This window comes from Sediminibacterium sp. FW305-C-61, assembly GCF_058231065.1.
The window spans coordinates 319597-550282 of sequence record NZ_JBIQXR010000002.1; the positions used below are offsets into that span (position 1 = coordinate 319597).

The following is a 230686-nucleotide window of genomic DNA, read 5'->3' on the forward strand; positions in this document are numbered from 1 at the left end:
TTTGAATTTTGAATTTTGAATTTTGAATTTTGAATTTTGAATTTTGAATTTTGAATTTTGAATTTTGAATTTTGAATTTTGAATTCCCTCCAATCACCCCATAATTCACCCATGACCAACGACCCACGATACCCCATCGGCAAGTACCAGCCACAACCTTATTCGGAACAACAGAAAAAAGAATGGCTGGCTGATATTCAGTTTTTACCTGAAGAAGTAGAAAGAGCTATACTTAACCTCGATGCGGCGCAACTTCAGACACCTTATAGGGATGGTGGTTGGACCGTTCAGCAACTTGTTCATCATATTGCGGATAGTCATATGAATGCTTATATCCGATTCAGGTTGGGATTAACGGAAGATAATCCGACAATTAAACCCTATGATGAAAACGCCTGGGTGAAACTAGCCGATATTGAAACAGTTCCCATAAATGTATCACTGACTATTTTGCATGGAGTACACCAAAGAATGCTGGCTACCATTAAAGACCTTTCACCGGAACAGTGGGAGCGAAAAGTGGTGCATCCGGAACATGGAAGGGAAATGTCGCTCTGGTTTTTACTCGGCCTCTATGCATGGCACGGTAAACACCATACCGCACATATTACTACCTTACGTGATAATAAAGGATGGTAAATCATGAGAGACCTTCGTTGGGAAAAAATTAGTTCTCGTAAAGTTTACGGTGACAGATGGCTCAATCTGCGTGCAGATTCCTGCCGGTTTCCGGATGGACGCATCATTGAACCTTATTATATTGTTGAATTACCCGACTGGGCCAATATTGTAGCAGTTACCCCGGATGAACAAGTGATACTTGTACGTCAGTATCGCTACCCCGTTGATCAAATAACGTTCGAATTACCGGGAGGTGTAATCGATAAAGGCGAAGATCCCATGCAAGCCGCCATACGTGAATTGCAGGAAGAAACAGGCTACCATTCAACAGAAGTTGAATTCTTATGCAAGCTTGCACCCAATCCTGCCATTAACGACAATACCGCCTATTTCTACCTGGCTAAGAATGCTATCCCCGGAGAAAAGAAAAATTTTGACGCATTCGAAGACATCGATGTAATGCTTTTCTCAAAAACAGACTTTCTTCAGTTAATCAAAGAAAACAAAATACAACACGGTGTTCAACTCGGACCAATTTATCAGGCAATAATGAGGTTGGGATGGTTGAAGACAGATACATGATGGCTGATGTCGGATGGCTGATGTCGGATTTGGGATGTCAGATGTCAGATTTGTTTTTTGGGGTGCAATAAATAAAATTGATAAGTTGTTTTTCCTAGAACCTAGAACCTAGAACCTAGAACCTAGAACCTAGAACCTAGAACCCATTATTTACCTCTCCAACGAGGAAAACACTTCCGCAGATGAGGATAAGGTCGTCTATGTTGGCGGATGATAGTACGGCTTTAAGGGTGGTATTTACATCGGGATATGTCTTTCCGGTTAGGCCAAATTCTGCGGCATTTTCCTGGAGAGTTTGAGCATCTAAAGCCCTGGGAATCTGGGCTTGTGTGAAATGGTAAGAAGCATGTTTAGGGAGTAATGCCAATACTGCATCAATATCTTTATCCTTTACCATACCAATAATGATATGCAAGTGTTTGTAATTGCAATGTTCTAATTGCTCTTGAATGGCTTTTATACCATCAACATTATGTCCTACGTCGAGTATTACTGAAGGATGTTCGTGAATTAGTTCCCATCTGCCATGGAGACCTGTGGTTTTCTTCACTTCCTTTAGTGCTGATTTTATAATGGCTGTGTTACAGTTCCATCCCATTTTTTGTAATTCATGGGTCGCTGCAAGTACGGTTATTAGATTCTTAAGCTGATAAATGCCCGTAAGATCAAGCTGGTAGTGAGTTCTGTTGTCTGTGTTAGGTTGTGCTACTTCTATTTCAAGTAAATGATGATTATAACGCCAATCGCTTATCCAATAGGTGTCGGAAGCAAATACAAAGGAAGGAGGGTTTGCTGATCCGCTGTTCACAGTGCCATAACGCGCTTCAAACACTGGTTTTGTTTCAGGCAACCATTCTCCAATAATCACCGGAATATCTTTTTTAATGATGCCTGCTTTTTCACCGGCAATTTCCGGCAAACTATTACCAAGCATATTCATATGATCCCAACCGATATTGGTAATAATGCTGATTTCCGGTTGAATAATATTGGTGCTGTCAAGTCTTCCTCCCAATCCGGTTTCTATTACTGCAACATCAACCTGCTGTTCTGCAAACCAGGCAAAAGCCATGGCTACTGTTATTTCAAAGAAGGATGGTTCCAATGTTTCGATAAGGGGCTGAATTTGTTGCGTAAATCGAACCACAAATTCTTCTGAACACATATGGCCATCTATCTTTATCCGCTCGCGAAAATCTTTTAAATGGGGAGAAGTGTATAAACCGGTTTTGTAACCTCCTTTTTGAAAAATAGCAGCAAGCATATGGCTTGTAGATCCCTTGCCATTTGTACCTGCAATATGAATAGATTTGAATTTTTCCTGTGGATTACCCAATGCTTCACATAAACGAATCGTATTCGTAAGATCCTTTTTATAAGCTGCAGCCCCCAATCGGCTAAACATAGGAAGACGGGTAAATAAATAATCAAGGGTTTCTGTGTAGGTCATAATAACTGACTAACAAAGGTAGGATAACAGATGAACAGAGAAATGTCCAATATCCAATATCGAAATATTTACCTGAACATTGGATATTGAACATTTCTCTGTTCATCTGTTGTCTACCCTCTAAGCTTAAAGCTGAACACCAATGTCCCGGTTTGTTCTTCGGCGGTGCCGGCATTTAGTTTTAAGGAGCGGGCTTTTCTGAGGGCAATGCTCCTGATATTTTGATTGGTAGTGGTAGTGCCGCGTGGATTTACAACTGCTACGGTAACATTGCCTGATTTATCAACTGTAATATCTACGGCCACTTTTGCATTTTCGTTGAAGTCGTCTTCGAAAGAAGGTAATTTGGTAATGCGACGTCCATCTAGTCCATTCCGGATACTTACTCCGCCATTACCACCAGCACCGCCATTACCGCTTGCTGCATTACCGGTGTAGCTATCTGAATTCGGATTACCATTGGGTTTGCCCTGGTCACCTTTTCCGCCTGCAACACCCTGGTCTTTTATGCCATTATAACTATCTGCACGATTTCCACCTGTTCCTGCTGTGGTGCCACCGTTGAAAACAGCTTTTGGCTTAGGTGCAGGAGGAGTTGGGGTGGTATTGTTGGTAGTAGGTTTTGTGACTGGCGTTTTTACATTGCTAACCGGTTTATTTACGGGCTTGGTTACCGTTTTATTTACTACCGGGGCATCATCGGCTTCATTCTCATCACCAGTGATATTGGTCTGGTCATTTTGGGTATTTGCTGCAACAGGACTTGTCTTCACATCTTCAGTGGCTGCAGGTTCTCCGGGAATTTGAGGGGCAATATCACCCAACCCGGTTTCGCTATTGCCAAGGTTCACTTCAATGCCTTCTCCAAAATCCGGCTGAGGAATCTGAGGCAAACTCCATTGCAAAAAGAAAAACAGCAGGAACAATAGGCCACATATTGCCACAGTAATGGCAGAAGCCTTGATATTCTTCTCTTTTTCAAAATTAATGGTCATGTTAGCGTAATTACTCATAAATGTACAACTATGACAAGCGTTGGTGAATAATGTTGAAAATTACATCCATTACCATGCAGTAATCCACTTTTTGGGTATAAAGAAAGGTTAATTGTGAGGCATGGTCCATAGACCATAGTCCATAGTCCATGGTAAAGAAAGTTTAGGAAAAAGTAGGATATAAGTTAGTGAATGTTCTTCACTATGGTCTATGGTCCATGGACTATGGACCAAAAAAAACATCATACCCAAATCTTAACAATGTTGCTATAACAACCAGGAGGAAGAAGACACGGATGAATTGATTGCCTTTTCTTACAGCGAGGCGGGCTCCGAATATGCCGCCTATTGCATTGCTGATGGCCATGGGAATGGCTACTGTCCAGAGGATACTTCCTTTTAACAAAAACAAAACAATTGAACCGAGGTTGGTTGAAAGATTAACAATTTTAGCATTGGCACTGGCATGCATAAAATCGAAGCCAAGTATGGCAATAAATGCAAGTACAAGGAAACTGCCCGCACCTGGTCCGATAAAACCATCATAAAAACCAATTACAAGGCTAATTAGCAAACTAAGCCAGATTGTTTTTTGTTTTGAGTGTTGTTTATGTACCTGCTGACCAAAATTCTTTTTACTGTAAGTATAGATGGCGACCAGTATCAGCACAATAAAAATAACTGGCTTCATAAACCGGTTACTTACAATGGTTAGCAGTTGCGAACCCGCAAAAGCCGCAATAAATGCGGTGATACACATGAGCAGTGTAATACGCCAGTTTAGTACAACACGTTTCAGGTATTGTTGTGCCGCAAAGAAAGTTCCACTGAAAGAAGGAATTTTAATGGTTCCTATAACAGTTGATACAGCCATATTGGGCAATAATACCAGGGCCGCAGGTGTTTGAATTAAACCACCACCGCCAACTACAGCATCAACAAACCCGGCACTAAATGCCGCAATACAAAGTAGAATAATCGTGAAGCTGTCCATCAGATGGCAAGATAATTGATAAATGAATCAAGCATTTATTGCTTTTTTGTTCAATAAGCTGCGCATGCTGATAAGTCCGAACAGAGGGCCGATGGCCAAAAGCATATAATAAATGGTTGTATTTGATGGTAAAATGGATGAATGGGCGAATGGTTTTGTAATCAGGTAGTTAATCAGTTCAATACTGAAGATGGTAATGGCAAATCCGATGGAAGTGGTTAGTGTAAGTGCTGTTCCTTTCTGATTACTATCTGCTGTTTGCGAAACAAGCGCAGAAAATTGCGGCGAATCTGCAATAACAAAACAACTCCAGATAAGCAAAGCTGTGATAAAGAGTGCCGGAGGTAAATAAAAGAATAAGGGAGCCAGTAAGCAACAAATACCTGATGCCGATAAACTAATGAAAGCAACACGGGCACTACCAATACTTCTTGATAAATATCCGCCTACAATACAACTGAATGCACCAATGCCAATAATAAAGAATGACCAGGTTGAAACTTTGAGTTGCAGACCGTTTTGCAGGTTATAAGTGCTTAGCATTACCGGCACAAAAGCCCAGAATGTATACAACTCCCACATGTGGCCGAAATAACCCCATGCTGCTGCTTTGAATTTTTTTTCTTTAAAAAGAGAACTGATTTTTCGAAAGGAGATAGCTTTTCCTTTACTTCTGTGCGGCCCGTTCTTTAATAAAAATCCGACTAGTAGTCCGCCGGTAGCTGCAAAGCAGGATGTGGCAATCATAACCTGTTTCCACCTATCAACATCGTTCAGTCCTTTTAATAAGTGAGGCAGGGCCTTGCCTGCTACTAATGCACCAACCAGAAACCCAAGTGCTTTTCCCAACCCTTGTGCGTACCAGTCTGCCGCAATTTTCATTCCTACCGGATATACACCTGCTAAAAAGAATCCGGTTAAAAAACGCAGGAAAAGTAACAAGCCGGTATCTCCGTTGGTATAAATAACCAACAGGTTAAACAATGCAGCGAGTAAGGTTGAAAGCATAAAAACTTTTACGGGAGAAAATCTGTCTGCAATAGTAAGTAAGGCAAAAAGCAAAGTTCCCGAAATGAAACCCAGTTGCACGGCAGTAGTAATATTGCCAACCATATTGGCAGGTAAATGATAAACTGATTGAAGAGCGGGTAATATAGCGTTACCGGCAAACCATACAGAACTGCCTGCAAACTGCGAAAGAACAATCACCGGTAAAATAAACCAGGGTATTTTGGTTGTGGAGGCAGCAGTCATACTGCAAATTAATCATTAGTTTTTTTACGCTGCATGGTATTGGCTAATACAAGGCCTCCGATAACGAGTAGGCCGCTTATGATATGGATGTTGGTAATTTGTTCACCCAACAGCCATACTGCTTCCAGTGTACTAAAGAGTGGTATCAGGTTGCCGAATAATACAGTGGTGCCGGTACCTAATTTCTGTAAGGCCGCATTCCAGCATAAAAAAGAAATAACAGAAGTGCCGAGTCCTAGGTAAATGATCACCCCAATTCTATTTGCGTTCCATTCAACTGCGGGGGTCAGATTAAGTTCAATCAGGTATGCTGGTAATAATAAGAGTGTACCAAAACAAAAAACGACAAACAAAAAGTTGATGGATGAAATGCCCGCAGGTTTTTTTCTTACCAGAATATTATATACTGCAAATGCCATTGCTCCTGCAAGTATCCAAAGGTCACCTGTAGAGAATTTGAAGGAAGCCAGTTTTTCCCAACTTCCCTGTGATAAGAGTAATACAATTCCGACTATACATATAAGCATACCCGCTACCCTGAAACGATTCAATCTTTCCTTCAAAAAAATAATGGCCAGTACGGTAGCAAAAATGGGAGAGGATGTAGTGCCAATTAATGCCATATTGATGGCCGATGTGTAATGCCCCGAAACATAAACAAATGTGTTAAACAAAGTAATACCACTCAACGATACCCAGAACAGGTATTTCCAGTTTTTGAAAACGATGGATTGTTCCGCCCTGAATTTTTTGAAAGCCAGTGGTGCAATAAGTATGGTTGCAAGTGCCCAACGGTAAAAGGCAAGACTAACAGGCGGGATATGCTGATTTACAGCGCGGGAAATCACAAAATTGCCCGACCATATCATTGTTGCAATGACTGCCAGTAGAATACCAGTGTAATAATCTTTTTTTACAGCTTGCATGCCTGCACTTATGCTATTGATATAATTCAGCACCTGCAAAATGCTGATCGTAGTTGCCTTTTATTCTTTCCATTGGAGGATTGAAATAGCCAAATTTCAGATTAGGGAACTCTTCACGAATCAGATCCATCAACTGCTTTACGCCCATGATTTCTCCGGTTTCATGCACGCCGATTTTTCCCATATACCAATCCGGATCAATATTGAAATTACGCCATTGAATCATTGACAGGTCCGTGTCGATGATAAGCTTACGCAATGCTTCATATTCTTCTACACTGTCTGTCATGCCTGGGAAAACAAAATAATTGATGCTGGCCCATCCGCCGAAACTTCGTACAACCTTCAAACTTTCAATGATATTTTCAAACTGGTAATTGTTTGGTCGATAATAAGGCTCATAAATATGTTTGCGTGCAGAATTGGTACTTACCCGAATACTGTTTAGTCCGGCTTCACACAAAGCACGCACAGCATCTGGCTTAGAGCCGTTGGTGTTGATATTGATATTACCTCTGTCTGTATGTTTTCTTATTTCAATGATCGCCTGTCTGATGGTTTCCCACATTAATAATGGTTCGCCTTCGCAGCCTTGTCCAAAACTCACAATGGGGAAGGGGGCATTCATTAAATGCGGAACCGTAAACTCCACGATTTCCTCTGCCATTGGTTTGAAGGTAAGACGGTCCTGTGTTGATACAATGGTTTCTTCTTCAGGCTGAAAAGAAATACAACCTACACAGTTTGCATTACATGCAGGCGAAGTAGGTACGGGGCATTCCCAACGAGATAAAGAAAAGTTTCTTGCTGCCGGACAGTTGTAAGTCATGCAACAATTTTCCATCAGGTGTTTTACGAGTCTGTTTTCCGGATAATGTTCGAGTAATTGTTGTGTGCCTGTTTTTATTTTTTTATCGTCATAACCAGCACATTCCTGACGAATATCTTTTTCAATTCTTACGGCTGGGACATAGGTTTTATTATCTAGCCATCCTACTGCAGTATAGCAGAACAAAGGAAGGGTAGGAGCATCTGGTAAAGTCTCATAAGCGGCTATATAGAGCCCTGTATGAGCTGGTGGAATAAATGCAGCCACGGCCCATCCTTTTTCGCACAAACGCATTTCACCGGTAGTAACATCAATCCCAATTCCCCTTCTGCCAGGCAACTCATAAAGATTGCCTCCGTCTGGTAATTCAATCCACTCTTCCGTTGGTATAGGAAACGCATCCCATCCTGCACGGCCTGCTGCATAAAGACTGGTGTCTTCAAAAATATTTCCGTTTCCGTCGGAGTAGAGAATATATGGTGATTGGGGTAGCATTGTGAATGGTGAATTGTGAATGGTGAATATTTAGGTGTGAATTGTCAATTGTGAATGATGAGTATACAGAGGTTGAAATTCACTATTCACAATTGACAATTCACACCGTCCCTTGTATTCTGCTCTTACAGAAAGTATTGAAATCCTGCTCCAGTTGGGGGGCTACTTGGGAATCAATTTCTTTTTGTATGAGTTTATTATTTTTAAAATCTATTGTTATTAATCCATCTTTCAGTACAACATTGGTGAACTCGCTCCAATGGTAATGGCTTCTGGGGAAAGTATTGAATACTACTTCTTCCTCATCGAAAGCAATTTCGCGCGGAAACTTTACCTGTTTTTCAATCACTGCTGCAATAACATAAACGGCAGTAAGCCATGTATAAGGCATGGGTAATGTCATCATTAATCCCCATGCAGCAAACAACATTCCGATTCTGAAATAAGCTGTTTTGCCATTTCTTTTTTTAACGAATGTAAATGCGATCCAGCCTAAAATTAATGCCACTACTGAAATAGGGAATACCGATGCTTCTGAAAAGGGTGTGAGGGCAGATTCAAGCAATACCACTATGGCCAGGAATAACATCATCAACGTGATATTATCCACCAGCTTGAAATCACGCTGTTTTAATACAACTACATAATCATAGGTCCTTGCTGCCATAAATCTTTAGTTTTTAACCATCAGGTTGCAAAGTCTCCACAAAAGGCGTGCTCCCACGTTGCTGTCCCAATCTGTTTGTCCAACGCCAATTTCAACAAGATCGAATCCGATGATTTCTCTGCCGCTTTCTTTTATTTTTTTGAAAAGATACAATACTTCCTCTGTTTCAAATCCACCCTGAACCGGTGTGCCTGTATTCGGGCAATATTTCCGATCAAGTCCATCAATGTCAAAACTGATATAAACTTTTTCCGGAAGGTGGTTAATGATTTCCTCTGCGATATGTTTCCAGCTTTCTCCTTCGAACTGGCGTTCTTTGATATTTTTATCGAAATACGTAATTACCCTGAACTGACTGTTGCAGATATAATCCCATTCTTCTTCACAAAGGTCACGTATGCCGGCCTGAACAAGTTTCTGAATTTGTGGTATTTCACTCAGCGCATTGTACATGATGGATGCATGTGAATACAAAAAGTTTTCATATCCTTTTCTTAGGTCGCAATGTGCATCAATTTGTAAAACACCGAATGATCCATGCTTTTCCGCGAGGGCTTTCATAAAACCAAGCGGGGTGCTATGATCGCCGCCTAACAAACCAACAATTTTTCCTTTATCGAGTAATGCTTTTGTTTCATCATAAACCCACTGGTTCAGGAATAGTCCACCTTCATTAATCTCTTTAAGACTTTTACACATGAACTTGTTCTTCTCTACTTCATCACCCTTGGAAATATAGTCTATGTATAGCTCCGCTTCTTTGCGTAAGTAGTCGCTTTTAAGTAAGATCTTTTTATTGGTCTCACGCATATAAAATCCCTCTCTCCAGCCATTGGGTACATCTATATCAAATAAATCTACCTGAATACTTGCTTTTAAAATATGCTCGGCGGCGCGGGCGGTTCCTGCACCATAACTTACCGTAACTTCCCATGGAACAGGAAGTAATACCACGCGGGCATCATCTTCTGTAAAAGGTAATCCGAAAATGTTATTGTTGGGGTTGCCAACGGCATTGGGGTTAAACTGCGATAAATCGGCCATGATCTTTCTTAGATTGCAAACAGGGCGCAAATTGCACCAATTTTCTGAATTATGGGATTAAATCACCCTAAAACCCTTATTTGGGCTCAAACCTTTCTTCGAAACTTACAAACACTCGTTCCCAGGGGATAAAAGCAGTGATCAAAAGCGTATAAACCGGAAGGGCCGTGATCGACAAGCCAATCAATGGAGCAGTAATCAAAAAGGAGAGAATCATAAACCTGCTGGTCCATTTCCAGGCATTTCTGAATTCGGCTGGATTAAACAGAAAAGGGAGGTAAATCAATGGGAAAAGAGTCAATTTAAGTGCCTGATTACGATCATGATAACTCAATAATAGAAATACCATCGAAAGAAGGCATAAAAATCCCAGTTTTCGGGACGGAACGATCATAAATAAGATGGCCAATGTAGACGGAACAAGGCTTGCAGATTGGCTCATTAGCTGGCCTGTAATAAAGGCATTGCTCCCTGCATGTTGTTGATGGGGTAATTGCCCCATGATCCAAAGGGCTATAAACATCAATATCAGCCATAATCCGATAGTCCTGCTCATAAAGGTTATAAAACCTTGTTCATTGTAGGAAACTGACTGGCGGATGGGGTTCATGCTTAAAATTGTGGAAAGATTCTGGTTTTAACAACTATGCCTGACAAACATCAGCATTTGCTTGTTCATTTTGGGCTACTTTTGCAGCGTAAAAGAGAAGAGATGAAAAAAACGCATATTATCATCCTTGTACTGATTGCTGCTGCTATAGTAGTGCTTATTAGTTATACTGGTGATCTTACTACTTATGAAACCATTGCTTCGGCCCGTCAGAAAGAAGGAAAGTTTGTAAACCTGATCGCAAAACTGGATACTTCTCAACCATTGGAATACGATGCGGTAAAAAACCCTAACTACCTCAGTTTTACTGCTGTAGATACATTAGGCAATAGAGTGAAAGTGGTGTACCATAATAATAAACCCACTGATATGGAGAAAAGTGAGCGACTTGTACTAAAAGGCAAAATGCAGGGAGATCATTTTGAATGCAAAGATATTCTGTTGAAATGCCCCTCTAAATATAAAGATGATCCGAAGGCGCAGCAAAATATACCTGTTGTAGCAACAGAACCTGCCCGTTAAGTGCAGCATAACCTTATTTCCTTTAGAACCAACTACTCATGCAATATTTAGGAGAACATCTATTCCCAGGTCAGGCAGGGCATTTTTTTGCCGTTTTATCACTTGTAGCATCTCTAATAGCCACTGTAGCTTATTTTAAAGCCAGTAAAACATCGCTTGATTCATCAAAGGCAAGCTGGATCCGTATGGCAAGGGTGGCTTTCTTCGTAGAAACCATCAGTGTGCTGGCAATGTTTGGCATTCTCTACTACATTATTTCTAACCACTACTTTGAATACAGATATGCCTATAACCATAGCGATAGAAGTCTGCAGGTTGAATACCTGTTGAGCTGTTTCTGGGAAGGACAAGAAGGTAGTTTTATGCTCTGGAGTTTCTGGCATTGTGTGCTGGGTTGGGTATTAATATGGCGCGCTAAAACATGGGAAGCTGGGGTTATGACAGTCATCAGCTTCGCCCAGTTTGCACTGGCAACTATGTTGCTTGGCGTATATGTGTTTGGAGTAAAGATTGGCAGTAGTCCATTTGTATTATTACGCAATGAAGTTGAAGGACCCATATTCTCAAGACCCGATTACCTGAATCTGCTTAAGGATGGTACAGGACTCAACACCCTTTTACAGAACTACTGGATGGTGATACACCCTCCTGTATTGTTCCTCGGTTTTGCGTCTACTATTGTGCCTTTTGCTTATGCCATTGCTGGATTGATGAGTAAGAAGCATGAGTGGGTTAAACCATCCTTGCCATGGGCTTCCTTTTCAGCCGCAGTTTTAGGTGTAGGAATTATGATGGGAGCTGCATGGGCTTATGAAAGCCTCTCATTTGGTGGATACTGGGCCTGGGATCCTGTGGAGAACGCATCCTTGGTGCCATGGTTAACACTTATTGCAGGTTTGCATACCAACCTAATTTATAGAAACAGTGGGTACTCTTTACGACCTACTTATTTCTTTTATATCATCACATTTTCGCTTATTCTTTATTCTACCTTCCTAACAAGAAGTGGCATATTAGGTGATACATCTGTTCATGCTTTCACCGACCTTGGTATGAACACACAATTGTTGTTGTTTGTACTGGTGTTTTTTGTGCCGGCTTTGGTGTTGTATTTCAGGCAATACAAAGCTATCCCAAGCATACAGAAAGAAGAGAACACATATAGCCGTGAATTCTGGATGTTTATCGGTTCCCTGGTATTCTTTCTGGCAGGAATGGTCATCATTGCCAAAACATCTACGCCTGTTTTCAATAAATTATTCGGAACAAATATTGCGCCTCCGGAGGACCCGGAATATGCACATAACCAGATTCAGGTTTTTGTTGCTGTGATTATTGGGTTCCTCACGGCAATTACCCAGTATCTAAAATACAAAGATACGCCGAAAGCATTTTTTGGAAAGAAAATATGGATACCTACTATTATCGCCGTATTGATAAGTCTGAGTATCAGTGCGTTCGGAGAAGTGGGATATGACAAAAAAGGACCTGGATTTCTGTTTGCCATTCACCTCGCCATTTTCAGTGCGGTTTATGCTGTTGTTGCAAATGCAGCTTATATCTGGCTGGGTTTAAAAGGCAAACTTAAAGCAGCAGGTGCCTCGGTTGCGCATATTGGTTTTGGTATGGTGCTGGTTGGTATTTTGATTTCATCTGCCAAGAAAACGGTGTTGAGTTGGAATACTACAGGTGTTACCCCTTTGCGCCAGGAAGATGCAAAGGATAGGGGTAATCCTGCTGGTAACCCGGCTGAAAATATTACCCTCTTCAAAGGAGTGGCAACCGATATGGGGAGGTATATGGTAACTTATACAAAAGATACCATCAATGAGCGTGACAGGAAACGTTATTTTGAAATCACCTTCAAAGCGAAAAACGGATCAGAAACATTTAGTCTTTACCCGGATGTAATTAAGAATAATAAGGGCATGGAAGGCTTTGCTGCCAACCCTGCTGCCAAGCATTACTGGCATAAAGACATCTTTGCCTACATCACTTCTTTCCAGGAAAATAATGGTAGCGATACTACCCAATTTGTAAACCGTGATATTAAAGTAGGGGATACCCTGTTTTATAGTAATGGTTTGATTGTACTGAATAAGGCAAACGTAAATCCGCCGGAACAGGCTGGAAAATATGGAAAGGATGAAACCGGATTATTCCTTGATATAAGTGTATTGTCGAAAGACGGACGCAGGTATGCAGCCAACCCAGGTATAGTGATTAGCGGTACAGATTTTAAACCTATACCAGATACAGTTACATCTCAAAGTCTTATACTTCAATTCAATAAAGTAAAAGACGATAAAAAGGGATTGCTTGAAATCGGTATCAAAGAAAGCGGTGCAATAACCGACCTTATTACCCTGAAAGTGTATGAGTTTCCGATGATTAATATTTTGTGGTTAGGTATATTAATTATGACAACCGGCCTCGTTATGTCGATTGTTCAGCGAAACAGACAAGCAAAGAATAAATTGAAGCCAGTCTCCTGATTGCGGCATCAGACAATAGTCCATAGACCATAGTCCATGGTCTATGGACTATCCTTCCAATGAATTGTTAAAAGCGAACAAGCCACCGGGTTACTTTTTCACCAAGGCAGCATTAATTAGCAGAACTAGTTCTATATTTAAGTAGTGCAATTCCCTGGCAAACATATCATCATCTTCCTGGTATTAGCCTGTGCTTTATGTTTCACTAAAGCCGTAAATGCCCAAACCCGCGGGCCTTATGATACCGTAAAAGTATATGCATTTATTACGCCTGAGGGAGACACGATTCCTGAGAGCATTCTTCCTCCTGTAGAAGTAATCGGCAAATTAACCGGTAAATGGAAACGTCACTGGGAAGAGTGGACAAGGTTACGCAATGCCGTATATGTTACCTACCCTTATGCTATTGCTGCCAGTCGCGTGATGAATGAAATAAATGTAAAACTGGAAAATGTAACCGATAAAAAAGCGAGAAGGGCAATTATCAAGTCGAGGGAAAAAGACCTGAAAAAAGAGTTTGCCGATAAGCTTACCAAACTATCTGTTTACCAGGGCAAAGTATTGATGAAATTGATCTACCGTCAAACCGGTAATAACTGTTACGAAATAATACAGGAATATAAAGGAGGTTTTAATGCGGCTTTCTGGCAAACCATTGCCGTAATTTTCGGCAGCAACCTCAAACAAAACTATGACCCTTCCGGCAAAGATTTCGACATGGAAAGAATTGTACGTGATGTGCAGTTGATGTATGGGTATAGGAGTTAGATTTTTGATCTTTGATTTTTTGATTTTTGATTTAAAATTCAAAATTCAAAATTCAAAATTCAAAAAATCAATGATCATAAAATCAAAGATCAAAGATTTTCCTCAAGTATTTTCGTGAACTGCTTTCTCGGGATCATTTTTGCGCCGAGGCTTTCGAGGTGCGTTGTGTGTACCTGGCAATCGATGAGTATTACGCCTTCTCTTTTTAATTGTTGGACATACTGGATAAACGCAAATTTGCTGGCATTGCTTTCTTTGCTGAACATGCTCTCGCCAAAGAAGAAAGGTCCCATTCTGATGCCGTAGAGGCCGCCTACTAATTCATTGTTCATCCAGGTTTCAGCGGAATGCGCAATCCCCATTTTATGCAGTTGAATAAAAGAAGATTCCAGTTCGTCGGTGATCCATGTGCCTTCCTGTCCCTTGCGTTGTAATGACTTGCAGGAACGGATAACTGCTGCAAAATTACTGTTGGTGTGAAAATTGAAATGTCCTTTCCGTATTACCTGCGTCATGCTTTTGCTGACTTTCAATTCTTCTGGCTCAAGAACAAATCTCGGATCAGGACTCCACCACAACGGAATACTGCTGTCATCATACCAGGGAAAAATGCCTTTGCGATAAGCCAGCAATAACCGCTCAACAGAAACATCTCCGCCTATCGCCAGTAAGCCATCTTCCATTGCTTCAGTAACAGGAGGAAACCAGAGGCGGGAGTCAAGTGCGTGTAAAGACATAAGGGAAGAAATAAGAAATAAGGAATAAGAAATATGGAATCAGAAAGGGGAGTGGAAAATACTTTCACATTCCGCTGTTTCTTATTCCTTATTTTTCTGTTTCAATCGTCGCTCCGATGCCACGATCGGTAATCGCATCGCACATGGGTTTTAGTGTATCGTAGTCGCCGGTTTTAACAGTAGATTTTCCTTTGAAATGTATGATGATAGCCGATTGTTCGGCCTGTTCGTGTGAGTGTCCACAAACTTCCATCAGTGTTTCAATAACCCATTCAAAAGTGTTCACTTCATCGTTCCAAACAATAAGGTAAAAGGGGGTGGCATGATCCACCGCAATATCTTCTTCCTGCGATTCCCAGGGTCGTGAGGCCTCATTGTTTTCAAAAAAACTCATGGGATAAAGATAATTTTTACTTGATAAAGGTGGTATACCAGTTAACTAAAAAAGACCTACAACATGGTTGTAAGTCTTTTTTCTCTGTGGGAGCACACGGGTTCGAACCGCGGACCCTCTGCTTGTAAGGCAGATGCTCTAAACCAACTGAGCTATGCTCCCGTTTTGTTGGGAGTGCAAAAATAGGGTCTGAAACATTACTGCCAAAAAAAGTTTCTATTTTTTTATAAATTAATTCAGTTGAAGGGCGGGTAAACGATAATGCTGGCTATCATAAACATATAATTCTTCGATATGGTATGTCCAATACCGATATATCGGCGATTTTGCCAGTATTTTATCTGCTTCCTCCTTTGAATCAGTATTTAAAGTGATCCAGCAGGTCTGACTTTCCATACTCACCGCATAACTATCGATAATGCCCTTATTAAACAGGTAATTCACGTAAGTCCGGTGCGGTGGCAGCAGTGTCATAAATTCATCATCCAACTGAAATTTTATTATTGCCTGATACTTTTTCATACACACTATTTACTGGGTTAATGAGTACAATATCCGTGCTGCTTTAATTTTGTGTGGCATTCTGGCAATCAAACCTTAATTTTTCCTGCTGATAGTGCAGGTATGACTGTCAAACTACAATTGAAACTTATATGTTAAGAACCATTTTATTATTGCTGGCATCTAATGTCTTTATGACTTTTGCCTGGTACGGACATCTCAAACACCAGGGTGTACCATTATGGAAAGCCATTGCCATTAGCTGGGGCATCGCTTTTTTTGAATATTGTTTAATGGTGCCGGCCAACAGGGCAGGATATGCCAATGGCTTTAGTGGCTTTCAATTAAAGATTACCCAGGAAATTATAACGCTGCTTGTATTTACGGTTTTTGCTGTTTTTTATCTTAAAGAACCGTTTCAAACAAAATACCTGTTAAGCTTTATCTGTATTCTTGGCGCTGTTTATTTTGCGTTTAAAAAATAAGGGGTGCCATTATAGCACCCCTTCCATCTATCCATACCTTATTCCGTATCTTTTTTCACTTCTCTGATCCGGCGTCTGAATGCCTTTTTCTGTTGAGGTGATAAACTGTCGGCACGCTGTTTCATCTTTTCCTTTACCAGTGCTTTTTGCTCTGGCGTCATATTATCCATTCGCTTGCGTAATTGCTCACGCTGTTGCTTTTTTTGTTCAGGGGAAAGACTGTCGTAACGGGCTTTTAATTCTTTTCTTTTTTCGGGCGACATACGCTGACCGCGTTCTTTCCTGAATTCAGCAAGTTTTGCTTTTTGTTCCGGACTTAAACTATCACCGCGATGTCTGAGTTTTTGTTTTGCGCTGGGTACGTCTTGTGCAATTGATTCCTGTTGAAACACTGCTATGCTAAATAATGCGCTAGTGCAAATGAGGATGGCTTTTTTCATGTTTAAGTGGTTTAATTAAACATAAGACCTCCATCTTTTAAACGGGTTTAAAAGTTTTTGCGCATTATTGTTTTTTTAACTTTTAAGGAAGTATAAGTCTGGCTATTCGTCCACCGCCGCCAGCCATAAAAATGGCATTGCCATTTCTTGCTTTCTGTACCACATGAAAACTCTCCTTCGAAATCAATTGCCAGTTATTGCCGCCATCATTAGATATATCAATGCCGGAAGTGCCACATGCTACAAGTTTATTAGCATTCAGGTATACAACGCAAGACCTGTATCCATGAGGCATAGTAGTTGGTAATGAATAAACAGGGCGTCCTGATTTGAATGAAACAAGCACGCAATTTTCTCTGCCAATACTATCTTTTGCAAAATCTCCTCCAACAATAACCGCAGTTTTTTCTGCATCATACGTTGCAATTGAGTTTGCGCCGGTTGATGTACCACCTTGCATCATGGGTAATGAATCGTTGAAATTATTTGTCAAAAGATCTTTTAACCTTGCCTTTGATCCACCGGTAACTAATAGTATCGGAGCATAATCGCCCCAGTCTGCCAGTTTTACATTGGTGCCACTGGATGCAAACATGGCTTCTGTATCCGGTACATAGCGTACATCATCATTGCCACTTGGTTGAGGCATTACATTCCAGCTATCACCTGCATCAAATGATAGTGCCACAAATAATTTTCCCTGTATTGGATCACCTACTACAATCAGCGTATGCGTTGTATTGGGGAATCGGGTAGGAGAGGCCGTTGTATTAAGTTTATCGACAGGCGCTTTATTATTTTTTTTGGCCTGCTCATTTAATTTTAGTTGAGCAGAATCTATATGCATATCCATCGCATCGAGAAACATACCTTTTGTTGTGTCCTCAAAAACTTTGTTCCAGCTTTTTCCCCCATCTTTTGTTTTAAGTATAACGGCAGGCTCTGCGATACCAATTATAACAGCGGTTTCTGCATCAATGGCTTCTATATCCCTGAAATCCCTTTTCTCATAACCGGGAACAGTGATCCATTCCAGTGTTTTACCTCCGTCTAATGATCTTACAACCGTACCGTTGCTTCCACTGGCCCAAAATACCTGGTCATTCACCACGCTTAAGCCCCGGAAACTAACCCTTTTGCCTGAGGCTAATATATTTACCTGTGGTGTTTGGGTAGATGCCTCAAAAAACGATAGGAGGAAGAAAACAAGCACAAATATTTTATTTAACCGCATAGGAACTACATTTTTGTATTCAGACAGTAAGATAAGCAAATCGAAATCAAAGATCACCAAATCAAATAATCAAACATGATTCCATATTGGATGAGCCGTACCCAACTCTTATTGGGTGATGAACCAATCGAAAAACTACGAACCAAAAATGTGTTGGTAGTGGGATTGGGTGGTGTGGGAGGCATTTGTGCAGAAATGATAGCCCGGGCAGGGGTGGGTAAAATGACGATCGTGGATGCCGATACGGTTGACCTTAGTAACTGTAACAGACAAATACCCGCGCTTCATTCCGTGGCCGGTAAACTGAAAGCTGAAGTGATGGCAGCAAGACTAAAAGATATTAACCCAGATCTGGAACTAACGGTACTCACAGAATTTATTCGTGATGAACGTACCAATGAAATACTCGACCAGGGAAATTTTGATTATGCAGTAGATTGTATCGATACACTTTCTCCCAAAGTGTATTTTATAAAAGCTTGCAAAGACAGGAATATCCCCATCGTTTCTTCCTTGGGTGCTGGAGGTAAAGTTGATCCCTCGCAGGTAGTAGTTACAGATATATCCAAAACCCACCAATGTAATCTTGCCAGGTATGTGCGTAAACGTTTACACGAACTGGGTATTTATAAAGGACTGAAAGTGGTTTTCAGCGCGGAAAAAGTAGACCAGTCCAGAATCATTGAAACAGAAAAAGCCTATCCCAAAAAATCTATCATCGGAACCATCAGCTATATGCCCGCAATATTCGGCTGTGTAGCAGCAAGTGTGGTGGTGAGGGATTTGATTGCAGAGGGGTGAATGGTCAAGTGTGAATTGTCAATGGTGAATTGTCAATAGTGATTAGTGAGTGAACTTGGACCTAAATAAACCTATAATAAATTAGGACACCTTTCACCATTCACATCATAGCATTAAATAAATTTATTAAGCCCGCTTAGTAAAAAAAACTGACTACTAACTAACTATTGACCATTCACCATTGACAATTCACGATTGACCATTCACCCCTAATATCTCAAATAAGGCCTAACCTCCTCTTCCCATTCTTTGCAACGACAGTATTTAGTGATGGCTGCAATGAAGGCAGGGATGGGTAGGTCGAATATGGCTTCGCTGTTTGAAATGCCGAGTAATTTATCGAGATGTCCTTTCCCGGTTGGGTTTACGCTTGTTGAATAAGTGGCCCATTGAAACTGAGAAGGGTGTAAACTTTTGATGAGCTTAATCAATATCATTCCTGTCATTACAGCATTAAAGCATGATTGGTCATCTACTTTTAAATGAACCCCCTTACACAACTGGTCCTTAAACTTGCTGTGTTCGGGTGTGAATTGAATAGGGGTAGCATTCATTTCACCCCCAGACATATTATTGAGCATATCTGCCAGTACGTCTGCCTGTAACCATGGAGTGCCTGCTGCTTCAAAACTAAAAGGAGTTCCCCGACCTTCACTGATATTTGTGGCTTCCAACAGACAAAGTCCCGGATATAAAAGCATCGACTGAAAACTTTGAATGGCAGGAGAAGTAGGTACAAAAGGAATGCCCCATGCTGGTTGAAACATTTCTCTTTGCCATCCTTTACAACCGATCACTTCAATATCAGCATGAATGTTTCTGCTTGTATTAAAATACAGCGCCAGTTCACCCATTGTACAGCTATGTCTTACAGGCATTGGCCATCTTCCGATAAAGGAGCTGTTGTCTTCCGTAAGCATTGGTCCTTCACAAAGCTGCATAATACCTGATACCGGATTAGGTCGATCGAGTATAACTAATTTTTTATGAGCAGTTGCACAGGTCTCAATAATATGAGAAAGGGTCCACAGGTAAGTATAAAACCGGCTTCCGATATCAGGAACATCAAATAATAAAATATCTATTTCTGCAAGGTGAGATGGTTCAGGTGCAAGTCGTTCTCCATATAAACTGATCACCGGTAGTCCTGTTAAAGCATCATTTCCGTCTTTAACCGGATGCCCATCTGCTCCCCGCACATCAAGCCCATGTTCAGGCGCAAATAAAACTTTTATATTAAAACCAGCATTAATCAATGCCTGTCTGGAAGGCTCCAGTAATCTGGTAGTAGCCGCTTCATTGGTAACCATACCAATACGCTGGTTCTTCCAGGAAGGGCTTGCTGTTAGTAGTGTATCAATTCCGAATAAAAACATAAATTAGATGGCAGATGTCAGATGTCAGATGGCAGATTTCGGATGTCTGATGTCTGATAGCTGATGTCTGATTTGTTATTTTACTTTTCTTATTTCTTATTCCCCTTCGACAAGCTCAGGGCAAGCTTTATTTCTTATTTCCTATTTCTTCCAAAGATGCATTAAATGTCATAATCTTAAACTCAATTAAAAAGTCGCCAAAAAATAAAGGATTAAAATCCCATTCTATAAATCTGACATCTGCGATCTGACATCTGCCATCAAAAATCCGACATCAGCCATCCGCCATCCGCCATCAAAAATCCGACATCAGCCATCAGACATCCGCCATCCTCTTCATCTCTTCTATCACATTAAAAATTATCGGGCAGCGGCCGTAGTGCATGAGGGTGGTGAATATTCTTTTGCTGAAGCCGGGAATATGCATGGCAGGAAATTCGCGGCACCCTTCGAAGCGAGATTCATAAACCGTGCATTTGTTATCCTGAAGGAAGGAGCAGGGGATGGCATTCATCAACATCATTCCATTACTTCCTTTTTCCATGTATTGTTCATCGAAATTGCTTCTGTTAATGTTGAGGTGGATAGATAATCGATCTGCTTCCTTATCGGTTACATTTATCATCAGCGTTTTACAGCAATTTCCACAACTGGTACAATCAATCGCTGGAGCAATCTTTTCATTGAGCTGGTTAACCCAACTATCTACCATAGCAGGGTCTAGTTGCCTTACCTTTTCCATAAAAAGGTCGTTTTCCGCACCCCGTTCAATGCTTAATGCGGCAATTTGTTCGAGATCGGTTAAAAGTTGTTTTTCTGGCATCTTAAGGTGGTAAAGGTAGGTTTCCGGGACAGAAAACACGATAAATCAACATTTTTTAATCATTTATCCACATCAAAAGGGTTATTGTAGAAAAGTAAAATTGTACCGGGAGTTGAGGTGGTTAGATTTGCGGGTTGGGAAACAGGCTTTCTTTTGGAAAGACTGGTTTGATAAAATTGAAGAACATGGCTGAACAGAAGCAATTGAACGAGTATAATGAAGATTCCATACGGTCGCTCGACTGGCGCGAGCATATTCGCCTCAGGCCGGGGATGTATATAGGTAAACTAGGTGATGGATCTGCCACAGACGATGGTATTTATGTATTGATTAAAGAAGTGATCGATAACTGTATCGATGAACATACCATGGGCTATGGTAAACAGGTTGAAATATCCATCGATGGTAAACAGGTAACCATCCGCGATTATGGCCGTGGCATTCCCCTGGGTAAAGTGGTTGATGTGGTCAGCAAAATAAATACGGGCGCCAAATACGATAGTAAAGCATTCCAGAAAAGTGTGGGGTTGAATGGGGTTGGTACAAAAGCCGTAAATGCATTGAGTCAGTATTTTAAAGTTACCTCTTACCGCGACGGAAAAGAAAAAACAGCAGAGTTTGAACGGGGAGTTTTGGTTAAAGACCATAAAGAACAAAAGACCACCGAAGCGAATGGTACTTTGGTAACTTTTATTCCAGATGAATCGGTATTCCGCAATTTTCATTTCATACACGAATACCTCGATAGCCAGTTATGGAATTATTGTTACCTGAATGCAGGACTTTCCATTCATTTTAATGGCAAAAAATATGTCAGCAAAAATGGATTGCTCGATTTGCTGGAGCGTAAAACAAATGCCGACGAACTTCGGTATCCTATCATCCACCTTAAAGGGGAAGATATTGAAGTGGCCATTTCGCATAACAATGATTATGGAGAAGATATTTTCTCTTTTGTAAATGGTCAGTACACCACGCAGGGAGGTACCCATCAACAGGCATTCAGAGAAGCCTATATCAAAGTGATCCGTGATTTTTATAAAAAAGATTACGATGCCGCAGATATCCGGGGTAGTATAGTAGCAGCCATTTCCGTTCGCGTTCAGGAACCCGTATTTGAAAGCCAGACAAAAACCAAATTAGGTTCTCAAAATGTGTACGAAGGCGGTCCTTCCATGAAAAAATTCGTGGAAGAATTCCTGGCCAAAGAACTGGATAACTATCTGCACAGAAATCCAACCATTGCTGATGCTTTACGCAAAAGAATTGAACAAAGTGAACGGGAAAGAAAAGAACTGGCAGGTATCAAAAAACTGGCCAATGAAAGGGCGAAAAAAGCCAACCTTCATAACAAAAAATTACGCGATTGCCGTGTTCACCTGAATGATGATCTGCCGGCAAAAAACAAAGAAGAGTTTATCGCACTCCAAAAAAACAGTACCATTTTCATCACCGAGGGTGATAGCGCAAGCGGAAGTATTACCAAATCAAGAAATGTAGATACACAAGCTGTATTCAGTCTGCGTGGTAAACCGCTTAACGCATATGGACTAACGAAAAAAGTAGTGTATGAAAATGAAGAATTTAACCTGCTTCAACATGCGTTGAATATTGAAGAAGGTATGGAAGGACTTCGCTATAACAATATTGTAATAGCCACAGATGCCGATGTGGATGGAATGCATATCCGCTTGCTGATGATGACTTTCTTCCTGCAATTCTTTCCCGATCTGGTGAAAAGGGGTCATGTGTATATTCTTGAAACACCATTGTTCAGGGTTAGGAACAAACAGGAAACAATTTACTGCTACGATGAAACCGAGAAACAGGCTGCTGTAGCTAAGCTGGGCAGTAAACCTGAGATTACCCGTTTCAAAGGATTGGGTGAAATATCACCGGAAGAATTTGGCAGGTTTATCGGTGTTGAAATGCGCGTACAGCCTGTTATACTGGAGCAGGGCGATCATATTCAGCAGTTACTGGAATATTATATGGGCAAGAATACGATGGACAGACAGGAATTTATTATCAATAACCTGAAAGTTGAACTTGACCTGGTTGACTAATTATTTGATTGACGAAAAAAGAAAAGATGATTCATATTGTATTTGATACAGCTAATGTTAGTGCCCTTCAACAGGCCATTGAATTGGATGAGAGCCTGCAGGGGAATATTGTAGAGATCAAGGATGATTACGCCGTTGGCCCGCTGGGCAATATTTATGAAACAGATGGCTACCAGGCAAGACGTGATTGGTGGAAAAATCTTTTGGAGTTTTCTCCCTATACCGAGCAGCTGAATATTGTTGATGATAAATTAACGGTACATCAATTGCTAAAACAATTAGATGAAGAACCCGAAACAGAAGTATGGATTTGGATGGCGCAGAATGCACATGATGTTTGCGGGTATTACTGGTTAATGAGCCAGCTTAAAGACTACCAGGGGCGTGTACAGGTATTGTATCTCAACAACCTTCCTTTTATTAATGAGAAAGGACAGATATTTTATCCTTCTTATTTACATGAAATACAACCGAAGGAGTTTTTAAAGGCGAAAAAACTTGCACGCCCTATAACCCTCAGTGAATTTGAAGTAGATCCGGATGAGTGGAAAAAACTTTGTTTCGATGAATCATTGGTTCGCTTTCTGGAAGGTGGCAAGAAAATTATGGGGAAAGGAGTGGACTTTTTCGATAAAGATATTTTAGCACATATTTCTGGTGATGCACAGAAATTGAACAAAGTGATTACCAACACGCTTTCCAAAATGAAAGTAAAAACAGGCGATGTTTTCCTTGTCTGGCGAATAAGAGAATTGGTTGAAGCCGGAAAACTTGAAACGAGTGGTGACTGGAACAAGGGATGGAAAGAGATTACGGTAAAAACAGCGGGCGGATCACAAGCAGCAAGTCCTGAAAATGAATAATATGATGGTAGAAGTAATCCCGGTAAATAAAGTAGCCGAAGATGAAAGAGGTGCAACGCATTTTTTTGATACCGACAGAACAGGTCAGTTTATCATTGCTTACAGAAAAGCCGGAAGTGCGAGTGGACGACATTATCATAAAGGAACAGCCATTCATAAAAACCCTGAGCAGATTATTATTATGCAAGGAGAGGCAACGGTGAATTGGATGGATGTAAGAACAAATGAAAAGGGTAGTATTAAAGTAAAAGCGCCTGTCATGGTAAAAATTAAACCATGGGCATGGCATGAAGTAATAGCAGATACTGATATTATCGTGTTTGAACTGAATGGTCTGGAAGATGCCAAAGACGACACTTTCAGGCTAGCGATGTAAGGAAGATCACAAACGAAGTAGACATGGCGAAAGAAAAACAACCGAACAGGGTATTTGAAAATGAAACTGGTGTGCAAGGCCAATACCGCACCTGGTTTCTGGATTATGCATCATACGTTATACTTGAACGTGCGATACCGGCAATAGAAGACGGTTTAAAACCCGTTCAACGCAGAATATTGCATGCCATGAAAGAAATGGATGATGGCCGCTTCAACAAAGTGGCAAACATCATTGGTCAGAGCATGCAATACCATCCACATGGAGATGCCAGTATCGGGGATGCATTGGTGAATCTTGGTCAAAAAGATTTATTGATTGAAACCCAGGGTAACTGGGGCGATGTGCGCACTGGTGACGAGGCCGCCGCATCAAGGTATATTGAAGCTCGTTTATCAAAATTCGCCCTCGATGTAGCTTTCAACCCCAAAACAACCACCTGGCAACTGAGTTATGATGGCCGGAAAAATGAGCCGGTTACCCTGCCCATGAAGTTTCCGTTATTGCTGGCCCAGGGAGCTGATGGTATTGCTGTAGGGTTATCTACAAAACTATTGCCACATAATTTCTGTGAACTCATAGATGCATCCATCAAATACCTAAAGGGTAAGAAGTTTGAAATATTTCCCGATTTTCAGACGGGTGGTATGATTGATGTTGCCAATTACAATGAAGGTAAACGTGGAGGCAAAGTAAGGGTTCGTGCACATATAGAAGAACTCGATAAAAAAACATTGGTAATCAGAGACGTGCCTTATGGGGTTACTACTACTCAGTTAATGGAGAGTATTACCAAAGCAAATGATCAAGGTAAAATAAAAATCAAAAAAGTTACGGATGTAACTGCGGCAGAAGTTGAAATACATATTGACCTCGCTACGGGCATTTCACCAGATATTACCATTGATGCACTTTATGCTTTCACCGATTGTGAAGTAAGTATTTCACCCAATGCCTGTGTAATTGTGGATCATAAACCACAATTTTTGGGTGTCCATGAATTGCTCAAAGTTTCTGCTGAAAATACAAAGGCACTACTCAAAAGAGAGTTGGAGATCCGACTTGCGGAACTGGAAGATAAATGGCACTACACTTCGCTCGAAAAAATATTCTTTGAAGAAAAGATATATAAAGAGCTGGAACAAAAACATGCAACATGGGATGCTGTAATTGAAGCGATCGACAAAGCATTCACGCCATTCAAGAAAAAACTCAAAAGGCCAATTGAAAGAGAAGATATATTGAAGCTTACGGAGAAACCTGTAAGAAGAATTTACCGACTCGATATCAATGAATTGAATGAGCAGATTAAATCTATTGAAGCAGATATAAAACAGGTTCAATTTGATCTGGAACATCTTACAGATTTTGCAGTGGCTTATTTCGAAAACCTACTTAAAAAATATGGCAAGGGCAGGGAACGTAAAACAGAGATCAAAGAATTTGATACCATACAGGTAAAACAGGTAGCCATTGCCAATACCAAATTATACATCAACCGTTCAGAAGGTTTTATTGGTACGGGTTTAAAGAAAGATGAATTCCTGTGCGACTGTTCCGATTATGATGATATCATCGCATTTACACGTTCCGGTACCATGAAAGTGGTAAAAGTTTCTGATAAGGTATTTATCGGGAAAGATATTCTCCATGCCGCTGTTTTTCAGAAAAATGATGAGCGTACCACCTACAACATGATATACCTTGATGGTGCCAGTGGAACTAGTTATGCCAAGCGTTTTAATGTAACCGGTATTACCCGCGATAAGGAATATGATTTAACCAAGGGCTCAGATAAAAGCAAAGTACATTATTTCACCGCCAACCTTAATGGAGAAGCGGAAGTAGTGAAAATTGTATTGAGTCCTAATTGTACGGCGAGAAATAAAGAGTTTGATTTTTATTTTGAAGAACTGGAAATCAAAGGCCGGGGAAGCATGGGTAACCAGGTGACCAAATATCCTATCAAAACAGTAAAACTGAAAGAAGCAGGCAGAAGTACACTGGCCGGAAGAAAACTGTGGTTCGATGATAAATTCGGCCGACTGAATACAGAGGAAAAAGGTCAATACCTCGGAAGTTTTGAAGATGAAAAGTTATTGGTTGTATACCATGATGGGTCTTATGAATTAACCGATACAGAAATGACCCAGCGATTCGAACCGGAAAAAATCGCATTAATTGAACGTTTTGATCCGGATAAGACTATCACAGCAGTTTATCTGGATAATGATAAGAAACAATATAATATCAAGCGTTTCAAAATAGAAACCAGCACGCTCAAAACCCAGTTCCTGTTTATTAAAGAAGGAGAGGGTAACCGCCTGGAAGCTGTTACTACTGAAGACGAGCCAATATTATCTGTTCAAACCGGAAAAGGTGCACAGGTTCGGAAGGCTAAATTTAAAGTGGCCAAAATGGTAGAAGTAATGGGCTGGAAAGCCGTTGGCGCCAAACTTACAGATTTCAATAAGAGCATCGAAATGGAATGGGAACAAAAACCCAAAGAAGACAATCCGCAGCAGGAGCTTTTTGAATAGTGAATAGTGAATTGTCAATGGTTAGTTTGTTTATCATTCACCATTCACAATTGACAATTCACATCTGACTATTCACCATTCACCCTGGCCTTTTTCTTCAACCTGATCGTGGCTGATTTATTCAGGTCGCTGGTGAGTATGAGTTCATGTCTTTTTTCACCGTCGTAAATAATCAATGCCGCTGTATTTGGGGGAATAGTGCCCAGGTTCTCAGCGAACATGGTGATCTCATTAAATTCACGGGTGCTGTCTAACAGGACGGTTTTTCGAATGGCTTTATGGTCCAGCTTTACTTTCGGAATTAATAATTGATCGTTCAGGTAAACTGACACTGAATCATAATCAATACTTCCATTATCGTATAACTGAAGTTTTAATGGTCCGCCAGATACTTCAATTTCTGTAACAAACTGTTTTTCTCTTGCTTTATAAATGGGGTCTATTTTAATACTGTCTGCAGTTATTACAATGGGTGTTGTATCTACTGTTGTTATACTGGTATCTATTACTACTGGTATTGTTTCTGGTTCCTCTTTAGGATTAATGTTGCCCGGCAATGTATCTGATGATAAGCGGAAACGAAACTGGATAGCAGGGTTGGTATATTTATGTGCCGCATCGGATTCAAATGCGCCATTCAAAATGGACTCTGTACGATTTACTATTAAAGTAAAATTGCCCGATAAAATGCAATCAATACCATTACTCGTACTTTTCGAGAGATAATAAATAAAGGGAATAGGTTTTAAAGTTAATAGTCTGCTATTATTGTTATACAAACCATTAACCTTTACTTTAAATAAGCTGTCGCGGAAATAGTATTGTAATTCTCCGGAAACTATCTTGCCCTTTTGCTTCAGTATAAGCTCAGCCATATAGGCACTATGTTCCCCAGCAACCATTACTTTTCCTACGCCATACCAATGTCCATTTACCTGTTGTGCATTTGAGGACTTTTGTAAACTAAAAAGTAAAATCAGTGTATAAATTAATGGTTTTATCCGCTTCATCACCCGCAAAATATTCAAAGCTGCTGAAGCAAAAACCTTAAAGTTGCTAACACTAGTGGAAAGACTTTAAATAGCAGTTCAGATAGGTTAAATTTGGCAGTTAGCTTTTGGCCATTAGCTGTTAGCCTTGATTGGTGCTTCATTTAAGATTTCTGCTATTATAGAACACGAATTTTCAAGATCCATCATGATAAATCATGAAAATCTGCGTTCTATCCTTCGCGTGCAGCCTGCAGCTTGAAGCTTGCAGCTCAATCCCCCACTGATAGCAATAAATCCAGCCCATATGTATAAATCTGTCCTTATCAGACAAACTAACCTATTTTTGCAGCATAAATTGTACTATGGAGCAGGTTCAGGTGGGTAATTATAATACGTTAAAAGTATCCCGTAAAGTTGATTTTGGATTTTACCTTGAAGATGGGGGAGATGGTATTTTATTGCCGACCCGCTTTGCGCCTAAAGGACTTAAACCTGGAGATGAGATCACTGTATTCGTGTATCACGATTCTGACAATCGGTTGATTGCCACCACCCAGAAAGCCAAAGCTTGCGTGGGAGAAGTGGTCAAAATGAAAGCTGTAGCAGTAACCAGGCAGGGGGCTTTTTTGGATTGGGGATTAATGAAAGATCTTTTCGTGCCCGCATCCAAACAATTAGGGGGCATGCGTGAGGGAGGGGAATACCTGGTGAAGCTCTATATAGACGAAATGACCGGAAGGGTTGCAGCCACTGAAAAGTTGGAGCAGTCGTTGAGCAATGACCAGCTAACGGTAAAAGAAATGGATCAGGTGGATCTGTTGGTCTATAGAAAATCTGAACTCGGTTTTGTTGTAATCATCAATAACCTGCATACCGGTATTATACACCAGAATGAAATATTCGGGGATGTTCAAATTGGAGATAAACTAAAAGGTTTTGTAAAAAAGATATTACCCGGGAATAAAATAGATGTTGTACTTGGTAAGCCTGGCTTTCAGAAAGTGGAAGACGAGGCCGGAAAAATTATCCGGTTACTTGAGGAGAACAACGGATACCTGCCTTACCATGATAAATCTGCTCCGGAAGAAATCTACGACTTCTTCGGTATGAGTAAGAAGACTTTCAAAATGACAACCGGCAATTTGTATAAACAAAAAAGGATAGAATTTACCCAAACAGGAATTAAATTGGTAGATATGTCTACTGATTAGTTGTACACCCTGTCTATATATTTGTTTTTATACTGCTGTAATACTTTAAGGAGTTGGGTTTTATAATCATCTACATTAGGCAGTAAATCGCTGTCAAGGAATGCATTTGATTGTGATGTTGTTCCGCTCGATAATAAGTATCCTCTGTTTTCTGGTCTCCTGTTTTTTGTAATTGAATCAACTACACGATTGTTGAAGCCATAAGAAGGCATATCTGTTTTTCGTTTCGTTATATAAACTGTGCTTCCTAGTTTAAACGAAAGCTGTTGATTTTTTCGGGTATGAATTAAAACAGTAAAATGAAACTCATGTGTGGCCTGGGAAAACTTGAGTCTGCCCAAAGAGCCACCGGAACTACTTGTTGAAGCAACGCCTCCATTCGGTGTATGTAAACGCTGGCTGTCGACCAGAAAGCCAATAATAAAATCAGGGTCTTCAAAACTTAAGGTTTTACCTTTTTTCAGAAAATGAAATACTTCAAAAAGTTTTCTCTGATGAAGCGGGCCTAATTTGAGCTTATCTGTTGACTCGAATGGAACAATATAAAGACTATAAGTCTTTAGTGGGTCAGTTATTTCCCTTAAAGTCCGGTAAATCTGTGCAAAGCTTGAATCATCCTGGGCATTTGTTTGCAGATTAAACAAACAAATGAAAGAAAGAAGTATCAGGTATTTGTTTTTCATACAGACATTTTTATTAGTTGTCTACTCTATCAACATAATAATTGATAAACTTATCAAGTAGTTTAGATAATAAGGTTTTATAGTCTTCTTCCTGCATATGCAGATGGGCATACATAGGCGTTTGTGATTGTGCAACAGTTATGGGTTGAGGTTGCGGTCTTAGTGAATAACCATTTCTACTTATTGAATCCCTTATTTCGTTAAAGGGCGTATTGGCCACCATTGTTTTTTCATGCACAATATCGCCGCCAAGATTAAAGCGCAATTCTTTTCTTTCTTTGGTATGAATCAGAAAGTTGACCTTATAGTGGTAGGTGACTTTTATAATGTACTTATCGTAATTCCCAAACTTGCCATCTGGTAATATTTCAGGTTCATCTATTTTCTGTTCGTCAATAAGTATGCCGATGATAAAGTCGGGGTTTTTGAAGTCTATCTCTTTATTGCGTTTTAAAAAGTGATACACTTTTGACAATCTATTTTGGTAGGTACCAGTAAGCCTTATTTTTTTTGATGATCCATAAGGAACCAGGTATAAAGCATAGCTCTTTAATGATTCGGTGATATCTCTGAAAGTTTTATAATTATCTACAAATGTATTATCGCCAGACTGTGCTGAAATAGTTTGGGTAAAGGAGAATAGAAAAAATGCCAGTGGTAATACTTTTCTTCGCAAGGGCATAATCCGGGTTTCTGGTAAAGCTTCAAATTTTATGCCAAAATATTAGAAATAAACTAATATTTAAGCCTTTCAGTAAACCAGGTGGTATCTGTGGAGGAGCTATTGCCATTGGGTGCTTTAACTGTAGTAGTACCTACATAATAGTTGTCGGCAATTTCCTTCACTTCAAAATAAAGGAAACTGCTTTGGTAAAAAGTTTTCTCTTCCGCGGTTTTTGGCCCTGATCCTGTGAGGTAGGTAGCTACAAAGCGACAATCACTGAGCCAGTCTAATTTCCAATAGGTAGTATCATAGGTGCTTGTGTTAATGTCTTGCTGCACCCCATTCATTCTGGTAATAATAATGTGTGCACCAGTTCGCTTACTATAACTATGAAATATGCCTTTTTTAAGTTGGGCACAATCAATGGTAGGAGTCATGAAACTGGCAAGGAGTATGCCAGTAGATAGAACCAATAAACTGTTAAACAGGCCCTTATACATACCATGATATTTTGGCTAAGATAAGTTGTATTGAATAGTTGGTAAAGGAAGGAATGAAATCTTAACGATGCTAACGATTGTTAGTATGATTGCTTTATCTTTGCATTTCAAAATTATAAAATGGCAACAAAAACTGTCTACATCGTTTCCGCTGTTCGTACGCCTATCGGTTCATTTGGTGGTAGTTTAAAAGATTTTACGGCCCCGCAACTTGGTGCTATCGCTATAAAAGCCGCTGTGGAGAGAGCGGGTATTCAGTCTGCCGATGTACAGGAAGTTTTAATGGGTTGCGTAATACAGGCCAATACAGGTCAGGCGCCCGCCAGACAAGCCGCTAAGTTTGCTGGCTTGCCTGATTCGGTGATATGTACTACGGTGAATAAGGTTTGTGCAAGTGGAATGAAAGCCATTTCTCAGGGTGCGCAGGCTATTATATTAGGGGATGCCGATATTGTAGTGGCTGGAGGAATGGAGAGTATGAGTAATGTGCCATTTTACTCTGGCAACCTTCGTTGGGGAAATAAATATGGTAATGTTCAAATGATAGATGGATTGGCAAAAGACGGACTTACAGACGTGTATCATAACTATGCCATGGGTAATGCTGCTGAATTATGTGCCAAGGAATGTAATATCTCACGAGAGGCGCAAGATGCATTTGCTATTGAAAGTTATACCAGAAGTCAGGCAGCCTGGAACAATGGTTCTTTTGAAGCAGAAGTAGTGCCGGTATCTATTCCCCAGAGAAAAGGTGATCCGATATTGTTTAATAAAGATGAAGACGCTTTTAATGTAAAATTCGATAAGATACCTGAATTAAAACCTGCTTTTACAAAAGATGGTACGGTTACGGCGGCTAATGCCTCAACGATGAATGATGGTGCAGCGGCAGTGGTGTTAATGAGTAAGGAAAAGGCCGAAGCCTTGGGTATTAAACCTCTTGCTATTATTCGCAGTTATGCGGATGCAGAGCAGGCACCGGAATGGTTTACTACAACTCCTTCGCTCGCTTTGCCAAAAGCGGTGGACAAGGCTGGACTTACCATGAACGATATTGATTTTGTTGAATTGAATGAAGCCTTCTCTGTTGTTGGGATAGCCAATATCCAAAAAATGAACCTGGATGCCGCCAAAGTAAATGTACATGGCGGTGCGGTGTCTTTAGGACATCCACTTGGTTGCAGTGGAGCAAGAATCATTGTTACACTTGTTCATGTACTGAAGCAGAAAGGAGGCAAAATCGGAGCAGCCGGTATTTGTAACGGAGGTGGTGGAGCCAGCGCAATGGTTATAGAAAATTGCGCATAAACCATTATGAATATTACCATACGCAAAGCAGACGAAAAGGATGCCGGACTTATAGCCGCTATAAGTCGTGAGACTTTCTTCGATACATTTGCAGCAGATAATAGTGGGGCAGATATGGAAATGTTTATGGAAGAACAATTTTCCATTTCAAAGCTGGAAGCAGAAGTGTATGATGAAGAAAATAAGTTCTTCCTTGCTTATGATAGTGAATTACCTGTAGGGTATTTTAAATTAAAGCACGACTCACACGCAGATTTACCACCATCGCTTCCTGCCATTGAATTGAGTCGCTTCTATGCACGTAAAAACAGCATTGGAAAAGGGGTTGGGAAAGCCATGATGCAATATGCCTTACAAACGGCCGCAGCTATGAATGGAAAAATAGTTTGGCTTGGCGTATTTGAAAAAAATACAAGAGCCATTAAATTCTATGAGTCATTTGGCTTTCGAAAATTCTCAACCCAAAAATTCATCCTCGGCAATGATATCCAGAATGACTGGGTGATGAAAAGAGAGGTGAGTGGTGAATAGTGGGTAGGTTCAAAATTCAAAATTCAAAATTCAAAATTCAAAATTCAAAATTCATAAATCAGCGATCAGCGATCAGCGATCAGAAATCTGCTTTCTGCTTTCTGCTATAGTCTGCTTATCCCCACTCTTTGCCCTATATACTGGTTTTGTTGAATGCATTGAAGCATACAATCTGCAAGGTCTCCGGCGGCGATTTGATAATGATTGGGTTGGGGGGCGAAATTTGCTGAAGTAATATATTGTTTGTTCCCAGGTACATTTAAAATGTCCGGAGAACAAATGAATGTCCATTGAAGTTTACTTGCTTCAAGACTGCGAAAAGCAGCCAGGTGTTCTAAGCCAACAGGTTTATATTGCTCCGGATAATCGGGTTGATCAATCAATAAACCATCTTCTGATTCAGCTGCATTTAAAATGCCCATTCCACCCAATGCAACGATTCTTGTCAGCCCCGCTTTTTCCATTTGGGCGACGATATTTTTCATTCCCAGGCTCCTGGTATGATCTTTCCCGTCGAATGCTCCACCAAGTACAGAAATTACGGCATCACTGCCTTCGATAGCGCCAAAAACATCCGACTCGTCAAAAATATATCCCTTAATGGCGGTTAGCTTTTCATTGTTATTGTCTTTGTCTATCAAAGACTCAATTGAACGGCCAAAAGCCCGAACCGAATACCCCATTGCGAGGGACTGCGCTACAACATATTTGCCTACCTGTCCGGTTGCACCAAATACAGTGATGGTCATAAGCTCAATTTGAAGCAATATACTGAAAGTAAGGATTTGGCTTTCCCATGGTCTATGGACTATGGTCCATAGACCATAGTCCATAGACCATGGGAAGACTATGTTGCGGCCTGCTCTATTATTTCATCCATTTGAATCCCCTGGTGGCTTTCGTCGTAGATGCATTCTCCATTTTTGATGAGTAATACCTGGGGTGATTCGTGGTAAACATCGAATGTGCTGGCAATTTGGTTGGAAATGTCACGGTGCGAAAGCAAATCGAGTAGGTAGAAATCAATTTTTTCGGGTGTATCACTTCTTCCCAATCTGTTTAACACCATTGAACTGATGCTGCAGCGGGTACTGTGTTTGAATATAACCTGGGGTTGCTGGTAAGAAGCGGCTTTAATTGCGGCTATTTGCTCTTGGGAGCTGAGTGTAATCCAATTCATCTTTTGCGAAACAATCCTACATTAAACAAATCATCATTCAATCCTGTTTAGTTATCAGGGCTTAAAATAACGTGGGTTGGTAGTTGGGCAACCTCTGCTTTTAGAAGAAGTACAAGAGCTAACCAATGCGGAACTGAATAAAACCAGTAACAATAAAACGGTTATCTTTTTCATGTGAATTGTTTAAATGGGCGTTTTGACAGTATTTTCGCTATATAAAGATACGAATTATATCAGAATGTTGCCTAAGGCCCCGTTTTCGATAAGTTAATATGCATAAAACGATTGTAATCAATTAATTATTATGAGGGTTCACTTTATTTCTATTGGCGGAAGCGTAATGCACCAATTAGCCATTGCATTGCACAAAAAAGGATATCGGGTTACTGGTACAGACGATGAAATATTTGAACCAGCCAGAACCAATCTCCAAAAGGAGGGTTTATTGCCTGCTGAAATAGGCTGGCAGCCTTCTATGATTGTTCCTGAATTGGATGCTGTAATCCTGGGTATGCATGCTAAACAGGATAATCCGGAATTGCAAAAAGCCATTGCACTTGGACTCAAAATATATTCTTTCCCAGAGTATATCTTCCATGAGAGCAGGGATAAAAAGCGGGTGGTGGTAGGAGGTAGTCATGGTAAGACCACCACTACCAGTATGATCATGCATGTGCTTAAATCATTGCATCAATCATTTGATTACCTGGTTGGTGCCAGGGTAGAAGGATTTGATCAATCCGTAAATATTACTGATGCCCCTGTCATTGTTTGTGAGGGCGACGAATACCCAGCAAGTGCCATTGAAAGAAAACCCAAATTTCATTTCTTATATCCACATATTGCGATATTAACTGGGATTGCCTGGGATCATATCAATGTGTTTCCAACATTCGATTTCTACCTTGAGCAATTCACCATTTTTATTAATAAAATTGAAAAAGGAGGTTTGCTCATCTATAATGAATCTGATGCTGTATTAAAAGAGTTGGTTACGACCAATCCGAGAACAGATATAAGCTACCAGCCTTATCAGATTCCTGCGCATGAAATCATCAACGGTAATACAACAGTTTCTATTGAAGGGGTAAGCGGATCATTAAAAGTATTTGGCAATCATAATCTGATGAATCTTTATGCAGCCTATTATGCCTGTAAAGCATTGGGTATATCGGCTGAAGCATTCGTTCCTGCGATCGGCAGTTTTACTGGTGCGGCCAAAAGGTTGGAATTACTGGCAAATGCGAGTGATTGTGCTATGTATCGCGATTTTGCACATGCTCCCAGTAAAGTAAAAGCAACGATAGATGCAGTTAAGCATCAGTTCCCGGAAAGAAAACTAATTGGTGTACTTGAGCTGCATACCTATAGTAGTTTAAATGAAGCCTTTATGAAGGAATATAATGGCGCACTGGAGCAGGCCGATGAAGCAGTGGTTTTTTATTCGAAGCATGCCCTTGAATTGAAGAAACTTCCGGATTTATCTGCCGACGCAGTAAAGAATGGTTTTAATAAAAAAGAACTGATTATACTTACCGATAGTAAGGCTTTGGATGAATGGTTACATACAAGAAATTATCACCATTCGAATCTTTTATTAATGAGCAGTGGTAACTACGACGGATTAGATATTCCTGCTTTAACAAAAGAACTGATGGAACATCACCAAAATCTCAGGAATTAACAATTAAAGTATTTACTTCGCAAGATGAAATTGCAACTTACCCGCCCAATCGCATTTATTGATCTCGAGACAACAGGGGTTAATATCAGTATCGATCGTATTGTTGAGATAGCTATTGTAAAAATCAATCCTGATGGAAGCAGGCAGGTAAAAAGAAAGTTGATTAATCCACTCATGCCCATTCCTCAATCCTCGAGTGATGTGCATGGCATTACGGATGAAATGGTTAAAGATGCTCCCAGTTTTAAACAGGTGGCAAATGAAATTAAACAGTTTATTGAATTGTGCGATATAGGAGGCTATAATAGTAATCGCTTTGATATACCCATGCTTATTGAAGAGTTTTTAAGGGTTGGAATCGATTTTTCTGTAGATGGAAGAAAATTGGTGGACGTGCAGAAAGTATTTCATATGATGGAACAACGCACCCTGAGTGCTGCCTATAAATTTTATTGCCAGAAAACCCTCGAAGGAGCACATAGTGCAGAAGCCGATGCTACTGCAACCTGGGAAGTGCTGGAAGCACAGGTAGAGAAATACCCTCAAATTGGAAATACGGTTGAAAGTATTGTGAAATTTACCGGTGAAGATGATATTGTTGACTTTGCCCGCCGCTTTGTAAAAGAGAAAGGAGTAGAAGTATTCAATTTTGGAAAACACAAGGGAAAGCCAGTGGTACAGGTTTTAAAAGAAGAACCTCAATACTACGATTGGATGATGAAAGGTGATTTTCCCATGAATACCAAACAAAAACTCACTGAGATACTGAACAGAACCTTGTTAAAAAAAGGATAAGTCTGTAGTATTTACAAAGTATTTACCGCATTTCTGCTGATGATAATGCGTACAATCATTCTGTGTTGTATTTTAGCGTAGCAACCTGTACTGCCTTGGAAAAGTTAGTTATCATACCAACCTATAATGAAAAAGACAATATCGCTGCTATTATTGCGGCTGTATTTGATTTGCAGGCAGGGTATCATGTGCTTGTAATAGATGATGGCTCACCAGATGGTACGGCGGATATTGTGAAGTCGTTGATGGTACAAAACCAGCATCAATTATTTCTCGAAGAAAGAAAAGGTAAACTTGGTTTAGGCACCGCATATATTCATGGCTTTAAATGGGGTATTCAAAAAGGGTATCATTTCATTTTTGAAATGGATGCCGATTTCTCCCATAATCCCAAAGACCTGGAGCGTTTATACGATGCCTGTAAAAATGGTGGCGCTGATATTGCAGTTGGTAGCCGTTATGTTCCCGGTGGTAAGACAGAAAACTGGCCTTGGGATCGTCAACTTTATTCTCGGGGAGGTGCTTTATATACACGCTTACTCACCTGGATGCCGGTAAATGACCCAACGGCAGGCTTTGTTTGTTATAAAAGACAGGTACTGGAAGCAATTAATCTTGATGAAATTGAATTTGTCGGTTATGCATTCCAGATTGAAATGAAATTTGTGGCATGGAAACTTGGTTTCCGCATAAAGGAAGTGCCCATCACTTTTGTTGACCGGAAAATTGGTGTCAGCAAAATGAGCAAGGGAATCATTAAAGAAGGAGTTCTCGGGGTACTGAAAATACAATGGCATAGCTTATTCAGGAACTACCGTAAGCGAGTGGCCAATAGTACAGAATAAGTTTTTTTCAGCCATACCTTTTTCCTACTTTCAGCATATAATCCCACCTGTACTGCATGAGAGATGCCCTGATTAAACTACATATTTCCGTTTTTTTAGCCGGTTTTACAGGAGTGCTTGGGGAACTTATTCAACTCAATGAAGGATTACTGGTTTGGTACAGAATCATGATTACGGTTGTTAGCCTGCTTTTTTTACTACAGGTTAAAAAACAGTTTCAGCGTATTCCAGCCTCAATGGTTTGGAAATTGCTCGGCATCGGCACACTGATAGCCTTGCATTGGGTGTTTTTTTATGGCAGCATAAAAATGGCCAATGTTTCTATCGGTTTGGTATGTTTCGCTTCAACGGGTTTATTCACTGCTCTATTGGAACCTGTATTCAACCATAAAAAAATCAATTTTTGGGATATTGGTTTGGGATTATTAAGCTTATTGGGAATTCTATTGATTTTTCAATTTCATCAGCATTATCGGGAAGGTATTATCGCTGGCATTATTTCGGCCATACTTGCAGCTTTATTTACCGTACTCAATAAGAGACAGGTTAATAAAGTTGAGCCAAGGGTTATGATGGTATATGAACTAAGTGGCGGCTTATTGCTGTTAACCTTATTGATGCCTTTGTACCTGCATTATTTTCCGGTAGCATCTATACTGCCTACATTAACAGACTGGCTCTGGTTACTGATGTTAGGCTGGCTTTGTACTGTGCTGGCCATGGATTTGATGCTTCAGGCATTGAAAAAAGTATCTGCTTTTACGCAGAATCTAAGCCTGAATTTGGAACCAGTTTATGGTGTAATACTGGCATTCGTTTTATTTGGAGAACAAAAGTATCTGGGCGATAGCTTTTACATTGGGGTATCCCTGATTATTCTTTCGGTTGTATTACAAATGATCAGGGTAATCAGAAAGCATAAACAACAAAAAATCTAACGAGTTATTCATGCCTGGTGTTGTAAACAATTTGCTGGATCACTTTATCCAATCTTTCTGCACTTTCATTCAGATGATCAAGTACAAGTAAAATTTCGGGATCATTGGTTTTGTCTGTATACAACATCAATACGTTAATCAGTCCGAGAATATTACTAAGTGGCGCCCTGGCTTCATGCGATTGGAGGTAGGCTATTTCGCGCATTTTATCGTATTGCTGCAGTAGTTTCATTTCAGCCTTTTTCTTCGCATCAATATTGGTAATATTCATGGCTACGCCCATCATATCGCCGGTATCATTGTAAACCGGATAATATAAAAACTTAAACCAAATCGCGTCACCATTTGGTATTACTACAGGTCGCTCTGAGGTGAGTTGTTCACCTGATAATGCGGCTCTAAAATGCTCTTTAAATGAATCCCTGAGTTCAGGCATCACATAATCCATAAAATCGGCATCGAACTTAAGATTGGTATTAAAGTAGGTTTCAGCAAGTTGATCAGCCGTTCGGTTAAAATTCATGATGCGCATATCCGGACTGATCATGATATTAATATCTGTGGTACTATCCAGTATGGCTTTGAGTTTTATTTCGTTGGCCAATAGTTCTAGTTGTTGTTTTTTCTGAAGTGAAATATCAATGAAGTAGCAAATGATACCTTCCTTAGATGGACTTGCAGAAACCGCGAAATGATAGGCTGGCGGCCAGGGTTGTTCAAAAGTGATGGTTTGGTTTTCATCGAAAGCCTTACGCATTGCATTGGCATAAGGTTGATCAGGAGAATCAGGAAAAATATCCCAGAAATTTTTACCGATCATTTCTTCTCTTTTCATACCGGTAACCTTCTCAAAAAATCGGTTTATTCTGGTGAAAACCCAATTGCGGTTAAGGGCGAAAAAACCATCTTGTACACCATCCAGGTACTCATTAAATTGCTCTGCATATCGGGTGGCAGCAAATTCTTCGAGCGGTTCTCCTGATAACAAAAGACCAAAACCTACTGTTGACTTCTCATGACCCACGAAAGATCCGGATAGTTCCCATTGTATTGTATAGGTTTTATCATCAAAGATATACCGAACCGATACGGTAGATTTTTGTCCCGGATGATTCAGACTGTCTGCACATGCTTGCCTAAACAGTTCTTTGTCTGCATAATGGATATGTTCATCGGCTTTTGAGTTTGGTAGGTTATTTAGTTCCCATCCTGCTAATGCTGCAAATTTTTCATTGATATAAATATAATAGCCAGCTTCATTTACAACCATGAAGGGAAATAAACCGGAATGTTGCATTATTCCAATAAGTTCCTGAATACTATGGACGCTATTATTCATTTACAATAAATGCAATTATCTGCTAAATTGGTGACAAGCGGGGAGTGTTCACCAAATTGAAATTTCAGTCTTTTAGGGATAACAATATCGCACAAAAGATTAAAATGGCCTTAATTATTATTTATCTGGTACGCCATGACCGAATTTTTAAAAAATGTTGGCACATAAACAATTTTCTTTTTTACATCATAACCGATATCAGCCGTATTTATTTTTTCATTTCTGCTATCGAGCAATATCGTTTTCTGACCATTGTCGTGTACATAATATATGACCCCACTCCAGCAGCTTACGATAAATTCCCTGGGTTTTACCATTTCAATACCATCTGTACTAGGATCCATACCATCTGCTATTTTTGATAGTTGTCCACTGGCACTTAACTTCAATAAACTTCCTTTATCCAAAATAAATAACCCATCTTTTACGGCCAACAAACCGTTAGGTCCCTGTAATTTGTCGATTAGCAGGAATACGGTGCCCTTTTCGATTTTATGCAGTTTGAATGTTCTGGAATCAGTTACATAAACGGTTCCTTTTGCATCAATACTTATATCATTGAGGAATACGGATTCCGGAACAGGGATTTTTTCAATTATTGTTCCTTTTTTGATATCAATTACCACTACTTCCGTTAAATCAGCTACATAAAGCTTGCCTTTGTATATTCCCATTCCCTTTGGAGCGTTCAATCCATCAACCCAATTGGGATTAATGATTTTACCATCTAATGCAACTTTGGCAATAGAACCTTTGCCATCTTTATCTCCCGACTGCCCATCTATGCATGATACATATAGTAGCTTATTACCCTCATCTAATAAAACCGATTCAGGCACTTTTAGGGTAGTATCGGTGGTCCAGATGAGCTCAAGTTTTGGTCCCTGGGCCAGCAATAAGCTGGTAAAAAGGGTTGCCAGTACAGTAAATGCCTGTTTTTTCATATTAGATAATTTATACAAAAATAGCCATACAATGGGTTATCTGTGTTGTTCACCCACTGGTCATTTTCCTGGGAATGCCTAATCTGATAATCAATGGTTTAGTTATCTTCGGAAGATATAAAAACTACTGCTATGAAAAAACTACTGCTGGCTATGCTTTTATTGCCGGCTTTACAAGTACTTGCTCAGAAAAAGCCATTGGATCATACTGTTTATGACGGATGGGAGGCTTTGGGCGAAAGAGCCATCAGTAATGATGGGAAATACCTCGCTTATGCTGTAAACCCCCAGGAAGGGGATGGTGTACTTTATATTCAGTCCGTTGCCGGCGATTATAAAGTTGTGATACCCCGGGGCTATAGTGTAAGTATCACTGAAGATAATCGCTATGCAATATGTCGCATTAAACCCTTTTACAAGGATACCAGAGATGCCAGAATAAAAAGAAGGCGTCCGGATGATATGCCAAAAGATAGTCTGGCTATAGTGGAACTTGGTAAAACCAATGTGCAGAAAATACCCAGAATTAAAAGCTACAAAGTACCTGATGAGTCTGGCACCTGGCTTGCCTACCTGCTAGATAAAGCTTTGCCAGAAACCAATCGTCCACGAACCCCAGATTCACTTACCAGAATCAATAATCTTCTTACAATGGCTGATAGCCTTATGCGTGTGGCTGATAGTATTCGTAATAAGGCCAATCTGGCTAAAACAAACGGATTGGCAGTGCTACAACCGGCAAGAGGAACAAGGCCAGCAGTGCGCCCACCCGCAGAGCCGGTAGAAGAAGGTACAGAACTGGTACTTCGAAATTTATCTACAGGGGAAGAACGCAGGTTTACATTGGTAAAAGATTATTTCTTTAATAAAACAGGCGATGTTTTATTAATTGAAACAACCAGAAAAAATAATGATGAATCAGTAGCAGCAAGTGTTGTTAAGCTGAACCTTAAAAGCAATACAACAACGACTATCTTCAAAAAATTCAACGAAGCCAAAAGCTATCGTATGGATGAAGCAGGAACACAAGTTGCATTTGTAGCAGAAAGAGACAGTAGCAGTAAAGCTTTACAGAAATTCTTTAAATTATATTACTATAAAGACGGGATGGATAGTGCCCGTTTATTGGCCGATAAAACAACCAAGGGTGTACCTGCTGATTGGACCATCAGCGACAACCCTGGTAGTATTACTTTCAGTAAATCGGGCAACAGATTATTCCTGGGTACTTTACCGATATGGCCAGTGAAAGATACTACCGTGCCTGAAATCGACAGGGTAAATGTAGATATCTGGCATTATAACGATGATTATATACAACCTATGCAGTTGCGTAATTTGAATAATGAACTGCGTAGAAGTTATACGGCCTTTTTTGATATGTCGAAAAATGAAGTGGTACAATTAGGGAATGAAAAACTTAGAACCATTGTTCCTACCGAAGAAGGTGATGGGTCTGTTTTTTATGCTGTATCTGATTTTGGTAAACGCGTTGCTACCCAATGGCAAGGATTTACTTTAAATGATGTGTTTAAAGTAAACCCGCTTACAGGCGAGGCAAGTATAATCAGGAAAGATTTAAAAGGTGGCAATCTTCAACCATCTTATACTGGTAAATACCTGATGTTCTTTGATGAAATAAAGCAACAGTATTTTGTCTATAACAATGTAACGCAACAGTTATATCAGGTGGCAAAAGATATTAAAACATCTTTAGTTGACGAAGAGAATGATGTGCCGGATGATCCTAATCCTTACGGTATTGTAAAATGGCATGCAGATGATCAATATGTTTATATCTACGACCGTTATGATATCTGGCAGGTAGATCCTGAAGGAAAAGCTGCATCAGTTTGTTTAACAACAGGTCGCAAGGATAAAGTAAGCTTCCGTTATATTAATACAGATCGCGAAGAGCGTTTTATTAAACACGGACAAACCCTGCTGTTACGTATGTTCGACGAACGCGATAAAAGCGCAGGACTAGCAACACTTAATCTTTTCAATAAAACAGTTAGCCTGGTATTTAAAGAAAAAGTTAGTGTGAGCCCGGCAGTGCAAAAAGCAAAAGATGCCAATGTAGTTGCCTACACAAAAGAAACTTACCAGCAGTCGCCGAATCTTTTTGTACAGTCATTCGAAGGACCTGCAAAACAATTATCAAATACCAATCCTCAACAGGCAAATTATAATTGGGGAACTGCAGAGTTGTTTAAATGGAAAGCATACACTGGTAAGGAAGCAGAAGGTATTGTTTATAAACCGGAAGACTTTGATCCAAAGAAAAAATATCCCATGATTGTATATTTCTATGAGAGAAGCAGTCAGGGTTTATATGGATATAATGCTCCGTCTCCAACGCCTTCCAGATTGAATATCTCCTTTTTTGTAAGCAGGGGATATGTCGTATTCGTTCCGGATATCTGGTATAAGAAAGGTTATCCGGGCCAGGGTGCTTATGACTATATCTTAAGCGGAACAAGAGCTGTCGTAAAACAGGGATATGTTGATAGTACTAAATTAGGTTTGCAGGGACAAAGCTGGGGAGGGTATCAGATAGCTTATCTGATAACAAGAACCAATTTATACGCTGCTGCATGGGCCGGTGCTCCTGTGGTTAACATGACAAGCGCTTATGGCGGTATTCGTTGGGGTTCGGGAATGAATAGACAGTTCCAGTATGAAAAAACACAAAGTCGTATTGGTGCTACCTTATGGGAAAAACCCAATTTATACATCGAAAACTCTGCACTGTTCCAGTTGCCTAAGGTGAAAACACCACTGGTAATTATGGCCAACGATGCGGATGATGCTGTACCCTGGTATCAAGGCATAGAATATTATACTGCTATGCGCAGACTAGGTAAAAAAGTATGGATGTTGAACTACAACAATGAGGCGCATAACCTGGTAGAACGCAAAAACAGAAAAGACATACAAATCCGTGAACAACAGTTCTTCGACTACCTCCTGAAAGGCGACAAACCCGCTAAATGGATCACAGAAGGAGTACCTGCAACTATGAAAGGGAAAGACATGGGGCTCGGATACTAATTATATGTCAGATGTCGGATGTCAGATGGCAGATTTATGGCTGATGTCTGATGGCTGATGTCGGATTTGATTTTTTATATTTTTACAGAAAGAAAAGCTGAACACATTTAAATGTGTTCAGCTTTTCTTATTAAATCCGACATCCGACATCCGACATCCGACATCCGACATCCGACATCCGACATCCGACATCCGACATCCGACATCCGACATCTGACATCTGCCATCTGACATCCAACATCTGACATCAGCGATCCGCCATCAGACATCAGAAATCGTGCTTATGTACCGGACGAGGCTTCTCTTTGCAATGGGTAGCAATGTTTCTTCGAGTGGTATACTTAATGGTGTTTCAACTGCGTATACTGCTGGGTTGGGTAGGTCGGAGCGATTGCGTATTAATTCGGCTTTGATGTTTTGGTAGGAGTTTACGATGTTCCTTTGCCATACATCTACGAATTCGGTTTTTATGCTCCGGTATTTCTCGTCGTGTTTTTCAAATATGCTTAAACGGTACTGATAAACCCAGGTGTTTTTGCAGGTGCCCTCGCACAGCAGGAAATAGCCTTCATTATGGTCCAGTGGTACCAGACCGATGGGTTCTATGGTTAATTTGTTTTCTACAAACTCATAAATTTCTGTACCACTACTGATGGCTTGTTTCATGTTAAGGGAAGCATACTGAATTATTTCCTCCAGTTCCTGCATCAACTCGTCATCTTCCACCATTGATTCATAAAGGAGTTGCAACTTTTCAATTTGTATGCCGGTTAAACGTTTGGGGAATTGCTCCTGCAGGTATTGTTTATTTTCTTTAAAAGCAACCAGGTTATTATAATGGAAAATGAGGTCTGCCAGTTGTGGGTATAATTTGTTCTGGCAAAAGTGATGGTTGATTTCCTGAAGATAGGCGAGAAGGGTATACTTCTTCAATTCAAAATCAATATAGCCATCTGCAAACCAAGTTTGTGATAAGGTCTTCATACTGATCCGTTTTGTTTCCATAATTTACAAAGAGTTGAAAACAAAAACAGCATTTGTTTATTAACAGGATGTGAAAATCAGGGAGAAGTCCGAAAGTCCGAAAGTCCGGAAGACCGAGAGAAGTTTTATTGGAGTTATGCCTCGTCGGTCTATCGGACTTCCGGACCTTCGGTCTTCCAATAAAAAAGGCCCGCCAATTTTGGCGGGCCACCTATATCATGCTAAATGATTAGCATTTTTTTGTACAACCAGGAGGTGTGCAGGATTTTTTACAATCTTTTTTATCCTTACAAACCTTTTTGTCGCATACTTCTTTAGATGCTTTGCTGGTTTCTTTTTTATTGTTGTTGTTGCCTGAAGCTATAGTTATGCCGCTGATCAGGGTAAAAGCGATCAGGGCCATCATTGTTTTTTTCATTTGATGGTAATTAATGTGTTTAATAAAATGGATTGGCTTATATCAAATAAAAAGAACTTCGGGAGGCTGCCAGCAGTCTGATAAATAGCCCGAAACAGGCCTTTCAGTATAGTGAGGGGGTATTTGTTTGAGTGATTCAGACCAACCATTTTTACAGTTGGTTTCTTCTGCAGGTAAATATTGATAAACGAAACAACAGGAACTGGTATTACATCTGGTAGTAGTATCGCAGTTCTTATCAGGAGTGTTTTTTTGGTTGGATTTATTTTCACCGCACACTTTCCTGCAGGCATTAACAGATTCGCAGGAATCTGTTGTCTGAGGATACATCATTACCAATGGCCTTATTGTAAAGAAGCCGGTTAGCATGAGTAATATGCTGGCTACTACTTTCATTGCATGCAAGTTAATTACCCGCCTGTATCCGCAAAACCGTTCATCAAAAACAACAATTGGTTAGAGATATTGAAACCATTGTCTTTCAGCATCCCATTTCTCAAATTCTTTTGCTACATCTGTAAGGAAACTGGCTCCGATACTTCCATCTACAATACGATGGTCGTAACTTAAGGAGAGGTACATCATATGTCTGATGCCAATAGTATCGCCTTCTTTTGTTTCAATAACCATTGGACGCTTCTTAATAGCACCTACTGCTAAAATGGCTACCTGTGGTTGAGAAATAATTGGGGTTCCCATCAGGCTTCCAAAAGTACCTACATTAGTAAGTGTAAAAGTGCCTCCATTGGTATCATCAGGTTTGAGACGGTTATTACGGGCCGCATCTGCAAGTCCGTTTACCGCTTTGCTTAGTCCAACAATATTCAATTGATTGGCTCCTTTGATAACAGGAACAATAAGGTTGCCGGATGGCAGGGCGGTAGCCATACCAATATTGATATCTTTCTTGATGATTATTTTATCACCATCCAGTGAACAGTTGATCAGGGGATAACGCTCAATTACTTTTGCAATGCACTCCACAAACATCGGTGTGAAAGTGAGTTTGGTGCCTTCTCTTTTCTCAAATTCTACTTTTACCTTCTCGCGCCACTGAACCATATTCGTAACATCTGCTTCTGCAAAACTGGTGACATGCGGACTGGTATGTTTGCTGTCTACCATGTGCTTGGCAATCAGCTTACGCATACGATCCATCTCTACAATTTCTGTATTTCCACTCACAACTACAGCCGATGGGTCACTAAGTTTGCCAGAGCCGGATTGAATGGCAATAGGAGCAGAATTTGATTCAGTTGCTTTTATAGCAGCAGATTCAAATCTTGGTGCAGCCTGAACCGGAGCGGCAGTTGTTGGAGCAGGCGCTACTTTGCCTGATTTTTTATCCGCAACATAAGCCAGTATGTCTTTTTTGCTTACTCTTCCGTCGGTACCAGTACCTGGTATTCTTTCCAATTCGCTCAAGCTAACGCCTTCGCTATTGGCTATATTCAGTACAAGTGGGGAATAGAAACGATTGGTTGCTGCTTTTTCGAGCAGTACAGGCGCTTCAGCTGGTACATAAGGTATTTCAGCAACAGGAGGCTCTGCAACTGGTTCTGCAATGGGAGCAGTGGTTACTACCTGTGTTGGTACTTCAATAGGTTTAGGCGTTTCAACAGGGACTGGTGCTTCCACAACAGCAACACTGTCGCCAGCAGTATTAATTCTGGCGATAACCGTACCGATAGGTACTACATCATTTACATTGAATAATATTTCTGTAATTACACCTTCTGCAGTAGAAGGTACTTCACTATCAACCTTATCTGTTGCAATATCCAACACAGTCTCATCCTGCTTCACATGGTCGCCCACTTTTTTATTCCATTTCAGGATGGTCGCTTCCATAATACTTTCGCCCAATTTGGGCATCACCAGTTCAGCAATAGCCATACAATTCGTAGTGTTTAATATAAATGATCAAAAAACCGGTTCTTTTACAATTTATCCTATCTAAAACTTACACCCGTTTGTTTTCGGGGGCAATATTAATGAGAAAATAAACAATTCAGGGCCGAAAACCGAAAAAACTAGCCTGTGTTTATGCACAACCTACTTAATTACCAGTGATTTATGTATTTAATGTATTAATTTATTCAAATATATAAGCTATTTGAAAGAAATTATGACTTTTCAATTATCAATTGTCTTAACAGGTTTAGGGCATTAGTAGCTGTAAGAGCAATATTTCTTTCCCTGTCGAAGCGAAATTGAAACAACTGGGCAATGGTTTTTTCAGCAGAACTTATGGCGATCCAAACAGTTCCTACAGGTTTAGTTGGACTCCCACCTTCTGGTCCCATAATACCACTTACTGCGATGGAATAATCTGTTTGCATAATCTCCCTTACTTTTTCTGCCATCTGCCGTACCGTTTCTTCACTAACGGCCCCTACGGTATTCAATATTTCTGAGGGTACTTTCAGCAGGTTTTCTTTTATCCGGTTGTCGTAACTCACTACCGATCCAATATAATAGGCAGAAGCACCACTGTGTTTGGTGATTTGGTGTGCAATATAACCACCGGTACAACTTTCAGCAGTAGCAAGGGTTTGTTTTCTCTCCTTTAATAATTTACCTACTACCAGTTCCATTGGAAGATCTTCATCAATAACCAGGAATTCTTTGGTTCTTTCGGTGAGTTGATTAAAGTAAAATGCAAGTTCCTTTTCTAATACCTCGGCCAATGTTCCAGAACCAGTTAAACGTAGTCTTACCATGCCGTAATTAGGCAGGTAAGCTAATTTAATATGTGCAGGTAATGTATGCTCAATATCCTGTATCAATTCTGCCAGAAATGATTCGCCAATTCCTGCAGTTAGCAATGTTTTGTGTTGTACAACACCTCTGGTAAATCTTTTCTCAATGACGGGGATCACCTGATTTTCCATCAGCCATTTCATTTCGTGTGGGACACCCGGCATTGAAAAAAATAATACACCATCTTTCTCAAACAACATACCCGGCGCAGTTCCCCGGACATTTTTCAATACGGTACATACATCGGGTACTTCGGCCTGCTTTCTGTTTCTTTCAATCATCGGCCTTTTGAATACAGTTTCGAAAAGATAGGTAACATGCGCAAGGGTAACTTCATCTATTACCATCTTCCCACCAAAGTATTCGCAAAGCAATGGTTTGGTGATATCGTCTGCTGTAGGACCTAAGCCACCGGTAATCAACACGATCTTCGATTTTTTGCTTTCTTCGTCCAGGGCATTCCATATATCTTCCCAAACATCGCCAACTGCAACCCTCTGTTTTACGGTAACGCCAATCTTGTTTAATGCCTGTGCTATCCAGGCACTGTTGGTATCAATAACCTGACCAATCAGTAATTCGTCGCCGATTGTTATAATTGAGGCAAAAACTTTTTCCATACTTTACAGGCGCTTAATTTTAATGCAAGGTAAAACGCATTTATGAGAAGACTTGTTTACAGTTGTGTTAGTTTGATTTTTTTTATGTCCGGTTTACATGGACAATCTGTTAAGGACAAGCTGGAAAAAGCGGTTCAGCAGTTGCTTGCCGATTCGCAGATGCGCTATGGAACCCTTGGCTTTTCCGTTATAAACAGCGAGACCGGAGCAGTTGTGTATGAATACAATGCAAATACTGGTCTGGCCCCAGCCAGTTGCCAGAAAATAGTCACCAGTGCGGCTTCTTTTGATTTACTGGGACAAGCGTTTACCTATAAAACCCAGTTGGCTTATGATGGAACAATTACCAATGGCAAACTCAATGGAAACCTGCATATCATAGGTTCAGGGGATCCTACTCTTGGTAGCTGGCGATACAGTAAAACCAGCGATACCCTGCTTTTGCGTGAGTGGAAAGTATTGTTGGGAAAAGCAGGCATCAAATCAATTTCCGGAAATATTATCACCCATAGCGATCAGTGGGAAACATCATCCGTGCCGGGAGGATGGCCATGGGATGATATGGGGAACTATTATGGGGCGGGTGCTTATGGCCTCAATTGGCGGGAGAACCAGTATGATGTAGTACTGAAATCAGGTTTGAATACGGGAGATGCTGTTCATATTGTTAAGACCGTTCCTAAATTATACAACCTGCTTTTTACGAATGAATTGAAAGCAGGGAAAAAGGGGAGTGGAGATAATGCCTATATATTTTCCGCGCCTTACAATGAAAGGGTTTTTATCAGGGGAACAATTCCTCCGGCTCAGCAAAGGTTTACTATTTCAGGATCCATGACCGATCCTCAACAACAACTCGCTTATAGTTTGGCGGCCCAGCTTGTTTCTGCAGGTAAAACGCCTGGCGTTAGGGTTAAATCGGGCACCGCAAAGATGACGGCCCTGCACACACAGGAATCACCAACTTTAGATAGTGTGATTTATTGGTTCATGAAAAAAAGCATAAACCTTTATGGAGAAAGTCTGGTAAAAACAATCGCCTGGCAGCAAAAAGGCTTCGGTTCTACTGATGAAGGTCTTACCATTATGAAAGATTTCTGGAAGGAGAAAGGTATTGATCCTGCGTCACTTAGAATGATTGATGGAAGTGGATTATCGCCACAAAACCGGGTAACTACCAGTGCATTGGTTAAAGTATTGCAATATGCACGAACAAAAGACTGGTTCAAATATTATCAGGATGCTTTTCCTGAATATAATAAAATGAAATTAAAGAGTGGAACAATCGGAGGATCAAAGGGTTTTGCAGGTTATCATACTTCAAAGGAAGGTATTAATTATACCATTGCCATGCTTGTAAATAACTATGACGGATCTGCCAGTGAAATCGTAAAGAAAATGTTTCTTGTACTCGATGAACTAAAATAACCTCCGCGTAACCTCTGCGCTCTCTCGTTCTCTGCGGTTAAAAGAGCGAATGTTCACCGCAGAGAACGAGAGATCACTAGGTTTGCGCAGGGAACTTTAAAATAACATATTATGAAAGAACAAAACTTTAGTAACCATACACGCTATGTACCTGTATGGCATTTTTTTGTGGCGCCAGCCCTTCTTTGTTTGTTGATAGGTGCTTTTATCAATCTGGCAGATGCTTCTGATGATAACCTGTATTCGGCATCACTCATCTGTTTGATCAGTGTTGTGCTTGGGTTTATCTACTGGTATGTGCGGGCATTTGCCTTAAAAGCGCAAGACAGGGCCATTAGGGCAGAAGAACAATTCCGTCATTTTATACTAACAGGGAAGCCACTGCCCGGTAATTTGCGATTAAGACAAATTATTGCGCTGCGTTTTGCTTCCGATGAGGAATTGCCTGCATTGGCTGAAAGGGCCTCAAAAGAAATGCTGGACAGTAAAGATATTAAAGCTGCCATTCAGCACTGGCGCCCTGATTATAACAGACTTTGATCCGCAAAATAGGGGCTTAGTTTTTCATATAAAGCAACGGGCATTTGTGTTTTTTTGCCGGTATTGCTGTCAATAAAGTACAAGGTTACTTTTCCCGTGGTGAGCAATTTATTTTGCTCATTGTATACTTCATTGTAAAAACTGATGCTGTGATCGGTGGGTAATTCCTTCAAGATTGTTTTAATGGTTATAAGGTCGTCGTAATGCGCGGGCCTTAAAAAACGTGCTTCCATCGCCACCACGGGCATATGAATACCCATCTCTTCCATTTTTTTATAGGTAAATCCCAGTTCCCTTATCGACTCGGCCCGGCCTACTTCAAAGTACTGTGCATAGTTGCCGTAATACACGATATCCATCTGGTCGGTTTCTGCATACCTTATCCTTACCGTAGTGCTGTGCGTGTACATAGTTATCCTGATTTGTTGACAAACTTACGCTCTTGATCTGTTTTTCCACAAATACCTGTTAAGCCTTTCCTTACAAAACGCTAATACTACCTTTAAATAAGGTTTTTCGCTTTTCATTAAGAAAGAAACAGAAATCTTTGTCATTAAGCAGTCGCAATCTATGAACAGATTCCTATCCATAAGCCTCACTGTAGCCATACTAGCATTGCATAGCGGCACAAAGGCACAGATAACACAATTGTTGCAGGATCCTGATGCCGAATTCAAGCAGGCAAAGGAATTGTTTCAAAACGACCAATATGGTCTGGCATATCCTGTATTCAAAAAAATATATAGTAATGGTGCGGTAAACAGTAACCTGCCAATGGCGGTTCAGCTTGAATCGAAATACTACTATATACTTTGTGGTTTAAAGATTAACGATTCAACCGCTGCGCCGATGGCAGTTGATTTTGTTGAGAAAGAATACGATGTACCACATGTACAAATGATGCACTTTCATCTGGGGGAGTATTATTACCGAAGAAAAATGTTGCAGGAAGCAGTTGCCAGCTATGAAAAAACCAATATTGCCAACCTCAGCAACCGTGAAATTGCAGACATGAAATTCCATCAGGCTTATGGATATTTTACCATGGCGCAGTTTGATAAAGCCAGACCGCTGTTTAATTCCATTCGCCAGATCCCAGAAGATCCCAACTATGTAGATGCGAACTATTATTATGGCTTTATAGCATTTAATGAGAAAAAATATGGGGAAGCCATTACAAGCTTCCAGATTGCAGAACAATCTCCCGATTACCAGAACGTCATACCTTTTTACCTTACTGAAATTTACTATTTCAATGGAGAGCGCGACAAAGCATTATCCTATGGCGAAGCTGCGCTGAAAAAAGGGGGGCAATATTATGATCTTCAATTAAGACAGTTGGTTGGTCATCTCTGGTTTGAAAAAAGACAATATGCCAATGCGCTTCCATATCTCGAAAAATATGTTGCAGGTAACCAAAAAGTGAGAAGGGAGGATCTATATGAATTATCGTACTGTTATTATGAAGCAAAGAACTGGACCAAATCTATCGATGGATTTAAACAGTTAGGCGGAGGAGAAGATTCTCTGGCACAAAATAGTATGTACCTGTTGGCCGATGCGTATTTGAAAACGAACGACAAAACAAATGCAAGGAATGCATTTCAGTTTTGTGCGGCCAATAACAGCAATGCTTTACAAAAGGAAGTATCAGCTTTCAATTACGCCAAACTTTCTTATGAGTTAGGATTTATGGATGCAGCACAAAAAGGGTTTCAGTCTTTTACCGCAGCATACCCTACCTCTACAATGCTACAGGAAGCAAGAGAATTGCTGGTGAGCACGCTTGCTAATACCAGCAACTACAAAGATGGGCTTGCATTGTATGAAAGCTTACCTGTGCGCAGTGAGAACGCCATGAAAGTATATCCCAGATTACTTTATGGACGTTCGGTAGAACTCATCAATGACCAGCAATTGTCGCAGGCCGATCCACTGTTAAGTCGCTTACTGGAAGTGCCTTATAATAATACCCTTGTATCATTGGCCCGTTTCTGGAAAGGTGAAATTGCATACCGTAATGGAAATAATGAGTCTGCAATAGCATTCTTCACTGATTACCTTAAAAACCCTGTTTCGAATGGGGAAGTGAATACATTGAATACCAGGTATAACCTTGGATATGCTTTGTTGAAAACGGAAAATTATCCTGCTGCAAAGGAGCAGTTTGAGCTGATTGCGAAAAATATCGGATCCTCATCTACAGCCATAGAAAAGGATGCTTACCTGCGTTCAGGCGATTGTTATTTTATGAATAAAGATTATCGTCAGGCCTTAAAAATTTACGATCAGGTTATGGCTTTGCAAATGAATGGCGCCGATTATGCACTGTTCCAAAAAGCAATTATCGCAGGTGCGATGAACCAGAATGCAGAAAAACTTACCTTATTACAGAGTATTGATGTTAAGTACCCAAGCTCTCCATTCACCACAGATGCGGCACTTGAAATGGCCAATACTTATATAGCGGATGAAAATTATGAAGCAGCCCTGGTGCCATTGAATAAACTCATCAAAGGAAATAAAGCTGCATCTTTAAAACCAGAAGCTTACCTGAAAGCCGGTATCGCCTATTTTAACCTTGATAAAAACGAAGAATCACTTACGCACTTTAAAACACTTGTATCAACATATCCCAATGCAAAGGAAACGGATGGAGCTATTGAGTATATCCGAAATTTATTTGTAGAGCGCCAGCAGCCCGGAGAATTTGCTGCCTTTATGCGAGCCAATGGCAGACCAGTTACTTATAACGAGGAAGATTCTTTAACGTTTAAGTCGGCCATGTTACGATACGATGTGAAGGATATGGTGGGCGCAAAAAATGGGTACAAAGATTATTTGTCAAAGTTCCCCGATGGACGATACCAGATTGAAGCCAATTATTTTACGGCAGAAATACTGGTGAATGAAAAAGCCCTGAAAGAAGCACTTCCATTTTATGTTGCGGTAGCTGGGAAGGGGGTAAGTACTTTTGCGGAGAGAAGCGTTTTGCAAGCTGCACGCATTTATTATTTTGAATTGAAAGATTATGAACAGGCTGAAAAATATTTCACACAACTAAAACCTATTGCCACACAGCAGGAAAATAAACTGGAGGCCATGCGCGGATTACTGCGGTGCCAGTTCAGAGCACAGAAATGGGCGGAAGCAGCCCCTAACGCGGAAGAATTGCTGAAAGCATCTGGTATTGCCACAGATGATAGAATGATGGCAAGTCTGGTAGTAGCAAAAAATCATCAGTTAAATAATGAACCTGATCAGGCAATAAATGCTTATAAGCAAGTTATTGCAACTGGTAAATCTGAGTATAGTGCAGAATCACAGTACCGTATCGCTGAAATATTATTCCAGCAGGATAAACTGGCAGATGCCGAGAAATCTGCTTTTGAGGTTATTAAAAAATCAGGATCCTATGAATTTTGGGTAACAAAAAGTTACCTGCTCCTGGGTGATATATATTTCAAACAAAAAGACCTGTTTAATGCGGAAGCCACTTTTAAAAGTATTGTAGACAATGGTACAATAGCTGAGCTAAAAACAGAAGCACAGCAAAAACTTACGCAGGTGCTTGCGGAAAAAGCGAAAACTAATCAGGTTGAACAAGAATAAATCAGCATACATGATTCATCAAACATATAAAGGAGTTTTAGTTGCACTGATGTTGCTGTCGGTACTTACATCCGATGCACAACGCCGACGTACTGTAAAAAAGAAAACTACTCCTAAAAAGACAACCACCGTTAAAAAAACTACGGCTCCCAGCGAGCAGGCTGAATCTATGGCCAATAGGGAAGCACTAGGAGATACTTCTGCTCCCAAGGTAGTAACGGTTACATCTGCCTTCAAACCTTCTTTAAAGAATGCAGCCAAAATAAATTTTACCGCTGCGTCTCCATTTGTTGATTCATCAAGAACACCAGTTACTTATACCGTGCCGGCACAGAACCTGTTTTTTTCTTATCAGCCGGTACCGATTAAACCACTTGCACTTCCCGTTGATACTGGTTTTCACTGGCAGAATGACCATTCCGTAAAAGTTGGTCTGGGTAATTTCAATAGCTTCCTGCTCTCCGGGGCTTTCTCATTCGGTGATGGTGTAAAAAGCAATACTATTGTAACAGCAGATTACCTCACTAATAAAGGAAATCTTTTTGCCCAACAATATGCAAACCTGGGGTTAAGTGTGCTATCTGTATTTAATACAAACAATAATAACGAGTGGACCACCAAAGCCTGGTATAAAAATACTACCCGCTATTATTATGGCTATGATTCTACATTGTACCATTATAGTAAAAGCTCTTTACTTAGAAGGTTTAATGATGCCGGGATTGAAATTGGTTTGCGCAACAAGAAAGCCAATGCTTTCAATATTACTTATGCACCGAAACTTAGCCTGCATTATTTCAGTGATAACCGTTCAAATAAAGAATACAACTTAATCTTGAATGCGCCATTAAAGAAGAAATTCGGAGAGCATTTTGCCATCGATCTTGGTGTAACTGCTGATATTGCCAGCACCGATTTTGAAGTAACTGGAATTGGATCAAGGTGGAAACAAACCAATAACCTTTTCTATGTTAGTCCTTCCATCGAATATGTAAGCAAAGGCTTCAAACTTTCTGGAGGTATCAGACCATCCTGGGATAATGGAAAATTTGCTACCCTGCCTAATATCACAGCAGAAGTAAAAGTTCCGGAAACCCCTCTGGTGGCAGAGGCAGGCTGGGTTGGCTATTTTAATAAGAATAGTTACCGAAGTATAGCCGATTTTAATCCATGGATCAATACGCCGATGTTGATGCTTAGGAATACAAAAGTTATGGAGCAGTACGCGGGTATCAAAGGAGCTGCAGGAAACCACTTAACTTATAGGGCCAGAATTTCCTTTCAACAATTGAATAACCAGCCAGTATTCCCCAATTCCGTTACCGATGGCAAAGATTTTTCTGTTTTGTATGAAACTTCTCTGAATGTTGTACAGATTCATGGAGAACTCGGTTATACATTACAGGAGAAACTCTCTTTATTAGCAGGTGCTACTTTCCGTAAATATTCCAATTTGCCCAATTATGAGCCCTGGGGCTTATTGCCTTTTGAAGTAACAGGTACTTTAAAATGGAAAATATTAAAGGATCTTCAACTGAAAGCGGATGCATTTTTCTGGGATGGCAGTAAATACCGCGATGTAAACCTCAATACCTTCAAACTTAAGCCGGCTGCAGATATTAATCTTGGAGCTGAGTTTTCTGTGATGCCTAAACTGAATTTATGGGTACAATTAAATAATGTACTTAATAATAAATATCAGCGCTGGAACCAATATGAAGTATTAGGATTGAATGTTTTGGGGGGAGTTGTATATTCGTTCCGGTAAAAGGGAACTATGATACAAGATTTACTGTACAAATACCTCATTTTAAACGGCCGTTTGGGCATACCTGAAATAGGAGGGTTTGCCATTTACCGTACACCTGCATCCGTACAGGAAGATGGAACGGTAATGCAGGCGCCTGTACAGCAAATATTGTTTGAAGAAAAGCCGGTTACAGCCGATAAGAATCTCTTTCAGTTCCTTGCGCATGAAATGTCGACGGATGAAATAGCTGCCATAGGCTCATTTAACACCTGGGTATCATCTATCCGGGAACAACTTACACGGGATGCTTTTGTGAAACTGCCTTTTATTGGTACGCTTGAACAAACAACAGAAGGGGTTATTGGTTTTATACCTGCGACACCCGCAATTAAACCCTCATCCATTGACCTGCCTTATGGTATTGTTTGGCAGACTGATGAGACTGCTGAAGATGCATCAGTTGACAAAAATGATTCTGGTTGGTGGATCTATGCCATCATCCTTTTACTTTTAGGCATTGCAGCCATAGCCTACCGTTATCTCTAAAGTTTAGCATGCATGAGCGCCTCTATTGTGAATTATACCCATTGTCCTTTTTGTAACAGTGATGCCATTCATCCAGTAATGGCAGCTAAGGATTATACTGTAAGCAATACCGCATTCGAAATATGGCATTGCGTTACCTGTGCCAATAGGTTTACCCAATCAGTTCCAGATATCCACCATATAGGTGCGTATTATCAGTCTGCGGCATATATTTCTCATTCAGATACGGCTAAAGGATTGATCAATAAATTATACCATTGGGTCAGAGGGTATACGCTTGGTCGCAAAAAACGATTGATACAGAAAGTCAGCGGATTAAACCAGGGGGCATTACTGGATATCGGAGCCGGAACAGGTGCTTTTGTTACAACTATGTTGCAGGCTGGCTGGACAGTAACCGGATTGGAGCCGGATAGCATTGCCAGGGAAAATGCCAAACAAAAACACGGTATTGAGTTAAGGTCTGCAGATGATATTTACAGCCTGCCGCAATTATCATTCAATGTTATTACGCTATGGCATGTATTGGAGCATGTACATGATTTGCATGGCTATTTCAGGCAGTTTGTTGCATTGCTTAAACCGGGAGGTAAACTGGTGATTGCAGTGCCTAATTATACCAGTAAAGATGCTTCAGCTTATGGTGCGCAATGGGCAGCGTGGGATGTTCCCAGGCATTTATATCATTTCTCACCTAAAGGGATGGAACAACTCGCAAAGCAACATGGATTTAACCTGGAATCGATTCATCCCATGTGGTTCGATGCATTTTATGTGTCAATGCTCAGTGAGCAATACAAAAATGGGAAACCTAACTTGCCAGGAGCTTTATTAAGCGGTATTTCATCAAACCTAACCGCATTAGGCGATAAGCGTCGCTGCAGTTCCCTGATCTACGTGTTTAATTTAATTTGATTTCGTACAAAGCAGGCCATTTTTTGCCTGTTATGTAAAAACTTTGGGTAGCAGCATTGTAGGCAATGCCATTCAATACATACCCTTTTTCCATAAAAATATTTTCATCAAAAGGCTGATTGGTTCTTTTTAGGAGGTTTGAAAAGTCCATCCGGCTTTCTACCAACCCTGTTTCCGGATTTATTTTTACAATAATATCTGTTAGATACACATTTGCATAAATACTTCCATTCACAAATTCAAGCTCATTGAGGTTAGCGAGGTATCCATTATTGTCAAATACACCAAGTGTTTTTTCGATGGCAAAAGTTTCAGGGTTCACAAAGTATAAATTACTTGAGCCTGTGCTTACAATTAATTGTTTGCCATTGTGTGTAATTCCCCAGCCTTCCATGTCCCAGGTAAATTCTTTGATCTTCTTAAAAGTAGCGAGATCATACACAAACACTTTATGGTTCATCCAGGTAAGCTGATAAATTTTATCATTCAAGATAGTAATGCCTTCACCAAAATAATCTTTTGCGAGATCCAATTTCTGGTTGTATTTACCTGATTCAAGGTCAACTTTCACTAACCTGCTTTCGCCTTCAAGGCCTGTGCCTTCATAAAGGGCATTATTGTGCCATATTAAGCCTTCTGTAAAATAGCTGGTGTCGTGCGGATATACTTTTACAATAGAATAATTAAGGTTTGTTGGGGCAGGTATAGCGGTAGTATTGTTATTGTCCTGGTTATTGTCTGTCTTGTTATCAACACAAGAGGCGATTAAAATAAATGCCAGTAAATAGGGATAAAATTTCATCTGCTAAAGTTCAGGCTAAAATAATGAATTGGTAAAAAATAAATGCATTAATAATGTGAAAGTATATCACCGGCAAAGCTTTCGGCAATAACAGGTGTTAATGCAACACCCATGCCATTGCAGGCAATTGCAACAAAAAACTCACCTTTAAATGTGGTGATAGGCTGCCGGGTATCTGTAAATGCCATGATGCCGCTCCACGACTGTTCAATATTATATTGAATAGAAGGATGCATGTGATGCCTTAGAAAAACTTCCAAAGCAGTTTTGATAACGGAAGAGCCCTCCATGTTTGTAGTGGTTTCGCCTTCAAAATCGAGGTTTCTGCCACCGCCAAGTAATATTCTGTTGCCCAGGTTTCTCCAGTAATAATATCCTTCATCAAAATGAAATGTTCCCATCATTGGGAGATTAGGTATGGGAGAGGTAAGGATGATCTGTCCCCGGCCTGGAGTAACTTCACTATCCGGAATCAGAGAAGGTGTAAATGCATTGGTACAAAGAACAGTACGCCATGCTTTAATTCGTTCTCCTCCTGATGAAATCAGTTCAATATCATTTGCACTTGAATTCCAGTCTTTCAGTTCGAAATTATAGAGAATCTGTACGCCTTTTGAAATAACCAGTTTCGTTAAAACCTGTATCAGTTTGCCGCTATGTAAAGCTGCTTCGGTATTGTTTTCAACCAGGGTATCGAAATGCTGTAGTCCGAGGCTATCCAGTTTGTTGCCTGCATACGTAAACACAGATCTTTTGCCGGTAATATCTTTCAGTAATTTGTTGAGATGGCTGATTCTGTCGTCAAGTGCAGGCCAGTGCCTGGAGTCTTTATTGATGCATTCATATCCGCCACATGGGTCAAAGTCAATCTGCTCATCAGTAAAATACCGTCGAATTTTTTCAATGCCCTTATAGCGCATTTCTACAATGCGTAACATATCATCTTTTCCGATGGTTTCCAGGTTGTTGAATAATTCAGTGGGACTACCAAAACACGCAAATCCTGCATTACGTGTGGATGCCCCAAGAGGAGTCTTGTTTTTTTCGAGGATGGTAATACGAACGCGGGGATTTTTTTCTTTCAGTGAGAGTGCTGTCCATAACCCCATTAATCCCGCGCCTACAATAGCAATATCGCAGGGAGCGTAAAAAGATTCTTTTTCCCAAATAGACAAGCTAACCATGTAGCGAAAGTACAGAATCCTGCCCTGGAATTAGTTCCAGGGTAGGGATATATTATACATTGAAACGGAAATGCATTACATCGCCATCTTTTACGATGTATTCCTTTCCTTCAATCCTTAATCTGCCATTATCGCGACAAGCAGCTTCACTACCATATTTTATAAAGTCTTCATAAGCGATTACTTCCGCTTTAATGAATCCTTTTTCAAAATCAGTATGAATAACACTTGCTGCCTGTGGCGCTTTCCATCCTTTATGAATGGTCCAGGCCCTTACTTCCTGCACACCTGCAGTGAAATAAGTATCGAGGTTCAATAATTTATATGCAGTGCGGATAAGTCTGTTTAAGGCAGGTTCTGTCATTTTATATTCTTCCATGAACATCTGCTTATCTTCCTCTGAATCCATTTCAGCAATCTGGGCTTCAATATTGTTACACATCACAATCATTTCGGCGCCTTCTGCTGCTGCAACGACTTTCAATTGTTCTGAGAACTTATTACCTGTATGCATGCTGGCTTCATCTACATTGGCCACGTACAATACAGGTTTATCTGTCAATAAAAAAAGATCAGCTACCGCTGCTTTTTCTTCCTTGCTTAGTCCAAGTGAGAATATGCTTTTGCCTTTTTCGAGGTGTGACTTACAACGCGACAATATTTCAAATTCGGCTTTTGCTTTTACATCAGTACCAACCCTGGCCATTTTCTCTACCCGTTGCATTTTCTTTTCTACACTTTCCAGGTCTTTCAATTGCAATTCGGTATCGATAATTTCTTTATCGCTAACAGGATTAATGGCTCCTTCTTCACGTAAAACGTTCTCGTCTTCAAAACAACGGATCACGTGGATGATGGCATCTACTTCACGGATATTTCCAAGGAATTTGTTGCCAAGTCCTTCACCCTTACTGGCACCTTTAACAAGACCTGCGATATCCACTATTTCCATTTGAGTAGGAACAATCCTATCCGGAACCACCAGTTCTGCCAGTTTCGCAAGTCGCTCATCCGGAACATCTACCAGGCCCACATTGGGTTCAATGGTACAGAAACGGTAATTGCTAGCCTGTGCTTTGGCACTATTACTAACTGCATTAAAAAGGGTTGATTTTCCAACATTGGGTAATCCTACAATACCTGCTTGTAAAGCCATAATCCGATTTTTCGAGCGGCAAATATAGCGCTTTGGGGGGAGATTAGTGAATAGTGAGTAGTGAGTAGTCAGTAGTGAATTTAGGAGAATATAATATTCAAAAGTTTTAGGGACTACTGACCACTGACTACTCACTATTCACTATTTTCACGATCTAATTCAACACCATGGCCCTTAACATCGTATGGATAGCATTTTTTATCGTTGCGTTTGTAATAGCACTGTATAAATTCATCTTTCTGCATGATACCGATGTTTTTAAGACCCTGGTAGATGGGATGTTTGATAGTGCCAAAAGTTCTGTGATAGACGTAGCTTTCCCTTTAACGGGAGCAATGGTATTCTTTCTTGGACTGATGAATATTGCTGAAAAAGCCGGAGCTATTAACTGGCTTGCTAAAATACTCAATCCATTTTTGAAGCGACTTTTTCCTGAAGTTCCTGAAAAACATCCTGCGATGGGACAAATGGTGATGAATTTCAGCGCCAATATGCTGGGGCTGGATAATGCTGCAACGCCGTTTGGCTTAAAGGCGATGGAAGGACTCCAATCCATCAATCCTGAAAAAGAAAAAGCTTCCAATGCACAGATCATGTTTTTGGTATTACATACCAGTGGACTCACCTTAATTCCCTTAACCATTATCTCTTACAGGCTTGCTGCAGGCTCTAAGGAAGCGGCGAGTGTGTTTATACCACTTGTTCTTGCTACGATTTGTACAACGCTGGCATCCATTTTTGTAGTAGGGATGAAGCAAAAACTAAAATGGGATAGGGTGATGTTTGGATGGATAGGGAGTTTGTTATTAGTGGTGGCCCTTATGTTATTCTGGGTGCAGGGTATGCAACCTGAACAAAGGGAAGTATTCAGTAAAATCACAGGTAATTTCTTATTGCTTTTAATTGTTGTAGCAATTATTGTTGGGGCGATGTGGAAGCGGGTAAATGTATTCGACGCTTTTGTAGAAGGAGCTAAAGGAGGATTTGATGTAATCATAAAAATCATTCCCTATCTGGTAGGAATGTTGGTGGCTATTCGTGTGTTTCGCGATAGCGGCGCATTGGGTTATTTGGTAGATGCAATAACCTGGTTGCTGATGCAGACAGGTGTGAATACAGACTTTACAGCGGCACTTCCTGTTGCCATCATGAAACCATTCAGTGGCAGTGGTGCCAGAGGGTTAATGCTCGATGCAATGCAGGTTCATGGCCCGGATTCTTTTGTCGGCAAACTGGCATCCACCTTCCAAGGTTCTGCTGATACCACATTCTATATCATTGCACTTTATTTCGGCAGCGTAGGAATAAAAAAAGTACGCTACGCCATCTGGGCAGGCATGCTGGCAGATATAATTGGCGTTGTAATGGCCATTATTATCGGCTACATTTTCTTTCATTAGGATAGACCATGGACCATGGACTATGGTCTATGGACTATCGTCCATCTGCTAGTAGCTCCTTCAGCCTGCTTACCCCTTCTGAGGCTGGGGCTTCAATTTTGGTAAGATGCTTTATTGAGGGTGTTGTTGGGATATGCTTGTCGATGATATATTTCGGGATATGTGCTGGTGCAATATCCAATAAGCCAGCAGCAGGATATACTACCAGGGATGTGCCAATAACAACAAAGATGTCTGCCTGTGAAGTTATACGGGCTGCTTCGGTAATCATTGGTACGGGTTCTTCGAACCAAACGATATAAGGCCTGAGCTGATGGTGATCTTCAGCAGTATCGCCAAGGTTTATATCGCCTCGGATGGCATAAATCAATGATTCATCATGCTCGCTTCTCATTTTAAATATCTCACCATGCAGGTGTAAGACTTTTGTGCTTCCACCACGTTCATGCAGATCATCGATATTTTGTGTGATGATATGAACATCATACGCTTTTTCAAGTTCTGCAAGACCAGTATGGGCTGCATTCGGATTAGCATTGGCAATATCTTTTCTTCTTAGGTTATAAAATTCAAGCACCAGTCATGGATTTTTCTTCCAGCCCCTGGGGGAAGCCACTTCATAAACATCGTGGCCCTCCCAGAGTCCGTCGCTATCGCGAAATGTTTTGATACCACTTTCAGCACTGATGCCAGCACCAGTGAGTATTACCAGTTTTGGTTTTATTTTTTGAGTACCTGTATTTTTCTGCGTTTCCATAAAAATCCGATCAATAGTCCTGATAAAATTAAGGGCCAGATACGAATGCCTATCAGTATAATTTCCACCAATATATCACCACCTTCAGCAAAACCATCTTTTAATCTTGTCCAGAAAGGGTTTGGTTTTGGTGTTATGGAAGTAGCTGTGATGAATGAATAGTAATTGAGGTGTATTGTGCTGTAAGCAGACTGATGCGATAAATAATTCAACCGTCCATTGGCCGACTCCAATTGTTCCTGAATATTATTGATCTCCTGTTCAACTTTTAATATATCGTCCATTTTCTTTGCATCCTGTAAGAGTTGTACATAACGATCTCTAATTTTTTTTCTGGCTTCAATTCTAGACCGGCTATCATACATTTCAGCGGTTACATCTTCTGTGCCTACGTTTTTCTGTATGATACGAACACTGTCTGAAGCAAAACTGTTGAGTAAAGATTCGAATTCGGCAACGGGCACTTTGATGGTCATCTGGTTTTGTTTTCTTTCCTCTGAAAATGTCTGTTCTTCAGATGCGATGTAAGCCCCATATCTTTTCAGGTTCTGCCGGATATCCTGATCGAAACGCGTATAGTTATTCGCTTCAATGGTGATATTGGCTGTTTTAATCAGCTTCTTATCCCAATCAGTATAGGTTGGTTTACCAGATATGTTTTTAGGTTTTGCAGGTTCATCCTGTGTAGGTATATCGGCTATATTATCTGTAGCCGCATTGGTCGAATCAGCTACCGTTGCAGGTTCCATTTGAATAGTGGTGGCGATATCGGCTCTTTCAGTTGAACCGCTGTTACAGGCAATAGCAAACAGTATGGCCATAGAGGCCATGAATGAAATGGTCTTCATAAAAATGTTTATTATTTAGATGCAGTGAAGTAAAAAATGCACAGGCCTGTAACCATGAATACCATTCACGTGTAAAAAGTAACCCGGGAAGAATTGTTAAAACTCAGCAGTAAATTATTTGGTGCCTGAAAGTTCCAGGATGATTTTCCATTCTTCATCTGTAACTGGCTGTACCGATAGACGGCCTAAACGTACCAAAGCCATATTGGATAGTCTTTTGTCTGACTTTATTTGAGCAAGAGAAACGGGTGTCTTTAGTTTTTTAAATGGGGCGAAGTCAACTGCTGACCATGTATCATCATCTGCAGTAGGGTCGGGGTATGCTTCTTTGATAACTTTAGCGATACCTACTATTTCAAGTCCTTCATTGCTATGGTACCAAAATGCCTGGTCGCCTTTCTTCATCGCACGCAGGTGATTTCGGGCTGCATAATTACGTACGCCATCCCAGAAAGTAGATTTATCTTTTTCAAATTTATCCCAACTGTATTTAAAGGGTTCTGATTTAATAAGCCAGTAAGCCATAATAAGTTATATGGGGTTTAAAATGAAGCAAGTACATCTGCAAGGTGTACAACTTTTAATCCTGATCCTTTGTGTTTAATACAACCATCAATATGCATAAGACAGCTCATATCTGTGCTGATAATATATTCAGCACCCGTTGCGGTTGCGTTCGTGATTTTCTGATCTGCCATTGCTACGCTGATGGGTTCAAATTTCACAGCGAAGCTACCACCAAATCCGCAGCAGGTTTCATTATCCGCCATTTCTATCAGTTCAAGTCCTTTTACCTGCTGTAACAATTTCCTGGGTTCCTGTTTCAATCCACATTCACGCAGTGCTGCGCAACTATCATGATAAGTAGCTTTTCCTTCAAAGCTTGCACCCAGGTTTTCAACCTTTAAAATATTTACCAGGAAATCTGAAAGTTCAAAAATTCTTTCGCTAAGTTTTCGGGCCACTTGTTGTTGTGAAGATTGTTCGTACAGTTTACTGTAATAGTTCTTTACAAAACCAACACAACTTGCACTGGGAGCCACAATATAATCAGAGCCACTAAAGTCTTCGATAAATTTGTTGCAGACATCTTTGGCTTCACCCCAGAAGCCTGCGTTAAAAGCTGGTTGACCACAACAGGTTTGGTTGGCATTATAATCAACTTCACAACCTGCTTTCTCCAGTACTTTTACCATGCTGAACCCCACACCGGGGTAGAGTTGGTCTATAAAACAGGGTATGAAAATCTGTACGCGCATAAACTAGTATTAAGACTTGGCGTTCATCAGTTTACGGTTAAGGGCAATCATCTTGATGGCTGTTATGGCTGCTTCTTCACCTTTATGGCCATGACTGCCTCCAATTCTGTCTATTGCCTGTTGCTCGTTGTCAACGGTCAACACACCAAAAATAACAGGCACATCGAGTGAAAGGTTCAATTGTAAAACACCATCGGTTACTGATTTACATACATAATCAAAATGTGGCGTATCCCCCCTGATAACGGCGCCCAGAGTGATATAAGCGTCAGGAAGGGTTTTGCTGTAAGCATAATGGTTCTTAACAGCAAAAGGGATCTCTACAGCACCAGGAACTACAATGCTCACTACTTTGATTCCCTGGGCTTTAAAAATCTTTTTTGCACCTGCTTCCAGTTTATTAATGATGTGGGCGTTCCACTCGGTTTTAACGATAACAACAAAGGCATCCTTTAGGGTGGGGATGCCTTTGTTTAATGAGGTATTTCCTTTAGTTGCCATTAGTTAGCTCCCAGGTCATTTTTTTCAATGCTTAAACGATAGATATATCTCTCAGCCTGAAAACCTTTATCGGTTTTAGGGAATTTCTCTTTGATCTCTTTGTAAAGAGCCAGTGCTTCATCCTGCTTACCTTTTGTTTCGAGAAGAAGGGCCGCACGGAACAGATATTCTGCAGAGTTATTGTCGTCTTTTTCGAAAGTGCTTCCAGCTTTTTTATAATAACTGATGGCATCATCAAATTTGTTTTGCTCTGCATAAGCATCTCCTAAAGCACCGTAAGCCAATAATTGAATTTGTTTGGCATCGGTAGAGAAATCTTTCAGGTATTTAACCGCATTATTGAAATCGCCAAGCTTAAGATAGCTAACACCAGCATAAAAATGTGCAAGGTTGGCAGCTTTTGTTCCACCAAAGTTTTTAATTACGTAGAGGGCACCACGAAATTGACCGTCACCATTTAAGGCAAGGTTTGCAGAGTCCATACGGAAATACTCTTCAGCTTTGAATAAAGCTTCAGCAGCTTTCTCTTCTTTTGGTTTTACAATGAATTCATTGTAGCCATACCAGCCACCAAAACCAATCACAACAACTGCAACGGCCCCAATGATTATTTTTTGGTATTGTTTCCAGAAACCTTGTGCTTTGGCCAGGGTCTGCTGATCGTGCGTCACTTCGTGCTTATCACTCATGGGAAATTGATTATTCGAGTTTATAGGTGTTTATTAAATTAATCTACTATGAAAGGATAGTTCTGGTCGATGTATACATCTTTCAGCACTTCGCTATCATCTGGCCATGGACTGTCTTCTGCAAAACGAACACTTTCTTCTACAACAGCGTCAATACGTTTGTCTATTTCAGTCAGGAATTCTTCTGTAGCAAATCCGTTTTCAAGAATGGTATTACGCACCTGTGTAATTGGGTCTTGCTCTTTGTATTCATCTACTTCTTCCTTAGAACGATATTTCTGAGGGTCGGAAATAGAGTGTCCTTTGTAGCGATAGGTTTTCATCTCAAGCAGGGTAGGACCATCGCCTTCTCTTGCTCTTTTTACAGCCCTTGCCACGCCTTCGTGAACAGCTTCAGCCGACATGCCATCGATTTTATCAGCAGGCATATCGTAAGCATCGGCAAGTTTATAGATATCGGTTACGTTACTGGTACGTTCAATGGAAGTACCCATCGCGTAATTATTGTTTTCGCAAATAAAAATTACCGGTAATTTCCAGGTCATTGCCAGGTTAAATGTTTCATGCAACATACCTTGTCTGGCAGCCCCATCTCCAAAATAACAAAGCACCACATTATTAGACCCCCTGTATTTTTCAGCGAATGCTAGTCCGGCACCAGTACCGATCTGGGCTCCTACGATACCGTGACCACCAAAAAACTTGTGTTCTACACTGAAAAAGTGCATACTACCACCTTTTCCTTTGGCGCAACCGGTTGCTTTGCCATATAGCTCGGCCATACAGGCATTGGCACTAACCCCTTTGGCAAGGGCAAGACCGTGGTCTCTGTAGGCAGTAATAAACGGATCGTCTTGCTGAGTGGCGGTCATACATCCGGCTGCAATTGCTTCCTGGCCTACATAGGCATGGAAGAATCCGCGGATCTTACCCGCCATTTTATACATTTCCTCGGCTTTCAGCTCAAACTGGCGAATAAGCTGCATCAGCTCATACCAGTATAAATATGTTTCTTTAGAAAATTTGGTTGGCACTTGGTCAAATTTTGAGGAGCAAATATAGGGGTTATACGGCAAAAATTGAGGGGCGGCCCTGGGATGGGTATAAAGAGTAAGAAAGCTGCTAAAAGGGAGCTTCTGGCTGTTAGGGGAAATTTGGCTGCATGCTTCAAGCTGCAAGCTGCAAGCCTTGATTGGTGCTTGGTTTAGGTTTTCTGCGATTATTTAAATAAGTGAGGGTTTTGCGTATTAGGTCATGTAAAATCAGCTGGATTAATGAATGTTTGATGGCTATTCATGCACTATCCGTCTATAATAAAACACGGATTTTTACGATCTATCTTGATAAACCATGAAAATCATGAAAATCTGTGTTCCATAAAACCCATGATATACAACCCGTAGCTAAATTCCCCAATAAAGCCTGCAGCCAACAGATTTTCTAGGCTTCTATCAACTCCAATTCCTTGCCAGGTTCAAAACTGGGAATTTCAATGGAATCGATGAGTTTTTCTTCCAACAGGGTGGCGTATGTTTCAAAATAGAGGATTACATGATCACGCTCGTTTTTTTTAAGCCACCTGAACCCACCTGGCAATGCATTCAGCACCTCCCGGTCATCCAGGTATTCGAGGTGGTGAATATCGGTTGTCGTAAGACCTGTTTCCTGTAATTTTTTGAGCAATAAACTTACCGGCGCATTGGTTACCCCACAATAGTCTTCTGCGAGCTCAGTCCATTCTCCGATACCCGTTTGTGCATAAGTTAGGATTTCTTCTTTCGATAAATCTGTAATAACCTGCAAAAGGTTGCCACAATTACAGGAGCCATGATTGCCCCATGCATAATGTGCGCCCTCACGTAAACGGTTTGCGGTGTTACGCAAGGCTTCAATCAATGTTAAGTTGGGATTTGCCATTTTTTATACTTTAAGGATATACCAATCTAATCGGTTTACTATTCCTGATTATATCAAAATACAATTTACGGATTTGATTTGTTGAAATTCTCAAAGCAGTTCCCGGCTTTTTTAATACTGTTTAAGCTGTAGGGGTGGTTCAATTCAATCTATTAAACGGCACTGTTAAAAAAACGAAAAAGAAAAAATTAATTGAACCCTTTTGTCTGCAGCACTGTATTGGTAGTATAAAAACTAAAACGACAAATATGAAAATGAAATTTTTCTCTCTGGCTTTCGCGTTAATGATGGGTGCATTTATTACCGTGTCTGCTCAAAAAACAGTTGTAGATGTAGCAGTAGGTTCTAAAGATCACAGCACATTAGTTGCCGCTGTTAAAGCCGCTGGTTTGGTTGAAACATTACAAGGTGCTGGTCCATTTACTGTATTCGCACCAGTAAATCAGGCTTTTAGTAAATTACCTGCAGGTACTGTAGAGAATTTATTGAAACCAGAAAACAAAGCACAACTCGCTAAAATACTCACTTACCATGTAGTTGCCGGTAACCTGGATGCTGCTGCAGTTGTAAAAGCTATAACAGATGGCGGTGGAAAAGCGGTAGTGAAAACAGTTAGCGGCGGAACACTTACAGCATCAATCAGCAATGGCAAAGTAATCCTGACCGATGAAAATGGCGGTACTGCAACGGTTACTGCTACCGACCTGAAAGCTGGTAACGGTGTGATTCATGTGATTGATGGAGTAGTATTGCCGAAGTAAGGAAAAGAAATAAGAAATAAGAATTATGGAATAAGGAATAAGAAAGGATTTGTTTGAATGATGAAATTAGTCCCCCCAGAATCTCCGATTTCTCATGTGCATGAAAAAGCCTCCAAATGGAGGCTTTTTTAATATCGAATGATAAATGAATAATTCATAAAGAAATATTAGTAAAAACTACACCCTCACTTCCTTATTCCATATTCCATATTTCATATTTCTTATTTCTTATTTCATATTCCTTATTCCTTACGCTTCATTCAAAAACGGATATTTATAATCAACTGGAGGATTATAGGTTTCTTTTATGGTGCGTGCACTTAACCAGCGGAACAGGTTGAGCATGCTGCCGGCTTTATCGTTGGTTCCAGAAGCTCTTGCTCCACCAAATGGTTGTTGACCAACTACCGCTCCGGTAGGTTTGTCGTTGATGTAGAAATTACCCGCTGCATTACGCAATTTATTGGTAGCTAATTCAACCGCTGCTCTGTCTTGCGATAATACGGCTCCCGTTAAAGCATATGCAGAAGTGCTGTTAACCAAATCAAGCGTTTTTTCAAAATCCGCTGCTTTGTAGGTATAGATGGTTAATACAGGTCCAAAAATTTCTTCGCACATTGTTCTGTATTTCGGATCGGTGGTTTCAATGATAGTAGGTTCAATAAAGTAACCTGCTTTCTTACTATAGTTACCGCCGGCTATAATTTTTGCCTTTTTATCTTTCTTAGCGCCATCGATATATTTAGTGATACTGTTGAAAGCTTTTTCATCAATTACCGCATTAATGAAATTGGTGAAATCTTCCACAGTTCCCATTTTCATGGTCTTTAATGTAGCAACCAGTTTTTGTTTTACTTCAGCAGCAATGTTATCTGGCAGGTAAGCGCGTGAGGCGGCTGAACATTTTTGACCCTGATATTCAAAAGCTCCACGTGCCAAAGCAGTTACCACCGCATCTACATCCGCACTTGAATGGGCTATTACAAAGTCTTTACCACCTGTTTCGCCAACAATACGGGGATAGGATTTGTATTTTGCAATATTCTCTCCTATAACCTTCCACATATTATTGAATACGCCTGTAGAACCAGTGAAATGTACACCAGCAAAATCGGCATGTCCAAAACAAACTTTACCAATGGTTGGTCCATCAACATAAATCAGGTTAATAACACCATCTGGTAATCCTGCTTCTTTTAAAATGCGCATAAATAGTTGGGCAGAATAAATTTGTGTATTGGCTGGTTTCCAAACAACAACGTTACCGCACATTGCGGCAGAAGTGGGTAGGTTACCGCCAATGGCTGTAAAATTAAATGGAGTAACAGCCAGTACAAATCCTTCCAAAGCGCGCCATTCCATGCGGTTGTGCATGCCAGGAGCAGAAATAGGCTGTTGTTTATAGATTTCACTTAAGAAATGCACATTAAAGCGTAAAAAATCAATCAGTTCGCAGGTACTATCAATCTCAGACTGGTAGGCGTTCTTGCTTTGTCCAAGCATAGTACTGGCATTCATAGTATAACGATACTTTGTAGCCAGCAGGTCTGCTGCTTTTAAGAAGATATGTGCCCTGTTCTCCCAACTCATAGCCGCCCATGCCTCTTTTGCTTTTAAAGCTGCATCAATTGCCTGATGTACATGTTTTTCTTCACCGGCATGGAAATAACCAAGTGTATGTGATATTTCATGAGGTGGGTGGATGGCAACTTTGTTGCCTGTTTTAACTGACTTACCACCGATATACATCGGAATATCCAGTGACTTCTTTTTCAGATCGGCGATTGCTTTTTTAAGTGCCGCTTTTTCTGGTGTGCCGGGGGCATAACTGTTAACAGGCTCATTGGCCGGAATCGGGTAGGAGAAAGTACCAAAGCTCATGTTTCAAGATTTTGAGGATGCAAGGTAGGAAATAAGAAATAAGGAATATGAAATAAGGAATAAGAAATGAAGAAATGGGTTAGTTGTTGGGTAAATTCAGGTGAGGAAGAATTGATATTCCATTGTTTTATAAGGTATTTATGGTTGCTGGATTCTTATGCATCTGTCAGTAAGCTATCCGGAAGCTATTAATGCAAATCAAGGGTTCAACCTAAATATGGGTAAAAAAATCCCGCCATTGGTCATCATTTATTATAGGGAAATCATATTAGTTCCGTAGTTTAAATCTCTAAAAATTACGCTATGCGTTACCCGCTGCTTTTTATTGCCATTCTGGTATCATCAGCCATCTGTGCACAAACCAATCCAATTCTTGTTAATCCTAACTGGTTACAAGCGCATAAAGCGGATAAAAATATGGTGGTGCTACAAACCAATTTCCTACGCCTCGATTTCGAAAGGGAACATATTCCAGGTGCCCGTTTTCTATGGCCCGACTGGCTGGCCGCGCATTCACCAGAGGGTAATTTTAATGCACCCGATCTGGTATCGGCCAGGAAAATATTACAAACACTGGGGATCAACCAAAATTCACATATCATATTAGCCTACACGCGCACTGATATTACGGTTACGGCACGAATGTTTTTAACACTGGAGCAGTTGGGACTTTATGGCAAAGTGAGCCTGCTTGATGGCGGACTTGAAGAGTGGAAAAAAGCAGGCTTGCCACTGGAAATGGGGCCTTCGCCCACCGCAGGCAAAGGAAATATAGAACCCAAATACCAACAGCTGCTGGTTGATAAGAATTATGTACAGAAAGCATTAACAGGAACAGATAAAATGGTGGTAGATGCAAGACTAAAAAGATTCTATGATGGAGATGTTACGGGTAATCCCCGCGACGGACATATCACCGGTGCCCTTAACCTGCCTTATCCCGACCTGCTAGACAGTACCATGAAATTTAAGCCGGTGCAGCAGTTGGCATATTATTTTAATGCAGTAAACAAGGATAGGCAAAAAGAAATGATTGGTTATTGTTTTATCGGGCAAACTGCAAGTGTGGTTTATCTCGCAGGAAGAATCCTTGGGTATCCAATGAAAATATATGACGGTTCATTACAGGAGTGGAGCAGGTTGCCGGAGTTACCGATGGAGAAAACCAGTCAGTAATTCAATGGCCCTTTCGGCTGCTTGAACAGCATCTTGAGGAACTGGAATCCGGATCTCTTCAAATGCAAAACCACCCTTTCTTAATTTCCATTCATACCTCACTTCTAGCAAAAGGTCTGATTGGGTTTTAATGAACTTCGCTGCAGCAACACGCATGCCAGAAGTGTTTAAAGGATATATGGTTTGGTTAAAAGCTGCTGATTCAGGTGTGATGATAATACGAACAGCATCGCCAATTTTGGGTAGTTTTGAAACCAGCGTTCGATATTTTATTAAGTAATAAATGACAGCAATCGGAAAGGAGAAGAATAAACTCATTTGAAAATTAACGGGTCTCGAAAAAATCAGGATGACACTTCCTACTATTATGATCAAACCCGATTCAAACAAAAGTCCCTTGGTTCTTCTGGCTTTTTCTGTTTTTAAGAAATGATTCCATTCAGTAGTATTGAGTTGCCAACTCACCGCATCTTCCGGTAAAACTGGGGATTGCGAAACCTGTATATGTTTTTGTTCAATTGCCGTTATTTCTGCTCTCTGCAAAAAACCACGGATAAAGGCCACAAGACAACTGATGCCAGTAAGCAACATAACAAGTCCGCCCAATAATACCAGTCCATCGGCAGAAATAACCACCATTATCGACATGGGAAGCAGTAGTATCGCCAAAAGGAGATAGATAATGCTTGTAATGCGTGAGGTTTGTTTAAAGCTTTGTTGATCCATAATAAAAAGCCCTCTAAATATAAGTTATTCAGAGGGCTTTTCATAAATTCTAAAGGTGATATTATTGCTGCTCTGGTAACATAACCAATTTCACCATATTGTTTTCATTGAAAAGGCGGTTGGCCAGTTCTTTTGTTTTTTCAACAGTGATTAGTTTGATTTTGTCGCCTGCTTTCAATATTTCGGTTGGATCAGTTCCGCGGAACACATGCTGCTCCAGGCGGAAGCGCCAGTAATTGTTTTCCTTCACATCGTTTTCCAGGCTGCGTGTTTGTTCCGCAACCACTTTTTCAATATTTACTTCAGGTACACCATTTGCCTTGGTATTTTTAATTTCTTCCATAACAAGACTAATGAGTTTATCTACATTTTCTGGTGCGCATCCGAATTGAATGCTGATGCTATAGGTTTTGATGGGTTCTTTGCTGAAACCACCATTCACCCCAACACCATACACACCTCCTGCATCTTCCCTCAATACTTCTCGTAACTTAATGCCCATAGCTTTCGTTAACTGCCCGAGTTGCACTTCATCCATGTCATTGATTTCATTTACTTCACCTGTAAAGAACAGGCGTACATTGGCTTTTGGTTCTTTCCCTTTGTAAATTGTTTTATTGATTACACCTTTAGGATAACGGATGCCAACATCTCTCCAGTTTTCTTTTTTTTCAGAAGAAGGCAGCGAAGCAATATATTTTTCAACCAATATTTTCATGCTGTCCAGGTTGAAGTTCCCTACAAATGTGAACACAAACTGACCACCATTGCTGAAGCGCTCTTTATAGATTTCAAAAGAACGATCAAGCTCCAACTGGCTGATACTTTCAACAGAGAAAGGCTTACGTCTGGGGTGGTAGTTCCCCATAATATAGTTCACGGAATCTGCAAATACTGAACCGGGATCTTTGTCTTTATTTGCCATTTGCACTTGCATCTGTTGTTTCAATACTTCAAACATATTAGCATCCTTACGTGGCGCCACAAAGTATCCATGTAATATTTGCAAGGCAGTTTCCAGATCTTTTGTAGTGCTGCTGCCATTAAGTCCTTGCATATAGTTTGCAATAGATGGGGAAACAAAACAGTTCTTGCCAGCCATTTCTTTTTGGAAAGCCTGAAAATCAAAGTCTCCAATACCTCCCAACATAGCAACATTTGATGCGGTGGTAGCATTGATAAAGTCTTTGTCTTCATATAATGAAGATCCACCCCAGCTTATAGCGGAGAACTGGATTTCATCGTTTTTGAAATTGGTTGGTTTTAAAACAACTCTGGCGCCATTAGATAAGGTCCACTCAGTAGTTTCAATAGCAGGATATTTTTTCTCACCAACAATTTTTCCTGCAACCGGGGCAACTGGTAGAATAGAGCCTGTTGTAACCTTATCTTCATAAGGGGTTAATTTCCCAACCGGCTTATTTAATAAGGCTGTTACCTGTGCTGAAGTTAACATATCCGCTTTTTCTTTTTCAGGAGCGGTAATTACAACAGATCTGTTCTGATTGGTGATCCATTGTTTAATCAGCGCATTAACTTCTGATAACTGAATGGTAGGCAGGTATTTTTGGTGCATTTCAAATTCCTTCTCAATACCTGGAATGGTTTCTCCTTTTAAATAGTTGCGAACATATTCCTGTAAGAGTTCAACCGACTTGGTTTTGTCGCGCTCATTGTACATGTTTTCCATTCTCGACATAGTAGATTTTACTGCACGGTCGAGTTCTGATTGTACAAAACCAAATTGTTTCACACGCTCATTTTCTTTCAAGAGTGCTTCAATAGAAGCTGAAATAGTCTTTGCTGTTTTTGCAACGGCAATCAGACTAAAAGCATCTTTGTCGCCAATAAATGATCCATAACTACTGCTGCCAAAAAGGAATGGCGCATCAGGTTTTTGGGCGATTTCATCCAATCGGCTACTCATCATCTGGTTGAATAGGCCTCGTACAATACTGGCGCGGTAGTCTTTTTCAGTTTTCGCTTGTGGAATTTCAGGTCTTAAATAATAAACCTGAATTACGTTATAGGGTTGCTCAGGGTCTGTAAGAATAGATGTTCTTGTTTCAGGAAAGGAGGGGACGCCAAATTTTGTGCGTGGACGTGGTGTTTTTACTGCCGGTATTTTACCGAAATGTTCACGAATCATCTGTTCTGTCTCAGCAATATCAATATCCCCAACCACAATCACTGCCTGTAAATCTGGGCGATACCAATCTTTATAGAATTTGGTAAGTTGACTATACGGTGATTTTTCAATACTCTGTTTGGTGCCGATTGGAATGCGTTTTGCATATTGTGAACCCTTCAGGAGAACAGGGAAAAATTTATCACGCATACGTGCATCAGCGCCACGGCCAAGTCGCCATTCTTCCACAATAACACCTCTTTCCTTATCAATCTCAACCGGCTCAAAACTTACCTGATGTGCCCAGTCTTCCAGGATCTGCATGGCTTTTTTGAAAACCTGCATACTGTCGGTGGGAACCTGCAGTTCGTAAACCGTTTCATCAAAGCTGGTGTATGCATTCAGGTCGGCACCAAAGTTTACGCCGCTTTTCTCCAGGAAATCAACCAGTTCCTGTTTTTTGAAATTTTTGGTGCCATTAAAAGCCATATGTTCCACGAAATGTGCCAGACCTAATTGCTGGTCTGATTCAAGAATGGAACCTGCATTTACCACCAGCCTGAGTTCGGCCCTGTTTTTAGGCTCTACATTCTTTCGCAGGTAGTAGGTAAGTCCATTACTTAATTTTCCAATTTTTACTTTGGGGTCAATGCCCAGTTTCTGGTCTGCTCCGGTTTGAGCATAAGTAAATGCTGCAACTAATAATAAGAGCAGGGTTTGTCTGATACGCAACATGACAAGGTTTTAGAATGAAAGAAAAATAAACAGGGATAATGCCCTGTGGCATTTGTGCATTTATAGCTCCGCGAAAATCACGGATGGGGGTGTTATAAAGATACGAAAAAGAAGATTTATTGCCACAGAAAACACAGAATATCACTGAATTGACAGGTATTTTTTGTGGTGAAACTTTACTATAACTGAAAGCCCAGGTTCCGAATCAATGAATCGGGTAATACAGGAAGTTTTCTTCTTTCTATCAGGTAAGTCGAAAGTCCGGAAAGGTCTCTGTACACAAAATGTTTACTCATTGCCCCTTCAAGGTATCCTGCTCCCGAGGTATTTCCTGTTCCTACGCGCATACCAATCATCCTGCGCACCATTACCAGGTGTTTATGTCGCCAGCTACTCATCAGGTGGTCAATTTCAATCAAGCCATCCAATACCTGGTAAGAAGTTTGGAACAATGGAAAATCGCGGTAAAGCATGATAAATAAGGCTGATCGTAATGCCGCCGGAGAAAATAAGGTTTTCATGGCTGCAACCTGCTCATCGGAATAATGTTCGGGTCTGTGTTCAAAAAATACAAGGTCGAAATCGTGGATTTTGTTCTTCTCTCTTTCTGTAAGTCCGGCCTCATAAATCGCGCGATAATCATTCCAGAAAGGATGCAGATTACCATTGTGTTTTGTCTGATAATCTTTCCAAAAATCTTCCCTGAAAAAAGGAATACGTTCCAGCCATTTATTAACCAGCTCTAATAAATTATGTCCTTCTTCAATTGCCGTGATATGCTGATAATCTTCCTTGGTAAATCCACCTTCATTCGTTCTTTTGTAATAGTCTTTATGGTGGCGATGATCCAATTCCAATCCCAATCTTGCTTCCAATAACCTGAACTGTTTACTTTGGAACCCGGAAGAGGGGGTAAGCAGGTTGCGAAACTCCAGGAAATCAAGTGGCGTCATCGTGTCGAGAATCTCTACTTGCTTATTGAGTAATTGAAGGATATGAATGATCCTGTGCAGTCTATGACGCACCAAGTTCATGTCTTCAGAATTATCATTAATTTTTTCTTTGCTGAAAACGCCGGTAATATAATCCAGTTCAAATAAAATCTGTTTGAACCATAGCTCATAAGCCTGGTGTATAATGATGAACAACATTTCATCATGAGCCGGTTCATTTCCCGGTTCGAAACTTACAGGGTGTTGTGCATTCAAAACCTTATCAAGACCGAGGTAAGTGCCGTAGTACATAGGTTGTTTTTCCATAGCAAGGCAAAGAAACAGAGAAATATGAAATAAGGAATAAGAAATAAGGAATAAGGAATAAGAAAGTTGGGGTATAGTTTGTCTACCTGTATGGATTTATTTATGTATTATTCAATATCTATATTTTCTTATTCCTTATTTCATATTCCTTATTTCTTATTCTCTATTCCTTATTTCATATTTTTGTCCTATGACCCGCCAACAACTTGTAGAACAGATAAAACTTAAAGGTTCTTATCTCTGTGTAGGATTAGACACCGATATTGAAAAAATACCTGCTCATTTAAAAGGCAAGCCTGATGGGGTACTAACTTTTAATAAAGCCATTATTGATGCTACTAAAGACCATTGTGTATCCTATAAAATAAATACTGCATTTTACGAATCACAAGGATTGAAAGGGTGGGAAATCATGGCAGAAACACTGGCATATATTCCTGAAACCCATTTTACCATTGCAGATGCTAAACGCGGCGATATTGGGAATACTTCGGCGCAATATGCTAAAACATTTTTTGAGGTATTACCTTTCGATGCGGTTACTGTTGCGCCATATATGGGAGAAGACAGCGTACGCCCTTTTTTGGAGTATAAAGATAAATGGACGATCGTACTAGGATTAACCTCCAATGCCGGAAGTTTTAATTTTCAGCGATTAGTTCTGGAAGATAAGCTGGGTAAGCAATTGTATGAACAGGTATTGCAAACTACCTGTGAGTGGGGTACACCCGATAATCTGATGTTTGTTGTTGGTGCTACGAGGGCAAGCGATCTCGAATATATTCGAAGCATTATTCCAGATCATTTCTTGCTTGTACCAGGTGTAGGTGCCCAGGGAGGTAGTTTGGAAGAAGTGTCGAAATATGGACTGAATAAAGATGCCGGCCTGTTAGTAAATGCCAGCAGGGCCGTAATTTTTGCCAGCAGCGGAGAGGATTTTGCCGAAGCAGCAAAAAAAGTAGCACAGGATTATCAGCATGAAATGAAATCTTATCTAACCATTTAAGTGAATTCATACCCCAATCCTTAAAATACCCATCATGGAGAGAAGGAAATTTTTACAGCAAGGAGCTTTGTCGGCTGCGGCTGTAGCTGCGTTGCCGATAGCATCTGCTGCAGAAACCAATGCCAAACCCTCTATTCGGGTAGCATTTATATCCGATGTACATGTTAAGACAGGTGAAATACCGGAGCGCGGCATGCAGCAGGCATTTAAACATGTGAATGCGCTTAAGCCTTCTGTAGACTTTATCATCAACGGCGGTGATGCTATTATGGATGCTATGAAAGCTACAAAGGCTAAAACACAGGAGCAATGGGATTTGTGGAATAAGATACTAAACGCAGAAAATAAACTACCCATCTATCATTGTATTGGTAACCATGATGCATGGGGTTGGCAAATGACTGAACCGGAAATTAAGAATGATCCGCTCTATAATAAAGCCTGGGCCGTAAAACAACACCAGATGCCTGGTAGGTTTTATAGTTTCACCCATAAGAACTGGAAATTTATTATTCTCGACAGTGCGCATGAAAACAATGGGGGATATATAGCCAAAATAGATGAAGAGCAATGGATATGGCTGGAAAATGAATTAAAAAATACAGATGCGGATACGCATATTTGTATTGCCTCGCATATTCCTATCGTTTCTTATGTGTCTGGATTCTTTTTTGATAAAACAGAAGATAACGGCGACAGAAAAATATCCCGCGCCTTATTACATACGGATTCATTCAAATTAACAGAACTCTTCCGAAACTTTAAAAATATACGTTGCTGTCTTAGTGGACATATTCATTTACAGGATATGGTTGAATATCGCGGTATACACTACTACTGTAACGGCGCAATAAGCGGAAACTGGTGGGGCGGAGCCTTCAAAGGATTTGCACCTGCCTATGCGATATTTGAATTCTTTAAAGACGGGACGTTAAGTAGGAAGATGGTGGAATATTCGTAATTTGGAAATTTGAAAATTTGAAAATTTGAAAATTTGAAAATTTGAAAATGATGAGTGTTGATTTTAGGGAATCAAATTTTACCATAATCTCATTTCCAAATTTCCAAATTTCCAAATTTTCAAATTAATCTCTCAATCACCCCCGCAACTTTCTCCGCCCATACTGCGTGTGATTTGGCGGAATAGTGAAGTTGGTCGCTGGCTAAAAGTGTTGTGTCGTTTTTTGCGAGACGGGTTTGTGGAGTGATGTTTATATAATGACCACCCAACTGTTTGGTAGCTTCTTCGCAAACTTTATTGAAATCATCTATTGCCTGGCTGATTGAGTTGGTGTCTTTGCCCGATGCAAAAGGAGTTACTCCCCAATCCGGAATAGATAGTACAATAACCCTTTCTGGTTTATTGTCAGCTAAATGAATTGCTTTTTTGAGCAGGTATTGAAATTCTTCTTTAAAATCAGCAACAGGTAATCCACGGTATTGATTATTTACACCAATCAATAAACTAACAAAATCATATTGTTCATTGAGTGTAGTGTGTAAAATATGGTCAGCAAGCTCGAAGCTGGTCCATCCCGTTTTGGCAACAACTTCCGGTGCATGAAAATGAATTCCTTTTTTGCGAAGCAATTGAACCACCTGATAAGGGAAACCTTCATGCAAGGGTACCGATTCGCCGATTGTGTAAGAATCGCCTAAAGCGAGATAGCTGAAATAATGACGTGTCATAACAGAATTTTTCTGTGCCTTTCAGTGTCTTCAGTGGCAATCTTCACCGGACTTTCGGTCTTTCTGACTTTCGGACTAATTTAATTTGCCACAGAATACACAGATTAACACTGAGTAAGATTAGAAATTATTTTTCAGTATTTCATAGAAACGATATACATCTTCAAAACTACAATACATCGGAGCAGGGGCAACGCGAATGACGCCGGGTTCACGGTAGTCAACGATGATTCCGCTGCTGATCATTTTATCGTGGATGGCACGTCCATTTTCTTTAAAATACAAACATAGTTGTGCCCCACGCTGTTCCGGGTCCGCAGGAGTGATGATCTCAAAATTAATATGCTTCAATTCTTTTAATAAATATTCAAGATAGGCAGTGAGGTGAATACTTTTTTTGCGAAGCCTGTCGATGCCCGCTGTCTCAAAAAGTTCTAATGAAGCTTTTAGACAAACCGTATTAAATACCTGTGAGGTACTGATATTCCATCCTGTTGCATTGGTTTTAGGAATAAAACCTTTCTCCATTTTGAAGCGGGTTTGTTCATCATTTCCCCACCATCCGGCTAATCGGGGCGTGGCTGCATTCGATGCGTGTTTTTCATGTACAAATACGCCACCAATGGCTCCTGGTCCGGCATTCAGGTATTTATAGCTGCACCATACAGCGAAGTCTGCGTCTATATCATGAAGCTGCATCGGAACATTGCCCGCTACATGCGCAAGGTCAAAACCGGCAATTGCCCCTATTTGATGTGCAGTTTGGGTTATCGCTGCCAAATCATATAGCTGCCCTGTATAATAATTAATACCTCCAAAAAGAATCATTGCCACAGACGCTCCAGCCTGGTTAATTGTTTCAATAATATCTTCTGTATGAAGTAATTTTTCTTCTGGTCTAGGTTTTATTTCTATGATGGCTTCATCCGGGTTTAAACCAAAATGTTTAACCAGGGTTTCCACCGCATACTGATCGGAAGGGAAAGCGCCTGCTTCCATGATTATTTTATAGCGGGTAGCTGTAGGCTTATAAAAACTCAGCATGAGCAGGTGTAAGTTTACCGTGAGGGCATTCATAACGGTAACTTCAGACTCCTTACATCCCATCATTTTAGCGAGGACAGGTGTGCAGAATTGGTGATATTTTAACCATGGATTGGTTCCTCCAAAATATCCTCCGACTGCCAGGTTACGCCAGCTTTCCAACTCGGTTTCAATGGCTGCTGCTGTATTGTGGGGCTGTAACCCTAATGAATTACCACAGAAATAGATCACATCTTTACCATCATGCTGTGGAAAATGAAACATTTGTTTAAAGCCAGCCAATTCATCTGATGCATCGGCTTGCATGGCATAATTGATATCCGTATTAAAAGCAAACATGTGGTAGAATTTCTTGCTAAAGTAACGTAAATGAGAGATTTTGTATTTCCCCATAAACATGGTCTACAGGGATGGAGAGGTAGTCTTCACCGAATTTTCATCAAACTTTGTCGGTGAATTGATCGCTTTGGCCTAATTTTCAGGCACCCAAAACGTTATAACTGTATGAGAAAATTCATGCTGTTGTCGGTGTGCATGCTATTTGCATTTGCCACTTTTGCACAACATCCCCCCGTTACCAAGGCCAACTATGCATTGGCGGCACGTTTCTCACCAAAGAAACTGAGTAAAATGATCTTCAGCACCAATGTGGATCCACACTGGTTGAAGAACTCTGAAAAATTCTGGTATGTGTATGAAACTACCGAAGGTAAAAAATGGTATATCGTTGATCCTGTAAAAGGAGAGAAGAAGGTAATGTTCGACAATGCCGACCTTGCAGCCAAAATTACCCGTGTAGTTAAAGACCCTTTTGATGCCCAAAATCTGGGGTTAGACAGCATGCGTTTTGTACGTGACGAAAACTGGATCCAGTTTGAAGTGAAAAGCACACAGGATGAAGTGAAAAAAGATTCAGCAGCTACAACAACAACTGGCCGTCGTGGTGCAGGAGGTGCTGCAGCGGCTTCAACCACAAGTAAAAAAGTATTCTATTTTGAATACAATCTTACCACAGGTGAACTCGTAGAACTTCCAGATTTCAAAAAACCAAAAAGAAAACCCAACTGGGCGAATATTTCTCCGGATGGCAATACAATCATCTTTGGTAAGAACTACAATATTTACTGGATGGATAAGGCTAACTACGAAAAGGCCTTAAAAAATGAAAATGATTCTACCATTGTTGAAAATGCCCTTACAAAAGATGGATTCGATGGATATGGTTATTATAATGATGGTAATCTTTCAGGAAGTGGCATGACGGATGAAGACAAAGAAAAAGAAGCTAAAAGAAGAAGACCTGTATTTGCTTTATGGTCGCCGGATTCGAAATATTTCTCCATGCGCAGGGTAGATAACCGTAAAGTGAAAAATCTTTGGGTAATTAATAGTGTGGCAAACCCACGCCCAACACTCGAAACGTATAAATACTGGATGCCTGGTGAAAAAGAAGCACCGGTAGATCATCTTTATTTGTTTGATATTACCAGCAAAACCAGCAAAGAGTTAAATGTATCTGCATTCAAAGACCAGGGTGTTGGTACCTGGGCAATGCCTGCAAAAGTGAATACACGCGACGACGATTGGAGACCAAGCATCTGGTTGGGAACAAAAGATAAATTCTACTTTACCCGTACAGGTCGCGATCAGAAACGTATAGATGTATGCGTAGTTGATGTTGCTACAGGTACAGTTAAAGCCCTTGTAGAAGAGCGTTTTAACTCATTCATTGAAGTTAATCAGATAGCGCTTGTTAATGGGGGTAAGGAATTTATTCACTGGAGTGAGCGCGACGGATGGGCACATTTTTATCTCTATGATGAAAATGGCAAACTGAAAAATCAAATTACCAGCGGTGCTTTCCATTGTGAAGATATCCTGGGAGTTGATGAAACCAAACGTGTACTGTATTTCTCTGCAAACGGTAAAGAAGCTGGAGAAGATCCATATTATTTACATGCTTACCGCATTAATTTCGATGGTACAGGAATGAAATTGCTGAACAGCGGCGATTTTGATCATGCTATGCGTATGAATGACGGTAATAGCTTTTTCATCGATAATTTTTCACGGGTTAATACAGTACCTAAATCAGTATTGTATAATGCTGATGGTAAAAAAATACTCGATCTTGAAACGGCTGATTTCACTTCATTATTTGCATCAGGATACAAGTTCCCTGAAATTTTCAAAGCAAAAGCAGACGATGGTATTACAGATATCTATGGTGTAATGTATAAGCCTTTTGATTTCGACAGCACCAAACAATATCCATTAATTGAGTACGTATATCCTGGTCCACAAACTGAAGCGGTGAATAAGGCATTTGGACGTGGATTCGATCGCACAGACCGCCTTGCACAAATGGGTTTTGTGGTTATCACATTGGGTAATCGCGGCGGACACCCTTCGCGCAGTAAATGGTACCACAATTTTGGTTATGGTAACCTGCGTGATTATGGTTTAGCTGATAAAAAAGCAGTAGCAGAACAGTTGGCCGATAGGTTCAAATACATCGACATCAACCGTGTAGGTATTCATGGTCACTCCGGAGGAGGCTTTATGAGTACTGCTGCTATGCTGGTATATCCTGATTTCTTTAAAGTTGCTGTATCATCTGCAGGTAACCACGATAACTCAGTATACAACAGATGGTGGAGCGAGCAACACCATGGTGTGAAAGAAGTAATCAGTGATAAAGGAGATACATCATTCCTCTACAGCATTGAGAAAAACCCAGACCTGGCCAAAAACCTGAAAGGTAAACTCATGTTATCTCATGGGGATATTGATAACAACGTACATCCCGCCAATACCATCCGTATGGCCAATGCACTGATCCGTGCCAATAAACGTTTTGATCTGGTAGTATTACCTGGTCAGCGTCATGGTTATGGCGATATGACTGAATACTTCTTCTGGAGACAAGCTGATTATTTCGCAGAACACCTGTTAGGCGATAAAACTGGTCGTACAGAAACGGATATTGAGGAAATGAATAAGGAAGTAGAGCAGAATGGAAGAGCAGGGAGAAGGAATTAGGAAATAAGAAATAAGTAATAAAAAATAACAAATTAGAAAGTAAGGATATGACCGTGGCCTCCAAAGGAGGCCACGGTTTTTTGTGGAGGGTTGGCTAGTAAAGATGATAATGAGGAGATTTACATGATTGATTTGATTGATCAAGTATTTAGAAAAGTTGCCTTGCATTATTCAGACAATGGCAGAAGAACGGATTGTTGATTGTCGATTTTAGTTCCTAACTTTCATTAGCCGATCTTACTTTTCGATTTTAGCTTAATTTTTAACCTATGGCAACTGCAGAAAGAAATATCACCTTTGAAAACTATCTAGAGAGTCATTATATCCACCGCAGTAACTGGTTACGCGCAGCAGTACTGGGTGCAAATGATGGTATTATTTCCGTTTCAAGTTTGGCCATTGGGGTTGCTACGGCAAGTACAACCAGAGATCCTATCTTATTGGCAAGTATTGCCGGTCTTGTAGCTGGAGCATTGTCGATGGCGGCAGGGGAATATGTTTCAGTAAGCTCGCAGACTGATATTGAAAAGGCTGATATAGCAAGAGAAAAAGAGGAGTTGGAAGAAATGCCCGAAGAAGAATTACATATCCTTGCTCAGATCTATGAAAAACGTGGCTTAAAAAAAGAAACCGCAATGCAGGTGGCCATTGAACTCACCGAATTTGATGCGCTGGGCACACATGTTAGAGACGAATTGGGGATTAATGAAGTTAGTCAGGCAAAACCGATCCAGGCCGCATTTGCTTCCGGAGCAGCATTTACGGCAGGGGGATTATTACCCGTGCTTGTAACAGTATTTGCACCTGTACAACAAATGGAATATTTTCTTTATTGCTTTACCATTCTTTCACTGATAATACTAGGCGCCGTTGCTGCAAAAACAGGAGGCTCTGGTATTGGTAAAGCAATTCTGCGCATCGTTATATGGGGGACCATTGCAATGGTAATATCTGCATTGGTCGGATATTTATTTGGCGTGAAAGTCTAGCAGATTTCCTTATTGAAAATTGAATATTGGACATTCGTTATTAAATAAGCTTTACCTGGTAGTTCTATCCCAGCTTTTAGTCATTTTCACTTTACGGATACTACCATCAGCTTCAAAATACAATCTGTCAATACAGGTAACCCGATGGTCTCTGTCAAGGTTAGGAATAGGGCGGCGGTGATAAACAATATACCATTCATCTGTACCAGGAATGTTTATCACTGAATGATGCCCGGCGCCAGTTGCAACCGAAGAATCAGATTCCAATATGGTGCTTTCTCTTTCAAAAGGTCCGTATAAACTATTAGACCTCGCATAAGCAACTTTATAAGTGCCGTTTGTCCAACCACCTTCCGACCACATAAAATAGTACATGCCGTTTCTGATAAACATTGTTGGACCTTCCACATATCCCTTCGGCGTTATTTCTTTTACCAGTTGCCCATTTTCAAAAGGAACAAGTGCGGTAAAGTCTTTATTCAACTTACCAATATTACATCGACCCCAACCGCCATAGATGATATAATACGCTCCGTCTTTATCCTGAAAAACATACTGGTCTATTGGTTGTGCATCATTATAAAACTGGTTAATTAATGGCTTGCCGAGGTGGTCCTTATAAGGGCCTTCAGGTTTACTTGCAACAGCAATACCGATGCCTCCATTATGGTCGTCTTGTACACCATTCCTTTTTTTACTCTGTATATCATTGGCAGAGAAAAATAAAAAGTATTGGTTGTCTTTTTTCACAATTGATGGCGCCCACATTGCCATATAGGCCCATTTGATGATACTCGTATCAATCACTCTGGGATATTTTTGCCAATGTGCCATATCTGTTGATGAAAAAGCATCCATGAAAACCTGATCCTTGTACTTGGCAGAGAATGTAGGGAAAATCCAGTATTGATTGTTGAATATTACCCCCTCCGGATCTGCGTACCACCCTTCAATAACCGGATTGACGACTTTTTGCGCCTGTAATATGGGCATCACTAAAAAAAATAGAATGATAACAAGGGTAATTTTCTTGAATAAGTATATCATGATCTAAAATAGGCATAAATATAATAGCTCTGTAAATTCCAGGTCATGTTAAATGCAGGGTTATTAGTAGTTGCTTTCTTCAGGGATTAATAATACATTTATCCTGCATCAATTTTAGTCCGATTAAAATTAAATACAAGATTATGGCATTGCATCAGGAGGAGGCTTTAACACCTAAAGTAACGGGCGTAGGAGGTATCTTTTTCTTTTCAAACGATCCTTCAGCTATGAGAGAATGGTATGAAAAAAATCTCGGAATCGTATCGAGTGAATATGGAACAAGTTTTGAATCCAGGAATATGGATAATCCGGAAGAAGTAAATACCCTTCAATGGTGTTTATTTAAACAGGGGAGTGAATATTTTGCTCCGTCGAAAAAGGAATTTATGATCAATTACCGGGTACAGAATATTGAAGGGATGGTTAATAAGCTGAAAGAAAATGGTGTTACCATACTGGATGATATTGTTACCTACGACTACGGAAAGTTTGTACATATTATGGATGCCGAGGGAAATAAAATTGAACTTTGGGAACCCAGTTAAATACAAAACCATGTCTACGCTTTTTAATCAGTACTGCCGGGGAAAATTGGCTGCTAGCTTCTAGCCTCTAGCTGCAAGCCTTGATTGGTGCTTGTTTTAGGTCTTCTGCTATTATTTGAATAAATGACAGGGCTGGCGAATTTGTTTGGTAAAAACCTAATGAAATAAATATTTAATTACCACATCCACGCTTGTGGATGGTTAAATTAATAGCAAAAAAAAACTTGTAGCTAGAGGCTAGAAGCTGTTTTTTCTCCGGACAACAATGCTTTTTAATCAAACCGACGTGAATGAATTGATTCAGCGAATCAATAACCTGAAACCTGACAGTGAAAAAAAATGGGGTAAAATGACCGTTTCCCAAATGCTAGCCCACAATTGCAAGGGTTTAGAAACGACATTAGGAAGACACCATATTCCGAGGGTATTTATTGGCAGAATATTAGGCCCTTTTTTTCGGAATATGGCAATAGGTGATAAGCCTTTTGCCAAAAACTCACCCACGGATAAAAGTTTAATCTTCAGTGGAGAGTATGATTTTGAATCTGAAAGAAAAAAACTAATTGAATTAATTGAAACCCTACTGAAAGGCGGTGCCCAGGCCTGCACGAAAGAGCCTCATGCATTCTTTGGTCGTCTTACACCCGATGAATGGGCGATCTTCCAATGGAAACATCTCGATCATCACCTCCGCCAATTTGGGGTATAGGCGCCTTAAAAAAACGCTAATACCCAAATCCCAAATCAGACATCCGCCATCAGACATCAGACATTTTCTTCTAAGTATTCTTTTTCACTCTTAGCAATCACCAAAGTCGCTACCCCGTTTCCAATAATATTGGTAATGGCCCTGGCTTCACTCATAAACTTATCTACGCCCAATAAAAATGCAAGTCCTTCAAGCGGAATGGTTTTAATAGCTGCAAGGGTAGATGCCAAAACAATAAAGCCGCTACCTGTTACACCGGCTGCTCCTTTTGAAGTTAGCATCAGAATCAACAGAATGGTAAGTAGCTCGCCAACACTAAGATGTATATTATATAGTTGTGCGAGAAATATGGCAGCCATCGATAAATAAATGGATGTACCATCCAGGTTAAAAGAATATCCTGTTGGAATAACAAGTCCAACCACCGATTTACTGCAACCCATTTTTTCGAGCTTACGCATAATAGAAGGCAAAGCAGCTTCTGAGGATGATGTGCCCAGCACAATTAATAGCTCTTCTTTAATGGACTTTAAAAATGAACCAATCCTGAATCCATAGTAACGCATGATACTTCCCAAAACCAGAAAAATAAAAATGAACATGGTGAGGTATACACAAGCCATTAATTTGGCAAGAGGTAAGAGTGTGTGTAAGCCAAATTTACCAACAGTATAAGCCATGCCTCCAAAAGCACCAAGCGGTGCCAGGTACATTACATATTTTAAAGCAGTAAAAACATAGTGGGAAATCCGTCCAAAAAAGTGAATCAGTTTTAAACGGTGTTTAGAATAATTGAAAAGTATGCCAACGATAATTGCAACAATCAAAACCTGTAAAGTAAGATTTGCCTTGAAAAATTGAACCCAGTCGAAACTACTACCTGCTTGTCTGGTAAATTTACTGGCATCCTGCAGGTCGAGTGAGCTTCGGTCTATATGTCCGGGCTGTGCCACCAGCGCTACAATAATACCGATGCCAAGCGCAAGCGTAGTAACTATTTCAAAATAAACCAGTGATTTAATACCAATGCGGCCTACTTTTTTGAGGTTGCCAATACTGCTAATACCAAGCACAATGGTGAGGAAAATGATCGGCGCAATAAACAGCTTGATAATGTCTACAAAGGTTTTACCAATCCATTCAGTTTTAATGGCGGTCGCAGGTGCATAATGCCCTAATAGTATACCAGCTATGATAGCAATTAGTACGTAAAAGGTAAGATTGGTAAGTATGGTTTGATACCAGGACTTGGTTTTGATTGCTGTATTCAATGGTTTCTTTTTATTCATCCACTACGCATTGGATTAGCGCAAAGTGTAATTGTACTTATAAAGTTTGCTTAGGTTTCCCCGGAACAAAGCTGCCAATAGGCGCTGTATACCATGGACGAATATCGCAAATAAGTCTGCCAGCAGCGACAGCGGGATCTGTTTTCAATAAGTTTTCTACTTCTTCTTTCGTGGGGCAATCAAAAATAAAAATACCTTGCCAGTCTTTTCCATCGCCAAATGGACCTGCCACTTTTAATTTGCCCTCATTGTAGAGTTTATCCATATTTTCGAGATGACCTTTCTGTATTTTGGCAGCAGTTACGGAATCCTGATTGCGATTGGGGCCTTTAATCAACATAACAAACCAGTATTTGCGGATTTGCTCTTCAGGTTTTTGAGTAGAAGTATTGTTTTGAGCTATTACCGCAATTGCAGAAAGGAAAAATAACAGAAAAAAGATTCCCTTTTTCATAGTAGTTGTTTTGAAAAGGGAAGATAAGGAAACTCTGTCCTTCCTTCGTCAGGGAGTCCGAAAGTCCGTTCTTCCTTCGTCAGAAAGACCGAAAGTCCGAAGACCGAAAGTCCGAAAGAAGATTGTGCTCTATTAATCTTCTTTCGGACTTTCGGACTCCGGACTCCCGGACTCTCAGATTCCCGGACTCTCAGACTTTTCTACAACAACCTCACACTCCCAAAATTACTCTTAATATTAATCTTCGCATCACCACCAGTTCCGAGCTTTCCGGTGTATCGGTGGTTGAATGTTACTCTTCCGCGAATGTTTTCGGGTTTGTCTTCTTTCAGTTCAAAACTACCTTTACCAGATGCAGTGGCATGGGTAGTTTCTATATTGTAGTCACCGCTAATGGTTTTCGGTAATAAAAGGTAAATACTGGTATGGCTAGTCTTAATGTCAATGTTTTTCACCGCATTTCCTATCGGTAGGTCAATGCTGTTGCAGAAATTTACATTGGCACTTATATCTCCTGTGAGCTCTTCAATATCAATAGATGAATGAGAAAAACTGGCTTCTGTTTTACCTAATTTACTTATTCTTGCTTTACCAAAGTTTACTTTGATGGATTTAATATTTGAAAGTTTCCCTGCTACCAGACTGCCATGACTACTCTGAATATCAAGCTCTCCAACATGGTCGCCGATTTCAAGTGGACCAAAACTATTATAGGCAATCAATCTGGCGTTATTGGGAAGATAAACGGTGTAGTCGATCGACATTTTGTTGCTTTGATTGGTGCTCCAGCCTTTTTTTTCATCGCCAATCTGGGTTTTGAAGCTGAGGGTGTCCGGGCCAACTTTTTCAATAACCTGGATCATATCCAATAAAGTATTTGCAAAAGCCTCTTCCTGAGTGGAAACAACTATACGAGCTTCTACCTTAACCTCATTCTTTTCCCAATGTTTAATATCCATTTTTCCAAACTGGTTCCTTAAGGATACAACCGAATTGCCAATGGGAAGGGTTTTGGCGAAATCTTTTTGCTTTGTTACGGCCCATTTATAAGATTCCTGTGCGGTTGCTGAAAGGCAAAATGCCAGGAATAAACTATAAAGAATGGTGGTCTTTTTCATGCTGGTATAGGTTTTTGGTAATAAGAGACAAGCACAGGCAAAAGGTTGGAAATAGCGATCATTTTTCCTTTAAATCCAGTGAGTAAACAAATTATAAAAGTGGGGAGAAGATATAGGGAGAGTATTAACGCCAAATAAACTGAAAAGATACGTAGAAGAATAAAAACTGCAAAACCTGCCATACAGCTTGCAAACCTTATTTTTGCGTGACGAACAGGCGACCGACCTAAATCACTAAAAATTTCAAACTCATGGCTTCCAGAACCGATTTGTTTCAATCGCCAGATTATTATCAATTGGATGAATTATTATCTGAAGAACATAAGCTGATCCGTGAAACGGTGAGAAGTTATGTGAAAAAAGAAATTTCACCCATTATCGAAGACTATGCCCAACGTGCGTCCTTTCCAGAACATATTGTTCGACAAATGGGGGAATTAGGATGTTTCGGTCCAACCATTCCAGTTGAATATGGTGGAGGGGGATTAGACTATATCAGTTATGGTCTGATGATGCAAGAACTTGAAAGGGGAGATAGCGGTGTACGCAGCACCGCCAGCGTACAGGGGAGTTTAGTCATGTATCCTATTTATGCCTATGGTAATGAAGCGCAGCGCAATAAATACTTACCGAAGCTTGCAAGTGGAGAGTGGCTGGGATGTTTTGGGTTGACCGAACCAGATCATGGCAGTAACCCCTCAGGTATGATTACCAATATTAAAGATGCTGGTGATCATGTAATACTCAACGGAGCCAAAATGTGGATCAGCAATGCCCCATTTGCTCAGGTAGCGGTTGTTTGGGCCAGAAATGAAGAAGGTAATATTCAGGGGGTAATTGTTGAGCGTGGCATGGAAGGTTTTAGCACACCTACAACGCACGGAAAATGGAGCTTACGGGCATCAGCAACAGGAGAATTAGTATTTGATAATGTACGTGTGCCAAAAGAAAATATACTCCCGAATGTTACAGGGTTAAAAGGTCCATTAGGTTGTTTGACCAAAGCCAGATATGGCATAGCGTGGGGCGCATTGGGTGCCGCCATGGATTGCTACGATACCGCTTTGCGTTACAGCAAAGAAAGGGTGCAGTTCGACAGACCAATTGGTGGATTTCAGTTGCAGCAGAAAAAGCTGGCAGAAATGATCACAGAAATTACCAAGGCTCAATTAATGGTATGGCGATTAGGTGTTTTGATGAGCGAAGGAAAAGCAACGCCACAACAGGTAAGTATGGCCAAACGCAATAGTTGCGAAATAGCCACACAAATAGCCAGAGATGCAAGACAAATGCTGGGCGGTATGGGCATTACAGGAGAATACAGCATCATGCGACACATGATGAACCTGGAAAGCGTAATTACCTACGAAGGAACCCACGATATTCATCTCTTAATTACAGGAATGGATGTTACGGGATTGAATGCGTTTAAGTAGTGCGTTGTGAATTGTCAATGGTCAATTGTCAATGGGGGAGTGTTCCCATTATTCACAATTCACCATTCACAATTCACTGCTCACCCCAAATTTTAATCAATGAAAGTATTTCTAATCGGCATGATGGGTGCCGGAAAATCTTACTGGTGCAGGTATTTGGCCAAAAAGTTAAAGACTGGGGGGTATGACCTTGATTTCCTTATTGAATCCCACGAAGAGAAAAGCATTAGTGAGATTTTTGAGGAAGACGGGGAAGACTATTTCAGAAAATCAGAAGCCAAAATATTACGGTGGTTCGGAGAGAAAAAAGCATTTGTACTGGCTACCGGAGGCGGGGCTCCCTGCTTTCACGACAATATGGACTGGATGAATAAAAATGGCCTCACCATCTGGCTCGATGAACCCATAGCGACATTGGTGGAAAGATTAAAACCAGAGAAAGGACATCGCCCCTTGATCCAATCTTTATCAGATGAGGCATTGGCTGATTTTCTGCAAAACAAACTTATTGAGCGCACACCCGTATATGAGAAAGCGCAACATATTTTAAGAGAAAAAGAAATCAGTGAGTCTTCATTTAAAAAAATTATTCAGCAATATGCATAAAGGATTTCTTACAACAGCATCATTTATAGGTGCATTATCTGTAGTGTTGGGCGCATTTGGAGCTCACGGACTCAAGAAAATTGTGGCGCCAGAATCATTAAACAGTTTTGAAACAGCGGTACGTTACCAGTTTTACCATGTATTTGCGCTTGCGCTAACCGGACTTGTATTTTCGTCAGGAAGTCCTTCTTTGATGAAAGCAGCAGGGGTATTGTTTATTGCCGGTATGATCGGTTTTAGCGGATCTCTGTACCTCTTAACCTATAAATCTGCAGCACAGGTGTCTGGACTGGGTTGGGTTGGCCCGATTACACCCATTGGCGGCACTTTACTCGTGGCAGGATGGATATGCCTGGCACTTGGATTGAGTAAAGGGGCCTGATATTGGTGGAAAACTTAAACATATACTACCAGTTTTGCACATCAGTGGGTAGTTCGGTTATGCAGGCATTTGCATAGCTTATATTTGTTTTCATGGCAAATCGCTTGAAGAAGAAAACGCCTCCAGCACCCAGTCCGGAAGAACTGAATCCTGATAAGGAACCCGAAGTTACCGTTACTGAAGTGGTGAAGGATGAACGTACCACCAAAATACTTGGGGCATCCAGCTTATTGCTGACCATCTTCTTATTTGTCGCATTTACCTCTTACTTATTTACCTGGCAGGAAGATCAGGATAAGGTTCATCAATTTGGTATCCGCATTTTTGCCACCGATGATGTTAAAGTAAATAACCTGCTTGGTGTATTGGGCGCTTATGTGGCGCATATGCTTATTAATAAAGGGTTTGGACTTGCATCCTATCTTTTTTGCAGTTTCTTTTTTGTGTTAGGAGCCAACCTCTTATTTGGGAAGAAAATATTCAGCCTTGTGCGCAACCTTCGTTATATGATTGTTGGACTGGTTGTGCTGAGTATGGCATTTGCTTTTGTTTCACGAGCCAGTGCTTTTTCTTGGGGAGGAGGTGTGGGTGAGTTGTTGAATGCATGGTTTGTAAAGTGGATTGGAAATATTGGCACTGGCGCATTATTGTTATTGTCGGTATTCAGTTATGTTATCTGGCGATTCAACCCAACTTTTAAAGTACCAGATTGGCAATTCAGTAAACCATCTCCCAAAGCACACGAAGATGACTTTAAATTGAGTATTGATGATGAAGTGGCCGTTAGACAGGAATGGGATGAAAATGCGGACCTTGTAGACGAAGTTGAAACAGAAAAAACAGTAAGCCCCAATAAACTTAAATCTGAAGGATCCGGTGTAGTTGTTATTATGCCTCAGCAAGAAGAGGAAGAAGCTGATCCAATGAATGAGTTTGATATGGTTGAAAAAGAGGAAGAGGATGAAGAAATAGAAGAAGAGGAGGAAGAACTGCCTGAATTTGAAGAAGAAATCATCGCCAAGCCAGAGCCGCTGATCAATGTAATTCCACCGGCACCGAAGAAGATGGCTACAGACTCAAATGGATTAGAATTAGAGATCAAAGAAACACCAGAAGAGGAAGAAGAAGTCGCCCCCGCACCACAACCGGGTAAGCTCAATACAAAATATGATGTTACACTTGATCTTAAAGATTATAAATACCCAGGACTTGATCTTTTAGAAACCCACGGTAGCGAAAAAATAGTGCATGATCCGACTGAATTGGAGACCAATAAGAACCAGATCATCGCAACCCTCAAAAACTATGATATCGCTATCCAGCGCATAGCAGCTACAGTAGGTCCTACAGTAACACTCTATGAAATTGTACCAGCTCCAGGCGTACGTATCAGCAGAATTAAAAACCTGGAAGATGATATAGCACTTAGTCTGGCTGCATTGGGTATTCGTATCATCGCCCCCATACCCGGAAAAGGTACCATTGGTATTGAAGTGCCGAACGTACGCAAAACCGTGGTGAGCATGAAAACTTTACTCGCCAGTGAGAAGTTTCAGTCTAACGCATTCTCCTTACCAATTGCCATTGGTAAGAAAATTGACAACGAAAACTTTATCGTGGACCTGGCAAGTATGCCACACCTTTTAATGGCGGGTGCTACCGGACAAGGTAAGTCTGTTGGTTTGAATGCAATCCTTGTTTCCCTATTATATAAAAAGCATCCATCGCAATTAAAATTTGTACTGGTTGACCCGAAAAAAGTGGAATTAAGTCTTTATAGGGTTATCGAAAAACATTTTCTTGCAAAGCTGCCGGGTGAAGAAGAATCGATTATTACCGATACTAAAAAAGTAGTGCATACACTCAATGCACTCTGTATCGAAATGGATAACCGGTATGATTTACTGAAAGAAGCAGGCTGCCGTAATATCCGGGAATACAACGATAAATTCACAGCCAGAAAACTTAATCCTGAAAAAGGTCACCAGTACCTGCCCTTTATCGTATTGGTAGTGGATGAGTTTGCCGATCTGATTATGACTGCTGGTAAAGAAGTAGAAATGCCGATCGCCAGGTTAGCGCAGTTGGCAAGAGCAATTGGTATACACCTGATTATTGCCACACAGCGTCCATCGGTGAATATTATTACGGGTACCATTAAAGCAAACTTCCCAGCACGTATTGCCTTTAAAGTATCCAGTAAAATTGATAGCCGTACTATTCTGGATGCCGGTGGGGCCGAACAATTGATTGGGAAAGGAGACATGCTGGTAAGTTATAATGGAGAAATTACCCGCTTGCAGTGTGCTTTCGTTGACACACCGGAAGTTGAAAATGTTTGCGAATTCATCGGCGATCAGCGCGGATATCCACAGGCATTCCTCTTACCAGAATACGTAGATGAGAAAGAGATGGAAGGTAAAGACTTCGATGCCAGCGACCGTGATCCGCTTTTTGAAGACGCGGCCCGACTTATCGTTCAAAGCCAGATGGGATCTACTTCGCTGATACAAAGAAGAATGAAGCTGGGTTATAACCGTGCAGGCAGATTAATGGATCAGCTTGAAGCTGCAGGGGTTGTTGGACCAAACCAGGGTAGTAAAGCCAGAGAAGTACTGTTTAAAACCGATATGGAGCTCCAGGAATTCCTCGATTCCATGGGTTAATCCTTCATTTTCACCGATTTATAACATTTTTCCCGGCAATCAGCGTAAACTATTGTGCATGAGAACTGTCTTACAAAACAGTAAAACTTATATTTGCGCCCTCAAATAAAAAGCATGAATAAATTGTACTCGATTGTTTTGGTCATGGTAGCGATGTTTTTGCAGGTTAATGCACAAAATGACCCAAATGCCAAAAAAATACTCGATGCCGTTAGTAATACGGTTAAAGGATATAAAACCATATCTGCCGGATTTTCTATCAAATCTGTAACAAGCAGAGGGGTGAATAATGGAACCAAAACCGGAACCATTATCACGAAAGGACAGAAATATGTATTGAAAGAAGGGAAGACGGAAATTCTTTGCGACGGTAATAAAACCTATAATTATGATGGCAGTAAAACCATCACTGTTTCTGCTGTAGAAGAAAGTGTGCAAACACTTACACCCCAAAAAATATTATCCGGTTCTTATGATAAAGATTTTACCTATCGTCTGGTAGCAACCAAAGGTAATTTGCATGAAATTGAAATGAAACCTATCGACAACAGAAAAAACTTTTCTAAAGTGAACATTTTTGTTGATAAGAATAAAAACATGATTGTACGTGCAGTTATCCTCGATAAAGGCAATAACACTGTTCAGGTAAGTTTTACCAATATTGTACCTAATAAAAACCTGGCAGATAATCTATTTGCATTCAATGCTTCGAAATATCCAAAAGATGTAGAGATATTGGATTAAGCAGCTAACATTTTTTGTAAGCCACAGTTCGCAGACGACTAATCTGTGCATCTGTGGCTTTTTTGTTTCATCCGGACTAAAGTCTGGAGCAGGGAATGATTTTAACCATTTAAAATCAAGAGTAACATACATCTTTCGTATTTTAATTGTATGAAACGATTTATTACTGCATGTGTTTTTTTGCTTGCTGTCCAGGCCAATGCACAATTCTCTGTTCGACTTATTGTAAACACTGTTGCCGCCAAAGCTGGGGATGATATTTATGTGGCAGGTAATTTCAATAACTGGAACCCTAAAGACGAAAACTATAAGCTTAAACCATTTGGGGGCTCCCGTAGAAGTATTGTGCTGAAGAATATGGCGCCCGGTACCTATGCCTTTAAGTTTACCCGGGGTGGATTTGATAAAGTGGAAACCTTTTCAGACGGTCGTGATATTGCTGATCGGGTACTGGAAGTAAACAATGATCTCAGCCTAGAGTTCGATATTCCTGGCTGGAAGGATGAATATCCCGATAAGCCTAAACGGTATAGTGCGAGCCCTCAAGTACGAATAATAGATACAGCATTTAGTATACCTCAGCTTAATCGTAAAAGAAAAATCTGGATATATCTTCCCAAAGGATATACAACATCCGGCAAAAAATATCCTGTACTCTACATGCAGGATGGACAAAATCTTTTCAACGACCAAACTGCATTTGCGGGTGAATGGGGAGTGGATGAGTGTCTGGATACCCTTCAACAACAATTAAAAAAGGAATGTATTATCGTTGGGATAGATAACGGGGGCGAAAAAAGAATAAACGAATACAATCCCTGGGATCATGCACAGTATGGTAAAGGGGAGGGGAAAGCCTATGCTGAATTCCTGGCCAAAACATTGAAGCCCTATATCGACGGTAAATACCAAACCTATAAATCTGCAGAGAATAATTACCTGCTTGGCAGTAGTATGGGAGGTTTGATAAGTCTTTATACGTTGTTGCAATACCCTGATATATTCGGGGGTGCAGGTGTATTTTCTCCCTCACTGCAATTAGGGAATGAAATTTACCAGATGGCTGAAAATTTCAACACAAGTTCAATGCCTGCATTTTATCTGTATACTGGCAGTAAAGAATCAACCAATGCAGTACCCAACCTGCAAAAGATGAGCGATATTCTACAAAAGAAACAACGCTTCATCATCCGCACCGTAATAAACCCTTTAGGACAACACAACGAAACCTACTGGAAACAGGAGTTTGCGGATTTTTATAAGTGGATGGGGAAAAATTTGAAAATTTGAAAATGAGTTAATTTGAAAATGGTATTCTCTGAATTTTAAAAATGAACTACAAAGTAGGCATTCCCTCATTTTCAAATTTTCAAATTGTCTAATTTTCAAATTAAATAAGTTGTTCCTTCAATCGCAAGCTGGGTGTTTGGGAAGACGGATTGGGCTTCGGTGAGGAAATCGTCTAGTAATTCGTATTTGCTGCTGAAATGACCGATTAATAGTTTTTGTGCGCTGGCTTGTTGGGCTATGCTGGCTGCTTGAACCGTGGTTGAATGAAAGCGGGATGCGGCTCTTTCTTCGAGGTCTTTGAGGTAAGTGGTTTCGTGGTAAAGTAAGTTTACTCCCTTTGTTTTGATAGCTATAGCCGGGTCGTAAATAGTGTCTGCGCTGAACGCATAACTACGTCCGGGGGTATTGGGAAAAGTGACTGTTTCGTTTTTGATGACTTGTCCATCGCGTGTTTCGTAATCGTCTCCGTTTTTCAATCTTTCATAATAAACAGCGGGAATATGTGCCGCAACTGCAGCATCTTTATTGATTTTGCGTGGTTTCTTTTTCTCCCGGATGATGAATCCAAAACAGGGAATGCGGTGTTGGGTGGCAAATGCTTCCACAGAAAATTTTGGATGATCGAGTATTAATCCTTCTCCTTCAAGCGGATAAAAAATTATTTTGTAAGGAAGCGTAGTGGCCGCAACGTCGAGTTGTAGACAAATAATTTGCTCGAGCGCAGGTGGTCCATAAATATGCAGGTCTTGCTCCCGTCCAAGTAACCCCATACTGGTAATAAGGCCAATTAACCCGAAATAATGATCGCCGTGCAGGTGGGAGATGAAAATATAATTGATACGACCTCTTTTTACCTTGTATTTAGCCAGTTGCATTTGGGTGCCTTCGCCGCAATCGATCAGAAAAACCTGTTCATTCAGGGTTATGGCCTGGGCAGTTGGATGCCTGTCGTAAGCAGGAAGTGCCGAATTATTGCCTAAAATGGTTACGCCAAACATATAGATTCAGGTTGCCGGTATAAAACCAGGATTTACAAATTACGGTATATTGAGTTGAAAATCAATAAATTGCTTCCTTATATCGGGCACTAACCAATGAAAAAGCAATGAATTGAACCCGGGGATAGATACTTTCTGAAGGTATTTGTTACCGGGATTACGGGAGGGGGTAAAATTCAGGCTATAAAATTACAAATTTTGCCTGATATATCATACCTTTGCAGCCGATAAAAAAAAGAGGAAAACATTCCGGAGTCTATTAAACATTTTCAGATGTCTCATTTAACAACAGAAAAAAAAGCCAGCATTTTTGCTGAATTCGGTGGAAAAGCCACCAACACGGGTTCAATCGAAGGTCAGGTAGCAATGCTGACTGAACGTATTGCCCATATTTCAAAGCACTTACAAGCCAATAAAAAAGATTATTCCACTCACCGTGGTCTGATGCAGATGGTAGGTCAGCGTAAGCGTTTACTTACTTACATGCAGAAAACAAACCTGCAGGGCTATCGTGCACTGATCGAGAAACTGGGTCTGAGAAAATAATTTTTCAGTCTATGATACATGCTATTCCCAACTGGTACTTTTGAACGGTTGGGAATAGTTATTTGTGTCTGTACCTGTTTTAGATCATTTCCCTAACCAGGCTTCCTGCATTTTTCCCGCCTGTGCAGGCCTTGCCTACTACAAAATAGAATTATGTTATCACAACCAATCAGTGTCAGTTTTGATCTCGGTGGCAACCGTATTGTTACCATCGAAACCGGAAAACTGGCCCGTCAGGCCGATGGTGCCGTTACAGTGCGCCAGGGCAATTGTATGCTTTTAGCTACCGTTGTTGCCAATAAAGAACCTAAGGAAGGACAGGATTTCTTCCCATTAAGCGTTGATTACCAGGAAAAATTTGCTGCCGCTGGCCGCATTCCAGGTTCATTTTTTAAACGTGAAGCCCGTTTGAACGACTATGAAATTCTAACAAGCCGTTTGATCGACCGCGCTTTGCGTCCATTATTCCCCGAAGATTATTTATGTGATGTTCAGGTGCTCGTAAGCCTGGTATCTAGCGATGCTGAAGTAATGCCAGATTCACTGGCTTGTCTGGCTGCATCTGCTGCATTGGCAGTATCTGATATTCCTATCAAAGAAATCATCAGTGAAGTTAGGATAGGTCGTATCAATGGTGAATATATCATTAACCCAACCCGTACCGAATTAGCGAAATCTGAAATCGAATTCATTGTAGCCGCAACAGAAAAAAATCTGATGATGGTGGAAGGTGAAGCGAAAGAATGTTCAGAAGCAGATCTGATCAAGGTGCTGGAACTGGCGCACGATGCTATCCGTATACAGATCAAGGCACAGGCAGAACTGAGGGCCAAGAAAGGTGTTACCACCATGCGCGATTACAAGAAGCCTGAGCAGAATGAAGAACTGAAAGCAAAAGTTTATGCTTTTGCCAAAGACCGAGTATATGAAATTTCACGCAAAGGCTCTGCCAAGCATGAACGCAGTGATGCATATAGTGAATTGAAAGACGAACTGATTGCCAGCCTTGGTGAAGAAGTAACTGATACTGATAAGAAACTGGCTAAAAAATATTACGAAGACCTGAAATGGGAAGTAGTTCGTAGTATGATCATCGATGACCGTTTCCGTTTGGATGGCCGTAAGCTCGATGAAGTTCGTCCATTGGCTATGGAAGTTGATCCATTGCCAACCCCACACGGTTCGGCATTGTTTACACGTGGTGAAACACAATCATTGACAACCGTAACCTTTGGTACCAAACTGGATGACCTGTTGGTAGAGAGTGCCGCAAAATCTGTGGATTCGAAATTCTACCTCCATTATAATTTCCCTCCATTCAGCACTGGCGAAGTGAAAATGATGCGCGGTCAAAGCCGTCGCGAAGTTGGTCATGGTAACCTGGCTATGCGTTCATTGAAACAAATGATGCCAGACAGCAGCAACTATGCTTATACTGTGCGTGTTGTAAGTGATATCCTGGAAAGTAATGGTTCATCTTCTATGGCCACCGTATGTGCCGGTTCACTGGCGTTGATGGATGCAGGTGTTCCTGTACCTAAACACGTAAGTGGTGTGGCAATGGGTTTAATTACCCGCGAAGATGGTAAATATGCTATCCTTACCGATATCCTTGGTGATGAAGATCACCTCGGTGATATGGACTTTAAAGTAACCGGAACCCGCGATGGTATCTGTGGTGTACAGATGGATATTAAAGTAGATGGATTGAGTATGGAAGTTATGCGTGAAGCCTTAGAGCAAGCGCGTAAAGGCCGTTTACATATCCTGGATGCTATGTATGAGTGTATTCCTGCACATCGTGATGATGTTAAACCACATGCTCCGCGTATGGTTAAACTGGTGATCGATAAAGAATTCATCGGTGCGGTAATCGGACCAGGTGGTAAAGTGATCCAGGAAATTCAGCGTGAAACAGGTACTACCATCAATATTGAAGAAGTGGGCAATACCGGTGAAGTAAGTATCTTCTCAGCCGATAAAGCTTCTGTAGATAAAGCAGTAGCATGGGTAAAAGGTATTACCGCAACGCCAACAGTTGGTGATGTTTATGAAGGTCCGGTGAAGGGCATCAAAGAATTCGGCGCTTTTGTTGAGTTCATGCCAGGAAAACAGGGCTTATTACACATCAGCGAAATCAGTTGGAAACGTCTTGAATCAATGGAAGGATTGTTCAATGAAGGAGATATGGTGAAAGTGAAGCTCGTTGGACTCGACCCTAAAACCGGAAAATTCAAGCTTAGCCGCAAAGTGCTGATGCCGAAACCAGAAGGTGGAAAGCCACGTGAGGAAGAAGCGTAGAGAATGATCAATGATCAATATTGAATAATGAATGTCGAAATAGGACCTCCTGATAAAACAGGGGGTCTTGTTTTAACTGCCCTTTTTTAAGTGCATTAAACCGAAACGCTCGTCAGGAATTCTATACCCTTCTCAATCGAATATCCAAATTTCTAAATTTCCAAATTTTCAAATTTCCAAATTTCAATGCATCACTACCAAATAACCATCCCCATCCCCGAAAATGAAACCCGTGAACTATTGATAGCCCAATTGGCAGAACTAGGGTATGAGGGGTTTGAAGAATCGGAAGATGAGCTAAAAGCTTTTATAGAAGAAGCTTCCTTTATCGAATCTTCATTGAAAGAAATAGTTGAGTTGTATTCTTTAAGTTATTTAAAATCAATTATTAAGAAGGAAAATTGGAATGCAGTCTGGGAAGCCAATTTCGAGCCGGTATTGGTTGATCACTTTGTAGGCATTCGTGCCGGTTTTCACGAACCACTGAAGGATGTAGAGCATGAGATCATCATAACGCCTAAAATGAGCTTCGGAACTGGTCACCATGCTACTACCTATGCGGTAATGCAATTGATGCAAGAGATTGATTTTCAAGATAAATCGGTATTTGACTATGGTACCGGTACGGGCATACTGGCTATTCTGGCTGAAAAGTTAGGCGCCAACCATATTCTGGCGGTTGACTATGACGAATGGTGTGTGGAAAATGCTTCAGAAAATATTTTAATTAATGGGTGTAAGTATATTGATATTCAACAAAATAATACTGCTGAAACCGTTGAGCAGTTTGAAATTGTAATTGCAAATATTAATAAAAATATCATCCTCGATAACCTGGTAAATTTATCGAAAGCGGCGGGTAAAGGGGCGGAAATTATCCTGAGTGGATTACTTGCCGAGGACGAAAAGGATATTTTAACAGCTTGTAAATCATTGGGTTGGCAGCACCTTAAAACAGTGCTTAGGGGAACGTGGATAGCGATTCGGCTTCGGGCTTAATTTTCCCCAACGCTAATGTTAATTTATCATTATCTTCAAAATCGGTATATTTGTACTTCCAAACTTCAACCACCCCCCGATGAACGAATTATTGCTCATTGCATTGGCTTACATGATTGGATCTGTCCCTACCGCTATTTGGGTAAGTAAAACATTTTTTGGTATTGATATCAGAGACTATGGAAGTGGTAACGCCGGTGCCACTAATACATTCCGTGTACTAGGCTCCAAATGGGGCAGTATTGTGATGTTTGTGGATGTGGTTAAGGGCGTATTAGCTACCTCACTTTATATTCTTTTACCTTATTACCTTACGAATGAATGGGATAGAACCAATCTCATGATTGGCCTAGGACTCGCAGCGGTATTAGGTCATATTTTCCCGATTTGGGCAGGTTTCAGGGGTGGTAAAGGAGTTGCTACTTTATTGGGAATGGCGGTTGCCATCCAGCCAATGGTTGCACTTTGTTGTATCGGTGTATTTCTTTTTGTATTGTACATGACCCGATTTGTATCGCTGAGTTCCATACTGGCAGGAATATCATTCATGGTTTTTATTCTCTTCATTTTCAATGAAGAAGAAACCCTGTACCGCATATTCGCAGTACTGGTAGCCCTGATGGTAGTACTTACCCACCAGAAAAATATCACCCGCATGCTCAAAGGCACAGAAAGTAAAGTGCCCATCCTTCGCCACCGCGACAGACGTCGTCTTCGCCGAGACAGGTTTAAGCAGGACTAGCAGGGTGTGAATGGTCAATTGTGAATTGTGAATAGAGAGTAGTAAGTATTCGGTAGAAATACCAACTATACACTCAACCATAACTATACACTCGCATAACCACTCACTACTGACTACTCACAATTGACCATTCACAATTCACACCTTTGGCAAGGTTTTTTCTTATTTCCTAAAAATTGTTCTTATGAAAAAATTTCCAATTGTAGCCATTATACTTGCAATGGCGATCAGCTCATGCCATCGTAATGCCATTACAGGAAGAAATCAGCTTAACCTGATACCTGAATCAGAAGTGCAGGCCATGGCATTTACCCAGTATAAGGAGTTTATGACAACCAATCCTGCTGTGCCAAATGGTAATAAAGACGCTGCTATGGTGAAAAGAGTAGGGGAAAATATCATCACAGCCATCAAAAAATATTATGCTGAAAAAGGCCTTTCGAAAGAACTCGAAAGTTTTCAGTGGGAAGTAAATCTGGTAAATAACAAAGAGCCCAATGCATGGTGTATGCCAGGGGGTAAAATTGTTGTGTATACCGGGATACTTCCTCTAACACAAAATGAAGCAGCACTGGCGGTTGTAATGGGACATGAAGTTGCACATGCGCTTGCACGTCATGGTAGTGAAAGAATGAGTCAGGGACTTATTCAACAAATGGGCGGAATTGCACTTTCGGCTGCTATTTCTTCTAAGCCCGCAGAAACCCAAAACCTATTTATGACTTCTTATGGCATTGGTTCCAGTGTAGGAGTGATGCTTCCTTTTAGTCGCAAGAATGAGTTAGAGGCGGATAAACTTGGACTCATGTTTTCAGCGCTGGCTGGATACGACCCAAGAGAAGCCATAGCATTTTGGCAAAGAATGTCCAAGGCCAGTGGTGGCAATAAGCCGCCGGAATTCCTAAGCACCCACCCAGCAGACGATACCCGTATAAAAGAACTGCAGAAGGTTATGGATGAGACGGTAAGGGAGTATTATAGGAAGTGAGTGGAGAGGAAGTCCGAAGTTCGAAGTCCGAGAGTCCGGAAGTCCGGAAGTCCGACGAAGGACAGACTTCCGAACTAACCGACTTCCGGTCTTCCGGCCCCCCGGACTCCCGGACTTTCGGTCTTCCGGACTATCAATCATATATGATTATTCTAATATAACCCAACATTTCCAAGCTTTTTATGTTAAAAAATGCTGCTTAAACACAAAATACCCTGCAATTGTTTGCGGAAAGCGGTAACATTTTTTTAACTTTGCACTTCTTTTGTTCATCCTGCTAATTTGTTTTTAGGCATGTCAAATCAGACCGTGTTGGAAAAGTTGCAGTTGAAGGATGAGAAGAACCTGTTGATTCAGGGACTTCCTTCAGCTATAGAAAAACAGTTTGCCAAGTTAACTTACGCTAAGAATGTAACCCCGCTATTGCGAAGCAGAAAGGTAGATTTTGCCCTCGTATTTGCGATTAGCCAGCAGCAGTTGAATAATGTACTCTGTGAGGTGTTACCTGCTTTGCATGAAGACAGCAAACTATGGGTGGCTTATCCTAAAACCACCAGTAAAATAGTGAGTGACCTGAACCGCGATTGCAGTTGGGATTGCCTCACCAAAAAAGAGTACGAATCGGTTCGAATGGTCGCCCTCGATCATGTGTGGAGCGCGATCCGGTTTAAAAGAACCGAGAAAATCCCCAATCGCTCCCGTGCTTTCTCTGAAGTGAAAAGCCAGGAAATAGGGGTTGATTTTGAAAAAAGATTGGTAGTAGCTCCTGTTGAACTGGAAAGGCTCTTTACAAAGCATGAGGAAGCTAAGGAATTCTTTAGCTCTTTGTCCTTCACCAACCAGAAAGAATATGTAACCTGGATCCAGGGCGCAAAAAAGGAAGAAACCAAGCAAAGAAGATTGGAAACTGCACTGGAGAAATTACTTGCAGGTAAAAAGAATCCTTCGGAGAAATAAGAAATCAAAATTCAGAAATCATAGATCAAGCTTTTCTATGTTGTTTCTGCTTCAAGTGCTTCTTTTATTTTGATTTTTGTTTTTTCGGGAAGGGTCTCGGTGCATTCGCTGTGTTTGGCATGATCTGCAATGATGGCTGACTGTTCTTCGAAAAAGCGGCATAGGCTACAGATCACCAAATGGGAGCGTAGCTGAATCTTTTCGATCCAGTTTGCCTTACCTGCTTCTTTTTTTGAGCTTAGGTAAGTTGCTTTTTTACAACTGATGCTAAACAATCCCATGCGCTAAATATTATTTTATGTTGATCCAGTTTTTTTCAAGGCAAGCCCTTAAACCAAGCTTCGCCCTGTGTATCAACACCCAATAATTAGACGGTGTGATACCAAGTACCTTACAAATTTCATTCGCCTCCAGTTCATCCATATACTTCATCACAAATACCTGCTGCTGAACCTGCTGCAGTTTCTGTTTGCATTTCTCAAAAACAGAAAAAAACTCTTTTTGCATTATAGGGTCCGAAGCGGCAGATCCCCAGTTAAGGGGTTTGTCGGTATCTGTCCAATGTTCCTTCTCATCAAAAAATCGATCAGTAGCATCGTTTTCCGATCCGGTTTGTACAATCTCTTTGGCCTTTTTACGATAATGATCGATGATCTTATTCTTCAATATGGTAAAGAGCCAGCTTTTCTCAGATGCTTCTCCTTTATAGCCATCCTTTGCTCTCCATGCACTCAGGAATGTTTCCTGAACGAGATCCTCTGCCACCTGCGCATCATTCACCCGTGGCTTAGCATAGCCATAAAGCGCATCCGCGTAGTTGGAAATCCAGTTATTGGGTTCGAGTTGATGAGTCATGTGATTTATTGATGACAGATTTTGGATGGTTGATGTCGGATGGCTGATGTCTGATTTATGGGTGATACCTAACACCTAATACCCAGCACCTAGCACCTGCAATGTACTATTTTCTAAAACCATCCGATCCAAATTTCACTATATCATGGCTTGGTTAACTTATTATTCCATTTTTGGGATTTTTTCTATTTACTGCGTTTATTCCGTAAATTGTTATATAACCGGGTGTTGGTTGCCAAAAATATAATTTTATGGAAGCGTTTAAAATTTTCATTGTAGAAGATGATCCATGGTATGGAGAAATATTAGCCTATCATCTTGGTTTAAACCCGGATTATAAAGTGGTCAGATTTGAAACAGGGCAAGAATGTCTCAATAACCTGGTTGCAAAACCTGATATTATTACCATTGACTTTTCATTGCCAGATATGAGAGGCGATGAACTGTTTAAAAAAATCAGGGAATTAAATTCCACAATTCCGGTTATTATTATCAGCGCACAGGAAGAAGTATCAATTGCAGTATCGCTTTTGAAAGCTGGGGTTGATGATTACCTAGTAAAAGATGATGCTACTAAAGATTTACTTTGGAAAAGTGTAATTAGAATACGTGAGAACCAGTTGCTCCGAAAAGAAGTAGAGCAGCTGAGGGAAGAACTAGGACAAAAATTCACCTTTCAAAAATCCATCATTGGGCAAAGTGAAAAACTTAATAAAATTTTCGCTATGATGGACAAAGCAACTAGAACTAATATAAATATTTCTATAACAGGAGAAACTGGTACAGGTAAGGAAATAGTGGCCAAGGCGATACATTATAACAGCAGTCGAAAACGAAAAAATTTTGTAGCAGTAAATATGACTGCTATTCCGCATGAGTTAATTGAAAGTGAATTGTTTGGTTATGAGAAAGGGGCGTTTACAGGGGCAGTGGCAAGAAAAGCCGGCAAATTTGAAGAGGCAAATGGAGGTACAGTTTTCTTGGATGAAATAGCAGAGATGGGCTTGAATGTACAGGCAAAATTATTAAGGGTATTGCAGGAGAGAGAAGTAACGCGCATAGGTGGTAGCGAACAGGTAAAATTAGACGTAAGACTAATCGTTGCTACTCATAAAAACCTAGCCGAGGAAGTAAAGAAAGGAAATTTTAGGGAAGATCTTTATTTCCGTGTAATAGGCTTGCCGATTGATTTACCTCCACTTCGTGACCGTGGTAACGATATACTTATTCTGGCGAAACATTTTGCCGATGCTTTTGCAAAAGATAATAAGTTGGGTATTATGCAATTTTCGGCAGAGGCCAAAGACAAACTAATGCAATATCCTTATCCTGGAAATGTAAGAGAATTGAAAGCTGTGGTTGAATTAAGTGTAGTGATGTGCGAAAAGAATGAAATAAAAGCAGATGATATTACATTTTCTTCCGTTAAAACAACGGAAGTGTTTTTGCAGGAAGGCAAAACACTGCGTCAATATACTTCCGATATCATTCAGCATTTTCTTATGCGTAATAATAATGACGTTAAAAAAACAGCAAAAGCGTTGGATGTCGGGAAAAGTACCATCTATAAAATGTTGCAAACAGGCGAATTGAAACTGAACTAGTGTTCCATTTCGTGGATTTTTGTTCCAAATAATAGAATTTTAAAAGAAAGGGAGATTTGTAAAATGTTGATTATCAATTATGTATATCCATTGGCAAATTGGCTTTCTTTTTGATTATTTGTTTTGTAAGTAATTTTTATGAAAACTTGTATATACCGATTATTAGGTGATTTATGGGAAATGCATATTGATAGCCATCTTGTAAATGAAAGTCAGGTTGCGCTTGTTTTATGCTTTGCATCTAAAACCATGTTGCAACAGCCTAAAGCCTATCAGCATGTTAGAGATAAATTTCCTTCTGCTGAAATTGCACTTTGCAGTACTTCAGGAGAAATTTATCACAACCAGGTTGAAGATCACGCATTTGTAGTGGTGGCCATGGAATTTGAAACAACTAAAATAGTGGCCGCATCGGTAAATATAAAAAATTACAGTAATAGCTATTTAGCAGCCGCAAGTCTTGCAAAACAATTGCCTCAGGCAGACCTTGTTCACTTATTGATTTTTTCAGATGGTAGCCTTGTAAATGGCAGCGACCTCGTTAAAGGATTGAGTACCCAGATCAATAAGCAGGTAATGGTTACCGGCGGACTGGCAGGCGACGATGCGGCATTCAGTTCTACATTAGTAGGACTGAATAAGCAGCCTATTGAAGGAGAAATTGTTGCAATCGGCTTGTATGGTAAAAACATTAAAATAGCACATGGATCTCAGGGTGGGTGGGATCAGTTTGGGTTGGAGAAAAGAGTAACCAGCGCATCAGGCAATGTGTTGTTCGAAATAGAGCATCAAAATGCTTTGGAGCTTTATAAAAGATACCTGGGTGAAGAATCTAAAAACCTTCCGGGCTCGGCCTTGCTTTTTCCACTATCGGTTACCATGCCGGGGTCGCGAAATGCAGTGGTACGAACAATATTGTCTGTTAATGAATCGGAGAAGAGTATGACTTTCGCTGGTGATATACCTGAAGGTTCTTATGTGCGATTCATGAAAGCTAACTTCACTAAATTAACTTATGCCGCAGCAGAAGCCGCTGAACTGTCATTACCAGATAAAAAAAGGTATCCCGATTTTTCTTTACTAATTTCCTGTGTAGGGAGAAAGCTGATTTTAGGAAGTAAAACAGTTGAAGAAGTGAAATCAGTGGCCAAAACCTTCAATAATAACACCATTATGGCAGGGTTTTATTCTTACGGTGAAATATCTCCTTTTCAGGATGGGGGAAGTTGTAAGTTACATAACCAAACTATGACGATCACTTCCTTTTATGAAGACATAACAGGTTAAACCCTAAGCAAAAAATGTACGGTATTGTTAATAAAGCAATTCAGGACCTCATTGTAGCGAAATTTGGGGAACAGGAATGGGATGCCATCAAATTAAAGAGTGGTATTGAAATTGATTATTTCCTAAGCAATGAACCCTATGATGATGCGATCACCTACCAACTTGCTCAAGCGGCAGCCGAGGTGATGAAGATGGAAATTGCAGATATCCTGTATGCATTTGGAGAGTGGTGGATATTGAAGACAGGGAAGGAGAAATATGGCAGTATGATGGAATCAGGAGGTAAGAACCTGAAAGAGTTTTTGGTAAACCTTCCTTTATTTCACAACAGGATCATGTTGATGTATCCTAAGTTAACACCACCGGAATTTAAAGTGAGTAATATTGAAGAAGCGTCGATACATGTACACTATTTTTCAAAAAGGGAAGGGTTACAGGATTTTGTGCATGGATTACTCAATGGATTGGCAATTATGTATGATGTTAAAGCATCAATAGAATTAATACAAAGCAGGAATGATGGGGATACACATGAAATTTTTAAAGTAAGCTGGTAACTATGTCTGAACAATTTTTTTTCAATCATGAGCGTTTGAACCGCCTTTTTCCTTTTTACCTTAGGGTAAATAAGGAATTAGAATTGGGTTCATTTGGCAGCTCTATTGAAAAAATGTGTGGATTGAAAAAAAATAGTTCTTTTAACCAGTGTTTTAAAATCGTAAGACCCTTTGTTACTGATACCAATTTCCAAACAATTCGGCAATTGGTAAATCAATTGGTCATTATTGAAACCTGTACTGGAACTAAAACAACATTAAGAGGTCAGTTTGAATGGTTCACTGAAACAGAAGAGATTTTATTTGTAGGGTCACCCTGGATTAATTCCATTGAAGATATACAGGAAAGGGCTTTGGTAATAGATGATTTTGCCAATCATGATCCTTTGATCGATTTGTTACATGTGCTCAAATCAAGGGAGATTACAAATGATGATTTGAAGGAACTGATTGTAACCATTAATACCCAGAAAAAGGAATTACAAAAAGCCAATAAAGAAGCACATGATATAGCATTGTTTCCTACGCAAAGCCCTGATCCCTTAATCAGGATTAATTTCTCTGGTGAAGTTTTAAGAAACAACCCTGCGGCTGCAAAACTGGATTTCTTTGAATACAAGAATAAGGTTTATCGTAACGATGATTTTTTTGCCCTGGTAGCAGCTATAATTGATAAATCAAATCCCCGATGGATCATCGAAGCTAAATCGGACGGACGTGATTATTCCTTTGTTTGTGTTACTATGATGGATGAAGGTTATGTGAATGTTTATGGCAGGGATATTACCCAGCAGAAAAATGACCAGCAGCAACTTGAGCGTTTATCGCTTGTTGCGAGTGCCAATAAACTCGGCGTGCTGTTTACCAACCCTAATGGCCAGATCACCTGGGCTAATGAAGGTTTCTGTAAACTAACCGGTTATAGTCAAGAAGAAATAATTGGAAAAACGCCTGTTGAGCTTTGCAGGGGAGCGTTAACAGATGAGCAGTCATTAACTAAAATTCTGGAATCATTCTTCAGGGGAGAAGGGTTTAGTACCGAAATTATTTATTATCGTAAAGATAAGTCATGGTTCTGGGGCCGGTCGGTGAGTCAGCCTGTATTAAACAAATCCGGACAGATTGTTGAATTTTTTGGATTTATAGAAGATGTTACCGATAAAAAAATAAATGAAGAAAAACTACGCATACTATCTCAAATTGTAGAAGATAACAGTAATGCTGTAATTATTACAGACAAAGAAGGAAGAATAACCTGGGTTAATAAGAGCTTTGTTACCATAACAGGTTATTCTGGTGAAGAGGTAATCGGAAAAAAACCAGGGTCATTTCTTCAGGGACCTGAAACGAATCCCCTTACCGTTTCATACCTGAGCAATCAGATTTTAAAAGGTGAATCCTTTAATGCAGAGATACTTAACTATTCAAAATCTGGTGAAACTTATTGGGTAAGAATAGATGGACAGCCTATTATCAATGAGCAAGGAGAAATTACCGGCTTCTTTGCATTGGAAGCAGATATTACTAAAGAAAAAGAATCTGAAAGCCGCTTCAGAAAAGCACTGGAGAATATTGGTGATAATGTATGGGAACATGATTTCGCCACAGGTAAAACCTATTTTTCAAAAACCAATAATGAGATCCTGGGTTGTTCAACAAATGATCTTTCCAACAATCAGGAAATTTGGTGGGCCAGTGTATATGAAGCTGATAAAGAATTGTTGATAGATAATGACCGGAAGTACAGGGCCGGAGAAATTACCTCACATAGTTTGGAATACAGGATTGTTCATAAAGATGGAACGATTCGTTGGGTGCTAGACAGAGGTGTTGTTATTGAAAAAGGAAGGAACGGTAAACCGATACGTATTACCGGTACACATACAGATATAACTGGACAGAAAAACCTGGAAACTGAATTAATCCGATCCCGTGAACATGCAGAAATGCTTGCAAGGGCCAAAGAAACTTTTTTGGCCAACATGAGCCATGAAATGCGGACACCTATGAATGCCATCATTGGAATGGGTAATCAGCTTAACAAAACCAGCCTGAATGAAAAACAACAATTTTATTTAAATATCATTAACCAGGCAGCAGATAACCTGCTAATTATTATCAATGATATTCTCGATTTGTCTAAAATAGAAGCAGGGAAACTCAACCTTGAAAAAATTGGTTTCTCTCCCAGGAATGTTATTACAAACGCGATGCAGGTAGTAATGCATAAAGCGGAAGAAAAAGGGTTGCAACTAATCAACTCTTATTGCGATAATGAAATATCCAAAATACTCATTGGTGACCCATACCGGTTAAATCAGATACTGCTGAATCTGTTAAGTAATGCGATTAAATTTACCGATAAAGGAAAAGTAGATATTCTACTTGAACTGATTGAAGACAAAGCTGATTCACAGCAAATTTGTTTAACTGTTACTGATTCGGGTATAGGCATGGATCCTGAATTTATCAACCGCTTATTTGATAAATTCAGTCAGGAATCAGACTCTGTTTCCAGACGCTATGGTGGTACAGGTTTGGGGATGAGCATCTGTAAAGAGTTGATTGAGCTGATGAATGGTACGATTAAAGTGTTTAGTAAAAAAGGAGAGGGTACATCAGTGGTGTTATCTCTTGAGTTAAAGAAAGGTACAGATGGTGATCTGATAATTCCTGTAACTGAAGCTGTTTCGGCAGATGTTCTTTCAGGGAAATGTATACTTGTTACGGATGATAACGATATGAATCGTTTGATAGCATCCACTATTCTAAAAAATTATGGTGCATCCGTGATAGAAGCCACAAATGGGGCAGAGGCTTTAGAAACCATTGCCGATGGAGTAGTAGACCTGGTATTGATGGATATTCATATGCCGGTGATGAATGGATTTGAAGCCGCACAACAGATTCGTAAAAACAATAACCCTGTTCCCATTATAGCTTTAACTGCCAATGTAGTGAAAGGCGAGAATGATAAATGTATCGAGGCAGGTATGAACGCTTATATTGCCAAACCTTTTAAAGAAGAGGAGTTTATCAAAACAATTTCATATTGGCTGCACAATCAAAACAATCAACCAATGATTACAAAATTAACGGATTCGGGTTCCACCGAATCATTATATAGTCTTGCTGGCTTAGAGGATATAGCCAGGGGTGATCAGGATTTTATACAAAAAATGATTCTCTTATTCAGTGAACAATCCATACAAATTGTAGGTCAGATAAAACAGTCTTTCAATGCCGGGCAATTTAAAGAAATGGGAGAGGCGGCACATAAGTTAAAACCTTCTATCGATAACCTTAAGATACATTCCCTGGAAAAAGTTATCCGGGAAATAGAAAGAGCGGGGAAAGAAAATGAGCAGGTTGATAACCTTGCCGAACAAATAAGTTTTACAGAAGCCAGGCTAATGGAAGTAGTTGCTGAGATGAAAAAAGAATTGATTTAGTTCGATAGGTATTGATGTTGGGGGAAAATTTGCTTCAAGCTGCAAGCTTCAAGCGACATGCCTTGAGGGTGCTTAATATAGACTTTCTGCTTTTAATGGAATTAAAGAGGGGGGAGAAAATTTAAAGTCAGTTGCTTTAAGAAATAGTTGGTTGCCTTAAATGCACTATTTGCTATTAATAGAACACAGATTTTCATGATTTACAAGATCTATCATGATAAATCCTGAAAATCATGATAATCCGTGTTCCATCATACGCGACTGAATCGGACTAAAATTTGTTGACCGGGAAAAGTATTATCCTTCTCCGTATTTACTGAACAATGTAGCGTAAGAGAAGATGTACTAATACAAATCGAAAATGGGTAGGTCTCTCTACGCAAATAAAAAGCTAAAAATATTAGCATTTTGATATTTTCTTCTTATATTAGCCTATGCAAAAGGCTGGCGAACGATATTCATTTTCCTATCATGGGCAGAGCATACAGGTGCAACCCAAGAAGGTGGGTCGGGATCTTGTGTATGCCCTTTATTTTGAGGATGGCAGGCAGCCGTTAGTGTTAACACTCGCCAAAGCTAATGAAGGTGGTACATTCTGGACATCCTTGCCAGAAGGTCGGCAACCTGAGGCGGAACTTTTCGGGCCGCTGTTAGCCGCCTATAAGCCGAAAGACAAGAAGGTAGAAGTAATATCCAAGCCATTACAGCTCTTCGAATAATTTTGAGTAATTTGTATTAATGGAAACCCCCTTTTATATTGGTTCTTTGTGTATCACTCCCGATACATCTGAAAGAGAGGTCCAGTTTTCTGTTTCTAATCACGAGGGTTATCTGTTCCGGCTCGTTCCGACACCTGAAGGGTTCACCGTTTCACAACTGGATAGAGCACTGGATCAATTCATTGACCAATCCTTGGTCAAACTTGTCAGTGATACCATTGAAAGCCATTATAGTTAAGTTTGTCTTATGTGTTATTATAACGGACAAAAGGTTACCCATGCTGAGTTTATACGCCTGAAGAGCCTGGAGAAGGCTGTTTCACAATATGATTTTCTGGATCGGGACTTGCATGATGGGTTTGCCTATGGAAATATCGCGGTATTAAAACCCATAGAGGGAAAGCAGGATTTTGATCTGTTGCAGATGGAATGGGGATTTGTTCCGGATAGTTGGTTTGGAAAGCCGCTTGATACCAGAGAGAAGGTTGAACAGTGGCGGAGAGGGTATAAGGATGCGAAGGGGAAATTTATTCCGGGTATTACGACACTTAATGCGATATCTGAAGAGATGTTGTTGCCGAATAAGATTTACCGTGAGTCGGCACTCAAAAGAAGATGTCTGGTTTTATCTACCGGTTTTTTTGAATGGAGGCATTTTTTTCCTTTAAATAAACGTACCGGTGAACCTGTAAAGACTGCGATTAAAATTCCGCATCATATACGTGTTAAGGATCAGCCTTATTTTTTCATGGCCGGTATTTATAAACCATGGACGGATAAGACAACGGGCGAAACAGTAGATACGGTTTCTATCTGCACGACGGCAGCGCCTGAAGGTCATATCATGGCGAAGATTCATAATAGTAAAATGCGGATGCCTACGATACTTAATGAGGACTTAGCTTGGGAATGGTTGTTTGGGGATTTGAGCGAAGAGCAGATTACAACGATAGGAGGTACACAGTTTCCTTCGGAGCTGATGGAGGCATGGACGGTGGCGAAGGATTTTAAAACAGCCAATCACTCAAGTGAAAGATTTGAATGGGCAGAATTACCAGTTGACTAACCTATGAAAGATACAATTGAAGATAATTTCAGTTGCTTTGGTTTATTATGATATTGTGGACCTACTTTTCCTTTGAAATATACCCTTCCATAAAAATCAATTACTGAAAACCAAAAACTTACTAGGGGAATATCCATATAACGCTTATAATTTTTACCTGCTTCTTTCGCATTGTTAATACGAGCGTTATAAAAATTCTTGAAAAAAGGATAAGTATACTTTTTCTGTATAGTGTTCAATAGCAAGTTTTTTATAATAAAAAGTATCAAATGCCCGCTGCTTTAATCATATAATGCTCTCCAAATTGCTTTTTCACACTATCAATTGCCTGATAAAGTTTGATGTGTTCGTGCGTGTCCTGGAACAGGTCGATCTGGTAGTTACCAGGAATGAGGTTCGAGAAACGGACGCCGATGAGGCGGATAAGTAGACGGCGGGTGTTTACCTTAAGGAAGAGCTCTTTCACTGTTTGGAGGATGATGTGGTCCTGGTTGGTATAAGGAACGGTCTTTTGGGATGTGTGCGTGTCGAAGTCACTGTAACGGATCTTTACGGAGATGCAGCCGGTGAGTTTGTTTTCCTGGCGCAGTTGGAAGGCGATTTTTTCGGTCATGCGGACGAGTTGGGCATTCAGGAAATTAAGGTCGATCGTGTCCTGTTGAAAGGTCTGTTCTGTGGAAATGCTTTTTGCTTCGTGGAAAGGGATCACGGGAGATTCGTCAATGCCGTTTGCTTTGCGATGCAGGTCAATGCCAGGTTTTCCCATTAGGTTGGTAAGTAGTTCTACCGGAATTTTTGATAGGGTTTCTACTTTGTGGATGCCCATGTTGATGAGCAGGATTTTTGTTTTGTCGCCGACTCCCGGGAGACGGTCGATTTTTAAGGGGGCGAGATAGGATCGCTCGTTGCCGAAGGGGATTTCGAGCTGGCCATTGGGCTTGACTTCGTTGGTCGCTACTTTGCTTACCAGTTTATTACTGGCGAGGGCGTATGAAATGGGGAGGCCGGTTTCCTTCACGATGAACTGCTTTAGCTCCCGGCTGTACTTGCTACACCCAAAGAATTTTTCCATTCCGGTCATGTCGATATAGAATTCATCGATCGACGATTTTTCAAACAACGGGACTCGATCACGGATCACATCGGTCACGAGATGAGAATATTTGCTGTAGGTCTCATAGTCCCCGCGCACCACAATCGCATCGGAACACAATCGCAGCGCAGCTTTCATCGGCATTGCTGAGCGGACACCGAATTTCCGGGCCTCATAACTGCAGGATGCCACCACGCCACGGTCGCCTGTACCGCCCACCAGCACTGGTTTCCCGATCAATTTAGCATTGATCAGACGTTCGACTGAGACGAAAAAGGTGTCGAGGTCAAGGTGGATGATATTGCGGTTAATTGGGGACAAGGCTGGCAAAATACTAAATATTTTAGCATTTTGCCAGCCTTGTAAAATGATTATTTATGGAATTATTTGTATTGGGATACTTGTAACCCCCTCCCGGGAGTTTATTTTGATATAATAGGTCCCGGGTTTATGGTTACCAATCATTAAGGAAATGATATGGTCGCCTTTTTCTTTGAATTCCATTTTACCATAATTCTTAAGCACAATACCTAATCCGTCAACAAGCGATATATTTAATAAATCATTGCCGGTTTTGGAATTGAATTTGAGTTTAAAAACCGAAGAACTATGCAAAGGATTCGGAAAACCAATGGGACTTTTATTCTTTGTTGATTTGGTTACTAAGTTGTCATTTGATTTTGCAATTTTTATATTTTCTAATGGTTGATCAAATCCACTGATAACACGGTTTGTTTTGTAATCATTACTTTGACAAAAAGCGTTGACGCTGTATTCATCACCATATTCAGCAAGCGTATACGGTTTACCATTGTATCCATCCTGACACCAGTCGTATGGATCAAATGTTATATTCGGGTTATCATTAACCGCAACATCGACTTTGTATTTCTGAACGATTAGTATGTCCTGGCAGGTTACTCCCGGTGGGCAATCTTTTCTTCTTAAATGAAATATAAGTTTTAAAGAAAGGTCTCTGTTATAGTTTGTAAAGGGAACGCCGAGCCAACCGTCCCAAATCCAGAATCTCCTTTGATAAAAGTTACATAAATTCCAGTAGTCGCTTCTATAAGTAAATTCATAGTCTTCTGATCTGGCCTCAAAAATTCTAAAGTCATCTACAACGGTAGTATTACTGTAATAGCCAAGTGATGGATTGTTCACATACCCAACGGTAGCATTTCTATATGATTTTCTTCCTGGAGTTTCATCAAACATGAGTGCGGCTTCTACCTCAACTATCTCCAGGTTTGCTGCAGGGTTTAAGAGAATTTTCACAGGTTCAAGTAATTTAAGCATGGCCCATTCTCTATACCCATCTACCGCATCAGTCATAGTCCATGCTCCAAATTTCGGAGCTTTTAGTAAAGTTACAACACCCATTATTTTATTGTAATAAGGGTATTCCTCTGTAGTATTAGCCGGAATGGAACTTCCTGGTGTTTTAAGAATGATGGGCTGAAAATTAAGTTCATTTGATATATTTCCTGTAATTTTTGTTGACATATCTATTGCCAAAGGTTGTATTTTGACCTGTTGTACATTACTTGCTTTACCACCTCCAGTGAAGAAACTAAAAAGTGACAATGCTTCCTTAAATCCATTATAAGCACCGAGGCCCAGAGTGAGAAAGGTATTATTCGAAATATTAGTTAAAAAACTGCTTACTCCATTTAGTACATTTTGCTTTTCAGTTGCTGATATTGAATCATCTCCATTGTATGCATGATCAATATAGTTTCCTAACAGAGCTGTACTGTTAAAAAACTGTGTCGCTTTTTTAGGACCGTTCTCAATAAGTTTGTCAAATGAAAGTTTATTATTTACCTGATTACTGCTTGAACTTAAATCAACAAGTGTACCTGTAGTGGTACCTGTCGCTGCAATGGTATAACTGACGGATAAAAATGGTGTAATAATAATTTTTGAATTATAAAGACAAGTACAAGGATCGTATGTCATAGGAAAGTCTGCATAAAACCATGCATCTGCATCATTGATATAGGTATTTACAGAATGGAAAGATGGCTGTTGCAATGGAAATGTGCTTGTTAAAGGCTTTACTTCTCCCCCAGATAACATTAAAAGCGATGAAGCATAGCTATTCCCTCCTGAGGAAGAAAAAAAAGAAACCTTTACCGACATTGAATTATAGTCTGCGTTTCTGTCTCCGATGATGAAAAAGACACGTAGGGTACCTGTATATTTATTATAAAGAACCACATAAGGATTTGTCACTGGAGTAATAGCCAGCGTTCCATTGTCATTATAGCCATTATCTTTTGTAATAAGTTCCCATCCATCCTTGTACAACATGTCCTTTGAATCGAGTAGATTGTTTGTTATAGGATTATTCGTTTGATAAAAAGGACTGGCCACTGTTGTCGTAAATCCATTTCTTATCCAGTTCAACTGATAGGAGGGGCTGGTCCAATCAAAGTAGTTTAGTTTGGCTGGTGAATGGGTGTTAATCGGATTACCCGGATTGGTACTGATTGGTCCGGTTGGCGGACAATCCTGGGCAAATATTTTAGCCGTGTTAAGCAATAGGATGCCTCCCATTGCCATAGCAATGGTTGTAAATTTTAATCTCATAAACTTTAGTTTTTGGTGCCTATAAATTTTTTATAATAGTAGGTGGGATTACTGATGGTGCCATATTCAAGTTCATCTGCGTATCGATAATCTATGATGATTTTGTTGCCTTGGAGTACCAGACTTCCTGAAACACTTACGCAACCATAATTTTTTCCGGGTTCATAAAATGTTGCAGAATTATACCCTGCAACCATTTCAACGCCAGGCTTTATTTCTTCTTGTGAAGGAGGGATTGAGCCCTGATAACATCCTTTGTTAATATTTTTTATCCAATAACCATAAAATGCATTATAACGGTTTTCTCCCTTTATGGTCACTGTAAAAGGAGGTTCATTTTCTCCCTGGTTTATTCCAGTATAGGACCCTACTATTCGGCTTTGTGTAATTGGTTTTACTACCAGGATTTTTGTAACCGTGACTGTATTGGTATCTTTCCTGCATGGGAGTAGTTCCGGATCATACTTTAGCTTAACCTGAACGGTAATTTCCGCATCTCCTCCAGTAGGAAACCTTAATCGCAGTTTTGGGACATTATAAAATTTATTTCCCCCTACATTCCATTCGATAGATTTAAAGGGACTAAAAAGAGATTGTTCACTTAGCATGAGGTTAGCGTCAAGCACCGCAAAAGAACCGTCAAGAATAGTGTCGGTAAGAAAGTACTTTTGCCCAACTTCTTCATATATCCTGATGGCAGGAACAATATTGCTAATCTGTTGGCATAACTCATTTTCTTTATCTACGTGTTTTTTACAACCACCAATCAGGAGCAGCACAAACAGGCAAATGGATATTGGTTTCGCTATCAACATATATGGATATTTTGGTAAATGTCAAGTTTCTTTTCTCAATACATGTTAACTAAATATTATGTAATTATTTAGTCCATTAAAAATATTGTTAATGTGATCTTGCCTATAAGGATGCATACGACCTGTTTTTGTAGCCTATTTTTTGTAAGTGATTCACTTCCAGGCTAAATACGCCGAAGTCTTCTGTTACTTTTCCTTTTAGTTTATAAAAACCGCTGCTGTGTAGTGGATAGCGTTTGGCTGTAGTGGGGAAGTGGACGGTGTCGATCCAGTCGAGGTTGCTGTCGACAAATGTGCCGAAGAACATGGTGTCTGCGTTTTTGGTGATGACGTGTTTACGGGCTATGAAATAGGCCAGCATGGTGATGGTTTTTCCTTTGTATTTGGGCATTGCACGGGCGGGTGTGTAGTCTGCGGGGTTAGCATCGGCAAGGGCGAAGGGGTTTGTGGTGCAGAAGCCCATGATTTCCATCTGGTCGTATAAATCATCGATCGGGTCGTCGGTGAGTTCGGGGAGTTCGAAGTTCAACGACAGTGGTTCGTCGAACATTACAGGGCCGTGCGTGACACTCATTTTCTTTTGTAAGAAGTTCGCTTCCCAGAGCAGGGTCTTTTTGGACTTGCCGGTGAAACGGAAGGCACCGATGCGGATCAGGATATTCAATTGTTCGAGGCCGGGTTGCAGGCGCTCGATGAAGTCAGTCAGGCTTTTGTAAGGGCCATTGATTTCACGGTTCAAAGTGATTTCCTGGATCAAGCAATCCTGCAATGACTTGATATGGATAAAGCCGGTATATACTTTTTGATTGTGTATTGTAGTTAAAACTTCACTGTGGTTTACGCAAGGCAAATGAATATCGCCACCGCATTTCAGCAGTTCGAGAAAATACAATTCACGTGAATAGAAGCCGCCGAAATTATTGATCACAGCAACCATGAATTCTTGTGGGTAGTAGGTTTTGAGATAGAGGCTCATATAACTCTCTACCGCGAAAGAAGCTGAATGTGCTTTGTTGAAACTGTATCCTGCAAAGGATTCCATCTGCCGCCATACTTCGGCTACTTCTGCGGGATCTCTGCCAAGGGCAATCGCTGATGTAAAGAATTCCTGTTTGATTTCCCGGAACTTATTATGCGAGCGATACTTTCCACTCATGGCACGACGTAAGATATCTGCCTTACCCAAAGAGAGTCCGCCATAATAATGCGCAATCTTAATCACATCTTCCTGGAATACCATTACCCCAAATGTTTCGCCCAGGTGTTCTTTGAACAAAGGATGGATGTATTCAACCAAAGATGGATCATGAAATCGTTCGATGTAGGCGCGCATCATACCGGATTGTGCTACACCAGGACGAATGATCGAAGAGGCAGCGACCAGTGTCAGGTAATCATCGCAACGCAGTTTTTTCAAAAGCTGGCGCATGGCCGGTGACTCGATGTAAAAACAACCGATGGTATTGGCTTCACGGATCTGCTTTTTGATGTTTTCGTCAGTAAAGAATTTTTTAGTGTCGTGGATGTCGATGTGTTTGCCATGGTGTAGTTGGATCAGTTCGAGCGTACTGCGAATATGACCGAGGCCCCGCTGTGAGAGTACATCGAATTTATTTAAACCGATGTCTTCTGCCGTAAACATATCCATCAATGCTGCTTGAAAACCTTTTGGTGGCATGAACATCGATGTGTATTCAGTGATGGGTTTATCTGAGATTAATACACCACAGGGATGTAATGATGGATTATAAGGGAAGCCGCGCATCATTTCACCATAGTGTTTGATCTTGCGTGTAGTTGCGCAAACCGGTTGATAATCTCGTTGAAAGGATTTGATTTCTTCATCCGGCAGGCCGTAGACTTTTCCGAGCTGGCGTATGATAGAGTCGGTTTTAAAAGTGGGACATGACCCCAACAAAGCCACATATTTTTTACCATAACGTTTGAAAAGATAGTCCATAACTTCATCGCGATCGGTCCAGGAAAAATCAATGTCAAAATCAGGCGGAGAAGTCCTTTCAGGATTTAAGAAACGTTCAAAATATAAATTCAGTTCCATAGGATCAACGTCTGTTATGCCAAGGCAATAAGCAACGATGGAGTTGGCGCCACTGCCACGACCCACATGGTAAAAGCCCTGTTCATTGGCATAGCGCACCATGTCATGATTGATCAGAAAATAAGTGGTGAAACCTAAATCGTTGATGACTTTTAATTCATAGTCTAGCCGCTCTGCCGCTTTTTTATTGCGTTTGCCGTAACGACGGATGAGACCAGATCGGGCCAGTTTATCCAGTAAAATGAAATCATCTTCTTTTGAGCCGCCGAATACCTGTCGGGTTTTGTCGACTTCAAAATCCATTTCAATATGACATACATCCAGGAGTTTGTATGTATTGGTAACAAGGGTAGGGTGGTGCCTGCATTGCGCCAATAGTTTCGTGGGGCTTACAAATACGTCTTCTCTGTTGCAACAGGTTTTTGGGTCCAGTTGTGAAAGCAGGATGTTCTGGTCAATAGCCCTTAATAAGCAATGCAGGTAAAAATGTTCTTTGTTCTCTACCACTACCGGCTGATGAATAACATGATGCTCAGTAGGAGTGAAGTTGTACAGGGATTTTAGTTCATAAGGTTTGATGCCGATACGTTCGTTGGCCCTTAGTTTCAAAAGATCTTTAGACTCATGCGGGTAGATGATAAAAACATCGTCCATTGCGTTCGGGTCAGGGGGGAAATCTGTTTTATTGATCAGATGATTTGATAAAAAAGTATTTAACCATTGAAGGCCCTGGTTATTTTTTGCAAGTAACAGGTATAGATGTTCGCATTTGTTTCGAATGTCAACACCGAGTACTGGTTTGATACCCGCTTCATGACAAAGTTTTACGAATTCCCAATGATCGTAGGTGGAGTTGATGTTGCATAATGTAAGTGTTGTAATGCCATGTTCAACAGCCGCTTTTATGAGGTCTGCAGTGGAGTAGGTGCCGAAACAGAAGGAATAGAATGTTTTGGAGTCTAAGTACATTGATTAGTAACCTTATCTACGCGAGATTACTAAATAATTTAGCAAAATGCTAATCTTATTTTTCTTACTTGACAATCAACGAATTACAAAACATGATAAAATATGTAGATCGTAATATGAATCAATGCCCGCAGGTTTTTATCTCTTCCTTCTCCATAGGGTGTACATAAAAGGAGAAGTTCTACGCATCAGTCTCCTGAGGTAAGAAGGGATGTTGCGGGCTACACAGCTAGGGGGTGTCATTTATTGTTTGAATTACCTATTTGTAAATGAATAGTCGTGAGTAATACTCAATGATTAACATGCCTCTGTGTAAACGGTCGCAGAGTCCTCTGCGAGAGACTTCTGCGGGGAACGTTCATAGAAAGTAGACTCTGCGGTGAAGGAAGCCTTGAATAGTGCTTGTTTTAGGTTTTTTGCTATTGTTTGAATAAATGGCAGGGCTTGCTAATTAGAAAATTTAAAGTCAGTTGCTTTAAGAAATAGTTGGTTGCCTTAAATGCACTATTTGCTATTAATAGAACACAGATCTTCATGATTCTCAGGATTTATCATGATAGATCTTGAGAATCATGAAAATCTGTGTTCCATCATACGCTACATCTACAGCTCGCGGTTAAATTTCCCCGGACAACAATGGCTTCTAGCTTTTTTTACTATGAATTTAACCATCTACAAGTGTAACAGCTTATGCTGCTATTATAGCGATGCAGGATATTTCTTTTCAAGCTCGGTTAAAAGCACAGGAAAAAAGGCTTTGAAATCTGCATATTTTCCAGGTGTCTCGTATTCTTTTCTTATGATTTCCAACAGGAGCGGAACGAACACATAAAAGGGGCCTCCTGTAATTCGTTTCATTTCTTTTTCTTCACTCATTTTGCCCGTTTTTATCCTTAGATAACTGGTTACAGATTGTGTAATGTTTTCATTCAGATACATACACCAGCCCATGTTTTGGGCTTGTTTTTGCATTGTGCTGTCGCGGTTAAATATATATATCAGCTTATTGATCCTGTCTTTATTTTGTTCGAATATTTCATCGAGGTAAGCATGTCCCATTTCATGCCACACCAACTGGGATGTCCAAATCGGGGCATAAAAATCGGGGTCAGTTTCATCATTAGCTTTATTGCCCGCAATATTTCCATAGGCCACCATAATTACCATTATATTATTGTATGATGGATTAAGTTTTTTCATGTCAACAACGATATAGGAGCCACAATTTAGAGCCCCGGGAGTAATAATGATTTCCTTCTTAGGAACGAATCTGTAAAAACTATCAAGTACCGTAAGCAAATTTTGCTCCTGCAGATTACGTTCAAAGGAATGGACCCATTGCTGGTATTTTGGCTTATACTTTTTATAAAATTGGGAGAAACGGGTGTCTTTTGAAAAAGCCAGACAGGAACGGAAATAATCGGTAACCTGGTCTTTTGTAAAGTACTTTTCATATCCCATCAGAGAGGTTGGTGCAGTTAACTTTAACCTGGGGAAATTGTCAAATGCCCAACTTAGGCGAACAGGAAAATCACAATTTATAAAAGGAAGTTCTTTTGCCTTTTTTATGGCACTATGATTTTTGTACTTACTGAAATATTGCTCAATATCTTTTCTGTAAGTAGATTTTACACCTTTCGCGGTATCTGACAGAAAATGAATAATATTCAACAGTTCTGTACCGGGGTGTACGGTTACGGTTACTTTTGGTTGTGAATGGGTTGCTGAAACGGTAGTAACAAATGCCAGGAAAGCGAAAATCTTTTTCATTATAGCGTTAAACCTTCGTTAGGTAGAAAGGTTACAAAATAACTGTACTTTCTCCTCTAATCATATTTAAGTCAAAAAAGACAGTCATTTGTGTAAATTTCCTTTCGGCAGGTGCGCTTATTAAAAGGAGCACAAGGGGTAAATACGACGAAAAAAACAATATAGTTATATATTAAATATTTCATATTTTGAGAATAAATGTAATAGTCCATGGCTAAATTCTTGACTACAAAACAAATATCTTCTCATTTGGAAGACTTAATCCAGGAAGCCGACAAAGTCCTGTACTTAGTCAGCCCCTTTTTAAAACTCTCTAAAGAATTTCAGGAGCTGATAAATTCCCGAAATAAGAATGAGAAAAAAACGATCATTATATACGGTAAATATGAATTAACACCAGAGCAATTAAAGTTTCTTACCAGTTTACGACATGTATATCTCAAGTTTCATGAAAACCTCCATGCAAAATGTTATCTGAATGATACTAAAATGATTATTACATCCATGAATTTCTATGAATACTCAATGATGAATAATAAAGAAATTGGGGTACTATATGACACCTCCGATCAATCAGACAATGAAATTTATTCAAAAGCATTTGATTATATCCGATTTATAGAAGATAACAGCAATGATAAACCTTTCGAATTGGTTGATTTATCAGTTAAAGAGCCTTCACGCAAACAATCACCCAAAAGCAATAAAACAACAGGATATTGTATTCGTACTGGAAAAGAAATCCCGTTTAATGTCTTGATGCCTATGACAGATAAAGCGTTTGAAAGTTGGTCTAAATGGAACGATAGAGATTATGCTGAGAAATATTGCCATTTTTCTGGTGAAGAATCCTTTGGAGAAACATCTTTTAACAAACCGATCTTGAAAAAGAATTGGACAAAGGCTAAGGAAATACACAAGTTATAAGCTAATGATGCGGATTGGCGAAATGAAAAAGTCTTTCGGCAGTATTTTCATTCTTTTAATAATCAAGGGTTTATAAAAACTGACGCAATTCGGGTTACATGGTAGATTTTCGTAAATTTAATAGTTGTGCGTCATTTTGGATGACACATCACGAAACCAAAACCTTTAATTACAATGAGTAAATCTACCAAAGACTTCGACTTTGAATTAGACCTGATATTTTCAGGACAGAAAAATCCTGTTGAGGCTTTTGGACAGATTGCAAAAATGTATGAAAGACTGTTATCTATTGACCAGCAAATTCTTTACAACATTTTACCAAGTGTTAAGTTGGAGTATGAACTCATTGACTTAGAATATTCTTCAATAAAATCTAAGGTTAACCAGATTTTAAAATCAATTCCCGATGACGTTTTAAAAGACATCTTAAATCCAGGAAAGTTATTTGGGCACCTTTTAGTTTACATTAAAAAACGTCTTATTAAAGCGACAGAAACTAACGAGGTGCAATCGGTTGCGAGTTTGCAAAAAGTTACTAACGACATTAATAAGGAAATCAATAAACTACCTACAACAACAATAATCATTTTTGAAGTCAATATTTATTTTGTTTTAAACGCAATCAATGAACTTAGTATTGAAGGTCGTAAATTAAAAAAAGAGGAATATTTTGAATACAAATCAAAGGCGGGAAATGCAAGGATCGGAAATGGTAGCTCTGTAAATATGGCTAAATTGCTTTATGAACTGGGTGGTCAGACTTTGGAGCAACAGAGAATTGAAACATTAAAAGTTAAGACACTTGATTTGCTTTCCGACAAAGCAAGTTGGAAGCTTATTAGACTAGGAAAACAAATTGAAGTAAAAATTCTTCATAAAGAATGGTTAGACGATTATCATAATAGAAAAATTATTATTCAGCCCAATGATTATTTGAAAGTTGATTTAAAAATCACTTATACCACAAATGCTAACACCTTAAAGCCTATTGTAACTTACGAAGCACGACAAGTGCTTGAAGTTATACCGCCTGATAGGATAGAAAATAACAATCAGAATAATTTATTCGACAATTAAGATGAGAACGTTTTTCTATAAACTTGTTTTAGGTAAACCGGAGTACAACTTCATACTTCCCTATCCTGCCATCAAAAATCAAGTTCTTATTATAAAAAGAATTTGGAATAATGAAAACCACAATGACGTAGGGATTGAAAAATTCGTTAGGTTATTTCTTGCTTCCATTCAGTTTTTGTTTCCCGCTGTTTACATGAGACATCTTCTGTGGCGGTTTGGTTATATGTACCAGACAATTGCAATTGAGACCTATGTCCTTTTGAAAACTGCTTTTCCGCTTATTGTTTTACTATCTGGTACATACACGAATAAATGGCTTGTTATATTGACAGCATACTTATTGATTGAAAGCCTATGCTACATTATGGCAATCATATTTCTTTCCGACCAATTAGTTCAGTCAAGGTCGTACAGACGTTCGGTGCTTCTACTTCTGATTGACTATGTCTTAATTGCGTTAGATTTTGCAGTATTGTACGCAGGGCTTCACCTATTAGGTGAAAAAGCAAAAGGCGTTATTGACTATATCTATTTCAGTTTTGTTACATCAGCGACCATTGGTTATGGAGACTTATCACCCACATCTAATTTTGGAAAAATATTAGTTTGTGGGCAATCTATTATTTTTCTAGTTTTTGTCGCTTTAGTTGTAAGTCTTTTCACTGCTCGAGCAAGTTCTCAAATGAAAAACTTCGACATTGAAAAGGATATGATGCCTTGAAAAAACGAACGCACAACATTAGCATTTAAAAAATCTGGGCGGACGTAAGCTGTGTTTCAACTTTTGTTTTTTACCAAATAGCTATACTTTTTCTGGGTTTCTTCCTTCTCCGTAGCGTGTACATAAAACTAGAAGTTCTACGCATCGTCTCCTGAGGTACAAAGGCACATAGGACTCGTTTGGAGGACGTTGAGCGCTACACAGCTAGTTTTCTATCATAACTTATTGATTTAGTTTTATTTATCAAGTTTTAGGATTTAGCAAAAAAAACTATTCTCAATTTACAATTTGCAATTTGCAAAATGTAAATTACACTTGTATCATGAGACAACATAAAGGTATGCGGCCACAGGATATTGTGGTGTTGCTGAAAATTGTACTTATGGAAAGAAGTGACTGGCAGTTTCAGGATATTGCCAGGGCACTCTATATCAGTCCGGCAGAAGTATCTGAGTCCTTAAACAGAAGCAGTATAGCTGGTCTGGTGAATCAAGAACGAAGAAAGGTACATCGGATGTCCTTTTTTGAATTTCTGCAATATGGCATGCCCTATGTTTTCCCGCAGTCACCTGGTCCAATGACAAAGGGAATGGTAACCGGTCATAGTCACCCTTATTTTGTAAAAAGTATCATCAGCAGTGAACTTTATGTATGGCCCGAAGCAGGAGGAAAGGATTATGGGCAGGCCATTGAGCCTTTTTATCCTAACCAGGTCAGGGCTGCAAAAGTTGATGACAAGCTTTATGAAGCACTGGCTATGCTGGATGTGATCAGAACCGGCAGAACCCGTGAAAAAAGGATCGCTATTGATTATTTAAAAAAACTAATGCTAGATCCACATGAGTCATCAAACGAATATTACGAGAATTAGAGCCGTTCATCTTGCACTTGGTGACCTGAGGGATCAGGTTGTATTCCTTCTCCGTAGAGTATACATAAAACGAGGAGTTCTACGCATCGTTTTCCTGAGGTACGAAGGTCCATAGGACTTTGGAGGACGTTCGCTACACAGGCCAGGGTGTATCATTTATTTTTTGTATTACCTATTCGTTAATGAATAGTCGTTAGTAATTCTTGATTATTAATTTGCCTTTGTGGCTAATCTTACTATTCGTTTACAATATTAGACAAAGAATATTTTTTAATTGAAATATTCTCTTTGCAAAATAAAAAAGCTGTTTATTAAATAAACAGCTTTTTGTGCCCAGAACAGGAATCGAACCTGCACTACCTTGCGATAACCAGATTTTGAGTCTAGCGCGTCTACCAGTTCCGCCATCTGGGCTAATGGGCTGCAATATTAAGGAAAGAATTTGAAAATTTGGGGATTTGAAAATTTGAAAATGAATTTATCTGGACTGATGCAGGAGTCGGTCTAGGTATTTCTTTTTGAAATAGTAGGCTTTCACTTGCAACAACTCTTTTTCGGAAGTAATACCTTCCTGATAACCTGTAATAATCGTTTCAACAGTTGCATATAATTCATTTTTCAGATCAGAAATCTTGTTTTGTACCGATTCAGTGATTCCCGATTCCAATTCTTCATTCAATTCCATTACTTCCATGAGAAAATCGGGGGATAGCTGGTATTTTTCTTCCTCTTCCAATAACCCCTTTAACTGTAACACATATTTAATGGTTTCATCCGGGTCTTTCAATACCTTGTATGCCTTATTAACCTGTGCTGATACCTGCAATGCTTCTTCCTGCTCAGCCTCAGATGCCTGAACAAACCTGTCGGGATGGTATTTTCTCTGCAAAGCAAAATACTGCTTAGATAAGCCCGAGCTATCCACTTTAAGGGTGATGGGTAATTCGAAGAGGTCGAAATGGGTCATGGTGAGTTGTGATTGATGAGTCTGATAGTCCGGAAGACCGGAAGTCCGATAGTCCGAAAGTCCGGAAGACCGGAGGTAGGAACGGAAGTTGTGCAATAAATATCTTTCATCGGACTTCCGGTCTTCCGGACTTTCGGTCTTTCAATCTCCCTATCTTGCCCCAAAATTACTTCAATGCTTGTAATCGGACTTATTAGAGAGGGAAAAATTCCGGCAGATAACCGGGTGGCACTTACACCCGGACAGTGTAAATGGCTGCAAAAGCATGTTAATGGCTGTAAAATACTGGTACAAAATGCTCCTAACAGATGTTTTGCTGATCAGGAATATGCAGATGCGGGTATTGAATTGACCGATGACCTTAGCAACTGTGATATTTTATTGGGTATTAAAGAAGTACCCATCGACCAACTGATTCCCGATAAAACTTACCTTTTTTTCTCCCATACAAAGAAAAAACAGCCCTATAACCAGGCGTTAATGCATGCCATGGTGGATAAGAAAATAACCCTTATTGACTATGAATGCCTGGAGCACGAAGATGGACAAAGAATCATTGGATTCGGCTTTTTTGCAGGGATAGTAGGGGCCCATAATGGCATCATGTGTTATGGCAATAGAACAGGATCCCTGAACCTGAACCGCGTAGTTGAAGTGAAAGATTACCGTGAACTCATACATACCTATTTCGGCTTGCGCTTACCAAATATCAAAATTGCTGTAACCGGTAGTGGAAGAGTGGCACATGGTATTTTAGAAATCATGAACCTGATGGATGTTCAGGAAGTAGAACCAGATGAATATACCAGCAGAAACTTCAGCTATCCGGTTTATGTTCATTTAAAAGGCAGTGATCTTTATCGGCATAAAATACAGGGAACATACCAACGAGATGATTTTCACCAGCATCCGGAAAACTACGAATGCATATTCCGCCAGTATTATCCACACACAGATATACTGATGAATGGGATTTATTGGGATCACCATATTCCTCGCTTGTTTGAAATGAAAGATTTGCAGGATCCTGCTTTCCGTATTCAAACTATTGCAGATATAACCGATGATAAAGGTGGAAGTGTGCCCTGTAACCTTGGAGATGCTACCATCGATGATCCGGTTTATGGGGTAGACAAACATAGTTTCGCCAAAACTGCTCCCTATCTGCCAGGTTCAATTGATATTATGGCCGTCGGTAACCTACCCAATGAACTGCCCCGCGATGCCAGTAAATATTTTGGGGAACAACTGATTAAATATGTGCTGGAAGATTTACTAAATGGAGGCACTGAAACCATTGATCGTGCAACCATTCTCAGGAAAGGAATCCTTACTTCACATTTTGGATACTTGGAAGAATATGCGAAAAAATAAAAAATGCCACTGAATACACAGAAGACCACTGAACTATTCTGTGTATTTCTGTGCTCTCTGTGGCAATCAATAACTACAAATGCAAGTAATAATCCTTAAGTAAAGCAATAAATTCAATTGAATACGCCCCCTCTTTTTTTATCAGGATACATTTTTGAACAGAAACATTATTTTCTCTCTTAAATAATAACATTACCCTGAAAGCCGGATGTTTTTCTGTTTGATGCACCACTACCTTTTCATGTAAATAAAATCCATAGTTTCCGGCAAACTGCAAACATTCCGTTAGCCGGTGATAGGGCAGAAGAACCGCAAATAATCCTTCAGGAAGAAGGCAACGATTAATATTTTCCCAGAGCGTACCCAATGTTAAACCGCTATCATGTAATGCCAGGTTTCTTTGCAAATCGGGGCTCTTAAGGTCTTGCTCATAAAAAGGCGGATTGGAAATAATCAGGTTGTATTGGTCGTTTTTCCACTCTTCCAGAGATGATTGGTGTGCAATGATTCTATTGTTCCAGTTTGAAGCAGCTATATTTTCTGCTGCCTGTATCGCAGCGCCCTTGTCTATATCTATTGCATCAATCGTACCTGGAAATTGCTGGGCAAGCATTAAGGAAAGCAGGCCTGTACCTGTGCCAATATCTAAAGCTTTAGCAGCACCAGTGAAATTATTTGCTGAAGCCATGTTTCCAACCCATGCACCAAACAAACAGGCATCGGTACACACTTTCATAGCAGCTTTCTTTTGGTGCACCACAAACTGTTTAAACTGAAAATAATCGTTGGGCATTCGGCAAAGTTAAGTATTAGCTTCAAGCTGCAAGCTTCAAGCGACAAGCCTTGATGGGTGCTTATTATAGACTTTCTGCTTTTAATGGTAGAATAGAGGGGGAGAAAATTTAAAGTCAGTTGATTAAAGAAATATTAGGTTGCCGTAAATGTACTACCTGCTATTAATAGAACACAGATCTTCATGATTTTCAAGATATATCATGATAAATCCTGAAAATCATGAAAATCTGTGTTCCATCATACGCGACACCAACAGCTCACAGTTAAATTTCCCCGGACAGCAATAGCTTGTAGCTTGCGGCTTGCAGCTTGCAGCCATTTTCCCCTGACACCAATCCCTTTAACCCATAGTTATTATCTTAGGGGGAAGGCAGTTTCACATGATCAGAAAATACCGGCTCATTATTGGTTATAGTTTTTGTCTGGCAGTATTGCTTGCCCTACTCAGGTGGATGGAGCTGAGGTATCTTTTGTATGAACATGCATTTATCATTTATGCCCTTTTCATAGCAGCACTATTTCTGGTAATTGGCGTCTGGCTCTCCCGAAAGCTTACACAACCCAAACAACAAATAACCTTTAAGGAAAAGATCATTTACCGCAGTACAGATACCCCTTTTGTCCGCAATCAAAAAATGGTAGAAGAACTCGGATTAAGCAATCGTGAGTTAGAAGTTTTGGAATTAATGGCATTGGGATATAGTAACAAGGAAATAGCGTCGCAATTATTTGTTTCGCCTAACACAGTTAAAACACATTTATCGAGCATATTCGAAAAATTAAACGTAGGGAAAAGGTTGCTGGCTATTGATCAGGCAAAAAAGCTGGGTTTAATTCCTTGAAAACTGGTACTAATAGGTGAAAATGTTCTAAAGGGTATAAAATCACCCTAAAGTATGAACCCGATTATTCGAATTGGATCGATTTTGCGCATCATCTTTTAAATCGAAAAACAACTTACATGAAAAAAGTAATCCTTATTAATGGTATCATTGGTGGTTTTATTGTGAGCGCACTCATGGTACTTGCAACCCTGTACTTTAAAAGCACGGGAGATTTTGAAAATGGAATGATCTATGGCTATGCCTCGATGATCCTGGCATTTATCTTCATTTTTGTTGGAATAAAAAGCTATAGAGATAAATACAATAGTGGATTCATCAGCTTTGGCAAAGCTTTTAAAATCGGTTTGCTGATTGCTTTGATTACTTCAACCTTTTATGTGGTGACCTGGCTGTTCGAATATTTCTATGTATTTACAGATTTCGCGGAAATATATGCTAAAGAAACACTGGCAAAAGCCAAGGAGTCAGGTGCTACTGCAGCTGAGCTGGCTAAAAAAACTGCCGAAATAGCCAAGTTCAACGAAATGTATAAGAATCCCTTCTTCAATGCCTTAATCACCTATACAGAAATATTACCCGTAGGACTGGTAGTTTCTTTAATCAGCGCGTTCTTCTTGAAGAGGAAAGCTACAAGCGGCAAGCCACAAGCTGCAAGCTATTAAGTGAATGCTCCCAAAATAAAAAGCATCCGGTCACCCGGATGCTTTTTAAAAAAAACTTGCAGCTTGCAGCCTGTAGCCTGTAGCTTGAAGCTTATTCCGCCATCAACCCCGCCATCAGATACTCCTGATTCAGTCGGGCGATATTGCTGATAGAGATTTCTTTAGGACAGGTCGCCTCGCATGCACCTGTATTGGTACAGGCACCAAAACCTTCTTTATCCATTTGAGCAACCATATTCATAACGCGTGTTTTGCGTTCTGGTGCTCCCTGGGGTAATAAGGCGAGGTGTGAAACTTTTGCACTGAGGAAAAGCATGGCAGAGCTGTTTTTACAAGCTGCAACACATGCACCGCAACCAATACACATAGCTGCTGCGAATGACGCGTCAGCTTTATCTTTTTCAATAGGGAGGGCATTACCATCCACTGCATTACCTGTATTCACACTGATATAACCACCGGCCTGTATAATACGATCGAAAGCAGAGCGATCTACCATCAGGTCTTTAATAACCGGGAAAGCATTTGCTCTCCATGGTTCAACTACAATGGTATCACCATCTTTAAATGCGCGCATGTGTAGCTGACAAGTGGTATTAGCCTGCCATGGACCATGTGGCTTACCATTAATATACATAGAACATGCACCACAGATACCTTCACGGCAGTCGTGGTCGAATGTAACCGGATCTTCGCCATCGCGGATCAGTTGCTCATTGAGTACGTCGAACATCTCCAGAAAACTCATCTCCGAAGAAATATTCTCAACCCGATACAACTTAAACTCACCCTTACTGGCACTATTCTTCTGTCTCCACACCTTTAAATTCAAATTCATAACATAATGTTCCATGGTGATAATTTGAAAATTTGATAATTTGAAAATTTGAAAATGAAACCAGTTGTTATGATTTTGATGTTGAAATGATTTTTGAAAGGATGCGGATGATTTCATCAGCGTCTTTTTTAATTTGAACATCGAAATGATAACCCTCGCTTTGTTCACACAAAATCAGCCAGTATGAAGTTTCGCTTGCTTCTTTTGCAGCTATCTTCATTTTGTGAACAAAGTCAGCTTTACTCTCTGCATTCTGCGCCTCAAATACATTCGCACCAATCGATGTAGCAGATCGTAATAACTGTTTCGCAATGACAAACTTTCTGTTTTGTTCAAGAGCTTCCGTATACTTTATGATCTTTAAAGAAAAACAAATAGTCTTCTCTACAATCACATTCTTTTTATCGTTTCGCATAAGAAAATTAAATAAATGGGTGCAATTTATCCCATTTATAAATTTTCTCTCCCGCACCGCATCAGCTTATATTTTCATTCGAAGAGTGACAATCAACAATTTTCAAATTTTCAAATTGCCACACTTTCAAATTCATTATTTATAATTTCGCTGACTCGGTTTAATTACATCGTAATTCAATGATTCTTTATGCAGTTCCCACTGGTGTTCACCTTTGTGCTCCCAGGCGGCAACGTACATGAAGTTGGCATCATCACGCAGTGCTTCACCTTCTTCGGTTTGTGACTCTTCACGGAAATGTCCACCGCAGCTTTCTTTGCGGTTGAGTGCATCGAGGCACATCAATTCACCCAGTTCAATAAAGTCAGCAACACGGTTTGCTTTATCAAGTTCAGGGTTCATAGCATTTATTTCACCTGGAATACGCACATCACTCCAGAATTCTTTTTTCAATGCCTGAATTTCAGCGATAGCCTGTTTCAAACCTTCCTCATTTCTTGCCATACCACATTTATCCCACATAATCTTACCTAAACGCTTGTGGAAGCTTTCCACAGACTGCTTGCCCTTGATATTCATCAGTTGGTTGATGCGGTCGCTAACTGCTTTCTCTGCTTCAGCAAAGGCAGGATGATCCGTTGCAATCGCTTTGCTGTAAATTTCATCTGCCAGGTAGTTACCGATGGTGTAAGGAATTACAAAATATCCATCGGCCAGACCCTGCATCAATGCGGATGCCCCCAATCTGTTGGCACCATGGTCGCTGAAATTAGCTTCGCCTAATGCATATAATCCGGGTACTGTTGTTTGTAATTCATAATCCACCCATAATCCACCCATGGTATAGTGAACAGCAGGATAGATGCGCATGGGCACTTCGTATGGGTTTTCACCTGTGATTTTTTCATACATATCAAACAGGTTGCCATATTTCTCTTTCACTACTTCCTTACCCATTGCAATGATCTCTTCCAGGCTGGCGTCATTACGACCTTGCTTGTTTGCTTCTGTACGACCATATCTTTCAATTGCAGATGCATAATCAAGGTATACCGCTTGCTTTGATGAACCTACACCATATCCTGCATCACATCTTTCTTTGGCAGCACGTGATGCTACGTCGCGGGGTACAAGGTTACCAAAGGCAGGATATCTTCTCTCCAGGTAATAATCTCTTTCTTCTTCCGGTATATCAGTTGCCTTACGAGTATCGTTTTGTTTTTTAGGAACCCAGATACGTCCATCATTACGTAATGATTCAGACATCAGGGTAAGTTTAGACTGGTGGTCGCCACTTACAGGTATACAGGTAGGGTGAATTTGTGTGAAGCATGGGTTGCCAAATAGAGCACCTTGTTTATGTGCTTTCCATGCTGCGGTAACATTGCTACCCATGGCATTGGTAGAAAGGTAGAATACGTTTCCATATCCGCCAGAACATAAAAGCACTGCATGACCGAAATGTCTTTCCAACTCACCACTAACCAGGTCACGGGCAATGATACCACGTGCTTTGCCATCAATTTTTACAATCTCCAGCATTTCGTGGCGACTGTACATCTTCACATTACCTAATGCTACCTGGCGTTCGAGCGCTTGGTAAGCACCTATTAATAACTGCTGACCGGTTTGTCCGGCAGCATAAAAAGTTCTTTGAACCTGTGTACCACCAAATGAACGGTTACTCAATAAGCCACCATATTCACGCGCAAATGGTACACCCTGGGCAACGCACTGGTCGATGATATTGGCGCTCACTTCTGCTAAACGGTGAACATTGGCTTCACGTGCACGATAGTCGCCTCCTTTGATGGTATCATAGAAAAGACGAAAAATACTGTCACCATCATTCTGATAGTTTTTGGCAGCATTGATACCACCTTGTGCTGCGATAGAGTGAGCACGGCGGGGTGAATCCTGGAAGCAGAAAGCTTTCACTTTATATCCCAGTTCACCTAATGAGGCTGCTGCAGAAGCACCGGCCAGACCGGTACCCACGATAATCACTTCCAACTTGCGTTTATTGGCCGGATTCACCAATTTACAATGTCCCTTGTAATCTGTCCATTTCTGATCTAATGGCCCGGCAGGTATTTTTGCGTTCAGCATATGAGACAATTTTAATTCAAAATTCAAAAATCAAAATTCAAAATGATAGTAAAACTGGTTTAGAAGGATTACCGATTTAATTTTATGGTTTTTGATTTTTGGTTTTTGACTTTTGATTTTTGGTTTTTGACTTTACTTACACCCATTGAAAATAAAAGCTTACAGGCATCATAGCGAATACCAGCGGTACTATGATTGAGAAACCATACCCAATGGCGGTAAGCATTTTATTATACTTTTTATTATGTACCCCAAGTGTTTTAAAAGCACTCTGAAAACCATGAGCAAGGTGGTAGGCAAGGGATATACATCCAATCACATACAGGATTACTACCCATAAAACACTGAATTCGGTTTGCATTTTCTCATACAGGTTAATTTCTTCACCCAATAAGAAACCCTGGTTTGAACGGTTAGGAAACCAGAAATGAGACATGTGCATGATGAGGAACAACAGGATAAGTGTTCCCAGCAAACCCATACTACGACTATACCATTTACTGCCATCGCTGTATGAAACAGCATATCCAACGGATCTTTTCTTGCGGTTTTCAACAGTTAACAGATAACCCTGTACAATATGAAGGATGAATCCGGCGAATAAACCAATCTCTAAAATGCGGGGAACCCAATTGGCACCCATAAAATGGGCAGCATGTAAAAACATTTCACCACCATCATTAGCCCAGATACAGGCATTCAGTCCGGCATGTACGATGAGAAAAAGAATCAGGAAAATACCAGTAAAACCCATCACCAGCTTCTTTCCAACAGATGAGGTAAATACTTGTTTCCAGGTCATATTGCAAGTTTATGGTTTAAGAAATCGCTGCAAAAATAGCACAGAACGCAATAGCATTTTCGGAAAAAGAAAAAAGTTTTCTTCTTTTATGTTGATAAACAGCGTTTAGGGTTAAATGGTTCACGAGAAGACTGAAAGTCTGGAAGACCGAAAGTCCGGAAGTCCGGAAGTCCGATAGACCGAAAGTCGGTATGACAAAACGTTGGAAAGATGTTATGCTTTAGTTCTTGAACTTCCGGTCTTTCGGACTTTCGGTCTTCCGGACTATCACCAATCCCCGCCCATAAAATTTTCGTTCATTCATCCACTTACTCGGCTTACATTTGATGTATGTTCAAACTGTTGAATATATTATGGAATAGTTTCCGGATGGCCCTGCAAGAGTTGCGGGTTAATAAGCTGCGTACTTTTCTATCCCTGTTTGGTATTACCATTGGTATCTTCTGTATCATCGGAGTACTGGCAACTGTTGACAGTCTTGAACGTAAAGTGCAGAATGATATCAAAGCATTTGGTAACAATACTATCTATATTGATAAATGGGATTACAGCGGCGGCGGGCCCGACTATCCCTGGTGGAAATACATGAAGCGTCCCAATATGAAAGTAGAGGAGATGCGGTTTATCAAGGCTAAAAGTCAGTTGGCCAGTAATCTTTGTTTTTTTGTTTCTAATAATGTCAACCTTAGCTATAAAGACAATATACTCAGTAATGTAAACCTGTATGGTATTACAGAAGAGTTTACCGCTATTCAAACCATTGATATTGATTTCGGTCGCTATCTGAATGAAGCAGAATTTAACCGGGGAACAACTTCTGCTGTTATCGGTTATGTAATTGCTGAACAGCTATTCGGAAACCCTCAAAAAGCCGTGGGCAAGCAGGTTTCGTACAATGGCAAAAGGGTAAATATCATTGGGGTGATCAAAAAGCAGGGACAAAGTTTTGTCGGTGGGTTTGACTATGACCAGTCACTCATTGTCACCTATCGCTATTTTGCCAGTGTCTATAATCCTGATTATAGCAGTCCTTTTATCATGGTGCAGGGTAAAAAAGAAGTGCCATCAGCAGCCCTTGCAGACGAACTTATCGGTGTAATGCGTCAACTGCGCAAGTTAAGTCCGGCAGAAGAAAACAATTTTTCCTGTAATGATGTAGCCCAGTTCAGTGAGCAGGTGGGCGGTTTTTTTGGTCAGGTAAGTGCCGGAGGTTGGGCCATAGCAGGATTAAGTCTGATTGTAGGTGCGTTTGGAGTGGCTAATATTATGTTCGTTACGGTTCGTGAAAGAACCAGTCAGATAGGCTTGAAAAAAGCTATCGGTGCAAAAAGAAGAACTATTCTTACCGAATTTCTCCTCGAGAGTGCCTTTCTCTGCATTATTGGAGGGTTAATTGGTTTAGCATTGGTATGGTTGATGGCCTTGGTATTAAGTGCAGTACTTCCATTCCCGATTTATATTGCTCCCAATATTATCATCCTTGCGCTTAGTATTTGTATAGGGTTGGGTATTATTTCAGGTATTATTCCTGCCTCTATAGCCGCTAAAATGGATCCTGTTGTAGCCATTCGTACCAAATAATGCGAATAAAAGGATGAAATCTGCCCAAGATGAGAAAATCATCACCAGATGTTTTTTTACACCTTTAAAGCGGGCTCATAAGAAATAATAGCTCCTAATCTTATTTGGCTGCTTAGATAGAATACGGATTTATCCTGATAATCAGGATAAATCTCCGTTCCATTGCCCGCACTTATGCGTTTTCAACCCTTGATTCGCATTAATAGCTGTTTTTTACCTGCTTAGGTTTTACCGGATCATTCGACGCAATTTTCACCCAAAAACACAAAAGCTTAATTCGCACGTTATCAATGATTTACATGGACCATCTACACATCATCTACACATCAACAACACAGTACAACACAAATTAGTGTTTTGAAGTGTTGATGAATTGTTATTATCCTGTAGGTATATAGGGGAAGACCTTTATGAAATTTAGGGATCAATGCATTGGAAACATGAATAGAACACGGATTTTCATGATTTTCAAGAAATATCATGATAAATCCTGAAAATCATGATAATCCGTGTTCTATCCTACAATAGACTTGCTGCTTGAAGCTTGTCTAAAGGATTCCTCTGGAGAAGTCAAATTTACCCGAACAGTACTTGCTAACAGCTAATGGCCAAAAGCTAATAGCCGTTTCTCAAAAACAGCAATATTTTGCATCCTTCATTCTGTTAATTTTGCAGGCTTTAAGCAAGCCCGGTCTTTTATCAGCAAACCTGTTACCATATTAGCCATTGAATCATCCTGCGATGAAACTTCTGCATCAATATGTGTGGATGGCAAAATATTATCCAACTTCATAGCAAATCAAACCATACATGAGCAATATGGCGGGGTCGTACCTGAACTAGCCAGTCGCGCCCATATGCAAAATATTGTGCCGGTTGTTGATCGGGCACTTGCTGCAGCGAATATTGAAAGAACCGAGCTTAATACCATTGATGCAATTGCCTTTACACAAGCCCCTGGTTTGATCGGTAGTTTATTGGTTGGTGCACAATTCGCAAAATCCCTCGCTTTATCGCTTAATAAACCCCTGATAGGTGTGCATCATATGCAGGCGCATGTATTGGCAAACCTGATTGGTGAAAATCCACCACCATTTCCTTTTTTATGTCTTACAGTAAGTGGGGGTCATACACAAATTGTGCTTGCGCATTCACCACTTAATCTTGAAGTAATTGGCGAAACAATTGATGATGCAGCAGGAGAAGCATTTGACAAAACGGCAAAATTATTAGGCTTACCCTATCCTGGTGGACCACTGGTAGATCGCTATGCAAAAGACGGCAATCCCAAGGCCTTTAGTTTCGCCGAACCCCAGGTGCCTGAACTTAATTTTAGTTTCAGTGGACTGAAAACTTCTGTATTGTATTTCCTTCAAAAACAGGAACCCGGCTTTATCGAACAAAACCTACATGATCTTTGTGCTTCGGTACAATTTACTATCGTTAATATCCTGATCAAAAAATTAAAGAAAGCTGTTCAGCAAACGGGAATAAAAAATATTTGTATTGCCGGAGGAGTAAGCGCAAATAGTGGTTTGAGAGATACATTACAGGAAACAGGATCGAAACTTGGCTGGAAAACATATATACCTGCATTTGAATATTGTACCGATAATGCTGCTATGATCGCAATTACAGCCTATTATAAATACCTCGATCAGCAGTTTATGGGGCTGGATGCAAGTCCGACAGCCAGAGCCACCTGGTAATGCCGTTTTGAACTGCTTTGCAAAAACAATCTAAAATCCGCCGCTTAAGCCGTAATTTTGCGGCCTGAAAACAACGTTAATCAATGATCAGTGCAAGAAATATCACCCTGGCTTATGGTAAAAGGGTATTGTTTGATGAAGTAAATATCAATTTCGTAAAGGGTAACTGTTATGGTGTAATTGGTGCCAATGGAGCGGGCAAATCAACCTTCCTTAAAATATTAAGCGGTGAGATTGAACCCAATAAAGGAACAGTAGAGATTACGCCTGGTGAAAGGATGTCGTTCCTGAAACAGAACCAGTTTGAATTCGATGAATGTACCGTATTGAATACTGTATTGATGGGTCACCAGAAAATGTGGACCATCATGCATGAGCGCGAAGCCATTTATGCAAAAGACGATTTTTCTGAAGAAGATGGTATCCGTGCAGGTGAGCTGGAAGCTGAATTTGGTGAAATGGGTGGATATACCGCTGAAAGCGATGCTGCAACCCTTTTGAGCAGTCTCGGTATTAAAGATGATATGCACGGAAGCTTGATGAAAGATATTCCTTCCAACATGAAAGTGCGTGTGCTGCTTGCTCAAGCGCTTTTCGGAAATCCGGATATTCTTTTATTGGATGAACCTACCAACGGTCTTGATATAGAAACCATTGGTTGGTTGGAGAACTTCCTGGCAGATTATGAAAATATTGTACTGGTAGTGAGTCACGACCGTCACTTTCTAGATACTGTTTGTACGCATGTGGCAGACGTAGACCGCTCCAAGATTAAAGTATTTACTGGTAACTATACATTCTGGTACGAGTCGTCTCAGCTCATGAGCCGTCAGATAAATGATAAGAATAAGAAAACGGAAGAGAAACGCCAGGCATTGCTCGACTTTATCGCCCGATTCTCCGCGAATGCCTCTAAAAGTAAGCAGGCTACTTCAAGGAAGAAAGCTTTGGAGAAATTAACCATTGAAGAAATCGAACCATCAAACAGAAAATATCCGGGTATTATCTTCCAGCCTTTGCGTGAAGTAGGTAACCAGATATTGAATATTGAAAACCTGAAAAAATCAGTTGATGGTCGTGTACTGTTTGATAAAGTAAGCTTTAGTATCAACAAAGGAGAAAAAATTGCGTTCCTGAGTAAGGATCCGCTGGCTGTAACCAGTTTCTTTGAAATCATCAATGAAAATGCTCAGGCTGATGCAGGTAAATTTGAGTGGGGTACTACTATTACAAAAGCATACCTGCCGGTTGAGAATAGTGAGTTTTTTACGGAAGGATTAAATCTGATGGATTGGTTGCGTCAGTTTGTTCCTGCGCATGTTACGGATGCTGATGAACCATTTATCCGTGGTTTCCTGGGTAAAATGTTGTTTAGTGGCGACGATATCATGAAAAAAACCAACGTATTAAGTGGGGGTGAAAAAGTAAGGTGTATGGTAAGTCGAATGATGTTACAAAACCCTAACCTCGTTGTACTCGACCAACCAACTAACCACCTCGATCTGGAAAGTATTCAGAGCTTTAACGAAGGTTGTATCAGTTTCCCGGGTATTGTATTACTTACTTCGCATGACCATACGTTCATGCAAACGGTAGCAAACAGAATTATTGAATTAACACCTAAGGGTATCATCGATCGTTTGATGACATTCGATGAGTATATGGAAGATAAAAGAGTGAAAGAATTAAGAGAAGAATTATATGCATAATACGCCTGAGATGTAGTCTGGTAGCGTATTTCCCGCAAATATTTACAGAATGGTTGTTTGAATGCTGATGTGTTGTACATTAGCTTTAAACAATCATTTTTTTTATGTCTGTAATAAAGCTTCCCTTGTTGTTTGTTGGATCAAGAGGTGAAAAAAGATTATACGCTTTATTTGATAGCAGGGCTAATTTGTCTTGTATTCATCCGGACTATATTGATCAGATTGCCAATGCAGAATTGTTACCAAACCCAAGGTTTGTTTTAACAGCAAGCGAGGGGCATCGGATTGAAGTTACGCATCGTGTTATTGTGGATTTTTGGATCAATGATGTAATGGTAAGTGATGAGTTTCTACTTGTGCCCGGATTAACTGAAGAAGCGGTTATCGGTGCAGCTACTATGCAGAAATGGCGCATTAAATTAGATTTTGAGCATGATACAGTTCATGTAGATCCCAAGGTCATGAAAATGCAACTCATTTAAGCAATGTAAAAAACAATTCACCCGGCCATCCTGCATCAGCGGATGGCTTTTTTGTTTTCACTATCTTAGGCACGCTAAAAAACCATCATGAGAAATTTGTTACTCGCCAGTTTACTGGTTTTATCTGTTTCCTTACATGCACAGGAGCTTAATTACTATCTCCCCAAAAATGTACGTTATAATGCCTCAATCCCAACACCGGCATCGGTTATAGGGCATGAAGTAGGAGAATGGCATGTAACACATGACCGTCTTGTTAATTATATGAAGGCTGTTGATGCAGCATCAGATCGGGTAACCATTCAACAGATGGGAACAACCTATGAGGGTAGACCACAACTTGCACTCGTGATTACTTCCCCCAAAAATCACCAGAACCTCGAAAAAATAAGGCAACAGCATGTGCAATTAACACAGGCCGATAAATCGGGTGGATTGAACATCAGTGATATGCCTGTTGTTGTTTGGATAGGGCATAGTATCCATGGAAATGAAAGCAGTGGAGCCAATGCCTCATTACTTACTACCTACTATCTGGCTGCAGCAGAAGGACCGGAAGTGGATGCTTTGTTGGATAAAGCAGTGATAATACTTGATCCTTCTTTTAACCCTGATGGACTCAATCGTTTTGCCACATGGGCGAATATGCATAAGAGTCAGACATTAGTAGCTGACCCACAAGCCAGGGAGTTTAATGAAGTATGGCCTGGTGGTCGTTTCAACCATTATTGGTTCGATTTGAATCGTGATTGGTTACCGGCACAACACAGGGAGAGCCAGAACAGGTTGCAGATGTTTCATAATTGGAAACCGAATATCCTGACTGATCACCATGAAATGGGCAGCAATTCATCTTTCTTTTTTCAGCCTGGGGTTCCTTCAAGGGTGAATCCAAATACGCCTGCCAAAAACCAGGAGTTGACTGCGGCCATCGGAAATTATCATGCAAAATATTTCGACAGTATTGGTTCCCTATATTTTACCAAGGAAGGATATGATGATTTCTATTACGGAAAAGGTTCAACCTATCCGGATATCAATGGCGGAGTAGGTATATTATTTGAGCAGGCCAGCAGCAGAGGGCATGCACAGGAAACCGAAAATGGGTTATTGACATTCCCATTCACCATCCGTAATCAATTTACAGCGGCTTTATCGACCCTTGCGGCGGCGAAGGCCTTACGTGTGGATATGCTGAAATTTCAACGCGATTTCTTTAAAGAAGTTGAGAAAGAAGCAGCCGCTTATCCTGTAAAAGCATTTGTGATCGGAGATCAATACGACCAAACACGCACACAGGTTTTTGTGCAGATGTTACTGCGTCATCAGGTAGATATATTTAACCTGAAACAGGACTATAACGCCGACGGTAAACAATTCAAAGCGGGTAAAGCATTTGTAATACCTGCAAGTCAGCAACAGTTCAAGATTATTAAAACAGTTTTTGAAAAGACCTTCGATTATAAAGACAGTCTTTTCTACGATGTAACAGCCTGGACCATGTCGCTGGCATTTGGTATGCCTACTGCTGAATTAAAAGCAGGGTACGATCAGTTATTAGGCGCCAAAGTAATCAACGCCGTTCCGCTTAGTATGCCATTGATGTCTTTATCATCTAATGCAACAGCCTATGCGTTCCGTTGGGATGATTATAATGCCCCAAAAGTGTTGTATCGATTGCAGTCTAAAGGACTAAAAGCAAAAGTGGCCACACAGCGTTTTAAAATGATGGTTGATGGCAAAGAAGAAAGTTTCGAATATGGAACCATACTGATACCAGCAGCCACGCAACCAGTAAAAGGAGAAGATATTGCAAAGCTGATCGGTAATGAAGCCGCCGGAACCGGTGTGGAAGTTTATGCATTACCTACCGGATTGGCAGGTGGTGGAATTGACCTCGGAAGCGCCAGTTTTAATAATGTAAAACAGCCAAAAGTGATGATGTTCGGAGGTACGGGTACCAGTGCAACTGATGTTGGCGAAATTTGGCATTTGATTGATATCCGGTACCAGATGCCGGTGAGTATTGTTGATGTAGATCGCTTTAATTCAATAAATGCAGATAAGTACAATGTAATCATTATGCCATCGGGTTCTTATAATAACCTGAATAAATCGGCACAGGATAAATTAAGAGAATGGGTAAGTGCCGGAGGAACATTGGTTGCCACTGAAGATGCCACCAGGTGGCTTTCAACAAATGGTTTTACCAGGGTAATCTTTAAAAACTCAGGCGAAAAAAGAGACAGTACATTGCAATTACCCTATTACCTGCGTTCAGATGAAATGCGTGCAAAAGACATGGCTGGTTCCCTATTTGAAGCCCGCCTTGACCTTACGCACCCAATAGCCTACGGCTACCGCGACCCGTCTGTAACGATTTTTAAATCGAATACCCTGTTTATGGACCAGAATAATAGTCCATATGACTCACCAGTAATGTATACCGAAAATCCTCTACAAAGTGGTTATTTATACCGTGGTTACAAGGAAGTGGTAAAGAAAACAGCCGCAATTAATATTGATGGGGTAGGAAGGGGTAAAATTATTTCGATGGTAGATAATCTGAATTTCAGGGCATTCTGGCTTGGGACATCCAAAATGTTTATGAATGCGGTGTTTTTTGGGGATATAATCAGGCTATAATTCGGAGGTGTCTTCTATCAAAATCAGTTATTCTGTGTTTTTCTGTGACTTCAGTGGCATTTAATTGCCACTGAGAACACAGAAAAACACAGATAGGTAAAAAGAAACAAAATGGTTATTTTTGATATATGTCGTTAGCAAACTTCTCTCAGACTGCTGGACTTTCGGACTTCCAGGCCATCAATTGTGGATAATTTTAGCCAAACAAAATTCCCAAACAGGAATTATCCTGGAAATGTGAACAAATTTCATAAAAAAACCGTCTTTCTTATTGATATTTTGCCATCTTTCCCTACCTTTGCCGTCCCGAAAAAAATTGAGTCATGGCAAGAGTATGTCAGGTTACTGGAAAAAAGCCGATTGTTGGAAATAGTGTTTCTCACTCAAACATTAAGACCAAGCGCCGTTTTTTACCAAATTTACAAAAGAAGCGTTTCTTTTTTGCTGAAGAAGACCGTTGGGTTACCCTGAAAGTGTCTACTGATGCTTTAAGAACCATCAACAAAAACGGTTTAGCAACTGTGATCAAAGAAATGAGAGCGCAGGGAGCTAAGATCTAATTACAAACAAGAAAAAACTAGCTAATACAATGGCAAAGAAAGGTAACAGGGTACAGGTAATTCTGGAGTGTACTGAGCACAAGACCACTGGTCTGCCCGGTACAAGCAGATATATCACTACCAAAAACAAAAAGAATACGCCTGAGCGTATGGAACTGAAAAAGTTCAACCCAATTCTGAAAAAAGTAACCGTTCATAAAGAAATTAAATAATCATGGCAAAAGCAGCTTCCAAAAACGCGAAAGTAAAAGACCAGAAAGCAGCCGCTGAAGCTAAGAACTGGACTAAAGTGATCAAGGCTGTACGTAGCCCTAAAACTGGTGCATATACCTTTAAAGAGGCTATTGTGCACAAGGATAAGGTAAAGGATTACATGTCTGAGAAATAATCTTTCTCATCACAACATATTAAAAGCTTTCTCTTAACGGGAAGGCTTTTTGTATTTAATTGCATTGCCCTAAAACCGCATTTCATGGGATTGTTTGATAAGTTATTCGGGAAGAAAGAAAAGGAAAGTCTTGACCAGGGTTTACAAAAAACCAAAGAAGGGTTCTTTTCCAAGATCACTAAAGCCATCGCCGGAAAAAGTACCGTAGATGAAGAAGTGCTCGATCAACTGGAAGAAGCATTGGTAGGTGCAGATGTTGGTATTGATACTACCATTCAAATCATCGAACGCATTGAACAAAGGGTTAAGCAGGATAAATACGTAAACACCACAGAGCTCAATCAAATACTCCAGTCTGAGATACAGGATATGCTGATTGATGCACCTGACTTTTCTTATAAAGATTTTGACATACCAGAAGGCAAAAAACCGTATGTAATTCTTGTTGTTGGAGTGAACGGTGTAGGTAAAACCACTACCATCGGTAAGCTTGCCCACAATTATAAAAAAGCAGGTAAGGATGTAGTGTTGGGAGCTGCAGATACATTCAGGGCCGCAGCCGTAGACCAGTTAACCATTTGGAGCGAACGAGTAGGCGTACCTATCGTAAAACAGGCGATGGGGTCAGACCCAAGTGCAGTGGCTTTTGATACCGTAAAAAGTGCGGTAGCCAGAAATGCAGATGTAGTTATTATAGACACAGCAGGTCGTTTACACAATAAACTGCACCTGATGGATGAACTGGGAAAAATTAAAAGGGTTATTCAGAAAGTAATTCCCGATGCACCTCATGAAGTAATGCTGGTGCTAGATGGCTCAACCGGACAAAACGCATTGGAACAAGCTCGTCAATTCACCGCTACAACAGAAGTTACCGCTTTATCTATCACAAAACTCGATGGCACAGCCAAAGGTGGAGTAGTATTAGCCATAGCCAACCAATTTAAAATCCCCGTCAAATATATCGGCGTCGGAGAAAAAATAGACGACCTGATTATTTTTGATAAACGAGAATTTGTGGATAGCCTGTTTAGAATAACAGAGAAATAAGAAATACGAAATAAGGAATAAGAAATGAGGAATAAGAAATGAGAAAGGAAATTACACTTTCTCATTTCTTATTCCTTATTCCTCTGTTTCTTATTCTAAAAGGTATACCTTATCCCAATTCCTCCCCATCCGCCTTCGAAATAGTTGTAGCCGATGAAGTTGAATGAGGGTTGCCAGTCGAAGCTAAGGTTGAGTGGGGCGCCTTTGATTTTATAATCAACACCTAATACGCCATCTACACCTACTGCAAGACCATCGTTTCTGGTTGGATAACGGTTTTTCCAGTTATCGCTCCAGAGCCCAAGGTGGGCACCACCACCAACATACCATTTCAATCCATCTACACCATTGAAATTGCCGTGATATTCATAAAGGCCGGTTAAACGAAAGCCATCATTGGAGATATATCCCAATCCTTCCAGTGCGGCATCGCTTTTAATAAAATGTTTTACACTTATCGCACCAGGATAAACTTTAACACCTAACGCTGTTTTGTAGGTAGATCCCATACTTTGCGACATAGCTGCATTGGCAGCAAAAACGATCAATGTGAACAATAATACTCTTTTCATAACAGTGTTTTTCTCTTATAAGATAAAATCGTGCCAAAAATAATCCCAGGAAAGTTCAAGGAATAGTTAAGGTTGCATTTGGTTTTATATTTAGGTTTGTATTATGCACAGTTTTAAAGATTTAGTAACAGAATTCGGAAATTATTTCGCTGTCAGACATTTTCCTGAACAGCCTGCCAGTTTATATGATCCCAATGAATATTTTTTATCATGGGGTGGCAAACGCATTCGCCCGGTGATGTGTTTGATGGGAAATGAACTCTTTGATGATATTCATGCTGATACCTGGCAACTTGCAACAGCTATAGAACTGTTTCACAATTTCACCCTGATCCACGACGATATTATGGATGCAGCTCCCTTGCGAAGAGGAATGGAAACAGTACATCTGAAATATGGAGAAAGCACTGCATTGCTGGCTGGTGATGTAATGCTTATCAGGGCATATGATTACCTGAATAAAATAAATCCGCAATACTTACATCGCATACTCCATTTATTCAATACAACAGCAAGAGAAGTTTGTGAGGGACAACAGATTGATATGGACTTTGAAAAAATGGAAACGGTATCACTTGATGCATATATCCGGATGATCAGTCTCAAGACCTCCGTTTTACTTGCAGCAAGCTTAGAAATGGGAGCCATTCTTGGAGGAGCCAGCGAAGGTAACTGCAGGCATATCTACGACTTCGGTAAAAACCTGGGTATCGCTTTTCAGGTGCAGGATGATTACCTGGATGCTTTTGGTGATCCGGAAAAATTTGGGAAAGATGTGGGTGGAGATATTCGCCAGAATAAAAAAACATTCCTTTTATTACATGCACTTGAAGTAGCATCACCGGCACAAAAAAAAGAACTCGAAAACCTGATGCAACAAAACCCACCGGATAAAGTAATAAAAGTGTTGAACATCTTCCGGGAATGTAATGTTGATGCATGGGCAAGGGAGCTCAAAGACAAATATCTTCAAACAGCGTTGTCGCACCTGGAAGCCATTGCAGTAAGATCAGTAAGGAAAGAGCCGCTGGAGGAACTGGCTAATTTCCTAATACAGCGGGAATATTAAGCCGGATTAAACTATCTTGTAACTCAGGCTATAATTAGTCAATAATATCTATCACCAAAACTAACCAGCATGCCAGGTTCTCTTTTCAGAAGAAAATCGATTGATAAAATTGCAGCAGATGCTGCTGCAGGACACTCAGACGGACATGGAGCCGGACTAAAAAAAGTATTGGGTGTTCGTGACCTTACTTTTCTTGGAATAGCCGCAGTAGTAGGCGCAGGTGTTTTTTCAACTATTGGTGGTGCTGCCTATGATGGAGGCCCGGGGATTTCTATTTTATTTGTAATAACCGCTATTACCTGCGGTTTCTCGGCACTTTGTTATGCTGAGTTTGCCAGCAGGGTGCCCGTTGCCGGTAGTGCCTATACCTATTCCTATGTAACTTTTGGAGAACTAATTGCCTGGATCATCGGATGGGCGCTGATTTTAGAATACGCTATCGGTAATATCGTAGTGGCTATTTCATGGAGTGGTTATTTCAATAACCTGCTGGTGCATATTTTTAATATTCATCTTCCAGACTGGTTATTGGTCGATCCATTAACGGCAACCAATGCTTTTACCAGTGCTACTAAAGCTATCGCAGCAGGTAATATTGCCGATCCCGCCCAACTGGAAAGCTATCAGTTTGCTATCAAAGCCTATAACGAAGCACCGGTGATTGGAGGATGGCATATTTTCTTTAACCTGCCCGCATTTATGGTAGTAGCACTTATAACCTGGATTACCATTATTGGTATCAAGGAAAGTAAAAGTTCGGCCAATGCAATGGTAATCTTTAAAGTGGCAGTTATAATTTTTGTGATTATTGCAGGTGCTTTTTTTGTAGATACCAATAACTGGCGACCATTTATGCCAAATGGTTTTGCCGGGGTACTAAAAGGAGTGTCGGCTGTGTTTTATGCCTATATTGGTTTTGATGCCATTTCAACTACCGCAGAAGAATGTAAAGACCCACAACGCGATTTACCAAGGGGGATGATTTACTCTCTGGTAATTTGTACCATTTTATATATCCTTATTGCACTGGTACTTACCGGCATGGAAAACTATGCAAACTTTAAAGATGTAAACGATCCACTTGCATTTGTTTTTGAAAATAAAGCCCCATGGATCGAAAAAATAGTTTCAATCAGTGCAGTAGTAGCAACTACATCCGTAATGTTGGTATTCCAGTTAGGACAACCGCGTATCTGGATGAGCATGAGCAGGGATGGATTATTACCTAAACGATTCCAGAAAATTCACCCAAAATATAATACACCTGTCTTTGCATCAATTGTTACAGGCATTATTGTGGCAACAGGAGCATTATTTATTGAAGCGGGTATTATGACTGATCTTACCAGTATCGGTACCTTATTTGCATTTGTTCTTGTATCTGGTGGAGTATTGTTATTGCCACGAATAGAAAAAGGACCCGGTAAATTCAGTTTACCATATATCAACGGAAAGTGGATCGTGCCAATTCTCACCGTCAGCTTTATCTATTTTTCTTGGGAAAGAATACAGCTCGCAGTTGCCAATATTACCCATGAAGGATATCAGGAAATTTTATTCCTGGTATTTCTATTGATTACCATCATTTTGAGCATACTTACTTTCCTGCGTAATTATGGATTTATTCCAATTATGGGTGTACTATCCTGTGCTTACCTGATGATTGAAATACCCGCATTAAGCTGGGCCTGGTTTTTTATCTGGATGACACTGGGATTGCTTATCTATTTCTTCTACGGCCGAAGAAACAGCGTGTTAAACCACGAAAACCGGATGTGATAAACAGAGGAAAAGAGAACAGAGAAACAGAGGAATGTCCAACGTCGAAGTAAAAAGTTGGAAGTTGGACATTCCTCTGTTCCTCTGTTCATCTGTTTTCCCAGTTCTTCGTATTTTTGTGGTATGAAATACCAGGTAGGAGACGAGATCATTGTTTTACATAGCAATGAAGAGGGCAAAGTAATTGAGCTGATAAATGATAAGATGGTGCTGATTGAGGTAAGGGGAGTGAAATTTCCGGCCTATATGGATCAGATAGATTTTCCTTATTTCTATCGATTTACAAAAAAGAAACAAACAGAAGAAAAAAAGTCGGCACCTAAACAATATATCGATCAGGTACCCAAGGAAAAACCACAGCCCAATAAAATACAAGTGGCAGATGGTGTTTGGATATCCCTCATTCCAAAATTTTCACTGGATGATTTTAATGATGAAGTTGTTGATTTACTCAAAGTACATCTTGTAAATAAAACCCCACAACCTTACAAATTTGTTTACAAGCAGTTTTTTGCCCAGGAATTAGATTTTGAATTAACCAATCAGATAGAGAGCTTTCATGATTTCTATCTGCATGATATTGCTTTTGAAGCAGTAAACGATAGTCCATCCTTTTCCATAGATTTCTCTCTGCTACAGCCAGATAAAAAGAAAGCTCCGCATTTTGAGGCGCAATTGAAATTAAAACCCAAACAATTGTTTCAACGCATCGAAGCCATGAAGGAAAATAATACTCCGACTATTTCCTATCAGCTATTCGATGAATATCCCGATAAGCAAGAAGAGGATTATGTAGATCTTTCAAAATTATCCGGTAAAGGTTTTAAGATATATGATGCGTCTAAAGTTCGCCAGAACCTGCCTCCCGCGCGTTCTGTGGTAGACTTACATATTGAAAAACTCACCAATAGTTACGAAAGCCTCAGTAACCTGGAAATTGTAGGTATACAGTTATCCGAATTTGAGAAATGGTTCGATCTGGCAGTTGCGCACAGGCAACCAAGTCTTATCATAATTCATGGAGTCGGCACAGGTAGATTAAGGGAAGAGATACACGATATCCTCAAGACCAAACGGGAAGTAAAAAACTTCATCAACCAATACGATCCCCGTTTTGGGTATGGTGCCACGGAAATTTTCTTTCAGTATTGAGGGTAGGAGTTGGGTATTAGGTATTAGGTGTTAGGTGTTAGGTACTGGGTATTGGGATTTTAAATAGTCTTTACAAAAATAACACCTAACACCTAATACCTAACGCCTAACCCCTACAATAAATTACGTTATCTTTGTATTTCATATACCCGAACCATCGCTCCACCTGCTTAATGTGGGAGGGGAGGAAAGTCCGGACAGCAAAGAGCGACCCACCGGTGAATAGCCGGCTCCCCACAATACTGTGGGGACGAGATAGTGCCACAGAAAATAACCGTCCCCACAGTACTGTGGGGGTAAGGGTGAAAATGTGAGGTAAGAGCTCACGGTTTTTATTGGTAACAATAAGAGCGGGTAAACCTTGGGTGCTGTAATGCCATGTATAGGAGTCTTTGAGGGCGGCTCGTCCGATTCCGCCTTAGGCGGAAAGGTTCCAGGGTAGGCAGCATGATCTCATCAGTAATGGTGGGGCTAGATAAATGATGGTGTAGGAACAGAATCCGGCTTATGAGGTATATGATTTTTGATTGATGATCTCAGATGGCAGATCTCAGATTTCTTTTTAAATCTGAGATCTGCCATCTAAGATCCCAAAATTCTTTTATGACACAAGAACAAATAAAAATTTTAAGGGACCGAGTGGTTGTCCTGAGGAGGTTTCTTTGACGTTGAGAACAGAAACCATAAAGTAGAAACCGATCGTCAGCTCTCTCTATCGCCTGGATTTTGGGATGATAATGCCCGCGCTACAGGCATCATGAAGGAAATTAAGGTTAATGAATACTGGCTCCGTTTGTATAAGCAGGTGGAAGCTGCTGTAGAAGATTTTGCGGTACTCTTCGAATTTTGGAAATCCGGAGATGCTACAGAGCAAGAGACAAAGCAGGCTTATGATAATGCCCTTAACAGCCTGGAAGACGCAGAGTTCAAAAGTACCCTCAATAAACCCGAGGATGAATTACCCGCGATCGTTCAGATCAACTCTGGAGCAGGAGGAACCGAGAGCCAGGATTGGGCAGAAATGCTTTTACGCATGTATCGCATGTATGGAGATAAGCAAGGATGGAAAGTTACTGAACTTGATTTCCAGGAAGGAGATGGTGCAGGAATAAAAAGTGCCACATTGCAATTTGATGGCGACTTTGCATATGGATTCTTAAAGGCTGAAAGTGGGGTACACCGATTAGTAAGAATTTCACCTTTCGATAGTAATGCGCGCAGACATACTTCATTTGCCTCGGTATTTGTGTATCCGTTGATTGATGATAGTATCGAAATAAATGTCAACCCCGGCGATTTAGAATGGGCTTTTTATAGAAGTGGGGGTAGTGGTGGACAGAACGTAAACAAAGTGGAAACTGCGGTACGATTAAAACACATTCCAAGTGGATTTATCGTTGAATGTCAACAGGCACGTACACAAGGTGAGAACCGGGAACTGGCATTGAAAATGCTGAAGAGTCGTTTATATGAAGAAGAACTTCGTAAACGTCAGGAAGCGATGAATGCTACTAATGCAGGCAAGAAGAAAATAGAATGGGGTAGTCAGATTCGGAGCTATGTATTCCATCCCTATAAAATGATCAAAGATCACCGCACCGATTTCGAAGTAGGCAACGTTGGCCCAGTAATGGATGGTGAAATAGATGGTTTTATCAAAGCCTACCTGATGATGGAGAAAGAAGCGTGATAAACAGAGGAACAGAGGAATATCCAATGTTCAATTTCCAACTTTTTACTTCGACGTTGGATATTGGATATTCCTCTGTTCATCTGTTCATTTCTTCCTCTCTTCCTTTCGTCCCATTTTCAACCAAACAAACCCGCTAACCATTGCAATCAGTGAAGCGAGCAGGACGGATATTTTTGCAATATCCTGGTCTTCTACTTTGTTGAAAGCAAGGGTGGAGATAAAGATGCTCATGGTAAACCCAATACCAGCAAGTAAACCTGCCCCAATCATTTTATTCCAGTTAGTGCCAGATGGTAGTTCCGCGAGTTTTCTTGAAACCAGTAAATAACAGGCACTGGTAATTCCCAATGGTTTTCCAATACAAAGCCCGAAAATTATACCCCAGCTCAAACTGCTATTTAATGCTTCAAGACTATTCTCCGGTATGCCAATTGCAGTATTAGCCAATGCAAAGATGGGCATGATGATAAAATATACCGGGGTATGAAATTTTATCTCCATATCTGCTAATTTGGAAACAGGAACCATAAAGGCAAAAATCACACCTGCAACTGTTGCGTGAATTCCCGAGTTAAACATAAAATACCAAAGTGCCAGTCCAAGTATCCAATGCAGGTAACCAAAATTTATTTTTCTTTTATTGAGTAACCATAATAAAACAACCGTGATAATCGCAGCCAGTAAATATCCGAATTCAATTTCGTTTCCATAGAATAAGGCAATCACAACTATGGCGCCAAGGTCATCTATAATAGCCAGTGCGGTAAGAAATATTTTTAATGCTACAGGTACACGACTACCTAATAATGAAGCGATTCCTAAAGTAAATGCAATGTCTGTTGCGGTGGGAACAGCCCAACCTGTCATAAAAATAGTTCCCTTATTAAAAAGACTAAATAATAGGGCAGGTGCAAGCATACCTCCGATAGCTGCTATTACGGGCAGCGCAGATTTTTTTATAGAAGCGAGTTCCCCACAAACCAACTCTCTTTTTATTTCCATGCCCGCCAGAAAGAAAAATACGGCCATCAAGGCATCATTGATTACGAGTAAAGGGGAATTGGGCAAGGATAAAAAACCGATATAAGTATGGTGATCCGTTGTTCCATCGAAAAAAATATTCCACATGTCTCTGTATGCAACACCAAAATCACCCCAGTTTGCCAATAGTAAAGAAATGCCTGTACATGCCAGCAGCGTTACTCCAATTGCCCGGCTATCCCGGATAAACTGTTTGAGTGGATGAAATAATCGTGTTTGTACAAGCTTTGATAAGATCATACTTACAATTTAATAATTAAAAAGGGGATAGTTTATTGCGAAGAAAGAATGTCGAACATACTCTTAGGTCTGCGACTTTCCAACCACCTAAAGTTACGCAATTTTAGTTGATCGTGGTCAACTTGGCGCATGGGATACATAGTGCCATCAACGGCATTAATTAATACTACGCGTTTTGGTTTGCCATTGTCAAAACGTATCTCAATAACATCAGAACTGTTTTTATTTACGCCGATAAAATTTTTCTGTTCATCAACACCATAGTAAACATTTTCACTGTTCCCTTTGGCCCTTAAAAAATTAATTTGTCCGGTCGTGTCGAAATAGGCATTAATGGTATTACCTCTTACCTGGTTAAAATAAAGAGAACTGTCGACCTTACTCAATGCAAGTGCATTTTCGAAAACATACAATCTTTCAGGTTTATTGTTCTTTACATACATGTAAATAGTATCACCGCTCACCTGATTTTCCTGTGCCCAAACAACAGGTTGCTTGAATAAACGAAAAACGGAATCCTTCAGTGCATAAAATAAACTATCACCGACACTTTGCAGTGAGTCGGAAAAAATTTTTACGTTATAATAGGCTTCAAAATATTTATCTGTACTGTCTTCCTTGGTACTGTCGGGAGAGAATACAAAATCTATACTATCCCTGACTCTTGGAACAGGTTTATATTTTAATAGGTCTGACAATTTCGCGGAATAAAATGTATCTGCAGTGATATAAATGGTGTCTCTTTCCTGTTTCAAAAGGAGTAAAGGTTGTTGGGTTGCCAGCAATGAATTCTTCTTATTATTGGTTTTTATATTATTGGCAATCAGGTCAAAACCCTTAAGTGAATCTTTTCCGCGATATACTGCATTTCCCCTGAATTCACCAAGTCCACTGGTACTATCGAGCGCCATTTCATCAGCAGTCATAGTATAACTACTATCATCAATTACGGAACGTTTGTATAATTCGGCTCTTTTGTTTTTAAGATCATAATAGCCATCCCTGGTTTTAATCACCAGTTTTTTATCGTTACGAATCGTTGATGGACTGGTAAATGTGGCAATTTCAGTTTCTGTATTGTATTGAAGGGTATCTGTATTGATGCGATAGTCGGGATTGATCAGGATAACTTTTTGTTTGAAAAAAATATCCTTGGTGTCTCCGTAATAATATCCTTCAATACTGGTTAAGTTCGTTTTTTCATTTACTACTTTACCTCCTTTCAGGTAAGTGCCGATTTTTACGGTTACATCGTATTCCAGTTCATCTGTTGTAAGGGTGCTTTTGCCATCGGTAAGCCTCACTTTTTTCTTCAGGTAAGCTTTTTTCTCTTTAGCCAGGTATTTCAGGTATTGGGCATAAGTGTGTACGCTGTCTGCGTCGTTGATATGAACATTGCCGAATGCTTCAAATACATTGGTGATCGGGTTAAGCACAGCACTGTCTGCATAAAACAGTGTTTTTTCCTGACGCATGATTACTTTACCAGCGTAAGAAATGAATTGATTAACAGAATCGATTTTCTTTATATTTTGTCGATCTGCCCGCAACATTTCCAATAATTTTCCTGTTACAACAGCAGATGTGTCTGTTGCAGGATCTTTGGTTGTTTGTGCATTGCTTAAATAGCTGCAACACAAAAACAAACAGCAGGAAACAAAATTGCGGATCCGCATAATTATTTATTCTTCGTAGAGTCTAATGGAGCCATTAATGGGCCGGTTCTGTCCTTCTTGCCAAATACGGAGATGTTTACATAGCGTTTAGGATGTACCCGAAGGTCATCCATCAAAATATTGGCACTTCGAACGGTATTACTCAGGTTATCATAAAGCGTTTTATCGTTCAGTAATTTGCCTAATGAACCTTCGGTTGAAGATGCTTTGGCAAGAATACTGTTCAATGTTTCGATTGAATTTTTTAACTGCGCTACTGTGCCATCAATATCTGCTTTAGAAAGGTTTTCTGTGGTTTTCTCCACATTGCCAAGCATACGGGTTATCTTATCATTATTGTCGGAAAGATTTTTGGTAAAGCTGCTTACATTATTCATGGAAGCAGCAATTGTTCCGGTTTGCTGGTTCAGCATGGCCTGTATAGAAGCAGAAGATACTACAAGGCTGGCAGTAGTTTTATTGATATTGGCTATAACGTCTTGCAGGTTGTTTTTTGTTGCAGGATCAAATATGGTATTGATATTCTTTAATACACTGTCTAATGAACCCACTGTTGCTTTTATCTGATCACCAACGGGGCCAAGTTTATTCATTACATCACCCAATAATCCGGCAGAAGAAGAGGTGAGGATGGTATCTCCTGATTTCACATAACTGGCGGCGTCTCCAAGACTGATAGTGATGCTGGCATTTCCCAATGGGTTTTCTTTGATTGAAGCCACAGAGTTGCTGGGAATATTGTACTTGTCTTTTAGTTTTATGGCTACTACGATGGCAGATAAATTGGCGTCCGCATTTTCAATATCATATACAGACCCAACCTGAAAGCCATTAATGAAAACACCATTCGATACCATTATCCCCTTGGTATCAGTATATTTTGCATAGATGAAATTACCTGTTTTGAACAGGGTTTTACCTTTCAGGAAATTAAAGCCAAGGATCAGTAAAGTAATGGCAATAGCAGTTAGAGCCCCTACTTTTGTTTCATTCGATATCTTCATACGGCAAAACTAAGGTTTCTTGGATTAGCCTGTCTGAACTAGCTGTTAAACATTGTTTTTTGGGGGGCTTAGTCCATAGTCCATAGTCCATAGTCCATGGTCCATGGTTGTTTGGGAAGTTTAGGTCCTAGTCTCTGTAAAATAAGCACCTATCAAGGCTAGCAGCTAGAGGCTAGAAGCAGGCAGCCTATTTCCCACGGACAATAATGATTAGAATAGGCACTTTACTTTCTGGAATTACCAGCACTTATGCCAGCCTGGTTTTCAAGAGAATTCTTATAAATACGGACTGCTTTGGTAATAACCTGACAAATTTCTACCTGTCCTTTTTCGCTGTTCAGGTAGTCTTCTTCTTCCGGATTGGAAATAAAGCCTGTTTCAACCAATACGGCTGGCATATTTACAGCTTGTAATACCCATATTCCCTTTTTACGTTGCTGGGCCTTACGGCTAATGCGACCTACTTTCTGAAATTCCTCTTCGATAGTCATGGCCAGTTTGGCACTGCGTTGAAAATATTGCTGGGTGAGGATATTTGCCAACATGGTTTTGGTAGGGTCATTGGCATCTGCCGCCTTGCGGGCTTTGAGTATTTGTACGGAAACACTATCCAGGTATTCATCCAATCCTTCACTGGCAACCGCTTTACGCTCGTCGGTTTTATCGATTCCGTAAATAAATGTTTCAGTACCCATTGCTGGGCTGGGGGTAGTCCAGGTGCGATAATCCTTCACTCTTTGCTTAACCAGTTTACCCTTTCTTTTTACGGTAATGGTTTTATAGCCAATAAACTCGCGGTTTTTTCTTGCTGCAGCGGAATTTACGTGGATACAGACGAATAAGTCGCCCTTGGCCTGATTGGCTATTTCTGCTTTCTGGATAACGGAATGAAAGACATCTGTTTTTCGGGTCATGACGATTTCTACATCAGGGAGGGCATCCTGAAGCATTTTCTCAAGTTTAAGGGCAACTTCAAGCGAAATTTGGCTTTCAGTAGAATATCTGCCCCTTGCTCCAACATCTTCTCCTCCATGACCAGCATCTACAATGATCCTCTTAAGTACCTGTTTTTGTTGGGGTTTGCCTTTTTCAGGCATAAAAGAACTGAATATACCGACCCCTAAACTTAACAAAACAAAAGCAGCATATTTAACACGCATCATATCAATTCGTTAAAGGATTATAACCAGAGTTCCGTTTACACGCTTCAAACACTATTTTTGCCAGGTGAATATGCGCAAACGCTGTAAAATTAACGTAAAAACCATGCTTCCTATTGTTGTGTGTGCATATTTGCTCATATTAACATTTCATAAGGAGGCTGGCGCAGCTCCGGCTTTATTTAAATCTTCCTTTGAAAATATCTTACAGGATACTGTTCCGCCCAAATCTGCAAGTGATACCAGCGTGAAACAAAAGGATAGTTTAAAAACCGCTAAAACAGGTGATTCGTTGGTTAACCGAACAGATACCATGCGTATCTCCAAAGACTCAATAGATGCTCCTATAACCTACAATGCAACGGATTCTGGTGTTTTAATTATAGATACAAAAGAGTTCATACTCTATGGCAAGGCCAAAACCAATTATAAGGACCTTCAAATGGAAGCGGCCACCATTCGGTACGACCAGCAATCGCAAATGGTTAAGGCATATGGTTCACTCGATTCAACTGGGAATCCTTTAAGTAAGCCCCAATTTATTCAGGGTGAATTACAATCTGTGAGTGATTCTATTTTCTACGATATGAGAACTGGAAAAGGACTCACAAAAAACACTTTTTTTCAGGAGGGTGAAATTTTTGTAAATGCAGAAGCACTAAAAAAAGTGAGTGCCGATGAAGTATTTGCCAGTAAAGCTCGTTTTACTACCTGTAATCTCGATACGCCCCATTTCGCCTTTCGAACCAGAAAGATGAAAATCATCAACAACAAAATGGGCATTTCCAGTGCCGCATTTCCCGAGTTTGAAGGCGTGCCCATACCCATTGGTATTCCTTTCGGAATATTTCCATTATATCGTGGCCCGCAATCTGGTTTTATAGCACCGGCATTTACGGCCAGCGAAGATTTTGGATTAGGATTAGAAGGAATCGGATATTACCACATATTCAATGATAACCTGGATCTTACAACCCGGGCCAATTTATATTCCTATGGAGGGTATAATATCAATTTTAATTCAAGATACCTGAAACGATATAAGTTTACGAGTAACCTCAATGTTACGATACAAAGTTCCAGGATACTAAACAGGGGAGGTGTAACCAAAGACGAGTTCAGTAAAACAAAATCTTTCATGATTAACTGGTCGCATAGCCGGGATGGCAGAGCCAGGCCAGGAACCAATTTTTCAGCGAATGTAAATTTTGGTAGTACAAGGTTTAACCAGTTGTTGTTGAATAATCCTTACCAGAATTTTCAAAACCAGTTAAGTTCATCTATCAATTATACCAAAGACTGGAGAGGTAAATACAACTTATCTGTTAATGCCAACCATAACCAGAACAACAATACAAGATTGGTAAACCTGAATCTGCCAACATTGAATTTTAACGTAGTAACTTTTTATCCATTCCAGAAAAAAGACCAGGTTGGTTCAGGAAAATGGTATGAAAAAATAGGGATAGGTTATAGTGGCAATGTGCAGAATCAATTATCCTTTTATGATACGGCATTTAATATGCGTCGTGCGCTTGATGAACTGCAGTGGGGTGCCCAGCACAATATCCCCATAACCCTTTCATTACCTGCTTTGGGTCCGGTTACAATAGCCCCAAGTGTGTCTTATGAAGAAAGATGGTATGGTCAGCGTATTTTCCGTTCCTGGAACGATACAGCTAAGCAGGTTGATACAAAAATTCAGCGTGGTTTTTATACAGCCAGACAAATGGCTTTTGGCGTGAGTTTGAATACCCGGATTTTTGGTACATATACCCTGAAATCGAAGGACACAAAAATTATCCGACACGAAGTTCGCCCAAGTATCTCATTCAACTATAAGCCAGATATGGCTGCGAAATATTTTTATACTACTCAGATTGATTCAACCGGAAGAACCATGCGGTTCTCTCAATTTGAAGGTGGTATAATTCCCGGCTTCTCAGAAGGTGCTTTTGGCGGAATTGGTTTTGGTATCGACAACCTGCTTGAGATGAAACTTAAGGACAAATCGGATAGTTCCGGAAAAGCTACCAAAAAAATCAAGCTGATTGATGGATTCGGATTTAACTCTTCCTATAATTTATTGGCGGATAGTTTTGCATTGGGGAATTTTAATTTCTATGCCCGTAGTACTTTGTTTGACAAGATCAATATAACAGCCGGTATGAATATTGACCCTTATGCAGTAGATGCACAAGGTTATCGTTTAAAACAACTGGCAATTGATCTTAAAAAACTAAAGTTTGGCCGTATTACCAGTGGCAATCTTGCTGTTTCAACTTCTTTTACCAGTAAATCGAAAGACGGGTCTGATAAAAATGAAAAAGATATTCCAATCGATCCGTTCATGACACCTGATGAACAACAAAGACAATTACAATTTGCACAGGCCAACCCAGCAGAGTTTACTGATTTTAATATACCCTGGAGTCTTACGCTTGCTTATTCTTTGAATTTTAACCGTGTCCTCAAACAAGACTTTTCCGGTTACGAAACACAGATTTTTTCCAACCTGAATTTCAATGGAGATTTTAGTTTGACGGAAAAATGGAAATTGGGTGGTACGGGTTATTATGATGTAAATAATGGCGGATTACAACAACTGAGTATGTTTATAACCAGGGAAATGCATTGCTGGCAATTATCGATCAATGTAACCCCTATCGGATTATACAGATCTTTCAATATCACCATCAATCCTAAATCAGGTATCCTCCGCGATCTTAGAATCAATAGGAGCAGGGTGTTTTCGAATTCTAGATTTTAGGTATTAGGTGTTAGGTGTTAGGTACTAGGTATAAGGTATAAGTGTCATTTTAACTAACAGTTTACTATCTCAAAAGAGTTTTATCCTAACACCTAATACCTAGCACCTAGCACCTTTCTTCCGCTTCATAGTATTTCCACATTATACCAAACAACTCCTCCTTAAGTTCCGAAGCTTTTTTTCCTTTTGAAGGAACGGGTGGAAGGAAATGCATTTCGAGTGGGTGAGGCATCAGGTAGAAGAAGATATTGGCTGGTAATACTTTTTTTGTATGAAATAGTATGGTGGGTAAGATTGGCTTTTCTGTATCTGTTGCCAGTTTGAAAGCACCATCATAAAAACTTTTCAACGGATCTGAGGTTCTGTTACGTGTTCCTTCCGGATAGATAACCATATCGAGGCCGATGGAAAGCATTCTTTTCATTTCATCATAACTGCGTCTGCGGCTTTCGTCGCTTTTTCGATCAACCAGCACACTGCCGAAAGTGTAGATCCATCCAAACAAAGGCACTTTAGCAAAGCTTTTTTTGGCAATGGTTTTATTGGCCCTTGGCATGAATGGCGTACTTACGGGTACATCCATCAGGCTGTTATGGTTGCAGATAACGATATAGTTACAATTGTCTTCAAAATGTTCTTTGCCTTTAACACGCAATGGGCAGCCAATCAGGTTTAGGTAAATCCACATCCATACCCTTGATACATGTCTGTGCCACCTGGCTTTAGCCGGGTCGTTGAGTAGAAAGCAGGGGAGATAAAAAACGATGGCAGGTAGCATGGTGCCGATAAAAAGTATCAGGGCCCATAGTGCAAATACTCTGCCGAGTATCAGTTTCCAAACAGGTGTTTTGATAGGTATTGATTTGTTCATGTATTAAGCGTTGTTGGTAATGCTCCAGTCTATTGGACTCATGCCTTGTTTCATCAATAGTGCATTTGTTCTGCTGAAATGTTTACATCCAAAAAATCCTTTATCGGCGCTAAAGGGAGAAGGGTGCGCGGCTTTTAATACATGGTGTTTTGTTGCATCAATCAATACTTGTTTTTCCTGTGCAAAGCGCCCCCATAATAAAAAAACAACTCCTTCTTTTTCATCTGATATCTTCCTGATTACGGCATCTGTGAAATCCATCCAACCGATTTTAGCATGACTGGCAGGTTCATTTGCTCTGACAGTTAATACTGCATTCAATAATAGCACACCCTGTTTGGCCCAAGGGGTTAAATTACCTGTTGTGGGTATCGGCATTCCGATATCTTCCTGCAATTCCTTATAAATATTTACCAGGGAAGGAGGAGGTTTAAAACCGTCTGGAACAGAAAAACTTAAACCATGTGCCTGCCCCGGACCATGGTATGGGTCTTGCCCGAGTATTACCACTTTTACTTCTTGAAATGGCGTAAATGTAAATGCATTAAATATAAGTTGACCCGGAGGGTAAATTGTGGCGCCAGTTGCTCTCTCAGTTTTCAGGTGCGCTGCAACTTGCAGGAAATAAGGCTTTGTAAATTCATGCTTAAGCACTTCTTTCCATGAAGCTTCGATCTTTACATCCATTAGCTTTGAAGATTGATTGCGAAAATACAGAAACAATTATTGAATGAAGCATGATGATGGCTAACAGCTAATGGCCATTAGCTAATACACAACCGTCACAGTTCCTGTAACCGGTTTTTGTTTATCATTTTGTTTGATGAGGTAGTAATAAACACCTACCGGAACTATGCTGCCATTATTCGAGCGTCCATCCCAAACAGGTAGATACCCTTTGGATTTATAAATTAGTTGTCCGTTTCGGGTAAAAATTTCGATCCTTGATTCAGGATAATATTCAATGAGTGGAATCTTCCAGGTATCATTGATGCCATCTCCATTCGGAGAAAATATATTGGATGGAGCAATGAGGGCATCTTCAATATTTACTACAATAGGGTTGGTGGCTGTACATCCAAAAACATTTGTACTCTTTGCATAATAAGTCCCCGATTTTAAAATTCGCTCAGGGTTTAACTGAGGTTTGGTAGTTGCACTGTCTTGCCAATAGGAGTAGGTCCAGTCTGTGCTAAAAGGCACTGAATTAATCAGGTTGATGGTTTGTGGTATTCGAACAGTTGCGGGGTTTGTAACTGTAAATTCAGGAATAGGGTTAATGGTTACTTTCGCTGATTTGCTTACGGCGCACCCAGCTGCAGATCTTAAACGGATATAATAATTGGTGGTTTTAGTAAATACATGATCATCCGGTAATCTTGAAGTAAATGCGGCGTCGGACCAATAGCTAGGTGTGGCAGTAGGATCACTTCCTGCCACCGGATTAACTGTAGAAAGCAGCAATTCGCCACAGGCGGCAAAATCGTTGGAAATTAAGACTGGCGGTGCTGTAATGGAAACATCAACCGGTTTAATAACAGTACATCCTTTGTCGGTAGTTCCTTTGATATAGTAGGTGCCGGATTTATTGATAGCTTTTGGAGAACTTAAAATTTTTGTAGCAAGTTCATCGTTCCAATAACTGTATGTAAGTCCGCTTTCACTGCCTTGTATAATATCGCTCGTAGTTAGATCAACTGTATTTGGGATACATTCCGGGAGTTCTGCTTTTACTTTTACAACAGGATTTTTCCAGACTATTGCATTGAAAGGCTTGGTATCTGTACATCCTGCGGTGTTAACTGCTTTGATGTAATAGGTACCTGTTTTAATAATTTTTTTGGGGTTTGATACAAATTCCGATTCATTAAAATCGGCAAAATAACTATACACCATTCCGGGTGTGCTGCCCTGAATAAGCGTTGGGGATGATATGTCGATGCCAGGTGTTTCACAAGCTTCAACCGAAGGCTTTAAAATAAAGTCGAACGGATCATCCGATTTTGTTACTGTTGTATACAACGTGTCCAGGCAGCCCTGGTTAGGGTAAGGAACAATTTCTAAGGCTAGCCGGGTACCAGGGGCGGGCGCAGGGTTTAGTTTAAGGGTATTGTTGATGCCCAGTGTTTGTGAAAAATCTTCTGTAAACCATTTATAGGCCATAAATCCATAGGGCGCAGTTAAGGTTAGCTGTGGTAATCCGTTACATAATACGTTACCGGTAACAGGGGTTGTACAGTTTTCGTTTATATCGATATAAGCATAGCCAAAATGTCCGCCTAAAGCACAGTCATTTACCGTAAACTCGAGTCTAAGTGTTTTACCGGCATAGTTTTGGAGTTTCAGGGTAATCGGGGCCCAGTCTTTATAAAACACATCAGGTCTTGGGTCGGTGGAACGTTTAAACCCTGGCAGATCTGCGGAAGCGATAAACTGGAAAGAGCCACAGTCTTCATATTTGTTGTCAGTGACATTAAAAATCTTTACAGCCAATTGGGGTTGCTCAAATGATTCATGTTTCGGGTTTTCCAGTACCACTGCATAATTGTAGATAATACTATAATCACCACTGGTTGCTGGCACGGTAAACGTATAATTCAAGCCATGGGCATCAGAGCCTCCTTGTTCCATACCAAGTTTAACGGAGTAACCGCTGCCGTTTGGACAAACCACCGGAAATCCGCCATATTGGTCCGTTTCTTTCCCATTAATATTTGCATCCATGATCCTGTGTGTGGAAGGGTCTGGGGAAATGGGGGAAAGGAAAATAGCGCCATCGCGGGATATTTGTCCTTTCAGGGTTTCCCAATTATCGAAATTGCCTCTTTCGAAGCCAATATTGGGAGGGCATTGGGAAAAAGCCGAAGTAAAGTTAATGCAGGCAAATAGGAACAACAGAACGCCCCATTTTAAGGTGTGGCTATAAATCGAAAATCTGTAGTTTCCTTTCATAATGATCAATTACACGGGTATCTGAAAAAGACAATAAAGTCCGTTTCCGGGTTGCATGGATAGGATTAAATACAGGTTTTAGAAAGGAGATCAGGGTAAAATGAAAATTATGCATTATTTCTATATATGCCAAAAAAATCGGATATGCGGTAGGTTTTGCATAGAGAGAAGTCCATAGACCATAGACCATGGACCATGGACTATGGTCTATGGAGTAATTGTTTGATACGTTCACGATTCAGGCGGGAGACAGGGATTTTTGTTTTATCGAGCAGTAATAGTTTTGGGCCGTCATCTTGAATCCAGCTTTTGATATAATTGCGGTTAACAAGGTGCGACTGATGCGGTCGTATAAATTCGTTGGAAGGCAATAGGGTTATATATTCTTTCAGGGTTTTGGCCACCAATATTTTTTCATTTGAATCGAGGAATATATAAGTGTAATTATTACTTGCTTCGCATCTGATAATTGAGGTAATATCAACATACCTGATTTCTTGTTGATGAGGTAATGCAATTCTTCTGGGTTGTTGAGTATTGATTTCCTCTAATAGGAAGCGTAATTGTTCATTCTTCTTTTTCGTGCCTATTTTTTCAATGGCCCTTTTTACTGCCATTGCCAGTTCATCGGAATTTATTGGTTTAAGCAGATAGTCGAGTGCGGCATATTTGATGGCCAGTATTCCAAATTGATCGTAGGCGGTTACAAAAATTACTTCGATTTCAGTGTTGGATAATTGTTGCAAAAGATCAAATCCTGTTTCTTTATGCAGCTTGATATCAAGAAACAATAATGCAGGTTTACTGGCCTGAATACCTTTTAGCGCACTTTCTACATTGCTGGCAGTACCCACTACCGTTATTTCGGGGCAATGGGTTTGCAGTAAAAATGACAGGTTTTCAATATTGTGTAATTCATCATCTACTATATAACATGGAATGTTCATGACCAGTAATTAAGTGTTAGCTGACAGGCAGTATGGCCATCTACAGACAATACATCAAAATGAACGGTTGATTGGCTATACAATTTATTGAGTAATTCAATTCTTTCCCTGATTAGTTTTAGTCCGAATCCTTCCTTGACTGCATCAGGAGAAAATCCCGGTCCATTATCAATAACCTGAATAATGAGTTCCTCAGATTGCTTCATAAAGTTAATGGAGATCATTCCTCTTTCGGAAAGTCCGGAAACGCCATGCTTTACTGCATTTTCAACCAGAGGTTGCAATAGCATTGAAGGGATAGCGGTATGTATTTGATCGATATTATCGTCGATAACAACTTTGTACTGAAACCCAAAACGAAGCTGTTCCATTGAAAGATAATCATTTAATAGTTTGACTTCTTCTTCAATGGTTGTTTTATCATCATCTGTTTCATTTAAAATATGCCCTGTAATTCGAGCAAATTTTGACAGATAATTGCTGGCTTTGCCGGTTTCATTTTTGTTCACCAGATTTTGGATGCCAGCGAGGGCATTAAACATGAAATGAGGGTTTAGTTGTGATCTTACTGCTTTTAATTGTAATGAAACTATCTGTTTTTCCTGGTTTTTCTTGGCAAGCATTGCTCTGCTTTTACCCCTGTAGAATAAGAAGCCAGTGCTTCCGATTAGTGCCAGAAATGCAGTGTAAAGAATGGCTTGTTTTGAATTGAATAGAACGATGGAAGATGGTTTTACCGAAAAGAAAAGACTTGCCTTTGGGATATTGGTTGATCTTTTGAATTCCTCTGGTAGTTTTGGCGTAATGATGATTTCATAGTTACCCGGTTTCTTAAAATAGGCAGCATTGATTTGCAGTTCAGGGTTTTTACTATAGTAGGAAATATTCCATTTATTCGATATTAAGCTGGTATCGGAATGGGTGTTACTATAATGACGCAGGTACACAAAATACATTTCATTGAGAATTGTTGGTTTTATCGAAAGGGCAATATGGTTGATGCTATCGTTCCATTCAAAGGATCGATTTTGTATTTCATTTAGTACAGTAGCAAGTGGATTCTTTTTATTTTCCGAGGGTTTAATCTCATATCCTCCGATCTTTAATTGTTTTGAAGCAGGTATATAATGTTGTTTTAAAGGCTGGAAAAGGTTGGCATCATTGTAAAATACTCTTGCCTGTGCTATAGATGGGGTTGGCGTATATAAATTATTGAAGTAAATGGTTCTTTTATCGTAATAGTGTGCGATATGGTATAGTTCGAACTTGATGAGTTTATGTTTCGAATTAAATTTACCCAGGTAGGCGTAAGCACCTTTTTTATTTGTTTTAAAAATAGTTGGATGTTGCCATGAAACGAGTTCAATGCTATCGTTGATTACTACATGATATAAAAAGGAATCGGCATTTGCTTTTGTAATGCCTGTAGCTGCCAATTCTAAAAAATCCTGTCCATTCAACCAGCTTAAAGTTGCATTACCATAAAAACCGACAACTGCTGCAGAAGTGTTGCTGCCTGGTTTGTATTTCGGACTAAATTTGTCGAAAACCTGAAAATTTTTATTAGGAGCATATCTTGCCCATATATCAGATGGGTCAGTTTCCATGATTTTTGTCCACTCGTTGTAATGGTTCAGTTTTATGGCAGTGTCAGTAACTTGTTGGGCATAAATATTGGCGAAATATAAGCAACACAGTAAATAAGCAAAAGTCTTTTTCATGGCATAATATTTAAAACAAAGCTGTATAAATATAATTCCTTAAAAATGTTTATTTAGTATTTGGTGCTTTTGGATTAGGATTTGGCTTTAGTATTCAATCGAAAGAAAATTGTGATAAAAAACTTAATGCATACTCAATTCAACAAAATCACTATCAAATAGTAAGCTTGAGATTATATACAATTAATCTGTGAATCTGTGGCTAATTTCTAATTGATCATTAGTAGAAAATTATTTGTTACCTGAGCTACAAAAAAGCCTCACAATAGAGTGAGGATTAGTGAACCGGATTGCCCCGACATCGGAAGGGGAACCAATGACCTTCCCGATTAGCATCGGGATGCTCTATCCATCTGAGCTACTGCAAATAAAAAGCCCCACAAAATTGTGAGGCTAGTGACCGGAGGTTGGGAATTTTCGAACCAATTTGTTTCAGATATTATGCTTTTAGCTGGTATCAGTACGCAACATGACAAGACTCGGCCCGAAAATGATCCCATTTTATGTGCGATACAGAACAGAAAAGGCGTTTGATTTACAAGAGCAATCCTCATTTTCTGTTTTAGGGAGCAGCTTTGGGTGCTGCGCCAAGATAAACAGGATACAATTATAGGCAGACTAGAACTGTGTCTAATCCTTGTATTTTACTTAGCAATACCCCCTTACCAACCGGAGGGGGTTTGACAAGGAAAATGTATCTCCTAAGAATGTTTTTCCAGTTATATGTTTAACGGGTTTGAGACTCATTTTCAAGTTTCAAAACTACATTCTCAATTAGTCGCCGGATATCAAGTTTGATTTGGTAGAAATTATCAAGAATATCTTGTTGTGAAATACTATAAACAGGCGGGATTTCCTTAAAGTCTTTCATCTCCCTGTTTATTGACTCGGTATCCTGCAGGATTTCTGCGTGAAACATTTTCAGCTTAATCTTATCATCAGGATTATCTGCTACCATTCCTACAAATTCACCGGAGGAGAGAGCGGCAATTTTGGATGCGGGTATGGCATTGTCCATCTGCCAGGATTTGCTTATGCTGGTATCATTGCTGTTGATACTCATACTCTGTCGCAACTGGACAATCTTACCGAAGCGTTCGGAAAGTAATCTGGCGGTTTCTCCTGTTACCTGACCCGAAATTATATTCCCGCAAATATTGGTGATTACATCAGCCTGATCTTTACCATAATCCTTCTTTAGCTGAGAAAAATCCTGTGCGGCAAGTATGGTTGCAACTTTGTTACTCCTGGCAGTTGCGATATGCCCATCAATGTCATTGAAAAAGATGGTAGGGAACTCGTCAAAAACCAAGGCACTTTTGAGCTTATCCTTTCTGTTTACGATTTTGATGAGGCGGGAGGCGTAAAGAGAGAGGACCGCCCCATATATGGAACGCTTGTCGGGGTTGTTGCCCACACAGACGATTTTTGGTTGCCAGGGCGAATTGATGTCGAGGGTGAAGTCATTACCTGAGAGCACCCAGTAAAGTTGGGGGGACGCCAGTCTGGCCATTCCGATTTTGGCGGAAGCTACCTGACCTTCTAATTGTTCCATTGCATCGTTTTGGAATGCCGTGATAAAAGGGTTGACAAATACTTCAATTTCTGGTTCTGAATTTAGTACCGGAAATAGAGTATCATATTCTACCTGCATCAGTTCAATCACATGGGGTAGGGTACAATATACCCCGTCTTCATACTTTCTTAAAAACCAGATAATGGCTGTTACGAAGTTGATCGGAGATTCTACAAAGAAATCTCCCTGTTTTTTAATCCATTGGGTATTGAGGCCTAATAAAATTGTTCTGGCTGATTCAGTGGCATCGGTGATATCAAACATGGAATCAGGATCCAGCGGATTGCATCTGTGCGAACAGGCGAGGTTGTCAAAATTGATGGCATAGAATGCAGGCGGCGTTTTATACGCGGAGGTGTTTTGCAACAACCAATTATAGGCAGCTTTTGACAAGTCATCATATTTAAAGTCGTAAATGAACATGGTGTATCCCTTCGAGATCAACTGGCGAATCATGGGAAGGATCACAAACCATGATTTACCTGCACCAGGGCTACCTGTTACCAAAAGTCCACGGAAAGGATTGGGGAAGGATATAGTGGATTTACGGACTTTATTTTTTAACCGGTATTGTGCAGCGAAGTTGATTGAATATTCATTGACATGCGGAACCTCTTCCTGCGGAAATGTTTCATTTTCTTCATTGAAAATATCCTGCTTCAAATTGTCAAAGATCAAGCGGCTCAACCGGGCACCAGTAAAAACCAGTAATCCAAATCCCGTACTACAGGTAAGGATGTAAGAGGAGGCAGTAGTAGCCATATTCAAATCTGATGCAAGAAGAAAGCTGCAGAGGTAGAACATCAGTAACCCACAAATAATCCAACTGATCACTGCACTTAATTTGTACTCCTGGTCTTTTTTACCTTTTGCTCCCAGAAAGGAAATGATTAAGAGAACTAAAATAAGAGACTTGATTTTCAAGGTGCTTTCGAACACCCCTGTTTTAGCGATGGACTGTAACATGCGGTCTGATAAAGAAGAACGCACACCATAATCTGCAAAGGCAGCATAACAACTGTAGTAAAAATGCAGCAGCAGAAGGCCAACAGAAAGCCACCTGCTTAAGTCCACAATTTTTCGTAAGCCCTGTTCATTCTCACCTGTTCCCATTGCTCAAAAGATTTGCTTATATGCCTCTTTGTTTTTTTCGTTTCTTTTTCTTTAGGTGAAAGGGGATATGCTGGGCTCCGGTTTCTGCCTGCAATAGATCATTAACCAGGCCTTCGATTTGTTGCACGTTTTTCTCTGCATTTATTTGTTCCGCATGGATCAACTTTATGACTTTTTGTTTCTCTATTTTCAGTTTTTTGGCCAATCCTGCTATACTGTATTCTTTGCCTAATTCTGATCCATTGAAAACGCTTCTGTTTTTATGGTCGACAAATGTGATACCATAGATTCTTCCTTCTGCATTTTGTCGAAGAACCGTTTGGACGGATTGGTTGCTTAGGAATTGGATCATTTTGTCAAGGGATGTAGGTCTCTGCATCAAGCAATTGTCAAGGCTGTTTTTGAGGTTCAGTTTTAACAGATCCCGATTGGTTTCATTGAGCGTAAAACGATTCTCCAGATAGGCGAGGGTAGGTTTGCCTGCAATGGAGCTGGCTTTTATAGGTATTCCGATGGCTTGACCTTCTTTATCGATCATCCGGTACAGAAGGCCATTTTTTCGGTGCGTAAAACTCCCTTCCTTGCCCCGATCCGCTTTTACACCGAACGTGGACAATATCGCGTTAAACTGTGCCAGTGAAACATAATTATAAAGATTGATGGTCTGCTTCAGCACATTGGCTATACTTCTTTTCGTTTCTGATTTGCCATATTCCAACCTGTTTTGAATGGGAGCAGCCAAGGCCAGTTCATTTGACGTTGTCCCCGCCTTTATGAGCCCATGTTTTTCCTCTACCAGTTTGCGTGCCATTTCCGATTGATTCCGGCCTATGTTGTGGGTATTGATCCGAGAACCATCTCCCCGGATCGTTGTTGCGACAATATGGAGGTGAGGATGCCCCGCATCTTTATGCTGGTAAACTAGATAGGGTTGGTCGCCAAACCCAATTCGTTCCATGTAATCCTGTGCGATTGAATTTAACTTTTCGATCGAAAAGTTTTCAGATGGTGCAAAATTCAGGGACACATGCATTGTTTTTGTTGTGGCACGCTCATTCAATTTATTCCTTTGATTGAACCAATCGAGTTTGTGGTAAAAATTCATGGCAGATATAGGCAATAGAAAATTATTTTCTGCAATGCACATGGCTACCCCTTTTTGAACTTTGTGTTCATTGTAGTTCAGTGTTTCACTAATTGAAGCCGGGAATGTTATCCTTGCAACCATTGGTCTGACCATTTTTGAATTTCAGTACAAAGTTTTACTGTCACGGATAAAACATCCTGCCTTGTTTTTTCATAAACTGTAACCCAGACACGGAATTCCGGGATTTTATCCAGTGTGTGTAGCTTATGTACTGCCTGGTTCAAATTGTTGCCGATGTAATTGATTTCTTTTCGCAGCAGGATCAACTCTGCGGAAAGCTCATCCATTGAGGTATTTCTGGTTTTGATGGTTACGGCTTTGTGAAGGGCAAGTTTGCGTAAATAATTACTGTTGGTTTTCTCAGTGGTCTTTTGGCGGTTTTTGACCAGGGTTGAAAACTCATCCTCATTCATGCGAAGTGTAATGATCTTGTTTCGGATCATTCGTTTTTCCTTGTCCATCACTTTTAGTTTTCAGTCAATCACAACACGAACGAGTTCCGAGTGAGTGTCAAATGACCCCAAACGTATTACGTTTGTACATCTTGCAGCCGGCGATAAGTCGGCTACCATGTGGAAACACCCGGCGACTTTTTTTCAGGTTCTATCGGAATTACTATGTAAAAGTAGAAAGGGTAGAAATATCCTGCGCAGCTTGCCTTTATATTAGGCAAGTGAGTGTAAATAAAGATCAGCGATTGCGAAGCTAAATACAACTTATAGCATCTAAAAAGCAAGCACATGGCCATTCTGGCAATCTCTTGCTTCTGCTATTGCTTCAAGGTAGGTAACAAAGGACTTTATATTGCCCTCTTCATCCACAACAAATTGCGGTTTGTGGAACCGTTCTATGACATAAAATGGCCCATCTTCTGGCGGGTCTTTCGGGTCAATTTCCATGATCATGAATAATAGGTTTTGCATGGCTTAGGTTTTGGAAGTAGTGATGGGAATTGGATTAGAAGAGAACTGTTTTAAATTCAGGAAAAAGCCACGGTAAAATGTCATTCCTTCCCTGAATAAATTCCACAGAAGAGATGAACCCAAAGCACTTATAGATGTGTTGATAAACAGATCCTGTTTGGCAAGTGCTTCGCTCATCGAACAACTGGGCTGATCATCTTCTTGCACGTCCTTCAATTGTCTGCGGTAAAGTTTGGTTACTGTAGGCAAAGAGCTTACTGTTTCGTACATCTGTGAAGCGGGTTGCTTTACCGGATATACAGTAGAAAAAATAACCTGTCCTGTCTGTTGCGCATTGCCAAAATCCATCCAGTAAATGAGCTTATATGGACCGTTGTTCTGCCTTTCCAGTTTAGATAATACAGTGGCAATTGTAAACCTTGCCTTAACTGTATCGACACAGGAAATGGTGATGTTGGCAAATAATTCTTCTTTCAGATTGGGTAGCCAATCATATTTGGAGGCTACACTTTTCCAGTTGCTCCCAAAGAACCGGTTGACCCTCGCAATCAAAGCTGCGGACTTGTGCATCCCCAATTCAGCTTTAGAAAATAGCTGCCTACCGAGGTTGGCTTTTGTTACCACATCATTATCGAATAACCGTACATATAAACCGGGGTGACCAAGTGAGATCAGTGAATGACTCATCCGCGCCAGTGCGGTCAATACCTGGCTTCCGGTTCCACCCGCGCCAATAAGATTTACCGTTACTGGATTAGTGGGATTCAGCAGGTAGTTGTCCGTAAAATGCACGACAGTTTTTTGAGCAATCATGCGATCAGTTTTTTAAGGGTGAGTGAATGTTTTAGAAGACAACTAACAGGAAATTTTCTGCGTGAATCTTTCAGGGATTGCCAGAGCTGAATGATGTTGCCTTTTACCGGGCTTTTACCGCCTAGGACATGGGAGAACCTGGAATTGAAAAAATACTCTTCCCATTTGCTCATAAATGCTTCCAAGTGGGTATGTGGGTCAATATCGATATCCACCGTTCCCATACAGACATTACCATCGTCATGTACATTGAAAAATGGAGCCTTTAAAAGCGTAGTTTTTAAGGTCGGCGTTTCATTTTTCGCAAGCGCAAACACAGTTACACCGGTGCGGGATGCTTTCCATAGCATCGGTGGTACCGGGTATTTGCCATCCGGTATTTTTAAGTCCGGTGTAAATGCTAAAAAATGCGTTATGGGAGGCGTGTACCAGATTGCAAATCCGTTGGTACCCTGACGCGTGTACAAGAGTTTAGCAGGTATTAACTCACGACATTGCAGGTAACTATCCGATAATTCTGAAGAAGTCTGTAAGGTGGCCGCCAGTTGCTGGCTTTCCTGCAAGGACAGTGGATGTGGGTTGACCATCTTCCCAGCATCGTTGAAGTCATATGCTTCCACATAATAATCCGGTTTTTCTTCTGCCGACCGGTAAACTACCAGTCCCTTGTAAGGGTGGTGCATGTTTGTAAAATCAGTCGTGATGTTTTTCATAATTAAAACGATATAAGACGGCGCAGAGTTCGTCCATCAGGGTGAGTAATTTGTGCTCAAATGGAAATGCATGCGTAACCGAAGTTTGCTTCTTGTCAAAATATTGAACTGATACCGGGACTTCAAATTCTAAGAGTTCCTGCAAGTCACAGTTCACGTATTCCATCAGGTGGTCGTGGATCCAGCAATGGTCGTCCCAGAAAAAGCTAAAATAATGATCAGGATATCCTCGTTCACCTTCATCTTCTTCCAGGTGTTCACAATGAATATTTTTGTGAAAACTTCTGTTTGGAAACTCTTGGTAAAGCGAATAAAATTTCCGAGCAACCACCTTTAATCTTCTTTCAGTATTACCAAGGGGTTTAAATGCATTCAGCCTTTTTTTAAATGCAGCCAAATGGGAGGAATTAAGCACCGCTTTTTCTAGAATGCTAATCTTTTTATGCATAGCTTTTAAATCGGCGTGATAGCGGTTGTACTCTGCTTCTTCTAATTCACTGTCTGCATTGGTTATCCACTCCGTTATTGCCTCATAGCATCCACTCAGATAATCGTTTTCACATAGCAAAGGCAACCGGACATGTTGGTTGAGATAACCAAATACTGAAAGCACAAGATCAAAGCAGCCTTTGTTTTTATCACGGTGCAATTCATCCAGTGCGTTTAGCGGTACATAAAACAGGTCGTAATCTTTGTGCAGTGACTTAATGGTGGCAAGTATGATCTTATTCCTGTTTTCCGTGATCAACAGGTATAGCGAAGGATCAATGGTTTCCAGTTCTTTTTTTAAGAAGCGGTAAGCAACCGCAATGTTCATTGGGAAAGAAAGGTCAGGTTCGGTTACAAAATTAATTTTATGCAAGGTGCATAAATGTTCTACGGAAGCGAAAAACACCTGTTCAATCTTTTCCCAATTCTGAGCGTTGGAGGTCTTATTGAATGTTATCGGTAAGAACTGCTGCCTTAAAAAATCAGGGGCAACTGGGCCACAGGTACCGCACGCAATTTTGCTTTTTTTACTGCGTCTGAGTCCGGCAATTTGTTTAATCTTTCTGCGAACTGCCCGATCTGTGCTAGCTGCTGGCATAACGAATGATTTTTAACAGGTTTTACAAATCTTATTTTACATCTTTTATTCATGGTTATCCTTTTGTGCCAAGCATTGCCTGGAAGATGTATTCCACCCGGTCATTTTTGATTTCCGGTCCTTCGATCTTGGCGGTGGTTAATTCAGGGTAAGTCTGTGCGTACATATTTAGCACCGCTTCTGGTTGCATGGTTGTTGAAGGGTCTGAAAGAACCAGTTTGGAGCCCTGCTGGTCGTAAAGAAAAACTCGAGGTAAAGTATTGCTGATTAACATGGATAATAGTTTTAGCGGTATATGAATTATGCGTTGTATTCATCCTCATCATTGTCATCGTTCTCATCGAGGCTCTCCTCATCATTATCGTCGTTGTTATCATCATCTACATCAGTATTGCCTTCATTTTCCTCGGTTGTATCTTCTTCTTCGCTGCCTTTGATTACAGTTTCATCAGCAAACAAGGAAAGTGATGAATGCTGTCCCCGCAGTTCCTGGCTTTTCTTCTTGATCTCCGTTTCAAATTCAGGGAATTGCTTTAGGTCTGGTAACTGTCCGATGGCCTCACCGATCTTTTTCAACCTCACCAAGTCATCCACTTTTTTCATCTGTTCGTCAAACTTTTTCCGTTTGCCCTCCTTGTCTTTTTTCTGTGTATCCTGTTTGTCTTTTTCGATACGTGATTCTTTATGGGCTTTATCCAGTGCTTCGACATGCTGCTGCATGTTTACCATGAGTGATTGGGTAGCCTGAACCGGTTGGCTAATTGCTTGAAAAAAACCGTTGTCAAGGTCACTATCACTACCCTTTAATACAAGTGGCGGAATCAGTTTCGATGCTTTATCCTTGATATGTGATGTGTCCAATAAGAGCGATACAATCAGTTCACCATTTTCCTGTGGCTGTATATTCAGTCGTAGGTTGCCGGTTACATTTAGTAGCTTGATTCGGGAAAAGAAGTTCGTTTGCATATTAATTGGTTAAACGGTGAGTAATTGTTTTGCGATATAGATGGCATAATTGGTAATATGCCGCTGCCATACACCCTGAGTTGGAGACCATCTGAACCCATTTAATTTCAGCTTTTTTCGCATTTCCTCCGGTGGAATAGAATCGAATAAAATCTGGACACGGTTGGCTTCAATATTAATGATGATTGTAGAGTCGCCAATGCGTATTTCTTTTGTTTCAAGCGCCTGTATCTTTTCAAGCTGTACTATGCGATCTTTAATCCTCCTGATCTCCGCAGAATTGTTGGAAAACTTGTAATGTGCGAATCCGAAATTATTGGGACTGTTTAATTCTTCCCACATTCCTTCTGTGGCCATTTCGAGTTTGAGAAACCCTTCTTTATCTTTTTTTCGCAGGCACTGGTTGGCTGCTTTCATAAAGTCCTGGCTCTTTTGAAGTGAAGCGAGCTTATCCTTCAACTTGGCCAGTGCCTCAGGATCATCAGATGAAATTGCATCATTCGACTCTATGGTTTCTGCTTTATCCTGGTAATATTTTGCCTTGTCCTCTGCATCAAATGCTTTGCCAAATGTGTTATGGATCCTGTTTCGGTAATTCCGGTCTGATTTTTCGCTGTGGTGTCCGACAAGTATCGGCTGACCCATGGGGATTATAGAAGCCATCTTACTGGCCTTTTCAAATAAAGAATCCGAAAGCTCTTCATTTTTCTTCGCCTGCTTCTTTGCATAGTCAATCCTGTTTGCCTTTCTCTCGTGGAAATTATGTTTCATGTTAAATGACTTTACTTTGTTAGACAATTTTTAGGGTAAAGGGGAGCTTTCTTAAAAGCAGCCCTTAGTTTCTTAGCTGATCTCTTGTTTACCTGCTGCAAAACTCGTACAGAGGTTAAATGCTGTTTGTCCGCGCTGCTGGGCAAGTCCGCCATAAAGCAATGATTTCATCTTAGCGGTGTCATCCTTGTATTTGCGAACGTTCTGAAAATAGCCGGTAATGGCATTGTACAGACCGAACAGCGTTCCGCGGGTAGAATCCATCTGCTGCGCATCACTTTCCATGGCATACTGGAAGGCGGCATCACACATATTCTGATAGTAAGTTGAACATTCGTCCGTTCTTCCCTGTTGGAGTGCCATAAGTGCTTCACGATTTGGCACAAGGGTAAACTGGATCAACTGTTTCATTTCTGCATCAGACAGGGTGATCTTCGACCACTGGTTAAATATCTCCTGCATTTTTTCGGAAATATTACCCGTAATCCCCATCAATCTGTGTGCCTGTTCCAGCCTGTCTTTTGCATTGGCGGTGTGCCTGATCTTTACTGAATTGGTTTGATTTGACAAAGCGGCATTAAGGGTATTGTTACAAACGATCCTGACAGGTGTAAATGCTGCCATGATGCTTCCATAGCCATCGTGTGATGTGGTCAGGAAGATGTATTTTTCAATACAATCATCATTACCTACTTTGATGTAACCTGGCAACTTGGCCGTGATAAAGATCCTTTCGCCTTTTCCCAATGCGCCTGCTGTTTCGTAAAGAATCCCATCTCCACCGATGATTGAATCGAAGAATGAGAAGGCATCAACATTCTGTACTACCTCGTAATCCTTTCCAACCACGCCGAGTACATCTTCGGTATCTATACGGACAGTAGCGTGGTGATCAGGCACTTCCAGTTCAGGAATCTTAATGCCGGTTTCTTCATCCGCCTCCTGGTTTTCGTTATCGTAAGTGAAGAGAGCTCTTTTTTCTACTTTATAGTCAAGCCCTGCAAACTGAAGCGCTTCCTTACTGGTAGGATAATCTTCAACCACCTGCCCTAATCCATGCCAGGCCGTTTCCTTTACTGAAAAGAAGCTGTGCTTTCCAGTGTTTTCATTAAAATTAATTTCGTGTGACATTTGCGAAGTGTTTTTGGGTGATTAAAATGGCAGATCTGCAACTGGTTCGGTGATCAAAGCAGGCTCCGCTTCAATCATTACTTCCGCTTTTTTGGAATGGATCAGATCGATCTTATCTGCGTTCAAATTGATACTGGCTTTTGCGTTACCGTTCATGTCGATGTAGGCATTGCACGATAACCTGCCGGTAACCGTGACGATCGCACCTTTTTTTAAGATCTTCACGATCCCTGTACTCTTCCACCAGGCGACATTGATGAATGTGACGAACTCTTTTACCTCGTTTGTTCCTTTTACTTTGTAGCGGTCATTAACAGCAATGGAGAAATTGACAACTTCTTTGTCGCCTTTTACTGTGTTGATCTTTGCATCGGCTGTGATCCTTCCTGTGATTTGCATAAAATATTTTTTAATTGAATAATTTATAAATGGAGATTTTTATCAATCCCCTCTCAATACCAATGGAGGGGTTGAAAAAAATCGATATCAAATAGCTGATTTGATTTGGTTGTATCTTTTTTTCAGCATTTCTACACGGTCATGATACCGCTTGATTTCCTCGTATAAAAAATCATTTGTAAAGAGTGTATTGTCTTGAATGATCTGTAGTGCTTTTTTCTTGTGAAGATTTGAAATTTTTGTAATCGCGCGTTGGAAACGCTGGGATTGAGATAGTGGTTTATAAGTCTTTATAATTCCTGGCGACCAGTATGTCGTGAATCTGAAGCCAAATTTGGCTTTCAGTTTTGTTTCTATTCTCTTTAGTCGTTCAGCAAATATTTCGTCATTAAAATGGTCGCCAACAAAGTTACCAATCATATAATCCTGTTTATTTTGTACAAGATTATGGGTACGGGGGAATACATAATATGTATGAATACCTAATGCCATTTTATGCTGTTTGAATGAATTATTTATTCATGTATGATTGTACATCTATATATCCACCCATTTTGTTTACGATATGTTGGAAGTGGAGGAAGGCACGAAAGTGGTTTAGGGTGGAAAACCTTGTATCATACCTGTAATAGCCGTTATATTCACCATAGTATTCAAACCAATCTTTGATTTTATCTATTGATTTGTTTACCCATTCTGGCGAGCAGTTGTGTTTATCATTTAGGCAGTAGTACCCACCGTAGATTACAGTAGCTTGTTGAAGTGATTTTAAGGAAAACAGTGATGCCGTTTTGAGTTCTTTCCGATATAGTTTCAGGTATGCTTCCGGTGTTGTTTTACCTGACGGTAATTGTAAGGATCCACTTTCCGTCCATCCCGCTCTTTCACAGATAGAACTGATCACCTCGTAATTCCACCCAAAGGCAGTAAGATGCCAATGTTTAGGTCTTGGATCAATGTTATTGCAACCGGACTTTGTAAATATGAAAAAGTTGTCCTGGATCAAAGTATGTTCCATCTTTCCAAACCCTTCAGGAATCAATGTCCCTTCAGGCATCTTAAATATCTTTCTATCATGCTCAATGGTGTAACTCATAATGAAGGTTTATAATTATAAAAATTGTAAAGGATTTCTTATCAATCCCCTCTCAAATCGAATGGAGGGGTTGATAAGAAATCGACGCGATCAGATTTTACCCTCGTCTGCAAAAGAGTAATAAGTGTCTTTGGAGATGATAATGTGATCCATAATTTTTATTTCAAGCAAGATCCCCGCCTTGCAAATTTTCTCTGTCAATAAAAGGTCATTAGCGCTTGGATTTACACGCCCTGATGGGTGGTTATGGGCAAGTATGATACGATTGGCATTAAGTTTAATAGCTGGTAGAAAAACAATCTTTGGGTCTATAATAGTGCTGGTAGTTCCGCCCATGGATATGTCGAGAAGCCCGAGAACTTTGCAGGCGGTGTTTAAGAAAATCGCTTTTGCATTTTCTATCAACTCAATCTTGTCATGGTTCCAATGTTGCAATAAAAATTCAAAAACATCATTTGAGGATCTTAATAAAGGTCTTTGTGTTGCTTTAATCTTTGATCTGTAAACCAGTTCGATTTCACTTACCATGTTCCATTTGTTAGATTCTGATGTTTGCATACAATTCGTTTTTCGTTATTAAGGTGGGAGAGCATCCCCTGTTTGAATGGGCGCAGGGGATGCTCTTTCACCTGGTTGTAGCAATAGTGACGTTGGTTATATTAAAAGAATTATCAGGGAACAGAACCATGAAGGGAGCGTCGCAACGGGTGACGCCACTACAGGATAACTGCTGGTGAACCACCATACATTACAAAATCAATATAGCCTAACGATTGCCATTCGGACTTATGCAAAAAAGAGGGCGATAAGCCGATTCGCCATTTGCTGAGGAAATTGTCAAATTTTAATTGGGCTTGCCGGTTTAAAACAATTTGGTGTGAGAAAACCACTTCATATTCCCAGTCAAATCCCATGAATTGTATGAAATCTTCTGCAATCTTTCTTCTACGGAGAAGTTCCCAACGATCATCATACCCGGCAGGTTTTAATTCCACCAGCGTAGCTTTGCCTGTGCGCATATTCCGTACTAGAAAATCAGGTGTATATGTTTTTAGTCCACCTTTTATTCCTTCTGGCACTGTATCCAGGTTATAGTATATAGACAAATCATCCCTCAACCAATAATGGGTCTCTTCAATTGAAAGGATATACCGCAATTCCAGCAAGGAATCAAGCCATTTGCCTTTATATACACAGGCTATTGCATTTTGGTTGTAGGTGAATTTTGCCATGGTATTGTTATTTTTCAGGTAACCATCCACGCATTAAGAATTCCATTTCTGCATTAGATTTGTGGGCTGTTAAATGTGCATTTCCGGTTATTCTTTTGTAGTATTCTTCATACCACTTAAACCTGTCTTTGGTCGCGAGTTGCAGGCAGTCGTGATATTGGGTGAGTTGTTCTGCCGATAAGATGATCTGGTCATCAAAAATGACTTTATACTGCCAGTCAAGTTTCAGTGAGCGTATGTAATTATTGGCAACCAACTGGTGCAATGCCAGCGAAGATTGGTCTTCAAATGCTCTTGGTTTTATCTCTACAAGGGTTGCTTTTTTTGTTTCGTAATTGCGTATCAAGAAATCGGGTGTGTATCTCCGATAAGCTGATTTTGGGAAATGTGCCAATTGACCTGAACCCGGATGAAAATACAGGGAAACGGGTGAACGCATTAAAGCATGGTCTTCTATTACTGAGATCGCAAAACGGAGTTCGGTCAGTGAGTCAAACCGGCAACCCCAGCCTTTGACAGGCTGCGGGTTTCGGTAAGAGAATTTAATGGTGCCAGTTTTCATAAGAAAGTATTTTGAGTTAACGGTCGAGGTTAAGGATTCTTGAGGCTTTGATTTCGGTTACGTAGCGTTTATGGCCTTCATAATCAAAGAATGTGCGGTATTGGATTTCCCCTTCTACCATTACATGGCTGCCTTTGATGAATTGACCAGATAGGGTTTCTGCCAGTTTATTCCATGCATTGACGTCATGCCATGTTGTTTTCTTTGAACTGGTACCATCTTCCTTTTTAAGGAAGATGTCAGTAGCTAATCGTAAACGTCCCAATATCCTACCAGTAGTAGTTATGTGAACCTCTGGGTCGTTGCCGAGATAGCCAATTAACTGGACGAAGTTTTTTGTTTTCATGATGAGTGATTTGAAGTGCAAAACTTGAATTTCTAAATGAGGTAAGCCGTATTTATCCATATCTGTTTCGTATAATATCCGTATCAGATACGTGTTTTTTATTAGATTTATTGAATGGAAGCAGCAATAGTTCAACCTCAACGATATTGTCTTTATATAGACTGTGGTAAAGCGCTTCATCCTAAAATGCGTAAGGATGCCAAGTTCTGTAATGAGCAGTGCAAGGCAGCTCATCATAATCCGAGACGGGCTGATGCCCATCCGGATATCAAAAAAATTAATAAAATTCTTTTGAAGAATTTTTTAATACTGGGAAAAGCACTGGGTAAAAAGGAGTATGTAAAAAAGAAAAGGGAGCAGATTATCAAACAGGGATTTAACCTGGATTATCATACGCATCTGCACAAGGACTTTATTTTTTGTTATCGATATGGCTACCATTTCAAGGATGAAGGTTTTATTACCATATTTATGGGTTTCGATAGCGCTGTATATAAATCAATGGATAGTTAAGAAAATAATTCCTGCAAGGTTTCCACAATAGCCTGTAACAAGTGCTGGTCTATTCTCTCCGCTTTTTTTCTGTCTTGCCCGATTATGATAGCCCGATAATTTTTTTCTTCATCGGGTTCAAATACAAAAGGAAAGTCCTCAACATAGACAGTAATGCGGTGTGTGTATCCCCATGGCTGAAATTCAGCAGGTAGCATGATTTCCTTCCCATTGTACCATAGGGGAAGCTCGAAGTTTTCCGACATGGTGTAAAAATATGTGAATGGTTTAAAGATTTCGCTGTCATTTTATTATTTAGTTTCCCATCACTTATCTTCGGCGCATGGAACACAAAGAATTGGTATTGTCGACCCTTGCACAGATGGCTAAAGGATCTACCCAACCTAGTTTATACCAGTTTATTCCCCGTGAATTGATTCTGCGTTTACCGATTGACTGGTCAATCATTTATTCCTGTCTTTGCTTATTAGAAGAAGAAGAGATGGTACAGATTTTTCATGCAGACACCATTAAATTTTCGATTACCCAAAAAGGGATAGAAACTGCTATGGAATTTCAGAAGCAAGACATTTCTCAATCTTAGTTTGCTTTGTTTCTGGTTGGCATATGATCGTATGTCAGTACTATTCTTTGATCAGTGTAATTTGGTAGGATGAATAAAGCCATCAGTGATCATCATGTGCAAGTTGGTTTAGCCATCAATGCGTACAGGAAGGAAAAGCAATTATCCATATCTACTTTTGCTCGTTTATGTCATGTGCGAGTAGCTGTGCTCAGGCGAATCGAAAAAGGGGAGGTGAATTTCAGGCTTACCACCCTAGTTAAATTTATGCGGGTGATGGGGAAAGTACCGTTGTAAAAAAATACTTACAAAATTCAGAACTATGGATAAAATCATGTATTGTCAATTAATTAATTAATTTTTATACTATTAAATATACAGTTAAATTATAGTTTGATGAATTACTAAGCATTGAACTAAAATTTTAAACTCCTTTTGTAAAAAGAAACTATACATTTGTTTTGGCAAGTTTATGAAAAAGTTTATCACATTTATAGTAGCAATTTTATTTCTGAGTACTTCATCAGGGGCTACTATACACATGCATTATTGTATGGGTAAACTTGCTGACTGGGGGTTTATGTATAGGGATTCTACAAAATGTGAAAATTGTGGGATGGAGGAATCCGATACAAAAGATAATGGCTGTTGTAAAGATGAAAACAAGTTTGTAAAGAACATTTCAGAACAAAAAATTACTGAATCAGTTTCTATTAATTTTACTCTCACTATTCTTGACTTACCGCTATCCCTTTTTTCATTATCGGATATTTTCTATATCTCTTCAAGTGAAGAGTATCCAATAAGTCATGCTCCACCTCGAAATTGCAAGACGCCCGTATACCTTCTTAACAGAACTATCCTTATTTAATTTAATGTTGACTTAGTAGTGCCAGGCAATAAAATTGTCAGGCTATTGGCGTTTCTCTTTGCCAGTATTATATTTTACAACAATAAAATCATGAAAAATGAAAGCAATTAAAATGCTAATGATGGCAGCGCTAACTATCTTATCTTTTTCAGTATTTGCTCAGGACCCAACAACACAAAAGAACAAAATTAGACAAACTGTTGAAAAGACATATATATGTCCAATGCATCCTGATGTGATTATGGATAAATCTGGGAAATGCCCAAAATGTGGCAGGAACCTTACTCTAAAAGAAAAAATGAAAATGGAGGTAGTTGGTCTTTATGAATGTCCTGCGCATCCAGGTATTACAGGAGATAAACCCGGCAAATGTTCAGTATGTGGTTCTAAAATGAATCTTTCACCCAAGGAAAAAATGAAAATGGGAGTAATGAAAACCTATACCTGCCCCATGCACCCCGATGTTGCAAGTGATGAGTCAGGTAAGTGTCCAAAATGTGGAATGGATTTAAAAGAAGAAGAGCAGTCTGTTCAAACATATTCATGTTCTATCCACCCGGACATGACTAGTGACAAGCCAGGTAAATGTTCAAAATGTGGAACCTCATTGACACTTTCTCCAAAAGAGAAAATGAAAATGGAAGTGATGAAAATATATTCTTGCCCCATGCATTCGGATGTCACCAGCAATAAACCTGGTAAATGCACTAAATGTGGCATGGATTTAAAAAAGAGGTCAAACTAATGCTTCTACATTGCTTCAAATATTAATATCAAATTATGGTTCAAAAATTAATTGAACTGGCTTTGCGTAACCGGGTGATTATTCTGTTATTGGCAGGAGGATTATTTGCTTATGGAATTTACGCTGTGAAACAGAATCCGATTGATGCTATTCCGGATTTAAGTGAAAACCAGGTGATCGTATTTACTGAATGGATGGGACGCAGTCCACAGGTTATAGAAGACCAGGTAACCTATCCATTGGTCAGCAACTTGCAGGGTATACCTAAAATCAAGAATATTCGTGGTTCATCCATGTTTGGGATGAGTTTTGTGTATGTGATTTTTGAAGATAATGTTGATATATACTGGGCGAGAACCCGTGTACTCGAAAGACTCAACTTTGCACAACGTCTTCTACCGCAAAATGTAACACCTACGTTAGGTCCTGATGGAACAGGCGTGGGACATATTTTCTGGTATCACCTCAATGCTCCTAAGATGGATTTGGGAGAACAAAGAGCACTTCAAGACTGGTACATCAAATTTGCTTTACAAACAGTACCTGGTGTGGCAGAAGTTGCATCTTTTGGTGGTTTCGAAAAGCAATATCAATTAGTAGTTGATCCCATAAAGCTGCAGTATTACAATATTTCGTTGATGGATGTGATGAATAAAGTCAAGGCCAATAATAATGATGTAGGGGGGCGCAAATTTGAAATGGCAGATATGGCTTACATTATCAGGGGCTTAGGCTACATAAAAAATAAAGATGATATTGAAAATATTGCACTGACCAATTACAATGGTATACCTGTAAGAGTCAAGGACATTGGTTCTGTTCAAATGGGGGGTGATTTGCGTCTGGGAATTTTTGATATGGATGGCAAAGGAGAAGTGGTAGGTGGAATAGTAGTAATGCGATACAATGAAAATGCCAATAAGGTAATTGAGTCGATAAAAGCTCGGATGAAGGAGGTTGAAAAGGGCTTACCGGAAGGTGTAACGTTCCAAACTTCATACGACCGCAGTACACTCATTCAAGAAGCTATTGATTCAGTAAAAGGAACGTTAGTTGAAGAAATGATTGTCGTCTCATTGGTAGTGCTCATATTTCTATTCCATTGGCGCAGTGCTGTGATCATACTGATTCAATTACCTATTTCAGTTGCAGCAGGGTTTATTTTCCTTGAAATGTTTGGTATTTCATCCAATATTATGTCATTAACGGGGATCGCGCTTGCTATTGGTGTAGTAGTTGATGATGGCATTGTGATGGTGGAAAATGCGTACAGACATATTAGCGAGGCACAGGCTAAAAAAATTAAATTAACCGACAAATCGTAAGTATGGCAAAGTGGTTCAAAAGAAATAAAGACCCCTTAACAATAGAGGAAAGAAATGAGATTATTGAAAGATCTTCAAAACAAGTAGGTCCCGGCGTATTTTATTCCACCATTATTGTAGTCACTTCTTTTCTTCCTGTATTTCTACTTACAGGTATGGAAGGAAAACTTTTTCATCCCCTGGCATGGACAAAGACTTTTATCCTATTAATTGATGCGGTATTAGCTATAACATTAACTCCGGTTCTAATTTCCTTTTTTCTAAAAGGACGACTAAAACCAGAAGATTCAAATCCAATAACAAAAACACTGGAGAAGATTTATACGCCCATTCTAAAATGGTGTTTAAAATGGAGAAAAACTACCATAGGGCTTAATATTCTGGCATTAGCCATGGGAGTAATCATGATGACTCGTCTTGGTTCGGAATTTATGCCGCCATTGGATGAGGGCTCATTGTTATTTATGCCGGTAACTCTTCCAGATGTATCCAATTCTGAAGCAAAACGATTATTACAGGTTCAGGATAAGTTGATTCGTTCTGTTCCCGAAGTTTCACATGTTCTTGGTAAAGCAGGAAGAGCCAATACAGCAACAGATAATTCTCCGATCAGCATGATTGAAACCATCATTTTACTCAAGCCTAAAAATGAATGGAGGGAAGGGCGAACCAAAGATGATATTATAAATGAGCTGAATTCAAAAATGCAAATACCGGGTGTTACAAATGGATGGACACAGCCCATCATTAATCGTATTAACATGCTTTCAACCGGTATAAGAACCGATGTTGGTTTAAAAGTATACGGACAAAACCTGGATAGTATTTACGCATTTGCTCAAACTATTAAAAGGCAGTTGGAGGGGATTGATGGAGTAAAGGATTTATATGTGGAGCCCATTACAGGCGGAAAGTACATCGATATTATAGTTAAACGTGGTGAAATCGGTCGGTATGGGCTGAGTATTGATGATGTCAATACCGTAATTGAGAGTGCATTAGGAGGTATGAAACTTACTACCACTATTGAAGGCCGTCAGCGATTTTCCGTAAATGCCAGATACGGGCAAGATTTTCGAAATAATATTCAAGCATTAAAGCGACTTCAGGTACAGACAATGGACTTTGGTCCTATACCATTAGAAGCTGTTGCAGACATTAAACTAAGTGACGGCCCACCGATGATTAATTCAGAAAATGCAATGCTTAGGGGTACAGTACTATTTAATGTTAGGGAAAGAGATTTAGGCAGTACAGTAAAAGAGGCACAAGAGCGATTGAATCGAATGATCACTAAACTTCCAAAAGGATATTTTCTGGAATGGAGCGGTCAGTGGGAAAATCAAATCAGGGCTAATCAAACTTTAAAAATGATTATGCCGATTGTACTCATTATCATTTTCATGGTATTATATTTTACATATCATTCTTTTAAAGAAGCTGTTACCACCATGATAACCGTACCATTTGCATTAATCGGAGGTGTTTTCATGGTCTATTTTTATGGTATTAATCTTTCTGTAGCAGTTGCTGTAGGTTTTATTGCTTTATTTGGAATGGCCATAGAAACGGCCATGTTGATGACGATCTATTTAAATGAAGCCATGAACAATATGGTTGCAAAACATGGTAATTCTAAATCAACATTAACACCTGCAATTATCCGAGACTATGTGATTGAAGGCTCCGCCAAAAGGTTGCGCCCCAAACTCATGACTGTTTCAGTTGGACTATTCGGGTTGATCCCTATCCTTTGGGCGACAGGAGTTGGTAGTGATATCATGCGACCCATCACCATTCCATTGATTGGTGGTACAATCTCATCCACTATTTATGTGTTACTCATTACTCCTGTCATTTTTGAAATGATTAAAGAGAGAGAACTAAAACGTAACGGTAAAATTGAATTAATCGATGTTAAAGAATAAATTAATACTGACCTTCTTTAGTTTGATAAGTTTTGCATATGGCAATGCACAAATCCTAAAGCTGGGTGCAATCATTGATAGCATTAAAACAAAGCATCCTGTAGTGAAGATGTATGATCATGAAATCCGTTCTATGGATGAAGCTGCAAAAGGTGCAAGAAGCTGGATGCCTCCTCAAATCGGCATTGGTCAATTTATGACACCATATGATGTCAGACTCTGGCACAGGGAGGGCGATATGCCTGGTATGGGATCTGTGATGATTTCAGGAGAGCAAATGCTCCCGAATAGAAAAAAATTAGATGCAGATGAGAGGTACATGAAAGCTATGTCGTCAGTTGAGAAAGAAAAAAAGAATGCAACACTAAATGAATTAGTGAACGATGCTAAACAGTTCTATTATGATTGGATAATCCTGAAAAAGAAATTGTCGATCCTGGAAGAGAATGAAAAGATACTGGACTTCATGATCAAAAATGCAGAAATACGTTACAAAAACGGTCTTGAAAAGATAAGTGCCTATTATAAGGCAAAAGCCGCTTTAGGAGAAGTGAAAAATATGCAATTAATGTTTGAAAGTGATATTAAAGAAAAGCGTATTCGCATCAATTCGCTTATGGGTAGAAATGCCATGACAGATTTCGATATTGATACCACTTACTTCTTGAATAGTTATGAAGCTCTTGTTTTTGACAGCACTCTTTTTTATACTAACCGTAGTGACCTAAAATCATTGGATAGAGAGATTGATCTTACTATTCTAAAACAGGAAACGGAGCGTACTGCACTTAAACCTCAATTTGGAATTCGTTATGATAATATGATTGGATTTGGAGGACAGCCATTGCAGTATACCATTATGGGAATGGTTCGTATTCCGATGGCTAAATGGTCTTCTAAAATGAATAAAGCCAATATTGAAAGCTTAAAATGGAAAAGTAATGCCATTCAGTCACAGAAAGAAATGATGGTGAATGAATACAGTGGGATGGCTTATGGCATGCGTAATGAACTGGGGTTAAAGAAAAAGCAATTAAAACTTTTTGAAGGTCAGATTATACCGGCATTGCGTAATAATTACAAGACAATGCAGCTCGGTTATGAGCAGAATACAGAGGAGTTATTCATGTTATATGATGCATGGGAAATTCTAAACATGAAGCAGTTAGAATTATTAGAGTTACTGAGTCAGGCATTGAAACTTCAAGTGACAATTGAAAGAATTATTGAAAAAAACTAAACCAATCGGAATGCAAAGAAGAAAATTCATACAACTGTCTGGGGTTAGTACCGGTAGCCTAATAACAAGTGGATCTTTAGCTGGATTTTTTATGGCTGGTTCAGGGTGCAGAAAAGAACATCACAACGGGCTAATGACAAAACCTGTTATGGTTATTGAGAATGATTTTTCACAAATGCTTACCAACCCATTACAGTCTGGTGCCAATCAGACACTCACAGCACAAACTACAACTGTAAATATTAGGGGGGCTAATATTCCTGTCTTGGGCTATCAACCTAATGGGATGCTTGGTCCGTCATTCAGGGTAAACAAGGGAGATGTTGTAAATATTTTGCTCCAGAATAATTTATCTGAACATACCAATATTCACTGGCATGGTTTAAAAGTACCTGCATTAATGGATGGACACCCAGATCAATTAGCAAATGCAGGTGGTACTTTCCGCTATCAGTTTACTGTGAATCAGAGAGCCGGATTGACATGGTATCATCCACACCCTCATTTTAAGACAGGTAAACAGGTATTTCAGGGCTTAGCCGGTTTATTTATTATTAATGATCTGGAAGAAGCAACTTTAAATCTACCATCGGGTCGTTTTGAGATTCCATTGGTTATACAAGATAAACGATTAACCAATCAGGGGATAACATATAATCCTACTGCAGAAGAAGTTATGTCGGGCTATATGGGTGAGTCTGTATTGGTAAATGGTATTTATTCACCTTATACTGAAGTATCAACCCGTTATTACAGACTTCGTATTTTGAATGGCTCAAACGCACGTTTGTATAATCTCGCATTCAGTAATAATGCCGATATGATAATTATTGGGAATGATGGTGGTTTATTGAAAAATCCTGTAACAGTAAAGGAAATTTTATTGGCTCCGGGAGAAAGACTGGATGTTTTAGTAAATTTTAATGGGTTATCTATCGGTACAGAGCTATTCTTACTAAGTAAAGAATTTGCTAACGGAGGGGATGCTCAAGGGAAGCAGTCATTTAAGATCATGAAGTTTAAAGTTACCGCTACTGTCACAGATTCTTTCACTGTACCCACAAAACTTTCAATGGTTGATAGTTTGCCAGCTTCTTCATCAGTCAGGAGCAGGGTGTTTGATATATCTAATCCGATGGAACATCATGGATATCCTATGAATGATGGCATGAGAATGCGTCATCGCATTAATAATAAACTTTTTGATAGCAGTCGCATTGATGAAAGCATTAAATCCAATACGAATGAGATATGGGTCTTTGATAATAGTAAAGGCGATGAACCCCATCCCATGCATTTACACGGAGTTTTTTTCCAGGTACTTCAAAGAACAGGTGGCAGGGGCAGTCTGATAGTATCTGAAACTGGCTGGAAGGATACAGTACTGGTAATGCCTGGGGAGACAGTCCAAATAATCATTCCTTTCGAAAGTAATTTGGGAAAATTTGTTTTCCATTGCCATAATCTTGAACATGAAGATGATGGTATGATGTTACAATATGAATTGATATAAGCTGTATATATGATGAAGAAATTATTTTTTATACAAGTTCTGGTATTCTTTTTGGTTGCCTGTGAAAATAAAGATACACATAGCGATCACCAAGCAGTTGTTTCTAAGGAAATGTATACCTGTCCAATGCCAGAGGATTCTGTATTTAGTGATAAACCTGGTACATGTGCCAAGTGTGGAATGGATTTGGTAAAAATGGAGGAAAATCATCACCCAGAGAAGAATGCTACCTATACCTGCCCCATGCACCCTTCGGTCATTAAAGATCAACCGGGAGCCTGTCCTATTTGCGGGATGGATTTAATTAAAAAAGAAAACAATAATAAAAAAGAGGAAAATATTGAATTGAACGCTTTGCTCAAGCCAACCAATGAGCTTGTAATCTCGTCTATTCCTGTTACTGGCCTTGCATTCAGCAGCGAGCAAATAGAACTGAATGCATTAGGTAATATCGCCTACGATACAAGAATGATCGGGGGTATTTCTGCCAAGGTGTCGGGAAGAATCGAAAAACTTTATGTACGCTATAAATACCAGAAAGTCACTAACGGACAGCGTATCATGGATATTTATAGTCCTGAATTACTCACTGCACAGCAGAATCTTTTGTTTCTCATCAAGAACGATCCTGAAAATTCGACTTTATTAGAAGCAGCAAAAGAAAAACTTTTATTACTCGGAATGAGCAATCAACAGGTAATGGAATTGATTCAATCGGGTAAACCCTTATTCACGATTTCGGTTATCAGTAATTACAGTGGGCATATTCATGAAACCATCAATGTTGATAAAATGAACGTAGCAAATGATAATATGGGAAATATTTCTCAACAAACCGAAGCGCTTGCATTAAAAGAAGGGATGTATATACAGAAAGGTCAGTCAGTGTTTACCGTCTTTAATCCCGATAAAGCATGGGCTATCCTAAATATATATGGCGAAAATCAATCTTTTGTAAAAAAAGGTAATGCTGTAAGTATTATTCCTGAAACAGCGAGGCAGAAAGACTTTAAAGCTACCATTGATTTCGTTGAGCCATTTTATCGCAAAGAAAGTAAGACCCAGACTGTAAGAGTTGGCTTCAATAATAGCAGTTTAAGAATACCTATTGGTAGTCAGGTTCAGGCAGTAATTTTTGGAAATACTGTAAAAGGTTATTGGTTACCCAAAGACGCAGTACTCTCTTTAGGATTAGAAAAAGTGGTTTTCCAAAAAACAGCAGAGGGCTTTAGAGCAATCAAAGTAATTACAGGTGTCTCTCTGGAGAAACAGATACAGGTACTCAAAGGATTGACGATGAAAGATTCAGTTGCAGCAAATGCTCAATTTCTTATGGATAGTGAAAGTTTTATAAAAGTAAAAAACTAAGTATGCGGTATATCATCTCTATAATAGTATCAATAGTACTCGTTTTATCTTGCAAGAATACAATAAAGGAACCTATTGATACTGATAAATATTATACCTGTTCAATGGATCCTCAGGTAGTTGAGTATAAACCTGGTAAATGTCCTATTTGTAAAATGGACTTAACACCAGTGAAAAAAAGAAAGGGAGAAAGTCAGGATGAACTGGAACTGAGTGATCAACAGGTTCAATTAGGGAATATTCAGGTTGATACTATCCAAAATGGAACAATCAGCGATCAATTAATTTTAACCGCTTCATTGAATTTTGATCAATCGAGGCTATATGCTGTAAGCTCCAGGGTTATGGGAAGGGTAGAAAAACTTTATTTCAAGAACCTTGGTGAATATGTTAAAAAAGGAGCGCCACTTTATGAAATGTACAGTGAAGATTTAAATAATGCAAAACAGGAATACCTACTTGCAATCGATAAGAAAAATACTTTTTCAAGTCAGGCCATTATTGATTTTGATCAATTAGTTCAGAGTGCCAAAAACAAATTACTTCTTTGGGGTTTAAACGAAACCCAGATTAATGAACTGGGCAATACTAAGAAGGCAAGCCCGATAACCACCTATTACAGTACTGCAGGCGGCTATATCACAGAACTCGATATAAGGGAAGGCGATTATGTAATGGAAGGTGGTACAATTGTCAAACTTGCTGATCTTTCAACATTATGGGTAGAGGCACAGGTATATAGCTCGCAATTAGCTGATTTGCAGGAGAACAGTATGGTTACTGTTCAACTTCCAGATTTTAATAATAAGGAAATAAAAGGGAAACTTGAATTTGTAAATCCTGAAATCAATCAGGCTACAAGAATCAATCTTATTCGTATATCTATTCCGAATCCCGGTAATTATTTAAAGCCCGGCATGTCGGCTTATGTATTGTTAAAAAGTCCTAGAAGAAAGTCCCTTAGTTTACCTATTGATGCAGTAATAAGAGACGGCAAAGGGGCGACTGTATGGGTACAGACTGGTAAGAATACATTTAAAAATTTAATGGTACAGACGGGGTTGGAGAGTGATGATCGGATAGAAATAATATCCGGTTTGAGCGAAGGAGATATTGTTGTATTGAAAGGGGCTTATTTGCTCCATAGCGAATATATTTTCAAGAAAGGAGCTAATCCGATGGAGGGTATGAAAATGTAAAGCTGATATTTTTTTAAAAGTAATAGCAACCTTTCTTTTAGTTTATCCGTACCAAACGATGGCTATTTACAAAAGATATACGTTTCAAAATAAGTATCAAATATCGTATATGCGAAATAGAGATGATTCCTTCTTTACTTGTAAAATACGTTTAGCCGCTAAACGATATCAAGTGCCTAACTGTCTTCCTAATTGGCCTAAATTTGAATGCTTGCTTAATACTAAAATGCCATTAAGAAAAATCAATCATGCGAAGTCGATTAATAAAAATCCTCCCTCTTTCGATATTTCATCAAACGAACTCTAATCAATGTTCAATTGGGCTATAATAATCTAAATATTCAAACATATTTATATGCAATTCATATGCAGAAGCTATCTTTATGCTTGGCTTTCTTAACTGGGGTCAATCCAATTTTTACCAATACCGTTACCTTTGTAGTAATGACGGTAAGCATTGTTGTAGTTTTATTAAGCGTTCTTAACAAAAGAAAATAAAGCCTACCTGCCTTGGTGCTGTATTTAATTTACCCATGAGTACCATTACCATTCTGGCGGATTTATTAATGATTTACATGAGTGGACTAATATTACTAACTATGTTATAATGGCAACTGTAAAATCAATATGGCAATTTTTCTGGAAAATCTTAAAAGTGCTCTTTGTAAGGAAAAAGGATTGCTGTAAATGATATATTTTACTGTTTTAAACTACCGATGAAAAGCGACCTCTCCCCAATCATCGTTCAATACAAGAAAAATATACAATCTGTTCACAACATATGGTTCATTAATATTGAAGAACGGTTAAAATCATTTCGTCCTAACTTATTTCTAAAAATATAACAATGTATCAAGTAAACAATTGAAGAGACAAAATGAATAATACTAAACGGAAAATAATTGTATCACTCAAGCACAATAACTATTTTCCTATGGAATATTCACAGCTTGACCAGTATTCAATTTTAATAGATTAACCGGTTTCAGAACATTCGTTTAAGCTAACACATCTTTTTATAATAAAATTTAGCAGGCTTGCAAAAATTCAAACTTTATATCTCCGGGGGCATGGCTGTCTATATAGGCCGTCAGGTGCTAACAAAAATGCATGCACACCATGCCCTTGAAATTGTAATGTCATTCAAGAAATCTTTCTTGATTTCAAAAAATGGAACTGAATTTGAAAAAAGTGATTGCAGCATTATAGCTGCCGACTTACCACATCAATTTATCGGTAAGGATGATTTTTATATTTTCATTTATTTGGATGCTGAATTGAATTACACTCATAGGCTGGAAGCATCCGTGCATCTGGAAAAACAAGGATTACTTCATTACTCTGGTAGTGAAATCGAAGCTGTAAGAACTGAATTTGTCAATTGGTTTAATTCAGCATCAAATGAAGATGAAAATGTACATAATCTAATCGGCTTACTTGTTGAAAAGCTAACGGGCAGCCAAAGCTCAGTCAATCAAATTGAAGAAAGAATTAAACAATCAATAGCGTTTCTTCATTCAAACTTGCATGGAGAAATAAGTTTGGCAAATATAGCTTCTAAAGTGCATCTTTCTGAAAGCCGCTTTGCCCATTTATTTAAGGAGCAAACCGGCATCTCATTTCGTAAATACATACTTTGGTGCCGGATGCAGGCAGCATTACAAGAAGTAATGAAAGGACAATCGTTTACCAATGCAGCATATGCCGGGGGCTTTTCAGATGTAGCCCATCTTAGCCGCACATTTACAGAAATGTTTGGCGTTTCGCCTTCAGAAGTTCTCAAATAATAGCAGGTTTATTCAAGTCTTTTACTTTTCGGTAAAGCATTTTTGCACTTTAAAAATGTTTCGCATGAAGAAAGTATTTCAGTTATGGATTTATCCTGCTATCATGTTATCAACTTCTGCCATTATTTTGTATGGAATTAAATCAGGGTACAACCAATATCTTGCAACTATACCTGTTATTACTCTTACAGGCATATTAATTTTAGTATTGGAAAAATGGATGCCTTATGAAAAGAATTGGGTAAGTGGTAAAAATGACTGGAACCTTGACCTTACTTACTACATCATTAATTACAGTATAAAACTAATTGCTCAGTTTCTTTTTATATGGCTGGCCAGCAGCATTCATTTTTTGTCGTGGTTTCCGATGCAATTGCCATTTTGGATGCAGGTTATAATTGCTCTTACAATTATTGACTTCTTTCTTTTCCTGGTGCACTGGCAGAGTCATAAATACCAATTTTTATGGAAGCTTCATGCTGTTCACCATAGTTCGGAGCGATTGTACTTTTTGAATGGTGAAAAACGTCATGCATTGCACCAGGTTATAGAGGGAACACCTGGCATTATTCTTTGCCTTGTAATCGGTACTCCGCAACCGGTGGTAGTGGCGGCGCTGGCAATTCTGGCTATAAATATGTTTATGCAGCATACCAATCTTGATTACAAAGCAGGTGTTTTGAAAAAAATCTTTTGTGTGGCAGAGTTGCATCGCTGGCATCACCGTGCAGATTATAAAGATGCGCAGGTTAACTACGGCGCATGGCTTACTATTTGGGACCGTATCTTTAATACAGCTTATAATAGTCCGAAAATGAACATAGAGTTAGGTGCTATCGGTATTGCTGAGGAAAAGAACTTTCCCAAAAACTACTGGAAACAATTTCTCTACCCTTTCAATAAGAAGATTCGGCAAAATTCAAAAACCATATTACTGATTGGAGGTATGTTGTTTATGAATGAAATTGCATTTTCTCAAACGGATGCAGATGCTATTGCCGGCAACTGGCAGCTTCAGGATGGTAGTAAAAAGATAAGCGTTGTTGAAGAAAATGGCAAATACGTTGGTAAAATATATTGGGTAAAAGACCCGTCAAAGAAAACTGAAATTGGCCGAAAAGTTTTGTGGGATTTGGAATACGATGCTGATGACAAAGAGTGGAAAGGTGGCAAAATCCAGTTACCTGATATGGGACATTCTGCAAGCTGTTATATTAAACTCAAAGATGCAAATACTGCTATTGTTTCGGGTTACCATGGCATGAGGCTATTTGGTAAAACCAAGACCATTACTAGGGTGAACTAATGGGTCAAATAGTGTATTTTGCTGTTTTAAGCAGCATATGAACAATAACTTGGCCCTACTTATACGGCAATATAAAGAAGATAATCAGTCTGTCTATAACACATGGTTCATCAATAATGAGGAACGGCTGAAGGCTTTTCGTTCCATCCGTCGTGGTGTTATGCAGGTAATTGATGATATTAAGAGCAAAAAATTTCCTGCTGATTTTAAAGGGTCTTCGTTAGAGTTTGTGCTTACCTGCATTACAGAGCAAAAGCAGGTATTTGAAGGAGCTTCCCATCCATTTTACTGGAAACCCAAGTTGAGGATTCCTGATATTTATGAGAATGAAAACAATAAACAGGCATTCGGACAATTCTTAGAAAATTGTTTGAATGCAAAGACTGAAGAACAGCTTCTTAAAGAAATCATAAGACTGGATGGTTTAAAAATTAAAGGCCTTGGTCCTGCTGTCGCGAGTATCCTTTATTTTCTCCACCCAACCATTATTCCTCCATTTAACACTGCTATTATTAATGGATTCAATTTCCTATACAAAGACAAAAAGAAATTAGGTAGCTGGAGTGAATACCTGAAGCTGAGAGAAGTAATGATTGATGCCAATAATCAGTATCGTTCAGAACTTTCATCCGATTTAGGCGCTATTGCTGGTCTGTTATTTGAAATAGGAACCCAAAAATTGATACTGGGTGCAGATGCATATTTATCCGAGCCTGAACGAAAGAAATTGGAAAAACTAATTGAAAAAAGACAGGAAAGTGTGCAGCAGGAAAAGGACGAAGAAAATCTGCATACAGAAATGCAATATCATTTATTGAAAATAGGCAGTGCCTTGGGCTATGATGTGATTGCCGCTTCTAACGACAGATCAAAATCACACTGTGGGAACAGTTTTTCATTTATGAGCTTACAACAATTCCCCGATATCCAATTGGAGAAAGATACATTGAATACTGTAAAACTAATAGATGTGCTGTGGTTTCAAAAGGGAACAAATAATGTAATTGCTGCTTTTGAAGTGGAAAAAAGCACCAGTATTTATTCAGGCATTTTAAGGTTGACAGATTTGAGTTATACAATTGCAGATGGTGATGAAGTGTTCTATCTGATTGTGCCTGATAAGAGAGAAAAAGATGTTTGCCTTCAACTTTCCCGTCCTGCAATTAAACAAAACAATGTAGTAATTAAATACATCCTTTTTTCTGAATTACGTAGTCATTGCAATGCACTGTGCAAGTTTGGCGAGAGTCATCATATTATGGAGAAGATAGCGAAGGCAGTATAAAAAGCGGCAGTTAATGCAACTGCCGCTTTTCGTTTAAAATTTTGCTCCAACAGATATAAAGAATGTTCTTCCGTCAGCCGGTAAAGCACCTGGTCCCGGATAACCACCTGCTCTGCGGGTGAAATATCTTTCGTTAAATAAATTATTTGCTCCTGCTTTCAGGTTTAGCCCTTTTGAAAATTTATAAGTAGCTGTTAAATCAGTTACAGTATAAGACGGTATTAAACCATTGTTGCCATTTGCCGAAGGTGTAACTGTATTATTGGCATCGCTAAAGGTTTCTCCTACATTGCTAATCTGTACAGTTAATAAAAAGCCTTTGTAACCGCCTGTTATTCCGCTACGGAAAATATTCGTGGGTGCATTCTCCACTTTCTTACCTTTTGTACTGGCATCTTTATGGTTGCCACTGTATTTAGCATCTGTATATCCGTAAGATCCAAAAATAATTAAATCTGCATCCTTGTTTTTTCCGAATGCCCTGAAAGGATTAAATTCTGCATACCCCTCAAACCCTTTGCTGGTACTGCTGCCAACATTAGTAATAAGCCGGTATGAAGGTGTTCCGCTAACAGTAATTGTCCCTACACGGTTATCATACTGTAAGTAAAATCCACTTATATCAAACTGAAGAAAATCTTTCACTTTACCACGGTAGCCTAAATCAATATTGTATCCCTTTGCATCTTTCAAATCTGCGTCAACCACATCGGTTGTAGGTGGAGCTTGCAAATTTGCAAACTGAATAGGGCGATAAGCCTGGGAAAAATTTGCATATACCTCAGTAGATCTGGTAAGATGGTACTCCGTTCCCACACCAGCGAGAATAAAACTTCTATCTCTTGTAATATTTTGTAAGATTATTTCTGTACCGCCTGATGTATATCCATTTCGCCCGGAAGATGAACCTTCCAGCCATTCATATCTTATTCCGGGTATTATCAAAAACTTATCGCTTATGCGAAAAATATTTTCTGCAAATGCAGCTGTGTTTCTGGACTTAAAAATAATATCACGGGGATAATTACCGGTTATGGTAACATCATATCCTGTACCTGTTGTTCCTTTACCGTCGGCTTGCCTGGTGGTAGTGCCGGTATATAAACGGATACCAGCAGATAAAGTATTTTTCATTTTACCAAGTCTATAATCAGTAATGATACGACTCTCCAGACCATAATTCCTATATTGGTCAAGATTCACTACTCTGTTGTTGTAGCTAAGTGTTGCAGGGTTAATACTGTCTTTGGTAGTGATGGATTGTAAAAATCCAACACTGTTTCGGTCTCCGATGGTACCAAATAATTTGGTATTCCAGCGGGTGTTTTCATTTATTTGAAAGTTGGCGATTAATGCAGGGGTTGTCCAGGTTATATCAAACCAATTCCGGCTGCGGAAACTTTGTTGGGCATCCTGCTTTATTTGTTCATCTGTTAAACCACCTGGTTGCTGGCTGCGGATATGCGAACGCATTACTTCAGCCGTTAATGAAAATTTTGTTGTGAAATTATAGGTTACAGTACCATAACCAGCATTTGTAAAATAGTGGCTGTTTTCTCTCCATCCGTCTCCATTACGATGGTCGAAAAATGTATAATAATGAACTTTCCCTTTCTTGCCGCCTATTGCATTATAGCTGTTGAATAGGCCATTGCTTCCAATTGTTTGCTGTGTCTCAAATTCAAAAGATTTGTTCACTTCGCTGCCATTTCTGAGAATGTAATTTACCAATCCGCCAAATTGTGGTCCATATTGCAAAGAACCATGCCCCCTTACAATTTCTATTCGTTGTACAGCCTGTAGCTGTGGATTATAGTATGCTTCGGGATAACCAAAAGGATCCGCAGCAATATCATATCCGTTTTGACGCACATTAAACTCCCAACTGCGGTTGGGACTTAATCCACGAGCAGCAATACCAATCTGAATTCCGCTGGGGTCGCTTTCCCAGATATGAATTCCGGGTACTTTTGCCAATACCTGCCGCATGTTATTTGTTACTACATTACCCTGCACATTATCCAGCACAATCAGTGTATTCTTTTTGCCTGCATAAATATTTGTGCCAACAATTTCCGGCATTTGCTGATAATCGCTTTTGCTGTTTCTACCCACTACAGTCACATCGGGCAGACTTTTTATCAGTAGTGTATCACTATTTCCTTTTTTGGTTTGCCCGACAGCTACATTTAATACCCATATCATTAAACACAAAACAAGCGCTCTTTTACTCATAAGTATGATTTTGAATTGCAAAAGTGCTAATGCCTTATATAATACCACTTATGTAAAAGGGAAATAGAGTTATGCAATGCGGAAATAGTTAGGTTTTAGTCAATAAATAGCAGACAGGCAACCTATTTTCATTTAACTTATACTATTAAAATCATGCGGCTGTTATTATATGATAGTAATTCGGTGATTCAGTAATTTTAGTTGAGTGGTGTGAGGCTATCAGGAAAAAAGGGGTAAAAACACGTTTAGCTGACGTAAATGCTACATTTTCAACGGGAAAGCCAAGCAAGAATAGCTGTAAGTGGTAGCAAAATTTTATAAAAATTGTCTATAATTTTACAAATTTGCTAAACCATTCTGCCATATCTTCGTCTTTAAAAGGAGTAGAGGTTCGCTAAAAACTCTTATTTTAGCCATCATAAATGAAACGGAGTTTATCCATAAAACTGAAAGCGCTGTTCCTGCTGGTTGTATTTGCGACAAATACGGCAGTGGGTTTTGCCTGTGCTATAGGTGTAGATATGGGTTTTAATTCTTCCTCTCATCATAACCAAACTGAAGCGTCTGCAGAAGTGCATATTCACAAGGATGGGAAAAACCATGTTCATGAAAAGGAAACAGCAACAGTAACAAATCATGTTCATGAAAATGGCATTAATCACCAACATGATAGTGAGCCCACAACACTAATTCCCGTTGATGGCAACAACTTACTTACAAAAGAGGATGGCGGATGTTGCACCAATGAAGTACTCGAGTTTCAAGATTTGGATAAAAATATTTCCGTAAATACTACTGGTATCAATGTGCCGGTATTTGTGGCAATTCTTAGTACTTATTTTAATATTGATTTCTCAGCGGCTGTCAAGGATTTTCCTGTCCATTATAAGGTTCGTTTTTATTACCCCCCACCGACTGAAATACGCATAGCGATTCAGCGTTTCCAGATTTGATTATGGTAAAACAGGTGAAGCTTTTTTGCTTCATCCAACTTCATTTGCGTTTTGCAATGTGAGGCTATTTGTTTTACCGTAATCAATTTTTATGTTCAGATATCGTATCATAGTTTTTCTTACAGGCTTCATCAGTTTTTCAGCATCGGCACAGCAGGTGCTCACAGAAGATGAAGCTGTGTCTAAGGCATTGGCTAATAACAAGAATATCCAAGCTGCATCACTGCAAGTAAAACAACAGCAGCAGTTACTGAAATCAGCCATCAATCTTCCTAATCCCGAGTTTTTTTGGGAAAGCCCAACAGGTAACTTTTATACCGGTAGCATTACGCAGTCGTTTGAATTCCCCACCGTGTACAGTAATCAGTACCGTTTGCAAAAGCAGCAAATTGGTGTGGCGCAAAAAGAAAAGCAACTAACAGAAGCAGAGTTAAAGTATCGAGTTAAAGTCTTATACTTAGAAATACAATACGCTGATTCGCTAGCCTCACAATTATACATACAGGATACCCTGTACGAAAAAATAAAGCTGTCTGCCATCCGCCAGTTCAGAGCTGGGCAAATAGATTATCTGCAACAAACATTTGCTGAAACACAGTATGGTGAAATTCATAATCAATATCAACAGTCGCTTGTAAGAGCCTCCTCTTTAAAGGCGCAGTTGCAATGGTTCACAGGCATTAAAGATCCTATTTCAGTAGAGCCACTTGCTATTTCACTTTCTCAGGTACAGTTATCTCTTGCGCCTGATTCCACAGCGTTATTTGCAAATCCTGCCCTACAGATATTACAGCAGCAGGAGAATGTAGCCAAACAAAATATTGCATTGCAAAAAAGCAAAGCGCTACCTGGGTTGGCTTTTGGTTATTTCAACCAGGGCGAAAGGGATACGAAATGGTTGAATCGTTTCAGGGTTGGCGTAACTATTCCGTTATGGTTCGGACAATATAAAAGTAATATCAATGCTGCCAAGACGGAGCAACAGGTTATTCAAAGCAAACAGCAGGGATTGCAGCAAGACTTATCTGCACAAACGATTAATACAAACAGCGAAATGCGAACCAACTGGCAGTCTGTTCAGTATTATCAACAAACAGGGTTAAGAAAAGCACAGGAAGTGATTACTACTTCACAACGCTTTTTTGTGAGTGGTGAAATTGATTATATCAGTTTACTAAGAAACAGCAACGATGCTTACACTGTTTACCAGAAATACCTAGAAGCAGTACGAAATTATAATCTCAGTGTTATCAATCACAAATATTTAATGGGTCAGTTATGAAACGAATAATCATTCAATTTTTATTGGGGCTATTGCCGGTATTTACATTTGCACATGGCGGCGAAGACCATGGGGATGCTAAAAAAACAGCTATATCACCTGCAAGTTATTTCTCCTCTGAGGCTGCTTCTGAAGTCTATGAAGTATTGTTAAAGTACAGCCCGATAGCACCAGGCAAGGAAGCATCGCTTCGTTTGTATTTAAGTGAATACAATACCAATAGCCCTATCGACAGCGCTATAATGGAAGTGACAGTAGCTGACAATCCTAATATAAAGATTACTGTTACAAGGATTGATAAGGGCGTATTTGAATTGAAAACTACATTTCCAGCAAAGAAAGTATACAATCTTGTACTCAATATCAATAGCTATGCAGGCATTGATTTAATTCAACTAAGCAATATTGAAATAGGGAAAGAATTGACTGCAGTAGTTACAACAGAGAGCACCCCGCATTCTCATTGGTATAGCAGCAATTGGTTTTTTGGTTTGATTGGTTTGCTGACCGGCTTGCTTGTTATGTTCTTTGTTAGCAGAGGTCGCAGCAGGAAAATAATTACGGGAGCAATTATTCTTTTTTGTCTTTTGCCAACAGCCACTTACAATCCGGTATCTGCACATGGTGGTGAAGACCATGGTGACGCGGCAGGTAAAACTGGCGGTGGCTCTTCTACCACCTTTATAGTTGAAAAGGAAACACAATTCCTTTTTAATATTCAAACGCAGAAAATTAGCACAGGTGATTTTAATGAATCATCCGTTTTACTAGGAACAGTAACTGCAGCTCCGCAGGGCCGGGCAGTCATACAAACGCCGCAATCAGGTAAAATCGTTTCATTAAGAGTAGCTCCCGGTCAACGGGTTGGCAAAGGGCAAGTGGTAGCTGTAATAGAGCAACAGGTTGATGCCGGGACGCAAATTAGTATCAACGCCCAAAGTAACAGTGTAAATGCAGAATATGAAGCTGCCAAAGCGCAATATGACAGGTTGTTGGGTATCGCAGACATTGCCGCAAAGAAAGATATTACCGAGGCCAAAGCCCGTTTGGAAAGTGCCCAGAAAAATAAGGCACTCTTTGATGCCAACACTGGAAAGAATACCGGTAATACAAAAACTATAAGCCTTTCTTCTCCTGTTAGTGGTGTTGTTGGCACATTTAATTATGCAATTGGCGCTGTGGTAAACAGCGGAGAAACCTTGTTTGAAATAACCAATCTTGATCAGGTATTTGTGGAAGCCCAGGTATTTGCAGGTGACGCTCAAAAATTGAAACTAGCAACAGGGTTTACTACTATTTCAAATACAGATACACTGGTTTATACATTGAAAGTGATCAGCACTGCCCAATCAGTAAATACAGGTAACCAATCTCAGAAAGTCGTATTTGAAATCATCAATCCAAGAGGGCAGTTCAAAATTGGTGAGAATATAAATGTGCGGATGACAGGAAATAATGTCATCCGGCAGGTAGTGATACCTAATGAAGCAATTACTGATGTGAATGGTAAGCCGGCCATTTTTATAAAAGATAAAGCTGAACAGTATAGTATCAGCTTCATAGTGAAAGGGCAAAGCAATGATAAGTTTACCGTTGTCACCAAGGGTACTGAAGACGGCGAAAGAGCTGTTACTGCCAATGTGTATCAAATGAAAATGATGTATTTAAATCAATAACCAAAATAAACAAACAAACATGAAAAAGTTATTAATGATGTCCCTGCTACTGGCAACTTTTACCGCAACCTTTGCACAAAGCGGCGATAGTGAAGCTGTAAAAGCAGTGTTGAACAATTACAAAAAAGCAATTGAAAAATTAGACACCGCCGGTGTTGTGAATCTTTTTGTAAAAGACTCTAAAGTGTATGAACAGGCGAGCGATGAAGGCACAATTGGTCATTATCTGGAACATCATCTGGGGCCCGAACTGAAAGCGTTCAAATCTTTCACTTTCAGTAATTATAAAGTAGATGTAACAATGGCAGGTGAATATGCTTTTTCAACGGAAACGTATATCTATACCATCGTTCTTGCTAAAGATGCTAAGGAAATAAAAAGTCAGGGAGTAGCTACTTCAGTTTTAAGAAAAACAAAAGCTGGCTGGAAGATTGTGCAAACACATTCTTCATTTAGGAAAGCAAAATAAATCTCAAATTATAAAAAAGAAAAAATGAAACAAATCAGCGTTATCCTTTCACTGGCAATAGCAGTTTTTAGTTTTACTGCTGTAAATGCACAATCAACAAAAAATAAAACTGCAGTCGCCGATTCAGTTATTTATCAATGCCCGATGAAGTGCGAAGGCGATAAAACCTATGATAAAGCAGGTAAATGCCCTAAATGCAATATGAATTTGAAGGCTCTGCCAAAACCGGTCGATGCCATTTACCAGTGCCCCATGAAATGTGAGGGTGATAAAACTTACAATAAGGCAGGAAAATGTCCTAAATGCAATATGAACCTGACCAAAGTGAAGGCAAAAAACTCGACAGATAATCATAAGGGTCATGATCACAATTAACTATTCAATAAAATAAAGCAAATGAAACAAGTGTTAAAAATTACGATGGCAATTTTCGCTATTAGCTCTGTCGTGGTCTTTGCAGCATGCAATGACAGTGGCGATAAAAAAAACGCTTCAACAAAAACAGAAATGTCGCATGAAGGTGGTGACCATATTTATGCCTGCCCTATGCACCCGGAAGTAACAGGCAAAGAAGGCGATACCTGCCCAAAATGCGGCATGAAACTGGAGCATAATGACAATGCTGGTGGTCCAAACAATGTTAGTATGCAGTTTACATATAGCCCGACATCTCCTAAGCCCGGAGAAGAAGTTACTTTATCCATGACTCCAAAAATAAAGGATAAACCTACTGAGCAGGTTCCATTGGATGTAGAGCACACCAAAAAAATACACCTCATTGTTGTTAGTGATGACCTTAGTTGGTTTGACCATATACATCCTGAACTCAACGCAGATGGTTCTTACACAGTGAAAGAAAAATTTCCGGCTCCAGGCAAGTACACTTTGTTTGCTGACTATAAGCCAAGTGGTGCCAATCATACGGTTGACTATTTAAATGTAAGTGTAGCAGGTACAGTGCCAGCAGCAAAAGTGTATGGAGCAGATAGACTAACCAGCGCCGCCGGGGATGGATTTTCTGTCTTACTTACTCCTGAGGGTGGTAAGTTTTTAACCAATATGCCCATGCACATTAATGGAGTAGTAATGCTAAACGGTAAAGAAGTAGATGTAACAACCTTAGAAGATTACCTTGGAGCAAAAGCCCACATGGTAGTAGTAAGCCTTGACGATAAAAAATATTTGCATGTACACCCAAGCGTAGAAGGTGGAAAATTTGATTTACATACTAAGTTTGAAAAACCCGGTGTATATCGTGGCTGGATACAGTTTCAAAGCAAGGGAAAAATTTATACAAGTGATTTTGTAATGAATGTGTCAGAAGGAACAGGAGCTAGCATGAAAAATATGGATCATGGTAATAAGGATATGAAAGAAATGAAACATTAATTTTTAAACAAAAAATGGAAATATTAAAATTAAAAAAAATGAAAAAGATAACAATTCTAATGACAGTACTGCTGATAGCAACTTTTACAACATTTGCACAGCATAGTGGTGGTGGTGATCATAAACATGGTTCACCACACGGAGGGACAGTTAAGTCGGCCGGGGGATTTCATATTGAAGTAAGTGTAAAAGACGGTATGGTAATGGCCTATTTGCTGGATGCAAATGAGAAAGCAATAAAGAATAAAGGTGTAACAGGAACAGCTGTTATTCAAATGGCAGACGGAAAAACTTCAACCATCACATTAACCCCAAGTGGAAACGAAGGGTTTATGTACACCCTTGACAAGGCCAAAAAGTACAACAAGGCCATTGTGACTTTTACAACCGGGGACAAAACCGCATCGGCTTCTTTTGACCTTATGGTAAAGGATAAGCCTGCAGCAGATGGACATGATCATCAACACTAAAACGGGTGCCAAATCATAGCGGGCATACTGCCTGCTATGATTTATAATGCTTCTGCCTTAGATCGTATAATGGCAATTAAAGATTTTATTTTATGCTGAACAGACTCATTCTTTTTTCCTTGAAGAACCGGATGCTTGTAGTTTCAATGGCTGCTTTGCTCATGGTGTATGGCGTATTTACGTTGGTTAATCTTCCGGTGGATGTATTACCCGATTTAAACAGACCAAGAGTAACCATATTTTTAGAAGCCAATGGTATGGCTCCGGAAGAAGTAGAAAGCCAGGTAAACCTGCCGGTGGAAACACAATTAAATGGTGCGCCGGGTGTGGAAGTAGTCCGTTCCGTAGCGAGCCCCGGATTAGGGATGGTTTTTGTGGAGTTTGACTGGAATACGGATGTCTACCGTGCAAGACAATTAACTGCTGAGAAGTTACAAAACATTCAACTGCCTAAAGGTATTACACCCGTAATGGGCCCCATCAGTTCCATCATGGGGCAGATTATGATGGTGGCGGTGACAAGTGATACCGTTTCGCCTGCTGATTTAAGAACACTGGCTGATTTCACCATACGCCGAAGGCTGATGAGTGTAAAAGGCGTAAGTCAGGTAATACCTATTGGTGGAGAAAGAATGCAGTACCAGGTCTTGATTTCAAGTGAAAAACTAAGGCAGTATAATTTGTCCATTGATGATGTTGACAATGCATTACAACTAACTAACCAAAACACAACGGGCGGTTTCGTCGATAATAAAGGTTCCGAAACACTGATAAGAAATATTGGCCGTGCCAATACATTAGACGATTTGGCCAATACGGTTGTAAGCAACAGAAATGCTGCACCTGTATTATTAAAACAGGTGGCAGAAGTAAAATTTGGCGGCCCCATTAAAAGAGGCGATGGTTCGTTTAATGGAAAACCTGCCGTTATACTTAGTATCGAAAAGCAACCCGGCAGTAGCACTATCGATGTTACTGGTGAATCATTAAAAGCAATCGAGGAAATAAAAGCATCCCTGCCAAAGAATATCCAAATTAATACGGATGTTTTTCAGCAAAAACATTTTATTGTAAACTCCCTTAGCAATGTTGAAGAAGCATTAAGGGATGGGTTCATTCTTGTAATTATTATTCTATTTCTGTTTCTTCTCAATTTTCGTACTACCATTATAACACTTACCGCAATACCGCTATCACTTATTATAACAGCCATCGTTTTTAAGTTTTTTGATATTTCTATCAACACATTAACACTGGGTGGTTTGGCTATTGCCATTGGTGAGTTGGTAGACGATGCAATTGTCGATGTAGAAAATGTATACCGTCGTTTGAAAGAAAACTGGCTCAGTGAAAAACCGAAGCCGCTGCTTAAAATAATTTATGATGCCAGCAGTGAAGTGAGAAATTCAATCGTGTATGCCACCATCATTGTAGTATTGGTATTTATTCCCTTGTTCTATTTACAGGGAATTGAGGGAAGAATATTTGCCCCGCTTGGAATTGCATACATCACTTCTATTGTTGCATCACTAGTGGTATCACTTACAGTTACACCAGTACTGTGCAGCTATTTATTAGAAAAGAAAAATCATTTACGCCATATCAATCTGGCTTTTTGGAAACGCAAAAAAGAGAAAGCCAGTATTGATGCTGTACACGAACCGGATAGCGCTCTTGTTCGCTGGCTAAAAAAACAAGATGTCAGGCTACTTCATTTTGGGTTAAAACGCCCAAAGACAATAACCGGTGTGGCTATTGCATTGATCATCGCCTCTATCAGCATTATCCCTTTTTTTGGTACAGAATTTCTACCACCTTTTAATGAGGGAAGTTATACGGTAAACATGGTGGCTCCGGCAGGAACCTCGTTAGAAGAAAGTAATAAGCTTGGTACAATCGCCGAACAACAAATGCTAAAAGTGCCGGAAGTTGCACTAACTGCACGCCGAACAGGTCGGGCAGAATTAGATGAACATGCAGAGCCGCCAAGCTCAACTGAAATTGAAGTTGCCTTAAAACCTGGTGGGAGAAGCAGGGCAGAAGTCCTGGAAGAGATGCGTACTAATCTTTCCGTTTTAAAAGGTGTTTCCATAAATATTGGTCAGCCTATTTCTCACCGTCTGGATCATTTACTTTCCGGAGTAAGAGCACAGGTGGCAGTTAAAATATTCGGTAATGATTTATTGACGCTTCGCTCTAATGCCGAAGGATTAAAATCAATTATTTCTACTGTGCCGGGTGTGGTTGATGTACAGATTGAGAACCAGGTAATGGTACCGCAGTTAATGATAAAACTTGACCGTATGGCGGTGCAGCGTTATGGCTTACAGGTGGGAAATGTTGCAGATGAATTGGAAATATTTTACAATGGCAAAGTAGTGAGCCAGATCATTGATGGTCAAAAAAGTTTTGATATTGTGTTAAGAACTGATGACAGCACCAGAAAGAATATTGAAGCTATTCGGAATACACAGATTGCAGCATCGGATGGTTCATTGATACCTCTGCAACAAATAGCAAAGATTGAACTGGAGAACAGCATCAATGCAGTTAACCATGAAAATACGCAACGCCGTATTGTTGTTTCTGCCAATGTGCAAGGGCGTGACCTGGGCAGCACAGTAAAAGAAATGCAGGAAACAGTAAAGAAAGAATTGCCCTTACAGGAAGGCTATTATCTGCAATGGGGTGGTCAGTTTGAAAGTCAGCAATCAGCTTCCAAATTAATTACCCTGCTCAGCATCTTTTCTATTGCAGGTATATTTCTCGTACTATATAGCCATTTTAAAAGCAGCCGTATTGCTTTGCAGATAATGCTGAACGTACCATTAGCCTTAATCGGCAGTGTAATAGCCGTAATGCTTACGGGTGGTGTTTTCTCTATTGCCACCATGGTTGGCTTTATTACACTTACCGGTATTGCTTCCAGAAACGGTATTATGATGATTAGCCACTATATCCATTTAGTACAACATGAAGGCGAAGTGTTTGGAGACAAAATGATTATCCGTGGTTCACTGGAAAGATTGGTGCCTGTATTAATGACGGCATTAGTTGCAGCTTTTGCGTTGATACCGCTAACAATGGATGCTACGGCTCCCGGTAAAGAAATTCTGTACCCGGTAGCTACGGTTATTTTAGGTGGATTGGTAAGCTCAACCTTACTGGATATGATTGTAACTCCTGTTGTTTTTAAACTTTTTGGAGAAAAGGCACTGAAGAAATACTTGATTGAGCAGGAAAAAAAGGAGTTGGCGTAAAGTGATGGTAATGAATATTTTTTTTTAGTATTAAAGAAAAGAATATGGGGTGGGCTCTGCTTTGGGTTCCTTATTTATAGTGAAACAGTTTTGGAGCAGGGTTTCTGAACCCTGCCAACTTGAAAATACGAAAGTAGTTTGAGCTCATTAATATTTTTCGAAATTGTAAAGCGCGATTAATTTTTGAAGTCAATTTCATAAACTATAAGCTAAGCCTTAACTGGAATGAAAAACGGAAAATTGAATATTGCCATATTAATGTCAATTAGCATTGCATTCCTTTTGTTAGCATACAATAAGGGAATGAATGAAGACATCAATGGAGATTTCTATATTTATTATAAAGGGGGTAAGGACTTTTTGGAAAATAAGCCAATTTATACACAAGGGCTTAAAGACGGCGGCTTTACATATCCACCTTTTGCTGCAATGCTTTTTCAACTTTTTTCAATTTTTTCCTTTCACACTTCAGCAATTTTATTTTGTTACATAATAAATTTTATTCTGTGGATATACTCATTTTTCCTTTTATATAAAATTTCAAACGAATTTTTTCCTTCGAAAAATTGCACAGTACCATTATTACTTGCGTTTCTTTGCTCTGCTAGATTTTATTGGCACAATTTCATTTGGGTACAAGCTAATCTGATTGTGTTAAACACGACATTATTCGGAATATTGTATTATTTACGGGGAAAGTACAACTTGAGTTACATATTCTTTTTAGCAGGATGCTTTCTTAAAATAATACCAATTATTTTCTTGATTTCTATAGCTTTAAAGAGAGGTTATAAAGATTGGGGTAGAATAATACTATTAAGTCTTCCATTCATATTTGTTCCATTTATATTTAGAGGATTAGAAAGAGGTATCGGCGACTGGGTAGATTACTACAATGCATTTCTTCGACCTTTTGCAAGAGGGCAAATCGATGGAGATTTAATTAGTATGGGCATTCCTTCTTTTCTTGCTAAGCTAAATACTGGAAATGACTCGCTAGGTATCTCGCCAAGTCTTCGTCTAACCCAATATAATCTTGAATTACTGATAAGGGTTATTCAAGTATTATTATTAAGTGGGTTTTTTGGTCGAATTATTTACCGTATTCTCAAACATAAAGATAATGTATTTACCGGGGTTGATTTTTGCTTAATGTTTCTTATATCATTATTAATATCTGGAAGAGTTTGGGAGCATCATCATGTTTCAACTTCATTTATTTATCTCTATTTATTTGCTTCACTTAGATTTGAAGGGTATAAAAAAACGAAATACACATTACTGACTTTTTGTGTTTTTATAGGTGTGATAGGAACTGATACTGTGGGCGGTACTTTATATGATTTTTCCCAATTTTACTGTTTTATTACAATCTTGATGATAATAGTATCGGTGATTTTACTAATATCAAAGACAATAATACCTTTTGCACAATCCAACGAGACAACGGGGTTGATAAAAGAAGGGGAGCAAAAGCGGTAACTTAATGTAACGAAAATGAAGATATTATTAGGACTATCGTAAAACCGAAAAAGTTACTTATAAAGAAAGGCTGCAATATTTTATTGAAACAGGAAGAAACGAAACGGGCAGGATTGCTGTGGCAAAAGAAAAGATTAGGGTTGAGTTGGATTTCATATTCCTCAAATAATATCAGCAGTAAATTATTAAATATGTTCAAAGAGTTTCCTTCATTACATCCTCTTGCAGTACATTTCCCCATTGTACTGATCTTATTGGCTGTGGCTTTACAGGCCATGCTGGTTTGGAAAGAACTGAAGCAGATAAAGTGGGTTGCACTTGTTATTATGGGTGGGGCCTTTTTTTCATCGCTTGCTGCCAGCACGGTCTTTCATGCAGAGCCGTCTGCAGACGCCCCCAAAGCAGCATTGGAAATATTTGAACAGCATGAGAAATTTGCACAGCTGACTCTTTGGATGAGTGGCATTACATTTTTGCTGAAACTCATTGGTGTGTTTTTCAAAATCAATCGCCGCTCATTTGAAATTATTGTATTGATAGCCGCCATTATGGCTGCCGTTTTTCTTTCCATTGCCGGGCATCACGGGGCAAGGCTTACCCATATAGCTGGCATCGGCCCTATGGGCAGATATTTAATGAAAGGCCATGGTGAAGGTGGCAAAATGGGTGACATGAAGAACATGGATATGAAAAATGATACGGCAATGAACATGACCGATACGATGTCCGGCATGAACAATATGGATAATATGTCAGGAATGGAAAACATGAAAATGGATTCTTCTATGGATATGAAAGACATGAATATACCCGGCATGGATAGAAGCACAAGCATGAACAATATGAAGGGTATGGAAAACATGAAAGGGATGGATAAAATGAAGAACATGAAGAATATGCCCGGGATGGATAACATGAAAGACAAGAAGGATATGGAAATGGGTTCTTCTATGAACATGAAAAATATGAATAACATGCCGGGAATGGATAAGATGAAAATGGATTCATCAATGAATATGAATGACATGAGGAAGACAGACATGCCTGGCATGGGCAACATGAAAATGCCACCGAAGAATCCGATGGATACATTTCGTTTTCCTGATAATAACCCGGCCCGTAAAAAGAATTACAAGCAGACAAACCAATAAATAACATTACTATGAAAAAGCTGCTTTCACTTGTATTGCTGGTTCCGGGTTGCATTTTTGCGCAAATAAATCACTCTATGCCTGGAGTAGTGGATGATGGGCTTAAAAAAATAACATCGTACCATTTCCCTTTAAAGAAAACCCCACTTGCTCCCGGAAAAATTTATGAGGGTAAGAAAGTGGAGTACGACTTGTATGTAACCGATACAATGGTAAACTTTACCGGTAAACGTCGTCATGCTATTGCCATTAACGGGCAGATACCGGCGCCAATTCTTGAATTTACTGAAGGCGATACTGCTATCATTAGGGTACATAACATGATGAAGATGGAAACATCTATCCATTGGCATGGCATATTATTACCCAATAAAGAAGATGGGGTTCCTTATTTAACAACTTCTCCTGTGGAAGCTGGCAAAACTTATACGTTCACTTTTCCATTGATACAAAGCGGTACTTACTGGTATCATTCACACACTATGGTACAGGAGCAAAGTGGTTTATATGGTTCTATTGTAATCCACCCTGCCCAGCCGGAGCCGCAATTGAAAGAGTATGTATTATTATTATCCGACTGGACAGATGAAAATCCACACCAAGTAATGCGTTACCTGAAACGGGGAGGCGAATGGTATGCTATTAAAAAGGGTGCATTGCAGAGCTATGGAGAAGCTATTGCAGCAGGTGCATTTAAAGATAAACTGAAACAGGAATGGCAGCGTATGCCCGCCATGGATGTATCTGATGTTTACTACAATAAATTCTTATTAAACGGGCAGGAAACAACTGAATTTAAAGATGCAAAGCCGGGAGAAATAATCCGGCTAAGGATTATCAACGGGTCGGCTGCAACTTACTTCAACCTACAATATGCAAACAGTTATATGCGGATCATTGCCGCTGATGGTATTAATGTAACTCCTGTTAGTGTAAATAAACTAGAAATTGCTATTGCAGAAACTTACGACGTATTGATTACAGTGCCCGAAACAGGCAGTGCAGAACTAAGGGCTACTTCTTGGGATGTAATGGGATATTCGTCCGCTTTCTTTGGCAACGGCCCTGTCATTAAAGCACCCGATATTCCAAGGCTGAATTATTTTAAGATGATGCAGCAAATGGGTAGTATGAACATGAAGACTATGGATATGGGCAGTATGCAGGGCATGGACATGAAGAATATGCGTATGCCTGCTGATACTATAGCCAAAAAGAAAGAAATGAGTATGCAGCATATGGAAGGCATGAAGATGGATGATATGGCAGGCATGGATATGAAAATGGAGATACCGGGTAAATTTAATTACAACATGTTGCGGGCTCTGCATCCAACCACATTAGATTCCTCTTTACTACCAAGGGAAGTTAAGCTCACACTCACAGGCAACATGCTCCGGTATGTTTGGTCATTTGATTTTAAAACTTTATCAACTGCCGATAAAATACTTATCCGAAAAGGAGAAAGGGTAAGATTTGTTTTAACCAACAATACCATGATGCGGCATCCATTGCATTTGCACGGTCACTTCTTCCGTTTCATCAATACTCAGGGTGAATATTCGCCCATCAAGCACACATTCGATATCAAGCCAATGGAAACTGTAACTATTGAATTTGATGCCAATGAAGAGCAGGATTGGTTTTTTCATTGCCATATTTTATACCACATGATGGCAGGGATGGCCCGTATTGTAAGCTATGAGAGAAGTGAGCAAAATGAATTTGCAAAAAACGGATACCGAAAGTTAAAAAAAGAGGATAATGTTCTTTATCCATGGTACGATTTGTCAGTACACTCTCAAGGTGCATGGCTGAGTGGAAATATTTCAAATAATAAGATGGCTTTGGAATTCGAGGGAAGGGCAAGCTGGAAGGGTGATTACGAAACGGAAACGCATTTACTACGTTACCTCGATAAAAAACAATACTTCGCTTTTTATATAGGCTATGATTACAGGAAAAATAAAACGCTGCCATTGGCAAACAAACCCAACTCAAAGGATAACCGTAGGGTTTTTGATGCAGGGTTTTATTATTTATTGCCTATGCTTATCCGTTCAGAATGGAGGGTTGACCATACAGGTCGTTTAAGATTACAATTGGAAAGAAGAGATTTGCCCCTAAGTAGTAATTTCTTTTTTGATTTCAGGGTAAATACTGATAAAGAATATAATGTAGCAGCTAGATATATGATAGCTAAATCATTTTCCATCAGCACAAATTATGACAGTGATTATAAATGGGGAATTGGATTAACATGGCATTATTGAAATGAGAATAAAAATATTTTATGAAACATAACCACCACAACGAGCAGCGGTATACTTGCCCAATGCATCCTGAAATTGTGAAGGACGAACCCGGCAATTGTCCCAAATGCGGAATGAATCTCGTCCCTGTTGATGCAAACGAGAAAGAACATTCCCAGTTGCAGCATCTGCATACAGACAATATAATAGAGGCCTCTTCTCATGAAGAGTATGTTGTTGAACGGCGAAATGCTCAAGGGTTCCAAAAGTATACTTGTCCCATGCACCCTCAAATCATACACGATGGTCCTGGTCAGTGCCCTCTGTGTGGTATGTCGCTTGTGCCAATTGCAAAACCTGTTATGCATGGTGGACATGAAGCTCATTACTCCGGTATCGCAGATTTCAAAAAACGGTTTTATGTTGTGCTGATTCTTACGGTTCCTATCATGTTGCTTTCAGAAATGATTCAACATTGGCTGAATATTCACATCAGTTTCGCTGGCTCAAACTATGTGTTACTTATTTTATCCTCGGTTGTATTCTTTTATGGTGGCTGGCCATTTCTCAAAGGGTTAACCGGAGAAATGCGGGCAAAAAATCCCGGAATGATGACATTGGTCGCATTTGCTATTTCTATAGCCTATATCTATAGCCTAGCAATTGTACTGGGGTTAAAGGGCATGGATTTCTTTTGGGAATTAGCAACACTCATTCTTATCATGTTATTAGGGCACTGGATAGAAATGAAATCTGTAGCTGGTGCATCAAGGGAACTTGAATTACTGGTACAGTTAATGCCTGATGACGCTCATTTAATCAATGGTGATACAATAACTGAAGTAAAAACTGATTCACTGAAAGAAAATGATGTGATTCTTATCAAGCCTGGGGAGAAGGTTGCTGCCGATGGAATTATCATAGATGGGGAAAGTTACCTAAATGAGTCCATGCTTACAGGTGAATCGAAACCTGTTGAAAAATCAAAGGGAGATAAAGTGATTGCAGGAGCTATCAACGGTAATGGAGCTATAAAAGTTGCCGTGTCACATGGTGTCAAAGATTCTTACTTATCGCAGGTCATAAAACTGGTTCAGGATGCACAACAATCAAAATCCAAAACTCAATTAATTGCAGACAGGGCAGCAAGATGGCTTACGTTGGTTGCGATTGTGGCAGGTATCACTACTTTTTTGGTTTGGTATTTATCGGGAAAAGATTTGGCCTTTTCCATTGAGCGTATGGTAACAGTAATTGTTATTTGCTGCCCCCATGCACTGGGATTAGCTGTTCCACTGGTAGTGGCAAAATCAACGGCACTATCAGCAAAACATGGGTTACTGATAAAAAACAGAACAGCCTTTGAAAATGCAAGAAAGATAACAACGTTGGTATTTGATAAAACCGGAACGCTGACAGTTGGGAAATTTGAAGTTTCTAAGATTGTTTCATTAACTGAAGGTCTTTCTGAACATGAATTATTAAAATATGCAGCTGCTTTGGAACAGAACTCAGAACATCCTATTGCCACAGGAATTATGCAGAAAGCAAAAATCTTATCGATTCAAATTCCAGTTGTAGGCAACTTTAATGCCATTACAGGAAAGGGAGTCGAAGCAACTATAGAAGGTTACGATATAAAAATTGTGAGTCCTGGATATCTTAAAGAGTCGAATGTTAAATTACCCGAGGACTATATGACTGATGCTTCTGAAACCGTCGTATTTGTTTTGATAAATAATCAACTTTCCGGTTATATTGCTTTGTCAGATACTATTCGGCCAGAATCAGCAGAAGCTATCCGTGCTTTGGGTATTGACAATATAAAATCAGTATTACTTACAGGTGATAATAGAAGAGTGGCTGAAACAGTTGCCCGTAAATTAGGTATGAATTTTTTCTTTGCTGAGGTGTTACCACATCAGAAACTAGAAAAAATTAAGGAATTACAGGAAGAAGGAGAGTTTGTTGCGATGACAGGAGACGGTATCAATGATGCCCCTGCCTTAGCACAGGCTAATATCGGTATTGCGGTTGGATCTGGTTCTGATATTGCAGCGGAAACAGCTGGGATTGTATTGGTCAATAGCAATCCGCAAGACGTTGTTTCATTAATTCGGTTTGGCAAGGCCACTTATAGAAAAATGATTCAAAATTTGATTTGGGCTACGGGTTATAATATAGTAGCCTTGCCATTGGCGGCGGGGGTACTCTACAAAATGGGAATCCTGTTAAGCCCTGCTGCTGGTGCCGTTTTAATGAGTGTGAGTACGGTTGTGGTGGCTATTAATGCAAGTCTTTTAAAAATAAAATAAATCAACAACCTATATTGTTTATGGCAAAAAGTAAACACTACTACATACGAAAAATACACCGCTGGCTCGGTGTTATTTTAGGCATTCAGTTTTTATTATGGACAATTGGTGGCCTATATTTCAGTTGGAGCAATATGGATGAAGTGCATGGTGACATTCAAAAGAAAAATGCAACGCTTCTCTCTTCTGATATTTCTCTGGTCAGTCCTACAGTAGCGCTGGATACAATAAAAATGATTCATCGTATTGATTCAGTTGTCTCCATTCAATTGATTGAAATTTTGGGCAAGCCTTTTTACCAGGTTCGTTGTATAAGTACCATTCAGAATGAAACTAATGATGAACATGGGACGCAGGTAATGAATCATCTTGCCGATGCAGAAACAGGTCGGATTCGTGGACCATTGACAAAAGAAGAAGCGGTTAATGTAGCTAAAATGAGATTTAATGGAGAACCCGAAGTAAAATCAGTTGAATACTTAACTGGCACAAGTGGTCATCATGAATATCGGGAAAGCCCTCTGCCTGCCTATGCCATTACCTTTGAACATCCATCAAAAACGACTGTTTACGTTGCCAGTGAATTAGGAACTATTCAAAAATTCAGGAATAATAAATGGAGAATATTTGATTTTCTGTGGATGATGCACACGATGGATTATGAAAGTAGGGATCATATCGGTAACTGGCTGCTTCGAATATTTTCCATTTTTGGATTGATCACTGTGATAAGTGGGTTTGCATTATTCTTTGTCAGTTCAAAATGGGGCAGAAAACGGGTTGCGAAATCGGAAAAAATAGCCTGATCTTCCATCTTTTGCAACCATATTGCCATTTTAGGAGTCTATTTCTACTGAAAATTGCAATATATCCTGCTATTTTTGCTTCAATGAAATTTTTATTTTTCTTTTTAGGCTTTTCCCTGCTCTACCTGTCATGCCTTGCGTGTAGCGACAGCACGGAATGCAATGCAAAATCAGAATCAAAAATTTCAGCTTCCGCCAATCACCAGGCACATAATCATTCGAAAGAAGCGTGCACGCCTTTTTGCACCTGTTCATGCTGTGCAGCTACAGCCTTTTATCATCCTCTGAGTAAGGTACAGTTCGTAAAAATTATTTTTCGATCTGAAAAGGATCCCCTTGATGATGAAAATTTTAATTCAGAAGTTTCCTATTCTATCTGGCAGCCCCCAAAGCTAACTGCTTAATTTTTTCTTATTTCAGTGCAGTTATAACGCGCTGGTTTCTACATTTTTATCATTTCGTTTACAATGTGGTTATGACTAATAAAAAAAGGTCAATTACCCGCAGTAAAACAGTTTACAGCAGGATAAAAGACCCTGTAAAGCCCTTGTGGATGAGGGTTATAAGAACTGGTACACTGATAGTGCTTGGCATTATAATGCTGATGGCGATATTCGGAATTATAATTAAGTATTATCGTCTTGTTTCAAAACATTAAATAGAAATATGCTTAATAGAATCATTCAATTTTCCATTAAAAATAAATTGGTCATTGGCCTTTTTACACTCGCATTAATAATATGGGGTGTTTATTCGGCCAATAAATTGCCGATTGATGCCGTTCCTGATATTACAAATAATCAGGTACAGATAATTACGTTGAGTCCATCATTGGCGGCACAGGAAGTAGAACAACTTATTTCATTCCCGGTGGAACAAACTATGGCCACCATTCCGGAAGTGCAGGAAATCCGTTCCATATCCAGATTTGGATTATCCGTAGTTACTGTTGTATTTCATGATGATGCTAACATATATTGGGCTCGTCAACAAGTAGGTGAGCGGTTGATAGAAGCCCGCAACCAAATACCCAATAACATCGGCAATCCTGAGATGGCTCCTATTTCTACGGGATTAGGTGAAATTTATCAATATGTTTTACATGCTAAAAAAGGGTATGAAAATAAATATGACGCCATGTCGCTTCGAACGATTCAGGACTGGATAGTCCGTCGTCAGTTGCTTGGGACACCCGGTATTGCTGATGTAAGCAGTTTTGGCGGTCTTTTAAAGCAATATGAAATTGCATTGAATACAGATAAACTTCGCAGTTATAATTTGTCGATAGCGGATGTATTTAATGCTCTTGAAAAAAATAACCAGAATACTGGCGGTGCATATATAGATAAAAAACCCAATGCTTATTTTATCCGCAGTGAAGGATTTATTAAAACAATTTCTGATATAGAAAAAATTGTTGTTACAAGAACTTCCGGTGGCGCACCCGTGTTGATAAGAGATATTGCAATGGTACAGTTGGGTCATGCCACGCAATACGGTGCGTTAACCCGTAACGCAGAAGGCGAAGTAGTTGGTGGTATTGTTTTAATGTTGAAAGGAGCAAATTCCAGTATTGTAATTAACAGTGTAAAAGATAAAATATTACAGATTCAGAAAAGTTTGCCTGAAGGTGTGGTCATTGAACCCTTTCTTGACAGAAGCGCTTTAGTTAGCAGGGCGATAGGAACTGTAAAAACTAACCTTATTGAAGGTGCGTTGATTGTAATCTTTGTATTGGTGGTTTTCCTTGGCAATATCCGTTCCGGGTTGATAGTGGCTTCCGTCATTCCGCTTGCCATGCTTTTTGCTATTTCGTTGATGAACCTGTTTGGTGTTTCTGGTAACCTGATGAGTTTAGGTGCTATTGATTTTGGTTTGATTGTGGACGGAGCGGTGATTATCGTTGAAGCAACCATGCATCAGTTAGGCTACCGAAAGCCTGGAAGAATGACACAAGACCAAATGAATGATGAAGTATATAAATCAGCGGGTAAAATGATGAATTCGGCTGCCTTCGGGCAAATCATTATCCTGATTGTGTACCTACCTATTCTTGCGTTGGTTGGCATCGAAGGAAAAATGTTCGGCCCAATGGCACAAACAGTTTCGTTCGCAATACTGGGTGCATTCCTGCTTTCACTTACTTATGTGCCCATGATGAGTGCCCTTGTATTAAGTAAGAAAATTAGCCACAAAGAAAACCTGTCAGATAAAATGATGAAGTTTTTCCAACGGCTTTATACGCCATTAATACGTGGGGCATTAAAGATGAAATTATTGGTGGTTAGCATCGCTGTGGGAATATTTATCATTAGCCTTGTCATTTTTAAAACATTAGGTGGTGAATTTATTCCCACATTGGAAGAGGGAGATTTTGCCGTCGAAACAAGACTGTTAACAGGCAGTTCGTTAAGTCAAACGATTGAAAAAATAACACAGGCCTCCGATTTACTAATGAAAAAATTCCCTGAAGTAAAAGAAGTGATCGGCAAGATTGGTGCCTCTGAGATACCAACCGATCCTATGCCTATAGAAGCATGTGACATTACTATTCTTTTAAAAAATAAAAAGGAATGGACGAGTGCACATAACCGGGAAGAACTGGCAGAACTGATGCAAAAGGAGTTGGAGAAAATTCCCGGTGTTTCCTATGGGTTGTCGCAGCCTATACAACTTCGGTTTAATGAATTGATTTCAGGTGTTCGACAGGATGTGGGGATTAAGATATTTGGGGAAGACCTTGATGTACTGGCAGATCTGGCAAAAAAAATCGGTGTGATTGTACCCACAGTAAAAGGTGCAGAAGATTTATATGTAGAACAGGTGACTGGTCTGCCGCAAATTATGGTTAAACTAAACCGTGATAAGATTGCGCAATTTGGTTTAAATGTAGAAGATATAAACCGTACCATCAGCGCTGCTTTTGCAGGTGAAGCCGCAGGTATTGTTTATGAAGGCGAGAAACGTTTTGATATGGTGGTAAGGCTAGAAAAAACAGGCCGCCAGAGTATTGATGATGTTAAAGGATTATTTATTGCTGCACCTGATGGCAACCAAGTTCCATTGGAGCAGGTAGCCGATGTCAATATGCAGTTAGGTCCTAACCAGATTCAACGTGAAGATGCCAAGCGAAGAATCATTGTTGGCTTTAATACAAGAGGCCGGGACATTTCATCAGTTGTAAAAGAAATCCAGGAAAAAATTGAGAAACAGGTAAAAATGCCTCCTGGATATTTTATTACTTATGGCGGGCAGTTTAAAAATCTTGAAGAGGCCAATAAACGATTATCAGTGGCGGTACCTGTCGCATTAGCGCTGATACTTTTATTGCTCTATTTCACCTTTGGTTCAATTAAATATTCCTTACTCATATTTACAGCTATACCGATGAGTGCTATTGGCGGTGTATTCGCCTTATGGTTAAGGGGAATGCCATTTAGTATTTCGGCTGGTGTTGGTTTTATTGCGCTATTCGGTGTGGCGGTATTAAATGGTATTGTATTAATCAGTGAATTTAACCGGTTAAAAAAGGAAGGTATGACAGATATAAATGCAATCATCTTAAAGGGAACTTCTATAAGGTTGCGACCGGTATTAATGACTGCGACGGTTGCTTCATTAGGCTTTTTGCCAATGGCATTGTCAACAGGTTCCGGAGCAGAAGTGCAAAAGCCGTTAGCAACGGTTGTAATCGGAGGATTGATTACGGCCACATTTCTTACGTTGGTGGTTTTACCAGTATTATATACATGGTTTGAGAAGATAAAACCAAAAATGATGAAGTCTGATGTGGTGAAAGGGGTGGCTTCATTACTCATCCTGTTTTTAACCTCATCATTTGCTGCAAATGCACAACAGCCAAAAATAGTTATCAATCTTAGTGATGCTGTTGCATCAGCTATGAAGAATAATCCTTTGGTTAAAGTAGGAACGCTGGATATAAGTTACCAGCAGCAGTTGAAAAAGACAGTAAAAGATTATGGCAAAACAAATTTCGGTGTAACGTTTGGGCAGTACAATAGTCGCATTGCCTATGATAATAATTTCAGCATTAATCAGGGCATACTGAATCCAGGGTACTTTAAAAGTCTCATAAAGCTATCTGAATCAAATATCAAAAGTAGTGAACTGCAATTGAGAATTTATCAAACTGAACTTGCAGCGAACACAAAAATATCGTATTACCAGTTAATCTTTTGGATGGAGGAAATAAGGTTGCTGAAAGAGCTACTATCCATTTACGAAAATATACTGAAATCTTCGGCATTGCGATACAAAACAGGAGAAACAAATGCATTAGAAAATTACAATGCTGAAAGCAAGGTGAATGAGATAAGGGCTCAATTACGAAGTGCAGAAGAGGATTACCGCATTGAGTTAAACCGCCTGAAAGTGTTCACCGCAGATTCTTCTGTTACTTCAATTACCGACACCTTACTTGTTGAAAAGCAGATACAGGTCAATTTTGATACCACTGCTATTGCAGCCAACCCAACACTTGCCTTTATTAAACAGCAGATTGATATTGCAAACAAAGAGACAGCTGTTGAGCAGTCAAGATTAAGACCAGATTTCTCGGTAGGCTATTTCAACCAGTCTTTAGTAGGGTATCAAACTGTGAATGGAGTTGATAAATATTATGGTGTTGGCAATCGTTTTCAAGGAGTTAATTTAGGCATCAGTATTCCCATATTTGCCAGGGCGCAAAAAGAAAAAGTAAAAGCGGCAGAAGTAAACCGGGTGCGCCGTGAAGCAGAGCTGACCAATTATCAATTTACCCTGCAAGGTGAATTAACAACTCTGTTTGGAGAATTGCAAAAACAAAAAGTTCAAATGAACTATTACCGAAATACAGCTTTGCCGCAGGCCAATCTCATCATTACGCAGGCACAAAGAGCTTTTACTGCCGGCGAAATCGGTTATTATGAATTGACACAATCACTCAATAATGCCGTTGTTGTAAAACAGGGATATACCAAACTTTTAAATCAATATAATCAAACCGTCATTGCTATCGAATTTATCGGTGGCATCAATTAATCAGAACGGGGTAAAATAAAATTAATATGAAACAGAAATTTTTGAATTCACTTATTATACTTACAGCGGCTACTATATGGCTTTCATCCTGTTCTTCCAAAGGAAATACAGAAGCAGCCCCGATTGAAGTAACGAAAACTGAAGAAGCAGATATTGTGGGCTTGTCGGAAGACCAGTTTAAAACAGTCGACATTCAGTATGGTGTTGTAGAAGAAAAAAAACTCAGCAGCGTTATCAAGGCAACAGGAGTACTGGATGTTCCTCCGCAACAGCTATTAACCGTTTCTTCTCCCTATGGAGGCACATTAAAAAATACCGATTTACTGCAGGGGAAGCCCGTGGTAAAAGGTGAAGTTATCGCCGTACTCGAGAATCCTGAGTTTATCCAGCTTCAGCAGGATTATCTGGATTATAAAAGTCAGTTGATTTACCTGAAAGAAGAATTGGAAAGACAACAAGAGTTGGCAAAAGAAAATGTAAATGCAAAAAAAACCTTGCAAAAAGCCAGCAGCGAGTATAACAGTATGACGGCAAGAGTACAGGGATTAAAAGCAAAACTGGGGCTTATCAATATCAATCCTGAGAAAATCAACCCGGAAAACATTTCAGGCAGGGCAAATATTTATGCTCCTATATCGGGCTATGTTACTAAAGTATTGGTGAATATCGGGAAGTTTGTAAACGCTAACCAGGAACTATTTGAAATTGTAGATACCCGTCACCTTCATGCAGAACTGATCATTTTTGAAAAGGATGTTCCGAAATTAAAGATTGGTCAGAAAATTCGTTTTTTATTGAATAATGAAACAAAGGAGCGGTTTGCAGATGTGCATTTAATTGGTCGTGAGATCAGCGCTGAAAGGACGGTTAGGGTTCATGGACATCTGTCTCAGGAAGATAATAACCTGTTGCCAGGGATGTATTTAAAGGGAATTGTAGAAACAGGTATTGCTACCACTACTGCGCTGCCTGATAAAGCTATCGTTCAAGCAGCAGGAAAATCTTACATTTTTATAGTAGCAAATGAAAAGAATAGTGAAAAGAAACCTGCCGATGGGAAAAATGAAGTCGCTACAGAAAAGCATATTCTGTTTAAAAGAATTGAAGTGACGACTGGCGTTTCAGAAAATGGTTATACCGAAGTGATTTTACCAGGAGGGTTTAACAGGAAAATTAGCGTGGTGATTAACGGAGCTTATGATTTATTGTCGAAGATGAATAATGTAGAGGAAGAAGAATAAAAATAGGATGGGTCGGAGCCCTGCTTTGTTTGCCTCATTTATGAAAATGGGAAACCTTGAGCGGCAGGGCCCCTCTACCCAAACATTTTAAAAATACACCGATGGATATCCCAGTAATAAGTTTATCCGCTACCATGGATATTAATTTAAAACAGATGATAGGTGTTAGAAATCTGCCGGCTGAAGAAGATCCAAAAACCTATTATGTTATGTAAATATTGAAAAAATGGATGTTCGATTCGAATTAATAATTGTTGGGAAACTCATCGTTTCGTTTCTGTTGGGTACTTTTATTGGCTTTGATAGAGAGAAACACGCTCGCAATGCCGGTATAAGAACCTATGCCGCTGTTTGTATCGGAGCTACTTTATTTACTGCTGTTGCGGCTCATCTTGTAGGTGATGCTGCTGCTATCTCCCGGGTAATAGCCAATATTGTTACAGGTGTAGGCTTTCTTGGAGCTGGTATTATTTATCGGAACGACAGTGCCGGAACATCTCATGGACTTACAACAGCAGCCACGGTTTGGTGTACTGCCGCAGTTGGTGTGGCAGTAGGCCTCAGTATGTTTATCATTGCTATTGTTGGAACAGTTACCTTATATTTATTGCTTTCACTGCATCAACAGAAATGGTATGTAAAATGGAAAAATAAAATGATAAACAGGCATAACGAAAAACACAACACTGATTAATTGGTTAAAATAAAATTGTATAATAGGAGTATTGTAACATGTATAGTATAATAACAGGTACCATATTATTAGGGATTACTCATGCTCTTATTCCCAATCACTGGTTGCCATTGGTTGCTATTGCAAGGTCGGAGAAATGGGAAAAGTATGAATTGATACTGGTGGCATCTATTTCTGCCTCTGCGCATGTGATGGGTACTGTTATTCTTGGGATAGCTTTGGGAATGGTGGGCTCAAAGCTGGCGTATCACTTTGAAGGATATGTGCATGTAATTGCTCCAGTATTATTGATCATATTCGGTTTGATATATTTTACAGTTAATCTGCCGCATCATCATACTGCAAATAATGACGTGCCGCACTACAAAAAGTCAAAAACTAAATGGGTGTTGATTTTTGCGACCACTATGTTTTTATCTCCTTGCCTGGAAGTAGAAAGTCTTTTTCTGACAGCTGGTGCTTATGGCTTGAATGGTATCTTATTGATCGCCTTAGTATATGCAGTAATCAGCATCACCGGGATTATCACTCTTGTAATACTTGCATTTAAAGGAGTTCAAATGATGAATTCACAATTTATTGAGCATAATGAAAAACGAATTACAGGTATAGTTTTAATTATAGTAGGTATTGTTACATTTTTTTTACACTAAATAAATGAAGGTTTATGGAACACAAAAGCGATGACATAAAAAATGCAACTCAAGATGATTGTTGCAGTACAGACGAAAGAGCGAATGCCGCAAAGGTTGTTCCGTTGCATTCGGCTAATGATGGTCATAATTACAGAAATGATGATAAAGATGAACCCGGATGGAAAACCAATTGGGATTTACTATTGTCATTGTTCATATTAATAGTGTTGCTTGTACTGGAGTATGGCTTCAGAATTGAGCTGCCTAAAATTCCATCTTTGATAATAAACATAGTTGCCTATTTATTGGCTGGCCGGAAAGTGTTAGATCTTGCTTTCAGAAAATCAAAGCGAGGTGATTTCTTTAATGAGTTTGTATTGATGAGTGTGGCCACCATTGGTGCATTTGTGATTGGAGAATATGAAGAAGGTGTGGCAGTAATGGTATTTTATCAAATCGGGGAATGGTTCCAGGATGCTGCAGTCAACAATGCAAAACGAAGTATTAAAGCCCTGCTTGATGTGAGGCCTGATGAAGTAACAGTGATCCGAAATAATGCACCGCTTGTTGCCGATCCTTCCATTATTGAGTTAAACGAAACCATCTTAATAAAGCCAGGTGAAAAAGTAGCTTTGGATGGGGAATTAATTTCTGAAAATGCTTCATTTAATACAGCAGCTTTAACCGGGGAAAGTAAACCAGATGTAAAATATAAAGGAGAAACCATTCTTGCGGGCATGATTAATTTAAATACAGTAGCAGAAATCAAAGTGACAGCGCTGTTTAGGGATAGCAAACTGAGTAAGATTTTAGAAATGGTGCAAGATGCTACTGCAAGAAAATCACAGACGCAACTATTTATTTCGAGATTTGCCAAAATCTACACACCAATCGTTTTCTTTCTTGCTGTTGCAGTTTGTTTTGTCCCTTACTTTTTTGTGGGAGATTATAATTTTCAGACATGGTTTTACCGAGCACTGGTATTCTTAGTAATCAGTTGTCCCTGTGCATTGGTGGTATCCATTCCATTAGGGTATTTTGGTGGCATAGGCCTTGCCTCACGTAATGGCATTTTATTTAAGGGAGGAAACTTTCTTGATGTAATGACAAAGGTTAATACTGTAGTTATGGATAAAACCGGAACGCTGACGAAGGGAGTTTTTAAAGTGCAGCAAGTGGCTCCGTTAAATATGGATGAGAAAGAATTAGTGAAATTAATAGCCGCTTTAGAAAAGAACTCCACCCACCCCATTGCAAAGGCAGTAACCGAATACGCCGGTGATATTGTGAATGGTATTAAAGTGGATGGAGTGGAAGAAATCTCAGGTCATGGTTTAAAAGGGAACGTTGACGGAAAAGAAATGCTCGCCGGAAATGTTAAACTGCTGAAGAAATTTAATATATCTTATCCATCTGAGATAGAAAAGATAGTTGACACCATAGTTGTAACGGCCATCAATAATCAGTATGCTGGTTACATTACTATTGCCGATGAAATAAAAGACGATGCAGTACAGGCAATAAAGGACATGCACAGCCTGAATATTAAAACGGTGATGCTCTCCGGTGATAAGCAATCTGTAGTTGATGAAGTGGCAAAGAAGATTGGTATTGATGAGGCATACGGTGATTTACTGCCGGAGGGTAAAGTTGAGAAAGTGCAGAAACTGAAGGATGAAGGCAGGCATATTGCTTTTGTTGGTGATGGTGTAAATGATGCACCGGTAGTTGCATTGGCAGATGCCGGTATAGCAATGGGTGGTTTAGGTAGTGATGCTACTATTGAAACAGCGGATGTGGTAATTCAAAACGATCAGCCACATAAGATAGTTTCGGCTATTAAGATAGGCAAGATCACCCGGAGCATTGTTTGGCAGAATATCATTCTGGCAATGACAGTGAAAGTGTTTGTATTGATTTTGGGAGCTGGCGGTGTAGCTACTTTATGGGAAGCGGTGATTGCTGATGTGGGAGTGGCTTTGCTGGCAATATTGAATGCGGTGAGGATACAAAGGATTAAGGTATAGCCTAAAAACCGGCTGCGTTCTATTTTCTTACTTTTGCACTTATGAAGGAGTTGTTTATATCACTTTTTATTATAGCTATTACTTTGAGTGCACAGGCGCAATCTCAACCCGATACGATAAAGCACAAGGAGTTGAAAGAAGTCACCATCCGGGCATGGCAGCGTAGGGATATTACCCGTCTGCCCGAGGAGCAAAATGGCTTTTTGAATACCGGAAAGAAAAACGAAGTAGTGAACCTTGCCGGAACAAACGCTAATATCGCCATAAAAACAGGCCGACAACTATTTGCTAAAATACCTGGGGTATTTGTGTATGATATGGATGGCAGCGGTAATCAGCTTAACATTTCTACCCGTGGTCTTGATCCACACCGCAGTTGGGAATATAATATTCGGCAAAATGGTATTCTCCTAAATTCAGATATGTATGGATACCCTGCAAGTCACTACAGTGCGCCAATGGAAAGTTATGAAAGGGTTGAGTTAGTCAGGGGAACAGGCTCGCTGCAATATGGTGCACAGTTTGGGGGGATGATAAACTACATCATCAAAAAACCTGATACTTCAAAAGTGTTTTCTTTAGAGAGTATTAATACAGCCGGTTCATTTAATTTGCTCACTACTTATAACGCCATTAGCGGCACTTATAAAAAGTTCTCCTATTACACCTATTATTACAAGCGTCATTCCAATGGTTACAGGGAAAATAGCCAGTCTGATGCTACTGCACAGTTCCTACAGCTGAATTATCAATTTACCGCTAACCTTTCCCTGAAAGCGGAGGTTGGTCGTTCCAAATATCTCTATCATATTCCGGGGCCACTGAATGATAGTATGTTCAATGCAAACCCTACAATGAGTACCAGAGGCAGAAACTATTTCAGTCCTGATATTTATGTGCCGTCACTTGCGCTCAATTGGAAATTATCAGAACATACAAAAGTAAATATTACTGCATCTGGTGTATTTGGCAGCAGGAACAGCGTATTATTTGATGCATTTGCCGATGTTCCAGATTCAATTAACAGAACAACTGGCTTGTACAGAAACAGACAGGTAGATATTGATAATTTTAACAGCAAAACGATTGAACTTAGACTACTACATCAATACCGCATTGGAAAATTAGAAAGTAAGCTGGCAACCGGCTTTGTTTATATGAATAATGACTTACACCGTCGCCAGTTGGGTAAAGGGACTACAGGAACAGATTATGATTTATCATTGGTTGAGCCCGGGTTTGGAAGGGATCTTCATTTCAAAACAAATAATATTGCTTTGTTTGCTGAAAATGTTTTCCAGATTAATCATCGTTGGACAATCTCTCCCGGTGTACGATTTGAAAACGGTAATTCTAAAATGAGCGGCATCATAAAATATTATACCGTAAACCCGTTGCCGACGACTATTAACCACAATTTTATATTATTAGGGATAAGCTCTCAATATCTGCTCGACAAAGAAAATACTTTATATGGTGGTATTTCACAGGCTTACCGTCCTGTTATATTCAAAGATATTGTTCCGGCATCTACTTACGAGCAAATAGATAAAAATCTGGAAGACGCCTTTGGGTATAATGCAGAATTGGGTATCAGAGGTAAAATATTAAAGCATCTGCAATACGATGTGAGTTTATTCAGGATTGATTATAAAAACCGGCTTGGCACTTTGGTATTGCAGGATAATACAGGGCAGCCATACACATATAAAACAAATATCGGCAATAGCCGCACCAATGGTATTGAATTATTCGTACAGTATAAATTTCCCATCACCAACCAATTATTTGCGGGGTTGTTTACATCCACCGCCTACATGGATGCAAAATACACGAAAGGGCAAGTATCAACAGGTACGGTCAATAAATCAATAGAGGGAAATAATGTAGAAGCAGTTCCCGAATGGATAAGCAGAAACGGGTTGGATATTTTGTACAAAGGATTTAGCTGTACAATTCTTTATAATTACACCTCCTCTACATTTTCTGACGCTTTAAATACCATAACTCCACCTTCCAGTGGTGCAAAGGGTTTTACACCTGCTTATTCAATATGGGATTTTAATGCTTCGCTTCGTACAAACTATTTCCTTAGCATAAGGGCTGGCGTGAACAATATTTTCGACAAACAATATTTTACAAAAAGGCCAACTTTCTATCCGGGACCTGGTATATGGCCAAGTGATGGTAGAAATGTTTATGTTACTATTAGTATTAAAATTTAACTGGGCCAAGCCTGGAGCTTCCTACTGAAGTGTACTGGATAATTTCATTGTATTAGATAAATACTGAAAACCTCGAACTTTTTTCAACAATCCTAATTTTTTGCTCACGGACAAATTTTACTTATTTAAGCATTTGCTTAAATAAGTATTTCCCCTATCTTTGCCTCATGGAAAACAATACTTGTATCAGGTTGTTTGCAAACCAGGAGCAAATAAAGAATTGTAAAAGCAAGTTGAAGACTGCACAAAAATCTTTTGCAAGCCTGTCTAACATATTGGCTTTAGCAGGCAATGAAGTAAGGCTGAAGATTATCTATTTATTGGAAGAAGAAAAAGAATTATGCCCCTGCGACCTTTCTGATATTTTGGGCATGAGTATTCCAGCAGTATCACAACACCTCCGAAAGTTGAAGGATGGAAACATTGTTGAAACCCGGAAAGAAAGACAAACAATTTATTACTCACTTACACAGGAAAATCTAAAGATTTTAAAGCCTTTCTTCAAACATATTAATGTACAAACTCAAAAAATGGAAACAGTATGATAAGTATAAAATCATCAGGCACATTTACAGGTGCAGGTGTTCTTACTGCTATTGCAGCTTCGCTCTGTTGTATCGCACCTGTTATTGCATTGCTTGCCGGTAGCAGCAGCATTGCCGCTAACTTTTCATGGATAGAGCCAGCAAGACCTTATTTGATTGGATTATCAGTTGCCGTATTAGTCTTTGCATGGTATCTTAAACTAAAACCAGCTAAAGCAAACGATATGGATTGTGATTGCGAAACAACTAAAAAGACTTCATTCCTTCAGTCCAAAACATTTTTAGCAATAGTAACTGTCTTTGCTATATTGATGATGACTTTTCCATTGTATGCAAAAGTGTTTTATCCAAAACCAAAAGTGCAGGCAGCACTTGCAGTGGTTGAGAACGAACAACAGGCAAAGTTCACCATACAAGGCATGACTTGCGAGGCATGTGAGGAGCATGTAAACAATGAACTGTCTAAAGTAAATGGAGTATTAGCTTATAAAACTTCTTATGCCACCAGAAGCAGCTTAATCACATTTGATCAATTAAAAGTTGATGTAAAGACAATAGAGGCGGCCATTAATAAAGCAGGGTACAAAGTAAAAAGTTATGATGTATTGAAGAGTTTTTCAACTTTTAAAGCATCAGGAAGTTGTAGCTATTCTACGAAATCTTGTTGCGATAAAAACTAATAAAAATGGAAAGCACACTGACATTACAATCTGTAATCAATTGTCCTGAATGCGGTTTTCAAAAAGAAGAAAGAATGCCAACGGATGCTTGTCAATACTTTTATAAATGTACAAACTGTGGAACTGTACTAAAACCAAAGCAGGGAGATTGTTGTGTATTTTGTAGCTATGGCAATGTTGTTTGCCCACCTATACAGATGAATAAATCTTGTTGCAGATAACATGGTTATAATAACATTTATCCTCTCTTTATAAAAGCAAACTAAAATATAAACCAATCCCTCGCTGCTAAAAGACAATCGATTAAAAAAAACAATTCACCGCAGCATAGCGTTGGCTTGATATTAGTATTTTGGTTAGCTGCTGTCTATTTTTTTCGACATCAGCTATATTTTGATCACAGTTGGCTGATTCGTTTACTTCATTATATCAACCGTCTGGTATGAGCATCTTTCTAAAGAAGCTATTTATTGTCATTCACTTCTATGATAAAAGTCATGGGGCGTTTTGCATATTCATCGTTACTTTACGATGAATTAAGAATAAGGTTATGAAAACTTATATCAGCTACGTTGTACAGGACGAAAAAGGACACAAACACCTTTCAGAAGTTCTTGAAAGTAAAAGCCCTCCCTACAGTTATTCAAACGACACACAGGTAGATGAAGTGATGAAATGGGCCGATAAAAAACGTAAAGAATTAAGGAAGGAAGAGAGCCTCGTAATAACCAGCATGTTCAAATTATAGACTTGACAGAAAAATAATTTGGCAGCAATTTTTAATATCGTAATATTGCGATGAAATGGGAATTACAAAGACAGAAATATTTACTTCAAAGCAGAATAAACTGGCAAACCTTCTTAAAGCGCTGGCTCATCCTGCACGTATTGCCATCATTCAGCATTTGATAAAGGCTGAACATTGCATTTGTGGTGACCTCGTAGAGGAATTAGGATTGGCACAAGCGACCATTTCGCAGCATTTAAAGGAATTAAAAAGCATCGGCATCATCAAAGGATGTGTTGAAGGCACAAGTGTAAGCTACTGTATTGATGAGAAAGTATGGCAGCAGGTAAAGCAAGAATTTGAAGGCTTCTTTATCTCCTACCACATAAAAGCGGGATGTTCTTGATTTTTTTTATCCTAAATCATCGGTATATTACGATATTACGATGAAGTAATTAGTCGAACCAATTTTGTATTAAGTAATCTATATATACAATGAAATTATCAGAAATTAAAAGGCACCTTGCGACAGCCGAAACCCTCAATTTCAGACTGCCTTCAGGTGCTTATGTTCCAGAAAATTTTCACGTAACAGAAATTGGAATTGTTTCAAGACACTTTATTGATTGCGGAGGTACTGAACGTCTTGAAAAAGTTGTAAACTTTCAACTTTTTGATGCAAACGATTATGACCATCGGCTGAAACCGCAAAAGCTAATTAAAATCATCGCTCTTTCAGAAGAGAAATTAGGTTTAAATGATTTGGAAATTGAGGTTGAGTATCAATCAGAAACCATCAGTAAGTATGGCTTGCATTTTAATGGCAAAGATTTTCAACTTGTACCCAAACATACAGCCTGCTTGGCAAGTGATGCATGCGGTATTCCTTCTGTAAAACAAAAAATACAATTGAGTGAATTGGTTACGGCAGATGAGGGCAAATGCACTCCGGGCGGAGGTTGTTGTTAATTGTTAAACCAAAACTTATAGAAAATGAAAAAATCAGTTATTGCTTTATCAGCAGTTGTTGCATTTATAACGTTAATTTCTTTTAGACCGGTTTCGGCTCCGCCGAAACTTTATCCTGAACTGGAAACATATTTTAAATCCGTAACCAAAATGGATTTTTCGACAGAGCATGTACAGGCTTTAGAAAACCTGAAATCCAATATCAGCTTTAGCACGATGGATTATTCGGATTATAATGTTGTTTTCTATTGCAGTGAAAACTCCTATCGAAGTCAGGCTTCACAAATCCTACTTCAAACTCTATGCTATTCAAGAAAATTCAAAAAAGTAAAATCGTTTTCGGCAGGTCTCAGTTCAACTGAAGTAAGCCCTGGGCTTATAACTTATCTTACAAAGATCGGGTACAGAATAACAAAGACGGAAAAAAACGGTAAAAGCGCCTACGAAGTTCGGTTCAGTGATGACGCTTCTCCTGTCATTCTTTATTCAAAAACGACTGATGACCCATCTTTACCTAAAAAAGATATAACAGCTGTTATTGTATGCGATATAAAGACTGAACCTGACTGTGCAAATATTAAAACAGAATTCACACCGTTCCACCTAGCCTATACCAAAGTGAGTGATACAGATGGGGAAGAAAAAGTTGAAGCTTTAGTAAAAGAAATGGCTGCGGAAATGTTATATGTAACTAAAAAGTAAATCTTGAATAAATGAGTGCAAATAATTGTG

The 230686-nt window shown here is 39.7% G+C and carries 210 protein-coding genes, 2 tRNA genes, 1 other RNA gene and 1 pseudogene (1 of these 214 cut by a window edge); 117 read left to right on the top strand and 97 right to left on the bottom strand.

Going from position 1 to position 230686, the window contains the following annotated elements; translation table 11 throughout:
- The first annotated feature begins 111 nt into the window (after nt 1–111).
- Both ACH30E_RS06555 and ACH30E_RS06560 read left to right on the top strand, forming a co-directional pair.
- On the top strand, nt 112–639 hold the full coding sequence (locus ACH30E_RS06555; protein ID WP_294996970.1) for a YfiT family bacillithiol transferase: 528 nt from the start codon (nt 112–114) through the stop codon (nt 637–639).
- 3 nt (nt 640–642) lie between these two features.
- Nucleotides 643–1203, top strand: a complete 561-nt coding sequence (locus tag ACH30E_RS06560; protein WP_490824142.1) for an NUDIX hydrolase — start codon at nt 643–645, stop codon at nt 1201–1203.
- A gap of 136 nt (nt 1204–1339) precedes the next feature.
- Here ACH30E_RS06560 and ACH30E_RS06565 read toward each other — a convergent pair whose 3' ends face one another.
- The 9 genes from ACH30E_RS06565 to ACH30E_RS06605 form a co-directional block, all read right to left on the bottom strand.
- Complete coding sequence (locus ACH30E_RS06565) at nt 1340–2653, bottom strand: bifunctional folylpolyglutamate synthase/dihydrofolate synthase (RefSeq protein ID WP_490824144.1); 1314 nt, start codon at nt 2651–2653, stop codon at nt 1340–1342.
- A 113-nt stretch (nt 2654–2766) separates the two neighbouring features.
- Entirely contained in the window at nt 2767–3648 is an 882-nt protein-coding gene (locus tag ACH30E_RS06570) for a hypothetical protein (RefSeq protein WP_490824145.1), read from the bottom strand.
- 223 nt (nt 3649–3871) lie between these two features.
- Complete coding sequence (locus ACH30E_RS06575; RefSeq protein WP_490824147.1) at nt 3872–4642, bottom strand: sulfite exporter TauE/SafE family protein; 771 nt, start codon at nt 4640–4642, stop codon at nt 3872–3874.
- Between the two features lie 27 nt (nt 4643–4669).
- Nucleotides 4670–5896 carry an MFS transporter gene (locus tag ACH30E_RS06580; RefSeq protein ID WP_490824149.1) on the bottom strand — a complete coding sequence of 409 codons (1227 nt, stop codon included), beginning with the start codon at nt 5894–5896 and terminating at the stop codon, nt 4670–4672.
- An 8-nt stretch (nt 5897–5904) separates the two neighbouring features.
- Nucleotides 5905–6822 (bottom strand): DMT family transporter, encoded by a 918-nt coding sequence (locus tag ACH30E_RS06585; RefSeq protein WP_490824151.1) that lies wholly within the window; start codon nt 6820–6822, stop codon nt 5905–5907.
- Between the two features lie 13 nt (nt 6823–6835).
- On the bottom strand, nt 6836–8146 hold the full coding sequence (locus ACH30E_RS06590; protein WP_490824152.1) for a radical SAM family protein: 1311 nt from the start codon (nt 8144–8146) through the stop codon (nt 6836–6838).
- Between the two features lie 100 nt (nt 8147–8246).
- Entirely contained in the window at nt 8247–8813 is a 567-nt protein-coding gene (locus ACH30E_RS06595; RefSeq protein WP_490824154.1) for a hypothetical protein, read from the bottom strand.
- A gap of 6 nt (nt 8814–8819) precedes the next feature.
- Nucleotides 8820–9857, bottom strand: a complete 1038-nt coding sequence (locus tag ACH30E_RS06600; protein WP_490824156.1) for an agmatinase family protein — start codon at nt 9855–9857, stop codon at nt 8820–8822.
- Between the two features lie 76 nt (nt 9858–9933).
- Complete coding sequence (locus ACH30E_RS06605; protein ID WP_490824158.1) at nt 9934–10467, bottom strand: hypothetical protein; 534 nt, start codon at nt 10465–10467, stop codon at nt 9934–9936.
- Nucleotides 10468–10569: 102 nt separating this feature from the next.
- Between ACH30E_RS06605 and ACH30E_RS06610 the strand changes: the two genes are divergently transcribed.
- The 3 genes from ACH30E_RS06610 to ACH30E_RS06620 all read left to right on the top strand — a co-directional run bounded on the left by ACH30E_RS06610 (nt 10570) and on the right by ACH30E_RS06620 (nt 14252).
- Nucleotides 10570–10989, top strand: a complete 420-nt coding sequence (locus ACH30E_RS06610) for a cytochrome c maturation protein CcmE domain-containing protein (protein WP_294996988.1) — start codon at nt 10570–10572, stop codon at nt 10987–10989.
- Nucleotides 10990–11027: 38 nt separating this feature from the next.
- On the top strand, nt 11028–13484 hold the full coding sequence (gene ccsA / locus ACH30E_RS06615; RefSeq protein WP_294996990.1) for a cytochrome c biogenesis protein CcsA: 2457 nt from the start codon (nt 11028–11030) through the stop codon (nt 13482–13484).
- A 144-nt stretch (nt 13485–13628) separates the two neighbouring features.
- The gene (locus tag ACH30E_RS06620) at nt 13629–14252 is read left to right on the top strand and encodes a DUF4294 domain-containing protein (protein ID WP_490824160.1); all 624 of its coding nucleotides are present in this window, start codon (nt 13629–13631) and stop codon (nt 14250–14252) included.
- Nucleotides 14253–14341: 89 nt separating this feature from the next.
- Here ACH30E_RS06620 and aat read toward each other — a convergent pair whose 3' ends face one another.
- The 4 genes from aat to ACH30E_RS06640 all read right to left on the bottom strand — a co-directional run bounded on the left by aat (nt 14342) and on the right by ACH30E_RS06640 (nt 15905).
- A complete protein-coding gene (aat, locus tag ACH30E_RS06625; RefSeq protein WP_490824162.1) occupies nt 14342–14989 on the bottom strand; it encodes a leucyl/phenylalanyl-tRNA--protein transferase in 648 nt (215 codons plus the stop codon).
- An 88-nt stretch (nt 14990–15077) separates the two neighbouring features.
- Nucleotides 15078–15383, bottom strand: coding sequence for an ATP-dependent Clp protease adaptor ClpS (locus ACH30E_RS06630; protein ID WP_490824163.1), 306 nt, complete (start codon nt 15381–15383; stop codon nt 15078–15080).
- Between the two features lie 87 nt (nt 15384–15470).
- Nucleotides 15471–15545, bottom strand: a tRNA-Val gene (locus ACH30E_RS06635).
- Nucleotides 15546–15614: 69 nt separating this feature from the next.
- On the bottom strand, nt 15615–15905 hold the full coding sequence (locus ACH30E_RS06640) for a hypothetical protein (RefSeq protein ID WP_490824165.1): 291 nt from the start codon (nt 15903–15905) through the stop codon (nt 15615–15617).
- Nucleotides 15906–16036: 131 nt separating this feature from the next.
- On the opposite strand from ACH30E_RS06640, the gene ACH30E_RS06645 reads away from it, so the two are divergent.
- Entirely contained in the window at nt 16037–16369 is a 333-nt protein-coding gene (locus ACH30E_RS06645) for a DMT family protein (protein ID WP_294997000.1), read from the top strand.
- Nucleotides 16370–16407: 38 nt separating this feature from the next.
- On the opposite strand, the gene ACH30E_RS06650 is transcribed toward ACH30E_RS06645, so the two are convergent.
- Both ACH30E_RS06650 and ACH30E_RS06655 read right to left on the bottom strand, forming a co-directional pair.
- Entirely contained in the window at nt 16408–16809 is a 402-nt protein-coding gene (locus ACH30E_RS06650; RefSeq protein WP_490824167.1) for a DUF3106 domain-containing protein, read from the bottom strand.
- A gap of 82 nt (nt 16810–16891) precedes the next feature.
- The gene (locus tag ACH30E_RS06655; RefSeq protein WP_490824169.1) at nt 16892–18043 is read right to left on the bottom strand and encodes a YCF48-related protein; all 1152 of its coding nucleotides are present in this window, start codon (nt 18041–18043) and stop codon (nt 16892–16894) included.
- A gap of 75 nt (nt 18044–18118) precedes the next feature.
- Between ACH30E_RS06655 and ACH30E_RS06660 the strand changes: the two genes are divergently transcribed.
- Nucleotides 18119–18844: a tRNA threonylcarbamoyladenosine dehydratase gene (locus tag ACH30E_RS06660; protein ID WP_490824170.1), complete on the top strand. Its 726-nt coding sequence runs from the start codon at nt 18119–18121 to the stop codon at nt 18842–18844.
- Between the two features lie 209 nt (nt 18845–19053).
- Here ACH30E_RS06660 and ACH30E_RS06665 read toward each other — a convergent pair whose 3' ends face one another.
- Together ACH30E_RS06665 and ACH30E_RS06670 are read right to left on the bottom strand one after the other, a co-directional pair.
- The gene (locus ACH30E_RS06665) at nt 19054–20220 is read right to left on the bottom strand and encodes an exo-beta-N-acetylmuramidase NamZ family protein (protein WP_490824172.1); all 1167 of its coding nucleotides are present in this window, start codon (nt 20218–20220) and stop codon (nt 19054–19056) included.
- A 316-nt stretch (nt 20221–20536) separates the two neighbouring features.
- On the bottom strand, nt 20537–21043 hold the full coding sequence (locus tag ACH30E_RS06670) for a YkgJ family cysteine cluster protein (protein ID WP_490824174.1): 507 nt from the start codon (nt 21041–21043) through the stop codon (nt 20537–20539).
- Nucleotides 21044–21228: 185 nt separating this feature from the next.
- Between ACH30E_RS06670 and ACH30E_RS06675 the strand changes: the two genes are divergently transcribed.
- The 4 genes from ACH30E_RS06675 to ACH30E_RS06690 are packed head-to-tail and all read left to right on the top strand — an operon-like array spanning nt 21229 to nt 26888.
- Nucleotides 21229–23109 (top strand): DNA topoisomerase IV subunit B, encoded by a 1881-nt coding sequence (locus tag ACH30E_RS06675; protein ID WP_490824176.1) that lies wholly within the window; start codon nt 21229–21231, stop codon nt 23107–23109.
- 26 nt (nt 23110–23135) lie between these two features.
- The gene (locus ACH30E_RS06680; RefSeq protein WP_294997014.1) at nt 23136–23972 is read left to right on the top strand and encodes a DUF1835 domain-containing protein; all 837 of its coding nucleotides are present in this window, start codon (nt 23136–23138) and stop codon (nt 23970–23972) included.
- Between the two features lies 1 nt (nt 23973).
- Complete coding sequence (locus ACH30E_RS06685; RefSeq protein ID WP_294997016.1) at nt 23974–24348, top strand: polysaccharide biosynthesis C-terminal domain-containing protein; 375 nt, start codon at nt 23974–23976, stop codon at nt 24346–24348.
- A 23-nt stretch (nt 24349–24371) separates the two neighbouring features.
- Nucleotides 24372–26888, top strand: a complete 2517-nt coding sequence (locus ACH30E_RS06690; protein WP_490824178.1) for a DNA gyrase/topoisomerase IV subunit A — start codon at nt 24372–24374, stop codon at nt 26886–26888.
- Nucleotides 26889–26956: 68 nt separating this feature from the next.
- Here ACH30E_RS06690 and ACH30E_RS06695 read toward each other — a convergent pair whose 3' ends face one another.
- On the bottom strand, nt 26957–27898 hold the full coding sequence (locus ACH30E_RS06695; RefSeq protein ID WP_490824180.1) for a hypothetical protein: 942 nt from the start codon (nt 27896–27898) through the stop codon (nt 26957–26959).
- A 344-nt stretch (nt 27899–28242) separates the two neighbouring features.
- Here ACH30E_RS06695 and ACH30E_RS06700 point away from each other — a divergent pair, with 344 nt between their 5' ends.
- Nucleotides 28243–29091 carry a CvfB family protein gene (locus ACH30E_RS06700; protein WP_490824181.1) on the top strand — a complete coding sequence of 283 codons (849 nt, stop codon included), beginning with the start codon at nt 28243–28245 and terminating at the stop codon, nt 29089–29091.
- Here ACH30E_RS06700 and ACH30E_RS06705 read toward each other — a convergent pair.
- From ACH30E_RS06705 to ACH30E_RS06715, 3 genes are read right to left on the bottom strand one after another with little or no spacing between them, the layout of a single operon-like run.
- Complete coding sequence (locus ACH30E_RS06705) at nt 29088–29774, bottom strand: hypothetical protein (protein WP_490824182.1); 687 nt, start codon at nt 29772–29774, stop codon at nt 29088–29090. The two genes, ACH30E_RS06700 and ACH30E_RS06705, sit on opposite strands and share 4 nt — an antisense overlap.
- Nucleotides 29775–29787: 13 nt before the next feature.
- Entirely contained in the window at nt 29788–30456 is a 669-nt protein-coding gene (locus ACH30E_RS06710) for a hypothetical protein (RefSeq protein ID WP_490824183.1), read from the bottom strand.
- Nucleotides 30457–30509: 53 nt separating this feature from the next.
- The gene (locus ACH30E_RS06715) at nt 30510–30938 is read right to left on the bottom strand and encodes a hypothetical protein (RefSeq protein WP_490824184.1); all 429 of its coding nucleotides are present in this window, start codon (nt 30936–30938) and stop codon (nt 30510–30512) included.
- Nucleotides 30939–31058: 120 nt separating this feature from the next.
- On the opposite strand from ACH30E_RS06715, the gene ACH30E_RS06720 reads away from it, so the two are divergent.
- Nucleotides 31059–32246, top strand: coding sequence for an acetyl-CoA C-acyltransferase (locus ACH30E_RS06720; protein ID WP_490824185.1), 1188 nt, complete (start codon nt 31059–31061; stop codon nt 32244–32246).
- A 6-nt stretch (nt 32247–32252) separates the two neighbouring features.
- Complete coding sequence (locus ACH30E_RS06725) at nt 32253–32777, top strand: GNAT family N-acetyltransferase (RefSeq protein ID WP_490824186.1); 525 nt, start codon at nt 32253–32255, stop codon at nt 32775–32777.
- Between the two features lie 104 nt (nt 32778–32881).
- Here ACH30E_RS06725 and ACH30E_RS06730 read toward each other — a convergent pair whose 3' ends face one another.
- Together ACH30E_RS06730 and ytxJ are read right to left on the bottom strand one after the other, a co-directional pair.
- The gene (locus ACH30E_RS06730; RefSeq protein WP_490824187.1) at nt 32882–33526 is read right to left on the bottom strand and encodes an NAD(P)-dependent oxidoreductase; all 645 of its coding nucleotides are present in this window, start codon (nt 33524–33526) and stop codon (nt 32882–32884) included.
- A gap of 98 nt (nt 33527–33624) precedes the next feature.
- A complete protein-coding gene (ytxJ, locus tag ACH30E_RS06735; protein WP_294994278.1) occupies nt 33625–33957 on the bottom strand; it encodes a bacillithiol system redox-active protein YtxJ in 333 nt (110 codons plus the stop codon).
- 304 nt (nt 33958–34261) lie between these two features.
- On the opposite strand from ytxJ, the gene ACH30E_RS06740 reads away from it, so the two are divergent.
- From ACH30E_RS06740 to ACH30E_RS06755, 4 genes are all read left to right on the top strand, one after another.
- Nucleotides 34262–35641: a UDP-N-acetylmuramate--L-alanine ligase gene (locus tag ACH30E_RS06740; RefSeq protein WP_490824188.1), complete on the top strand. Its 1380-nt coding sequence runs from the start codon at nt 34262–34264 to the stop codon at nt 35639–35641.
- A gap of 24 nt (nt 35642–35665) precedes the next feature.
- Nucleotides 35666–36436, top strand: coding sequence for a 3'-5' exonuclease (locus ACH30E_RS06745; protein ID WP_294994284.1), 771 nt, complete (start codon nt 35666–35668; stop codon nt 36434–36436).
- Nucleotides 36437–36531: 95 nt separating this feature from the next.
- A complete protein-coding gene (locus tag ACH30E_RS06750; RefSeq protein WP_490824189.1) occupies nt 36532–37281 on the top strand; it encodes a polyprenol monophosphomannose synthase in 750 nt (249 codons plus the stop codon).
- Nucleotides 37282–37337: 56 nt separating this feature from the next.
- The gene (locus ACH30E_RS06755) at nt 37338–38219 is read left to right on the top strand and encodes an EamA family transporter (protein WP_490824191.1); all 882 of its coding nucleotides are present in this window, start codon (nt 37338–37340) and stop codon (nt 38217–38219) included.
- A gap of 4 nt (nt 38220–38223) precedes the next feature.
- On the opposite strand, the gene ACH30E_RS06760 is transcribed toward ACH30E_RS06755, so the two are convergent.
- Nucleotides 38224–39558 (bottom strand): PAS domain-containing protein, encoded by a 1335-nt coding sequence (locus ACH30E_RS06760; protein WP_490824192.1) that lies wholly within the window; start codon nt 39556–39558, stop codon nt 38224–38226.
- A 110-nt stretch (nt 39559–39668) separates the two neighbouring features.
- Nucleotides 39669–40502: an SMP-30/gluconolactonase/LRE family protein gene (locus tag ACH30E_RS06765; protein ID WP_490824194.1), complete on the bottom strand. Its 834-nt coding sequence runs from the start codon at nt 40500–40502 to the stop codon at nt 39669–39671.
- Nucleotides 40503–40634: 132 nt separating this feature from the next.
- Between ACH30E_RS06765 and ACH30E_RS06770 the strand changes: the two genes are divergently transcribed.
- Complete coding sequence (locus ACH30E_RS06770) at nt 40635–43556, top strand: alpha/beta hydrolase family protein (protein ID WP_294994299.1); 2922 nt, start codon at nt 40635–40637, stop codon at nt 43554–43556.
- 261 nt (nt 43557–43817) lie between these two features.
- On the opposite strand, the gene ACH30E_RS06775 is transcribed toward ACH30E_RS06770, so the two are convergent.
- From ACH30E_RS06775 to ACH30E_RS06795, 5 genes are all read right to left on the bottom strand, one after another.
- Nucleotides 43818–44540: a hypothetical protein gene (locus tag ACH30E_RS06775; RefSeq protein ID WP_490824196.1), complete on the bottom strand. Its 723-nt coding sequence runs from the start codon at nt 44538–44540 to the stop codon at nt 43818–43820.
- Between the two features lie 229 nt (nt 44541–44769).
- Nucleotides 44770–44958: a hypothetical protein gene (locus ACH30E_RS06780; RefSeq protein ID WP_294994304.1), complete on the bottom strand. Its 189-nt coding sequence runs from the start codon at nt 44956–44958 to the stop codon at nt 44770–44772.
- A gap of 42 nt (nt 44959–45000) precedes the next feature.
- Nucleotides 45001–45354, bottom strand: a complete 354-nt coding sequence (locus tag ACH30E_RS06785; protein ID WP_294994307.1) for a hypothetical protein — start codon at nt 45352–45354, stop codon at nt 45001–45003.
- A 60-nt stretch (nt 45355–45414) separates the two neighbouring features.
- A complete protein-coding gene (locus ACH30E_RS06790) occupies nt 45415–46854 on the bottom strand; it encodes a dihydrolipoamide acetyltransferase family protein (protein ID WP_490824199.1) in 1440 nt (479 codons plus the stop codon).
- 230 nt (nt 46855–47084) lie between these two features.
- Entirely contained in the window at nt 47085–48341 is a 1257-nt protein-coding gene (locus ACH30E_RS06795) for a competence/damage-inducible protein A (protein WP_490824201.1), read from the bottom strand.
- Between the two features lie 42 nt (nt 48342–48383).
- Between ACH30E_RS06795 and dacB the strand changes: the two genes are divergently transcribed.
- The gene (gene dacB / locus ACH30E_RS06800; protein WP_294994316.1) at nt 48384–49769 is read left to right on the top strand and encodes a D-alanyl-D-alanine carboxypeptidase/D-alanyl-D-alanine endopeptidase; all 1386 of its coding nucleotides are present in this window, start codon (nt 48384–48386) and stop codon (nt 49767–49769) included.
- Between the two features lie 111 nt (nt 49770–49880).
- On the top strand, nt 49881–50309 hold the full coding sequence (locus ACH30E_RS06805; RefSeq protein WP_490824204.1) for a DUF6526 family protein: 429 nt from the start codon (nt 49881–49883) through the stop codon (nt 50307–50309).
- Here the strand turns inward: ACH30E_RS06805 and ACH30E_RS06810 are convergent.
- On the bottom strand, nt 50294–50719 hold the full coding sequence (locus tag ACH30E_RS06810; RefSeq protein ID WP_294994322.1) for an acyl-CoA thioesterase: 426 nt from the start codon (nt 50717–50719) through the stop codon (nt 50294–50296). The genes ACH30E_RS06805 and ACH30E_RS06810 overlap by 16 nt on opposite strands.
- A 160-nt stretch (nt 50720–50879) precedes the next feature.
- Between ACH30E_RS06810 and ACH30E_RS06815 the strand changes: the two genes are divergently transcribed.
- The 4 genes from ACH30E_RS06815 to ACH30E_RS06830 are packed head-to-tail and all read left to right on the top strand — an operon-like array spanning nt 50880 to nt 57132.
- Entirely contained in the window at nt 50880–53921 is a 3042-nt protein-coding gene (locus tag ACH30E_RS06815) for a tetratricopeptide repeat protein (protein ID WP_490824206.1), read from the top strand.
- A gap of 10 nt (nt 53922–53931) precedes the next feature.
- The gene (locus ACH30E_RS06820) at nt 53932–55689 is read left to right on the top strand and encodes a hypothetical protein (protein ID WP_490824208.1); all 1758 of its coding nucleotides are present in this window, start codon (nt 53932–53934) and stop codon (nt 55687–55689) included.
- Between the two features lie 9 nt (nt 55690–55698).
- Entirely contained in the window at nt 55699–56217 is a 519-nt protein-coding gene (locus tag ACH30E_RS06825) for a hypothetical protein (RefSeq protein WP_294994331.1), read from the top strand.
- A gap of 12 nt (nt 56218–56229) precedes the next feature.
- Nucleotides 56230–57132: a class I SAM-dependent methyltransferase gene (locus tag ACH30E_RS06830; protein WP_490824211.1), complete on the top strand. Its 903-nt coding sequence runs from the start codon at nt 56230–56232 to the stop codon at nt 57130–57132.
- Here the strand turns inward: ACH30E_RS06830 and ACH30E_RS06835 are convergent.
- The 3 genes from ACH30E_RS06835 to ychF are packed head-to-tail and all read right to left on the bottom strand — an operon-like array spanning nt 57119 to nt 60274.
- Nucleotides 57119–57934: a glutaminyl-peptide cyclotransferase gene (locus tag ACH30E_RS06835; protein ID WP_490824213.1), complete on the bottom strand. Its 816-nt coding sequence runs from the start codon at nt 57932–57934 to the stop codon at nt 57119–57121. The genes ACH30E_RS06830 and ACH30E_RS06835 overlap by 14 nt on opposite strands.
- 47 nt (nt 57935–57981) lie before the next feature.
- Complete coding sequence (locus ACH30E_RS06840) at nt 57982–59118, bottom strand: NAD(P)/FAD-dependent oxidoreductase (protein WP_490824215.1); 1137 nt, start codon at nt 59116–59118, stop codon at nt 57982–57984.
- Nucleotides 59119–59170: 52 nt separating this feature from the next.
- A complete protein-coding gene (gene ychF / locus ACH30E_RS06845) occupies nt 59171–60274 on the bottom strand; it encodes a redox-regulated ATPase YchF (RefSeq protein WP_490824216.1) in 1104 nt (367 codons plus the stop codon).
- A gap of 167 nt (nt 60275–60441) precedes the next feature.
- Between ychF and ACH30E_RS06850 the strand changes: the two genes are divergently transcribed.
- A complete protein-coding gene (locus ACH30E_RS06850) occupies nt 60442–61674 on the top strand; it encodes a nucleoside recognition domain-containing protein (protein WP_490824218.1) in 1233 nt (410 codons plus the stop codon).
- A 34-nt stretch (nt 61675–61708) separates the two neighbouring features.
- Here the strand turns inward: ACH30E_RS06850 and ACH30E_RS06855 are convergent.
- The 8 genes and pseudogenes from ACH30E_RS06855 to ACH30E_RS06890 all read right to left on the bottom strand — a co-directional run bounded on the left by ACH30E_RS06855 (nt 61709) and on the right by ACH30E_RS06890 (nt 67645).
- A pseudogene (locus ACH30E_RS06855) lies at nt 61709–62431 on the bottom strand (SIR2 family NAD-dependent protein deacylase).
- On the bottom strand, nt 62395–63279 hold the full coding sequence (locus tag ACH30E_RS06860) for a DUF4349 domain-containing protein (RefSeq protein ID WP_490824219.1): 885 nt from the start codon (nt 63277–63279) through the stop codon (nt 62395–62397). Before ACH30E_RS06860 ends, ACH30E_RS06855 begins: the two are co-directional and overlap by 37 nt.
- Before the next feature lie 114 nt (nt 63280–63393).
- Nucleotides 63394–63804 carry an EVE domain-containing protein gene (locus tag ACH30E_RS06865; protein WP_490824220.1) on the bottom strand — a complete coding sequence of 137 codons (411 nt, stop codon included), beginning with the start codon at nt 63802–63804 and terminating at the stop codon, nt 63394–63396.
- A gap of 17 nt (nt 63805–63821) precedes the next feature.
- On the bottom strand, nt 63822–64538 hold the full coding sequence (locus tag ACH30E_RS06870; RefSeq protein WP_294994358.1) for a (Fe-S)-binding protein: 717 nt from the start codon (nt 64536–64538) through the stop codon (nt 63822–63824).
- Nucleotides 64539–64547: 9 nt separating this feature from the next.
- Nucleotides 64548–65039 carry a 6,7-dimethyl-8-ribityllumazine synthase gene (ribH, locus tag ACH30E_RS06875; RefSeq protein ID WP_490824222.1) on the bottom strand — a complete coding sequence of 164 codons (492 nt, stop codon included), beginning with the start codon at nt 65037–65039 and terminating at the stop codon, nt 64548–64550.
- Nucleotides 65039–65728 (bottom strand): YfgM family protein, encoded by a 690-nt coding sequence (locus tag ACH30E_RS06880; protein WP_294994363.1) that lies wholly within the window; start codon nt 65726–65728, stop codon nt 65039–65041. Before ACH30E_RS06880 ends, ribH begins: the two co-directional genes overlap by 1 nt.
- A 38-nt stretch (nt 65729–65766) precedes the next feature.
- Nucleotides 65767–66762 (bottom strand): pyruvate dehydrogenase (acetyl-transferring) E1 component subunit alpha, encoded by a 996-nt coding sequence (gene pdhA, locus ACH30E_RS06885; RefSeq protein ID WP_294994366.1) that lies wholly within the window; start codon nt 66760–66762, stop codon nt 65767–65769.
- A 406-nt stretch (nt 66763–67168) separates the two neighbouring features.
- Complete coding sequence (locus tag ACH30E_RS06890) at nt 67169–67645, bottom strand: hypothetical protein (RefSeq protein WP_490824225.1); 477 nt, start codon at nt 67643–67645, stop codon at nt 67169–67171.
- A 248-nt stretch (nt 67646–67893) separates the two neighbouring features.
- Here ACH30E_RS06890 and ACH30E_RS06895 point away from each other — a divergent pair, with 248 nt between their 5' ends.
- Nucleotides 67894–68406, top strand: coding sequence for a fasciclin domain-containing protein (locus ACH30E_RS06895; protein WP_294994371.1), 513 nt, complete (start codon nt 67894–67896; stop codon nt 68404–68406).
- Nucleotides 68407–68655: 249 nt separating this feature from the next.
- Here ACH30E_RS06895 and pruA read toward each other — a convergent pair whose 3' ends face one another.
- A complete protein-coding gene (pruA, locus tag ACH30E_RS06900) occupies nt 68656–70287 on the bottom strand; it encodes an L-glutamate gamma-semialdehyde dehydrogenase (protein ID WP_490824227.1) in 1632 nt (543 codons plus the stop codon).
- 303 nt (nt 70288–70590) lie between these two features.
- Here pruA and ACH30E_RS06905 point away from each other — a divergent pair, with 303 nt between their 5' ends.
- Nucleotides 70591–71463, top strand: a complete 873-nt coding sequence (locus ACH30E_RS06905; RefSeq protein WP_490824229.1) for a sulfurtransferase — start codon at nt 70591–70593, stop codon at nt 71461–71463.
- Here ACH30E_RS06905 and ACH30E_RS06910 read toward each other — a convergent pair.
- The 3 genes from ACH30E_RS06910 to ACH30E_RS06920 all read right to left on the bottom strand — a co-directional run bounded on the left by ACH30E_RS06910 (nt 71437) and on the right by ACH30E_RS06920 (nt 76311).
- Complete coding sequence (locus tag ACH30E_RS06910; protein ID WP_490824230.1) at nt 71437–72189, bottom strand: hypothetical protein; 753 nt, start codon at nt 72187–72189, stop codon at nt 71437–71439. The two genes, ACH30E_RS06905 and ACH30E_RS06910, sit on opposite strands and share 27 nt — an antisense overlap.
- A 61-nt stretch (nt 72190–72250) precedes the next feature.
- Nucleotides 72251–75052: a M16 family metallopeptidase gene (locus ACH30E_RS06915; protein WP_490824231.1), complete on the bottom strand. Its 2802-nt coding sequence runs from the start codon at nt 75050–75052 to the stop codon at nt 72251–72253.
- 179 nt (nt 75053–75231) lie between these two features.
- Nucleotides 75232–76311, bottom strand: a complete 1080-nt coding sequence (locus ACH30E_RS06920) for a tryptophan 2,3-dioxygenase family protein (RefSeq protein WP_294994390.1) — start codon at nt 76309–76311, stop codon at nt 75232–75234.
- Nucleotides 76312–76501: 190 nt separating this feature from the next.
- Here ACH30E_RS06920 and pyrF point away from each other — a divergent pair, with 190 nt between their 5' ends.
- Both pyrF and ACH30E_RS06930 read left to right on the top strand, forming a co-directional pair.
- Nucleotides 76502–77317, top strand: coding sequence for an orotidine-5'-phosphate decarboxylase (gene pyrF, locus ACH30E_RS06925; protein WP_490824232.1), 816 nt, complete (start codon nt 76502–76504; stop codon nt 77315–77317).
- Between the two features lie 34 nt (nt 77318–77351).
- Nucleotides 77352–78278: a metallophosphoesterase family protein gene (locus ACH30E_RS06930; protein WP_490824233.1), complete on the top strand. Its 927-nt coding sequence runs from the start codon at nt 77352–77354 to the stop codon at nt 78276–78278.
- Nucleotides 78279–78397: 119 nt separating this feature from the next.
- Here ACH30E_RS06930 and ACH30E_RS06935 read toward each other — a convergent pair whose 3' ends face one another.
- Together ACH30E_RS06935 and kynU are read right to left on the bottom strand one after the other, a co-directional pair.
- Nucleotides 78398–79006, bottom strand: coding sequence for an SGNH/GDSL hydrolase family protein (locus ACH30E_RS06935; protein WP_490824234.1), 609 nt, complete (start codon nt 79004–79006; stop codon nt 78398–78400).
- Between the two features lie 120 nt (nt 79007–79126).
- Nucleotides 79127–80389, bottom strand: coding sequence for a kynureninase (gene kynU / locus ACH30E_RS06940; RefSeq protein ID WP_490824235.1), 1263 nt, complete (start codon nt 80387–80389; stop codon nt 79127–79129).
- A gap of 165 nt (nt 80390–80554) precedes the next feature.
- Between kynU and ACH30E_RS06945 the strand changes: the two genes are divergently transcribed.
- Together ACH30E_RS06945 and ACH30E_RS06950 are read left to right on the top strand one after the other, a co-directional pair.
- Nucleotides 80555–83092: a S9 family peptidase gene (locus ACH30E_RS06945; protein WP_294994405.1), complete on the top strand. Its 2538-nt coding sequence runs from the start codon at nt 80555–80557 to the stop codon at nt 83090–83092.
- Nucleotides 83093–83361: 269 nt separating this feature from the next.
- A complete protein-coding gene (locus ACH30E_RS06950; RefSeq protein ID WP_294994408.1) occupies nt 83362–84081 on the top strand; it encodes a VIT1/CCC1 transporter family protein in 720 nt (239 codons plus the stop codon).
- A 51-nt stretch (nt 84082–84132) separates the two neighbouring features.
- Here the strand turns inward: ACH30E_RS06950 and ACH30E_RS06955 are convergent, their stop codons facing one another.
- On the bottom strand, nt 84133–85128 hold the full coding sequence (locus ACH30E_RS06955) for a glycoside hydrolase family 43 protein (RefSeq protein ID WP_490824237.1): 996 nt from the start codon (nt 85126–85128) through the stop codon (nt 84133–84135).
- A 143-nt stretch (nt 85129–85271) separates the two neighbouring features.
- Between ACH30E_RS06955 and ACH30E_RS06960 the strand changes: the two genes are divergently transcribed.
- Together ACH30E_RS06960 and ACH30E_RS06965 are read left to right on the top strand one after the other, a co-directional pair.
- Nucleotides 85272–85673, top strand: coding sequence for a VOC family protein (locus ACH30E_RS06960; protein ID WP_294994414.1), 402 nt, complete (start codon nt 85272–85274; stop codon nt 85671–85673).
- A gap of 286 nt (nt 85674–85959) precedes the next feature.
- Complete coding sequence (locus ACH30E_RS06965; protein WP_490824239.1) at nt 85960–86382, top strand: DUF1569 domain-containing protein; 423 nt, start codon at nt 85960–85962, stop codon at nt 86380–86382.
- Nucleotides 86383–86438: 56 nt separating this feature from the next.
- Here ACH30E_RS06965 and ACH30E_RS06970 read toward each other — a convergent pair whose 3' ends face one another.
- From ACH30E_RS06970 to ACH30E_RS06980, 3 genes are all read right to left on the bottom strand, one after another.
- Nucleotides 86439–87671, bottom strand: a complete 1233-nt coding sequence (locus ACH30E_RS06970; RefSeq protein WP_490824241.1) for a cation:dicarboxylate symporter family transporter — start codon at nt 87669–87671, stop codon at nt 86439–86441.
- A 37-nt stretch (nt 87672–87708) separates the two neighbouring features.
- On the bottom strand, nt 87709–88125 hold the full coding sequence (locus ACH30E_RS06975) for a YciI family protein (RefSeq protein ID WP_490824243.1): 417 nt from the start codon (nt 88123–88125) through the stop codon (nt 87709–87711).
- A 200-nt stretch (nt 88126–88325) separates the two neighbouring features.
- Complete coding sequence (locus ACH30E_RS06980; RefSeq protein ID WP_294994423.1) at nt 88326–89243, bottom strand: DUF4097 family beta strand repeat-containing protein; 918 nt, start codon at nt 89241–89243, stop codon at nt 88326–88328.
- 251 nt (nt 89244–89494) lie between these two features.
- Between ACH30E_RS06980 and ACH30E_RS06985 the strand changes: the two genes are divergently transcribed.
- From ACH30E_RS06985 to ACH30E_RS07010, 6 genes are all read left to right on the top strand, one after another.
- Nucleotides 89495–90679, top strand: a complete 1185-nt coding sequence (locus ACH30E_RS06985) for an acyl-CoA dehydrogenase family protein (RefSeq protein WP_490824245.1) — start codon at nt 89495–89497, stop codon at nt 90677–90679.
- 99 nt (nt 90680–90778) lie between these two features.
- Nucleotides 90779–91285 (top strand): shikimate kinase, encoded by a 507-nt coding sequence (locus ACH30E_RS06990; RefSeq protein ID WP_490824246.1) that lies wholly within the window; start codon nt 90779–90781, stop codon nt 91283–91285.
- Nucleotides 91278–91667: a DUF423 domain-containing protein gene (locus ACH30E_RS06995; protein WP_294994433.1), complete on the top strand. Its 390-nt coding sequence runs from the start codon at nt 91278–91280 to the stop codon at nt 91665–91667. The genes ACH30E_RS06990 and ACH30E_RS06995 overlap by 8 nt, the downstream gene beginning before the upstream one ends.
- Before the next feature lie 92 nt (nt 91668–91759).
- On the top strand, nt 91760–94333 hold the full coding sequence (locus tag ACH30E_RS07000) for an FtsK/SpoIIIE family DNA translocase (RefSeq protein ID WP_294994436.1): 2574 nt from the start codon (nt 91760–91762) through the stop codon (nt 94331–94333).
- Between the two features lie 114 nt (nt 94334–94447).
- On the top strand, nt 94448–95077 hold the full coding sequence (gene lolA1 / locus ACH30E_RS07005) for an outer membrane lipoprotein periplasmic chaperone LolA1 (RefSeq protein WP_294994439.1): 630 nt from the start codon (nt 94448–94450) through the stop codon (nt 95075–95077).
- 150 nt (nt 95078–95227) lie between these two features.
- Nucleotides 95228–96367 (top strand): alpha/beta hydrolase, encoded by a 1140-nt coding sequence (locus tag ACH30E_RS07010; protein WP_490824247.1) that lies wholly within the window; start codon nt 95228–95230, stop codon nt 96365–96367.
- A gap of 95 nt (nt 96368–96462) precedes the next feature.
- Here the strand turns inward: ACH30E_RS07010 and ACH30E_RS07015 are convergent, their stop codons facing one another.
- A complete protein-coding gene (locus ACH30E_RS07015) occupies nt 96463–97365 on the bottom strand; it encodes a ribonuclease Z (RefSeq protein ID WP_294994445.1) in 903 nt (300 codons plus the stop codon).
- Between the two features lie 273 nt (nt 97366–97638).
- Here ACH30E_RS07015 and rpsO point away from each other — a divergent pair, with 273 nt between their 5' ends.
- The 6 genes from rpsO (at nt 97639) to ACH30E_RS07045 (ending at nt 103898) form a co-directional block, all read left to right on the top strand.
- Nucleotides 97639–97911 carry a 30S ribosomal protein S15 gene (gene rpsO, locus ACH30E_RS07020; RefSeq protein ID WP_294994448.1) on the top strand — a complete coding sequence of 91 codons (273 nt, stop codon included), beginning with the start codon at nt 97639–97641 and terminating at the stop codon, nt 97909–97911.
- 153 nt (nt 97912–98064) lie between these two features.
- A complete protein-coding gene (pnp, locus tag ACH30E_RS07025) occupies nt 98065–100212 on the top strand; it encodes a polyribonucleotide nucleotidyltransferase (RefSeq protein WP_490824250.1) in 2148 nt (715 codons plus the stop codon).
- A 186-nt stretch (nt 100213–100398) separates the two neighbouring features.
- Nucleotides 100399–101211 (top strand): 50S ribosomal protein L11 methyltransferase, encoded by an 813-nt coding sequence (gene prmA / locus ACH30E_RS07030; RefSeq protein ID WP_490824252.1) that lies wholly within the window; start codon nt 100399–100401, stop codon nt 101209–101211.
- Between the two features lie 79 nt (nt 101212–101290).
- Nucleotides 101291–101953, top strand: a complete 663-nt coding sequence (gene plsY / locus ACH30E_RS07035; protein WP_294994457.1) for a glycerol-3-phosphate 1-O-acyltransferase PlsY — start codon at nt 101291–101293, stop codon at nt 101951–101953.
- A gap of 184 nt (nt 101954–102137) precedes the next feature.
- Nucleotides 102138–102941, top strand: a complete 804-nt coding sequence (locus tag ACH30E_RS07040) for a M48 family metallopeptidase (RefSeq protein WP_490824253.1) — start codon at nt 102138–102140, stop codon at nt 102939–102941.
- Between the two features lie 294 nt (nt 102942–103235).
- Entirely contained in the window at nt 103236–103898 is a 663-nt protein-coding gene (locus tag ACH30E_RS07045; RefSeq protein WP_294994463.1) for a YdeI/OmpD-associated family protein, read from the top strand.
- 35 nt (nt 103899–103933) lie between these two features.
- Here the strand turns inward: ACH30E_RS07045 and ACH30E_RS07050 are convergent, their stop codons facing one another.
- Together ACH30E_RS07050 and ACH30E_RS07055 are read right to left on the bottom strand one after the other, a co-directional pair.
- Nucleotides 103934–104179 carry a hypothetical protein gene (locus ACH30E_RS07050; protein ID WP_294994466.1) on the bottom strand — a complete coding sequence of 82 codons (246 nt, stop codon included), beginning with the start codon at nt 104177–104179 and terminating at the stop codon, nt 103934–103936.
- A gap of 10 nt (nt 104180–104189) precedes the next feature.
- Nucleotides 104190–104753: a sigma-70 family RNA polymerase sigma factor gene (locus ACH30E_RS07055; protein ID WP_294994469.1), complete on the bottom strand. Its 564-nt coding sequence runs from the start codon at nt 104751–104753 to the stop codon at nt 104190–104192.
- Between the two features lie 251 nt (nt 104754–105004).
- On the opposite strand from ACH30E_RS07055, the gene ACH30E_RS07060 reads away from it, so the two are divergent.
- The 6 genes from ACH30E_RS07060 (at nt 105005) to ACH30E_RS07085 (ending at nt 113438) form a co-directional block, all read left to right on the top strand.
- Entirely contained in the window at nt 105005–106357 is a 1353-nt protein-coding gene (locus ACH30E_RS07060) for a sigma-54-dependent transcriptional regulator (protein WP_294994472.1), read from the top strand.
- A gap of 138 nt (nt 106358–106495) precedes the next feature.
- Nucleotides 106496–107644 (top strand): FIST signal transduction protein, encoded by a 1149-nt coding sequence (locus tag ACH30E_RS07065; RefSeq protein ID WP_490824256.1) that lies wholly within the window; start codon nt 106496–106498, stop codon nt 107642–107644.
- Nucleotides 107645–107658: 14 nt separating this feature from the next.
- Nucleotides 107659–108201, top strand: a complete 543-nt coding sequence (locus ACH30E_RS07070; RefSeq protein WP_490824257.1) for a heme NO-binding domain-containing protein — start codon at nt 107659–107661, stop codon at nt 108199–108201.
- Nucleotides 108202–108203: 2 nt separating this feature from the next.
- On the top strand, nt 108204–111653 hold the full coding sequence (locus ACH30E_RS07075) for a PAS domain S-box protein (RefSeq protein WP_490824259.1): 3450 nt from the start codon (nt 108204–108206) through the stop codon (nt 111651–111653).
- Between the two features lie 434 nt (nt 111654–112087).
- Nucleotides 112088–112372: a hypothetical protein gene (locus tag ACH30E_RS07080; RefSeq protein WP_490824261.1), complete on the top strand. Its 285-nt coding sequence runs from the start codon at nt 112088–112090 to the stop codon at nt 112370–112372.
- A gap of 247 nt (nt 112373–112619) precedes the next feature.
- Complete coding sequence (locus ACH30E_RS07085; protein WP_490824263.1) at nt 112620–113438, top strand: SOS response-associated peptidase; 819 nt, start codon at nt 112620–112622, stop codon at nt 113436–113438.
- A gap of 265 nt (nt 113439–113703) precedes the next feature.
- On the opposite strand, the gene dinB is transcribed toward ACH30E_RS07085, so the two are convergent.
- The 5 genes from dinB to ACH30E_RS07110 form a co-directional block, all read right to left on the bottom strand.
- Nucleotides 113704–114861 (bottom strand): DNA polymerase IV, encoded by a 1158-nt coding sequence (gene dinB / locus ACH30E_RS07090; protein ID WP_490824264.1) that lies wholly within the window; start codon nt 114859–114861, stop codon nt 113704–113706.
- Nucleotides 114862–114906: 45 nt separating this feature from the next.
- Entirely contained in the window at nt 114907–117126 is a 2220-nt protein-coding gene (locus ACH30E_RS07095; RefSeq protein WP_490824265.1) for a hypothetical protein, read from the bottom strand.
- Nucleotides 117127–117131: 5 nt separating this feature from the next.
- Entirely contained in the window at nt 117132–117941 is an 810-nt protein-coding gene (locus tag ACH30E_RS07100; RefSeq protein ID WP_490824266.1) for a hypothetical protein, read from the bottom strand.
- Nucleotides 117942–118044: 103 nt separating this feature from the next.
- On the bottom strand, nt 118045–120969 hold the full coding sequence (locus tag ACH30E_RS07105; protein ID WP_490824267.1) for a DNA polymerase III subunit alpha: 2925 nt from the start codon (nt 120967–120969) through the stop codon (nt 118045–118047).
- A gap of 699 nt (nt 120970–121668) precedes the next feature.
- Nucleotides 121669–122739 (bottom strand): DUF4932 domain-containing protein, encoded by a 1071-nt coding sequence (locus ACH30E_RS07110; RefSeq protein WP_490824268.1) that lies wholly within the window; start codon nt 122737–122739, stop codon nt 121669–121671.
- Between the two features lie 210 nt (nt 122740–122949).
- Here ACH30E_RS07110 and ACH30E_RS07115 point away from each other — a divergent pair, with 210 nt between their 5' ends.
- The 4 genes from ACH30E_RS07115 to ACH30E_RS07130 all read left to right on the top strand — a co-directional run bounded on the left by ACH30E_RS07115 (nt 122950) and on the right by ACH30E_RS07130 (nt 126335).
- A complete protein-coding gene (locus ACH30E_RS07115; RefSeq protein ID WP_490824269.1) occupies nt 122950–123666 on the top strand; it encodes a phospholipase D family protein in 717 nt (238 codons plus the stop codon).
- Nucleotides 123667–123840: 174 nt separating this feature from the next.
- Entirely contained in the window at nt 123841–124743 is a 903-nt protein-coding gene (locus ACH30E_RS07120) for a hypothetical protein (RefSeq protein WP_490824270.1), read from the top strand.
- Nucleotide 124744: 1 nt separating this feature from the next.
- The gene (locus ACH30E_RS07125) at nt 124745–125464 is read left to right on the top strand and encodes a potassium channel family protein (RefSeq protein ID WP_490824271.1); all 720 of its coding nucleotides are present in this window, start codon (nt 124745–124747) and stop codon (nt 125462–125464) included.
- A 322-nt stretch (nt 125465–125786) separates the two neighbouring features.
- Nucleotides 125787–126335, top strand: coding sequence for a hypothetical protein (locus tag ACH30E_RS07130; RefSeq protein ID WP_490824272.1), 549 nt, complete (start codon nt 125787–125789; stop codon nt 126333–126335).
- A gap of 330 nt (nt 126336–126665) precedes the next feature.
- On the opposite strand, the gene ACH30E_RS07135 is transcribed toward ACH30E_RS07130, so the two are convergent.
- Both ACH30E_RS07135 and hscB read right to left on the bottom strand, forming a co-directional pair.
- Nucleotides 126666–126749: transfer RNA gene (locus tag ACH30E_RS07135), tRNA-Leu, on the bottom strand.
- A 64-nt stretch (nt 126750–126813) separates the two neighbouring features.
- A complete protein-coding gene (gene hscB, locus ACH30E_RS07140; protein ID WP_294991646.1) occupies nt 126814–127302 on the bottom strand; it encodes a Fe-S protein assembly co-chaperone HscB in 489 nt (162 codons plus the stop codon).
- Nucleotides 127303–127476: 174 nt separating this feature from the next.
- On the opposite strand from hscB, the gene ACH30E_RS07145 reads away from it, so the two are divergent.
- On the top strand, nt 127477–128676 hold the full coding sequence (locus ACH30E_RS07145; protein WP_490824273.1) for an NAD(P)-dependent oxidoreductase: 1200 nt from the start codon (nt 127477–127479) through the stop codon (nt 128674–128676).
- Between the two features lie 73 nt (nt 128677–128749).
- On the opposite strand, the gene ACH30E_RS07150 is transcribed toward ACH30E_RS07145, so the two are convergent.
- Nucleotides 128750–129469: a tRNA1(Val) (adenine(37)-N6)-methyltransferase gene (locus tag ACH30E_RS07150; protein ID WP_490824274.1), complete on the bottom strand. Its 720-nt coding sequence runs from the start codon at nt 129467–129469 to the stop codon at nt 128750–128752.
- Nucleotides 129470–129851: 382 nt separating this feature from the next.
- Here ACH30E_RS07150 and ACH30E_RS07155 point away from each other — a divergent pair, with 382 nt between their 5' ends.
- On the top strand, nt 129852–130313 hold the full coding sequence (locus ACH30E_RS07155; RefSeq protein WP_490824275.1) for a helix-turn-helix transcriptional regulator: 462 nt from the start codon (nt 129852–129854) through the stop codon (nt 130311–130313).
- Between the two features lie 119 nt (nt 130314–130432).
- Entirely contained in the window at nt 130433–130978 is a 546-nt protein-coding gene (locus ACH30E_RS07160; protein ID WP_490824276.1) for a DUF4199 domain-containing protein, read from the top strand.
- A 91-nt stretch (nt 130979–131069) separates the two neighbouring features.
- On the opposite strand, the gene ACH30E_RS07165 is transcribed toward ACH30E_RS07160, so the two are convergent.
- The 4 genes from ACH30E_RS07165 to ACH30E_RS07180 all read right to left on the bottom strand — a co-directional run bounded on the left by ACH30E_RS07165 (nt 131070) and on the right by ACH30E_RS07180 (nt 135142).
- Complete coding sequence (locus tag ACH30E_RS07165) at nt 131070–131831, bottom strand: succinate dehydrogenase/fumarate reductase iron-sulfur subunit (RefSeq protein ID WP_294991661.1); 762 nt, start codon at nt 131829–131831, stop codon at nt 131070–131072.
- Nucleotides 131832–131883: 52 nt separating this feature from the next.
- Nucleotides 131884–132231, bottom strand: a complete 348-nt coding sequence (locus ACH30E_RS07170) for a four helix bundle protein (protein WP_490824278.1) — start codon at nt 132229–132231, stop codon at nt 131884–131886.
- A gap of 135 nt (nt 132232–132366) precedes the next feature.
- Nucleotides 132367–134340: a fumarate reductase/succinate dehydrogenase flavoprotein subunit gene (locus ACH30E_RS07175; RefSeq protein WP_490824279.1), complete on the bottom strand. Its 1974-nt coding sequence runs from the start codon at nt 134338–134340 to the stop codon at nt 132367–132369.
- A gap of 136 nt (nt 134341–134476) precedes the next feature.
- Nucleotides 134477–135142: a succinate dehydrogenase cytochrome b subunit gene (locus ACH30E_RS07180; RefSeq protein WP_294991669.1), complete on the bottom strand. Its 666-nt coding sequence runs from the start codon at nt 135140–135142 to the stop codon at nt 134477–134479.
- A gap of 330 nt (nt 135143–135472) precedes the next feature.
- Here ACH30E_RS07180 and ACH30E_RS07185 point away from each other — a divergent pair, with 330 nt between their 5' ends.
- From ACH30E_RS07185 to ftsY, 9 genes are all read left to right on the top strand, one after another.
- The gene (locus tag ACH30E_RS07185) at nt 135473–136723 is read left to right on the top strand and encodes an ABC transporter permease (RefSeq protein ID WP_294991672.1); all 1251 of its coding nucleotides are present in this window, start codon (nt 135473–135475) and stop codon (nt 136721–136723) included.
- Nucleotides 136724–137448: 725 nt separating this feature from the next.
- Complete coding sequence (gene tsaD / locus ACH30E_RS07190) at nt 137449–138432, top strand: tRNA (adenosine(37)-N6)-threonylcarbamoyltransferase complex transferase subunit TsaD (protein WP_490824522.1); 984 nt, start codon at nt 137449–137451, stop codon at nt 138430–138432.
- An 83-nt stretch (nt 138433–138515) separates the two neighbouring features.
- Nucleotides 138516–140141: an ABC-F family ATP-binding cassette domain-containing protein gene (locus tag ACH30E_RS07195; protein WP_294991675.1), complete on the top strand. Its 1626-nt coding sequence runs from the start codon at nt 138516–138518 to the stop codon at nt 140139–140141.
- A gap of 104 nt (nt 140142–140245) precedes the next feature.
- On the top strand, nt 140246–140623 hold the full coding sequence (locus ACH30E_RS07200; RefSeq protein ID WP_294991678.1) for a retropepsin-like aspartic protease: 378 nt from the start codon (nt 140246–140248) through the stop codon (nt 140621–140623).
- Between the two features lie 87 nt (nt 140624–140710).
- Complete coding sequence (locus ACH30E_RS07205) at nt 140711–143269, top strand: M14 family metallopeptidase (RefSeq protein WP_490824280.1); 2559 nt, start codon at nt 140711–140713, stop codon at nt 143267–143269.
- Between the two features lie 323 nt (nt 143270–143592).
- Nucleotides 143593–143829, top strand: coding sequence for a 50S ribosomal protein L28 (gene rpmB, locus ACH30E_RS07210; protein ID WP_178889158.1), 237 nt, complete (start codon nt 143593–143595; stop codon nt 143827–143829).
- Between the two features lie 29 nt (nt 143830–143858).
- Nucleotides 143859–144041, top strand: a complete 183-nt coding sequence (gene rpmG, locus ACH30E_RS07215) for a 50S ribosomal protein L33 (RefSeq protein WP_133472563.1) — start codon at nt 143859–143861, stop codon at nt 144039–144041.
- A 2-nt stretch (nt 144042–144043) separates the two neighbouring features.
- Complete coding sequence (locus ACH30E_RS07220) at nt 144044–144217, top strand: DUF4295 family protein (RefSeq protein ID WP_294991686.1); 174 nt, start codon at nt 144044–144046, stop codon at nt 144215–144217.
- Nucleotides 144218–144301: 84 nt separating this feature from the next.
- Nucleotides 144302–145267, top strand: a complete 966-nt coding sequence (gene ftsY, locus ACH30E_RS07225; protein WP_294991689.1) for a signal recognition particle-docking protein FtsY — start codon at nt 144302–144304, stop codon at nt 145265–145267.
- A gap of 95 nt (nt 145268–145362) precedes the next feature.
- Here the strand turns inward: ftsY and ACH30E_RS07230 are convergent, their stop codons facing one another.
- Nucleotides 145363–145839, bottom strand: coding sequence for a hypothetical protein (locus ACH30E_RS07230; RefSeq protein ID WP_294991691.1), 477 nt, complete (start codon nt 145837–145839; stop codon nt 145363–145365).
- A gap of 103 nt (nt 145840–145942) precedes the next feature.
- Here ACH30E_RS07230 and ACH30E_RS07235 point away from each other — a divergent pair, with 103 nt between their 5' ends.
- The 5 genes from ACH30E_RS07235 to prfB all read left to right on the top strand — a co-directional run bounded on the left by ACH30E_RS07235 (nt 145943) and on the right by prfB (nt 151529).
- Nucleotides 145943–146908, top strand: a complete 966-nt coding sequence (locus ACH30E_RS07235; RefSeq protein ID WP_490824281.1) for a polyprenyl synthetase family protein — start codon at nt 145943–145945, stop codon at nt 146906–146908.
- Nucleotides 146909–146977: 69 nt separating this feature from the next.
- The gene (locus ACH30E_RS07240) at nt 146978–148687 is read left to right on the top strand and encodes an amino acid permease (protein ID WP_490824282.1); all 1710 of its coding nucleotides are present in this window, start codon (nt 146978–146980) and stop codon (nt 148685–148687) included.
- A 123-nt stretch (nt 148688–148810) separates the two neighbouring features.
- Entirely contained in the window at nt 148811–149839 is a 1029-nt protein-coding gene (locus ACH30E_RS07245) for a Smr/MutS family protein (RefSeq protein ID WP_490824283.1), read from the top strand.
- Between the two features lie 141 nt (nt 149840–149980).
- Nucleotides 149981–150363, top strand: an RNA gene (rnpB, locus tag ACH30E_RS07250) — RNase P RNA component class A.
- A 79-nt stretch (nt 150364–150442) separates the two neighbouring features.
- Nucleotides 150443–151529, top strand: a protein-coding gene (gene prfB, locus ACH30E_RS07255) for a peptide chain release factor 2 (protein ID WP_294991707.1) whose coding sequence is annotated in 2 segments (ribosomal slippage) — nt 150443–150502 and nt 150504–151529 — 1086 coding nt in all. Because the reading frame shifts where the segments join, the coding sequence is not laid out codon by codon here.
- Nucleotides 151530–151616: 87 nt separating this feature from the next.
- On the opposite strand, the gene nhaA is transcribed toward prfB, so the two are convergent.
- From nhaA to ACH30E_RS07275, 4 genes are all read right to left on the bottom strand, one after another.
- Nucleotides 151617–152813 carry a Na+/H+ antiporter NhaA gene (gene nhaA, locus ACH30E_RS07260; protein ID WP_490824284.1) on the bottom strand — a complete coding sequence of 399 codons (1197 nt, stop codon included), beginning with the start codon at nt 152811–152813 and terminating at the stop codon, nt 151617–151619.
- Between the two features lie 32 nt (nt 152814–152845).
- Nucleotides 152846–154489 carry an OstA-like protein gene (locus ACH30E_RS07265; RefSeq protein WP_490824285.1) on the bottom strand — a complete coding sequence of 548 codons (1644 nt, stop codon included), beginning with the start codon at nt 154487–154489 and terminating at the stop codon, nt 152846–152848.
- 2 nt (nt 154490–154491) lie between these two features.
- A complete protein-coding gene (locus ACH30E_RS07270) occupies nt 154492–155493 on the bottom strand; it encodes an MlaD family protein (protein WP_490824286.1) in 1002 nt (333 codons plus the stop codon).
- Nucleotides 155494–155717: 224 nt separating this feature from the next.
- Entirely contained in the window at nt 155718–156656 is a 939-nt protein-coding gene (locus tag ACH30E_RS07275; RefSeq protein ID WP_294991717.1) for an N-acetylmuramoyl-L-alanine amidase family protein, read from the bottom strand.
- Between the two features lie 103 nt (nt 156657–156759).
- Here ACH30E_RS07275 and ACH30E_RS07280 point away from each other — a divergent pair, with 103 nt between their 5' ends.
- Nucleotides 156760–159423, top strand: coding sequence for a putative LPS assembly protein LptD (locus ACH30E_RS07280; RefSeq protein ID WP_490824287.1), 2664 nt, complete (start codon nt 156760–156762; stop codon nt 159421–159423).
- A gap of 106 nt (nt 159424–159529) precedes the next feature.
- Here ACH30E_RS07280 and ACH30E_RS07285 read toward each other — a convergent pair whose 3' ends face one another.
- From ACH30E_RS07285 to ACH30E_RS07395, 23 genes are all read right to left on the bottom strand, one after another.
- The gene (locus ACH30E_RS07285; protein ID WP_490824288.1) at nt 159530–160294 is read right to left on the bottom strand and encodes a lysophospholipid acyltransferase family protein; all 765 of its coding nucleotides are present in this window, start codon (nt 160292–160294) and stop codon (nt 159530–159532) included.
- Between the two features lie 3 nt (nt 160295–160297).
- Nucleotides 160298–160981, bottom strand: coding sequence for a uracil-DNA glycosylase (gene ung / locus ACH30E_RS07290; RefSeq protein ID WP_294991723.1), 684 nt, complete (start codon nt 160979–160981; stop codon nt 160298–160300).
- Nucleotides 160982–161062: 81 nt separating this feature from the next.
- Nucleotides 161063–163246, bottom strand: coding sequence for a T9SS type B sorting domain-containing protein (locus tag ACH30E_RS07295; RefSeq protein ID WP_490824289.1), 2184 nt, complete (start codon nt 163244–163246; stop codon nt 161063–161065).
- A 200-nt stretch (nt 163247–163446) separates the two neighbouring features.
- A complete protein-coding gene (locus tag ACH30E_RS07300) occupies nt 163447–164193 on the bottom strand; it encodes a LytR/AlgR family response regulator transcription factor (RefSeq protein ID WP_490824290.1) in 747 nt (248 codons plus the stop codon).
- Nucleotides 164190–165914 (bottom strand): sensor histidine kinase, encoded by a 1725-nt coding sequence (locus ACH30E_RS07305; RefSeq protein ID WP_490824291.1) that lies wholly within the window; start codon nt 165912–165914, stop codon nt 164190–164192. The genes ACH30E_RS07300 and ACH30E_RS07305 overlap by 4 nt, the downstream gene beginning before the upstream one ends.
- Before the next feature lie 727 nt (nt 165915–166641).
- The gene (gene mobC / locus ACH30E_RS07310; protein ID WP_490824292.1) at nt 166642–168603 is read right to left on the bottom strand and encodes a conjugal transfer protein MobC; all 1962 of its coding nucleotides are present in this window, start codon (nt 168601–168603) and stop codon (nt 166642–166644) included.
- A 16-nt stretch (nt 168604–168619) separates the two neighbouring features.
- On the bottom strand, nt 168620–169831 hold the full coding sequence (locus tag ACH30E_RS07315; protein WP_490824293.1) for a relaxase/mobilization nuclease domain-containing protein: 1212 nt from the start codon (nt 169829–169831) through the stop codon (nt 168620–168622).
- On the bottom strand, nt 169816–170211 hold the full coding sequence (locus ACH30E_RS07320) for a plasmid mobilization protein (protein WP_490824294.1): 396 nt from the start codon (nt 170209–170211) through the stop codon (nt 169816–169818). Before ACH30E_RS07320 ends, ACH30E_RS07315 begins: the two co-directional genes overlap by 16 nt.
- Before the next feature lie 264 nt (nt 170212–170475).
- A complete protein-coding gene (locus ACH30E_RS07325; RefSeq protein ID WP_490824295.1) occupies nt 170476–170673 on the bottom strand; it encodes a hypothetical protein in 198 nt (65 codons plus the stop codon).
- A gap of 3 nt (nt 170674–170676) precedes the next feature.
- On the bottom strand, nt 170677–171486 hold the full coding sequence (locus ACH30E_RS07330) for a PRTRC system ThiF family protein (RefSeq protein ID WP_490824296.1): 810 nt from the start codon (nt 171484–171486) through the stop codon (nt 170677–170679).
- Nucleotides 171483–172199, bottom strand: coding sequence for a hypothetical protein (locus ACH30E_RS07335; RefSeq protein ID WP_490824297.1), 717 nt, complete (start codon nt 172197–172199; stop codon nt 171483–171485). The genes ACH30E_RS07330 and ACH30E_RS07335 overlap by 4 nt, the downstream gene beginning before the upstream one ends.
- Nucleotides 172180–173286, bottom strand: coding sequence for a hypothetical protein (locus ACH30E_RS07340; protein ID WP_490824298.1), 1107 nt, complete (start codon nt 173284–173286; stop codon nt 172180–172182). The genes ACH30E_RS07335 and ACH30E_RS07340 overlap by 20 nt, the downstream gene beginning before the upstream one ends.
- A 55-nt stretch (nt 173287–173341) precedes the next feature.
- On the bottom strand, nt 173342–173560 hold the full coding sequence (locus ACH30E_RS07345) for a PRTRC system protein C (RefSeq protein ID WP_490824299.1): 219 nt from the start codon (nt 173558–173560) through the stop codon (nt 173342–173344).
- A gap of 26 nt (nt 173561–173586) precedes the next feature.
- Complete coding sequence (locus tag ACH30E_RS07350; protein ID WP_490824300.1) at nt 173587–174252, bottom strand: PRTRC system protein E; 666 nt, start codon at nt 174250–174252, stop codon at nt 173587–173589.
- 9 nt (nt 174253–174261) lie between these two features.
- Nucleotides 174262–175023, bottom strand: coding sequence for a DUF3560 domain-containing protein (locus ACH30E_RS07355; RefSeq protein ID WP_490824301.1), 762 nt, complete (start codon nt 175021–175023; stop codon nt 174262–174264).
- A 72-nt stretch (nt 175024–175095) separates the two neighbouring features.
- Nucleotides 175096–176154: a DUF932 domain-containing protein gene (locus tag ACH30E_RS07360; RefSeq protein WP_490824302.1), complete on the bottom strand. Its 1059-nt coding sequence runs from the start codon at nt 176152–176154 to the stop codon at nt 175096–175098.
- A 21-nt stretch (nt 176155–176175) separates the two neighbouring features.
- Nucleotides 176176–176553: a single-stranded DNA-binding protein gene (locus ACH30E_RS07365; RefSeq protein WP_490824303.1), complete on the bottom strand. Its 378-nt coding sequence runs from the start codon at nt 176551–176553 to the stop codon at nt 176176–176178.
- 87 nt (nt 176554–176640) lie between these two features.
- Nucleotides 176641–177045: a hypothetical protein gene (locus tag ACH30E_RS07370; RefSeq protein WP_490838986.1), complete on the bottom strand. Its 405-nt coding sequence runs from the start codon at nt 177043–177045 to the stop codon at nt 176641–176643.
- 19 nt (nt 177046–177064) lie between these two features.
- Nucleotides 177065–177649, bottom strand: a complete 585-nt coding sequence (locus ACH30E_RS07375; RefSeq protein WP_490824305.1) for a hypothetical protein — start codon at nt 177647–177649, stop codon at nt 177065–177067.
- 90 nt (nt 177650–177739) lie between these two features.
- On the bottom strand, nt 177740–178207 hold the full coding sequence (locus tag ACH30E_RS07380) for a JAB domain-containing protein (protein WP_295185175.1): 468 nt from the start codon (nt 178205–178207) through the stop codon (nt 177740–177742).
- A gap of 158 nt (nt 178208–178365) precedes the next feature.
- On the bottom strand, nt 178366–178881 hold the full coding sequence (locus tag ACH30E_RS07385) for a hypothetical protein (protein ID WP_295185173.1): 516 nt from the start codon (nt 178879–178881) through the stop codon (nt 178366–178368).
- Nucleotides 178882–178888: 7 nt separating this feature from the next.
- Nucleotides 178889–179443 carry a hypothetical protein gene (locus ACH30E_RS07390; RefSeq protein ID WP_490824306.1) on the bottom strand — a complete coding sequence of 185 codons (555 nt, stop codon included), beginning with the start codon at nt 179441–179443 and terminating at the stop codon, nt 178889–178891.
- 16 nt (nt 179444–179459) lie between these two features.
- Nucleotides 179460–179789 carry a single-stranded DNA-binding protein gene (locus ACH30E_RS07395; RefSeq protein WP_490824307.1) on the bottom strand — a complete coding sequence of 110 codons (330 nt, stop codon included), beginning with the start codon at nt 179787–179789 and terminating at the stop codon, nt 179460–179462.
- Nucleotides 179790–179903: 114 nt separating this feature from the next.
- On the opposite strand from ACH30E_RS07395, the gene ACH30E_RS07400 reads away from it, so the two are divergent.
- Nucleotides 179904–180302: a hypothetical protein gene (locus ACH30E_RS07400; protein ID WP_295185166.1), complete on the top strand. Its 399-nt coding sequence runs from the start codon at nt 179904–179906 to the stop codon at nt 180300–180302.
- On the opposite strand, the gene ACH30E_RS07405 is transcribed toward ACH30E_RS07400, so the two are convergent.
- Nucleotides 180299–180547: a hypothetical protein gene (locus tag ACH30E_RS07405; protein ID WP_295185164.1), complete on the bottom strand. Its 249-nt coding sequence runs from the start codon at nt 180545–180547 to the stop codon at nt 180299–180301. The two genes, ACH30E_RS07400 and ACH30E_RS07405, sit on opposite strands and share 4 nt — an antisense overlap.
- 77 nt (nt 180548–180624) lie before the next feature.
- Between ACH30E_RS07405 and ACH30E_RS07410 the strand changes: the two genes are divergently transcribed.
- From ACH30E_RS07410 to ACH30E_RS07470, 13 genes are all read left to right on the top strand, one after another.
- Entirely contained in the window at nt 180625–180885 is a 261-nt protein-coding gene (locus ACH30E_RS07410; RefSeq protein WP_295185162.1) for a hypothetical protein, read from the top strand.
- A 69-nt stretch (nt 180886–180954) separates the two neighbouring features.
- Complete coding sequence (locus ACH30E_RS07415) at nt 180955–181161, top strand: helix-turn-helix domain-containing protein (protein WP_295185160.1); 207 nt, start codon at nt 180955–180957, stop codon at nt 181159–181161.
- 175 nt (nt 181162–181336) lie between these two features.
- Nucleotides 181337–181735, top strand: a complete 399-nt coding sequence (locus ACH30E_RS07420) for an HYC_CC_PP family protein (protein WP_490824308.1) — start codon at nt 181337–181339, stop codon at nt 181733–181735.
- A gap of 97 nt (nt 181736–181832) precedes the next feature.
- Nucleotides 181833–182480 carry a heavy metal-binding domain-containing protein gene (locus ACH30E_RS07425; RefSeq protein ID WP_490824309.1) on the top strand — a complete coding sequence of 216 codons (648 nt, stop codon included), beginning with the start codon at nt 181833–181835 and terminating at the stop codon, nt 182478–182480.
- Between the two features lie 35 nt (nt 182481–182515).
- On the top strand, nt 182516–183805 hold the full coding sequence (locus ACH30E_RS07430) for an efflux RND transporter permease subunit (protein WP_178887982.1): 1290 nt from the start codon (nt 182516–182518) through the stop codon (nt 183803–183805).
- Between the two features lie 2 nt (nt 183806–183807).
- The gene (locus ACH30E_RS07435; protein WP_490824310.1) at nt 183808–185733 is read left to right on the top strand and encodes an efflux RND transporter permease subunit; all 1926 of its coding nucleotides are present in this window, start codon (nt 183808–183810) and stop codon (nt 185731–185733) included.
- Entirely contained in the window at nt 185720–186973 is a 1254-nt protein-coding gene (locus tag ACH30E_RS07440) for a TolC family protein (protein ID WP_490824311.1), read from the top strand. The genes ACH30E_RS07435 and ACH30E_RS07440 overlap by 14 nt, the downstream gene beginning before the upstream one ends.
- Before the next feature lie 10 nt (nt 186974–186983).
- A complete protein-coding gene (locus ACH30E_RS07445) occupies nt 186984–188486 on the top strand; it encodes a multicopper oxidase family protein (protein WP_178887979.1) in 1503 nt (500 codons plus the stop codon).
- A 9-nt stretch (nt 188487–188495) separates the two neighbouring features.
- Nucleotides 188496–189854, top strand: a complete 1359-nt coding sequence (locus tag ACH30E_RS07450) for an efflux RND transporter periplasmic adaptor subunit (protein WP_264900365.1) — start codon at nt 188496–188498, stop codon at nt 189852–189854.
- Nucleotides 189855–189856: 2 nt separating this feature from the next.
- A complete protein-coding gene (locus ACH30E_RS07455) occupies nt 189857–191053 on the top strand; it encodes an efflux RND transporter periplasmic adaptor subunit (RefSeq protein WP_178887978.1) in 1197 nt (398 codons plus the stop codon).
- Between the two features lie 1037 nt (nt 191054–192090).
- Nucleotides 192091–192840 carry an AraC family transcriptional regulator gene (locus tag ACH30E_RS07460; protein ID WP_490824312.1) on the top strand — a complete coding sequence of 250 codons (750 nt, stop codon included), beginning with the start codon at nt 192091–192093 and terminating at the stop codon, nt 192838–192840.
- Between the two features lie 64 nt (nt 192841–192904).
- Entirely contained in the window at nt 192905–194146 is a 1242-nt protein-coding gene (locus tag ACH30E_RS07465) for a sterol desaturase family protein (protein ID WP_178887976.1), read from the top strand.
- Nucleotides 194147–194183: 37 nt separating this feature from the next.
- Nucleotides 194184–195431, top strand: a complete 1248-nt coding sequence (locus ACH30E_RS07470) for a type II restriction enzyme NmeDI-related protein (protein ID WP_178887975.1) — start codon at nt 194184–194186, stop codon at nt 195429–195431.
- 33 nt (nt 195432–195464) lie between these two features.
- Here the strand turns inward: ACH30E_RS07470 and ACH30E_RS07475 are convergent, their stop codons facing one another.
- Nucleotides 195465–197666, bottom strand: coding sequence for a TonB-dependent receptor family protein (locus ACH30E_RS07475; protein WP_490824313.1), 2202 nt, complete (start codon nt 197664–197666; stop codon nt 195465–195467).
- A 422-nt stretch (nt 197667–198088) separates the two neighbouring features.
- Between ACH30E_RS07475 and ACH30E_RS07480 the strand changes: the two genes are divergently transcribed.
- The 29 genes from ACH30E_RS07480 to arsB all read left to right on the top strand — a co-directional run.
- Complete coding sequence (locus ACH30E_RS07480; protein WP_439516062.1) at nt 198089–198619, top strand: hypothetical protein; 531 nt, start codon at nt 198089–198091, stop codon at nt 198617–198619.
- Between the two features lie 91 nt (nt 198620–198710).
- Nucleotides 198711–199901 carry a TolC family protein gene (locus ACH30E_RS07485; protein ID WP_178887972.1) on the top strand — a complete coding sequence of 397 codons (1191 nt, stop codon included), beginning with the start codon at nt 198711–198713 and terminating at the stop codon, nt 199899–199901.
- Nucleotides 199898–201577 (top strand): efflux RND transporter periplasmic adaptor subunit, encoded by a 1680-nt coding sequence (locus tag ACH30E_RS07490; protein ID WP_490824314.1) that lies wholly within the window; start codon nt 199898–199900, stop codon nt 201575–201577. Before ACH30E_RS07485 ends, ACH30E_RS07490 begins: the two co-directional genes overlap by 4 nt.
- A gap of 19 nt (nt 201578–201596) precedes the next feature.
- Nucleotides 201597–202046 carry a nuclear transport factor 2 family protein gene (locus tag ACH30E_RS07495; RefSeq protein WP_490824315.1) on the top strand — a complete coding sequence of 150 codons (450 nt, stop codon included), beginning with the start codon at nt 201597–201599 and terminating at the stop codon, nt 202044–202046.
- Between the two features lie 24 nt (nt 202047–202070).
- Complete coding sequence (locus ACH30E_RS07500) at nt 202071–202421, top strand: heavy metal-binding domain-containing protein (RefSeq protein WP_490824316.1); 351 nt, start codon at nt 202071–202073, stop codon at nt 202419–202421.
- Between the two features lie 21 nt (nt 202422–202442).
- Nucleotides 202443–203435 carry a DUF8832 domain-containing protein gene (locus tag ACH30E_RS07505; RefSeq protein WP_490824317.1) on the top strand — a complete coding sequence of 331 codons (993 nt, stop codon included), beginning with the start codon at nt 202443–202445 and terminating at the stop codon, nt 203433–203435.
- Nucleotides 203436–203473: 38 nt separating this feature from the next.
- Nucleotides 203474–203905, top strand: coding sequence for a hypothetical protein (locus tag ACH30E_RS07510; protein ID WP_490824318.1), 432 nt, complete (start codon nt 203474–203476; stop codon nt 203903–203905).
- A gap of 92 nt (nt 203906–203997) precedes the next feature.
- Nucleotides 203998–207165, top strand: coding sequence for an efflux RND transporter permease subunit (locus ACH30E_RS07515; protein ID WP_490824319.1), 3168 nt, complete (start codon nt 203998–204000; stop codon nt 207163–207165).
- Between the two features lie 225 nt (nt 207166–207390).
- The gene (locus ACH30E_RS07520) at nt 207391–208647 is read left to right on the top strand and encodes a glycosyltransferase family 87 protein (RefSeq protein ID WP_490824320.1); all 1257 of its coding nucleotides are present in this window, start codon (nt 207391–207393) and stop codon (nt 208645–208647) included.
- Between the two features lie 191 nt (nt 208648–208838).
- Nucleotides 208839–209798, top strand: coding sequence for a DUF2231 domain-containing protein (locus ACH30E_RS07525; RefSeq protein WP_490824321.1), 960 nt, complete (start codon nt 208839–208841; stop codon nt 209796–209798).
- Nucleotides 209799–209809: 11 nt separating this feature from the next.
- Complete coding sequence (locus ACH30E_RS07530) at nt 209810–212071, top strand: multicopper oxidase domain-containing protein (protein ID WP_490824322.1); 2262 nt, start codon at nt 209810–209812, stop codon at nt 212069–212071.
- A 20-nt stretch (nt 212072–212091) separates the two neighbouring features.
- Nucleotides 212092–214365: a copper-translocating P-type ATPase gene (locus ACH30E_RS07535; protein WP_490824323.1), complete on the top strand. Its 2274-nt coding sequence runs from the start codon at nt 212092–212094 to the stop codon at nt 214363–214365.
- 134 nt (nt 214366–214499) lie between these two features.
- A complete protein-coding gene (locus ACH30E_RS07540) occupies nt 214500–215171 on the top strand; it encodes a hypothetical protein (RefSeq protein ID WP_490824324.1) in 672 nt (223 codons plus the stop codon).
- A gap of 83 nt (nt 215172–215254) precedes the next feature.
- A complete protein-coding gene (locus tag ACH30E_RS07545; RefSeq protein ID WP_250685639.1) occupies nt 215255–215575 on the top strand; it encodes a DUF6660 family protein in 321 nt (106 codons plus the stop codon).
- A 71-nt stretch (nt 215576–215646) separates the two neighbouring features.
- On the top strand, nt 215647–215829 hold the full coding sequence (locus tag ACH30E_RS07550) for a hypothetical protein (protein ID WP_490824325.1): 183 nt from the start codon (nt 215647–215649) through the stop codon (nt 215827–215829).
- A gap of 8 nt (nt 215830–215837) precedes the next feature.
- Nucleotides 215838–220211 carry a CusA/CzcA family heavy metal efflux RND transporter gene (locus ACH30E_RS07555; RefSeq protein ID WP_490824326.1) on the top strand — a complete coding sequence of 1458 codons (4374 nt, stop codon included), beginning with the start codon at nt 215838–215840 and terminating at the stop codon, nt 220209–220211.
- A 26-nt stretch (nt 220212–220237) separates the two neighbouring features.
- Nucleotides 220238–221452, top strand: a complete 1215-nt coding sequence (locus ACH30E_RS07560) for an efflux RND transporter periplasmic adaptor subunit (RefSeq protein ID WP_250685637.1) — start codon at nt 220238–220240, stop codon at nt 221450–221452.
- A 226-nt stretch (nt 221453–221678) separates the two neighbouring features.
- Nucleotides 221679–222146: an MgtC/SapB family protein gene (locus ACH30E_RS07565; RefSeq protein ID WP_295185117.1), complete on the top strand. Its 468-nt coding sequence runs from the start codon at nt 221679–221681 to the stop codon at nt 222144–222146.
- A gap of 38 nt (nt 222147–222184) precedes the next feature.
- Nucleotides 222185–222799 carry a hypothetical protein gene (locus tag ACH30E_RS07570; RefSeq protein ID WP_026751864.1) on the top strand — a complete coding sequence of 205 codons (615 nt, stop codon included), beginning with the start codon at nt 222185–222187 and terminating at the stop codon, nt 222797–222799.
- Between the two features lie 14 nt (nt 222800–222813).
- On the top strand, nt 222814–224808 hold the full coding sequence (locus ACH30E_RS07575; protein WP_490824327.1) for a heavy metal translocating P-type ATPase: 1995 nt from the start codon (nt 222814–222816) through the stop codon (nt 224806–224808).
- Between the two features lie 41 nt (nt 224809–224849).
- Nucleotides 224850–227033, top strand: coding sequence for a TonB-dependent receptor family protein (locus ACH30E_RS07580; protein WP_490824328.1), 2184 nt, complete (start codon nt 224850–224852; stop codon nt 227031–227033).
- 167 nt (nt 227034–227200) lie between these two features.
- On the top strand, nt 227201–227578 hold the full coding sequence (locus tag ACH30E_RS07585; protein WP_490824329.1) for an ArsR/SmtB family transcription factor: 378 nt from the start codon (nt 227201–227203) through the stop codon (nt 227576–227578).
- Nucleotides 227575–228258, top strand: coding sequence for a mercuric transport protein MerTP (gene merTP / locus ACH30E_RS07590; RefSeq protein WP_490824330.1), 684 nt, complete (start codon nt 227575–227577; stop codon nt 228256–228258). The genes ACH30E_RS07585 and merTP overlap by 4 nt, the downstream gene beginning before the upstream one ends.
- A gap of 5 nt (nt 228259–228263) precedes the next feature.
- Nucleotides 228264–228479, top strand: a complete 216-nt coding sequence (locus ACH30E_RS07595) for a GDCCVxC domain-containing (seleno)protein (protein WP_490824331.1) — start codon at nt 228264–228266, stop codon at nt 228477–228479.
- A 329-nt stretch (nt 228480–228808) separates the two neighbouring features.
- Nucleotides 228809–229006, top strand: coding sequence for a hypothetical protein (locus tag ACH30E_RS07600; RefSeq protein ID WP_490824332.1), 198 nt, complete (start codon nt 228809–228811; stop codon nt 229004–229006).
- A 55-nt stretch (nt 229007–229061) separates the two neighbouring features.
- Nucleotides 229062–229391, top strand: coding sequence for an ArsR/SmtB family transcription factor (locus ACH30E_RS07605; RefSeq protein WP_178887930.1), 330 nt, complete (start codon nt 229062–229064; stop codon nt 229389–229391).
- Nucleotides 229392–229480: 89 nt separating this feature from the next.
- Entirely contained in the window at nt 229481–229954 is a 474-nt protein-coding gene (locus tag ACH30E_RS07610; protein ID WP_178887928.1) for a DUF6428 family protein, read from the top strand.
- A gap of 24 nt (nt 229955–229978) precedes the next feature.
- The gene (locus ACH30E_RS07615; RefSeq protein WP_178887926.1) at nt 229979–230656 is read left to right on the top strand and encodes a low molecular weight phosphatase family protein; all 678 of its coding nucleotides are present in this window, start codon (nt 229979–229981) and stop codon (nt 230654–230656) included.
- An 11-nt stretch (nt 230657–230667) separates the two neighbouring features.
- Nucleotides 230668–230686 carry the 5' end (the start) of an ACR3 family arsenite efflux transporter gene (gene arsB, locus ACH30E_RS07620; protein WP_178887924.1) on the top strand. 1058 nt of this gene lie beyond the right edge of the window, so 19 of the gene's 1077 nt are visible here — the first part of the coding sequence; the start codon lies at nt 230668–230670; its stop codon lies off the right edge, out of view.

What these genes read in the sequence shown, in the direction of transcription:
- ACH30E_RS07605 (WP_178887930.1), top strand. Translation starts at nt 229,062, where the DNA reads ATGGGAATTACAAAGACAGAAATATTTACTTCAAAGCAGAATAAACTG.
- ACH30E_RS07235 (WP_490824281.1), top strand. Translation starts at nt 145,943, where the DNA reads ATGCACAGTTTTAAAGATTTAGTAACAGAATTCGGAAATTATTTCGCT.
- ACH30E_RS07185 (WP_294991672.1), top strand. Translation starts at nt 135,473, where the DNA reads ATGTTCAAACTGTTGAATATATTATGGAATAGTTTCCGGATGGCCCTG.
- ACH30E_RS06585 (WP_490824151.1), bottom strand. Translation starts at nt 6,822, where the DNA reads ATGCAAGCTGTAAAAAAAGATTATTACACTGGTATTCTACTGGCAGTC.
- ACH30E_RS07015 (WP_294994445.1), bottom strand. Translation starts at nt 97,365, where the DNA reads ATGTTTGGCGTAACCATTTTAGGCAATAATTCGGCACTTCCTGCTTAC.
- ACH30E_RS07060 (WP_294994472.1), top strand. Translation starts at nt 105,005, where the DNA reads ATGGAAGCGTTTAAAATTTTCATTGTAGAAGATGATCCATGGTATGGA.
- ACH30E_RS07580 (WP_490824328.1), top strand. Translation starts at nt 224,850, where the DNA reads ATGAAGGAGTTGTTTATATCACTTTTTATTATAGCTATTACTTTGAGT.
- ACH30E_RS07075 (WP_490824259.1), top strand. Translation starts at nt 108,204, where the DNA reads ATGTCTGAACAATTTTTTTTCAATCATGAGCGTTTGAACCGCCTTTTT.
- ACH30E_RS06610 (WP_294996988.1), top strand. Translation starts at nt 10,570, where the DNA reads ATGAAAAAAACGCATATTATCATCCTTGTACTGATTGCTGCTGCTATA.
- ACH30E_RS06580 (WP_490824149.1), bottom strand. Translation starts at nt 5,896, where the DNA reads ATGACTGCTGCCTCCACAACCAAAATACCCTGGTTTATTTTACCGGTG.
- lolA1 (WP_294994439.1), top strand. Translation starts at nt 94,448, where the DNA reads ATGAATAAATTGTACTCGATTGTTTTGGTCATGGTAGCGATGTTTTTG.
- rpmG (WP_133472563.1), top strand. Translation starts at nt 143,859, where the DNA reads ATGGCAAAGAAAGGTAACAGGGTACAGGTAATTCTGGAGTGTACTGAG.
- ACH30E_RS06780 (WP_294994304.1), bottom strand. Translation starts at nt 44,958, where the DNA reads ATGAAAAAAACAATGATGGCCCTGATCGCTTTTACCCTGATCAGCGGC.
- ACH30E_RS07125 (WP_490824271.1), top strand. Translation starts at nt 124,745, where the DNA reads ATGAGAACGTTTTTCTATAAACTTGTTTTAGGTAAACCGGAGTACAAC.
- ACH30E_RS07300 (WP_490824290.1), bottom strand. Translation starts at nt 164,193, where the DNA reads ATGAACATTCCATGTTATATAGTAGATGATGAATTACACAATATTGAA.
- ACH30E_RS07560 (WP_250685637.1), top strand. Translation starts at nt 220,238, where the DNA reads ATGAAACAGAAATTTTTGAATTCACTTATTATACTTACAGCGGCTACT.
- ACH30E_RS07040 (WP_490824253.1), top strand. Translation starts at nt 102,138, where the DNA reads ATGAAAAAATTTCCAATTGTAGCCATTATACTTGCAATGGCGATCAGC.
- ACH30E_RS06865 (WP_490824220.1), bottom strand. Translation starts at nt 63,804, where the DNA reads ATGGCTTACTGGCTTATTAAATCAGAACCCTTTAAATACAGTTGGGAT.
- ACH30E_RS06935 (WP_490824234.1), bottom strand. Translation starts at nt 79,006, where the DNA reads ATGACACGTCATTATTTCAGCTATCTCGCTTTAGGCGATTCTTACACA.
- ACH30E_RS06835 (WP_490824213.1), bottom strand. Translation starts at nt 57,934, where the DNA reads ATGAAATTTTATCCCTATTTACTGGCATTTATTTTAATCGCCTCTTGT.
- ACH30E_RS07505 (WP_490824317.1), top strand. Translation starts at nt 202,443, where the DNA reads ATGAAACAAGTGTTAAAAATTACGATGGCAATTTTCGCTATTAGCTCT.
- ACH30E_RS06830 (WP_490824211.1), top strand. Translation starts at nt 56,230, where the DNA reads ATGAGCGCCTCTATTGTGAATTATACCCATTGTCCTTTTTGTAACAGT.
- ACH30E_RS07270 (WP_490824286.1), bottom strand. Translation starts at nt 155,493, where the DNA reads ATGAAGATATCGAATGAAACAAAAGTAGGGGCTCTAACTGCTATTGCC.
- ACH30E_RS07010 (WP_490824247.1), top strand. Translation starts at nt 95,228, where the DNA reads ATGAAACGATTTATTACTGCATGTGTTTTTTTGCTTGCTGTCCAGGCC.
- ACH30E_RS06745 (WP_294994284.1), top strand. Translation starts at nt 35,666, where the DNA reads ATGAAATTGCAACTTACCCGCCCAATCGCATTTATTGATCTCGAGACA.
- ACH30E_RS06945 (WP_294994405.1), top strand. Translation starts at nt 80,555, where the DNA reads ATGAGAAAATTCATGCTGTTGTCGGTGTGCATGCTATTTGCATTTGCC.
- ACH30E_RS06570 (WP_490824145.1), bottom strand. Translation starts at nt 3,648, where the DNA reads ATGACCATTAATTTTGAAAAAGAGAAGAATATCAAGGCTTCTGCCATT.
- ACH30E_RS07450 (WP_264900365.1), top strand. Translation starts at nt 188,496, where the DNA reads ATGATGAAGAAATTATTTTTTATACAAGTTCTGGTATTCTTTTTGGTT.
- ACH30E_RS07500 (WP_490824316.1), top strand. Translation starts at nt 202,071, where the DNA reads ATGAAACAAATCAGCGTTATCCTTTCACTGGCAATAGCAGTTTTTAGT.
- ACH30E_RS07230 (WP_294991691.1), bottom strand. Translation starts at nt 145,839, where the DNA reads ATGAAAAGAGTATTATTGTTCACATTGATCGTTTTTGCTGCCAATGCA.
- ACH30E_RS07145 (WP_490824273.1), top strand. Translation starts at nt 127,477, where the DNA reads ATGCTTGTAATCGGACTTATTAGAGAGGGAAAAATTCCGGCAGATAAC.
- ACH30E_RS06905 (WP_490824229.1), top strand. Translation starts at nt 70,591, where the DNA reads ATGCGTTACCCGCTGCTTTTTATTGCCATTCTGGTATCATCAGCCATC.
- ACH30E_RS07085 (WP_490824263.1), top strand. Translation starts at nt 112,620, where the DNA reads ATGTGTTATTATAACGGACAAAAGGTTACCCATGCTGAGTTTATACGC.
- ftsY (WP_294991689.1), top strand. Translation starts at nt 144,302, where the DNA reads ATGGGATTGTTTGATAAGTTATTCGGGAAGAAAGAAAAGGAAAGTCTT.
- ACH30E_RS07475 (WP_490824313.1), bottom strand. Translation starts at nt 197,666, where the DNA reads ATGAGTAAAAGAGCGCTTGTTTTGTGTTTAATGATATGGGTATTAAAT.
- ACH30E_RS07575 (WP_490824327.1), top strand. Translation starts at nt 222,814, where the DNA reads ATGGAACACAAAAGCGATGACATAAAAAATGCAACTCAAGATGATTGT.
- ACH30E_RS06770 (WP_294994299.1), top strand. Translation starts at nt 40,635, where the DNA reads ATGAAAAAACTACTGCTGGCTATGCTTTTATTGCCGGCTTTACAAGTA.
- rpmB (WP_178889158.1), top strand. Translation starts at nt 143,593, where the DNA reads ATGGCAAGAGTATGTCAGGTTACTGGAAAAAAGCCGATTGTTGGAAAT.
- ACH30E_RS07325 (WP_490824295.1), bottom strand. Translation starts at nt 170,673, where the DNA reads ATGCAAAACCTATTATTCATGATCATGGAAATTGACCCGAAAGACCCG.
- ACH30E_RS07100 (WP_490824266.1), bottom strand. Translation starts at nt 117,941, where the DNA reads ATGTTGATAGCGAAACCAATATCCATTTGCCTGTTTGTGCTGCTCCTG.
- ACH30E_RS06675 (WP_490824176.1), top strand. Translation starts at nt 21,229, where the DNA reads ATGGCTGAACAGAAGCAATTGAACGAGTATAATGAAGATTCCATACGG.
- ACH30E_RS07615 (WP_178887926.1), top strand. Translation starts at nt 229,979, where the DNA reads ATGAAAAAATCAGTTATTGCTTTATCAGCAGTTGTTGCATTTATAACG.
- ACH30E_RS07520 (WP_490824320.1), top strand. Translation starts at nt 207,391, where the DNA reads ATGAAAAACGGAAAATTGAATATTGCCATATTAATGTCAATTAGCATT.
- ACH30E_RS07105 (WP_490824267.1), bottom strand. Translation starts at nt 120,969, where the DNA reads ATGTACTTAGACTCCAAAACATTCTATTCCTTCTGTTTCGGCACCTAC.
- ACH30E_RS07335 (WP_490824297.1), bottom strand. Translation starts at nt 172,199, where the DNA reads ATGAAAAACATCACGACTGATTTTACAAACATGCACCACCCTTACAAG.
- ACH30E_RS06915 (WP_490824231.1), bottom strand. Translation starts at nt 75,052, where the DNA reads ATGTTGCGTATCAGACAAACCCTGCTCTTATTATTAGTTGCAGCATTT.
- ACH30E_RS07120 (WP_490824270.1), top strand. Translation starts at nt 123,841, where the DNA reads ATGAGTAAATCTACCAAAGACTTCGACTTTGAATTAGACCTGATATTT.
- prmA (WP_490824252.1), top strand. Translation starts at nt 100,399, where the DNA reads ATGCATCACTACCAAATAACCATCCCCATCCCCGAAAATGAAACCCGT.
- ACH30E_RS06730 (WP_490824187.1), bottom strand. Translation starts at nt 33,526, where the DNA reads ATGACCATCACTGTATTTGGTGCAACCGGACAGGTAGGCAAATATGTT.
- ACH30E_RS06930 (WP_490824233.1), top strand. Translation starts at nt 77,352, where the DNA reads ATGGAGAGAAGGAAATTTTTACAGCAAGGAGCTTTGTCGGCTGCGGCT.
- ACH30E_RS07315 (WP_490824293.1), bottom strand. Translation starts at nt 169,831, where the DNA reads ATGGTTGCAAGGATAACATTCCCGGCTTCAATTAGTGAAACACTGAAC.
- ACH30E_RS07065 (WP_490824256.1), top strand. Translation starts at nt 106,496, where the DNA reads ATGAAAACTTGTATATACCGATTATTAGGTGATTTATGGGAAATGCAT.
- pruA (WP_490824227.1), bottom strand. Translation starts at nt 70,287, where the DNA reads ATGAGCTTTGGTACTTTCTCCTACCCGATTCCGGCCAATGAGCCTGTT.
- mobC (WP_490824292.1), bottom strand. Translation starts at nt 168,603, where the DNA reads ATGGGAACAGGTGAGAATGAACAGGGCTTACGAAAAATTGTGGACTTA.
- ACH30E_RS07435 (WP_490824310.1), top strand. Translation starts at nt 183,808, where the DNA reads ATGGCAAAGTGGTTCAAAAGAAATAAAGACCCCTTAACAATAGAGGAA.
- pyrF (WP_490824232.1), top strand. Translation starts at nt 76,502, where the DNA reads ATGACCCGCCAACAACTTGTAGAACAGATAAAACTTAAAGGTTCTTAT.
- ACH30E_RS07445 (WP_178887979.1), top strand. Translation starts at nt 186,984, where the DNA reads ATGCAAAGAAGAAAATTCATACAACTGTCTGGGGTTAGTACCGGTAGC.
- ACH30E_RS06985 (WP_490824245.1), top strand. Translation starts at nt 89,495, where the DNA reads ATGGCTTCCAGAACCGATTTGTTTCAATCGCCAGATTATTATCAATTG.
- ACH30E_RS07420 (WP_490824308.1), top strand. Translation starts at nt 181,337, where the DNA reads ATGAAAAAGTTTATCACATTTATAGTAGCAATTTTATTTCTGAGTACT.
- ACH30E_RS06765 (WP_490824194.1), bottom strand. Translation starts at nt 40,502, where the DNA reads ATGAAAAAACAGGCATTTACTGTACTGGCAACCCTTTTTACCAGCTTA.
- ACH30E_RS07070 (WP_490824257.1), top strand. Translation starts at nt 107,659, where the DNA reads ATGTACGGTATTGTTAATAAAGCAATTCAGGACCTCATTGTAGCGAAA.
- ytxJ (WP_294994278.1), bottom strand. Translation starts at nt 33,957, where the DNA reads ATGAATTGGATTACACTCAGCTCCCAAGAGCAAATAGCCGCAATTAAA.
- ACH30E_RS06840 (WP_490824215.1), bottom strand. Translation starts at nt 59,118, where the DNA reads ATGGTTAGCTTGTCTATTTGGGAAAAAGAATCTTTTTACGCTCCCTGC.
- ACH30E_RS07440 (WP_490824311.1), top strand. Translation starts at nt 185,720, where the DNA reads ATGTTAAAGAATAAATTAATACTGACCTTCTTTAGTTTGATAAGTTTT.
- ACH30E_RS07180 (WP_294991669.1), bottom strand. Translation starts at nt 135,142, where the DNA reads ATGACCTGGAAACAAGTATTTACCTCATCTGTTGGAAAGAAGCTGGTG.
- dacB (WP_294994316.1), top strand. Translation starts at nt 48,384, where the DNA reads ATGAGAAGACTTGTTTACAGTTGTGTTAGTTTGATTTTTTTTATGTCC.
- rpsO (WP_294994448.1), top strand. Translation starts at nt 97,639, where the DNA reads ATGTCTCATTTAACAACAGAAAAAAAAGCCAGCATTTTTGCTGAATTC.
- ACH30E_RS07205 (WP_490824280.1), top strand. Translation starts at nt 140,711, where the DNA reads ATGAGAAATTTGTTACTCGCCAGTTTACTGGTTTTATCTGTTTCCTTA.
- ACH30E_RS07165 (WP_294991661.1), bottom strand. Translation starts at nt 131,831, where the DNA reads ATGGAACATTATGTTATGAATTTGAATTTAAAGGTGTGGAGACAGAAG.
- ACH30E_RS07345 (WP_490824299.1), bottom strand. Translation starts at nt 173,560, where the DNA reads ATGTTAATCAGCAATACTTTACCTCGAGTTTTTCTTTACGACCAGCAG.
- ACH30E_RS07285 (WP_490824288.1), bottom strand. Translation starts at nt 160,294, where the DNA reads ATGAACAAATCAATACCTATCAAAACACCTGTTTGGAAACTGATACTC.
- ccsA (WP_294996990.1), top strand. Translation starts at nt 11,028, where the DNA reads ATGCAATATTTAGGAGAACATCTATTCCCAGGTCAGGCAGGGCATTTT.
- aat (WP_490824162.1), bottom strand. Translation starts at nt 14,989, where the DNA reads ATGTCTTTACACGCACTTGACTCCCGCCTCTGGTTTCCTCCTGTTACT.
- ACH30E_RS06600 (WP_490824156.1), bottom strand. Translation starts at nt 9,857, where the DNA reads ATGGCCGATTTATCGCAGTTTAACCCCAATGCCGTTGGCAACCCCAAC.
- ACH30E_RS07610 (WP_178887928.1), top strand. Translation starts at nt 229,481, where the DNA reads ATGAAATTATCAGAAATTAAAAGGCACCTTGCGACAGCCGAAACCCTC.
- ACH30E_RS06665 (WP_490824172.1), bottom strand. Translation starts at nt 20,220, where the DNA reads ATGTTTTTATTCGGAATTGATACACTACTAACAGCAAGCCCTTCCTGG.
- ACH30E_RS06860 (WP_490824219.1), bottom strand. Translation starts at nt 63,279, where the DNA reads ATGAAGACCATTTCATTCATGGCCTCTATGGCCATACTGTTTGCTATT.
- ACH30E_RS07280 (WP_490824287.1), top strand. Translation starts at nt 156,760, where the DNA reads ATGCTTCCTATTGTTGTGTGTGCATATTTGCTCATATTAACATTTCAT.
- ACH30E_RS06960 (WP_294994414.1), top strand. Translation starts at nt 85,272, where the DNA reads ATGGCATTGCATCAGGAGGAGGCTTTAACACCTAAAGTAACGGGCGTA.
- ACH30E_RS06815 (WP_490824206.1), top strand. Translation starts at nt 50,880, where the DNA reads ATGAACAGATTCCTATCCATAAGCCTCACTGTAGCCATACTAGCATTG.
- ACH30E_RS07510 (WP_490824318.1), top strand. Translation starts at nt 203,474, where the DNA reads ATGAAAAAGATAACAATTCTAATGACAGTACTGCTGATAGCAACTTTT.
- ACH30E_RS07415 (WP_295185160.1), top strand. Translation starts at nt 180,955, where the DNA reads ATGAATAAAGCCATCAGTGATCATCATGTGCAAGTTGGTTTAGCCATC.
- ACH30E_RS07365 (WP_490824303.1), bottom strand. Translation starts at nt 176,553, where the DNA reads ATGCAAATCACAGGAAGGATCACAGCCGATGCAAAGATCAACACAGTA.
- ACH30E_RS06605 (WP_490824158.1), bottom strand. Translation starts at nt 10,467, where the DNA reads ATGAACCCCATCCGCCAGTCAGTTTCCTACAATGAACAAGGTTTTATA.
- plsY (WP_294994457.1), top strand. Translation starts at nt 101,291, where the DNA reads ATGAACGAATTATTGCTCATTGCATTGGCTTACATGATTGGATCTGTC.
- ACH30E_RS06650 (WP_490824167.1), bottom strand. Translation starts at nt 16,809, where the DNA reads ATGAAAAAAGCCATCCTCATTTGCACTAGCGCATTATTTAGCATAGCA.
- ACH30E_RS07050 (WP_294994466.1), bottom strand. Translation starts at nt 104,179, where the DNA reads ATGGGATTGTTTAGCATCAGTTGTAAAAAAGCAACTTACCTAAGCTCA.
- ACH30E_RS07515 (WP_490824319.1), top strand. Translation starts at nt 203,998, where the DNA reads ATGCTGAACAGACTCATTCTTTTTTCCTTGAAGAACCGGATGCTTGTA.
- ACH30E_RS07425 (WP_490824309.1), top strand. Translation starts at nt 181,833, where the DNA reads ATGAAAGCAATTAAAATGCTAATGATGGCAGCGCTAACTATCTTATCT.
- ACH30E_RS07080 (WP_490824261.1), top strand. Translation starts at nt 112,088, where the DNA reads ATGCAAAAGGCTGGCGAACGATATTCATTTTCCTATCATGGGCAGAGC.
- ACH30E_RS07195 (WP_294991675.1), top strand. Translation starts at nt 138,516, where the DNA reads ATGATCAGTGCAAGAAATATCACCCTGGCTTATGGTAAAAGGGTATTG.
- ACH30E_RS07350 (WP_490824300.1), bottom strand. Translation starts at nt 174,252, where the DNA reads ATGCAAACGAACTTCTTTTCCCGAATCAAGCTACTAAATGTAACCGGC.
- ACH30E_RS07375 (WP_490824305.1), bottom strand. Translation starts at nt 177,649, where the DNA reads ATGAGTTACACCATTGAGCATGATAGAAAGATATTTAAGATGCCTGAA.
- ACH30E_RS06975 (WP_490824243.1), bottom strand. Translation starts at nt 88,125, where the DNA reads ATGAAAAAGGGAATCTTTTTTCTGTTATTTTTCCTTTCTGCAATTGCG.
- ACH30E_RS07545 (WP_250685639.1), top strand. Translation starts at nt 215,255, where the DNA reads ATGAAATTTTTATTTTTCTTTTTAGGCTTTTCCCTGCTCTACCTGTCA.
- ACH30E_RS06640 (WP_490824165.1), bottom strand. Translation starts at nt 15,905, where the DNA reads ATGAAAAAGTATCAGGCAATAATAAAATTTCAGTTGGATGATGAATTT.
- ACH30E_RS07565 (WP_295185117.1), top strand. Translation starts at nt 221,679, where the DNA reads ATGGATGTTCGATTCGAATTAATAATTGTTGGGAAACTCATCGTTTCG.
- ACH30E_RS07055 (WP_294994469.1), bottom strand. Translation starts at nt 104,753, where the DNA reads ATGACTCATCAACTCGAACCCAATAACTGGATTTCCAACTACGCGGAT.
- ACH30E_RS06705 (WP_490824182.1), bottom strand. Translation starts at nt 29,774, where the DNA reads ATGAAAAACAAATACCTGATACTTCTTTCTTTCATTTGTTTGTTTAAT.
- ACH30E_RS07305 (WP_490824291.1), bottom strand. Translation starts at nt 165,914, where the DNA reads ATGAAAAAGACTTTTGCTTATTTACTGTGTTGCTTATATTTCGCCAAT.
- ACH30E_RS06805 (WP_490824204.1), top strand. Translation starts at nt 49,881, where the DNA reads ATGAAAGAACAAAACTTTAGTAACCATACACGCTATGTACCTGTATGG.
- ACH30E_RS06995 (WP_294994433.1), top strand. Translation starts at nt 91,278, where the DNA reads ATGCATAAAGGATTTCTTACAACAGCATCATTTATAGGTGCATTATCT.
- ACH30E_RS07390 (WP_490824306.1), bottom strand. Translation starts at nt 179,443, where the DNA reads ATGAAAACTGGCACCATTAAATTCTCTTACCGAAACCCGCAGCCTGTC.
- ACH30E_RS06575 (WP_490824147.1), bottom strand. Translation starts at nt 4,642, where the DNA reads ATGGACAGCTTCACGATTATTCTACTTTGTATTGCGGCATTTAGTGCC.
- ACH30E_RS06690 (WP_490824178.1), top strand. Translation starts at nt 24,372, where the DNA reads ATGGCGAAAGAAAAACAACCGAACAGGGTATTTGAAAATGAAACTGGT.
- ACH30E_RS07570 (WP_026751864.1), top strand. Translation starts at nt 222,185, where the DNA reads ATGTATAGTATAATAACAGGTACCATATTATTAGGGATTACTCATGCT.
- ung (WP_294991723.1), bottom strand. Translation starts at nt 160,981, where the DNA reads ATGGATGTAAAGATCGAAGCTTCATGGAAAGAAGTGCTTAAGCATGAA.
- ACH30E_RS06590 (WP_490824152.1), bottom strand. Translation starts at nt 8,146, where the DNA reads ATGCTACCCCAATCACCATATATTCTCTACTCCGACGGAAACGGAAAT.
- ACH30E_RS06990 (WP_490824246.1), top strand. Translation starts at nt 90,779, where the DNA reads ATGAAAGTATTTCTAATCGGCATGATGGGTGCCGGAAAATCTTACTGG.
- ACH30E_RS07490 (WP_490824314.1), top strand. Translation starts at nt 199,898, where the DNA reads ATGAAACGAATAATCATTCAATTTTTATTGGGGCTATTGCCGGTATTT.
- ACH30E_RS07600 (WP_490824332.1), top strand. Translation starts at nt 228,809, where the DNA reads ATGAAAACTTATATCAGCTACGTTGTACAGGACGAAAAAGGACACAAA.
- merTP (WP_490824330.1), top strand. Translation starts at nt 227,575, where the DNA reads ATGATAAGTATAAAATCATCAGGCACATTTACAGGTGCAGGTGTTCTT.
- ACH30E_RS06740 (WP_490824188.1), top strand. Translation starts at nt 34,262, where the DNA reads ATGAGGGTTCACTTTATTTCTATTGGCGGAAGCGTAATGCACCAATTA.
- ACH30E_RS07045 (WP_294994463.1), top strand. Translation starts at nt 103,236, where the DNA reads ATGTCAAATCAGACCGTGTTGGAAAAGTTGCAGTTGAAGGATGAGAAG.
- ACH30E_RS06910 (WP_490824230.1), bottom strand. Translation starts at nt 72,189, where the DNA reads ATGGATCAACAAAGCTTTAAACAAACCTCACGCATTACAAGCATTATC.
- ACH30E_RS07170 (WP_490824278.1), bottom strand. Translation starts at nt 132,231, where the DNA reads ATGCGAAACGATAAAAAGAATGTGATTGTAGAGAAGACTATTTGTTTT.
- ACH30E_RS07175 (WP_490824279.1), bottom strand. Translation starts at nt 134,340, where the DNA reads ATGCTGAACGCAAAAATACCTGCCGGGCCATTAGATCAGAAATGGACA.
- ACH30E_RS06760 (WP_490824192.1), bottom strand. Translation starts at nt 39,558, where the DNA reads ATGAATAATAGCGTCCATAGTATTCAGGAACTTATTGGAATAATGCAA.
- ACH30E_RS06880 (WP_294994363.1), bottom strand. Translation starts at nt 65,728, where the DNA reads ATGAGTGATAAGCACGAAGTGACGCACGATCAGCAGACCCTGGCCAAA.
- ACH30E_RS07405 (WP_295185164.1), bottom strand. Translation starts at nt 180,547, where the DNA reads ATGTCGGAAAACTTCGAGCTTCCCCTATGGTACAATGGGAAGGAAATC.
- ACH30E_RS07380 (WP_295185175.1), bottom strand. Translation starts at nt 178,207, where the DNA reads ATGCAAACATCAGAATCTAACAAATGGAACATGGTAAGTGAAATCGAA.
- ACH30E_RS07295 (WP_490824289.1), bottom strand. Translation starts at nt 163,246, where the DNA reads ATGAAAGGAAACTACAGATTTTCGATTTATAGCCACACCTTAAAATGG.
- ACH30E_RS07495 (WP_490824315.1), top strand. Translation starts at nt 201,597, where the DNA reads ATGAAAAAGTTATTAATGATGTCCCTGCTACTGGCAACTTTTACCGCA.
- ACH30E_RS07340 (WP_490824298.1), bottom strand. Translation starts at nt 173,286, where the DNA reads ATGCCAGCAGCTAGCACAGATCGGGCAGTTCGCAGAAAGATTAAACAA.
- ACH30E_RS06720 (WP_490824185.1), top strand. Translation starts at nt 31,059, where the DNA reads ATGGCAACAAAAACTGTCTACATCGTTTCCGCTGTTCGTACGCCTATC.
- ychF (WP_490824216.1), bottom strand. Translation starts at nt 60,274, where the DNA reads ATGGCTTTACAAGCAGGTATTGTAGGATTACCCAATGTTGGAAAATCA.
- ACH30E_RS07455 (WP_178887978.1), top strand. Translation starts at nt 189,857, where the DNA reads ATGCGGTATATCATCTCTATAATAGTATCAATAGTACTCGTTTTATCT.
- ACH30E_RS07130 (WP_490824272.1), top strand. Translation starts at nt 125,787, where the DNA reads ATGAGACAACATAAAGGTATGCGGCCACAGGATATTGTGGTGTTGCTG.
- ACH30E_RS07480 (WP_439516062.1), top strand. Translation starts at nt 198,089, where the DNA reads ATGAAACGGAGTTTATCCATAAAACTGAAAGCGCTGTTCCTGCTGGTT.
- ACH30E_RS07320 (WP_490824294.1), bottom strand. Translation starts at nt 170,211, where the DNA reads ATGGACAAGGAAAAACGAATGATCCGAAACAAGATCATTACACTTCGC.
- ACH30E_RS07400 (WP_295185166.1), top strand. Translation starts at nt 179,904, where the DNA reads ATGGAAGCAGCAATAGTTCAACCTCAACGATATTGTCTTTATATAGAC.
- ACH30E_RS06890 (WP_490824225.1), bottom strand. Translation starts at nt 67,645, where the DNA reads ATGGCAAATCCCAACTTAACATTGATTGAAGCCTTGCGTAACACCGCA.
- ACH30E_RS07525 (WP_490824321.1), top strand. Translation starts at nt 208,839, where the DNA reads ATGTTCAAAGAGTTTCCTTCATTACATCCTCTTGCAGTACATTTCCCC.
- ACH30E_RS06645 (WP_294997000.1), top strand. Translation starts at nt 16,037, where the DNA reads ATGTTAAGAACCATTTTATTATTGCTGGCATCTAATGTCTTTATGACT.
- ACH30E_RS07150 (WP_490824274.1), bottom strand. Translation starts at nt 129,469, where the DNA reads ATGCCCAACGATTATTTTCAGTTTAAACAGTTTGTGGTGCACCAAAAG.
- ACH30E_RS06895 (WP_294994371.1), top strand. Translation starts at nt 67,894, where the DNA reads ATGAAAATGAAATTTTTCTCTCTGGCTTTCGCGTTAATGATGGGTGCA.
- ACH30E_RS06955 (WP_490824237.1), bottom strand. Translation starts at nt 85,128, where the DNA reads ATGATATACTTATTCAAGAAAATTACCCTTGTTATCATTCTATTTTTT.
- ACH30E_RS07000 (WP_294994436.1), top strand. Translation starts at nt 91,760, where the DNA reads ATGGCAAATCGCTTGAAGAAGAAAACGCCTCCAGCACCCAGTCCGGAA.
- ACH30E_RS06950 (WP_294994408.1), top strand. Translation starts at nt 83,362, where the DNA reads ATGGCAACTGCAGAAAGAAATATCACCTTTGAAAACTATCTAGAGAGT.
- ACH30E_RS06685 (WP_294997016.1), top strand. Translation starts at nt 23,974, where the DNA reads ATGATGGTAGAAGTAATCCCGGTAAATAAAGTAGCCGAAGATGAAAGA.
- ACH30E_RS06980 (WP_294994423.1), bottom strand. Translation starts at nt 89,243, where the DNA reads ATGAAAAAGACCACCATTCTTTATAGTTTATTCCTGGCATTTTGCCTT.
- ACH30E_RS06790 (WP_490824199.1), bottom strand. Translation starts at nt 46,854, where the DNA reads ATGGCTATTGCTGAACTGGTGATGCCCAAATTGGGCGAAAGTATTATG.
- ACH30E_RS07465 (WP_178887976.1), top strand. Translation starts at nt 192,905, where the DNA reads ATGAAGAAAGTATTTCAGTTATGGATTTATCCTGCTATCATGTTATCA.
- ACH30E_RS07110 (WP_490824268.1), bottom strand. Translation starts at nt 122,739, where the DNA reads ATGAAAAAGATTTTCGCTTTCCTGGCATTTGTTACTACCGTTTCAGCA.
- ACH30E_RS07355 (WP_490824301.1), bottom strand. Translation starts at nt 175,023, where the DNA reads ATGAAACATAATTTCCACGAGAGAAAGGCAAACAGGATTGACTATGCA.
- ACH30E_RS07245 (WP_490824283.1), top strand. Translation starts at nt 148,811, where the DNA reads ATGAAATACCAGGTAGGAGACGAGATCATTGTTTTACATAGCAATGAA.
- ACH30E_RS06870 (WP_294994358.1), bottom strand. Translation starts at nt 64,538, where the DNA reads ATGCGCGTACAGATTTTCATACCCTGTTTTATAGACCAACTCTACCCC.
- hscB (WP_294991646.1), bottom strand. Translation starts at nt 127,302, where the DNA reads ATGACCCATTTCGACCTCTTCGAATTACCCATCACCCTTAAAGTGGAT.
- ACH30E_RS07115 (WP_490824269.1), top strand. Translation starts at nt 122,950, where the DNA reads ATGGCTAAATTCTTGACTACAAAACAAATATCTTCTCATTTGGAAGAC.
- kynU (WP_490824235.1), bottom strand. Translation starts at nt 80,389, where the DNA reads ATGTTTGCTTTTAATACGGATATCAATTATGCCATGCAAGCCGATGCA.
- ACH30E_RS07535 (WP_490824323.1), top strand. Translation starts at nt 212,092, where the DNA reads ATGAAACATAACCACCACAACGAGCAGCGGTATACTTGCCCAATGCAT.
- nhaA (WP_490824284.1), bottom strand. Translation starts at nt 152,813, where the DNA reads ATGATCTTATCAAAGCTTGTACAAACACGATTATTTCATCCACTCAAA.
- ACH30E_RS07220 (WP_294991686.1), top strand. Translation starts at nt 144,044, where the DNA reads ATGGCAAAAGCAGCTTCCAAAAACGCGAAAGTAAAAGACCAGAAAGCA.
- ACH30E_RS06755 (WP_490824191.1), top strand. Translation starts at nt 37,338, where the DNA reads ATGAGAGATGCCCTGATTAAACTACATATTTCCGTTTTTTTAGCCGGT.
- ACH30E_RS06660 (WP_490824170.1), top strand. Translation starts at nt 18,119, where the DNA reads ATGATTCCATATTGGATGAGCCGTACCCAACTCTTATTGGGTGATGAA.
- ACH30E_RS06920 (WP_294994390.1), bottom strand. Translation starts at nt 76,311, where the DNA reads ATGGAAAAACAACCTATGTACTACGGCACTTACCTCGGTCTTGATAAG.
- ACH30E_RS07595 (WP_490824331.1), top strand. Translation starts at nt 228,264, where the DNA reads ATGGAAAGCACACTGACATTACAATCTGTAATCAATTGTCCTGAATGC.
- ACH30E_RS06850 (WP_490824218.1), top strand. Translation starts at nt 60,442, where the DNA reads ATGGCCCTTAACATCGTATGGATAGCATTTTTTATCGTTGCGTTTGTA.
- ACH30E_RS07410 (WP_295185162.1), top strand. Translation starts at nt 180,625, where the DNA reads ATGGAACACAAAGAATTGGTATTGTCGACCCTTGCACAGATGGCTAAA.
- ACH30E_RS07395 (WP_490824307.1), bottom strand. Translation starts at nt 179,789, where the DNA reads ATGAAAACAAAAAACTTCGTCCAGTTAATTGGCTATCTCGGCAACGAC.
- ACH30E_RS06565 (WP_490824144.1), bottom strand. Translation starts at nt 2,653, where the DNA reads ATGACCTACACAGAAACCCTTGATTATTTATTTACCCGTCTTCCTATG.
- ACH30E_RS07360 (WP_490824302.1), bottom strand. Translation starts at nt 176,154, where the DNA reads ATGTCACACGAAATTAATTTTAATGAAAACACTGGAAAGCACAGCTTC.
- ACH30E_RS06785 (WP_294994307.1), bottom strand. Translation starts at nt 45,354, where the DNA reads ATGAAAGTAGTAGCCAGCATATTACTCATGCTAACCGGCTTCTTTACA.
- ACH30E_RS06820 (WP_490824208.1), top strand. Translation starts at nt 53,932, where the DNA reads ATGATTCATCAAACATATAAAGGAGTTTTAGTTGCACTGATGTTGCTG.
- ACH30E_RS06680 (WP_294997014.1), top strand. Translation starts at nt 23,136, where the DNA reads ATGATTCATATTGTATTTGATACAGCTAATGTTAGTGCCCTTCAACAG.
- ACH30E_RS06715 (WP_490824184.1), bottom strand. Translation starts at nt 30,938, where the DNA reads ATGTATAAGGGCCTGTTTAACAGTTTATTGGTTCTATCTACTGGCATA.
- ACH30E_RS06710 (WP_490824183.1), bottom strand. Translation starts at nt 30,456, where the DNA reads ATGCCCTTGCGAAGAAAAGTATTACCACTGGCATTTTTTCTATTCTCC.
- ACH30E_RS07275 (WP_294991717.1), bottom strand. Translation starts at nt 156,656, where the DNA reads ATGATGCGTGTTAAATATGCTGCTTTTGTTTTGTTAAGTTTAGGGGTC.
- ACH30E_RS07470 (WP_178887975.1), top strand. Translation starts at nt 194,184, where the DNA reads ATGAACAATAACTTGGCCCTACTTATACGGCAATATAAAGAAGATAAT.
- ACH30E_RS07155 (WP_490824275.1), top strand. Translation starts at nt 129,852, where the DNA reads ATGATCAGAAAATACCGGCTCATTATTGGTTATAGTTTTTGTCTGGCA.
- ribH (WP_490824222.1), bottom strand. Translation starts at nt 65,039, where the DNA reads ATGGCAACTAAAGGAAATACCTCATTAAACAAAGGCATCCCCACCCTA.
- ACH30E_RS06970 (WP_490824241.1), bottom strand. Translation starts at nt 87,671, where the DNA reads ATGAATAAAAAGAAACCATTGAATACAGCAATCAAAACCAAGTCCTGG.
- ACH30E_RS07330 (WP_490824296.1), bottom strand. Translation starts at nt 171,486, where the DNA reads ATGATTGCTCAAAAAACTGTCGTGCATTTTACGGACAACTACCTGCTG.
- pnp (WP_490824250.1), top strand. Translation starts at nt 98,065, where the DNA reads ATGTTATCACAACCAATCAGTGTCAGTTTTGATCTCGGTGGCAACCGT.
- ACH30E_RS06775 (WP_490824196.1), bottom strand. Translation starts at nt 44,540, where the DNA reads ATGAAGACCTTATCACAAACTTGGTTTGCAGATGGCTATATTGATTTT.
- ACH30E_RS07530 (WP_490824322.1), top strand. Translation starts at nt 209,810, where the DNA reads ATGAAAAAGCTGCTTTCACTTGTATTGCTGGTTCCGGGTTGCATTTTT.
- ACH30E_RS06555 (WP_294996970.1), top strand. Translation starts at nt 112, where the DNA reads ATGACCAACGACCCACGATACCCCATCGGCAAGTACCAGCCACAACCT.
- ACH30E_RS07540 (WP_490824324.1), top strand. Translation starts at nt 214,500, where the DNA reads ATGGATGAAGTGCATGGTGACATTCAAAAGAAAAATGCAACGCTTCTC.
- ACH30E_RS06825 (WP_294994331.1), top strand. Translation starts at nt 55,699, where the DNA reads ATGATACAAGATTTACTGTACAAATACCTCATTTTAAACGGCCGTTTG.
- ACH30E_RS07370 (WP_490838986.1), bottom strand. Translation starts at nt 177,045, where the DNA reads ATGGCATTAGGTATTCATACATATTATGTATTCCCCCGTACCCATAAT.
- ACH30E_RS06655 (WP_490824169.1), bottom strand. Translation starts at nt 18,043, where the DNA reads ATGCGGTTAAATAAAATATTTGTGCTTGTTTTCTTCCTCCTATCGTTT.
- ACH30E_RS06810 (WP_294994322.1), bottom strand. Translation starts at nt 50,719, where the DNA reads ATGTACACGCACAGCACTACGGTAAGGATAAGGTATGCAGAAACCGAC.
- ACH30E_RS07550 (WP_490824325.1), top strand. Translation starts at nt 215,647, where the DNA reads ATGACTAATAAAAAAAGGTCAATTACCCGCAGTAAAACAGTTTACAGC.
- ACH30E_RS06560 (WP_490824142.1), top strand. Translation starts at nt 643, where the DNA reads ATGAGAGACCTTCGTTGGGAAAAAATTAGTTCTCGTAAAGTTTACGGT.
- ACH30E_RS06725 (WP_490824186.1), top strand. Translation starts at nt 32,253, where the DNA reads ATGAATATTACCATACGCAAAGCAGACGAAAAGGATGCCGGACTTATA.
- ACH30E_RS07555 (WP_490824326.1), top strand. Translation starts at nt 215,838, where the DNA reads ATGCTTAATAGAATCATTCAATTTTCCATTAAAAATAAATTGGTCATT.
- ACH30E_RS07585 (WP_490824329.1), top strand. Translation starts at nt 227,201, where the DNA reads ATGGAAAACAATACTTGTATCAGGTTGTTTGCAAACCAGGAGCAAATA.
- ACH30E_RS07095 (WP_490824265.1), bottom strand. Translation starts at nt 117,126, where the DNA reads ATGAGATTAAAATTTACAACCATTGCTATGGCAATGGGAGGCATCCTA.
- ACH30E_RS07160 (WP_490824276.1), top strand. Translation starts at nt 130,433, where the DNA reads ATGAAAAAAGTAATCCTTATTAATGGTATCATTGGTGGTTTTATTGTG.
- ACH30E_RS06700 (WP_490824181.1), top strand. Translation starts at nt 28,243, where the DNA reads ATGGAGCAGGTTCAGGTGGGTAATTATAATACGTTAAAAGTATCCCGT.
- ACH30E_RS06795 (WP_490824201.1), bottom strand. Translation starts at nt 48,341, where the DNA reads ATGGAAAAAGTTTTTGCCTCAATTATAACAATCGGCGACGAATTACTG.
- ACH30E_RS06695 (WP_490824180.1), bottom strand. Translation starts at nt 27,898, where the DNA reads ATGAAGCGGATAAAACCATTAATTTATACACTGATTTTACTTTTTAGT.
- ACH30E_RS06595 (WP_490824154.1), bottom strand. Translation starts at nt 8,813, where the DNA reads ATGGCAGCAAGGACCTATGATTATGTAGTTGTATTAAAACAGCGTGAT.
- ACH30E_RS07430 (WP_178887982.1), top strand. Translation starts at nt 182,516, where the DNA reads ATGGTTCAAAAATTAATTGAACTGGCTTTGCGTAACCGGGTGATTATT.
- ACH30E_RS07240 (WP_490824282.1), top strand. Translation starts at nt 146,978, where the DNA reads ATGCCAGGTTCTCTTTTCAGAAGAAAATCGATTGATAAAATTGCAGCA.
- ACH30E_RS07485 (WP_178887972.1), top strand. Translation starts at nt 198,711, where the DNA reads ATGTTCAGATATCGTATCATAGTTTTTCTTACAGGCTTCATCAGTTTT.
- ACH30E_RS06630 (WP_490824163.1), bottom strand. Translation starts at nt 15,383, where the DNA reads ATGAGTTTTTTTGAAAACAATGAGGCCTCACGACCCTGGGAATCGCAG.
- ACH30E_RS07265 (WP_490824285.1), bottom strand. Translation starts at nt 154,489, where the DNA reads ATGCGGATCCGCAATTTTGTTTCCTGCTGTTTGTTTTTGTGTTGCAGC.
- ACH30E_RS07200 (WP_294991678.1), top strand. Translation starts at nt 140,246, where the DNA reads ATGTCTGTAATAAAGCTTCCCTTGTTGTTTGTTGGATCAAGAGGTGAA.
- ACH30E_RS07385 (WP_295185173.1), bottom strand. Translation starts at nt 178,881, where the DNA reads ATGGCAAAATTCACCTACAACCAAAATGCAATAGCCTGTGTATATAAA.
- ACH30E_RS06670 (WP_490824174.1), bottom strand. Translation starts at nt 21,043, where the DNA reads ATGCCAGAAAAACAACTTTTAACCGATCTCGAACAAATTGCCGCATTA.